Source organism: Micromonospora sp. RTGN7, assembly GCF_033804645.1.
Taxonomy (GTDB): domain Bacteria; phylum Actinomycetota; class Actinomycetes; order Mycobacteriales; family Micromonosporaceae; genus Micromonospora.
In genome coordinates, this window is record NZ_JAPZLF010000010.1 from 57,389 (window position 1) to 230,365 (window position 172,977).

Here is a 172,977-nt window from a genome sequence, read left to right on the forward strand (position 1 = left end):
CGGTCGGGTCGAGGCCCCAGGAGCGCAGCCAGCTCTGCATCGTGCCGAGCTCGCCCTGCTGGCCGAGGGCGATGTCGCCGCCGATGCTGACCACCTCGGGGTCGGTGCCCCGTTGGAACGCGATCAGCCCCATCTCCACCGCCTGGGCGTGGTGGCTGGTCATGTCCCGGGCAAAACCCGCCTCCGCCGAGGCGTCACCCGGACGGGTGAGCCTCGGCGTGAGCAGGCCGCCCGCGTACCCGAGGAGGAGGCCGACCACGACGGCTACGGCGACCGCCAGCGTGCCGAACCGGCGCGCGGGCACCCGCCCACCGTCGTCGGGGACCGGGGCTTCTGCCAGGTCGTGATCGGTCGTCGTGGCTGCGGTCATCGGCGTCCTCGCCCTTCTCCTCAGTGTCGGGATTACTGGGTGGGCATCGGCTCGCCGTCACGTGGCGTGGTGCCGGTGGCCGTGATGCCCGGCTGCCCGCAGTTGGCGGTCGGGCCCTCGATCGAGGCGTTCACCCGTAGCGCCTTGATGAACTCGTCGATCCGGCTGTCGTCGGCCTTGTCGACCTTGAGCTGATATCCCCAGGCCTGCAGCGAGACCGGCTTGTCCAGCCCCTCGTACGGGCTGATCAGCAGCTTCTCCTGGCCCGCGACCTTGCTCTTGAGCGTCGCCACCTGGTCGGCCGGCAGGTCCGAGCGGTAGGTGATCCACACCGCGCCGTGCTCCAGGCTGTGCACCGCGTGCTCGTTGGCGATCGGGGCGTCGTAGACGTCGCCCATGCAGTTCTGCCAGGTGGCGTTGTGCGGGCCGGCCACCGGCGGGGACTGCACGTACTTGATCGAGCCCGCCTGGTGGTTGCTGCCCTTTACCAGCTCTGGGTCCTTGTCGCGGAAGTTGACGATGCCGTCGATGTCGGCGGCCCGCTTCTCCCATGGCTTCGAGCCCTGGAAGGTCGCCCAGGCGCCGAAGCCGATGATCGCGACGGCGAGGACGCCGACCGCGGTGAACAGCGCGATCGGCCCCCAGGCCCGGCCCTGGCTGACCTTCACCGGGGAGATCGGTTTGCGGGGGCCCTTGCCCTTGCCGCCAGCCGAAGGACGTGGGCTGTCGCCCGTCGACCTGGCGGTCCCGGCCTTGGCGTCGGACGCAGGCCGGCCCGCCGCCGGCTTCTTGCCGGTGGTGACCACGGTCGGACGGCGCTCTGGGCCGCCCGGGGTGCTGATGCTCATCGTGCCTCGTCAGGTCGGTCGGTCAGGGTGGGTGGCGGGTCGAATTTCACGCGCAGGGTCGCCGCCGAGTGCCCGAGTCTACCCCCGATAACATGGATCAGTGACTCCCGCAGAACTGGCCGAGGTCGTCCTCTCCGCAGCCCACGCCGTCTTCGTCGATCGTGACCTGGACCGCTCCGCGCTCCCGGAGCGCACTGCCGTCGAGCGACCACGCAATCCCGAGCACGGCGACTACGCCTCGACGCTCGCCCTCCAGCTCAGCAAGAAGGTGGGCGTGCCCCCGCGGGAGCTGGCCGCCGCGCTGGCCGGGCAGCTCGGTCAGGCCCCCGGGGTCAAGTCGGTGGAGGTCCTCGGGCCGGGCTTCCTCAACATCCGCCTCGATGCCGCCGCCGCCGCCCAGCTCGCCCGGTCGATCGTCGAGGCCGGCCCGGCATACGGGCGGAGCGAGACCCTCGCCGGTCAGAAGATCAACCTGGAGTTCGTCTCGGCGAACCCGACCGGCCCGGTGCACATCGGCGGGGTCCGCTGGGCCGCCGTCGGCGACGCGCTCAGCCGGCTGCTGCGCGCCACCGGCGCCGAGGTCGGCACGGAGTACTACTTCAACGACGCCGGCTCCCAGATCGACCGGTTCGCCCGCTCGCTGCTCGCCGCCGCCAAGGGCGAGCCCGCCCCGGAGAACGGCTACGGCGGCGCGTACATCGCCGAGATCGCCACCGAGGTCCGTACCCGCCGGCCCGACGTGCTGGAGCTGGACGACGACGCCGCCCAGGAGGTGTTCCGGGTCGAGGGCGTGCAGCTGATGTTCACCGAGATCAGGTCGTCGCTGCGCGACTTCGGGGTGGAGTTCGACACCTATTTCAACGAGAAGGACCTGCACGACCGGGGCGAGCTGGACCAGGCGCTGACCCGGCTGCGCGAGCAGGGGCACGTCTTCGAGACCAACGGGGCCGTCTGGCTGCGCACCACGGACTTCGGCGACGACAAGGACCGGGTGCTGCGCAAGTCCAACGGCGAATGGACGTACTTCGCCGCCGACTGCGCGTACTACCTGGACAAGCGCGAGCGCGGCTTCGACCGCGTGGTGATCATGCTGGGCGCCGACCACCACGGCTACCTCGGCCGGATGCGGGCAATGGCCGCCTGCTTCGGCGACGACCCCGCCGTCACCCTGGAGATTCTTATCGGCCAGCTGGTCAACCTGGTCCGCGACGGCGCTCCGATGCGGATGAGCAAGCGGGCCGGCACGGTGGTCACGCTGGAGGACCTGGTCGACGCGATCGGCGTGGACGCCGCCCGGTATGCGCTGGCCCGCTACTCCAGCGACTCGCCGATCGACATCGACGTGGAGCTGTGGACGCGGGCCACCCGGGACAACCCGGTCTACTACGTGCAGTACGTGGCGGCCCGCACGGCCAGCGTGGCCCGCAACGCCGCCGAGGTGGGGCTGACCCGGGGCGACGCCGACGCGTTCCGTCCGGAGTTGCTGGCCCACGACAAGGAGAACGAGCTACTCAAGGCGCTCGCCGAGTTCCCCGCCGTGGTGGCCTCCGCCGCCGAGCTGCGCGAGCCGCACCGGGTGGCCCGGTACCTGGAGGAGCTGTCTGGGGCGTACCACCGGTTCTACGACAACTGTCGGATCCTGCCGCGCGGCGACGAGGAGGTCACCGACCTGCACCGGGCCCGGCTCTGGCTCAACGACGCCACCCGCACGGTGATCGCCAACGGCCTGCGTCTGCTCGGCGTCTCCGCCCCCGAGAGGATGTGACATGCGGGCTCACGAGGCCGGTGCGCTGCACGGTGACATCGGCAACCGGCGGCCGGCCTGGCTGCGTCCCCCGGTCGACGTCAACTCCCTGGTGCCGCAGCTCTGGCCGCGTACCGTGACCCGGGCCGCCGACGGCGCGCTCGCCGTCGGTGGGCTCGGCGTCCGCGACATCGCGGCCGAGTTCGGGACCCCGGTGTACGTCCTCGACGCCGACGACCTGCGGTCGCGCTGCCGGGATTTCCGGGCCGCCTTTCCCGACGCCGACATCTACTACGCCGGCAAGGCGTTCCTCTGCCGCGCGGTGGTGCGGATTATCGCCGAGGAGGGCCTGTACCTCGACATCTGCACCGGCGGCGAGTTGGCCACCGCGCTCTCCGCCGGGATGCCCCCGGAGCGGATGGGCTTCCACGGCAACAACAAGTCGGTGGCCGAGCTGACCCGGGCCCTGGACGCCGGCGTGGGGCGGATCATCCTCGACTCGTTCACCGAGATCGACCGGCTCACCGCCCTGGCCCGCGAGCGGGACGTCCGGCCCCGGGTGCTGATCCGGGTCACCGTCGGCGTGGAGGCACACACCCACGAGTTCATCGCCACCGCCCACGAGGACCAGAAGTTCGGTTTCTCTCTCGCGGGCGGGGCCGCCGCGGCAGCCGCCTTCAAGGTCATCGACGAGGGCGTGCTCGACCTGCGGGGGCTGCACTCACACATCGGCTCGCAGATCTTCGACGCCAACGGCTTCGAGGTCTCCGCCCGGCGGGTGCTCGCCCTCCAGGCGCAGATCCGCGACGCCCGCGGGGTCGAGCTGCCCGAGCTGGACCTCGGCGGCGGGTTCGGCATCGCGTACACCACCCAGGACGACCCGGCCACCCCGGACGAGCTGGCCAAGCGGCTGCGCAAGATCGTCGACGGCGAGTGCGCCGCCGAGCGGTTGGCCGTGCCGCACCTCTCCATCGAGCCGGGCCGGGCGATCGTCGGCCCCGCCGTGTTCACGCTCTACGAGGTCGGGACCGTCAAGGACGTCGACGGGATCCGCAGCTACGTGAGCGTCGACGGGGGGATGAGCGACAACATCCGCACCGCCCTCTACGACGCGTCGTACTCGGCGACGTTGGCCTCCCGGGCCTCGACCGCGCAGCCGCTGCTCGCCCGCGTGGTGGGAAAGCATTGTGAGTCCGGGGACGTCGTGGTGAAGGATGAATTCCTGCCCGCCGACGTACAGCCCGGAGATCTTGTCGCGGTGCCCGGCACCGGCGCCTACTGCCGGAGCATGGCCAGCAACTACAACCACGTGCCCCGGCCCCCGGTGGTCGCGGTGTGCGACGGTCGGGCCCGCCTGATCGTCCGGCGGGAGACGGAAGAAGACCTGCTCGCATTGGATGTCGGATGAGCTCACCTGTGCGCTTGGCGTTACTCGGCTGCGGAACGGTCGGCAGCGAGGTGGTACGGCTGCTGCACGAGCAGTCGGCCGACCTCGCCGCCCGGATCGGTGCCCCCCTGGAGATCGTCGGGATCGCTGTCCGCCGGCTCGGCCGGGACCGCGGCGGCCTGCCGGTCGACGCGGCGCTGTTCACCACCGACGCGCTCAGCCTGATCAAGCGCGACGACGTCGACGTGGTGATCGAGGTGGTCGGCGGGATCGAGCCGGCCCGGGGCTGGCTGGTGGAGGCACTGCGGTCCGGCAAGAGCGTGGTTACCGCCAACAAGGCGCTGCTCGCCGAGGACGGCGCGGCCCTGCACGATGCGGCAGCCGAGGGCAACGCCGACCTCTACTACGAGGCGGCGGTGGCCGGTGCCATCCCGCTGCTGCGCCCGCTGCGCGAGTCGCTGCACGGCGACCGGGTCAACCGGGTCACCGGCATCGTCAACGGCACCACCAACTTCATCCTCTCGGCGATGGACGCCACCGGCGCAGGCTTCGCCGAGGCGCTGGAAGAGGCCACCGAGCTGGGCTACGCGGAGGCCGACCCGACGGCCGACGTGGAGGGCTTCGACGCCGCCGCCAAGGCGGCCATCCTGGCCTCGTTGGCGTTCCACACCCGGGTCACCGCCGCCGACGTGCACCGCGAGGGGATCACCGAGGTGACCGCCGCCGACGTGGCCAGCGCCAAGGCGATGGGCTGCACGATCAAGCTGCTCTGCATCGCCGCCCGGGGCCGGGACGCCGCAGGCCGGGAGACGGTCAGCGTCCGGGTGCACCCGGCGATGATCCCGTTGGCCCACCCGCTGGCCGGCGTCGGCGACGCGTTCAACGCGGTCTTCGTCGAGGCCGAGGCGGCCGGGCAGCTGATGTTCTACGGCCGGGGCGCGGGCGGCGCGCCGACGGCCAGCGCCGTGCTCGGCGACGTGGTGGCGGTGGCCCGCAACCGCCTCGCCGGGGTGCGTGCGGCCAGCGAGTCGGCGTACGCGGACCTGGCGGTGCGGCCGATGGGGGAGGCGCTGACGCGCTACCACATCAGCCTCGACGTGGCCGACCGTCCCGGTGTGCTGGCGTCGGTGGCCGGGGTGTTCGCCGCCCACGACGTGTCGATCGCGACCGTCCGGCAGGGGTCGGCGGGCGCCGGACGGGTCGGCTCCGGCGTCGACGCCGAGCTGGTCATCGTCACCCACGTGGCATCCGACGCCGCGCTCGCGGCCACCGTCGAGGAGCTGCGTGGGCTGGACACCGTCCGGTCGGTGGCGAGCGTGCTGCGGGTGGAGGGCGAGGCCTGAGAAGTTCGCGGGCGGGTTCGCGTCTCGCCTGGTGGTTATGTGTGGGTCCGGCAGGTGCGGGTCGGGGCGGCTGGGCCACGCTGGAGGCGCCCCGGCTCGGCGGGGCGGCAGAGGTGAGGAGAGCGACATGTGGCGGGGCCTGATCGAGACGTACCGGGAGCGGCTTCCGGTCACCGACGCCACCCCCGTCATCACCCTGCACGAGGGCAACACCCCGCTGCTGCCCGCGCCGGTGCTCTCCACCCGGCTCGGCTGTGACGTCTACCTGAAGGTGGAGGGGGCCAACCCGACCGGCTCGTTCAAGGACCGCGGCATGACCCTCGCGGTCTCCAAGGCCGTCGAGCACGGCGACAAGGCGATCATCTGCGCCTCGACCGGCAACACCAGCGCCTCCGCCGCCGCGTACGCGGCCCGCGCCGGGATCACCTGCGCGGTGCTGGTGCCGCAGGGCAAGATCGCCCTGGGCAAGCTGGCCCAGGCGCTGGTGCACGGCGCGAAGCTGCTTCAGGTCACCGGCAACTTCGACGACTGCCTCGCGCTGGCTGCCAAGCTCGCCCAGGACTTCCCGGTCGCGCTGGTCAACTCGGTCAACCCCGACCGGCTGCAGGGGCAGAAGACCGCCGCGTTCGAGATCGTCGAGGCGCTCGGCGACGCGCCCGACATCCACTGCCTGCCGGTCGGCAACGCCGGCAACATCTCCGCGTACTGGATGGGGTACTCGGAGGACCTGCGCGACGGCAACGCCACGAAGGCACCGAAGATGTACGGCTTCCAGGCCGCCGGGGCGGCGCCGATCGTCAACGGCCAGGTGGTGCGCGAGCCGTCGACCATCGCCACCGCGATCCGGATCGGCAACCCGGCGAGCTGGACCAAGGCCGTCGACGCCCGGGACGCCTCGGGCGGGCTGATCGCCGCCGTCACCGACCGGGAGATCCTGGCCGCATACCGGCTGCTCGCCCGCGAGGTGGGTGTCTTCGTCGAGCTGGGCAGCGCGGCCAGCGTCGCCGGGCTGCTCCAGCAGGCCGCCGCCGGCAAGGTCCCGACCGGCTCCACGGTGGTCTGCACGGTCACCGGTCACGGCCTCAAGGACCCGGAGTGGGCCATCTCCACCGCCCCCGTCCCGATCACCATCGCCAACGACCCGCTCGCCGCAGCCCGCTCCCTCGACCTGGCCTGACCGTTAGCGGTCCCGGCGCGGCCTGACCGGGGCGGGCCGTTAGCGGTCCCGACGCGGCCGGGGTGGGGCGATGCCCGCGTGCCGCATGGATGAGCCGGTGCGGCACACTCTATTCACCGAGCTGTTCTACCTTTCTCTTCAGGAGTGAGCTACGCCGATGTCGCTGCTTGCCAGATTCAGCCTCGCCAACCGGGGGCTGGTCGCCCTCATCGCGGTGGTCACGACGCTGTTCGGTCTGTTCGCTGTGCCGTCGTTGAAGCAGCAACTCCTGCCGTCGTTGGAGTTCCCCGGCGCGTTCGTCATGGCGGTCTACCCCGGCGCCGCGCCCGAGATCGTCGAGTCCCAGGTCACCGAGCCGATCGAGAACAGCCTTCAGGGCATTCCCGGCCTGGAGAAGATCACCTCGACCTCCCGCGAGGGCTCCGCCACCATCCAGGTGCAGTTCGTCTTCGGCAGTGACCTGGACGGCGTGGTCAACAAGATGCAGACCGCGCTGAGCCGGATCGACGCCCAGCTCCCCGAGGGCGTCGACCCGCAGGTCCTCACCGGCACCACCGACGACCTTCCGGCCGTGGTGCTCGCCGCGGCCGGCGGCAGCGGTGACCAGCGGGCGCTGGCCGACAAGCTGCGTGACACCGTCGTGCCGGAGCTGGAGGCGATCGAGGGAATCCGTACCGTCTCGCTGACCGGCACCCGCGACCAGATCGTCACGGTCACCCCGGACCCGGCCAAGCTGGCCGCCGCGAAGCTCGCGCCGACCGCGATCGGCACGGCTCTGAAGACCAACGGCGTCGCCGTCCCGGCCGGCGCGGTCAGCGACGGCTCGCGGGCGCTCACCGTCCAGGTGGGTACGCCGCTCCGCTCCGTCGACGACCTCAAGGGCATCGTGCTCGCCCCGACCGCGCCGAAGGCGGCCCCGGTCCGGCTCGGCGACGTGGCGGCCGTGCAGCAGGAGCTCGCCCCGGCCACCTCGTTCACCCGCACCAACGGCCGGGACAGCCTCGGCATCGCGGTCACCGCGTCCCCGGACGGCAACGCCGTCGAGATCTCCCACGAGATCCGGGACCGGCTCGACGACCTGCGGGCGGCCTCCGGCGCGAACCTGACCGTCGTGTTCGACCAGGCGCCGTTCGTGGAGAAGTCCATCGAGAGCCTCACCACCGAGGGCCTGCTGGGCCTGGTCATGGCGATCCTGGTGATCCTGGTCTTCCTGCTGTCGGTCCGCTCCACCGTTGTCACCGCGGTCTCCATCCCGCTGTCGGTGCTGGTGGCGCTGATCGCGCTCTGGATCGGCGACTACTCGCTCAACCTGCTCACCCTCGGCGCGTTGACCATCGCCGTCGGGCGGGTGGTAGACGACTCGATTGTGGTGTTGGAGAACATCAAACGCCATCTGGAGTACGGCGAGCCGAAGCGGGACGCGATCCTCCTCGCCGTCCGCGAGGTGGCCGGCGCGGTGACCGCGTCGACGCTGACCACGGTGGCTGTCTTCGCCCCGATCGCGTTGGTCGGCGGTTTCGTCGGGCAGCTCTTCGCGCCCTTCGCGATCACCGTGACGGTGGCCCTGCTCGCCTCGCTGCTGGTCTCGCTGACGGTGATCCCGGTGCTGGCCTACTGGTTCCTGAGGCCGAAGCAGGGCGGGACGGACGCCGCCGCCCGCCGGGCCGCTGAGGAGAAGGAACTGCGCAGCCCGTTGCAGCGGGCGTACCTGCCGGCGATCGGGTTCGCCACCCGCAGCCGGAAGACCCGCTGGATCACCCTGGGAATGGGCATGCTGGTGCTGCTCGGCACCTTCGGGCTGTCCAGCGCGTTGAAGACCAACTTCCTGGACGACTCCGGCCAGGACACCCTGAGCGTCAGCCAGCAGCTCCCGGCCGGCACCGGCCTGGCCGCCACCGACGAGGCGGCCCGCCAGGTCGAGGCGGTGCTGGAGCGTACCGAGGGCGTCGAGACGTACCAGGTCACCGCCGGCGGCAGCGACCAGCCCTTCGCGGTGGGGGGCAACAACGCCGCCAGCTTCTCCGTTGGGCTGGACGGGAAAACGGATGTGGCCGAGGTGAAGCGGACGCTGCGCCGGGAGTTCGACGCCCTCGGCGCCTCCGTCGGCGAGCTGAGCTTCGGCTCCGCCCAGGGCGGTGGGTCGACCAACCAGTTGGCGGTCGTCGTCCAGGCGGCCGACCAGGAGGTGCTGGCCCGGGCGGCCGAGCAGGCGCGGGCGGCGATGGCCGGCACGGCTGACGTCGAGGACGTCTCGACCACGCTGTCCGAGCGGGTACCGCGGGTGGACGTGACCGTCGACCGGCTGGCCGCGGCCCGGGTCGGGCTCAGCGAGGCGGCCGTCGGACAGCTCGTGTCCCAGATGTACCGGGGTGTCCCACTGGGACAGGTGACCCTCGACGATGGGCAGCAGGACGTGGTGCTGCGCTCCGGGGCGAAGCCGCCGACGACCGTGGAGGAGCTGCGTGCCCTTCGGGTCGGCCCGGTGAAGCTGGACGACATCGCCGACGTCACCCCGGCGGAGGGCCCGCAGCAGGTGACCCGGATCGACGGTGAGCGCAGCGTCACGGTCACCGGCGCGGCGACCGGTGCGAACCTCGGCGCGACCACCCAGGAGCTCCAGGAGAAGCTGGACGCCATCGATGTGCCAGGGGCGACGATCAGCATCGGCGGCGTCAGCGCCGACCAGGCCGACGCGTTCGCCGACCTGGGGCTGGCTGTGCTGGCCGCCATCGCGATCGTCTTCCTGATCATGGTGGCGACGTTCCGCAGTCTCACCCAGGCGCTGATCCTGCTGATCTCGATCCCGTTCGCGGCGACCGGGGCGATCGGCCTGCTGCTGGCCACCGGCACGTCGCTGGGCGTTCCGGCGCTGATCGGCGTGCTGATGCTCGTCGGCATCGTGGTGACGAACGCGATCGTGCTGCTCGACCTGATCAACCAGTACCGAGCGCGGGGCATGGGGGTCCGGGAGGCGGTGGTCGAGGGCGGCCGGCGCCGGTTGCGACCGATCCTGATGACCGCGATCGCGACGATCTTCGCGCTGCTGCCGATGGCGTTCGGGCTGACCGGGGAGGGCGGCTTCATCTCCAAGCCGCTGGCTGTCGTGGTGATCGGTGGGCTGCTCAGCTCCACCCTGCTCACCCTGATCCTGGTTCCGACGCTCTACACGATGGTGGAGAACACCAAGGAGTCGCTGCGGGCCCGCCGCCGGCAGCGTGCCGGCGGTTCGGGGTCGGAGTCCGACGCCCCGGGCGCGGGCGATGCCCCGGTGACTGACTCCAGGCAGCAGGTGCTCGCGGCCACGCAGCCCGGTGCCGCCGAGGCCCGGCCCGCGCCGTCGGCGGCGCTGGTGGACGGCACCGACCAGTTCGAGGTGCTGCGGCTGCCCAGGAGCCGGCAGTCGCCGCTGCCCCCGACCGAGTAGCCGGGCGCGACCACGACGCGCCCGGGGTCCGTCGCACATCCGACTCGGTATGCTGGGTCAGTAGTCGCATACTTGCGGTGTCGGGTCGCCCTCGGTGGCGATCCGCTCGGGGTGGGAGCGGGTCATGGGGGACGGCGTCGGCCGGTGGGAGCGCCGGGCCGTGCTGCGCCGGGCCGGGCTGCTCGCCGGTGGCGCGGTCCTGGGGGCTGGGGCGGCGGCCGAGAGCACCTGGATCGCCGACCGCAAACTGCCGATAACCGGCGGCCCGGCCAGCGCCACCCTCGGCGCTGACCGTCAACAGGTCGGCGCGGGCGAGCTGTCGGTCGTCTGGGCAGTTCGGACCGGGCAGCGGCTGGTCGCGCTCACCTTCGACGACGGCCCGGGGCCGCAGTGGACGCCGATGGTGCTGGACACCCTCGACCGGTACGCCGTGCCGGCCACGTTCTTCCTGGTGGGGGAGCGGGTCCGCCGGCACGCCGGCATCGTGCGCGGCCGGCTCGGCCGGCACGAGGTGGGCAACCACAGCTGGGCGCACCACGACCTGGCCCGGCGCGACGCCACCGAGGTCCACGACGACCTGCGCCGCACGCACGAGGCGATCGTCGAGGCGGTCGGGGTGGCCCCCCGGTTGCTCCGCCCCCCGTACGGGCACCTCGGTGGCTCGGTGCTGCACGCCGCCGCCCGGCTGGACTACCGGCTCGTACTCTGGTCGTTGCAGATGGTCGAGGGGCAGTTCCCGCACGACCCCGCCGGCCATGCCCGGCGGATCGTGGCGGGGGTGCAGCCCGGCACCATCCTGCTCGCCCACGACGTCGGGCCCGCCAACCGGCTGGTCGCGTTGCGCGGCCTGTCCGCCATGATCACCGGGCTGCAGGACCGGGGCTTCACCTTCGTCACTGTCTCCGATCTGCTGCGCCAGGCGACCGTGCCGCCCGCCGGGTAGGGTTCTCGTTCGTGCCGCCCACCCTCTCGGTCCTGGTTCGCAACCGCAACTTCCGCAACCTATTCCTGGCCGAGCTGGTGGTCTTCGGTGCCGACTGGTTCGTCATGGTCCCGCTGCTGGTGCTGTTGCCGAAGCTGACCGGCAGCGGCGTCTGGGGAGCACTCGTGCTGGCCGTGGACACCGGCGTGGTGGCGCTGCTGCTGCCGTACACCGGGACGATCGCTGACCGGTTCGACCGCAAGAAGATCATGATGGTGGCCAACGTGGCCGCGTTGCTCGGCGTGCTGCTGCTGCTCGGCGTCCGCAGCGCCGAGACGGCGTGGCTGGCGATGGCGGCGATCGCCGTGATGGCGGTGGCGAAGGCGTTCTACTCCCCGGCCGCCCAGGCCGCCCTGCCCAATGTGCTCGACCCGGAGGAGTTGGCCGCCGGAAACGCGGTCGCCGGCTCCGCCTGGGGCACCATGACGGTCGTCGGCGCCTCGCTGGGCGGCGTGCTCAGCGCCGTCGCCGGCCCGTACGCCTGCTTCTGGGTGGCGGCGGTCGCCCTGGCGGTGGCGGCGGGGCTGGCGGCGCTGATCCGCCGCCCCCTTCAGGCCCCCCGAGACGCCGCCATGCCCGCGCAGCGCACCTGGCCGGCGATCCGGGAGGCGCTCGGCTACATCGGCCACCGCCCCCGGGTCCTGGGGCTGGTCACGGTGAAGTCGGCCGTGGGCCTGGGCAACGGCGTGCTCACCGTCTTCCCGTTGCTCGCCGGTGTGTACGGGGTGGGTGCGCTCGGTGCCGGTCTGCTCTTCGCGGTGCGCGGCGCGGGTGCCCTGGTCGGCCCGATCCTGATGCGCCGGGTGCTGACCAACCGGGCCTGGCTGCTGCCCGGCCTGGCCCTGTCGATGTCCCTGTACGGCCTGGCCTACCTGGGAACGTCGGTGGTCGACTGGTTCCCGCTGGTGCTGGTGCTGGTCTTCGTGGCGCACTTCGCCGGCGGGAGCAACTGGGCGATGTCGAACTTCGCCCTCCAGGGCGAAGTGCCGGACCGGCTGCGCGGCCGGGTCTTCGCCACCGACATGATGCTTGCGACGCTCGCCGTCTCGGTCAGTCAGCTCGCGGTCGCCGGGGTGGTCGACCTGGTGGACGAGCGGGTGGTGCTGGCCGGCTGTGGTCTGGTCACGCTGGTCTACGCGATCGGCTGGCGGATCGCCACCCGGCAGCTCTCGCTGACGGAAGAGGCGGTCACGGAGCCGGCCCCGGCTCGCTGACCCGGGTGTCGAGGCGGGCCGGCCCCGCCAGCCGACCGCCCGGATCCCGGGCGGGCATGGCGGAGCGACCAGGCGGCGGGCCGCCGGCCGCTCCGCGCCGCGATGGTGGAGGTGGTCGAATCCCACGGGCCGGGCGGACCGCCGCCGGGGCGACCTGGCGGCCTAGCATGAGCGCGTGCCGACGACATTCGTGTCCGGGCCGGTGAAGGTCCGGGTCCCCGCCACCAGCGCCAATCTCGGGCCGGGATTCGATGCGCTGGGGCTGGCGCTCAGCCTGTACGACGACGTGTCCGCCGAGGTGGTGCCCGACGGCGTCCGGGTGACGGTGACCGGGCAGGGCGCGGGCGAGTTGCCCGACGACGACGCCCACCTCGTCGCCCGGGCGATGCGGGTCACCTTCGACGCGCTGGGCGGCCAGCCGCCGGGCCTCGCCGTGGAGTGCGTCAACCGGATCCCCCAGGCCCGCGGGCTGGGCTCCTCGTCGGCCGCGATCGTGGCCGGCGTGCAGTTGGCCCGGGCGCTCGTCGTCGACGGCGCGGCCCGGCTGGACGACGCGGGGGCGCTGCGCCTGGCGGCGGAGATCGAGGGTCACCCGGACAACGTCGCCCCCTGCCTGCTCGGTGGCTTCACGATCGCCTGGACGGAGCCGTCGGGCGCCCACGCGGTCTCGCTGGCTGTCGACGACCGGGTGTGCCCGACGGTCTTCGTGCCCGAGGAGCGCGGCCTGACCGCAGTGGCCCGGGCCGCGCTGCCCGGGGTCGTCCCGCACGGCGACGCCGCCCTGACCGCCGGCCGGGCGGCGCTGCTGGTGCATGCCCTGACCGCCGAGCCGGCGCTGCTGGTGCCCGCCACGGTCGACCGGCTGCACCAGGACTACCGGGCCGGGGGGATGCCGAGGACGTCTGCCCTGGTCAGTGCGCTTCGTGCGGCCGGTGTGGCGGCCGTGGTCAGTGGGGCCGGCCCGACGGTGCTGGCGCTGAGCGAGCCCCCGGCGAGCTTCTCGGCGGGAACAGGTTGGCAGAGCTGGCGGTTGGGTATAGACGTGCACGGAGCGCGGTCCGCACGGGGTACACTTGGACACGCCGAGCGGGACCCTGTTGCCGCAGGTCGGAAGAGTTGATTACGCTCTAGACTCAGCACAGCCGCGAAGCACGCGATTTCCCTGCGGGTCGGCGCACCCCCGAAGCTTTCGGCGGTCAGCCCGTCACCCCTGCTCAAGGCCCCGCCGCCCCGCCGCCCCGCAGTTTCCGCAGGTCGCCGCAGACGGCGAGACCTGCTCACCGATGTTGGTGAGTCGGGAAACCGACCGGCTGCTATGTCACAGTCTCCCGCGACGCGTCATGCGAGGCGGGTGCACCGAGGCCGCCCGGCCACCTGCTTGTCGACTCCGGGCAGTCCCGGCTCATCGAGGGAAGGAATCCATTGAGCGACACCACCGACGTGACGTCGGATGTTTCCAACGTCGCTGGCGATGCCACCGCCGCCGCCCCCGTCCGCCGTCGGCGTAGCGGCACCGGCCTGTCGGCGATGCTGCTGCCGGAGCTCCAGAGCCTGGCCGCGTCGCTCGGCATCTCCGGTACGGCTCGCATGCGTAAGGGCGAGCTGATCAGCGCGATCACCGAGCGGCAGGGCGGCGCCGCCGCCGGAACCCCTCGACCGCGGGCCGAGGTCGCGGCTGCCGCCGCCACCCGTGAGGAGGTGCGCGCGGAGGTTTCCCCGTCCGGCGCGGATCAGAACCGGGTTCCGGCGGAGACCGCCGCTGCCGCGCCGACCGAGGGCCGCACCCGGGCCCGACGCAGCCGGGCCACCGCCACCGCCGTCGCCGAGTCCCGGCCTGTCGAGGCCGAGAACCGGCCGGCCGAGACCCGCACCGAGGAGCCGCCGGCCGTGACCGTTACGACCGAATCCGCCGACCGCGGCGAGGGCCGCCGGGAGCGGAGCGAGGGCCGGGGCGGCCGGGACCAGGTCGAGCGTGCCGAGCGGACCGACCGTGCCGAGCGGACCGACCGTGCCGAGCGGACCGACCGTGCCGAGCGGACCGACCGTGCCGAGCGGACCGACCGGGGCGATCGTGCCGAGCGGACCGACCGTGCCGAGCGGACCGACCGGGGCGATCGTGCCGAGCGGACCGACCGTGCCGAGCGGACCGACCGGACCGACCGTGCCGAGCGGACCGACCGTGCCGAGCGGACCGACCGGACCGACCGTGCCGAGCGCAACGACCGGGGCGATCGTGCCGAGCGGACCGACCGGGGTGATCGTGCCGAGCGCAACGACCGGGGCGATCGTGCCGACCGCAACGACCGGGGCGATCGCAACGACCGGGGTCCGCGCGTCGAGCGGGACAGCGACGACGACGACGAGAGCGGTGGCCGGCGGGGCCGACGCAGCCGCTTCCGGGATCGCCGTCGTGGCGGCCGCGGTGAGCGCGAGGGCGACACCGTTGTCGGTAGTGGCGGCGGTGGCCGCGAGGCGCAGGTGAACGAGGACGACGTCCTCGTTCCGGTCGCCGGCATCATCGACGTGCTCGACAACTACGCCTTCGTCCGGACCACCGGTTACCTTGCCGGCCCGAACGACGTGTACGTCTCGATGTCCCAGATCAAGAAGTACGGCCTGCGTCGCGGTGACGCGATCACCGGCGCCGTACGCACGGCGGCTCCCCGCGACGGCGAGCAGCGGCGGGACAAGTACAACCCACTGGTTCGGCTGGACACCGTCAACGGGATGGAACCGGACGAGGCGAAGCGTCGGCCGGAGTTCTACAAGCTCACTCCGCTGTACCCGCAGGAGCGGCTACGTTTGGAGACGGAGCCGCACATCCTGACGACCCGGGTGATAGACCTGGTGATGCCGATCGGCAAGGGCCAGCGGGCACTGATCGTGTCGCCGCCGAAGGCCGGCAAGACGATGGTGCTCCAGGCGATCGCGAACGCGATCACGCAGAACAACCCGGAGTGTCACCTGATGGTGGTGCTGGTGGACGAGCGGCCCGAAGAGGTCACCGACATGACCCGGTCGGTCAAGGGCGAGGTCATCGCGGCCACGTTCGACCGTCCGCCGCAGGACCACACGACGGTGGCGGAGCTGGCGATCGAGCGGGCGAAGCGGCTGGTCGAGCTGGGACACGACGTCGTCGTGCTGCTCGACTCCGTGACCCGGCTCGGTCGGTCGTACAACCTGGCAGCGCCGGCCTCCGGCCGGATCATGTCGGGTGGTATCGACTCCACCGCGCTCTACCCGCCGAAGCGCTTCCTCGGCGCGGCCCGCAACATCGAGAACGGCGGGTCGTTGACCATCCTCGCCACCGCGCTGGTGGAGACCGGGTCCATGGCGGACACGGTCATCTTCGAGGAGTTCAAGGGCACCGGTAACGCGGAGCTGAAGCTGGACCGGAAGATCGCCGACAAGCGAACCTTCCCGGCCATCGACATCAACCCGTCCGGTACCCGTAAGGAAGAGGTCCTGCTCGCGCCGGAGGAGTTGGTTATCCTCCACAAGCTCCGCAAGGTCCTGCACTCGCTGGACTCGCAGGCGGCGCTGGACCTGCTGCTCGACAAGCTCAAGAAGACCCGCACCAACATCGAGTTCCTGATGCAGATCACGAAGTCCACGCCGGGGGAGTGACCCGGAGGGACTGACGGAAGGGCACGGCCGCTCGCGGCCGTGCCCTTCCGCGTGTCCGGGCCCGGAAGGGGAGTGAAGTTTTCCTTCGGTTCATCCGCCAGGTATTGAAACTTCTATTCAGGTTCGGGTTGACTGGAGCGCATGCGCACCCGCAGTCGATCTGCCCACCTCGCCGGCGTCCTGCTGTTGACGCCGCTGCTCACCCTGACCGGCCCGACGCCGGCCACGGCCGATCCGTTCGCCGGCCACGTCACCGCCGCCGAGGACGCACCCAGGGCGTCGTCCGCACCGGCCGAGCCGGTCGCCCTCGCCGCCGACCCGAGCGCGGCCACCGCGGCCACCCGCGCCGCCTCCGGCGTAGAGCCGGCCGGCGGCCTGGAGACCGCGAAGACCGTCCGGCCGGTCGCCCCCGGCCTCGACCTGACCTCCTTCGACCGGTACGACGCCGACGGTTGGCTGCGCGCCGACGCGCTGACCGCCGACCTCTCCGGCGGGGTCACCGTGGACTACGTCAACTCCGGCGCGGTATCGAAGGCCGAGCCGCTGCGCGGTGCGGTCGACCGGTCCCGGGCCGTCGCCGCCGTCAACGGCGACTTCTTCGACATCAACAACTCCGGCGCCGCCCAGGGAGTCGGCGTGCGCGCTGGTGAACTGGTCCAGTCGCCCGTCGCCGGGCACACCAACGCCGTCGCGATCAGCGCCGACGGCCTCGGCCGGGTGATCCAGGTGAACTTCGACGGCACCGCCACCCTGCCCGGCGGCCCGGTGCCGCTGACCCAGTTCAACAACATGGTGCAGGCGGGCGGGATCGGCCTGTTCACCCCGCTCTGGGGGTCGTACCCCCGGCAGCGGGCGGTCGAGGGGGCGTCTCGCGTCACCGAGGCGACCGTGGTGGAGGGCCGCGTCGCGACGGTGACCACGGCGGCGGGTGACGGCCCGATCCCGGCCGGCACCACCGTGCTGCTCGGCCGGGACGCCGGTGCCGACGCCCTCGCCGGGCTGCGGCCGGGCGACGCGGTGAGCGTGGCCTATCGGCCGAAGCCGTCCGACGGAGGCACCCTGCGCGCGGCGATCGGCGGCAGCAACGTGCTGGTCCGCGACGGGGCGGTGCAGAGCATCGCCGACGCCAGCCTCGCGCCGCGCACCGCGGTCGGCTTCACCGCCGATGGCCGGCGCATGATCATGCTCACCGTGGACGGCCGGCAGGTGGACAGCCGCGGCGTTAGCCAGACCGAGATGGGCCGGATGATGGCTGAGCTCGGCGCGTGGACCGCGCTGAACCTCGACGGCGGCGGCTCGTCGACCCTGCTGGCCCGCCGCCCCGGCGAGGCGAGCGTGCGGGTGGAGAATGCTCCCTCCGACGGCACCGAACGCGCCGTCCCCAACGGCCTGGCCATCTACGCCCCCGAGGGCAGCGGCCGGCTCACCGGCTACTGGCTGCGCACCACCAGCGACCCCACCGCCGCGCCGGGCGTCGCACCGATCCGGGGCGGCCGCCCCGACCGGGTCTTCCCCGGGCTGACCCGCCGGCTCACCGCCACCGGCCACGACGAGACGTACGGCCCGGCGGCCGGCGCACCGACCTGGTGGGCGAACCCCGTCCTCAGCGGGATGGTCAACCGCGACGGTGTCTTCCGGGCCGGCCTGCCCGGCCGCAGCACCGTCACCGCGCGGCGCGGCACCGCCGACGGCACGCTCGAACTCACCGTGCTCGGCCCGCTGGCCCGGATCGACGCCACGACGGACCGGGTGGGGCTGACCGGGGCGGGCGACAGCGCCCTGTCCGGCATCGTCGGCTACGACGCCGAGGGCAACACCGCCCCGATCGAACCCGCCGACCTCAAGCTCGACTACGACCGCACGGTGCTCGACGTCACCCCCACCGAGGACGGCAACCTCGCGGTGAAGGCGATCGCCGAAACCGGATCCGCCCTGGTCACCGTCCGAGTCGGCACCCGCAGCACGGTGCTGCCGGTCACCATCGGGCTCACCGACGTGCCGGTGGCCGGCTTCGACGACGCCGCCGCCTGGAAGTTCAGCCAGGCCCGGGCGAGCGGCTCGGTCGCCCCCGCGCCGGGCCGCACCGGCACCGGCCTGAAGATGTCGTACGACTTCAGCCAGTCCACCGGCACCCGCGCCGCGTACGCCGACCCGCCGGCCTGGATCGAGGTGCCCGGCCAGCCGCAGGCGTTCGGGATGTGGATCAACGGCAGCGGCCGGGGGGAGTGGCCCAGCCTGCACCTGCACGACGCCCAGGACACCCAGCACGTGCTGCGCGGCCCGCTGATCACCTGGACCGGCTGGCGGTACGTCGAGTTCGCCGTCCCGGCCGGCGTGCAGTACCCGGTGCGGGTGCGCCGGTTCTACGTCGCCGAGACCAACGCCGCCGCGCAGTACACCAGCGAGATCGTCATCGATGACCTGGTGGCGAAGGTGCCCCCCACGGTCGACGTGCCGGCCGAGGAACCCCGCACCGACCGGGTGGTGTTGCGCGACGGCACCGTGGACGGGGCACCCTGGCGCTTCGCGGTGATGTCCGACGCCCAGTTCGTCGCCGCAGCCCCGGACAGCGACCTGGTCGCCCAGGCCCGCCGCACGCTGCGCGAGGTTCGGGCGGCGAAGCCGGACTTCCTGGTGATCAACGGGGACTTCGTCGACACCGCGTACCCGGCGGACTTCGCGCTGGCCAAACGGATCCTCGACGAGGAGCTGGGCGGGGTGCTGCCCTACTACTACGTCCCCGGCAACCACGAGATCATGGGCGCGCCGATCGGCAACTTCACCGCCGCCTTCGGGGACACCTCCCGGGTCTTCGACCACGCCGGCACCCGGTTCGTCACGGTGAACACGGCCACCGGATCGCTGCGTGGCGGCGGCTTCGACCAGGTCCGGCTGCTGCGCGACGCCCTGGACCGGGCCGCCGCGGATCCGGCGGTCGGTTCGGTGGCCGTGCTCTTCCACCACCCGCCCCGCGACCCCAGCCCGGCCAAGGCCAGCCAGCTCGGTGACCGGAAGGAAGCAGCGTTGGTCGAGCAGTGGCTCGCCGACTTCCAGCACCGCACCGGCAAGGGCGCGCTCGTCGTCAACGGCCACGTCGGCACCTTCCACGCCGACCGGGTCGACGGCGTGCCGTACGTGATCAACGGCAACTCGGGCAAGAATCCGTCCACCCCGGCGCAGCTCGGCGGCTTCACCGGCTGGACGGAGTTCGGCGTCGACCCGGTCACCCCGGCCGAGGCCGAGCGGGCCCGTCGCGACCCGCTCGCTGAGGGCCCCCGCTGGGTGGACGCCGAGTTCCACGCCCACGTCGACCAACTCGCCCTGACCGCGCCGGAGACGGTGCCGGTCGGCGCCCCGGCTCGGCTCACCGCGACGCTGACCCAGCCGGGCGGCCGAGCCGTGCCGGTGGCCGCCCCGGTGAGCGCGGACTGGTCCGCCTCGCCGAGCGTCCACATCGGGCCGGTGATCGGGCTGAGGCCCTGGCACGTGGCCCGCTTCGACCCGGCCACGGGCGAGCTGACGGCGCTGCGTCCGGGCGCGTCGGTCGTGATCGCGGTGACGGTCAACGGCGTCCGGGCCGAGGCCACCGTTGCCCTCACCCGGGCGGCGGCTCGCGCCGCCTGACGGGCGCGAAGGGCACCTTTTGCGGCATTTTGTATAGCAGGGGCTCCGTGTCAACACCCCGCTGCCCGACGGTGGAATGGGGTGCGGGCGGGGTGGGAATGCGGGAGGGGACCGGCACGTTGACGAAGCCGGACCTGCTGTGCGGCCCGCCTGAGGGGTCGGCTCACGCTCATGGCACACTGGTCAATCGGCCACAGGTTCCGGTTCACGCCTGAGCCCGACGCGCACCACGCGTCGGGGCCGCACGGCGACCCGGCGACCACCCACGAAAGGACCGAGGCGAGATGAAGTCCAAGATCCACCCGGAGTACACGACCACCGAGGTCAGTTGCTCCTGCGGCAGCACGTTCACGACCCGCAGCACCGCCAAGGGCGGTTCCATCCACGTCGAGACCTGCAGCGCCTGCCACCCGTTCTACACCGGTAAGCAGCGCGTTCTCGACACGGCCGGCCGGGTCGCCAAGTTCCAGCAGAAGTACGCCAAGGTTCAGGCGAAGAAGGCCAAGTAGCTCCACGTTCGGCGCCCGCGTCCGGCTTCCTGCCGGGCGCGGGCGCTGTCCGTATCACCCCATTCCGTCCGGCTGACCGTCCCCGGCGGGTCCTCGTCGTCGAAGGAGCACCCCGAGCATGAGCAGCGAACGGCTGACCGCCCTCCTCGACGAGTACGCCGAGCTGGAGAAGCGCCTCGCGGACCCGGCCATCCACGCCGACCAGGGCGCCGCCCGCCGGGTCGGCCGCCGGTACGCCGAGCTGGTGCCGCTGCACAAGGCCGCCGCCGAACTGGAGCAGGCCCGCGCCGACCTGGTCGCGGCGCGGGAGCTGGCGGCCGAGGAGCCGTCCTTCGCCGCCGAGGCGGAGGCGATCGCCGCCGGACTGCCGGCGCTGGAGGAACGCCTCGCCGAGCTGCTGATCCCGCGCGACCCGCACGACGCCAAGGACGTGATCGTCGAGATCAAGGCCGGTGAGGGTGGCGAGGAGTCCGCCCTGTTCGCCGGCGACCTGCTGCGGATGTACACCCGGTACGCGGAGCGGCACGGCTGGCTCACCGAGGTCATCGACGTGCAGGACTCCGACCTGGGCGGGGTGAAGGACGTCTCGCTGGCGATCAAGACCAAGGGCGTCCCGGAGGGCGGCAACGGCGTCTGGTCCCGGCTCAAGTGGGAGGGCGGGGTGCACCGGGTGCAGCGTGTTCCGGTCACCGAGTCGCAGGGGCGCATCCACACCAGCGCAGCCGGTGTGCTGGTGCTGCCCGAGGCCGAGGACGTGGACGTCATCGTCGACCCGAGCGACCTGCGGATCGACGTGTTCCGCTCGTCGGGGCCCGGCGGGCAGTCGGTGAACACCACCGACTCGGCGGTGCGGATCACCCACGTGCCGACCGGGATCGTGGTCTCCTGCCAGAACGAGAAGTCCCAGCTTCAGAACCGGGAGCAGGCGATGCGCATCATGCGGGCCCGGCTGTTGGCCGCCGCTCAGGAGCAGGCCGACGCCGCCGCCTCGGACGCCCGCAAGGCGCAGGTGCGCACGATGGACCGCTCGGAGCGGATCCGGACGTACAACTTCCCGCAGAACCGGATCACCGACCACCGGATCGGCTACACGGCGTACAACCTGGACCTGGCCCTCGCCGGCGAGCTGGACGGCGTGCTGGACGCCCTCACCGAGGCCGACCGGGCCGCCCGTCTGGCTGGCGACACGGAGCTCACCCGCCGCTGACGTCCGCCCCGCGCGGGCCGTCGGTAGGCGCGGGTCGGGTCTTGGCGGTGAGCATCTCGCGGTCAGCGGTCTCGAATGCCGCGCCGAGCGCGTCGCGCAGCCCGGCGCCGGCCCCGTTGACCTGCCCGAAGCCGATGCTTACCGCGACGGGGGTGCCGGGCACCAGCGACTCCCAGTCCTCCGTGCGCACCGCAGCCCTGATCCGGCGGGCCACCTCGGCCGCCTCTGCCATCCCGGCGCCCGACAGCACCACCACGAACTCGTCGCCGCCGTAGCGGGCCACGAAGTCGCCCCGGCGCATCACCCGGTTGATCACCCCGGCGACGCGCTGGAGGACCAGGTCGCCGGAGTGGTGGCCGTGCCGGGTGTTGACCGCCTTGAAGCCGTCCAGGTCGCAGACGCCGATCATTACCCGCTCGCCGCGGGCCACCACCGCTGCGATATATCGCTCCAGCCGGCGTCGGTTGGGCAGCCCGGTCAGCGGGTCGGTGAGCGCCTCGCCTTCATAGCGGGCCGCCTCGCGGCGCATCTCCTCGTGGTCGAGCCGGGCGGCGATGCCGTCGATGTAGACGTCCCGCAGCCGGTCGTTGCGCTGCGCGGCGAGCCGGAACGCGTGCCGGTCGGCCCGGTGCGACGCCGCATGGTCGCCGCCCCGGGCGTACGCGATGCTGCGCAGCCGCGCCGGCTCGGCCGCGCCGAGGGTCTCGTGGGAGACCCGGGTGGTGTCCAGCCGGGTGACCGCCTCGATCGGGTTGCCGGCGGCGATGGCCAGGCAGATCTGGCCGAGCTGGCGCATGTCCCGGGCCCGGGCGCTGTCCCCGCCGTGCGCGAGCAGTCGGGACGGCTCCGCCTCGGCGCCGGCCTCCACCCGCTCGCCCAGCGCGGCCCGGCGCGCGGCGGCGTAACCGTAGGCGGCGAGGCTGCTCGGGCGCAGCTGGCTGGCTCGCCCGCCACCGAGGAACCGGCCCAGGTCCGCCGCGACGTCGCGGAGCACCCGCAGGCAGCCGTCGCTGTCGCCGTTGTGGTCGAGGGCGACAGCGTTGCGCAGCCGGATGCCGGGGGCGGCGAAGGTCTCTTCGGGGATGCCGGCGGCGATTCCGAGCTGGCGGGCGCGTTCGATGGCGCCGAGGGCGTAGCCGTGGAAGCTGAGGTAGGAGTAGGCCATCGCCAGGTCGTGCCAGCCCCACGCGGTGTCCCGGTCCGGGTCGTCCACCGCGCCGAGCATCCGGGCCGCCTTCACCAGGTGGGTCACGCAGCGGTCGAGCGCCCCCTGGTGGTGGGCGGCAAGCGCGGCGAGCGCGTTGACGTGCCCGTGCAGGTACGGCTCGGGCAGGTCCCGGACGGCCGTGGAGGCCGCCTCGATGGCCCGGGTGAACTCGGCGGTGCGACCGAGATTGATCACAGCGGAGAGGCGTTGTACCAGCGCGTCCGCTCGGGCGTGCGGGTCCGCGGTGCTGTCGATCACCCCGTCGAGGAGGGCACACGCCTCGGCGGAGCGGCTCACCTCCTGCAGGGCGCGGGCTCGGGTGAGGACGTCAACCTGGTCGTTGACCCGGTCGAGCCAGCCCACCCGCGACCTCCCTGTCGGTGTGCGTCCGGACGCGGCGGTCGTGTCGTGGCCCGGCGACGCTTCATGATTATGTCGTGACCTTCCTTTCGCAACACCCGTCCGAAGGGTCAGAACGGCCCCGACCGTCGGTGGTGGTGGCCCGCGCCGCGCGAACTCTCGCCGCGGCGGGGGTCGAGGCGTCCCGCGTCGAGGCCGAACTGCTCGCCGCCCATGTGCTGGCCGTGCCCCGGGGCCGGCTGGCGCTGGCCGAGGGCTTCACCGCCGGCCAACTCGACCAGTACGACGCCCTGGTGGCCCGGCGGGCGGCCCGGGAGCCGCTGCAGCACCTCACCGGCAGCGCCGCCTTCCGGCATCTGGAGCTGGCGGTCGGGCCGGGGGTCTTCGTGCCCCGGCCGGAGACCGAACTGCTCGCGGGGTGGGGCGTCGACCAGGCCCGGCTGCGGCAGGTCGGCCCGCCGGGGGGCGAGCCGCCGCTGGTGGTCGACCTGTGCAGCGGGTCCGGGGCGATCGCCCTGGCCGTCGCCCAGGAGGCGCCCGGTGCCCGGGTCGTGGCGGTGGAGCGCTCGCCGGCCGCGCTGGCCTGGCTGAACCGCAACGCCGCCGACCGGGCCGCCGCCGGGGACCGGCCGATCGAGGTGGTGGCCGCCGACGTCACCGACCCGGCCCTGCTGACCGGGCTGACCGGGCAGGTGGACGTGCTGCTGTGCAACCCGCCGTACGTGCCGCGCGCGGTGGTCGTGCCCCCGGAGGTGTCGGCGCACGACCCGGGCGAGGCGGTCTTCGGCGGGGCGGACGGGCTGGCGGTGATCCGGCCGGTGCTCGCGCGCGCCGCGGAGCTGCTGCGACCCGGCGGGGTGCTCGGGGTCGAGCACGACGACACGCACGGCGACGCGGTGCCGGCGCTGCTCGCCGAGGACGGCCGGTACGAGGCGGTCGAGGAGCACCGGGACCTGGCCGGGCGACCCCGGTTCGCCACCGCCCGCCGCCGCCCGGCGGTCGCCGCCGTGGGACCCGCTCACGCCGAGCAAGCCGACCGGGCCGCGGCGTGGCAGACTGGCTCCTCGTGATGCTCTACGACTGCCGGTCGCCTGCCGACCGGGACCGCGGCATCGCCGCTGCCATCGAGGCTGTCAAGAACGGCGAGTTGGTCGTTCTGCCGACGGACACGGTCTATGGCATCGGCGCGGACGCCTTCACCCCATACGCGGTGAAGGCACTCTCCGATGCCAAGGGTGGCACCGGGCAGGCGCTACCGGTCCTGATCGGCTCCCGGCACACCCTCGACGGCCTGGTCTTCACGCTGCCCCGGTCGGCCCGCGATTTGGTCGAGGCGTTCTGGCCGGGTGCGCTGACCATCGTGGTGGAACACTCGCCGAGCCTGGCGTGGGATCTGGGCGACGCCAGCGGCACGGTCGCCGTGCGGATGCCGCTGCACCCGGTGGCCCTGGAGGTGCTGCGGGAGACCGGCCCGATGGCGGTGGCGTCGGCCAACAAGGTCGGCCAGCCGGCGGCGGTCACCGCCGAGGCGGCGCGGGAGCAGCTCGGCTACGGCGTCCGGGCGTACCTGGAGGCCGGGCCGTGCCCCGACCCGGTCCCGAGCACCATCATCGACCTGACCGGCGAGGTGCCACGGGTGCTGCGCAACGGGGCGATCGCGTTCGAGAAGCTGCGGGACGTGGTGCCGGAGATCATCGAGAGCCGGGTGGGCTGAGTGCCGCCGTTCACCGTCCTGCACGTCTGCATGGGCAACATCTGCCGCTCGCCGATGGCGGAGCGGCTGCTGGCGTTGGCCGTCCGCCAGCGGCTGGCGCGGCACGGCGTCGACCCGACCGAGGCGGACGGGCTGCTGCACAGCCACAGCGCCGGCACCGGCGGCTGGCACGCGGGGGAGGAGATGAACCCGCCGGCGGCCCGCCAGGTGGTCGCCCGGGGCGGCGACGTGGACGGGTTCGCCGCCCGCAAGCTGCGCTCCGACCAGATCGACGGCGCCGACCTGGTGCTCACCGCCACCGCCGACCAGCAGGAGTACGTGGCGGCGCTGCGCCCCGACGCGGCCGCCCGCACCTTCGTGCTCGGCGAGTTCGGCCGGCTGCTGGCGGCGGTGGCCGCCGACGTGCTGCCGGCCGCCGAGGCCACCCCGGCCGCGGTGTACGCCCGCGGGGTGGCCCTGGTGGCCGCCGCACACGCCGCCCGGCAGGGCGCGTCCCCGCTGCGCACCGACGACCTCGACGACCCGTGGGGGCGGGGCGACCAGTGCTTCAGCCGGGTCGCCGACGAGATCGAGGAGACCGTCCACCCGCTGGCCACCGCGCTGCTGGCCTGACGGCTGCCGACCCCGTCCCACCGGCCGGCCCGCGCCTCACGGGCGCCCCACGACCGCCCCCGGGTGGCCCCGAGCCGCGTCCGCTCATGCCCCCTGCGCGCCCCGTGCGGCGCGTCGCGTGTCTTTCTCGCGATATTCGTCCCCCTTTGGGGAAAACCGGCGGGAAGCGGGTTCTTCCGGGGTCATTCTGAACGGGTCCTCACCTGACCGGCTCCTGCGGGGAGAGCTGATGATCCGGGTTCGTCGTCTCGACAAGCTGGTAACCATTGTGATCGCCGGGGTGCTCGCCGGGCTGGCGCTGGCCGTGGCGGCCCTGCCGGCAGCTCTGGTCTTCGGCATCGGCGTACGCGGGCTCACCGGGCCCTGGTCCGCGCTGCCCGAGTCGCTGCGCACGCCGCCCACGGCCCAGCGCTCCACCCTCTACGCCAACGACGGCACCACCCCGATCACCTCGTTCTACGTCGAGGACCGGGTGGACGTGCCGCTGGCCGAGGTCGCGCCGGCGATGCGCCAGGCCATCGTCGCCGCCGAGGACGTCCGCTTCTACCAGCACCGGGGCGTCGACGCCCGGGGCGTGGTCCGGGCGTTCACCGCCAACCAGCGCGACGGCACCCGGCAGGGCGCGTCGACGCTGACCATGCAGTACGTCCGCAACGTGCTCGCCAGTGACCCGGCGCTCACCGAGGAGGAGCGGGACAGGGCCACCGAGATCTCCGTCGTCCGCAAGCTCAAGGAGATGCGGTACGCCCTGGCGGTGGAGCGGGAGATGAGCAAGGACCAGATCCTCGCCGGCTACCTCAACATCGCCTACTTCGGCGCGGGGGCGTACGGGGTGGCCGCCGCCAGCAAGCGGTACTTCTCCAAGCCGCCGGCGTTGCTCACCCTGGCCGAGGCGGCGCTGCTGGCCGGGCTGGTCCGCTCGCCGCACACCGACGACCCGATCGACGGCGACGTCGACGCGGCGCTGAGCCGCCGGGCGTACGTGCTGGAGCGGCTGGTCGAGACCGGCCAGGTGGCGCCCGCCGTGGCCGTGGCGGCGAAGGCCGAGCCGTTGGCGCTGAAGCCCAGCACGACGCCGAACGACTGCACCGCCGTTCCGCAGGGGCACAACGACTGGGGCTTCTTCTGCGACTGGTTCACCCGCTGGTGGAACGAGCAGCCGGCCTTCGGTGCCTCGGCCGAGGAGCGGCAGCGCACCCTGCGCCGGGGCGGCTTCCGCATCGTCTCCTCGCTCGACCCGGCCGTGCAGCAGACCACCATGCGGCAGGTGCTGGGGGTCTACGGCGTCGGCGATCCCCGCGCGGTGCCGACCGCCGTGGTGCAGCCGGGCACCGGCCGGGTCCTCGCCCTGGCGGTGAACCGCAACTACAGCGTGGCCGAGAACCCGCCGGGCTGGTCGAACCGTCCGAACACGGTCAACCAGCTGGTCGCCGGCGGCGGGACGATCGTCGGCTACCAGGCCGGCTCGACGTTCAAGCTCTTCGCCGTGCTCGCCGCGTTGGAGGCCGGCCTGCCGCTGAGCACCGGGTTCGACGTCCCGTCCCGCATCCTCACCCGGTTCCCGATCTCCGGCGGCTCCGCCGACTGCGGCGGCCGATGGTGCCCGGCCAACGCCGACCCGACCGGGACGAACGGCCACCGCAACCTGTGGGACGCCTTCGGCCGCTCCATCAACACGTACTTCGCGTGGCTGACCGAGCAGGTGGGCGCGGACCGGGTGGTGGAGATGGCCGAGCGGCTCGGTATCCGCCTGCGCGCCGAGTCCGACGCCCGGATGGCCCGGTCCGGCGCGCGGGAGTGGGGGCCGTTCACCCTGGGCGTCGCCGCCACCACCCCGCTCGACCTGGCCGGGGCGTACGCCGCGGTGGCGGCGGAGGGGACCTGGTGCGCACCGACGCCGGTGCTGTCGATCCTCGACAGTGGCGGTCGGACGGTCGCCGCCGGGCGCCCGGACTGTCGGCAGGTGCTCGACGTCGACGTGGCCCGGGGCGCCGCCGACGCCGCCCGCTGCCCGGTCGGCGACCAGTCGATGTACGGCGGCTGCGCCGGCGGCACCGCCACCGATTTGCGAGCCCGGCTCGGCCGGCCGGTGGCGGGCAAGACCGGCAGTTCGGAGCGGAACGAGACGGAGACCATCGTCGCCTTCACCCCGCAGCTCGCCGTCGCCTCGATCGCGGCCAATCCCGACGATCCCCGCGACGCGGTCGGCCTGCCGGTGCAGGCCCGCCTGGTCGACGTCGTCGGCAACGTCCTGCGCGACACCCTCCGGGACGAACCGATCCTCGACTTCGTCCCGCCGAGCGAGTCGGTCGCCTATCGGGTGACCGGCCAGCGCACCGTCAACTGACCCGGTCAGGGACGGTCGGCGGCTCGGGCGATGTTGCGGGCCATGCCGCCGCCCGCCGATGTAACCGGACGCACCCGTGACGAGGCATCTCACGGCCTCCAGTGTGCGGCCCCATAGACTCCCTCGCTGTGGAGTACGCGAGGAGCACCTTCTGGGGGCCGGCCTACGGCCAGCCCGGCACCGCCGATCCGGTAAGCGGCGACGTCGCCGGGTTGGCCGCCGACTTCCCGGCGTACCCCCGTGGCTGAGCCGACGGTGGACACGGCGGCCGACCGCGGCTGGCGGCTGCGCCACCTGCCGGTGCTGCTGGTCACCTCCGCCGTGGTGGCGGCGCTCGGCGCGGTGGCCGGCGGCGTTCTCGGCGGCGCCGACGCGGCGCTCGGGGCGGTCGCCGGGGTGGCCGTCACCGTGGCTAGCTACACCCTCACCACCGTGGTGCTGGCCTGGGCGGACGCGCGGAACCCGCAGCTCGTGCTGCCGTTCGGGCTCGGCCTCTACGCCGCCAAGTTCACCCTCCTGGGCGGCGTGATGGTTGCGGTCGCCTCGACCGGCTGGCCCGGGCTGATCCCGCTCTGCCTCGGGATCGCCGCCGGCGTGGTGGTGTGGACCGGCGCGCACATCTGGTGGCTCAGCACCGTCCACGCGCGCCGGACCAGCGGCTGAACGTCTGCCCGCACACTTTTCGATGCGACGCGCGGAATGTGTCCGACTCCGGTCATTTTCTCCGTGGCGGAAGGGGAGTAGCGTGCCCGAGAGGCGACCCGCCCGCCCGATGCCCACACAACGACGGTTGTGCGGGGGGTGAGGCACAGCCTCATCCTCCCAGCTGATATCGTTCGCCCCGTCATGGCTGGTGACCACACTCCTCAACCCAATGGCGGCCCGGGCGACATTCCGACCGGTGCCGGCCAGGGTTGGACCGCGCTCTCGTATCTCATCGGGGGCATGCTCGTCTGGGGTTTCATCGGCTGGCTGGTCGACCAGTGGCTCGACACCGGTGGCATCTCCACCGGGATCGGCGTCGTGCTCGGCATGGCCGGGGGAATCATCCTGGTCGTCCGCCGACTCGGCACGCCTACTTAGGAAGGGACGCGGTGTTCGGACAGGCGAACGTCCTGGCACAGGGCGAGGCAGCATTCCCACCCAGCGTGGACGATTTCTACCTGCCCAGCATCCTCCCCTGGGGTGCGCACGACTCGTACTGGTTCACCAAGATCACGGCCATGGTCTGGGTCGCCGTCGGCATCCTGATCATCTTCTTCCTGGTCACGTACCGGAAGCCGCAGCTCGTGCCGACGAAGAAGCAGTGGCTCGCCGAGTCGATCTACGGCTTCGTGCGGAACAACATCGCGGTCGACATGATCGGGCACGCGGGGGTGCGGTTCGCGCCGTACTTCACCACGCTCTTCTGTTTTGTCCTGCTGACGAACTTCTTCGCGATCCTGCCGTTCTTCCAGATCTCGCCGAACTCGCACATCGCGTTCCCTGCGGTCCTCGCCGTGGTCAGCTACCTGCTGTTCAACTACATCGGCATCCGCAAGCACGGCTTCGCGAAGTACTTCAAGAACTCGCTGATCCCGCCGGCACCCTGGTACATCCTGCCGCTGCTGATCCCGATCGAGCTCTTCTCGACTTTCATCGTCCGGCCGTTCTCGCTGGCCGTCCGTCTCTTCGCGAACATGTTCGCCGGCCACATGCTCCTGCTGGTCTTCACGCTCGGCGGCTTCGCGATGCTGAGCGCCAACGCCTGGCTGGCCCCGGTCTCGGTGCTGTCCTGGGTGATGACCATCGCGCTCACCTTCCTCGAGTTCCTGGTGATCTGCCTCCAGGCCTACGTCTTCACGGTGCTCACCGCCAGCTACGTACAGGGCGCGCTCGCCGACGAGCACTGACGCACCTCGCACCAACCAGTTGTCGTCCCGCGTGACCGTCACGCGTGATAACCAGGAGGAACCAACAATGGACATCTACGCCGCGGTAGAGGGCAGCACCGCCGCCATCGGCTACGGTCTCGCGGCCATCGGCCCGGGTATCGGTGTCGGCCTGGTCTTCGCCGCCTACATCCAGTCGACCGCCCGTCAGCCGGAGTCGTCGAAGATGACCCTGCCGTACGTCTGGATCGGCTTCGCCGTCATCGAGGCGCTCGCGCTGCTGGGCATCGCGTTCGGCTTCATCTGGGCCGGCGCCTGATCCACCCCTCTGACCGGGAGGTAACCCATGTTCCTGCTTGCCGCTGAGGGTGGTGAGTCGACGCACAACCCGATCATCCCGATCTGGCAGGAGATCGTGGTTGGGTCCGTCGCCTTCGCCGTGCTCTGCTTCGTGCTGATGAAGTTCGTCTTCCCCCGAATGGAGCAGACGTTCCAGGCCCGGGTCGACGCGATCGAGGGCGGGATCAAGCGCGCCGAGGCCGCCCAGGCCGAGGCGAACCAGCTGCTCGAGCAGTACCGCGCCCAGCTCGCCGAGGCGCGCAACGACGCCGCCCGGATCCGGGACGACGCCCGGGCCGACGCCGAGGGGATCCGTCAGGACATCCTCGTCAAGGCGCGGGAGGAGTCCGACCGGATCATCGCGGCCGGCAAGGAGCAGCTCGCCGCCGAGCGGGCCACCATCGTGCGCGAGCTGCGCACGGAGGTCGGCACGATCGCGGTCGACCTGGCCAGCAAGATCGTCGGCGAGTCGTTGGCCGACGAGGCCCGTCGCAAGGGCACCGTCGACCGCTTCCTCACCGATCTCGAGAGCACGGGGGCCCGCTGATGCAGGCCGCCAGCCGGGAGTCGTACCGGGCCGCGACCGAGCGCCTGGCGGCATATGCGCTGCGTGCGGAGCCGTCGGCGGTGGCCACCACCGCCGACGACCTGCTCTCCGTCGCAGGTCTGCTGGGGCGCGAGTCGCGGCTGCGTCGGGCGCTGTCCGACCCGGCCCGGGCCGGTGCGGACCGGGCCGGACTGCTGGGCGACACGCTCCGGGGGAAGGTCGGCGCGGACGCGCTCGACCTGCTCTCCGGGCTGGTGTCCGGCCGGTGGTCGGCATCGTCGGAGCTGCTCGACGGCACCGAGCGGCTGGGCGTTGAGGCGCTGCTGGCCAGCGCCGACGCGGCCGGCGAGCTGGGCGAGGTCGAGGACGAGCTGTTCCGCTTCGGTCAGGTGGTCACCGGTCAGCCCGCGCTCGCCGCAGCGCTGTCCGACTCGGCCGTCCCGGTCCAGCGGCGGGCCGTACTGGCCCGCGAGCTGCTGGCTGGCAAGGCCACCCCGACCACCGTCCGCCTCGTCGAGGTGGCGCTGGGCGGGTTCGGCGGACGGTCCCTGAGCGGTTCGCTCACCCGGCTGGTCGAGCTCACCGCCGACCGGCGGGATCGGCAGGTCGCGTACGTGACCGTGGCGGCCCCGTTGAGTGATGAGGACGAGCGTCGACTCGGCGCCCGCCTCGCCGCGATATACGGTCGAGAGGTTTCCGTCAAGCAGACGGTGGACCCCTCGATCCTCGGTGGCGTCAGCGTGCGGGTCGGCTCCGACCTGTACGACGGCACCGTCCTGCGCCGCCTCAACGAGACTCGCAACGCGCTCGCGAAGCGCTGACCGGCACCCGCTGGGCACACCCGCGAAGCGCCGGATTGACAGACGCCATTCGGACCGGTCGGTACTAGGTATCCCGGGCCCCTGAAACTTAAGGAAGCAGAGGATGGCCGAGCTGACCATCTCGACGGAGGAGATCCGCGGCGCCCTGGAGCGCTACGTCTCCTCCTACTCGCCCGACGTCTCCCGCGAGGAGGTCGGCACCGTCGCCGACACCGGCGACGGTATCGCCCACGTCGAGGGCCTCCCCTCGACCATGACCAACGAGCTCCTGGAGTTCGAGGACGGCACGCTCGGCGTCGCACTGAACCTCGACGTCCGGGAGATCGGTGTCGTCGTCCTCGGCGACTCCGCGAAGCTCGAAGAGGGCCAGCGCGTCAAGCGCACCGGCCGGGTGCTCTCCGTGCCGGTCGGCGACGCCTTCCTCGGCCGCGTGGTCAACGCGCTCGGCCAGCCGATCGACGGTCTCGGCGACATCGCCAACGAGGGCTTCCGCGAGCTGGAGCTTCAGGCTCCGAACGTGATGTCCCGGCAGTCCGTCGACGAGCCGCTGCAGACCGGGATCAAGGCGATCGACGCCATGACCCCGATCGGCCGGGGCCAGCGGCAGCTGATCATCGGTGACCGCAAGACCGGCAAGACCACGGTCGCGCTGGACACCATCCTCAACCAGCGGGACAACTGGCGCTCCGGCGACCCGAAGAAGCAGGTCCGCTGCATCTACGTCGCCATCGGCCAGAAGGCCTCCACGGTCGCCTCGATCAAGGGCATCCTGGAGGAGGCGGGCGCGCTGGAATACACCACCATCGTCGCCTCCCCGGCCTCCGACCCGGCCGGCTTCAAGTACCTGGCCCCGTACACCGGTTCGTCCATCGGGCAGCACTGGATGTACGGCGGCAAGCACGTCCTGATCGTCTTCGACGACCTGAGCAAGCAGGCCGAGGCGTACCGCGCCGTGTCGCTGCTGCTGCGTCGCCCGCCGGGCCGCGAGGCGTACCCGGGTGACGTCTTCTACCTGCACTCCCGGCTGCTGGAGCGCTGCGCGAAGCTCTCCGACGCGCTGGGCGGCGGCTCGATGACCGGCCTGCCGATCATCGAGACGAAGGCCAACGACATCTCGGCCTTCATCCCGACCAACGTCATCTCCATCACCGACGGCCAGATCTTCCTGGAGACCGACCTGTTCAACCAGGGCGTCCGGCCGGCCATCAACGTCGGCACCTCGGTCTCCCGGGTCGGTGGCGCCGCGCAGGTGAAGCCGATGCGCAAGGTCGCCGGTTCGCTGCGGCTGAACCTGGCCCAGTTCCGTGAGCTGGAGGCGTTCGCCGCCTTCGCCTCCGACCTGGACAAGACCTCCCGCGCCCAGCTGGACCGCGGTTCCCGCCTGGTCGAGCTGCTCAAGCAGCCGAACTACTCGCCGTACCCGGTGCAGGAGCAGGTCGTCACGGTCTGGGCCGGCACCGAGGGCAAGCTGGACGACATCCCGGTCGGCGAGGTCCGCCGCTTCGAGTCGGAGTTCCTCCAGTACCTGCGGCACAAGCACGAGGGCACCCTCGTGGCGATCGCCGACAACACGTGGAACGACGAGATCATCTCCACCCTCGACCAGGCCATCGTGAGCTTCAAGCAGACCTTCCTGGGCAAGGAGGACGAGGCCCGGATCAACGAGGCCCCGGCCGCCCCGCTGGAGGGCGAGCAGAACCGCGAGACGGTGACCCGCTACCGCGGCAACGCCGAGAAGCAGTAGGGCTGACTCATGGCGGCCCAGGTACGCGTTCTTCGTCAACGGATCCGGTCGGCGAAGGGGATGAAGAAGATCACCAAGGCGATGGAGCTCGTGGCGACGAGCCGAATCGCCAAGGCCCAGGCCCGGGTGCAGGCGTCCCTGCCGTACTCCCAGGCCATCACCGGCGTGCTCACCGCGCTGGCGTCCAACGCCCGGATCGACCACCCGCTACTCACCGCGCGCGAGCAGGTGCGGCGGGCGGGCGTCCTGCTGGTAACCAGCGACCGGGGCCTGGCCGGCGGTTACAGCTCCAACGCGATCAAGACGGCGCAGTCGCTCATCGCCCGGCTGCGCGCCGAGGGCAAGGAGCCCGTGCTCTACGTCATCGGCCGCAAGGGCGTCGCGTTCTACCGGTTCCGGGACTGGCCGATCGAGGCGAACTGGACGGGCTTCTCGGAGCAACCGACGTTCGCCGACGCCCGCGAGGTGGGTGAGACGCTGATCAAGGCGTTCACCGCCGGCGCGGACGACACCGACGGCGACGCCGGGGCGGACGGGGTGCTCGGGGTCGACGAGTTGCACATCGTCTACACCGAGTTCCACTCCCTGATGACCCAGAACCCGGTCGCGAAGATCATCGGCCCGATGCAGGTCGAGGACCGGCCGCGGTCGGAGGGCCTGCTCCCGGCGTACGAGTTCGAGCCGGAGGCGGAGGTGCTGCTCGACGCGCTGTTGCCGAAGTACATCAACACGCGGATCTACGCGGCGTTGCTGGAGTCGGCGGCGAGCGAGTCGGCGGCCCGGCGACGGGCGATGAAGAGTGCCACCGACAACGCCGAAGACATGATCGAGAAGTACACGCGTGAGATGAACTCGGCCCGCCAGGCCGGGATCACCCAGGAGATCAGCGAGATCGTCGGCGGCGCGAACGCGCTCGCCGCGTCGGGAAGTGAAGTGTGATGACTGTATCCGCAGTTGCTGGTGGACCAGCTGAGACCAGGACGGCCACGGGTCGCGTGGTCCGGGTCATCGGCCCGGTCGTCGACGCCGAGTTCCCGCGCGACGCCATGCCGGCCCTGTTCAACGCCCTGCACGTCACCGTGACGCTCTCCGGCGGTGAGAAGACGCTGACCCTGGAGGTCGCCCAGCACCTGGGTGACAACCTGGTCCGCGCGATCTCGATGCAGCCGACAGACGGCCTGGTCCGCGGTGCCGAGGTGCGCAACACCGGCTCGCCGATCACCGTGCCGGTGGGCGACGCGGTCAAGGGCCACGTGTTCAACGCGATCGGCGAGTGCCTCAACCTCACCGAGGGCGAGACGCTCGACGCGGACGACCGGTGGGGCATCCACCGCAAGGCCCCGGCCTTCGCGGACCTGGAGCCGAAGACCGAGATGCTGGAGACCGGCATCAAGGTCATCGACCTGCTCGCCCCGTACGTCAAGGGCGGCAAGATCGGGCTGTTCGGCGGCGCGGGCGTGGGCAAGACGGTGCTCATCCAGGAGATGATCACCCGCGTGGCCCGGAACTTCGGTGGCACGTCGGTCTTCGCCGGCGTGGGTGAGCGCACCCGTGAGGGCAACGACCTGATCGCCGAGATGACCGAGTCCGGCGTCATCGACAAGACCGCGTTGGTCTTCGGCCAGATGGACGAGCCGCCGGGCACCCGGCTGCGCGTCGCCCTCTCCGCGCTGACCATGGCGGAATACTTCCGCGACGTGAAGAAGCAGGAGGTGCTGCTCTTCATCGACAACATCTTCCGCTTCACCCAGGCCGGCTCCGAGGTCTCCACCCTGCTCGGCCGCATGCCGAGCGCCGTGGGTTACCAGCCGACCCTGGCCGACGAGATGGGCGAGCTCCAGGAGCGGATCACCTCCGTCCGGGGCCAGGCCATCACGTCGCTGCAGGCGATCTACGTGCCGGCGGACGACTACACCGACCCCGCCCCGGCCACCACGTTCGCCCACCTCGACGCGACCACCAACCTGGAGCGCTCGATCTCCGACAAGGGCATCTACCCGGCCGTGGACCCGCTGGCGTCCTCGTCCCGGATCCTCGCCCCGGAGTTCGTCGGCGCCGAGCACTTCGCGGTGGCCACCGAGGTGAAGCGGATCCTGCAGAAGTACAAGGACCTGCAGGACATCATCGCCATCCTCGGCATCGAGGAGCTCTCCGAGGAAGACAAGATCACCGTGCAGCGCGCCCGGCGGATCGAGCGCTTCCTGTCGCAGAACACCTACGCCGCCGAGCAGTTCACCGGCGTGGTGGGCTCGACGGTCCCGATCGCTGAGACCATCGAGGCGTTCAAGAAGATCAGCGAGGGCGAGTACGACCACTTCCCCGAGCAGGCCTTCTTCATGTGCGGTGGTCTTGAGGACCTGGAGCGCAAGGCCGCGGAGCTGATGAAGAGCTAGACCAGCGTCACAGCAATGAGGACCGTCCCGGTGACAACCGGGGCGGTCCTCATTCATCTGTAGGCCCTATGATCTCCGCTGTCCGGTTTACTGTCCGACGATCTCGCCGGACGCGAGGTACCGTCGTTTTCACGTCGTCCCCGGACGAGTGATTGTTGTTGCAACCTTTCGGCTGCGTGCGCCCGTCTCCTCTTCGTGGCGTGACGAACAGGAGATGCTTGTGGTGAAGGCCGGCAAGGGCGGCAGAAAGAAACCGTCCGTCTGGTCGGGCGTGCCGCGGTGGGCGCGGGTGTGCACGGTGTTCGGCACCGTGCTCCTGCTGCTCAGCGGCGCGGTGCTGGTGGGCTACGAGGCGCTGGTGTCCCGGTACGAGGGGGCGGTCGGCAAGGGCGACCTCTTCGGCGACCAGGCCGCGGGCGCCCAGGAGCGCAAGAGCGACATCAAGGGGCCGCTCAACATCCTGCTGGTGGGCATCGATCCGCGCGACCCGACGATGCCGCCGCTGGCCGACTCGGTCATGGTGCTGCACGTGCCGGTCGATCTGGACCGGGCATACCTTTTCTCGCTGCCCCGGGACCTGCGGGTCGAGATCCCGAGGTTCAGCAAGGCCGAGTTCAACGGGGGAACCGACAAGCTGAACGCCGCCATGTCGTACGGCAGTCGGGTCCCGGGGCAGAACCCGGACGCGGCCCGGGGCTTCGAACTGCTCGCCAAGACCGTGCAGCAGGTGACCGGGATCGAGCGATTCGACGCCGGCGCGATCATCAACTTCACCGGCTTCCAGAAGATCGTCGACGCGATGGGTGGCGTCGACATGTACATCGAGCGCGAGGTGCGTTCCGAGCACCGGGAGCCCAGCGGGGTGCACCGCAAGGGCAACACCCGCGGCGAGGGGTACGTCGGCCCGCAGGCGGTCTACAAGAAGGGCAACCAGCACCTCAGCGGCTGGCAGGCGCTGGACTACGTCCGGCAGCGCTACCCGAAGAACGGCGTCCCGGACGCCGACTACGGCCGGCAGCGCCACCAGCAGCAGTTCATCAAGGCAATGGTCAACCAGGCGTTCAGTGCCGACGTGGTGACCAACCCGATCAAGCTGGACCGGGTCATCCGGGCCGCCGGGCAGTCACTGATCTTCAATGGCCGGGGCAGCGGCGTGATTGACTTCGCGATCGCCCTCAAGGGCGTCGACGCCAGCAACGTTGAGCTGATCAAACTGCCGGGGGAGAACATCGGCACCGGATCCGCCTACCGGGGGGAGCGGCTGCTGCCCGAGGCCGAGGACTTCTTCACCGCCCTGAAGAAGGAGCAGTTGGACGCTTTCATGCTGGAGCATCCCGACTTCCGCAATAAGACGAAGTAGAACCCCCGACGGGTGATTCGGAGGCGGGTGGCGCAGCTTACGCCACCCGCGTTCCCCGCCTGGGGGTGACGCGACTAGACTTTCGACAATCCGTCGCCGCAGCAAGGAGACAGCGTGGCAAAGCAGCTTCATGTCGAGCTCGTCGCCGTTGAGGAGAAGGTCTGGTCCGGCGAGGCCGAGATGGTCGTCGCCCGGACCACCGAGGGTGAGCTGGGTGTGCTGCCGGGGCACGCGCCTCTGCTGGGCCAGCTCGCCGAGCCCGGCCAGGTCCGGATCAAGCTTCCCGGTGGCGAGCAGGTCAGCTACGAGGTGGCCGGTGGTTTCCTCTCCGTCAGCAGCGAGGGCGTGACCGTGCTCGCCGAGAGCGCCACCCCGGTCACCGCCGCACAGGGCCACTGAGTCGATCCGCCGATGGCGATCGTGGAGGGACTCGGAATCGGCTTCGCGGTCGTGCTCGCCGTTCTCCTGATCTTCTTCGCCCGGCGGGCGCTGGTCACCCGCAGCGGCGGGATCATCCGGCTCAGCGTCCGGGTCTCCACGATGCTCGACGGCCGGGGCTGGTCGCCCGGCTTCGGCCGGTTCTGCGGCGAGGAGCTCCGGTGTTACCGGATGTTCTCCTTCGCCCTGCGCCCGAAGCGGGTGCTGTTCCGTAAGACCCTGGTGGTGGAGCGACGGCGACTGCCCGAGGCACAGGAGCGTCTCTCGATGCCCGCCGACTGGGTGATCCTGCGCTGCACCAGCCAGCATGCGCCGGTGGAGATTGCGATGGCGCGCTCCACCGTCACCGGCTTCCTCTCCTGGCTCGAGGCCGCCCCCCCCGGGGCGGCCTCGCCCCGTCTAGCCTCCCAAGACTGGCCCGCCGCCTAACCCACCCCACCCCACCCCCCACCCCCCACCCCCACCCCACCCCCCACCCCCCCAGCCTCCGCGATCTTGCACTTGGGGCCCGGGCGTAACGGACAAAGGGCGCGCTTTCGGGGCCGTAACCGCAAGATCGCCGGAGACCCGAGGTGCCGTGTGGGGTCAGGTGGGGGAAGCGGTCAGTTCGATCTCCCTGGGTGTGCGTCAGGTAGGCCGTGTAGGTGTCCGGGCCCCCGGCGCGTGCGGATGGCGGTCCGGGAAGAGCAGCGTCCAGCCGCTGCACGGCGGCCGGCGGGCCGGCGTGGAAGGCCAGGTGGTTCAGGCCCGGGGCGCGCCGGTCGTGGTTTCGCCCGGACAACGCCGGGGACTCCTCCATCATCAGGACGTCGGGCCGAGCCGCCAGGAGCAGCCCGCCGGCCAGTTCTGGAACGGCGTCCAGCCCAGCTCGCCCAGTAGTCAGCCCCAGCTCCGGATCGCCGCGGCCAGGTCGGGTACCCAGAGCTCGACGTGGCTCAGGGCCCCGACCGGGACACGGCGGCGCTCGATGCTCAGCGCTGACCGCCCGGTACCCATAGCACATCTCCCGCCGGATTTGCGGTTCTTGACAGGATAAAGAGCAGATCGGAGAGCCGGTTGAGATACTTTGCCGGGAGGGTGCTGGTCCGGTCGGGATCGTGGGCGACCAGCGCCCACGCCGCACGCTCGGCCCGCCGGGCGACCGTCCGTGCCACGTGCAGCAGTGCCGCCCCGGCGGTGCCGCCGGGGAGGATGAAGGAGTCGAGCTTGCTCAGGCGTGCGTTGTACTCGTCGCACCACCCCTCAAGGCGCTCCACGTACTCCTCGGTGACCCGCAGCGGCGGGTACTCCGGGTCCGGCTCCACGGGGGTGGACAGGTCGGCGCCCACGTCGAACATGTCGTTCTGGATCGACGCCAGCACCGCCCGCAGTTCGTCGTCGAGCTGCCCGAGGGCGATCGCGACGCCGATCGCGGCGTTGCACTCGTCGACGTCCGCGTACCCGGCGATCCGCGGATCGGTCTTCGGCACCTGCTCGTTGTTGCTCAGCCTGGTCATGCCGGCGTCGCCGGCCTTGGTGTAGATGCGCGTGAGGTGGACGGCCATGACGCACAGCCTACGGATACCGGACCTGACAATCCCCGCTCGCCCGGCACCGGCCCGGCCCGCCGGGGTCGGCCCCGGGGACGCCGGGGACCCGGCCGTCAACGACGTCGACGTCATCCGGGTCGCCGGGGGAGCCCGGCTCACCGGGACGGTGCACGTCGTCGGGGCGAAGAACTCGGCCCTGAAGCTGATGGCCGCCGCGCTGCTCGCTCCCGGGCGCAGCGTGATCACCAACGTCCCGCGGATCACCGACATCGCCATCATGGGTGAGGTGCTGCGCCGGCTGGGCTGCGAGGTCAGGTTCGACCCCGACGACCCCGTCGACCCGATGGTGGCGCGGGGCGGGACGGCCCGGTCCAGGTCGGTCACCATCGATGTGCCCGGGCGGCCCGGCGCGGAGGCCGACTACGACCTGGTCCGCCGGCTGCGGGCGTCGATCTGCGTGCTGGGCCCGCTGCTGGCCCGCCGAGGGTACGTCCGGGTGGCCCATCCGGGCGGGGACGCCATCGGCTCCCGGGGGCTGGACATGCACGTGAGCGGGCTGACCCGGATGGGCGCGGACATCTCCGGCGAGCACGGCTTCGTCATCGCCGCCGCCCCGGACGGCCTGCACGGCGCGGACATCGTGCTCGACTTCCCCAGCGTCGGGGCCACCGAGAACCTGGTGATGGCCGCCGTGCTGGCCCGGGGCGCGACGGTGATCGACAACGCGGCCCGGGAGCCGGAGATCGTCGACATCTGTTCCATGCTGATCCGGATGGGCGCCCGGATCGAGGGGGAGGGCACCTCCACCCTGCACATCGAGGGGGTGCCCGAGCTGCGGCCGGTGCGGCACGCCACCGTCGGGGACCGGATCGTCGCCGGGACCTGGGCGTTCGCCGCCGCGATGACCCGGGGGGACGTCACCGTGACGGGCATCGACCCCGGCTACCTGGAGGTCGCGCTCGACAAGCTGGTCTGCGCCGGCGGCCTGGTGGAGACCAGCGGCGACGCGTTCCGGGTACGGATGGACGCCCGCCCCCGGGCCGTCGACGTGGTCACCCTGCCGTATCCGGGCTTCGCCACCGACCTGCTGCCGATGGCCATCGGGCTGGCCGCGGTCAGCGACGGCGCGTCCCTGATCACCGAGAACATCTTCGACGGTCGGTTCATGTTCGCCAACGAGATGATGCGGCTCGGCGCGGACATCAAGACCGACGGCCACCACGCGGTGGTCCGGGGTCGTGAGCGGCTCTCCGGCGCGCCCGTACGGGCCACCGACATCCGGGCCGGCGCAGGGCTGATCATCGGCGGGCTCTGCGCCGAGGGGGTCACCGAGGTTTCCCATGTGCACCACGTGGACCGCGGTTATCCGGACCTCGTCGCCGACCTGCGGGCGCTGGGCGTGGCGGTCGAGCGCGGCAGCGTGCCGGACGGGCCGGCGCTGGACATCTGAGCGTAGGGGCCTGACCCGGCCGACCACCGCGCCGGCCGGCTTAGTCATCGTTCAATCTCGCCGACTAGGGTGCAGACAGACACTCAATCGCAGCGAGGGAGAAGCAGATGGCGGGTCGACTCGCGGTCGTCGGTGCCGGGCTGATGGGCTCGGGCATCGCCCAGGTAGCGGCGCAGGCGGGCTGGCAGGTGACGCTGCGGGACCTGGACGACACGGCCACCGGGCGCGGACTGGCCGGCATCCGGAAGTCGCTGGAGAAGTTCGCCGAGAAGGGGAAGATCGAGGCCGGCGAGGTCGAGGCCACGCTGGGCCGGATCACCCTGACCACCGATCTGGAGGCGGTCGCCGACGCGGACATCGTGGTCGAGGCGGTGTTCGAGCGGCTGGAGATCAAGCACGAGGTCTTCCGGGCGCTGGACAAGATCTGCAAGGCCGACGCGGTGCTCGCCACGAACACCTCCGCCATCCCGGTTACCCAGATCGCCGCTGTGACCGAGCGCCCGGAGTCGGTCGTCGGCACGCACTTCTTCTCCCCGGTGCCGATGATGAAGCTCTGCGAGTTGGTGCGCGGCTACAAGACCAGCGACGAGACCCTCGCCACCGTGAAGGCGTTCGCCGAGGGCGTCGGCAAGACCGTCGTCGTGGTGAACCGGGATATCGCCGGCTTCGTCACCACCCGGCTGATCGCCGCCCTGGTCGTCGAGGCCGTCAAGCTGGTCGAGTCCGGCGTGGTCTCGGCCGAGGACCTGGACACGGCCTGCAAGCTCGGCTTCGGCCACGCCATGGGCCCGCTGGCCACCACCGATCTGACCGGCGTGGACGTGCTGCTGCACGCCTCGAAGAACATCTACACCGACACCGCCGACGAGAAGTTCTTCCCGCCGGAGTTGCTCCAGCGCATGGTCACCGCAGGCGACCTGGGCCGCAAGACCGGCAAGGGCTTCTACACGTACTGACCGGGGTGGCCCCGCGGCGCGTACCGGCGCGGGGCCCCACGGCTCCCGTCGCCCGCTGTGGTTCGTGCGCACCCGCCTTCTTTCGGCGTCAGGACGGCCGGGGCGGGCTGAGGGCCGCGCCCAACAGGGCGAAGGCGTCCGGGATGACCGTGCCCCAGTAGGTGAAGTTGTGCCGGCCGTCGGCGTACTCGGCGCGGACCGGGGGTTCGGGCAGAGCGCGGGCCAGCGCCCGCACGTCGCGCAGCAGGCCGTCCTGCCGGCCGCACCAGAGCCCGACCGGGGTGCCGCGCAGTCGCTCCACGTCGGTGAAGACCGCGTCCCCGGGGCGTACGGCGGGGGAGAACGCGGCCACCGCGCGCAGCCAGCCGGGGAAGGTCTCGGCGAGCAGCAGCGACCCGAAGCCACCCATCGACCAGCCCCAGGCGGCGACGCGGCTGGTGTCGAAGCCGCGCTCGGCGCACCAGGCCGGCAGTTCCTCCCGCACCATCCGCTGCGGGTCGTCCGCCCCGGAGCGGCGCCAGGAGAGCCGGCCACCGGTCGCCCCGGCGAGCGCGAACGGCGCAGCGCCCCGGCGTACCGCGTCGGTCAGGAACCGGGCCAGGCCGAACCGGGCGAAGTCGCGCGGGGTGGACGACGCGCCGTGCAGCACCAGGCAGACCGGCAACCCTCGCCCATCGCCGTAACCTGCCGGCACGGCCGTCCAGAAGTCGACGGTACGACCTCGGGCGGTGGACGGGCGTCGGATCAGCCGTTCGTCGCCGGCCGGGGCGTCGGGCAGCGCCGGGGCCGGCCCGGGGCGGGGGCGGGTCAGTTGCTTCGCCGCCGCGCCGCCGACCACGGTCAGCGCCGCGGTGGCAGTCCCGGCCAGGAGTAGCTGTCGCCGCGTCGGTCTCGCCACCACCGGCCCAGTCTGTCAGCCCCGGCCCCGCCCCGCCGCCCCGCCGAACAGGCAACAGGCAACAGCTCAGCCGTCGCGTTTGGTGGTCCAGCGGAACGTGGTGAGGCAGAGGACGAGGCCGATCACGCACCAGAGGGCGAGGACGAGGGCGACCCGGCCCAACTCGAACGAGCCGGCGGGCTCCTGGGCGCCGAAGCTGTCGGGCAGGAAGACCGACCGTAGGCCCTGGCACATCCACTTCAGCGGGAAGATGGCCGCCACCTGCTGCATCCAGGACGGCAGGTTGGTGAAGACGAAGAAGACCCCGGAGATGAACTGGAGCACCAGGGCGACCGGGGTGACCACGGCGGAGCCGCTGCGCGCGGTCCGGGCCAGCGAGGAGATCGCGATGCCACAGAGGGTGCATGCGGTGATCCCGAGGAGGGAGACCCAGCCGAAGGTGAGCCACTTCCCGGCCGTGCCGGGCAGGTCCAGGTCGAACAGGGCGACCGAGACGGCGAGCAGCACGGCCGTCTCGGCCACGCCGATGGCCACCACCATGATCACCTTGCCGGCGAACCACACCCACTTCGGCATCGGCGTGCCCCGGTAGCGCTTGAGCACCCCCCGGTCCCGCTCGATCGGGATCCAGATGCCGAGGTTCTGGAAGCTGACGGTCATCAGGCCGGTCGCGATCATGCCGGTGATGAAGTACTGCGTGTAGCTCACCCCGGGGGCGATCTCGTCGCTGAAGATCGCCGCGAAGATCAGGATCATGATGATCGGGAAGCCCATCGTGAACACGACGGACTCCCGGCTGCGCAGGAACTGGGTGATCTCCAGTCGGCCCTGCCGCAGGGCGAGCCTGCCCGCCCCGATCCGGCGGGCCGGTGCGGCGGCGACCGGGGCCGCCGGCTTCGTGGTGGTGGTCATTCAGTGTCCGATCATCTTCAGGTAGACGTCTTCCAGGGTCGGCCGGGTCACCGTGAGGCCGGGGACCTCACCGCCGTGGCGCGCGGCCAGCTCCGCCACCAACGCCGTCGGCGTCGCGCTCTCCGCGGTCTCGACCACCCCCTCGGGGGTACGCCAGGAAACCGTCGCCAGGGACTCCTGGCGATTGCCGAGCAGGTTCGGTGGGGCCACCTCGATCAGCCGGCCGGCGGCGATCACCCCGACCCGGTCGGCCAGCGCCTCCGCCTCGTCGAGGTAGTGGGTGGTGAGCACGATGGTGGTGCCGGCGGCGGCCAGGCCTCGGATCAGCTCCCAGAACTCCCGCCGGGCCTCCGGGTCGAAGCCGGTGGTCGGCTCGTCCAGGAAGAGCAGCTCGGGGCGGCCGACGATGCCCAGCGCCACGTCGAGGCGGCGCTTCTGCCCGCCGGAGAGGGTGTGGGTGCGGGCCTTCGCCTTGGCGCCCAGGCCGACCCGCTCGATGACCTTCGCCGGGTCGTCGGCGTCGGGGTAGAAGCCGGAGAAGTGCCGGACCACCTCGTGGACGGTCAGCTCGTCGAACTCGCCGGTGCCCTGGAGCACGATGCCGACCCGGGACCGCCAGTCGCGGGCGGGGTGTCGTGGGTCGCGCGAGGAGTGAGCTTGCGAGCCCCGCAGTCGTGACCCGAAGGTCAGCCCGGGGTCGCGCGAGGAGTGAGCTTGCGAGCCCCGCAGTCGTGACCCGAAGGTCAGCCCGGGGTCGCGCGAGGAGTGAGCTTGCGAGCCCCGCAGTCGTGACCCGAAGGCCAGCCCAGGGTCGCTGCCCAGCACGGAGACCTCGCCGGCGTCGCGCTGCCGGTAGCCCTCCAGGATCTCCACCGTGGTGGTCTTGCCCGCGCCGTTCGGGCCGAGCAGGGCGAACACCTCGCCGCGGTGGACCTCGAGGTCCACGCCCGCCACCGCGACGTTGTCGCCGTACGCCTTGCGCAGTCCCCGGACGGAGATCGCGAGCTCGTCATTCATGCGGTCAAGTGTGCGTCGTGCCCGGCAGCCTCCGGCCCCTGGGGTTCCGGCCGTTACCGACGCGTTACAGGGCGTCGGCCGGCCGCGGCGGGCCCGCCGTTCATGGACGTGTGTGGTTTTTCACCGGCCCAAGTGACTGAACGGTAACTTAGACTCCCGCCATGGACGAGAAGGCTCCCCCCGGCCGGCTGCCCGAGCGCGACCGCCCCTGGGTGATGCGCACCTACGCCGGGCACTCCTCGGCCGCCGCGAGCAACGCGCTCTTCCGCCGCAACCTGGACAAGGGGCAGACCGGCCTCTCGGTCGCCTTCGACCTGCCCACCCAGACCGGGTACGACCCGGACCACGAGTTGGCCACCGGCGAGGTGGGCCGGGTCGGGGTGCCGGTCTCCCACCTCGGCGACATGCGGGCGCTCTTCGACGGCCTCCCGTTGGCCGACACGAACACGTCCATGACGATCAACGCGCCGGCGATGTGGCTGCTTGCCCTCTACGGCACCGTCGCCGCGGAGCAGGGCGCGGAGCTGGCCCGCTGCGCCGGCACCACCCAGAACGACATCATCAAGGAGTACCTGTCCCGAGGGACCTACATCTTCCCGCCGGCGGCGTCGCTGCGGTTGACCGCCGACGTCATCGCGTACACGCTGCTGGAGATGCCCCGGTGGAACCCGGTGAACATCTGTTCGTACCACCTCCAGGAGGCCGGCGCGACGCCGGTACAGGAGGTCGGCTTCGCCCTCGCCACCGCCGTCGCCGTGCTGGACGCGGTGCGCGACTCCGGCCAGGTGCCGGCCGAGCGGATGGGCGACGTGGCCGGCCGGATCTCGTTCTTCGTCAACGCCGGGGTGCGCTTCGTCGAGGAGATCGCCAAGATGCGCGCGTTCGGCGCACTGTGGGACGAGATCACCCGTGAGCGGTACGGGGTCACCGATCCGTTGCAGCGCCGGCTCCGGTACGGCGTGCAGGTCAACTCGCTCGGCCTGACCGAGGCCCAGCCGGAGAACAACATCCAGCGCATCGTGCTGGAGATGCTCGGCGTCACCCTGTCCCGCGCCGCCCGCGCCCGCGCCGTGCAGCTTCCGGCCTGGAACGAGGCGCTCGGCCTGCCCCGCCCGTGGGACCAGCAGTGGTCGCTGCGCATGCAGCAGGTCCTCGCGTACGAGTCGGACCTGCTGGAGTACCCGGACCTCTTCGCCGGCTCGCACGTGATGACCGCGCTGGTCGACGAGATCGTCACCGGGGCGCGGATCGAGCTGGACACGGTGCTGGAGATGGGTGGCGTGGTGGCCGCCGTCGAGTCCGGTCACCTCAAGAGCGCGCTGGTCGCCTCGCTGGCCGAGCGCCGCCGCAGGCTGGAGGACGGCACCGACGTGGTGATCGGCGTCAACCGGTTCACCGAGACCGAGCCGTCGCCGCTGACTGCGGCCGGCGCGGAGGCGATCGAGCAGGTCGACCCGGCGGTGGAGGCGACCGCCGTGGGCGCCGTACGCCGGTGGCGGGCCGGTCGGGACGGCGCGGCGGTGCGGGCGGCGCTCGACCGGCTGCGCGCGGACGCCGCGACCACTGCCAACCTGATGTCGGCCACGCTGGAGTGCGTGCGGGCCGGGGTGACCACCGGGGAGTGGGCGGGCGCGCTGCGCCAGGTCTTCGGTGAGTACCGGGCGCCGACCGGGCTGGCCGGGGCGGCCGGGGCCGGCGGCGACCGGGGCCTGGCGGCGGTGCGGGAGCGGGTCGTGGCCACGGCCCGGGAGTTGGGCAGCGGCCGGCTGCGGCTGCTGGTCGGCAAGCCCGGCCTGGACGGGCACTCCAACGGCGCCGAGCAGATCGCGGTACGCGCCCGCGACGCCGGCTTCGAGGTGATCTACCAGGGCATCCGGCTGACCTCGGGGCAGCTCGTCGCCGCCGCCGTGGAGGAGGACGTCGACCTGGTCGGCCTGTCGGTGCTCTCCGGCTCGCACCTGGCCGCCGTGCCGGCGGTGCTGGACGGCCTGCGCGCCGCCGGCCGAGCCGACCTGCCGGTGGTGGTCGGCGGCATCATCCCGCCCGCCGACGCCGAGGCCCTGCTGGCCGCCGGCGTCGCCCGGGTCTTCACGCCGAAGGACTTCGCGCTCACCGGCATCATCGACGACCTCGTCACCGTCATCCGGGCCGCCAACGGCCTGTGAGAGGCCCCCGCCAACGCCGCGTCCGCGTTGCCCAGGGGCCCCTTCCCGACGTGCTCCGGGTGCCTCGATTCTGCGTCGACCCTCCCGCCGGACGATGCGGCCCTCGGGTGGTACCGGTGCCGTCGCGGTCGCCGTCAGCGGCTCGCGTAGGTCATGCAGTCGGCCATGTCGTTGTCCGGGCCGACCCGGATCGACGGGGCGCGGCACTCCAGCTGCGAGTTGTGCCGGCAGTCCGACCGCTGGCAGGCGCCCACCTGGGCGGTCAGACTGTCGATGCCGCCCCGGACTGGCAGGTCGACGAAGGTGTGGCAGTGGGCGTGGTCGGGGCTGCCGATCGTGATGGCGAACGCGTGACAGTCGCTGGTGTGGTTGTACGCGCAGGCCGTGACCACGCATTCCTGGACGCGGGGCATCTCCATCGCCGTCGTCATGACGACCTCCTCTGGTTCGCGGATTCCCTTCCGATTTTAGGCTTTTGCCGGATTCGAGGCGGATGATCGGCCGTTCTCGTCAGGGTGTCCGGCCGGGCGACGCCGCGCCCAGCACCTCGGAGAGCGGGGCCGGGGTGAGGCCCCGGGCGGCCAGCCCGGCCAGGATGTGCGGCAGCGCCTCGTCGGTCATCGGGGCGTTCGCCTCCGTGACGTGCATGACCACGACCGAGCCGGGGCGTACCCGGGACAGCACCGCGTCGACGATCGGCCGCCAGGACTTCGCGAACGGGTCGCCGCTGACGACGTCCCCGTCCACGACGGTGACGCCCAGCGGCGCCAGCTCGGTCAGCGCCGCGCGGTCATGGCAGAGCCCGGGGAAGCGGAAGTAACGGGTCTGCCGCCCGCCGTACGGGGCGATCACGTCGAACGTCCGGGCCACGTCGGCGGTCATCCGCTGTCGGGGAATCGTCGGCAGGTGGTAACAGTCGGAGGTGAAGGCGAGATGGCCGTACGTGTGGTTGGCCAGCTCGAAGCGCGGGTTGGCCGCCAGCCGGCGGGTGACCTCGGGGTACTCCTCGACCCACTTGCCGGTCAGGAAGAAGGTGGCCGGCACCTCCTCCCGCTCCAGCAGCTCCACGATCGCCAGGTTCGCGTAGGACCGGACCGCGCCGCTGCGCAGCTGGTGCCGCATCGCGTCGGTCATGTCGGCGTCGAAGGTGAGCGCTACCCGGTCGCCGGTGCGCGGCCCGTGGTCGACCACCGGTGGTCGCCTTCCGGGCCGGCTCGCACCCGGCACCGTCGCCGTCGAGTCGGCCGTAGGGTTGCCCGGCGGTCGTGGTGACGCCGATGCGCTCGGTTGGGGGGTTTCGTCCGCTGTGCTGGGTTTCACACCGTTCTGTGGGGCTGGCGTCGTCGCGGCGGCCGACGCCCCGGGGTCGGGGTCGGGCCCGGATTCGCGCAGCACGGCCGGTGCGGTGAGCAGGGCGACGGCGGCGGCCAGGGCGGCGAGCGTGGCCACCAGGGGAAGCCGAGAATTCTTCGCGGGCACCCGGAGATGATCTCAGTAGGTCGCGTTGTCCGGGGGGCTGCGACGGGCCGATGGGTGGTCTGGGGTTGTCTGTCCGTTCCCGGGTGGTTGGCGGGTTGGGGGGTGACCGCCGGCGTCGTGGGGGCGGAACATCGGCCGGCCCGGGGTGGTTACACCTGGCAGACGATCGAGTAGGACACCCCACCCCCGCCTGCGCAGCGAGCCAGCGAACCCGCGAACCCGGCGGGTGGAATGCGGGCCGGCCACCGGTCGTTACACCTGGACCCCGCCACCACGACCCCACCCCGGGGCCGTGCGCCGAGCGGCGATAAGCCTTCCCCCTTCGCACCCTTTTCTGTCGGGCGCCCCACGTGGTGCTCACACCCGCCCCGGCCACCCCCCGGCCACCGTGCGGGTGTCGACCCCCGAATGGAGCCACCCCCATGAACACCACCATCCTGCGTAACAGCGTCCTCAGCATCGCCGGACTCGCGTTCGCCGGCGGCATCGCCGCCGGACCCCTCACCACCACCAGCAGCAGCAGTGGTGTGGAGAGCACGCCCGTCGCCGTGGCCGTGCAGGCCGCCGACAAGCCGGGCGTCGACACCGCCAAGCTGATCCCCCACGGTGTGGACGGCGACCAGTCGACCATCACCCTGAACGACGAACAGAACACCAACGCCAAGGCCATCATCGCCGCCACGAAAAAAGCCGGCCTCGACGAGCGGGCCGCGGTGATCTCCATCGGCACCGCACTACAGGAATCGAAGCTGGAGAACCTCGGCCACCTCGGCGACCGCAACGACCACGACTCCCAAGGCCTGTTCCAGCAGCGCCCCACCAGCGGCTGGGGCACCGTCGAGCAGATCACCGACCCCGAGTACTCCACCCTGGCATTCCTCAAGGGCCTCAAGCAGATCGACGGATGGCAGGACATGCCGCTGACCCAGGCCGCCCAGACCGTGCAGGTCTCGGCGTACCCCGACGCGTACGCCCAGTGGGAACAGCAGGCCGCCGACCTCGTCGCCAAGCACTGGAACAGCTGACCCCCCACCCCGAAACACCACCGCCGGGCGGGGACCCCCACCCGGGGGGCCCGCCCGGCGGCGTCGTCGCGTACGGAGTCTCGGACGGGTTGCGGTCGGGAGGCTTCCGGGGTGTCGGCGGGCGTACCCCCGGGGTCAGACGTTGAAGCCGGCGGCGCGGGCGGCCTGGCGTTCCCGGCGGCGGTCCTTGCGGCGGCGGATGAACCAGAAGAGGAAGAGGAAGAAGCCGACCAGGAAGACCAGCACCAGCACCGGCAGGATGATCGCGACCAGGGACATCACGACACTCGTGGCGTCCTCGGCGGTGCTCGCGACCGGGGCGCCGAAACCGGCGGTGGTCGCGTTGATCACCGGGCGGGCGGCGGACTTGAGTAGGTGCACGCCGAGGGCGATGAGCACGCCGGTCGCCATCGGCACCCACTGGCTGGACGAGAAGAAGCTGCCGGGATCGCTGACGGTGACCGTCTCGGAGGTGGACCCGGCCCCGAAGGCGAGCCCGCCGGCGGTCGGCCGGACGACGGTCTGGACGACGTCGTTGAGGTGGTCGAGGACCGGCACCTTGTCGGCGACGACCTCGACGGCGAGCAGCACCGCGAGGATCACCATGACCCAGCCGTTGCCGAGCCACTGCCAGCCGCCGGGCAGGTCGATCAGGTTGGTGTAGCGGGCCAGGAGCCCCATGATGAGCAGGGGAATGTAGGCGTTCAGCCCCGCCGAGGCGGCGAGACCGGTGCCGGTGAGTACTTCGAACACTGTCTCAGCATGGCACCGGCGCGCCAGTGCCGCTCGGTGGCGCAGGTCGGGGTCTCCGCTACCCTCGTCGGGTGCGCCTGGTCATTGCGAAGTGCTCGGTGGATTACGTCGGACGGCTCTCGGCTCACCTGCCGTTGGCCACCCGGTTGTTGATGGTGAAGGCGGACGGGTCGGTGTCCATCCACGCCGACGACCGGGCCTACAAGCCGTTGAACTGGATGAGCCCACCCTGTCGGCTGCAGGAGGCGCCGGGGGTGTGGCGGGTGGTGAACAAGGCCGGCGAGGAACTGCGGATCACCCTGGAGGAGATTTTCCAGGACACCTCGTACGAGCTGGGCGTCGACCCTGGCCTGCGCAAGGACGGCGTCGAGGCGCACCTGCAGGAGTTGCTGGCGGCCAACCCGACGGCGCTGGGCGAGGGGTTCACCCTGGTTCGCCGGGAGTACATGACGGCGATCGGGCCGGTGGACCTGCTCTGCCGGGACTCCGCGCAACGTGCGGTAGCCGTGGAGGTGAAGCGGCGCGGCGACATCGACGGCGTCGAGCAGCTCACCCGCTACCTCGAACTGATGAACCGGGATCCGCTGCTCGCCCCGGTCACCGGCGTCTTCGTGGCCCAGGAGATCAAACCGCAGGCCCGGGTGCTGGCGACGGACCGGGGCATCCGGTGCGTCGTCGTCAACTACGACCAGCTGCGCGGCATCGAGCGTGACGAGCTGACCCTGTTCTGACCGGCCCGGCCCTGTTCTGACCGGCCCGGTGCCGACGGGCCGGGGACGGTCAGGTGGCGGTCAGCGGCGGCGGCCGTAGATCAGCTTGGTGACCTTCACCAGGCGGGCGATGTCGGCGGCGGTGCGCTCGAAGGTCATCGCCGGCAGCATCGAGGGGCCACGGCGGCGGGTGATCGCCTTGGTCCGGCCGAACTCGCGCAGCCCGTCCTCGCCGTGGATGCGGCCGAAGCCGGACTCGCCGACGCCGCCGAACGGCAGCGTGGACATCCCGGCGAAGGTCAGGGTGGAGTTCACCGCGGCCATCCCGGAGCGCAGCCGCCGCGCGATGGCCACGGCCCGCCGCCGGCCGAAGACCGAACCACCCAGGCCGTACGGGAGGGCGTTGGCACGGGCGACGGCCTCGTCGGCGTCGCGGACCCGGCTGACGGTCAGCGTCGGGCCGAAGGTCTCCTCGCGGACGGCGACGGAGTCCTCCGGCACGTCCACCAGCACGGTCGGGTGCACGTACGGCGGCCGGACCGCGTCCGCACCCCCGAGCACCGCCCGCCCGCCCCGGGCCAGCGCATCGTCGATGTGCCGGCGGATCACGTCGAGCTGGCTGGGCATGGTGATCGGGCCGATGTCGGCCCCGTCGGCGCCGACGGTCAGCCGGCCGGCCTTCTCCACCACCTTGCCGACGAACGCGTCGAAGACGGGCTCGACCACGTACACCCGCTCGATGCCGATGCAGGTCTGGCCGGCGTTGGTCAGCGCGCCCCAGACGCACGCCTCGGCGGCGGCGTCCAGGTCGGCGTCGCTGTCGACGATCATGGCGTCCTTGCCGCCGGCCTCCAGCAGCACCGGGGTCAGCGACTCGGCGCAGGCCGCCATCACCTTCTTGGCGGTGGCCGTCGAGCCGGTGAAGGCCAGCTTGTTGACCCCGGACCGGCACAGCGCCGCCCCGACGTCGCCGAGGCCGTGCAGCGTGGTGAACACCGGCTGCTCCGGCACCACCTCGGCGAAGGCGTCGGCCAACCACTGGCCGACGGCCGGGGTGTACTCGCTGGGCTTGAGGACGACGGCGTTGCCGGCGGCGAGCGCGTACGCGGCGGAGCCGATCGGCGTGAAGACCGGGTAGTTCCACGGGCCGATCACCCCGACCACCCCGTACGGCTGGTATTCGAGGTGGGCGGAGAACTCGGCGAGGATGAGCCGGGAACGCACCCGGCGTGACCCGAGCACCCGGCCGGCGTTGCGGGCGGCCCAGTCGATGTGCTCGATGGCGGTGAGGATCTCGACGATGGCGTCGCCGACGGGCTTGCCGCCCTCGGCGTGCATCAGCTCGGCCAGCTCCTCGATCCGCCGGGCCAGCACGCCGCGCCAGCGCAGCAGCCGCTGCCGGCGGCCGGTGAAGCCGAGCCCGGCCCACCACACGCCCGCCTCTCGGGCCCGCTCGACCGCCCGCGCGACGTCGGCCGGGGCCGCGACCGGCAGCCGGGCCACCTCCGCGCCGGTGGCGGGGCTGGTCGACACCAGCCGCCCGTCTTCGATGATCGGGGCACCCGGGGCACGCACAGCCGTCATGACGGAAGTCTAGACCCGGAAGCTACCCGCCGGTAGGTCTCGGGCGGCCCGGACGTCGTCCAGGGGGAGACGCCCGCCGCCCCAGGTGGGGAGCCGGTGGGAACCGAACCGGCCAACCGGAGCTGACCGCGCGTAGCGACGGAGGTGGCCGGGTGGTGGTGGGGGGCGGCTACCGTCTGATGGCACGCTGACGCCGGGACACCGCTGGCTGGAGGCTGAGCGTCCATGGAGAATTTTCCGGAACTGATGCCGCTGCTGACCGTGGCGGGCGGACCGATGCGTGGTGCGAGCTTTCGGCTCACCGCGAGGCCGCAGGTGATCGGCCGGGCATCGACGGTGGACATCGCCGTCGACGACCCGCACCTGAGTCGCCGGCACGCCAGCGTCCGGCTGGCCACCGGCGGGGTGACGCTGGTCGACCTGGGCTCGACCAACGGCACCTGGCTCAACGACCGGCGGATCGACGGCCCGGAACCGCTCTCCGACGGCGACGTGATCCGGCTGGGCCGCACCGAGCTGCGCTTCTTCGACCCGGGCCTGGCCCGGACCGACCCGGTGGGGCTGTGGGTGGGCCCCCAGGGGCGCGACCGTCGGCCCACCCTGCCGCTGCCGGTGGCCGCACCGCCCGCCGCCCGCGTCTGAGCACCGGGTACGGCCCGCGAACATCCACTCGTCGCACCCGTGAAATACCCCACCGTGACTCGACAACCAAGCGTCAGGTGGCAGACTCGCGCGCATACCTTAGTGACCGTTCACGCGGTCGTGCGGAGCATTGGGGAGGCCGGTCGTGGCGCGCGAATTCACCAGCGTGGGCGTGGTGGGGCTGGGCACCATGGGTGCGGGCATCGTCGAGGTGTTCGCCCGTAACGGCATCGACGTCGTCGCCGTCGAGATCGCCGACGCGGCCCTGGAACGCGGCCGGGCCAACCTCACCGGCTCGACGGACCGGGCGGTCGCCCGGGGCAAGCTCGCCGAGGCCGACCGGGACGCCCTGCACGCCCGGGTGGACTTCCAGGTCGGGCTGGGCGCCCTGCACGCGGTGGACCTGGTGATCGAGGCGGTCCCCGAGCACCTCGAACTCAAGCAGCGGATCTTCGCCGAGCTGGACCGGGTCTGCAAGCCCGAGACGATCCTGGCCACCAACACCTCGTCGCTGTCGGTCACCGAGATCTCCGTCGCCACCGGCCGGCCCAACCAGGTCATCGGCATCCACTTCTTCAACCCCGCCCCGGTGATGAAGCTGGTCGAGGTGGTCCGCACCGTGGTCACCTCCGCCGAGGTGGTCGCCGACGTGGAGGCGCTGTGCGCCCGGCTCGGCAAGGTCGACGTCACCATCAACGACCGGGCCGGCTTCATCGCCAACGCGCTGCTCTTCGGCTACCTCAACCACGCCGTGGGGATGTACGAGTCGCACTACGCCACCCGCGAGGACATCGACGCCGCCATGAAGCTCGGCTGCGGCCTGCCGATGGGCCCCCTAGCCCTGATGGACCTGATCGGCCTCGACACCGCGTACGAGATCCTGGACACCATGTACCGGCGCGGCGGGCGGGACCGCCGGCACGCCCCGGTGCCGCTGATCAAGCAGATGGTCACCGCGGGGCTGCTCGGCCGCAAGTCCGGCCGGGGCTTCTACACCTACGAGCGGCCGGGCTCGCCGAAGGTCGTACCGGACGGGCAGACGCCGACGGCGACGGCGACGGCGCTGACCGACGGCGCGCGCGCCATCGCGAAGGTTGGCGTCGGGAGCGCGAGGAGTGAGCTTGCGAGCCCCGCAGTCGCGACCAGGGTCGGCGTCGTCGGCTCCGGGACGATGGCCACCGGGATCATCGAGGTCTTCGCCACGGCCGGCTACGAGGTCGTCTCGGTGACCCGGGGCGCGGAGAAGTCCGCGAAGGTCTGCGAGGCGGTCAAGACCTCCCTGAACAAGGGCGTGGTGCGGGGCAAGCTCAGCGAGGACGACCGGGACGCGGCACTCGGCCGGATCAACTGGTCGGCGACCCTGGACCACCTCGCCGACGTCGACCTGGTCGTCGAGGCGGTGGTGGAGGAGCTGAGCGTCAAGAAGGCCCTCTTCGCCAGCCTCGACGAGATCTGCAAGCCGGGCGTGGTGCTCGCCACCACCACCTCGTCGCTGCCGGTGATCGACGTCGCGATGGCCACCCAGCGGCCCGCCGACGTGGTGGGCCTGCACTTCTTCAACCCGGCGCCGGTCATGCCCCTGGTGGAGATCGTGCGGACCATCCGCACCTCCGAGGAGACCACCGCCACCGCCAGCGCCGTCTGCGCGAAGCTCGGCAAGACCGGCGTGGTCTGCGCCGACCGGGCCGGCTTCGTCGTCAACGCGCTGCTCTTTCCGTACCTCAACGACGCGGTGAAGATGCTGGAGGCCAGCTACTCCACGGCCGACGACATCGACCACGCGATGAAGCTCGGCTGCGGGTACCCGATGGGCCCGTTCGAGCTGCTCGACGTGGTCGGCCTCGACGTCTCGCTGGCCATCCAGCGCGAGCTGTACCTGGAGCTGCGCGAGCCCGGGTTCGCCCCGGTGCCGCTGCTGGAGCACCTGGTCACCGCCGGCTACCTGGGCCGCAAGACCGGGCGCGGGTTCCGCGACCACACCCGCCGCTGAGCGGGGGCGCCGCCGAGGGACTCACCGGGCCGGACCCCCGGGGCTGACCGTACGCTTGACGATTGTGAGCCCCCGTCGCAACCGCACCCGCCGGGACGAGCAGGTCCACCTGGACTCCGACCGGGCCCGCCTGGGCGTGCCCACCGTGCAGCAGTGGCGCGACGGCGACTGGCAGGTGCGCGGGGTCAGCGGCGGGGCGTCGACCAAGACGTACCGCTGTCCCGGTTGTGACCAGGAGATCCGCCCCGGGGTGGCGCACCTGGTGGCCTGGCCGGCGGACGAGCGCGGCGACCTGACCGATCGGCGGCACTGGCACAGTGGCTGCTGGCGGGCGCGGGACCGGCGTGGTCCGGGGGTGCAGCGCGGCCGGGGTGCCCCCCGGTACGGCTGAGCGATCTGGATCACCCTGTTTCCGCCCCGCCGGGCGGCGTGGGAGGGGGCGCGGGAGACTGGGGCGGTGAGCACACCGATCCGTGCGTCCTCGATCCTGCCCGGGCACCGCGAGGACATCGACCTGCACACCGCCGACGGTCTGCGCCTGGTCGGTGAGCTGGCCCGGCCGGTCGACCGGGAGCCGGTCGGCACCCTGGTCTGCCTGCACCCGCTGCCTACCCACGGCGGGATGATGGACAGCCACGTCTTCCGCAAGGCGGCCTGGCGGCTGCCGGCGCTGGCCGACCTGGCCGTGCTGCGGTTCAACACCCGGGGCACCAGCAGCGTGCGTGGCACCAGCGAGGGGGCGTTCGACAACGCCGTCGGTGAGCGCTTCGACGTCGCCGCCGCCATCGAGTACGCGGAGTTCGCCGAGCTGCCGAACGTCTGGCTGGTCGGCTGGTCGTTCGGCACCGACCTGGCCCTGAAGTACGGCTGCGACCCGGCGGTGGCCGGGGCGATCCTGCTCTCCCCGCCGCTGCGCTTCTCCACCCCCGAGGACCTCACCCACTGGGCGGAGACGGGCAAGCCGCTGACCGCCCTGGTCCCCGAGTTCGACGACTACCTGCGCCCCGACGAGGCCCGCGAGCGCTTCGCGGTGGTGCCGCAGGCCGAGGTGGTCGGGATGCCCGGCGCGAAGCACCTCTGGGTGGGCGACGCCGAGACCGTGCTCGACGAGATCGTCCGCCGGGTCGCACCGGCCACCCCGCTGCCCCTGCCCCGCACCTGGGACGGCCCGATCGAGACCGGCGACGTCAGCGCGTACGCCGACCGGACGGTCGCCTCCTTCGCCGACACCCCGGTCCCCGGCCCGCTCGCCGACTGAGCGCCGCCCCGGGCCCGCCCACGGGCCCGGGGCATCCCCTCGGGGCCCGGTTCAGGGCCCAGCGGCGGTCAGCGGGAGTCCTGGCGGGGCAGGACCACCTCGCGCAGGATCAGCTGGAGGGCGGCCACCGTCGGGATCGCGATCAGCGCGCCGACCACGCCCATCAGCGACGCCCCGAGCAGCGCGCCGAGCAGGGCGGCCACCTCATTGACCTCGACCGACCGGCGCATCACCTTCGGGTAGACGAGGTAGTTCTCCACCTGCTGGTAGACCAGGAAGAACGCGGCGCAGGCGATGCCCACCGGCAGGTCGGTGGCGAAGCCGACCAGGCTCACCACCACCGCGCCCAGGGTGGCGCCGATCTGCGGGATCAGGTCGGTCACCGCGACCACCACCGCCAGCGCGAACGGATACGGCAACCCGACGATCAGCGCGAAGACGAAGGTCGTCACGCCGGCCAGCACGGCGATGCTCAGCGCGCCGACCAGGTACGCGCCCACCCGGGTCAGCATCTCGTCCCCGATGAGCTGCACCCGCTGGCGGCGGGAGCGGGGGATCAGCGCGTACCCGAGGCGGCGGAGCCGGTCGAAGTAGGCCAGGAAGTAGATCGTCAGCACCAGCACGGTGAGCGTCCGGAACAGGGTGCCGAAGATCAGCTGGGCCCCGCCGAGCACCCCGCCCAGCGCCCGCCCGATCGTGTTGGCGTTCGCCGCCGACTGGATCTTCTCCATCACGTCGTACCGCACGACGAAGTCGTTCACGGCCTCGTTACGGCGTAGCTGTTCGACGTAGTGGGGGAGTTGTTCGACGAACTGCCCGGACTGGGTGACCACCGGCGGCACCAGCGACACCAGGCCGCCGACGATCAGCAGCAGCAGGGTCAGTGTCACCGTCGCCACGGCCAGCCCGTTCGGCAGGCCCCAGGAGCGCAGCCGGACCACCGCCGGGTTGAGCCCCACGGCCAGGAAGAGCGCGATGACCACCAGCACCAGGATGCCGGCCGCGTTGCGCACGCCGAGGAAGGCGGCGTACGCCAGCAGCACGCCGAGCGCGCCGGTGAAACCGACCAGGAAGCTGTTGCGGCGCAACGGCCGCCCCGGCTCGCCGAACCGGCCGGAGCCGTTGCTCGTCGCGCCGGCCGTCACGGAGTCGCCCGGTTCGCTGCCGGCGCGCTCGCCGCCACCCGCCGTCGGGGCGTCATCGCCGGTCGGGGCGTCGTCCGTCGGTTTCCGGTGGCCCGTTCCCGGCGGGCTCTCGTCCGGCGGTTCCCGGTGGCCCGTTTCCGGCGGGCTCTCGTCCGACGGTTCTCGGGTGCCTGTTCCCGGCGGGGTGTCGCCCGGCGTTCTCCGGGCGCCGACCGGGGTTTCCCGCGACCCGTCGCCGTCGGCCGGTGCCCCGGCGCGCCCCTCGTCGGGTGGGTTGCCGCCTACCGGCGCGTCCTGCGTCACCGAGCCCTCCTCCACGCGCTCCGGTGCTACGACCGGAGGCCCCTGACCCGCGGCCGGGCGCGCGGGTTCCAGCCCGGAGGGTAGAGGGCGGTGGCCTCCCAGGCCACCGCCCCGGTCACTCGGACTCGACCGTCACCTTGCTCGGCTTGGCGCTGCGCTCGTCGGTGGTCGGCTTGCTCGGCCGCTTGCCGCTCTCGCCGGTGCTGGTGATCTTCGTGGGGGTGGCCTCCCGGCCGGCCTCACCGGGCATCGCGGCCACGGTCGGCTCGCCGTCCACCCCGGCGCTCGCCGCGCCGTCGTCCACGGTGGTGACGGTCTCGGCCACCGGCCGGATCTTGGCCGGTGCGGCGCCGTTCCGGGTCGGGTCCGGTGCGGCGCCGTTTCGGGTCGGGTCCGGGGTTCCGTCGCCTCGGGTCGGGTCCGCTGCTGCGTCGTCCCTGGCGGTGTCCGGGGCTCCGGCGTCGGTCTTGGCCGGCCCGGCGCCGTTGTGGCTCGGGGTGGCCAGGGCCGCCGCCCCGTCGGCCGACAGGCGTTCGCCGGTGAGCTGCTGGCGCAGTTCGAGCATCTCCCGCTGGAGCTCGTCGGACTCCTGCCGGGAGCGCCAGGTCTCCTGCCGCAGGTCGGCCAGCTCCTGCTGGGCCTGGGCGATCTCCAGCATCACCTGGGCGAGCTGCTGGCGGCCCGAGGCCACCTCCTGCTGGGTGGCCGCGAGGTGCTGCTGGGTGGTGGCGAGGTGCTGCTGGGTGGTGGCCGCGTACTCCTCGAACTGGCGGCGGGAGGCGGCGACGTGCTCGTCGGCCTTGCGGCGCTTGTCGGTCGAGTCGGTCTCCGCCCGGCCCAGCAGGCCGGCGGCTGCCTCCTCGGCCTGCCGGCGCATCGCCAGGGCGTCCTGCTCGGCGGCGTGCCGGACTTCCGCGGCACCGCCCTCGATCTCCGCGTGCCGGGCGGCGTACTGCTGCTCCAACTCGGTCTGCCGGGCGGTCCACTGCTGTTCCAGCTTGCCCTGCCGACTCGTGTGCTGCTTGTCCAGGTCGTCGCGGTGCGTGGCGTATTCCCGCTCGGCGGTCGCCTTGCGCTGGGCCAACTCGCGGTCAGCGGCCTCCCGCCGGTCGTTGACCTCCTTCTCCACGCCGGCCCGCCAGGCGCCCAGCTCCTGCTGGGTCTGGGCCCGCGCCTGCTGCACGTACGCCTCGGTTTCCGTGCGCATCCGCTGCACGTACCCCTCGGTCTCCGCGCGCTGGCGCTTGGTGGCCTCGGTGGCCTGGGTGGTCAGCCGCTCGGCCTCCTGCCGGGCCCGGTCGCGGGCGCCCTTCGCCGCCTGCTCGGCGTCGTCGGTGAGCCGCTTGGCCTCCTGCAACGCCTTCGCGTGGCTGGCCCGGCCGGCCTCGGTGGCGGAGTCGGTGAGCCGCTTGGCCTCCTGCTGGGCCTTGACGTGCACCTCCTTGGCCGCCTCGCGGAGCTGGGTGGCCTCCTGCTGCGCCTGGGCGAGGGCCTCCTTGGCCACCTCGCGCAGCTTGGCCGCCTCCTGCTGGGCCCGGGCGTGGATCTCCTTGGCGGCGTCCCGGAGCTGGGTGGCCTCCTGCTGTGCCGTGGCGAGGGCCTCCTGGGCGGCCCTGCGCAGTCGGGCGGCCTCCTCCTTGCCGGCCGCGAGCACCGCGTCCGCCTCGGCCCGTCGGGCGACGCCGTGCCGCTCCTCCTCGGTCCGCCGGGCGGCGAGGGCGATCTCGAAGTCCTTGAGCGCCTGGGCGGCCTGCTCTTTGGCCTCGGAGACGATGTGCTCGGCGGCGGCCCGCCGGGCCTCGATCTCCTCGTTCGCGGCGACGAGGATGTCGTCGGCCTGCTCCTCGGCGAGGACGAGGATCTGCTCGACCCGGGGGCCGAGGTGCCGGAACGAGGCGCGGTCAACCACGCCCACCTGCTTGCGCACCTGGGCCAGGTCGCGTTGCAGCACCTCCACCTGGCCGGCGAGCTTGTGGATCTGCGTGTACGCCTGTTCCCGCTCGGCCGCCAGGGTCACGATCTCGTGTTCGGCACGAGCGACGTACCGGTCCACTTGTCGTTTCTCGTACCCCCGTAGGGCGGACTCGAAGCTGGGCTCCGTGGCCACATCCCCGCCGAGCGCGAACAGTTCCTCGCCGTGCGACATGCCCCCATCCTCACACGCAACCGACCCGGCTGGGGCGATACGGACGGCCCGGATGGGACCTACTTCACGTGTGTCGCAGCCGGTGATGTCAAGGGTTGGGAAACGGATACGGCGCGGGGTTTGACCGGTCACCCGGTGTCACCCCGCGCCGTGTCATGCCCCGGCCCTGCGGTCGATCAGCCGGCGGGCTCCGCAGTGGCCCGCTCGTCCTTGGTGTCGTCCTTGGCGGCCTCCGGCTTGGCCTGCGGAGGCGCCGCCGGAATGCCCGGCACGATGCCGGCGAGGCCGGAGAGCATCTGCCCGAGCTGCGAGGTGACAGCGTCCTTCTGGCGGGTGAGGCCCTCCACCTCGCGGCGGGCGGCCTGGGTGGTCAGGTCGGCCTCGGTGCGGGCCTCGGTGAGCACCCGCTTCGCCTCGGACTTGGCCTCGTTGAGGGTCTTCTCCGAGAGCGCCTTGGCCTTCTCGACCGTGTCGTTGGCGGAACGCTCGGACTCGACCCGGCGGGCCTCGGCGCGCTGCTCGATCTCCTTGGCCCGTTCCTGGGCGGCCCGAGCCCGCTGCTCGGCCTCGCCGACCAGCTTCTGAGTCTGTGCGACCTGGGTGGCGTGCCGCTCGGACTCCTCGCGCTCGGACTTCTCGCGCCGCTCGGCGAGCTGGAGATCCAAGGCCTGGAGGTCCTTGTCGCGCTTGTCGCGGGCGTCGGTGAGCAGCTTGGTCGCCTCGGCGCGCTTCTCCTCGGCCTCCCGCGCGGCCTTCGCCCGCTGCTGGGTGATTTCCCGCTCGGCGGTGGCGCGCAGGGTGGCGACCTCACGCTCGACGGTCGACTTCAGCTCGGCGACCTCGTGCGCGGTGACGGTGCGCAGCTGCTTGGTCTCCCGCTCGGCGTCGGCGCGCAGGGTGTCCGCCTCCCGGCGGGCCTGCACGCGCACCTCGGCGGCCTCCCGCTCGGCGACGGTGCGGACGCTACCGGCCTCGCGCTCGGCGGTGGCCTTCATCGCGGCGGCCTCGGCGCGGGCCTTGTCGGTGATCTCGCGGGCCTCCAGGCGGGCCGCCGAGAGGATGCCCTCGGACTCGCGCTTGGCCTCGTTGCGGTGGTCGTTGGCCTGCTCCTCGGCCAGCCGCAGGATCTGCTCGACGCGGGTGCCCAGGCCGGAGAGGGTCGGTCGGCTGTTCTCCTCGAGCTGCTTGTTGGTCTCGGCGAGCTTCTGCTCCAAGGCGCTCTGGCGCTGCTCGGCCTGGCGGAGCCGCCGCTGGGCGTCGTTCATCCGCTGCTCAGCCTCGGCGCGGGCCTGCTCGGACTGGGTCAGCGCGGCCGTGAGTCGACCGATGAAGTCATCGACCTGCCCGACGTTGTATCCGCGCAGGCCAACGGTGAAATCTGGCTGCGAGTTCGCGTTATCGAAGAACGCGAGAGGGGAGGACTGCTGCTGGGGCATTGGGACATACTCGCAGACGCCCCGGGGTGCTTCGCAAGAGCGGTGCGCCGCTTTCGTGTCCTCTTTACATGGTCAACAGGCCGCCGTCCCCGGGTCACGCCGACTGGCGATCTTGGCAGCTCCCGGGTGGGTCGGCGGCCTGCCGGGCGAGCGGGGAAAAGTGCGGGGGTGTGGCCCACGACCTTTTGTCGACCCCGCGCCTTCAGCGCGCAAAAGGGGCGGCGGCGACCCCTGTCGAAAGGCAATGCGCTATCACCGAATTGACCGTTCGGGCATCCCCCGGACGGTCCGGAGGCCGGTGCGGACCGGCGGCGGCGCGCCGGCCGCGCCGGATAGGGGCTCAGTGGCCGCGGAACCGGTTGATCGCGTCCTCGTGGCGGGAGCGCAGCTCCGGGTCCCGCACGCCGAGGCCGTCGGCCGGGGCGAGGCAGCGCACCCCGACCTTGCCCTGATGCAGGTTGCGGTGCACCTCGTACGCCGCCTCGCCGGTCTGCTCCAGCGCGTACGTCCTCGACACGGTCGGGTGGATCTGACCGAGCGCCACGAGGCGGTTGGCCTGCCACGCCTCGTGGTAGTTGGCGAAGTGGCTGCCGACGATCCGCTTGAGGTGCATCCAGAGGTAGCGGTTGTCGAACTGGTGCTGGTAGCCGCTGGTCGAGGCGCAGGTGACGATGGTGCCGCCGCGCTTGGCGACGTAGACGCTCGCGCCGAAGGTCTCCCGGCCGGGGTGCTCGAAGACGATGTCCGGGTCCTCGCCGCCGGTCAGTTCCCGGATCCGCTCGCCGAGGCGACGCCACTCGTCGGCGTCCTGGGTGTGCTCGTCGGACCAGAACCGGAACCCCTCCGCGGCGCGGTCGATCACCAGCTCGGCGCCCATCCGCCGGCACAGCTCCGCCTTGTCCGGCGAGGAGACCACGCAGACCGGGATCGCGCCGCCGTTGAGCGCCAGCTGGGTGGCGTACCCGCCGAGCCCGCCCGAGGCGCCCCAGATCAGCACCACGTCGCCCTGCTTCATGTTCGCCCCGTGGTGCGAGACGAGCTGCCGGTAGGCGGTGGAGTTGACCAGCCCGGGGCTGGCGGCCTCCTCCCAGGACAGGTGGCGGGGCTTGGGCATGAGCTGGTTGGCCTTGACCACGGCCAACTCGGCGAGCCCGCCGAAGTTGGTCTCGAAGCCCCAGATCCGTTGCTGCGGGTCGAGCATGGTGTCGTCGTGGCCGGCCGCGTCCTCCAGCTCCACCGACAGGCAGTGCGCCACCACCTCGTCGCCGGCGGACCACTTCGTCACCCCGGGCCCGGTGCGCAGCACCACGCCCGCGGCGTCCGAGCCCACCACGTGGTACGGCAGGTCGTGGCGGGCGGTCAGCGCGGAGAGCCGGCCGTACCGCTGGAGGAATTTGAAGGTGGGGATCGGCTCGAAGATGCTGGTCCAGACGGTGTTGTAGTTGATCGCGCTGGCCATGACGGCGATCAGCGCCTCGCCGGGTGCCAGTTCGGGGGTCGGCACCTCCTGGACGTGCAGCGACCTGCGTGGGTCCTTGTCCCGGGTGGCCAGACCCTCGAACATGCGGGCCTCCTCGGCGCGCACCACCACCCCCCGGTAGCTCTCGGGCACGGGCAGGTCGGCGAGGCCGGCGAGCTGCTGCCCGGGTTGGTCGGAGCCTTCCGCCGCCATGATCGCTTCGAGGATGTCCTGCACAGTGACCCTCCCGTTCGTCGGGATCCGACCCGTTCGGGACCGGCGCGCACCTACTGAGGCCGGACGTTACTGAACGGTAGCTAGGGTGGGAAGGCTCTGTGAAAAACCACATCGGCCGATGCGTGGAGCTGCCCGGACGGCCACTCAACCGCGCACCGCCGCGCTCGCGGGGCTGGTGGCGCAACCGCAGGCGTTACCAGTGGGCCCTTCCTTTCACTTCGGGGCGGGCTCGACCAACTCGACGAGGACACCGCCGGCGTCCTTCGGGTGGACGAAGTTGACCCGGGAGTTCGCGGTGCCCCGGCGCGGGGTCTCGTAGAGCAGCCGCAGTCCCCGCTCGCGCAGCGCCGCGCAGGCCACGTCGAGGTCCGCCACGGTGTACGCCACCTGCTGGATCCCCGGGCCCCTGCGGTTGAGGAACTTGGCGATCGTCGACTCGGGCGTCAGTGGGGCGAGCAGTTGCACGCAGCCGCCCTCGGCGGTCGGGCCGACGGCCAGCATCGCCTCGCGGACGCCCTGCTCGGTGTTGGTCTCGGTGTGCACGCAGCGCATCCCGAAGGTCCGCTGGTAGAAGTCGATCGCGGCGTCCAGGTCGGCGACGGCGATCCCGACATGGTCGATGCGGCGCAGGCCGATGTCTGTGGCAAAGTCAGCAGTGGGCTCGGCGGGGAAGTTCTCAGGCATGACGCTAGTCTGACCGAACACCTGGGTAACCAAACAATCGTTAAGGTGCATGGTTCGGCATCCCCCTCGGAGGCAAGCAGTGGCTTCGGTGATCGTCAGCGGCGCGCGGACCCCGATGGGTCGCCTGCTCGGCAACCTCAAGGACCTTCCGGCGACGAAGCTCGGCGGCGTCGCGATCAAGGCCGCGTTGGAACGCGCCGGGGTCGCCCCCGAGCAGGTGCAGTACGTCATCATGGGCCAGGTCCTCCAGGCCGGCGCGGGCCAGATTCCGGCCCGGCAGGCGGCCGTCGAGGCGGGCATCCCGATGTCCGTTCCGGCGCTGACCATCAACAAGGTCTGCCTCTCCGGCCTGGACGCGATCGCCCTGGCCGACCAGCTCATCCGGGCCGGCGAGTTCGACATCGTGGTGGCCGGCGGCATGGAGTCGATGACCAACGCCCCGCACCTGATGCTCGGCCAGCGCGCCGGCTACAAGTACGGCGACGTGACGATCAAGGACCACATGGCGCTCGACGGGCTCACCGACGCCTGGGACTGCTGCTCGATGGGGGAGTCCACCGAGCGGCACGGGGCGAGGCACGGCATCACCCGCGCGGAGCAGGACGCGTTCGCCGTGGCCAGCCACCAGCGGGCCGCCGCCGCCCAGAAGAACGGCCACTTCGCCGACGAGATCACTCCGGTGATCATCTCGCAGCGCAAGGGCGACCCGCTGGTGATCAGCGAGGACGAGGGCATCCGGCCGGAGACCACCGTCGAGTCGCTGGGCAGGCTGCGCCCGGCCTTCGCCAAGGACGGCACCATCACCGCCGGTAGCGCCTCGCCGATCTCCGACGGCGCCGCCGCCGTGGTCGTGATGAGCAAGGCCAAGGCCAAGGAGCTGGGCCTGACCTGGCTGGCCGAGGTCGGCGCGCACGGCAACGTGGCCGGGCCGGACAACTCCCTGCACTCGCAGCCCTCGAACGCGATCAACCACGCCCTGAAGAAGGGCGGCCTGGGCATTGCCGACCTCGACCTTGTCGAGATCAACGAGGCGTTCGCCGCCGTCGGTATCCAGTCCACCCGTGACCTGGGCATCAGCCCGGACCGGGTGAACGTCAATGGCGGCGCGATCGCGCTCGGCCACCCCATCGGCATGTCCGGTGCCCGGCTGGTGCTCAGCCTCGCGCTGGAGCTGAAGCGGCGCGGCGGCGGCACCGGTGCGGCGGCGCTCTGCGGCGGCGGTGGCCAGGGCGACGCGTTGATCATCCACGTCCCCGCCCCCGGCGAGCACAAGTGAGTGCGAGGAGTGAGCGGGGTGTGCGAGCCCCGCAGTCGCGAAGGAAGATGGCCCAGTGAACGCGAGGAGTGAGCGGGTTGTGCGAGCCCCGCAGTCGCGAAGGAAGATGGCCCAGTGAGTGCGAGGAGTGAGCGGGGTGTGCGAGCCCCGCAGTCGCGAAGGAAGATGGCCCAGTGAGCGGAACGGTCGGGCAGGTCCCGGCCGCCGGCGTGCCGTCGGTGCGCCGCAGCCGGGACGTGCCGATGCTGGTCGAGCGGGCCCGTGCCGGTGATCCCCGGGCGGTGGCCCGGCTGATCACCCTGGTGGAGTCCGGCGACGAGGTGCTGCCGCAGGTGGCGGCGGCGCTCGCCCCGTACGCCGGGCAGGCCCAGGTGGTGGGGTTGACCGGCTCGCCCGGGGTGGGCAAGTCCACCACCACCAACGAGCTGGTCCGGGCCCTGCGAGCGCGCGGGCACCGGGTCGGGGTGCTGGCGATCGACCCGTCCAGCCCGTTCACCGGCGGGGCGATCCTCGGCGACCGGGTCCGGATGCAGGACCACGCCACCGACCCGGGCGTCTACATCCGGTCGATGTCCAGCCGGGGTCACCTCGGCGGGCTGTCGGCGGCCACCCCGCAGGCGGTCCGGGTGCTGGAGGGCGCCGGCTGTGACGTGGTGCTGGTGGAGACCGTCGGCGTCGGGCAGGCCGAGGTGGAGGTGGCCTCGCTGGCCGACACCACGCTGGTGCTGCTCGCCCCCGGCATGGGCGACGCCATCCAGGCGGTCAAGGCCGGCATCCTGGAGATCGCCGACGTCTTCGTGGTCAACAAGGCCGACCGGGACGGTGTCGACGCCACCGTCCGCGACATCCAGGGCTCGATCGCCCTGGGCGAGCGCGGGCCCGACGACTGGCGGCCGCAGGTGGTCCGGGCCGTCGCCTCGCGGGGCGAGGGGATCGACGACATCGCCGCCGCGATCGACAAGCACCGTGACTGGCTGGAGCGCCACGACGAGCTGCGCCGCCGCCGGGAGGCGCGGGCCGCCGCCGAGATCGAGGCGATCGCGCTGGGTGTGCTGCGCGCCCGGATCGGTTCGCTGCGCGAGGGTACGGAGCTGCCGACGCTCGCCGCGAAGGTGGCCGAGGGGGCCCTCGACCCGTACGCGGCGGCCGACGAACTGCTCGCCCAGCTTCGTTCCTGAGGCGTCCACTGCGGACCCACCGAACTGGGCTGGCCAGTTTGCGCCGAACGCGCTGATCGGGCGCGGAACCCGATCAGCGCGTCGCGGACAACCGGGGTGTCAGCTCAGGTGCCGGGCGAAGAATCGCAGTGTGCTGTCGACCTCGAACATCGGCACCTCCACGTGCTTGCCGGGGTTGGCGTGCAGCGTCTTCTCGGCTGAGGCGAAGCGGTCGAACAACGCCAAACTCGCCCCCCGGGGCACTTTTTCGTCGTCCCACTGCACCAGGAACTCCACCGGGACGGTGATCTGTGCGGCTGCCTCAGCCGAGGTCTCCGCCCCGTTCAAGCCCAGCACTGCCGCGCGGACGCGTGGCTCGGCGGCGACGAACGGGACGCCGAGCCCACAACCCATCGACAACCCCCAGTAGCCCACACGCCCGGTGCCGACATGGTCGACTTCCTGGACCGCGTCCACGACTGCCCGCCACTCCGGGACGCTCTGGGCGGCGAGGAGTGCGTGGAATTCGGCGTACACCGGAGTCGCTTCTTGCCCGGTCTGCATGCGGGTCCGCAGCTCGGCGGTGACCCGGTCGAATTCCGCGCTTCGCGGCCGGTCGCCGTGGGCGGGCGCGTCGACGGCCACCACCGCAAAGCCGCACTCGACTGCGAAGCGGCGGGCCCGCGCCACGATGCCGGGAGCCATCTTGTGCTGGCCGCCGCCGTGTCCCATCAGGATCAGCGAGCGGGGCCCGGCGGCACCGTCCGGAGTCCACAGCACGCCGGGGATCTCACCGAAGGTGAAGGGGAGGGTGAAGAGCTGTTCGGTGACGCCGTCGGACGACGTCTGGGAGGTGAAGCGCATGTGTGTTCAGAGCCTTTCAGGATGCCTTTTGCGGCACTCCCTAGCCCGTGAATGGGAGGGAGCCCCGACCTGTCACAGCGTTGATCGGTCTCACCTCCTCAGTTCGCAGCAGCACTTTTGCGACGGCGAACGTACCACAATCGACTCTGCCTGTTGGTGATCTCGCCAGGGCTGACGCGGCACTAGTACGATCGCACCGCTCCACGGCACCGTGGGGCGGTGCGAGCGCAGTTGGGGAGATCATGGGCGACGAGGCGACGCAGGAGCTGTCGGTGACGCCGGACGCGGTGGCGGGCGGGACGACCCAGATCTCCGACGAGGTGGTGGAGAAGATCGCGGTGGCCGCCGCGAAGTCCGTTCCCGGGGTGGCGGAACTGGGCGGCGACGTGGCCCGGTTCTTCAACGCTGTGCTCGACAAGGTCGGGCTGAACCAGGTGGGCGACGCTCGGCGCGGCTGCTCGGCGCACGTCACCAACGGCGCGGCGGTGGTCAACCTGGTGCTCGTCATCGAGGCCGGCCGGCCGGTGCCGCAGGTGACCGAAGGGGTCCGGGCTGCGGTCACGAAGGCGGTCGAGGCGTACGGGCTGCGGGTCGACGAGATCAACATCCGGGTGGACGACGTGGCGATGGGCGATCCCGCCGTGCCCACCGTGCCGTTTGCCTGAGGCTGAGCGAAACTGCGGGGTATTGCTGGCCCCTGGTCAGTGCTCCGGGCCCAGGTGGCTGCGTTCGCCCTCGTGGTCGAGGATGCAGAGGATCTCGGCCGGGCCGCCGTGCGCGCCGAACGCGTGCGGGACCAGGGTGGAGAACTCGGCCGCCTCGTTCGTGCCGACGAGGATCGTGCGTTCGCCGAGGCGCAGCTCGATGGTGCCGGAGAGCACCGTGAACCAGTCGCGCCCTGGATGCACCCGCAGGTCGGCCGGCACGTCCCGGGTGACCCGGATCTTGCTGACGGTCTGGCTGCTGTCGCGGGACAGTATCCAGGTGGTGATGCCGCGTACCTCGTTGCAGTGCGGGCGGATCACCACGTCGTCGTCGGAATCGGACTCGACCAGCCGGTCGAGCGTGGTGCCCAGCACCCGGGCGATCGTGGCGATCTGGTCCAGGGCGATGCGTCGGTGGCCGGTCTCGATCCGGCTGAGCGTGGAGGGGCTGATCATGCAGCGGCCGGCCAACTCGTCCAGCGACCAGCCGCGGAGCAACCGCAGGCTGCGGATCCGCTGCCGGACCAGGGCCTCCAGATCCTTGTCTTGCTTCATACGCAAGACACTATGCCAGTCAGGCAAAGAATCGCTACTGTTGCCGCATGGCACACGACCACGACCACAACCACATGATCGAGTTGCTCGACCTGGACGCCGAGGTCCTCAACGACTACTTCCGCGACCTGATCGGCTGGGTCGGCCGCGAGGCTGCCGACGGGCCCCGCATCGTCGACCTCGGGGCCGGCAGCGGCACCGCCTCCCTGGCGCTGGCCCGGCAACTGCCCGACGCCACGGTCACCGCGGTTGACATGTCCCCGGAGATGCTGGCCCACCTGCGCAGCCGGGCCGACGCCGCCGGGCTGGGCGACCGGATCCGCACGGTCGAGGCCGACCTCGACCAGCCCTGGCCCGACCTCGGCCCGACCGACGTGATCTGGGCCGCCGCCTCGATGCACCACCTGGCCGACCCCGCGAAAGCGCTCAACTCGGCGTACGACACGCTGCTGCCGGGCGGGCTGCTGGTGATCGCCGAGCTGGAGTCGTTCCCGCGCTTCCTCACCGGCACTGCGGACGAGGACGTGGAGCTGCGCGGGCACGCCGAAGCGGCGAAGCGCCGGCACGAGGCGGGCATGCACATGCACGAGAACTGGGGTGACCGGGCGAACCAGGCTGGCTTCACGGCGGTGGCCGAGCGGCACTTCGACATCGACCTGCGTCCGCCGCTGCCCGCAGCCGCTACGCGCTATGCCCAGGTCTCCCTGGCGCGGATGCGGCACGGGCTGGAGGAGCAGCTGTCGGCGGCCGACCGGGCCGCCCTGGAGACGATCGTCGAGGGCCTGGTCGACCGCGACGATCTCAGCGTACGCACCGAGCGAACGGTCTGGCTCGCCCGCCGCTGACCGTACGTCCGTGCCCTCACCAGGGGATGAGGTCCTGCACGCCGTGATGGACCCACCACTTCGACTTGTGATGCATGCGCAGCTTCCCGTCGAGGCGGGTGAGCAGGAGCCATGCGCCGTTCAGCACCAGCGCCGCGTCCTCGGTGCGATCAGCCAACACTCTGGCCACCGAGGCGACCATGTTCGGCACGTCCTTGTCGGTGGCGTCATTCTTGGCCATGTCAAAGCTGATATCGACATATTCCGGCGGCTCCCACTTTCAATAGTGATCACCATCATCTTCGGCGTCGTAGTAGCCGTTTCGGCCGGAGCGGATGCTGAGCCAATAGCCGCGTTCCTCGTAGAGATTAAAGCTGAGAAGATGGCAGCCGGCTGCTGTCCTGGATGGATCGATGGCGTCCGGAGCGGCGAGCTCTGCCAATTGATCCAATGGGATGTTCCCTGCCAGGGTCAGTCGGTAGGAAATGCCCATTTCGCAGCCTCCTCGGTGACGGGCGCACGACTTACGTGACCACACCGCTTCAGTACGCGCGGTGATTTTCCGGAGACCGCGCTGTGCCGGGGCGCACCCTCTCGCTTCCAGCCGCAATCCAGCACTGGCACCGCGAGGCATTGGGTCCTGTAAGCAGGCGATCAAGCTCCCGGCCCTGGAAGCTTGGGTACCTTACGATGACGGCACCGCGTCAGCCCCTGCCCAATCGAGAAAAGAAGGGGCCGACGCGTGCTGTTAGGGCTGCCTGGTAAGGCCGCGGATTTTCAGGCCAATGTCGGAGTTCAGATTGTTGATCGCCTCGTAGACCTTGTGGCCCGAGTCGCGGGCGCCACCGGCCCAGCTGACACCTTTGCCAGTTTCCTTTGCGGCGATGCCGCCCCAGAACATCGCCTCGCGTTCCCAGCGGATGTTGAAAAGGAGATTGGCCAAGTCCTTTTCTTCTGTCAACTTGTCCGTCGTACACCAAGGCATTGATCGGTGCACCGAGGCCCCGAGACCTGCTAGAACTGCCGGTGAGGTGATCGCAGATTTGGCATGGAACTGGTCTGCGTACTCCTTGAGGAGCGCGCTGAGCCGTTCGACGGTCTCGTGCTTAACGGCCTTCATGTCAGTGCCCTCGGGAAGGTTGCTGGACTCGACATCACCCGAGGCAGCGTGGATGCCGGCCTTGCCGAGGATCGTGGTTACGACCAAGGTCCGAAGTCCGGAGAGGGTCATCCACTCGCGGGACTTCGGCCCCACCTGCCGCTTGCCGGTCAGGATCAGATCTCCGAGAGCCGTCTCTTCCCCGTCTACGATGACCGTAGTCGAGTCCACCAACGCTTGGGTCACGCTGGTGGCGAAGTCGCGCATGTCCATAGAGAGCGCGAGCGACTTATCGACAGGGACGCCCTTGAGGTTGCGGTCGTGGAAAATCTGACGCGCGGAAAGCGTCGAGATCCCGTGGTAGAGCTCGAAGGCAACCATCGCGCCTGCGAAGTCAAAGTCTCTAAGCCCAAATAGGGACGATTGCTTCTTGATACGGTGGAGCGCGGTGATCTGAGTCTCGCCGTCGATAGCGATCAAGCCATCTCGAATTGGGAGGAAAGCCTTACCGTCCGGCTGAATTTCGAGCGGGCGCGGGGACCACAGCGTGACAGGGGGGATTGACCAGGCATCGTCGAGCGCCCCGGTCAGACCCTCGGCGATGTAGTCCGCATAGCTGGTGATGTTCTTCGACTTCGGACTTGCTGCCGTGCCAATGACCCGCTGGACCTCGGCGCGCATGCGAGCGTAGCCGTCCACCTCCTGCCGTGCCTTCGTGTCGCGGGCGGCTTCTTGCTCGACCTTCGCTGGGTCGTTGACCATGTGCAGCAGGTTCTCTATGTCGACTATGCCGATGGCCACGTGGTCGCGGACCTGCATGACGATAATGGGAAAGCCCGTCGTGATGGGCTTGAGGGCCTCGTTGGACATGGTTAGGCCTTCCGAGATGGGGCACACCGAAGCAGAGGAAAAATCCACAGTAGACTCAAGCCGTGGTTGCGTCAAAAGGCAAGCGTTGCTACCTCAGCAGCCCTCGATCTCGATGCCTGGAGGATCTTCCACGTCGCCGCTCGGGTTGGGCCCCGAGAACCGGTACACCGCCGTCAACGACGCCTGACGAAGTGCGTCGCAGCGTTGACCACCCCGCCGACCCACTCGCAGTCTTGGGTTTATGCGCCGGCTTCGAGAGCGGTTTCCGCTCGGTCGAGGTAGTCCCACCACTGCTCGTCTTCGCGATGGCAGGAAGCCAGTAGGCTCGCAGCAGATACAAACGCAAGGACGATGACGCTCTCGCTGGGGAGATCCTCAGCTAGTGGCTCGCCGTTGACCAACTTGACAAGGAAGGTCTTCACTTCCCCCTCGGTGGGCTGAGCCCACGCCTCGCCCCGGGCAATCTCGGCGGCAATCGCCTCGGTCTCCGGTTTGCTCGGCTTCCCATGGTGGAGGTCTCGTAGGACATAAAGGATCACAGACAGCGCGAGCGCTACCGCCTCCGCGACCGCTTGGTCATTTGGGAAAGCTTTCAAGGCCGCGTCGAGCCGGTCGAAGTCTCGCTTGACCGCTGCGTCCAGGGCGCTGCGAACCAATGGCTCAACCTGCTTACTGATCTTCATTTCGTTCCTTCTTTGCTCGCCGGTTGTTGAGCCACGACTTGCCCGCACTTACTGCTGCCCCGACGGCGAGGAGGGTTCCGACGATGGCCTTCGCCTGCACCGGCATGATTTCGGAGACGGTAGCCCACAACGCGCCGCCCGTGGCGGCAGTGAAGCCCACGGCTTCCGCGGAAACCCGCTCCCGCCGAGGTGCTGGCCCAGACGGGTTGCGCGCGGCCCTGTCGCGTCGTGCCCGAAAATCCGCTGAGGCGGTTGGCGCGGCTGGTCGTAGCGGGGGTGTCGCCGCGGGTGGCGGGCCTGTTTCGCTGCCACCACCCGCGCTCAGTTTCCCAGCGCTTGGACCTTCGCGATGGTCGTCTGGATCTGCTGCTTGGCCCCTGGTGTACGGCTGGCCACCTGGCCGATGGCTTCGGCCAACCCGTGGATGTGGCCGGTGAGTTGCCCCGAGCTGCCCTGTAAGGCGCCTGCGACGAGGGCTTGGGCTTCGGTGGCGGCCTGCCGCGCGGCCATGAGATTGGTGTGCGCCTCCTCCAACTTCTTCGCTGCGGCGGCCAACTGCGCGATGATCTGAGCGGCGCTCACGTGTCCTCCCCGAGTGAGACTGCCCAATACCACTGGGCATAGTCGATCAGCGGCAACATACCCGGTCAATGGTGACGTTCGCTGCCCTGTCGACGCTCGAAGCGACCTGTCGGGATACCGACGCCTCGGGGTAGGTGACGCGCTTCCTTCGAAGGCCTCAGGTCGAGGTTGGCCGGGTCAGTTCGACCTCGTCAGCCGGCAGGAGCTTCACGTCGCCCTTGCGGTCGCGGACCTCAAGGACAGGGACGCCCTCGTCGAGTTCCATGCCGTGGCGCTCAGGGCCGGTCGGCATTCGAGCGATCACTGATCCGCCAGCGGGAAGCTCGACTTGCCGACGTTCAAGAGCCTTCCGGACGTAGCTGCCATGACCCCGCACCGTCCTGATGAGCCCTTCGGACCGCAGCACCGAGATTCCCATGCGGACGGCCTCCCGGCCGATGCCGTACTCCTGGGTCAGCCGCGCCTCGCTGGGCAGGACTGATCCCGCCAGAAGGTCCCCTGACTCGATGCGCGCTCGGAGCAGGTCGGCCACCTGCACGTACACCGGAGTGTGCGAGCGCGGATCGATCGTCATAACGAGTAAGCCTTGTTCCCCCGTTGGTCGGTGTGGTTGTGCCCCCGAGCCCCTGCCCGTATAGTCGCGGTGACAGTCCGTGTGCGGATGGAAACGAGAAGTACTCAGCCGAACGTGGAGGTCCTGGTAAGCGGCCCTGCTGCCGTACTGCTGATCTGAGCTGCGGTGGCAGGGCGGGGTGGGTCCGCCCGTGCGCGGCGGGCGGGCGGGCCTACCCCTTCCAACCACACCCCTTCCAACAACACCCCTGCGACAGAGAGGCGGGACGTCGTGCGGCTGAACCTCCGGCGACTCGGATGGCACCAGCGACGCGGTCGGCACCAGCGGAGCCGGCCCCCCAACCGGCCCGGCAACTACCGCTCCACCAGCTATTCCCTGCTGCGCCCCTGGCAGGTGCGGGGACGGTCCTTCGGGTGGACCCCGTTCGGTCGGCGCGGGCTCGACCCGCAGGAGGTGGCCGACTTCCTCGACCGGGTCGCCGACGACCTCGCCGCCGTCTACCAGGCGCTCGGCGACAGCCGCCAGGAGTCGGCCCGGATCAAGGACGCATTGCGCACCTGGCAGTCCGACCAGGCGCGGCGGCTGGTCAACGAGGGGCGGTTCCACTGATGGCCGCCGCCGGGGAGCGCTTCGTCATCCATCTGCCCGTGGTCGCCGGGGACCTGTCCGGCGCGGTCCGGCTGGCCCGGGTGGTCGCCCGCTGGGCGGGCGTGCTCACCCAGGCTGACCCCGGCGAGACCACCGTCTCGGCCGAGGACGACCAGAACCTACGCCATCGGGTCTTCTGCGACCGGCGGTTGACCGGCGGCCGGCGCTGCCTGCTCCGGGCCCAGCATGACGGCCCCTGCACCCGGCGGCTGACCCGATGACCGGGCGAGCAACGACCGGCCCGCCGGTGCTCACCTGCACCACCTGCTCCGGCCTCACCTTCACCCTCACGGTGTGCCACTGCACCGACGGTGGCAACCGGCTCCTGGTCGAGTCCGGCGACGTCGCCGGCGAGGCCTATCAGGGCTGCCTGCTCTGCGACGGGCTCGGCACGGTGGCGCAGGGCTGCTTCGACTGCGGGCGGCAGGGCGTACGCCGAGCGCAGCTCGTGTTGACCGTCGCGAACCTTGACACCGGGGCGGTGGCCTCGGTCAACGTCGTACCCGGGAGTGTGTTGCCGACGCCTGACCCGGGCGGCGGCTGGCGGTTGGAGTTGACCCCGCTGCTGGCCGAGCTGACCGCAGCGGCCGGCGCGGGCGGCCTGGTCGACCCGCCCCGGCAGCCCTGGGAGGAGGCGGAACTCGTCCTGCCGCTCGACCGGGCGTGGCACCCCGACCTGCCCGCGCCGCAGCGGGACGCCATGGTGGCGCAGGCCATCGCCCGCCGGTACCACCGGCCGTGGCGAGTCTTCCTAGGACGGTCCTACGCGCCGCCGACCACCTCACCAGCCCAGCAGCTCGAACGGTTCTGCGAGCTCGCCGCCCTGCTCTGCCTGGACCTGGTGGTCGAGGCCCGCAGGCAGACCCGCACCGACATCACCTGGCACGTCCGCTTCGAGGTGCCCGGCGGCAGTGTGCCGGAGGAGGGCCGGGGCTACGCGCTCGACCTGCCGGCCGCGCTCACCACAACCAGTGTTGCCGACGCGCTGACCGGGCTCGGCGAGCGGGGCCGCGCTGCGCCCGCGTACAGCATCGTGCCCCGGCCGGGGCGCCGGTCGGCACCGCTGGCGACCGACCTCGACCGGCTCGCCCGCCGGGTCCGGGCCGACCTGCGGCGCGCGCCGGCCGCGCAGGCGATCTGGCGGGACGGGCGCTGGTCGCACACCCGGCTGCTGCCCGGCGGATGCGTCGACGTGCTGCACGAACGCGACACCGGCCAGGTGGCCCGCCGCCGCCGGAGACCGCTGCGCCGCGCCGCCGAACCACCCGCCCCGTCGTGGCAGGGCCCCCCGATCGGGTACGTCACCTGCGGCGACTGCGCGCCGGACAGCAGGCTGCACCAGTGTGACTGCACGTTGGGCGGTGAGCCGGCCGACCCGGGCTGCGCCCACTGCTCCGGTGCCGGGTTCGCGCCGTCGGTCTTCGACTGCACCACCTGCCGGGGCGGCCGTCGCCTCTATCGGGCGGTCACCGTCACCCTCGCCGACCTGCGCACCCGGGCCCGACACGAACTCTGGCAGCCCTGCCCCGGCGAGCCGGGTGCCGTGCCGGTCGACCCGACGCCGGGCCCGCAACTGCACCGGCTCGCCGGCCGCTACCGGCTCGCCGGCCAGGCCAGCACCTTCGGGGTACGCCCCCACGAGCTGATCGAGGCCGACGGAGGCCAGCCCCTCTCGGTCCTGCTGGTGGCGGGCCTGAGCGTCGTCCCGCCGCACCTCGACCCGGTGGCGCGGTTCGTCGCCTCGGCCGGTGCCGGCCGACCCGGTGCCCGGCTGATCGTCGTCGCCGACCCGCCCGACGTACCGTCGCTGGCGGTGCTGGCCCGGCTCGCCACCGGGCTCGGGCTGACGCTCGCCGTCAGCGTCCGGGACCACCGGCACGACCTCGGCCACGACCCGGCGATCCGGCCGGACTCCTCGTGGAACGTCGAGCTGGTGCCGCCCGGCACCCCGGTCGACCGGCTCGCACCCCCGGTACGCCCCTCGGTCGAGGCGGCCCTCGCGTTCTGCCTGGAGTATCTGGACAACGCGGTCACCGCCGCCGTGCCCGCTGTCGCCGACCGGCCGATCGTCGTCCCGCACGCGCCCGCCACCGCGCCGCCGGTCGACCCGGTGCCGCTGATCCTCGGGCTGGCCGGCTGCTTTCCCGGCGACGAGGTGATCGTCCAGCTCGACCGGGACGGCTGCCGGGTGCACCTGAACGACGCCGACGGGTGCCGCCCGCTGGCCAGCGCCAGCACGCTCACTGACGCGGCCCACGCCCTCGGTCTGCCGCCGAGCTGAACCTGGCGGCGGGTCCGGGCCGGTCGGTTACCAGCCGGTACCAACTTCCTTAGCGATCGTTCAGCTCCGGGTTCTACACTCGGTCTTCTGACCAGGACCCGAGGAGGAGCCCCGCGCATGGACGCCGACGAGATCGCTGCCGGACGGGCACGCTGGCAGGCCCGCTACGACGCCGCACGCAAGCGGGACGCCGACTTCACCACGCTCTCCGGGATGACCGTCGACCCGGTCTACGGGCCGCCGGAGGGCGTCACCTACCCGGGATTCGAGCGGATCGGCTGGCCGGGCGAGTTCCCGTACACCCGGGGGTTGTACCCGACCGGTTACCGGGGGCGGACCTGGACCATCCGGCAGTTCGCCGGCTTCGGCAACGCCCGGCAGACCAACGAGCGCTACAAGATGATCCTCGGCGCGGGCGGCGGCGGGCTCTCCGTCGCCTTCGACATGCCCACCCTGATGGGCCGGGACTCCGACGACCCGCAGGCACTCGGCGAGGTCGGGCACTGCGGGGTGGCCATCGACACGGCCGCCGACATGGAGGCGCTCTTCGACGGCATCGACCTGGCCGGCGTCACCACCTCGATGACCATCTCCGGCCCGGCCGTGCCGGTGTTCTGCATGTACCTGGTCGCCGCCGAGCGGCAGGGCGCCGACCTGTCCACCCTGGACGGCACCCTCCAGACGGACATCTTCAAGGAGTACATCGCGCAGAAGGAATGGCTCTTCGACCCCGAGCCGCACCTGCGCCTGATCGGCGACCTGATGGAGTACTGCGCCTCCGAGATCCCCCGGTACAAGCCGCTCTCGGTCTCCGGGTACCACATCCGCGAGGCCGGCTCGACCGCCGCGCAGGAGCTGGCGTACACGCTCGCCGACGGCTTCGGTTACGTCGAGCTGGGGCTCTCCCGGGGGCTGGACGTCAACGTCTTCGCGCCCGGCCTGAGCTTCTTCTTCGACTCACACGTCGACTTCTTCGAGGAGATCGCCAAGTTCCGGGCCGCCCGCCGGATCTGGGCCCGCTGGCTGCGCGACGTCTACGGTGCTACCAGCGAGAAGGCGCTCTGGCTGCGGTTCCACACCCAGACCGCCGGGGTGTCGCTGACCGCACAGCAGCCGGTCAACAACGTGGTCCGTACCGCCGTCGAGGCGCTCGCGGCGGTGCTCGGCGGCACCAACTCGCTGCACACCAACGCCCTGGACGAGACCCTGGCGCTGCCCACCGACGAGTCCGCCGAGATCGCCCTGCGTACCCAGCAGGTGCTGATGGAGGAGACCGGGGTGACCAACGTGGCGGACCCGCTGGGTGGGTCCTGGTACGTCGAGGCGCTCACCGACAAGATCGAGGCCGAGGCGGAGGAGATCTTCGCCCGGATCCGGCAGCTCGGCGGCGAGGGCCCGCACCAGATCGGCCCGATGACCTCCGGCATCCTGCGCGGCATCGAGGACGGCTGGTTCACCGGGCACATCGCCGAGTCGGCCTTCGTCCACCAGCAGGCGCTGGAGAAGGGCGACAAACGGGTCGTCGGGCTCAACTGTCACACCGGCACGATCACCAAGGACCTGGAGATCCTGCGCATCTCGCACGAGGTGGAGGTGGAGCAGCGCCGGGCGCTGACCGAGCGCAAGACAGCCCGCGACGACGCCGCCGTCACGGCGGCGGTGGCCCGGATGGTCGAGCTGAGCCGCACCGGGGAGAACATGATCCCGGCCATGCTCGACGCCGCCCGCGCCGAGGCCACCCTCGGCGAGATCTGCGACGCGCTCCGCGCCGAGTGGGGCACCTACCGCGAACCCGCCCGCTTCTAACCCCACCCCAACCCAACCCCCACCCCCAACCCCCACCCCCACCCCACCCCCGGGTCTCCGCGATCTTGCACTTGCGGCCCGGACGAAAGCCGCGAAAGCCGCATCAGGTGGGCCGCAACTGCAAGATCGCGGCGTGGTGGGTGGGGTGGGGGTGGGGGTGGGGGTGGGGTGTGGGTGCGTGAGGTGGGGGTGGGTGGGGAGAGGGGTGGGGAGAGGGGTGGTGAGCAGCTGTGAGAGTCACAGTTGTCGCCGTCGCGGTTGATCTGAGTTGGGCGGCGGTCGTGCGAGACTAGATAACCATGAGCGACCCACGGATCACCTCGTCGATCTTCACCCGCGGCGCGGTCGACCTCAGCGCACTGCGCGGCACGGCACCGGCCTCCACCCGTTCCACCACACCGGCCCAGGCCGGCCCGTCCTCCGGCCCGCCCTCCGGTCTGCCGGGCGGCGTCGCCACCGGCGGCGGGGCCGCCGTGGTCGACGTGACAGAGGCGACTCTCCAGTCCGAGGTGCTCGAACGGTCGATGGCCACACCCGTGGTTGTCTTCTTCGGCGCGGCCGGATACCCGGAGAGCGAGCAGTTCGCGCCGGTGCTGGAGCGGCTGGCGGCCGAGGACGGCGGTGCCTGGGTGCTGGCCCGGGTCGACGTCCAGGAGAACCCCCGGATCGCTCAGATGTTCCAGGTGCAGGCGATTCCCACCGTCTACGCCGTGGTCGGCGGGCGACCCGTCGACGCGTTCCCGGGGGTGGTCCCCGAGGCCCAGCTGCGCCAGTGGCTCGGCGCCGTGCTCAAGGCCGGAGGCGCCACCGTCGCCGAGCCGGAGGACCCGCGCCTCGACGAGGCCGACGACGCGCTGATGAGCGGCGATCTGGATGCCGCCGAGCAGGCGTACCGGAAGATCCTCGCCGAGTCGCCGGCGGACGCCGCGGCCCAGGCGGGTCTCGCCCAGGTGGGGCTCTCCCGCCGGGTCGCCGGTGCCGACCCGGGCGCGGCGCTCGCCACCGCCCAGGCCAACCCCGACGACGTCGCCGCCCAACTGCTCGCCGCCGACATCGAGGTGCTCAGCGGGATGGCCGAGCAGGCATACCAGCGCCTGGTCGGCCTGGTCCGCCGCACCGCCGGGGAGGACCGGGAGCAGGTACGCCAGCACCTGGTCAGCCTCTTCAGCGTCGCCGGGCCGGACGACCCCGCCGTCGCCGCCGCCCGTCGGGCCCTGGCCAGCGCCCTGTTCTGAGTTCTGCCGTACGCCAGCGCGGGCCGGCGTTCGCCGGCCCGCGTGACCCACGAGGACGGGAGCCCATGATGCGCCGGATCGCCGTCCTCGATGCGCCGTCCAACCTCGGGTTGCGCCCGCCCACCCCCACCGCCGTCCCCGGCTGCGGCAAGGCCCCCGGCGCGCTGCGCGACCAGGGCCTGCTGGCCCGGCTGCGGGCCCGCGACGCCGGCTGCCTCACCTCGCCCCGGTACGACCCGGGCGACTGGCGCCCCGGCGACGGCGTCTGCCACGCCCCGGAGATCGCCGCGTACTCGGCCGCGCTGGCCGACCGGATTGGCGCGATCATCGACCGTGGAGAGTTCCCGCTGGTGCTCGGTGGGGACTGTTCGATCCTGCTCGGCTCGGCGCTGGCCATGCACCGCCTCGGTGAGGCGGTCGGCGGCCGGATCGGGCTGATCTTCGTCGACGGCCACTCCGACTTCCGGCACCCCGGCAACGCCTCCTACGTCGGCGCGGCGGCGGGGGAGGATCTGGCCCTGGTCACCGGGCGCGGGCAGGCCGACCTGGCCGCCATCGAGGGACGCCGGCCGTACTTCCGCGACATCGACGTGGTGGTCCTCGGCATCCGGGCCCAGGACGAGTACCGCCTCGACCTCCAGGCCGCCGGGATCACCACCCGGCCGGTGCCGGCGCTGCGCGCCGAGGGCGCGGCCCGCACCGCCCAGTGGGCGCACGAGGAGCTGGCCGACTGCGCCGGGTACTGGGTGCACGTCGACGTGGACGTGCTCGACCCGGCGGTGATGCCGGCGGTGGACGCCCCGGACCCGGGCGGGATCGCCTTCGCCGAGCTGGAGATCCTGCTCACCGGCCTGGTGGACACTCCGCACTGCCTCGGCGTCGAGCTGACCGTCTTCGACCCCGACTACGACTCCGACGGGGCGTACGCCGCCGAGATCGTCAACACGGTGGTGGCCGGGCTGGCCCCGGTGACCGCCCCGCGCGCGGTCCCGCCCCGGCTACTCTCGGCGGCCCCCGCCCCGCGCCGCGCGGACGTCCGCCCCGCCTTCCCCGGCGCTGCGGACTTCCCGACCCAGACGTCGTACTGGTCTGAGGCGCCCCACCTGTCCGACGTGCCACAATCCGCGGTCCCCGTCGCCGTTCCTGCGGTCCCCGCCGTGCCCGCTGAACCGGTTGAACGGGTTGAACTCGCCGAACCGGTTGAATCCGTTGATCCGGCAGCAGCAGCGGCGGACCCCGTCGATGGCCTGTCGGGGCCGGTGCTGGAGCCCGTCGGGCCGTCCGCGACGTGCCCGGATTCGCCGCGACCCGTCGCGTAGCGATCCCGCTGCCCGCTGCCCGCTGCCCGCTACTTGCGCGCAGCCGGGCGTGGCGGGCTCCGAGCCGGTGGTGCGGGCCGGCTCGGGGCGGGCGGTTCGGGGCGAGCGGCGTGGTCAGGAGGCGGCGAGGGTGCGCAGGAAGCGCTCGGCGATGGGCACGGCGCTGGCCGCGCTCGACCCGCCCCGCTCCACGAAGACCGCGAACGCCACGTCGCCCTGCCAACCGACGAACCAGGAGTGGGTGTGCGCGGGGTTGTCGTCGTACTCGGCGGTGCCGGTCTTGCCGTGCACCGGGCCGCCGGGGACGCCCTTGAGGGTGCCGGCGGTGCCGGCGGTGACCACCTCGCGCATCATCTTCCGCAGCGGCTCGACCGACTCGGGCTTCAGGGGCGCCCCGGCGGGCGCGGCCTTAGCCGGGGCGGGGTCGAGCACCAGCTTCGGTTGCTCCCAGCGGCCCCGGGCCACGGCGGCGGTGGCGGCGGCCATGGCCAGCGGGCTGACCACGGTGGTGCCCTGCCCGAACGCGGCGGCGGCCTGCTCAGCGGGGGAGCCGTTGACGGAGACCTTGCCGGTGAAGGCGTCCACGCCGATGTCCCACTCGGCCTCCAGGCCGAGGGCCCGGCCGGTCTGGGCGAGGCCGTCCGCGCCGAGTCCGGGGGCGAGCGCGGCGAAGGCCGTGTTGCAGGACTTCGCGAAGTCGGTGCGGAACGGCACCGTGCCGAGAACGAAGTTGTCGGAGTTCTTGAACGACCGGCCGTCCACCGTGAACGTCTTCGGGCAGGCGACCGGGCCGTCCAGGGTGACCGCGCCGCGGTCCAGCAGGCCGAGGGCACTGACCATCTTGAACGTCGAGCCGGGCGGCACCTGGGCGGTGAAGGCCAGGTTCTCCCCGGCCGCGCCCGGCCCGTTGGCGGCGGCCAGCACCGCGCCGTCGCCGACCCGGACCGCCACCAGGGCGGCGCGGCGCTTCTCGCCGCGCAGCGCGGCGTCGGCGGCGTTCTGGGTGGCCACGTCGAGGGTGGTCTGCACCGCCTGGCCGGGCGTCGGCTCCTGGCGGAACAGTTCCGTGCCGGTCGGCGTGACGGTGCCGTCCGGCCCCGGCCGCTCGCTGATCACGGTGAGCCCGGGCGTGCCGCGCAACTGCTCGTCGTACCGGCCCTGGAGGCCGCCGTGGCCGATCAGGTCGCCCCGCTGGTACTGGTCGGGGTGGGCGGCCAGGTCGTCGGCCTGGGCCTGGTCGACCGAGCCCAGCAGCGCACGGGCGAACTCGCGGGTGGGGGCCAGGTCGAGTTTCTCGGACCGGAACTTGGTGCCGGGCAGGTCGTAGATCCGCGAGCGGATCTGTCGGTACGCCTCGTCGCGTAACGTCACCACCTCGACGAACGCGCCCGGGTCGGCCTCGGCGAGGCGCTTGGGCAGGTCGGAGAGGTCGACCGGCGGGGTGATCGCCGGCCGGACCGTCCGGAACGCGGCGTCGAGCTTGCCCGACACCGTCTTCACGTCGGTGACCTCGCTCGGTTGCAGCCCGACGCGGATCACCGGACGGGGCGCCACGATCGGTGCACCCGCCCCGTCGAGCACCCCGGCCCGGGGAGCGGCGTCCCGGCGCACCGCGAGCCGGTCGCCCGGGGTGAGCTGTTCGTGCACCACCTGCGGTTCCCAGATGACCTGCCACTGGTCGTCGCCGCTCTGGGTCAGCCGCACCTGCCGGTCGTACCCCCAGCGGGTGCCGCTCGGGGGCAGGGTCCAGTCCACCCGGACCACGGCGGTCGCGATGTTCGCTTCGATCTTCGGGGCACCGGTGCGGCGCAACGTCGGTGGGGTGGCCGCCAACTCGCCGGAGAGGTCCCGGATCTCCCGCGTCACGTCGGCGGCGGGCACCTTCCGCCCGGTCGGGTCGACGAAGCCGACCGCCTGGAGGTCGCCGCTGCGCCAACCGGACAGGAAGGCGTCCACGGTGCGTTCCGGGCCGTCCTCGCCCGAGCAGCCGACCAACGCGCCGGCGGCCAGCGCGGTGGCCGCGAGCGCCGCGGTCACCCGACGGGCGCGTGGTCGGTGGGGGACAGCGAGGGGGTACGACAGACGCATGGGCCGCCCTTTCGGATCTCGGACCTCCCGCCACGGTAGTACGGTCCCGCGCTACCCACTGCCCCGCCCGCCACGTGCGCAAAGAGGGTGTGGTGAAGGTGTGATGAACATGTGGACCGGGGTACTCCCCAGTTGGTCGACCGTGCATCTGCAACGGGTAAAAGGACAGAGTCCCGATCCGGAGGTCCGCCGGCGAGCGCACGAACCGACAGGGCCTAGGCTGGGCGGCAGAGTGACCCACGACGTGGTGGGTCGTCGAGGGGAGTGGCACCGATGGACCGGCGTCCGGCGATCAAACCGGAACTCGACTCCCGGCAGGCTGACACCGGCCGGGACGACAGTTTCGACTCGGCGACCGACGGGGACGGCTACGGCCGGCTCGCCACAGGCGTTACCGGGATGACCGGTTCGTCTGCGGACACTCTCTACGATCTCGGGCTGCCCGTGGAGGCGCTGGCCGACGATATCGAGGACGCCGAGCTCGACGAGGCGGTGCCGAACGCGGAGCGCCTGGTCGCCCAGGCGGTGGCGCTCGCCGTCGACGACCACGACTCGGCGACACTGGTCGGCCGCTTCTGGCGGTTCGCCCCGGACGAGGAACTGATCGGGTTCACCGCCGAGGAGATGATCGAGGCCGCCAGCGCGCACCGGGATCTGGCCAACCAGCGGGTGCCGGGCGAGCTGAAACTGCGCATCCACGAGCCGGACGCCGACCAGCACCACACGGTCATCGAGATCGTCACCGACGACATGCCGTTCCTGGTCGACTCGGTCACGGCGCTGCTCAACTCCCACCACCTCGACGTACACCTGCTGGTTCACCCGCTGGTGGTGGTCCGCCGGGAGCCGCTGGGCCGGCTCACCGAGGTGTCGGCGGACGTGGAGCCCGACGACGCGATCGCCGGGGACCTGGTCGAGAGCTGGATGCGGATCGAGATCGACCCGGTCCGCGACGCCGGCGAGCGGGAGAAGCTGCGCCGCGAGTTGCAGCGGGTCCTCACCGACGTGCGGGAGGCCGTGGAGGACTGGCCCAGGATGCGCCAGCGCGCCCTGGACCTGGCCGACGACCTGGCCGCCGCGCGCACCTCGGACAGCCGGCCGCCGGTGCCGGAGAAGGACATCACGGACTCGGTGGAGCTGCTGCGCTGGCTGGCGCACGACCACTTCACCTTCCTGGGGTACCGGGAGTACCGGCTGGTCGACGCCCCGGGCGGCGAGGGGCCGGCGTTGGAGGCGGTGCTCGGCACCGGGCTGGGCATCCTGCGCTCGGACTCCCCGGAGGCGCGGGCGTTGTCGTCGATGACCTCCGAGGCGCACGAGAAGGTGATGGAGAAGCGCCTGCTGATCATCACCAAGGCGAACTCGCGGGCCACCGTGCACCGCTCGGCGTACCTCGACTACATCGGCTTCAAGATCTTTGACGACGCGGGCCAGGTGGTCGGCGAGCGGCGCTTCCTCGGGCTGTTCTCCACGGCGGCGTACCGGACCAGCGTCCGGGAGCTGCCGGTGGTCCGCCGCAAGGTCGCCGAGGTGCTGGACCGCTCCGGGTTGAGCCAGCGCAGCCACTCCGGCAAGGATCTGCTCCAGATCCTGGAGACCTACCCCCGCGACGAGCTGTTCCAGATCAAGACCGAGGACCTGTACCACGCGGTGATCGGCGTGCTGCGGATGGCGGGCCGCCGGCAGCTGCGGGTCTTCCTGCGCCGCGACGCGTACGGGCGGTTCATCTCCTGCCTGATCTACCTGCCCCGGGACCGGTTCACCACCCAGAACCGGCTGCGCATGCAGGACATCCTGCTGCGCGAGCTCAACGGCGTCGGGGTGGACTACACCACCCGGGTCACCGAGTCGATGCTGGCCCGGGTGCACTTCATCGTCCGCACCGACCCGGCCCGGCCACCGGGGGAGATCGAGGCGGACCTGCTCGCCGAGGAGTTGGCCGACGCCACCCGGTTGTGGGACGACGACTACCGCCTCGTGCTGGAGCGCAAGCTCGGCGACGAGCAGGCCAAGCACCTCTTCGCCCGGTACGCCGACGCCTTCCCCGAGGGCTACAAGGACGGGCACACCCCGTACGAGGCGATGAAGGACCTGGCGAAGCTGGAGCTGCTGGAGGAGGCCGGCCAGCTGGAGATGCACCTGTTCCGCAAGCAGCACGCCCCGCGCGCCAACAGCCGGGGCGCGGACGAGCCGATGGACGTCCGGTTCAAGGTCTACCGGTACGGCGAGCCGATGATGCTCTCGGCGGTGCTGCCGGTGCTGCACTCCCTCGGCGTCCGGGTGGTCGACGAGCACCCGTACGAGGTGGAGCGGCTCGACGGCCGGATCTGGCTGTACGACTTCGGGCTGCGGCTGCCGGAGGGGCACCAGGAGCTTGCCGAGGTGCGCCCGCACGTGGAGAACGCCTTCGCGGCGGCGTGGCGGGGCGAGGCCGAGGTGGACGGCTTCAACGAGCTGGTGCTGCGCGGCGGGCTCACCTGGCGGCAGGTGGTGGTGCTGCGGGCGTACGCGAAGTACCTGCGACAGACCGGGGCGGTCTTCTCCCAGGAATACATGGAGCAGACGTTCATCGCCTACCCGCGGATCGCCGCGCTGCTGGTGAAGCTCTTCGAGGTCCGGTTCGCGCCCGGGGAGGCGACCGTGGAGCAGCGCCGGGAGCGCAGCGGCGAGCTGGTGACGTCGATCGGGGCGGCGCTGGACGACGTGGCGAGCCTCGACCAGGACCGGATCCTGCGGTCGTACCTGACGCTGATCCAGGCCACCCTGCGCACCAGCTTCTACGCCAAGCCGGTCGGCGGCCGGCCGAAGCCGTACGTGGCGTTCAAGCTCGACCCGCAGGCCATTCCGGACCTGCCGGCCCCCCGGCCGAAGTTCGAGATCTTCGTCTACTCGCCCCGGTTCGAGGGCGTGCACCTGCGGTTCGGGCCGGTGGCCCGGGGCGGGCTGCGCTGGTCCGACCGGCGGGAGGACTTCCGGACCGAGGTGCTCGGCCTGGTCAAGGCGCAGATGGTGAAGAACGCCGTGATCGTGCCGGTGGGCGCCAAGGGCGGCTTCGTGCTCAAGCAGAAGCCGGGGGACCGGGACGAGGCGGTCGCCTGCTACCAGGAGTTCGTCGGCGCGATGCTCGACGTCACCGACAACATCGTCGCCGGTGAGATCGTGCCGCCCGAGGACGTGGTGCGCCACGACCCGGACGACCCGTACCTGGTCGTGGCGGCCGACAAGGGCACTGCCACGTTCTCCGACATCGCCAACGAGATCTCCGAGGCGCACGACTTCTGGCTCGGCGACGCGTTCGCCTCCGGCGGCTCGGCGGGCTACGACCACAAGAAGATGGGCATCACCGCCCGGGGTGCCTGGGAGTCGGTGAAGCGGCACTTCCGGGAGCTGGGGCACGACACCCAGACCCAGGACTTCACCGTGGTCGGCGTCGGTGACATGTCCGGCGACGTGTTCGGCAACGGGATGCTGCTCTCCGAGCACATCCGGTTGGTGGCCGCGTTCGACCACCGGCACATCTTCCTCGACCCGGAGCCGGACGCCGCCGCCTCGTACGCCGAGCGGAGGCGGCTGTTCGACGTGCCCCGGTCGTCCTGGGAGGACTACGACCCGGGGCTGATCTCCGACGGCGGCGGGATCTACCCGCGTACGGCGAAGTCGGTGCCGGTGTCGCCGCAGGTCCGGGCGGTGCTCGGGCTGGACGACGATGTCAGTCAGCTGTCGCCGCAGGAGCTGATGAAGGCGATCCTGACCGCTCCGGTCGACCTGTTCTGGAACGGCGGCATCGGCACGTACATCAAGGCGTCCAGCCAGACCAACGCGGAGGTGGGCGACAAGTCCAACGACGCGATCCGGGTGGACGGCAAGGCGCTGCGCTGCCGGGTGGTCGGCGAGGGCGGCAACCTGGGCTGCACCCAGCTCGGGCGGATCGAGTACGCCCGCGCGGGCGGGCGGATCTACACCGACTTCATCGACAACGCGGCCGGGGTGGACTGCTCCGACCACGAGGTGAACATCAAGATCCTGCTCAACACGGCGGTCGCGGACGAGGCGCTGACCCGGCCGGAGCGCGACGAGCTGCTGGCCGGGATGACCGAAGAGGTCGGCGAGCTGGTGTTGCGGGACAACTACGACCAGGCCAGGGCGGTCAACAACTCCCAGGCCCAGGCTGCCTCGCTGCTCCCGGTGCACCGGCGGATGATCAGCGAGCTGGAGCGCTCGGGGGCGCTGGACCGGGCCTTGGAGGCGCTGCCGTCGGACGAGGAGTTGGCGGGCCGCACCGAGGCCGGGATGACCGCGCCGGAGTTCGCGGTGCTGCTCGCGTACGTGAAGATCGTGTTGGAGCGGGAGATCCTCACCGAGGGGCTCGCGGACGAGGAGTGGACGACCGACGTCCTGGTCAACTACTTCCCGACCCCGATGCGCAAGCGGTTCGCCGACCGGATGGGCCAGCACCGGCTGCGCCGGGAAATCGTCACCACCGTGCTGGTGAACGAGGCGATCAACCGGGGCGGCATCACGTTCGTCTTCCGGGTGGTCGAGGAGACCGCGGCGTCGGCGGCCGACGTGATCCGGGCGTATGTGGTGGTCCGCGAGGTGTTCGGGCTGCGAGAGCTCTGGGCCGAGGTCGAGGCTCTCGACAACAAGGTCGACCCGGAGTTGCAGACCGCCGCCTACCTGGACACCCGGCGGCTGCTCGACCGGGCGGTGCGCTGGCTGGTGACCAACCGGCGGTCCCCGATCGACGTGCCGGCGGAGATCGCCCGGCTGCGCGACGGGGTGGCCCGGTTGCTGCCGGGCCTGGAGAACCTCTTCTACGGCAGTGAGCGGCAGGGCATCGCGACCCACATGGACTCGATGACGTCGAAGGGGTTGCCCCGCGAGTTGGCCGAGCGGGCGACCCGGCTGATGTACAGCTTCGGCCTGCTCGACGTGGTGGAGACTGCCGCGAGCACCGGGCGGGACGTCGACCAGGTGGCCGCGGTCTACTTCATGCTCTCCGACCGGTTCCGGGTCGACTCCCTGCTGTCGAAGATCTCCCTGCTGCCGCGGGAGGACCGCTGGCAGACGCTGGCCCGGATGGCGCTGCGCTACGACCTGTACGCCGCCCTGGCCGCGCTCACCGCCGAGGTCTTCGGCTCCACCCCGGACGGCCTGCCCCCGCAGGAGCGGGTGCAGCAGTGGGAACAGTCGAACGCCACCTCGATCCACCGCGCCTACCGGGCGATGGGGGAGTTCGACGAGTCCCGGTCGGATCTCGCGGCCCTCTCGGTGCTGCTGCGCCAGATCCGTACCCTGGTGCGGACCTCGGGGGCCTGACGGTTTCACACGCGCCACGGCCGGTCGGGAACACCGACCGGCCGTGACGCGTCACGCGGGCTGCCCGTCCCGGCGGGTCAGCCCGTCATCGTGGCGAAGACGATGACGTTCTCCACGTAGCTCTTCGCGTCCTGGTCGAACTGCCCGCCGCAGGTGACGACGCGCAGGCCGGCCCGGTCGTTCGGGCCGTACACCAGCTCGGTCGGGAAGTCGGCCTTCGGGTACGACTTGACCTCCTCGACGGTGAACGTGGCTCGGCTGCCGTCGGCCCGGGACACCGTGACCGTGTCGCCCGGCCGCAGCGCTCCGAGTTCGAAGAAGACGGCGGGGCCGCCGACCTTCGCCGAGTCGACGTGCCCGACGATCACCGCGTTGCCGATCTCGCCGGGGCTCGGCCCGGGGGAGTACCAGCCCGCGTTGAGGGCTTGCTCCAGCGGTGGTACCTGGACGGTGCCGTCCGGGTTGGTGCCCAGGGTCATGATCGGGGCGTCGACCTCGATCCGGGGGATCGCGATGGTGGTCGGCGTGGCCCGGTCCAGGCCGGCCACCGGCAGCCCGTGCCCCGTCAACCCCGTGTCGGGGTCGATCGCGTCGGCGGCGGGCCCGGCCTGGGCCAGTGGCTGGGGCGGACGGGGTTCGGGGGTGGTGCGCATCGAGACGCCGACCATGCCGGCGCCCACCAGGGCGAGGATGACGACGACGGCCGCGCCGGCGGCGCGCCACGGTTTCCCGTGGCGGCCGCCGGCCGGTGTCGCCGTCATGTCAGACGAAGGACCCATTGGCCCGACGCCGAATCAGGACGATCCCGCCGAGCGCCGCGGCGCCCAGCATGCCCGCCCCGGTGGTGGCCAGGCCGCGGTCGGTGCCGGTGCTCGCGCCACCGTCACCACCCTCGACGTGCCCCCGCGGGAGGACGATCAGTTCGCCTTCGCCGCAGCGGCCGTTGATCTTGTGCCGGCCCGGCTCGGCGTCCTCGGAGACCCTGGCCTCGCCGAAGTAGACGAAGTCCTTCTTGTGCTCCCAGGACTCTTCGTCCTTGCCCCAGCCGGGCTTGTCGTCGCGGTCCCTGCCGGACTCTTCGTCCTTGCTCCAGCCGGGCTTGTCGTCGCGGTCCCTGCCGGACTCTTCGTCCTTGCCCCAGCCGGGCTTCTCGTCGCGGCCCTGGTCGGAGCCCTCGCCCCGCCAGTCCTTCTCGTGCTTGTTGCCGCGCTCCTCCTCGGACTGCCGGGCGTGCGCGTAGTCGCTTCCCTCCTCCGAACCGTAGGAGTTGTCGGCGGCGCCGCCACCCTTGCCGTCCTGCTTGCCCTGCTCCTCGCCGGGCTTGCCCTTCCCGTCCTCGCCCGGCTTGCCCTTGCCGTCTTCGCCCTGCTCGTCGCCGGGCTTGCCGTCCTCGCCGGGCTTGCCCTGCTCGCCGCCGGGCTTGCCCTTGCCGTCTTCGCCCTGCTCTCCGCCGGGCTTACCGTGCTCGCCGCCGGGCTTGCCCTTGCCGTCTTCGCCCTGCTCGCCGCCGGGCTTACCGTGCTCGCCGCCGGGCTTACCCTTGCCGTCCTCGCCCTGCTCGCCGCCGGGCTTGCCCTTGCCGTGCTCGCCCTGCTCGTCGCCGTGCTCGCCCTTGCCGTCCTCGCCCTGCTCGTCGCCGTGCTCGCCAGGCTTGCCGCCCTTGTCCCCGGGGAATTCGTGCCCCTCGGCCGGGCGCAGCTTGACCGTGCCGGTGACCTTGGACCAGACGAATGCCTGCTCCTGACGCTCCGTGCAGATCTCCACGAGGGTGACCTCATGGCCGGGCTTAACGACGTGCGGCTTCACGATGATCTTGCCCTCGTTGGCCTCACCGCCCTGGTGACCGTCTGCGAACGCGATCCCGGGCGCGAACACCAGCAGGGACGCGCCACCGAGAGCGGCACCCGCAACGACCTTCGCAAGCATCTTGTTTGCCATGACCTGCGTCACTCCATCCCTCTTCGTCCTGAGCCCGACGTTGGTCGAGCTACGAACGACGCTAGACGGGTTTGCGAGCTATCAGAGGAAAGATTCACGTTTTCCAGTTTGCAACCACTCGGGTGGAAGGAGTGTTAGCGGTGGTTCGCCGCTTGTGTCGGATGATCTGGGTCGGCCCTCCGGGTTGCCGACCGGCCGGGTTGTCGCGCACTCTTTCGAGTGAGCCGGTGCGCTCGGGCCGCGTCGTCCCGCCTGAACCGAATCGCGCCTCCAGGCACCGCTCGGGCGCGGCCGTCCAGGTTTGCGCCGGCCGGCAACGCATCGAACCATTGCCATGGAAGCGCTCCCATGCAAGAATTCCCCCAGCGGTACGGGGAGCCACACCGCGCCAGGCAGATGTCGAGGGCACCGGTGTCCACCGGACGACGTCCGCCGCCCGCCCGGCCGTTCGTGCCGGTCGTGTACCACCACCAAAAACAGCCCGTCCGGGTCGGGCACCCCGAAAACCCCCCGTGGCGTCGTCGACCGTCCACCCAGGACGTCACGCGCCGATCCGCCGGGCCGCGAGTCCGGTCTCGTCCAAGGAGATCTGTGCCATGAGTATGAGGAAGAGACTGTCCGGCCGTCGCCGGGCGCTCGCACTGTCCGGTGTGGGTGTCCTGGCCGCCGGCGTCCTGGTGACCATCCCGGTCACCGCGGCCCAAGCCGCGACCGCGTGCAGCGTCGACTACACCACCAACGACTGGGCCGGCGGATTCACCGCCAGCGTCACCATCAGGAACCTTGGTGACGCGGTCAGCTCCTGGAACCTCGGTTTCACCTTCCCGAACAGCAGCCAGCGCGTGCAGCAGGGCTGGTCGGCGAAGTGGAGCCAGAGCGGGCAGAACGTGACCGCCGCGAACGAGTCGTACAACGGCTCGATCGGCAGCGGCGGCAGCGTGAGCCTCGGCTTCAACGGCGCGTGGAGCGGCAGCAACCCGAAGCCCACCTCGTTCACCCTGAACGGCGTGACCTGCAACGGCAGCACCCCCACCACGCCCCCGCCGACGACCCCGCCGCCCACCACCCCGCCGCCCACCACGCCGCCTCCGACGACGCCGCCGCCCACCACGCCGCCGCCGGGGCAGAAGGTGGACAACCCCTACCTGAACGCCAAGGGGTACGTGAACCCCGAGTGGAAGGCCAAGGCCGAAGCGGTGACCGGCGGTAGCCGGGTGTCGAACAACCCGACCGCCGTCTGGATCGACCGGATCGCCGCGATCAACGGCACGTCGGGCAGCAGCTCCAACGGGGCGATGGGCGTCCGGGCCCACCTGGACGAGGCGCTGCGGCAGGGTGCCAAGTACATCCAGTTCGTGGTCTACAACCTGCCCGGCCGGGACTGCGCCGCGCTCGCCTCCAACGGTGAGCTGGGCCCGAACGACCTGCCCCGGTACAAGGCCGAGTACATCGACCCGATCGCCGCGATCCAGGGCGACGCGAAGTACGCCAGTCTGCGGATCGTCAACATCATCGAGATCGACTCGCTGCCGAACCTGGTGACCAACACCTCCGGCCAGCCCGGCGGCACCGCGATGTGCGACACGGTCAAGGCCAACGGCGCCTACGTCAACGGCGTCGGGTACGCCCTGGCGAAGCTGGGTGCGCTCGGCAACGTCTACAACTACATCGACGCCGCGCACCACGGCTGGATCGGCTGGGACAGCAACTTCGGCCCGACCGCCGACCAGCTCAAGGCCGCCGCCGTCGCCTCCGGCAGCACCGTGAACAACGTGCACGGCTTCATCGTCAACACCGCCAACTACTCGGCGCTGCGTGAGCCGTACATCAAGATCACCGACAACGTGAACGGCACCTCCGTTCGCCAGTCGAAGTGGGTCGACTGGAACTTCTACGTCGACGAGCTCTCGTTCGCCCAGGCGTTCCGCACCAAGCTGGTCTCGGTCGGCTTCAACAGCAACATCGGCATGCTGATCGACACCTCCCGCAACGGCTGGGGCGGCACCGCTCGGCCCACCGGCCCGGGCGCGACGACCAGCGTGGACACCTACGTCAACGGCGGCCGGGTCGACCGTCGGATCCACCTCGGCAACTGGTGCAACCAGGCCGGCGCTGGCCTCGGCGAGCGTCCCCAGGCCGCTCCCGAGGCGGGCATCGACGCCTACGTCTGGGTGAAGCCCCCGGGTGAGTCGGACGGCTCCAGCAAGGAGATCCCGAACAACGAGGGCAAGGGCTTCGACCGGATGTGCGACCCGACCTACACCGGTAACGCCCGCAACGGCAACAGCATGAGCGGTGCCCTGCCGGACGCCCCGATCTCGGGTGCCTGGTTCGCGGCGCAGTTCTCCCAGCTCATGCAGAACGCCTACCCGGCGCTCTGACGCACCACCCGGCACGCCTACCCGCCGCAGGCGAGGAGTGAGGCACTCCCAGCGGCAGGTTCCCCGGCCCCTGGTCCGACCGTTCACCGGTCGGGCCAGGGGCCCCCGCCGGTCAGGGGACGGTCTTCTCCACCGCCGCCGGGCCCTGCTCGGCCAGGTCGCGGCGGGCCCGTTCGACGTTCTTCGGCGTCAGGTCCTGGCCCCGGGCCCGCACCAGGTCCTCCGGCTCCCACTCCTGCTCCGCGCCGGTGCGGATGTTGTCCCCGCCGGCCCCCGTGCCCCCGCCGTGCGGGTCGCCGAGCAGGTCATCGGTCGAGCCGGCACCCTCCGGGACGTCGCCCGGCCCGGCGAAGGACGGGGTGTCCCGGTCGGCTCCGCCACCGGTCACCAGCTGCGGCACCGTACTCTCGTCGTCCACCGCCGCGGCCACCTCGGGGCTCTCCTCCAGCGGTCGCCCGGCGCTCGGCTCGCGATCCGTCATCCTGCTGCCCTCCCGTTGTCCCCGAGTGCCTGCCTGATCCCCCCGGCGTACCCCGCAGCGCCCCTGACATGCCCTCCCGCCCCGCCCGCGCCCCGGCCCCCCTCCCGCCCTGCCCGCGCCCCGGCCCCCCTTCTCCCCGCCCCGCCCCGGCCCCCCCCTTCTCCCCGCCCCCGCCCCGGCCCCCGCCGTTCCACCGCGCCCGCACTGTCCCCGCCCCTCCACCGCGCCGATCTTGCACTTAGGGCCCCCATCAAGGGTGTTTTGTCGACTTTGCCGGGGCCCCAACTGCAAGATCGCGGGGGCGGGGCGGGGCGGGGCGGGGCGGGGCGGGGGGCAGTTGTTCCTCAGGTCACCCGGAGGGCGGCGGCGAGTGCGATGATCATGGCCGGGGCGTGCGGGTCGCGCGCCACCCGGGCGACCACCTCCCGCGCGGCCGGGCGGTGACGCAGCTCAGCCGGCGCGGTACGGTCGGCGTCGACCAGCGCCCGGCCGGCGTTGGCCGGATCGTCGGCCTGAAGATAGGCGCGGGCGGCGTCGAGCAGGTGCGCGGCCCGGTGCTCGGCGGGCAGCCACCGCCAGCCGTCCCGTCCGATGGCCCGCTCGTGCCAGGCGACCGCCTCACGGGCCGCGCCCAACTCGACGGCGGCGGCGACCCGGGCCAGCTCGACCGCGGTCGGCCCGAATCCGGTCCGGTGATGGTCGTGGCCCTCGCCCACCCGCAGCGCCAGCTCGGCGGCCTCGCCGAACAGCTCCGTGGCGGCCCGGTCGTCCCCGTGCCGGGCCGCCGCCAGGGCGGCCTGCACGAGCAGCGTTCCGCACAACGACAGCTCCGCCGGTCGGGCATCGTCCGGGTCGGGAGGGGCGATCCGGTACGCGGCGGCGAGCGCCGTCGACATCGCCGCCCGCGCCCGCCCGGAGGCGCGCAGCACCTGGCCGAGCTGCACGGCGGCGGCGGCCACCAGCACCGGCTCGCCGGTCGCCACGGCCAAGGCCCGGTCGGCGGCCAACCATGCCAGATCGGCCTCGCCGAGCTTCACCAGCAGCGACGCGGTCACCCGGTACGCCTCGACCAGCAACGCGCGGCCCGCTCCCGGGTCGTCGGCGTGGCAGCGCTGCGCACCGGCCAACACGCCCGGCACCAGCGCGATCACCTGCGGATACCGGGCGTGCTGGAACGTGGTCCACGCGTGCGCGATGTCCCCCGCCACCCGATCGGCCGGCCAGCCGGGGCCGCGCGCCGCCGACCGGCCCAGGGCGATGTCGTACGTCGACAGGGCCGCCCGGATCCGGTCCACGCCCTCGGTGCACCGGGTCACGTCGGTGGGCCGGGCGTCCCGGCCGAGCAGCATCGCCGTGTCGATCCGCAACACCGCGGCGATGGCCCGGAGGGTCGAGAGCTTGTCGAGGGCGCGGACACCACGCTCGACCTTGTCCACCCAGCTCTTCGACTTGCCGAGCCGGTCGGCGAAGACCTGCTGGGACAACTTCCGCCGGACCCGCCAGTACGCCACCCGCCGACCGACCGGCAGCCGGTCACCGCTCTCCACGACGCCACCGCCGATCCGGCACCGCCCGGGTGGTCTCCTCGACCGGTATCCGATCCGCCTCGGCCTGCGCGAGAATGCGCCGCCGGGCCGCCTCCCGCTCCGCCTGCTGGATCTGATCGCCCTTGTGGTCCTTGACGGGAGCGTCGTCGCTCATCCCTGCCTCCGATTCCGCCAAGCCTCAAGCGTCTTGCGCGCCTGGACGAGCCTCGGGCACCCGTTGTCACCGCATTTGGAACAGACGTTGCGATGATGAAAGTCGATCGCGTACCTCGCCAGGACGACGGCGAAGGGCATCCCGGACCGGCTTCGGCTAACCATGCCGGCTCTCGTCCGGGAAATCGCCCTTGGCGGCTTGGCGGGCACACACGACGTCGGCAGCGGGCTTACTCTGTTGCGAGGAAGAATCTGGTTCGCGGTGTGCGCCGGTCCGCCTGGAGTAGGCCGATCGTTCGACCACGTCCATCGGTTCGTCTTGCCGCTGAAACCATTTGATCTTTGCCACCTGCTGCCTCCCAGAACCAGTCGCCGACTTCGCTACTGCTCACGTTCAAGGGCTGATGACACCCGCTGCAACAGGCGAAGCCGCATTTCGCAGGAATATATTGACAGCGCGTCATTTCTCTGCGCAGTCTGTGCCAGATGAGACGGGTAAGTGCGGCGAACCAAGACGGAGGCAGAAACGTGAACGATGTTGTTGGTTCTTCGGTGCCCCGCCGGCAGCTCGGCAGGCTGCTGCGACAGGCGCGCGAGGAAGCTGGCGTCAATCTGGAGGCTGCGGCTCAGACGCTGGAATGGTCCCGCGCCAAGATGTACCGACTGGAAAGCGGACGGACTCCATTACGGACCCACGACGTGACCCTCATGTGCCAGCACTACGGCACGCCGGCTGAGCTGACCGAGGTCCTCGTGAGCCTCTCCAAGGAGAGCAAAAGCAAGGGCTGGTGGCATGTATACGGAGATGCCATTCCCGCATGGTTCGAGTTGTACGTAGGACTCGAAGCCGCTGCCTGCCACGTTCGGCAATACGAGCCGAACCTGATTCCCGGCCTGTTGCAGTCGCCGGAGTACATGGCGACGGTGTTCGCCCTCAAGCAGGGTCGGACGCCTCAGGAGGTTGCCCAGAAGGTGGCTCTGCGAATGGAGCGGCAGAAGCTCCTCAGCCGCCGGAGCCCTGCCGCGCCCCGCTTCGAGGTGATCATTGATGAGGCGGTCATCCGCCGGCCCATCGGGGATCCTGAAGCGTGGCGACGACAGCTTGCCCACGTGGTGAACGCCGCGCAGGCGCCTAACGTGAGCTTCCGGCTGCTGCCCCTGGCTGCTGGTCCGCACAAGGGGTCCCTGGCCGGGGCGTTCATCGTGCTGAATTTCCCCGCTGTCGGGACTCGCCCCGCAGAACCCTCCACGATCTACTGCGAGTCTTATACGGGCAGCCTCTATCTGGACCGTCCCAACGAAATCGAGGCATACTCGGATGTGTGGCAGACCTTGCAAGGGCTCGCCCTTGACGAGCGCGCCTCCGAGGATCTGGTGAGCACGGTGATCAAGGAGAGCTACGATGACTGACCTGGCCGGCGCTTCCTGGCGCAAGAGCAGCCGCAGTGGCGAGGGTGAATGCGTGGAGGTGGCCGACAGCCTGCCCGGCGTGGTCGGCGTGCGGGACAGCAAAGACGTGGCGGGGCCTGCCCTCGTCTTCGCCCCGGCATCCTGGTCGGCGTTCGTGCAGAGCGTGCGGCAGGACGCCCTGAGCTGACCACACGGCGACAAGTCATCTCGTGACCCCTCGCGGGCAGGGTGCCGACAAAGCAACACTGTGGACAGGCCACTTTTGTTTCGGCCTCCTGCGTCCGTGCGTGGTGGTCCACGGGGGAAGCCGGCTCAGGTTTCGGCTACCACAGCCTGCTCGACCAGCTTCCCGGGGGTTACTCGCGCCGGAGGTCTTCGCTGCTGGTTCTTAACAGGGTGCCGACGTAGACGGCTGCGGTGAGCAGCACCACGGCGGTTGCGGTGAGGCCAACTTGTGTGAGCAGGATCTGCCCGAACCGGCGCGTGGTGACCCGGTGATCTTGATGGCGACGTGGACGGCACCTGCGGTCGCCGCCATTGCCAATGCCGCCGAGATGACCAGCGGGAGGGCCACTTCTGCCAGGTCGGCTGCGGCTTCTGTTCGGCGGGGCACTCCGACGATCCGTAGGGCCGCGGTGAGCCGGCGGCGTTCGATCAGCCGGTCGACGGCGATGACGACGAGTGCGGCGAGGCACAGCAGGAGGGTGATGGCCATCAGCGCGCCGATGATCACCGTGACGGTGGCGCCTCCGAGACCCTGGGTGGTGCCGAGGAAGCCCTGAACGTTGGATGCGGGAGCTTGTGTGGCGAGGATCTGGCGGGCCCGTTCCAGGACGGGTGGTTCGTTGCGCAGGAGAACGGTGGTGGTCTGCGCTGCGGTGCAGTTCTCAGCGGTGGTGATGAGCAGTTGGTACGGCCGGTCGGCGTACAACTTCGGGGTCAACTCAAGCTTGTCTGCGGGAGCCACGAGGGTCCGCGCCACGGGACAGTTGGTTTCTGCGGCCGGCGTCAGGCGCAGGGTGGTGCCCGCCGGCAGTTGCGGCTCGCCGGCGAAGTCGGGCGAGTTGATGTGCAGCCGGTAGACGCGCTCAGGACTGCATGGCCTCGCGCACGGCAACCGTCTGGCCGACCGTGTAGGTCAGGCCATCACTGGAGACAGCGTCAGCGCCCACACCGATGCCCATCCTGAAGACCACCCCCGAAGTTACTCACGACGCCGAGGATGCCAGCCATACGAATCTATGGCCAGCACCCCCGCCGCGCGTCGCTATGATCGATCAGAGACAGTTTCCGGCGAGCTTGTAGCTCTCCGCCTCATTGTCGAAGCTGCGCTCCGGCCCCAGTTCCGCGACATATCCGCCAGCGTTCAGGCAGACTCGCGTGCCGGTGTAGTTGGCGTTGTCGAAAATCGTCAGCTTCTGACCGGTGCGGTTCCAGACCGAACTGCGCGCCGAAACGGAATTTCGAGCCAATCCGTTACATAGACTCCCTACAGGCCCGAAAAAACCGAGACGCGGATTGTCACTCAATCCTTGCCCCGGCTCATGGATCACCGAGAAAAAGGGTTAGTGGTTGCGCCGCCGCCGCCGAAGCCATGCAGCCAATCCTATCGCCAGTAGAAGCGCGCCTCCGACGATAAGCACAGTGCCGATGGTGCGGATCAGCGGTGACGAATCCGGCCACAGGAAGGAAGCCACTGCGACTGCTACAAACACCAAAAGCATGGCTATTATGCGCTGAACTTGCTTACGGTGCGTTGGTGCCTGTCCCGTCATTCGTTATACGCCTCCACAAACTCATTAGTCTTCTGAACGCCATAACCAAGTGCCACGAGACCGCCTCCGCAGTCCACGATGGAAGCCGGGCAGGTGGCGAAACGGCTCCACTGCTGGCCGCGTAGGCGTAGCGGTTGCCGACCGCCCGGCCGTCGTCCTGCGGCGGCTGCACTGGGCGAGCTCAGTCGTCTTCGCTCTGACGGTAGACGGTCTCGATGCCGGCGAGGAAGAGGTCGACGCCGGCCAGGAACTGCTGGCGGTCGTCGTGCTCGCCCAGCTGCGCTGCGGCCTTGTGTAAGCGCGGGTACTTGGCGGGGTCAAGCTTCGCCCACTGTGCGGCGACGGCCGCGAGGGAAGCTGTCCGGTCTGCCTCGTTGGAGGCGTGGACCCGAGCGTTCGCGGCGTTCTGGCCGGCTACGCCGAGGATGTAGTTCACGAGTGCGCCCGCCGAGTCGAACAGCGCGTGCTCGGGAACGTTGAGCGCCTGGAGTTGCTCGCCGACGCTCTCGTAGATCTCCAGCAGTGCGGGCCGCCACGGCTCCCGGCTGAGCTGAGCGCCGATCCAGGGGCGAGCGTCGATCGCGTCGAACAGGCTCAGGGCGACCGCACGCAGCGTCTCTCGCGGCTCCACATCTGCGGCCACGTCTGTCATGACTTGGGCGATGACGTCGTCGGTGGCCGCCGCGAGCAGGTCGCTCTTGTTCGCGACGTGGTGGTAGAGCGCCCCGTATCCGGTGCTCAGGCGAATGGTGAGCGCGCGCAAGGTCAGCGCATCCTCGCCCTCGGTGTCGAGGATCTGCGTCGCGGCCTCGACGATCAGCTCCCTGGACAGAGCGTCGGTGCGCCGCGCGGCCCGCCGAGTCTTGGTCGCCATGAGCTCCAGTCTTACACGAGCCGCCGTGGGGTCCGGCGTACTCGATTGGATTGCCACTCCAACGCCGTGTTAGCTTGTTGGAGCGGCAATCCAATCGAGTGGGGGAGAGCATGGTTATGGCGACATCAGTCACGGTTGTCGGTGCCGGCCTCGGTGGTCTGGTTCTGGCTCGGGTCCTGCACGTCCAGGGCATCCCGGTCACGGTCTACGAGGCGGAGCCTTCGCCGACCGCACGCGCCCAGGGCGGGCTGCTTGACATCCATCCCTGGAACGGCCAGCTGGCGCTCGAGGCGGCCGGCCTGATCGAGGAGTTTCGCGGCCTCGTCCTACCGGGCCGCGAGTCCTACCGGGTCCTCGACCGGGAGGGGACCGGGTGGCTCGACCACCCCGACGAGGGAACCGGCGATCGACCCGAGGTGCAGCGCGCCGCCTTGCGCCAGCTCCTGCTCGACTCGCTTCCGGCCGGCACCGTGCGATGGGGGCACAAGGTCATCGACGTGCGGGCCCTCGGCGAAGGCCGCCACGAGGTTGTCTTCGCGGACGGCACCGCCGTCGCCGCGAGCCTGCTGGTCGGCGCGGACGGCGCGTGGTCGCGGGTCCGTCCGCTACTCTCCGGCGCCATCCCCGAATACGCCGGCGTCTCGACGGTCGAGACCTTCCTGCTCGACGTCGACACCCGCCACCCGGCGGCGGCCGAGCTGGTGGGCGGCGGTTCACTGATCGCGCTCGCGCCCGGCAGGGGGATCCTGGCGCACCGGGAGAGCGGCGGGACCCTGCACGTCTACGGCCAGCTCCGCAAACCGGAGGGCTGGCTCGCCGGTATCGACTTTGCCGATCCCTCGGCCGCAACGGCACGGGTCGCCGAGGAGTTCGGCGGCTGGGCCCCCGAACTCACTGCCCTGATCACCGACGGTGACACCCCACTGGTCCCGCGGCCCATCCACACCCTGCCCGGCGAGCACCGCTGGGACCGGGTGCCGGGGGTGACCCTGCTCGGCGACGCCGCCCACCTCGCGCCCCCCAACGGCGAAGGCGCCAACGTGGCGATGCACGACGGTGCCGAACTCGGCCGGGCCATCGCCGCGCACCCCGGCGACCTCGAGACCGCGCTCGCTGAGTACGAGCGGGCCATGTTCCCGCGCGCCGCCGTCGCAGCCGCAGAAGGCGCCGACTATTGGCTGATGTTCGCTGACGATGCGCCCCACGGCGTGATCGCCGAGTGGACCGGAACCCAACGGACCCCGTGAGCCCCGGTTTGTGAGCCGAGGGCAGTTCGGGCCGGGTCCCGAACGTGCCGCACGCCCCGGCCGTCGTGGCCGGGGCGTGCGCAGGGATGGCGTCGAAAGGGCGGTCAGCGGCCGAGCACCCGGTCGAGGAAGTCGCGGTACCGACGTACCGCGATCCGCAGCTGCTCGGTGTCGTCGCCGGTCTGCTGCCAGTCGCCCATCTTGGTCTTCTGCTCCGCGAGCGCGGCGGCGAGCGCCTGGATGGCCTCGTCCACCAGCGACTGGGCCTGCCCGGCGGCGGCCTTCGGGTCGTCGACGAAGCGGAGCTGGACGTCGCGCCAGCGGTCCCGGAAGGCCTGGGCGGCCTCCGGCTCGAAGAGGGCGGTGGCGTCCTCGTGCACCGCGCCGGTCGTCGGCCGGGTCGTGGCCGCGCCGGTGGCGGTGTCCGGGTCGGTCATGCCCGGCTCGGGCCGGCCGTACCCGGCCGCACCGGCGACCACCGCGTCCTCGCGGCTGTGGTCCGTCCCGTGGTGCTCGTCGGCCCGATCGGCCTCGGCGTCGTCCGTGTGCCGGTTGTCCAGGTGCCGCGCGTCGTCGTGCTCATCGGCCGTCTCGGCCGCCGTCCAGCGGTCCCGGTCGTGCAGCCGGTCCCCGGCGGTCGGGTCGGCCCGCTCGTCGTCGAACGCGTCGGTGCGCCCCGGTGCGCCGTCGCCGGGCTGGGCGGTGTCCTCGCCACGCGGGTCCCGCTCGTCGGCCGGCCGGCCGCTGGCCATCGCCGAGGCTGCCACGGCGTCGCCCACGCTGGTGGCCCCGAACGCGGTCGGCAGGGGTGCCGGCTCGTGGAACTCGGTCGCGTCGTCGGAATCGGCGTTCCGCGTGTCGTACGGGCGGGTGTCGTCAAGGTCGTCGCCGTCGCGGCGGCGGTCGGCCCGCCGCTCCGCGTCGTCGTCGCCGGTCTGTTCCCCGGCCATGGCCGGGTCGTCGAAGGTTCCCCGGTCGTCCAGCACGTCCTCGGGCAGGTCGGCCCGGCCGTCGGTGGCGTCGTCACGCTGGTGGCCGGCCTCGGCGTGCTGGTCACCGGAGGGCGGAACCGGCACCGGAGTGGATCGGACGGCCTCGGGGTGGTCGCTGTTCGTCTGCTGATCCTGGCGCATGGTGGCTCTCCTCAACGGCTCGTGGCGTCGTGCGGACGGTCGGTGGGGGTGGCGTCCGGCCGGTCCCCGGGCGGGGTGTCGGAGTGGTGCTGCTCCGGCGTGTGGCTGCTCACCGGGTCCTCGCCGAGCAGCTCGGCGAAGAGTGCCCGGTAGTGGACGACGGCCTGCCGCAGCTCCTCGGTCTCGGCCTCGCCGCGCTCGTTGCGCAGCCGGATCTCGTGCGCGTCGCGGTAGTGCGACAGCGTCTGGGCGTGCTCGACCGAGAGGTGGGCGGCCTGGTCGTCGAACTCGCCGGTCGGGTACCCGCGCTCGGCGATGAGCCGGCCGACCAGCTCGTCCGCGTCGCTCACCGTCTCGGCGGGGGAGTCGACGAAGCGGATCTGAAGCTCCTCCCACGCGGCGGCGTACCGGGCCTGGGACTCGGGCGTGAGCGGGGTGAGGGTCAGCTCGGCGTGCCGGCGTTCCCGGCCCCGCAGCTCCTGCTCGGCGGCCGACCGGCTGTCCTGCTCCGCGACCACCCGGTCGTACTCGGGCCCGAACCGGGACTGCAGCGCGCGTCGGCGGGCGGCCCGGCGGAGCACCACGGCCAGCGCCGCGACGACCACCAGCACGACCAGGACTATGACGATTACCTGCGTGGGCGACATGGTTCCTCCTTCGTCCCCTCGGTATTCCCTCCGGTGACTGATCGCCAATCCCGATTCGCGGACTTTCCTCTGCGATCCTCGTTACCCGCCATGCGTCGTGGGCGGTTCCGGCCGCGCTTTGCTCCGGCGTCCGCTTTCGCCCGCCCGCCGGGCCGGGATGACCGGGGGCACAGAACCGACCCCCACCAAAACTTGACTGGTTCCAGAAAGCGGGTCAGGGTTGGGTGATGCCGGTCGAGTCAGACGTCGAACGCCTCCCGGCGGCCACGGTCACGTACCGGGGGCGCTGCCCCGACTGCCAGCAGAGACCCACATCTGGAGGAGAGCGATGAGCGACCCGCAGGCCAGCAAGCCGATCCTGACGACCCGCCAGGGTCACCCCGTGCACAACAACCAGCAGCAGCGGACAGTTGGCTCGCGTGGCCCGGCGACGCTGGAGAACTACCACTTCCTGGAGAAGATCAGCCACTTCGACCGGGAGCGCATCCCGGAGCGGGTGGTACACGCCCGCGGTTTCGTCGCACACGGCGAGTTCGCGGCGTACGGGACGATCGGCGACAAACCAGCGTCGACGTACACCCGGGCCAAGCTGTTCCAGACCGAGGGCAAGAAGACCCCGCTCACCATCCGGTTCTCCACGGTCATCGGCGGCCGGGACTCCTCCGAGGCGGCCCGCGACCCGCGCGGCTTCGCGGTGAAGTTCCGCACCGAGGACGGCAACTGGGACATGGTGGGCAACAATCTCCAGGTCTTCTTCATCCGTGACGCGATCAAGTTCCCCGACGTGATCCACTCGCTGAAGCCGGACCCGGTGACCTTCCGCCAGGAGCCGAACCGGATCTTCGACTTCATGTCCAACACGCCCGAGTCGATGCACATGCTGACCTGGCTCTTCTCGCCGTTCGGCATCCCGAAGAACTTCCGGACCATGCGCGGCTCCGGGGTCAACACGTACCGCCTCGTCAACGCCGAGGGCGAGGGCGTGCTGGTCAAGTTCCACTGGATGACCCAGCAGGGCGAACACAACCTGACCGAGGCGCAGGCCGCCGAGATTCAGGCCGGCGAGCTGGGCCACGCCTCGAAGGACCTCTACGAGGCCATCGAGCGCGGCGAGTACCCGCAGTGGGAGCTCAACGTTCAGATCATGAGCGACGACGAGCACCCCGAGCTGGACTTCGACCCGCTGGACGACACCAAGATCTGGCCGGAGGAGGACTTCCCGTACCTCCCGGTCGGCATGATGACGCTCAACCGCAACATCACCGACCACCACAACGAGAACGAGCAGATCGCCTTCGGCACCGGCGTGCTGGTCGACGGGATCGACTTCTCCGACGACAAGATGCTGATCGGCCGGACGTTCTCCTATTCGGACACTCAGCGCTACCGGGTCGGCCCGAACTACCTCCAGCTGCCGATCAACCGGCCGCGCGAGGACGTCCAGGTCAGCACCAACCAGGGTGGCGGCCAGATGTCGTACGGGGTGGACAACCGGGGCGGCAACCCGCACATCAACTTCGAGCCGTCCTCGGTGGCGGGCCTCGACGAGGCCGACGAGTCCTACCGGGAATACCGCCCGTTCGTCTCGGGCCAGATCATGCGGGCCCCGATCGAGCGGCAGAACAACTACTCCCAGGCCGGCCGGCGCTTCCGCGAAATGGCCGACTGGGAGCGCGACGACCTGGTCCTCAACCTCACCAACCTGCTGGCCCAGTGCGACAAGCACATCCAGGAGAAGATGGTGTGGCACTTCAGCCAGTGCGACGAGAACTACGGCCGGCGGATCGCCGAGGGTCTCGGCATCTCCGTCAACGCCTGACCCGCGCCCCCACCGGCTGCGCGAGCACCCGACGTAAGCGCCCCGCCCATGGAATCGGGCGGGGCGCTTACGTGTGCACCGACCACAGCGGAGCGTGCCGGGGTAAAAGCATGGGGCGAGAGGCCGGTATCGCAACCGCCGACGATTACGTATCCTGCCCAGGGCACCCGTGCCGGTGCCCCGGTGCCACGGCGGGCGAAGCTCGGTCGGCACCGGCGCCACCCATTGCTACATCCCTCGGGCGAGGTCTGATGAATACCCGCGACTGGTCGATCCGCTCGAAGCTGACGGCACTGGTCATCGTGCCGGTGACCGCGCTGCTGGCGCTCTGGATCTTCGCGACCACCCTTACCCTGGGCCCGGCCCTGGACCTGCTCTCCACCGGCACCCTCCTGTCCGAACTGGGCCGGCCGGGCGAGAAGGTCGTCGCCGAGCTGCAACGGGAACGCCGGCTGACCGTGCTGCAACTCGCCGGCGACACCGCGCTGCCGGCGCTGGCCGAACAGCGAGGGCGTACCGACTCCGTGGTCGCCGATCTGCGCGGCCGGGCCGCCGGCGGACGACTGCGCGCCGCCACCGACGACCTGCTCGACGCCCGCGTCGACCAACTGCTCGGCGCGCTCGACGCGCTGCCCGCCGGCCGGGGCTTCATCGACCGCCGCGAGCTGGACCGCACGGGCGCGATCGGGCTCTACAGCGGCATGGTGGGCGCGGCGTTCCAGGCGTTCTCGGCGCTGGCCACGCTGCCCAACGACAACCACAACCGGCAGGCCCGGGCGCTGACCGCGCTCGGGCACTCCCGGGAGCTGCTCGGACAGGTCGACGCGCTGCTCGCCGGGGTGCTGGCCACCGGCCGGTTCGGCGAGGGCGAGCACGCCCAGCTCGTGCAGACCATCGGCAACCAGCGGTTCCTCGTCGAGTCGGCGGTGGCCGACCTGCCGGCCGACGACCGGGCCGCCTACCAGCGACTTGCCGAGAGCGACGCCTTCGTTCAGCTCCGCGCCCTCCAGGACACGCTGATCCGGGCCAAGCCGGTCCGGGCACCCGCCATCGACGTGCAGGCCTGGCAGACCAGCCAGGAGACCGTTCAGCAGCGCCTGCGTGACTTCGAGCTGGCCCAGGCCGACGGGCTGGCCGAGCGGACGGTCCCGGTGGCCGTCGGCGTCCTGGTCCGGCTCGGCGCCGCCGGCCTGCTCGGCCTCGCCGCCGTGGTGGTGTCGGTGGTGGTGGCCCTGCGGGTGGGCCGAGCCCTGGCGCAGCGGCTCTCCGGGGTGCGCACCGCCGCACTGGAGATGGCCGAACAGCGGCTGCCGGACCTGGTGACCCGGCTACGCCGCGGCGAGGACGTCGACGTCGCCCGGGAGGCGCCCCTGCTGGAGTTCGGCCGCGACGAGATCGGCCAGGTCGGCGCGGCCTTCAACGAGGTGAGTCGGACGGCCGTACGGGCCGCCGTCGACGAGGTCGCCCTGCGGCGCGGCCTCAACGAGGTCTTCCTCAACATCGCCCGGCGCAGCCAGGGCCTGGTGCACCGGCAACTGGCCCTGCTGGACCGGATGGAGCGCCGCGTCGAGGACCCGGACGAGCTGGCCGAGCTGTTCCGGGTGGACCACCTCGCCACCCGGCTCCGCCGGCACGCCGAGGACCTGGTCATCCTGGCCGGCGCCGCGCCGGGCCGGGGCTGGCGCAACCCGGTCGCGATGGTCGACCTGGTCCGGGGTGCCATCTCCGAGGTCGAGTCGTACGAGCGGGTCGACCTCGCCGACACGCAGCCCGCCGCCACCGTCGGTCGGGCGGTCGGCGACGTCATCCACCTGCTCGCCGAGCTGCTCGAGAACGCCACCGCCTACTCCCCGCCCGGCACCCGCGTCGTGGTGCGCGGGCAGAGCCTGCCCAACGGGTACGCCCTGGAGATCATCGACCAGGGGCTGGGCATGTCCGACGAGGCGATGGAGGAGGCGAACAGGCGGCTGGCCACGCCACCGGAGTTCGACCCGTCCGACAGCGCCCGGCTCGGGCTGTTCGTGGTGGCCCGGCTCGCTGCCCGGCACGGGGTCCGGGTGCGGCTGCGGCCGGCCGCCCAGGGCGGGGTCATCGCCGTGGTGCTGATCCCGCCCGACCTGGTCACCACCGAGCCGCCCGGTCTGTTCGCCACCACGTCGGACGGCTCGGCCGACGACCGCCGGATGGCCAAGGTCACCCGGATCGGCACCCTGCCCCGGCCCCGCAGCGCCCGGGTCACCCGGGAACGCGTCGAATCGCCGACCGCCGTGGTGCCGCTGGTGCCCAGTCGCGCGGTGCCGGCCGATCCAGGCACCGAGGGCGATGGGCTGCCCCGCCGGGTACGCCGGCGCGGTCCCGTCGTCCGTCCCCGGCCGGCCGGCGAGGACGCCCCGGCCCCGCGCGCCCCGGAGGAGGCCCGCCGGCTGATGTCCGCACTCCAGGCCGGCACCGCCCGAGGCCGCCGGGACGGCGTATCCGGCACCCCTGCCCCTGCCTCCGCGGTGACCCCGTCCGCCTCCGCTTCCGGTTTCGCCGCGGCACCGGATCAGGGTGCCCCCGCGGGGCTTCCGCAACCTTCCACCGCAACTGAGAGGGACGCCTAGTGGTGCACACGACGAAGTCGAACGTCGATCTCGACTGGTTGCTCGACGACTTGGTGGAACGGGTACCGTCCGCCCGTCAGGTGGTGGTGCTGTCGGCGGACGGGCTCCTGCTCGGCGCCTCGGTCGACTCCGACCGCAGCGACGCTGAGCACCTCTGCGCCCTGGCCTCCGGCTTCTCCAGCCTGGCCAAGGGCGCCAGCCGACATCTCGACGCCGGGGGAGTCCGGCAGACCGTGGTGGAGATGGAGTCGGCGTACCTCTTCGTCACCGCGGCCGGCCAGGGCGCGTGCCTGGCGGTGGTCGCCGAGGCCGACGCGGACATCGGCCTGGTGGCGTACGAGATGGCGATGCTGGTGATCCGGGTGGGCGAGAACCTGACCGCGCCGGCCCGGAACGGGTCGGGGACCGCCGATGCGGGCTGAGTCACCCGGGCCGCAGCACGAGTGGCTGGACGCCGACGCCGGGCCGGTGGTCCGCCCGTACACCCTGACCGGAGGTCGGGTCCGGCCGCCGGTGGGTCTCGACGTGGTCGCGTTCGTGCTCGCCGACCGGGCCGTCAACCCGGCCGACCAGCCGCGGCTGCACCCGGAGCAGCGGCGCCTGGTCGAGCTGGCCCGACGGCCCATGCCGGTCGCCGAACTCGCCGCCGAGCTGGACCTCGCCTTGTGCGTGGTCCGGGTGCTGGTCGGCGATCTGCTCGCCCGCGGTCTGGTCTCCGTGCACGCACCGGCCGGGGCCACGTTCCTACCCGACGACAACATCCTCAAGGCGGTGGTCAGTGGACTCCGTGCACTATGACCGTGACGGATCCGGGCTGCGGATTCCGCTGGCACTGAAGATCCTCATCGCCGGCGGCTTCGGCGCCGGCAAGACGACGCTGGTGAGCGCGTTGAGCGAGGTCCGGCCGTTGCAGACCGAGGAGGTGCTCACCGGGGCCGGGATCGGCGTCGACGACCTCGCCGGCGTGGAGACGAAGTCGACCACCACGGTCGCGATGGACTTCGGCCGGATCACCATCAACGAAGACCTTCAGGTCTATCTCTTCGGCACCCCCGGCCAGGACCGGTTCTGGTTCCTCTGGGACGAGCTGGCCTTCGGGGCGCTCGGCGCGGTGGTGCTCGCCGACACCCGCAGGCTGGCCGACTGCTTCCCGTCGATCGACTACTTCGAGCAGCGGGGCATCCCGTTCGTGGTCGGGGTGAACTGCTTCGACGACGGCCGCCGGTTCAGCCTGGACGCCGTACGCCAGGCGCTGGACCTGGACCCGAACGTGCCGCTGGTGTTCTGCGACGCCCGGGACCGCCAGTCGGGCAAGCTGGTGCTCATCTCCCTCGTCGAGCACGTCGCCCGGCAACGCGGCGAGCCGGTGCCGGTGTCCTGAGCCCGCGCGCCCCGCGAGGACGATTCGCGGGAAACAGGGCTGACGGGGCGGGTCGCGGGGAAAGCTCTGGTGGGATCCACACGGACAGCGGCGGAAGGCGGATCGGGTGACCAGGCAGCAGACGATCGTCCACATCGGGGGCTACACGGCGGCCAGCGGCGGCGGCCGGGGCGACGGGATCGTCGCCGCCCGGCGCGACCCGGCGACCGGCGGGCTGACCCCACTCGGCACCGTGGCGGTCACCCCGTCGCCGTCCTTCCTCGTCCGGCATCCCGCCCTGCCGGTGCTCTACGCCGTGAACGAGCTGCCCGAGGGCGAGGTCAGCGCCTTCCGGGTCGGCCCGGACGGCGACCTGACGCCGCTCGGTGTGCGGGGCACCGGCGGCGCGGAGCCCTGTCACCTGGCGGTCACCCCCGACGGCGGGCACCTCGTCGTCGCCAACTACGGCGGCGGTAGCGTCGCCGTCTTCCCGCTCGACCCGGCCGGCGTTCCCGGCGAGCGCAGCGACCTGGTGGTGCACGCCGGCCACGGCCCGGATCCGGAGCGCCAGGAGATGGCGCACTGCCACATGGTCTCCCCGGCGCCGCACGGCGGGCCGCTGCTCGCCGTGGACCTCGGCACCGACTCGGTGTACCGGTACGACCTGGACGCCGCCTCCGGCCGGCTGGTGCCCCGGGGGCCTCAGGTCCGCATGGCTGCCGGCACCGGCCCCCGGCACCTGGCCCGGCACCCGGACGGCCGGCGTTGCTGGCTGGTGGGGGAGCTGGACGGCACGGTGACCGCGTACGAGCTGTCCCCGGACGGGGCGCTGCACCTGCGCGGCCGGGTCGACGCGAGCGCCCGTGCCGGCCACGTCCAGCCCTCCGAGATCACCGTCGGGCCGGACGGCCGTTTCCTCTACGTCGGCAACCGGGGCGTCGGCACGGTGTCGGTCTTCGCCGTCGCCGGCGAACTGCCGGAGTTGGTCGCCGAGGTGAAGACCGGCGGGGAGTGGCCCCGGCACGTCGTCCTGGCCGGCGAGCACCTCTACGTCGCCGACGAGCGCGCCGACATGGTCCGGGTGTTCCGGGTGGACGCCTCGACGGGTATCCCGACGCCGGTCGGCGAGCCCGTGCCGGTGCCCAGCCCGACCTGCGTCCTGCCCTGACCGGGCGCGGCGTTCCGACCCTCCCGGCGTCGAGTAGATGACCTTGGGAGACGGGCTCCTCACCCGGTGTCGTGAAACGTCCTCCAATTGTCTCACCTGGGCAACTTAGTTCGAACGGCCATGGCATTGCCACGATCGGATACGCAAGATGGGCATCGTGTCAGGCCGCCATCGCATGCGCATAAATCTTCATGGAACGGGTGCCGTCGCCTCGGCGACCGCGCTCGTCGTCGTTGTCGCGGGCGGCTGGTTCGGCTACCGCCAACTGGCGCAGCCGGCATGCTCGGGGCAGGTTCAGCTGACGGTCGGGGCGTCACCCGAGCTCGCGCCCGCCGTCGGGGCCGCAGCCGCCCAGTGGATGGCCGACGGGGCGGCGGTCGGCGGCACCTGCGTCGCGGTTGACGTCTCGGCCGCCGAGCCGGTGGACGTCGCGGCCACCGCGGCCGCCGAACACGGCGTGCAGCTCCCCGGCGTGGGCCGGGCCGAGGGTGGCGCGGCCAACCCGGACGTGTGGGTGCCGGACTCCTCGACCTGGCTGCTGCGGATCAAGAACGCCGGAGCTTCCGCGTTCACCCCGGGTAACGGCGCGTCCATCGCCCGCAGCCCGGTATTGGTGGCGGTGCCCGAACCGGTGGCCTCCTCCCGGCTCGGCTGGCCGAACAAGACGCTGACCTGGCCCGAACTGTTGCTGCAGGTGAGCGGCAGCAAGCCGCTGCGGGCCGGGATCGTGGACCCGAGCCAGGACGCGGTCGGCTTCTCCACGGCGCTGTCGCTGACCGCGACGGACGAGGCCTCCGGCAACGCCGCGCCGACGGCCAACCCCGGCATGTTGCGGGCGCTGGCCACCGGCAGGTCCGCGCTGCGCGATGACCTGCTCGCCCGGTTCCCGGGCTCCTCGGATCCGACGGCGATCGTCGGCGGCCTGGACGCCGCCGTGCTGTCGGAGGAGGACGTGATGGCGTACAACGAGCGGAAGCCACCGATCCCGTTGGCGGCGGTCTACCTCGACCCGCCGCCGATGCCACTGGACTACCCCTATGCGGTGCTTCCGGGCGCCACGCCGGCGAAGCAGGCCGCGGCCAAGGCCCTGTTCGAGGTGCTCACCGGGCCCGGCTTCCGCGACCGACTGGCCGAGCGGTCGCTACGCGCGCCGGACGGCAGCTGGGGCGACGGCTTCAAGACGCCGCAGGGTGCCCCGGGCGCCACCAAGCCCGGGCGGGGCGGCGACGGGGCCAACGGACCGGCCCCGACCGCGCTGGAGCGCGCCACCTCCAGCTGGTCGATCGCCACCCAGTCGGTCCGGGTGCTCTGCCTGATCGACGTCTCCGGCTCCATGAAGCGGCTGGCGCCCACCGGCGACGGCATCACCCGGGGACAGGCCACGCTGGCGGCGGCCCGCCGGGGCCTGGACCTGTTCAACGACTCCTCGCCGGTCGGGCTCTGGACCTTCTCCACCCGCCTGGTGGGCAACCAGGACCATCGTGAGCTGGCGCCGATCAACCCACTGTCGGTCAACCGCGCCCGGATCGAGCAGGAGCTGACCACGATCCGGCCCGGCAAGGGCGGCCTCGGCCTGTACGACACGATGCTCGCCGCCTACCGGGAGGCCCAGAACGGCTGGTCGCCGGGTCGGCTCAACGCGGTGGTGGTGTTCACCGCCGGCGGGAACGACGACGACGACGGCATCTCCCAGCAGAAGCTGCTCACCGAGCTGAAGCGGATCGTCGATTTCGAGCGGCCCGTCCCGGTCGTCATCATCGGCGTCGGCCGGGACGTCAGCCTGGCCGATCTGGAGCCGATCACCAAGGTCACGGGCGGCGGCAGCTTCGTCACCGAGGACCCGACCAGGAGCGGTGACCTCTTCCTGAAGGCGATCGTGCTCCGCCCGAGCACCGCTCGCTGATCCATCGACCAGTGCAGACTGGACTGTCGGTGAACGCGGTGCGGCGAAACGTCTTCCGCTGGGTTCGCCCCTCGGGAAGACTGACGGGAACCCGTCCCAAACAATCGGTGGCGATGGCTTTGAGGCAGGATGTCGGCGTGCTCTGGTGCCGCCGGTCCCGTGGGGGACCCCGGCAGCCCGGGGCCGTTCTCAGCAGAATGGGGGATGGCCGGTGACATCGTCGACGCTGTTGACCCCCACCAGGACGCCACGCCGTCCTGGTACGGACCGGGCCGGGCTGGTGGCCCGAGCGGACCAGCGGGCGTATATACGCCTGCTGGTGGTGCTGGACACCGCCGTGCTGGCCCTCGCGGTGCTCGTCGGCTATCTCGCCCGCTTCGGCGACGAGGAGCCGGTGGGTTCGAAGATTCCCTACGTGGTGGTCGCCCCGGCGCTCGTGCTCACCTGGTTGCTCTCGCTCAAGGTGCTGCGCTGCTACGACGACCGGGTGCTCGGCTACGGCGCGGACGAGTACCGCCGGGTTAGCGCGGCCAGCCTGCGGCTCGCCGGCGGCACCGCGATCGCCGGCTACATCGCCGACGTCGGCGTCTCCCGGGGGTTCCTGGCCATCTCGTTCGCGGCCGGCATGCTGGGCCTGGAGATGGCCCGGTTCGCCGCCCGCAAGCGGCTGCACCGGGCCCGGTCCCGGGGCCGGGGATGGTCCCGCAAGGTGCTGGTGGTCGGCGACACCGCGCACGTGCTGGAGCTGGTTCACCAACTGCGCCGGGAGCCGTACGCCGGCTACCACGTGGTGGGCGCGTGCATCCCGGACGCCCTGCTGGCGCCGGTGCCGCAGCGGCTCGGTGACGTCCCGGTGGTGGGCTCGTTCCGGGGCATCCCGGAGGCGGCCACCGCGATCGGCGCGGACACCGTGGCGGTCACCGCCTCCGGCGAGCTGACCGCGAGCCGGCTGCGGCGACTCGGCTGGCAACTGGAGGGGACCGGGGTGGACCTGGTCCTCGCGCCCGCGCTGACCGACGTGGCCGGCCCCCGCATCCACACCCGGCCGGTCGCCGGCCTGCCCCTCATCCACGTCGAGGCCCCCGAGTTCCGGGGAGCCCGCAAGCTGGTCAAGGGCTTCGTCGATCGGGCCGCCGCCTCGGTGGCGCTGGGGTTCCTGCTGCCGCTGCTGGCGGTGATCGCGCTGGCCATCAAGCTCGACAGCCGGGGGCCGGTGCTGTTCCGGCAGATCCGGGTCGGCCAGGGCGGCGAGGAGTTCGGGGTGTTCAAGTTCCGCACCATGGTGCTCAACGCCGACGCCCTGCTCGCCGAGCTGGCCGCCCGCAACGAGACCAACGGCCTGATGTTCAAGATGCGCGACGACCCTCGGGTCACCCGGGTCGGCCGGGTGCTGCGCAAGTGGTCGCTCGACGAGCTGCCCCAGCTGGCGAACGTGCTGCTCGGCCAGATGAGCCTGGTCGGCCCGCGCCCGCCGCTGCCCTCCGAGGTGGCCCGCTACGACGGCGACGTGGCCCGGCGGCTGCTGGTCAAGCCCGGCATGACCGGCCTCTGGCAGGTCAGCGGCCGGTCCGACCTGAGCTGGGAGGACGGCATCCGGCTCGACCTCTACTACGTGGAGAACTGGTCGTTGGCCGCCGACCTGGCCATCATGTGGAAGACGTTCGGCGCGGTGGTGCGCAGCCGGGGCGCCTACTGACCGCCTCCCGGCGCAGCCGTCGGGCTGGGACCTCCGTCACTGCTGAGGGCCCATCCAGTCGAGGCAGACGACCACCGCGTCGTCGATCAGGTCGCCGGCGACGAACGCCCGTAGGTCGCCCAACAGGGACCGGACCGCGTCCAACGGCTCCAGCGGGCCGGTCCGGCGCAGGAACCGGTCCAGCGCCGTCTCGCCGTACCGGACGTCCCGCCCGGTCGCGTCGAGGACGCCGTCGCTGAGGACGAAGAGCCGGTCCCCGCGGTGCAACGTGAAGTGCTGCTCCCGGTAGTCGGTGCCGTCGAACATGCCCAGCGGGAACTGCGCCTCCAGCGGCTGCTCGACCACCTCGCCGTCGCGCAGCAGCACCAGCCGGGGCGAGCCGGCGTCGACCACCGTCATCGCCCCGCCGGCCAGGTCCAGCTCCAGCAGCAGCACCGAGACGTGCTGCTCGCCCCGGTGCAGGGCGTACAACGCCTGGTCGGCCAGCGCGGCCTGATCGGCCAGGCCGATCCCGCTCCGTCGGGCGTTGCGCAGGGCGTGGGTGGCCAGCGCGGTCAGTGCGGACGCGGTGACGCCCTCACCCATCCCGTTGATCGTGGACAACCACAGCCGGCTGCCGTCGTCGGACCAGTCGAAGCTGTCGCCACGCACCGCGTACGCCGGTTCGAGCTGCCCGGCCAGGCTGAACGAGGGGCGGATCCGGCTCCGTCCGGGCAGCAGCTCCCACTGCATCTCGGCGGCCAGGGTGAGTCGACGGCTGCGGCGGGCGATCCGGTACACGTCGGTGCCGTCGTTCACCGCGACCAGCTCGTGACCCAGGGCGGTGGCGAGGCCGAGCAGTTCGTCGAGGACGGCCCGGTCGTCGGAGACCGGTGCCAGCCGGAGCACCCCACGCCGCTCCCCCCGCATGCTGACCGGAACGTAGCCGACCCGGCCGGCGAGAACCGGCTCCTGGTGGTCGAAGCACCGCCAGGCCGGGTGCCCGGCACCGGTCAGCGCCTCGCCTTCGGTGAGCGGCAGGAGCCCCGAGAGCCGGTAGTCGACCTGGAACAGTTCGACGTCGGTGATCCCGTACGACCGTTCCAATTCCGCGGCGAGTCGGTCGACCAGCAGGTCGGCGGGGGCCTCGGTCAGCGTCCGCCGGGCCCGGTCCTCCGCACCGATCATTGTCACTCCATCTGTTCGGAGGGGCCGACGACCAGGGACGCCGGGTAGTCTCGGGCCCACCATGGCCGAAGAACACGGTCCACGCGGACCAGACGCGAGTATGGTCGCAGCCCTCGACGCGGCGGCCGGCACCCTGCTCACGGTCTTCGAGGCGGCGCGCGAGCGGACCACCAGCCGGCTCTCCGGTGCGCAACTGCGCGCGGTGATGGCGGTGGAGCAGCACGACGGGATCAACCTGCGTCGGCTGGCCACGCTGCTCGACATGTTGCTCTCGTCGGCCTCCCGGCTCTGCGACCGGCTGGTGGCCGCAGGAATGCTGGAGCGCGAGCCGGGCCGGTCCGATCGGCGGGTGATCTCCCTGCACCTCACCCCGGAGGCCGAACGACTCCTCACCGAACTGCGCGCCGACCGCCGGCAGCGGCTCGGGGAGGTCCTGGCCGCCATGACCCCCGAGGGGCGGCGGGCGCTGCTCGCCGGCATCGAGGAGTTCGACGAGGTAGCCCGACGTCGGCACCCGCCGGAGCCACCGGCGGCCGAATCGTCCGTCGAGGCCCCGTCAGGTGTCAGGGCGACGCCGACCGGGCCGGGTGCCCGGCCGACGGCGACGCCTCCGGTCGGCTGGTCGGGCGGGAACCGCCCCGGCGGCGGCGTGCCGCACGGCCGGCCGACCGACGCGGACGCTGGGGCGGGCGGATGGCCAGCCGCCGCCCCGGGCGACGGCTGGCCGCGTACGGCCTGACCGGGCGACGACTGGTCAGGCCCCGGACGGCCGGCCCCGGGCCTGCGGTGGCCCGACCCAGGGCCGGCCGCGGTCACCGGGCGTTCGTGGTCACCGGGCGTCCGCGGCGACGGCCAGCATCGCGATGTCGTCGTGGCCCTGCCCGTCGAGCCACTCGTCGACGAACTGGAGCACCCGGTCGATCAGGGCGGCGGGGGGTAGCCCGGCCCCCGACGCCACGGCCTGCCGTAGCCGGTCGTCGCCGAACACCTCCGTCCCGCCCGCCCCGCCCTGGGCCCCGGTCACTCCGTTGGTGTAGGCGAGCAACAGTTCGCCGGGGGCGAGGTGGACCTCCGCCTCGGCGAACCGGGGCGCGGTGAGCGCGCCGATGGGCATGCCGCCGACCTGGACGGCGTCGACGCCGCCGTCCGTCCGGACGACCAGCGGCGCCGGGTGGCCACCGCCGGCGACCCGGGCCCGGACCCCGCCGTCGGGGTGGGGCGTCAGCGTGCCGAGCAGCAGGGTGGTCAACTGGCTGCGGCGGGCGCTCTCCGGCGCGTCGAACAGGGCCCGGTTGAGCAGCCCGATCAGCTCCAGCGGTCGCTGCTCGACCAGGCGCAGCGTCTGTAGGCACTGGCGGACCCGGCCGGTGAGCACCGCCGCCCCGACGCCCCTGCCGCAGACGTCGCCGAGGGCGAACAGGGCGCCGCCGGCGGTCGGGAAGACCTCGTAGAAGTCGCCGCCGATGCGCAGGCTGTCCCCGGCGGCCCGGTAGCCGCCGGCCAGGGCGACGCCTGTCACGGCGGGCAGGTCGGGCGGGAGGAGGCTGTTCTGCAGCACCCGGGCCAGGTGGGCCTGCTCGCCGTAGAGGTCGGCGGTGGCCAGGGCGGCACCGACCCGGGCGGCGAACTCCCGGGCCAGGTCGATGTCCCGCTGGTCGAAGTCGGCGCGTTCGGCCCACCGGATCAGCACCAATGCGCACGCTGGGCCCCCCGCACCCGGGATCGGGCTCGCCAGCACGGTCCCGGGCCGGTGCTGGCCCGCCGGCAGCACCTCGGCGAGAGCCGGGAGAGCCGCGAGTTCGGCGAGCTCGGCGTTCGGCCAGGGGCCGGGCTCCGGGACGTCGCCGCCGAGCGCCTCGGCGAGGCCGGGGACCGCAGCGGGCAGTTCCCGGGAGGCGACCCCGGCCGTCGGGGCAGGATCGCCCTCGGCGTACCAGATGCAGTGTGGGGCGTGCTCGGCCGGGAGCGGCGGGTGGTGGACGACCAGCGCGGCATCGGCCAGGTACGGCACCGGCAGGGTGGCCGCGGCGCGCAGCGTCTGGTCGCGGTGCAGGCAGAGCCCGAGTCGGCTGCCGGCCCGGGCCAGGAACGCGGTGCGCGACCGCTCGGCGAGTAGGGCGTCGGTGCGGGCCTGCTCCTCGGTCACGTCCCGCACGTACCAGGCGTACCGGTCGCCGCGCAGCCGCCGGCGGACGCCGTGCAGCCGCCGGCCGTGGTGCTCGGCGTCGAAACTGTCGGCTCCGGCGCTGGTGGCCCGGGCCAGCGCGGGCACCGGGCAGCCGGCCAGTTCGGTGCCGGGGGTCAGCTCCGGCAGCAGCTTGCCGGCCATCGCGTTGACCAGGGTCACCACGTTGGCGTGGTCGGTGGTGACGACGGCCTCGGCGAGCCCGTCCAGCAGCTCGCGGGCCAGTCGGGAGTCGGCCGGCAGTGGGCTGTCGGGGGGCTGCGGGGTCAGTGGGCGCAATACCTGTGCGCCGCCGCCGGCCGGACCGGCGACCCCACCCCGTCGGGTTGTCGTCACCGCCGGACGCCGGGCGCACCGGTCTGTCGACCTGTGTGCATGCTGGTAGTGCGCTCCTCCGCCTCGGGAACCCATTGCCTCCGGACAAGCGTACCGAGGCGGACCGGCGACCGCCCATCGAGGAGGGCGGTCAGTCGGCGCGGTTCAGCCACCCCACCGGGGCGGCGACGATCCGTCGGACGACGGAGCCGGCCGCGCCGACCACGGCCGCCTCCGGGCCGAGGGCCGACGGGCGCACGGTCACCGGTGACCAGGCGGCGGTGAGCACCCGCCGGGAGACCTCGGCCAGCACCGGCGGTTGCAGCCAGGGAGTGAGCAGGGCGTACCCGCCCCCGAGGACCACGGTGTCCAGGTCCAGCAGGTTCACCACGCCGGCCACCGCGACCCCGAGCGCCGCACCGGCCTCGGCCAGGGCCGCCAGGGTGGCAGGGTGACCGGCGGCGGCGAGGTCTGCCAGCCGGGCCGCGGCGGTGTCCGCGGGCAGGTCCGCCCGGTCCAGCCCGGCGGCGGCGAGGATGGCCTCCTGGCCGGCGTACCGTTCGAGGCAGCCCCGGCCACCGCAGCCGCAGGGCCGCCCCTGAAGCTGAACGGGGAGGTGGCCGATCTCGCCGCTGAAGCCGCGCACGCCTCGGAAGAGGGCGCCGTCCAGGACGATCCCGGCGCCGATGCCGACCTCGCCGGAGACGTGCAGGAAGCTCGTCGGCCCGTTCGGGTCGGCGTGCAGCTCGCCCAGCGCGGCCAGGTTGGCCTCGTTCTCCACCACCAGCGGCGGGATGCCGGGAACCGGCTCGGCCAGCGGCGGGTGGGCGGCCAGCAGCGCGGGGACGGGCACGTCCCGCCAGCCGAGGTTCGGGGCCAGCCGGACCAGCCCGGCGGCGTCGACCAGCCCGGGCACCGCGAGGGCGGCACCGGCCAGGGTGAGCCCCTGCCGTTCGGCGTCGGCCCGGGCGTCGTCGGCCAGCCGCACGAGCCGGGCGAGCGCGTCGGCGGGGGAGACCGGGCGCAGGTCGGCCCGGCGCACGGTGTGGTGCCGGACCCGGCCGGCCAGGTCGGTCACGCAGGCGGCCAGGTAGTCAACGTTGATCTCCAGGCCCAGCCCGGCCGGGCCGTCGCCGGCCAGCACCAGCCCTCGGGCGGGGCGCCCGGCCCCGGTGCGGGGGGCCGGCTCCGACTCGCCGACCAGCCGGCCGGCGATGAGGTCGTCGACGACGGCCGAGACGGTGGCCCGGGTCAGGCCGGTCGCGGCGGCGATGTCGGCCCGCGACGGGGGGCGGGGCGCGGCGGCGATCCGGCCGAGCACCACGGCGAGGTTCAGCTCGCGCAGGCTGCCCTGGCGGACCGCCGCGGACGCGGCGGCGGGGCGGTTCACCCCTTGACACTGCCACACGTCCGCCAAATAATTCAATCACTGAACAAATAGCTGACGGAGGTCTGCCATGGCGCCCCGCCCCACCCCCGGCGACAAGTTCTCCTTCGGCCTCTGGACGGTGGGCTGGCAGGCCCGCGACCCGTTCGGCGACGCCACCCGACCCGAGCTGGACGCCGTCGAGGCCGTGCACCGGCTCGCCGAGCTGGGCGCGTACGGCATCACCCTGCACGACGACGACCTGATCCCCTTCGGCGCGGACGCCGCCACCCGCGACGCCCGCATCGCCCGGTTCCGCGCGGCGCTCGACGAGACCGGCCTGATCGTCCCCATGGTCACCACCAACCTCTTCACCCACCCGGTGTTCAAGGACGGCGGCTTCACCAGCAACGACCGCGACGTGCGGCGGTACGCGCTGCGCAAGGTGCTGCGCAACATCGACCTCGCCGCCGAGCTGGGCGCGCGCACCTTCGTCATGTGGGGTGGCCGGGAGGGCGCCGAGTACGACCTGGCCAAGGACGTGCGCGCCGCGCTGGAGCGCTACCGCGAGGCCGTCGACCTGCTCTGCCAGTACGTCGTCGACCGCGGCTACGACCTGCGCTTCGCCCTGGAGCCGAAGCCGAACGAGCCGCGCGGCGACATCCTGCTGCCCACCGTCGGGCACGCGCTGGCGTTCATCTCCACCCTGTCCCGCCCGGAGCTGGTCGGCCTCAACCCCGAGGTCGGCCACGAGCAGATGGCCGGCCTCAACTTCGTCCACGGCATCGCCCAGGCGCTCTGGCAGGGCAAGCTGTTCCACATCGACCTCAACGGCCAGCGCGGCATCAAGTACGACCAGGACCTGGTCTTCGGCCACGGCGACCTGCTCAACGCGTTCGCCCTGGTGGACCTGCTCGAACACGGCGGCCCCGACGGCGGCCCGGCGTACGACGGCCCCCGCCACTTCGACTACAAGCCCTCCCGCACCGAGGACTTCACCGGGGTGTGGGCCTCGGCCGAGGCGAACATGAGCACCTACCTGCTGCTCAAGGAGCGGGCCGTGGCGTTCCGGGCCGACCCGGAGGTGGCCGAGGCCCTCACCGCGAGCCGGGTCGCCGACCTGTCCACCCCCACCCTCGGCCCCGGCGAGAGCCACGCCGACCTGCTGGCCGACCGCTCCGCGTTCGAGGAGTACGACGTCGACGCCGCCGCCGCGCGGGGCTTCGGCTTCGTCCGGCTCAACCAGCTCGCCGTCGAGCACCTGCTCGGCGCCCGCTGAGGCCGCCGCCATGCCGCTGGTCGCCGGGTTCGACTCGTCCACCCAGTCGTGCAAGCTGGTGATCCGCGACGCGGAGACCGGCGCGCTGGTCCGCTCCGGCCGCGCCCGGCACCCCGATGGCACCGAGGTCGACCCGGCGGCCTGGTGGCGGGCCCTGGAGGCGGCCGTCGGGGCGGCCGGCGGGCTGGCCGACGTGGCCGCGATCTCGGTCGCCGGCCAGCAGCACGGCATGGTCTGCCTCGACGAGGCGGGCCGGGTGGTGCGCCCGGCCCTGCTGTGGAACGACACCCGCTCCGCCGGGGCCGCCGCCGAGCTGATCGAGGAGGCCGGCGGCGGCGCGGCCGGCCGGCGGTTCTGGGCCGACGCGGTCGGCTCGGTCCCGGTGGCCAGCTTCACCGTCACCAAGCTGCGCTGGCTGGCCCGGCACGAACCGACCGACGCCGAGCGGGTGGCCGCCGTCTGCCTGCCGCACGACTGGCTGACCTGGCGGCTGGCCGGCGCACCGGGACTGGGCGCCCTGCGCACCGACCGCAGCGACGCCAGTGGCACCGGCTACTGGTCCCCGGCCACCGGCCGGTACCGCCTCGACCTGCTGGAGCGCGCCTTCGGCCGCCGGTTGGCGGTCCCGGTCGTGCTCGGCCCGACGGAGGCCGCCGGGGTCGTGGACCCGGCCGCGCTCGCCGGCCCGTCGCCCACGTCCGACCCGTCGTCTGTCGCCGGCGGGGTGCCGCTCGGCCCCGGTGCCGGTGACAACGCCGCCGCCGCGCTCGGCGTCGGCGCCCGCCCCGGCGACGTGGTCGTCTCCATCGGCACCTCCGGCACCGTGTTCAGCGTCGCCGACACCCCGGCCGCCGACCCCGGCGGCGCGGTCGCCGGGTTCGCCGACGCCACCGGCCGGTACCTGCCGTTGGTCTGCACGCTCAACGCGGCCCGGGTGCTCGACGCCGCCGCCGGCCTGCTCCGGGTGGGCCTCGACGAACTGTCCGACCTGGCGCTCTCCGCGCCGCCCGGCGCGGACGGGCTGGTCACCGTCCCCTACCTGGAGGGCGAACGGACCCCGGACCGGCCGGCCGCCACCGGTGCGGTGCACGGGCTCACCCTGCGCACCTCGACCCCCGCCCACCTGGCCCGGGCGGCCGTCGAGGGGATGCTCTGCGCCCTTGCCGATGGCCTCGACGCGCTGGTCGCCCAGGGCGCCCGCGTCGACCGGGTGATCCTGATCGGCGGCGGAGCCCGGTCGGCGGCGGTGCGTCGGATCGCGCCGCAGGTCTTCGGCCGGCCGGTCGTCGTCCCGCCGCCGGGGGAGTACGTCGCCGACGGCGCCGCCCGCCAGGCCGCCTGGCTGGCCCTGGGCGGGGCCACCCCGCCCGAGTGGTCTCCGGCCGGAGCCGAGGAGTTCGCCGCCGCCGCCGTCCCCGCCGTCCGCGAGCGCTACGCCGCCGCCCGCGACCGGGTGCTCGACCGCGTCGATTCGGCGCAGAGGCCGATACGCCCGGTGTAAAGGGCTGTACGCGGGCCGTCCCGGGTGGCGATGATCGACCGATGCGTTCCATCCCCGCCGGTGACGGCCCACCCGACCTGCCCTCGGTCCTGCAGTACGACGACGCGGACACCCCGTGCGACGTGATCGACGCGCTGGCCCTGGTGCACTTCGTCACCGGCCGGCATCCCTGGTCACACACCGTGCGGCTGTCCCGGGTCCGTCCCGATGCGACACTCACCCCGCCCGACGGAGAGCTGCTGCGCATCGCCACCGAGCACCGGCAGCGGTCCCGGTTGCTCGGCGGCGACGGCTGGACCGCGCGGGTGGTCACCTGGAAGGGGCGGGGCGCCGAGGTGACCGTCACCGCCGTCAGCGACGAGGTGGGTCGGGCGGCCCTCGACCGGATCGTGGAGGGGGCGGCCGAACCGGAGGACCCGGACACCGGACGGATCGGTTTCTGGCACCACAACCCGCGCCGGGGCGCCCAGCGGGACCTGCGGTCCATCGCCGCCCCCGAGTGGCCGCAGATCCGCGGCAACTACACGGCGTCCGCGCGGGTGGCCCTGGACGCGTTGATGGCGGTCACCCCGGAGACCATCACCGGTCGGCTGGTGCTGCTGCACGGTGCGCCCGGCACCGGGAAGACCACCGCCCTGCGGGCGCTGAGCCGGCAGTGGCGGCCGTGGTGCCAGGTCGACAGCGTGCTCGACCCCGAGCTGCTCTTCGCCGACACGTCGTACCTCTCCGAGGTCGCCGTCGGTGAGGAGGAGGACGGGGAGAGCGGCACCGGCCGGCGGTGGCGGCTGCTCATCCTGGAGGACTGCGACGAGCTGATCCGCAGCGAGGCGAAGCAGGCCACCGGGCAGGCGCTGTCCCGGCTGCTCAACCTCACCGACGGGCTGCTCGGACAGGGGCGCGACGTGCTCATCGCGATCACCACGAACGAGGACCTGTCCCGGCTGCATCCGGCGGTGGTCCGTCCCGGCCGCTGCCTGGCCCGGGTCGAGGTGGGCCCGCTGTCCTACCCGGATGCCACCGACTGGCTCGGCACCGCCGCCGGGGCGCCATCCGCCGGGGCCACCCTGGCCGAGCTGTACGCGCTGCGCGCCGGCGCTCCGACCATCCCCTCCGTCCCCGCCGAGATCGGCGGCTACCTCTGACCGGCCGGGGTGGGCGGGCCCGCTGACCGGGCCCGGTCACCGGGCTGTTCTCCACGCCTGGTTGGCTGCTGAACATGACCTCGACCAGGAGAGGGCCCCTGACGGCCCGGGGCGGCGGGGCGGCGCACCGGCTCTACAGCGTCGTGGTCTTCGTGCTGCTCGCCTCCCTGGACAACGTGGCGATCGGCCTCGTACCGCCGCTGTACGGGCCGATCTCCGGGGCGCTCGGCGTGCCGCAGCGCCTGCTCGGCCTGGTCACCGCGGTCAGTTTCCTGGTCAGCGCCGTCGCGGCGGTCGGCTGGGCGTACGTCGGCGACCGGACCGACCGCAAGCCGCTGCTGATGGTCGGCACCCTGCTCTGGGCGGCCGGCACCGGCGGCAGCGCGCTGGCCCAGGACTACCCGACGTTCCTGGCGGCCCAACTCGTCGCGGCCGTGGGGCTCGGCGCGGTCGGCTCGGTCGGCTTCTCCGTGGTCACCGACCTGATCTCGCCCCGCCGACGCGGGCTGGTGATGAGCTTCTGGGGGTTGTCCCAGGGCGTCGGCACCCTGGCCGGGACGCTGGCCGGCGGCCTGCTCGGCGCCACCGACTGGCGACGCCCGTTCGGGCTGCTCGCCGTCGTCGGGCTGGTCGCCACCTGCGGGTACCTCTTCACCTATGACGTTCGGCGCGGGCAGAGCGAGCCGGAGCTGGCCGGCGTGCTGGCCAGCGGCGCCGAGTACGACTACCGGATCACCCGGGCCGACCTGCCCCGCATCCTGGCCCGGCGGACCAACCGCTGGCTGATCCTCCAGGGCCTGACCGCCCAGGCCGCGTTCGGCTCGCTGGTCTGGCTGCCCGTGCTCTTCGCCCAGCGGGCCGAGGCGCAGGGCTACTCGGCGGCCACCGCCGTGGTCGTGGGCAGCGTCTTCGCCACCCTGTTCCAGCTCGGCGGGGTGTTCTCCATCGTCGGCGGCCTGGTCGGCGACGCGCTCCAGCGGCGTACGCCCCGGGGCAGGGCGCTGGTCGCGGCGGTCGGCATCCTCGCGGCCCTGCCGTTCTACCTGGTCCTGTTCTTCGTGCCGATCCGCATCGACGTGCCCGACGGTGCCGGAGCCGGCGCGATCATCGGCGCGGTGCTCGCCAGCGTCGTCACCGAGCCGACGGTCGGGCTGAGCCTGCTCACCGCCGTCGTCGCGCTGGCGCTCACCTCGGCGAACTCGCCCAACTGGTTCGCCCTGATCGCCGACGTCAACCCGCCCGAGCACCGGGGCACGGTCTACAGCCTCGGCAACCTGGTCAACGGGGTCGGCCGGGCGGCCGGCAACGGCCTGGTCGGGGTGGTCTTCTACGGTCTGCGGGCGGTCTTCCCGCCGCCGCTGAACTACGCCGTCGGGTTGGCGGCGTTCCAGCTCTTCTTCATCCCCACCGGGATCATGTACTGGCTTGCCTCCCGCACCTCGCCCCGGGACATCGACGCCGTACATGACCTGTTACACACCCGCGCCGACCGCCTGTGAGCAGGGGCCCGCCCCCGGGATGCCGGGGGAGGGGCCCCTGCCTCGTGCCTCAGGCGGTGCGGAACCAGACCGTGACGTCGGACGGGACCGCGTCGTCGTCGAGCGGGGCGCTGGCGTGCAGCACCTCCACCCCGGCCGGCAGCGGCACCGCCGCGGCGCCGAAGTTGGTCAGCACGCTCACCTCGGCGTTGCGGAAGCTGAGCACCTCGTCGCCGGCGGAGAGCCAGTACAGGCTGCCCCGGCCCAGGCCGTGCTCGTGGCGCAGCCGCAGCGCGGTCCGGTACAGCTCGTACGTCGAGCCGGGCACCCCACGCTGCCGGTCCAGGGCGTACTCCGCCCACATCGCCGGTTGCGGCAGCCAGCTCGCGTCGGTGGGCCCGAAGCCGTACGACGGGGCGTCGGCCTCCCACGGGATCGGCACCCGACAGCCGTCCCGGCCCCGCTCGGTGTGCCCGCTGCGCTCCCAGGTCGGGTCCTGCCGGGCCTCATCGGCCAGCGTCATGTGCTCCGGCAGGCCCAACTCCTCGCCCTGGAAGAGGTATGCGGAGCCGGGCAGCGCCAACATCAGCAGGCTGGCCGCCCGGGCCCGGCGCAGGCCCAGCGTGGCGTTCGGCTGCGCGTCGCCGATGCCGATGCCGTTCGGCTTGGGGGTGCCGATGGGCAGGCCGAGCCGGGAGGCGTGCCGGACCACGTCGTGGTTGGACAGCACCCAGGTGGTGGGGGCGCCCACCGTGTCGGTGGCCTCCAGCGAGCGGGTGATCACGGCGTACTGGGCCGCCGCGGTCCAGGAGGCGAGCAGGTACTCGAAGTTGAACGCCTGGTGCATCTCGTCCGGCCGGACGTAGCGGGCCAACCGCTCGGCGGGCTCCACCCACGCCTCGGCGACCAGGACCCGTTCGCCGTCGTACTCGTCGAGCAGCCGGCGCCACTCCCGGTAGATCTCGTGCACACCGTCCTGGTCCCACATCGGCGGGCGGGGCTTGTCGACCTCGTTGCCGGAGAGGATCTGCTGCGGCTCCTGCCAGTCCGCCAGGTCGGCCTGCTTGATCAGGCCGTGTGCCACGTCGACCCGGAAGCCGTCGACCCCGCGGTCCAGCCAGAACCGGAGCACGTCCAGGAACTCGGCCCGGACCTGCGGGTTGTCCCAGTTGAGGTCGGGCTGGCCCGGGTCGAACAGGTGCAGGTACCACTGGCCGGGGCGGCCGTCCGGTTCGGTGACCCGGGTCCACGCCGGGCCGCCGAACACGCTGCGCCAGTCGTTGGGCGGCCGGTCGCCGTCCGGGCCGAGGCCGTCCCGGAAGACGTACCGGGAGCGCTCGGGGCTGCCGGGCCCGGCGGGCAGCGCCGCGGCGAACCAGCGGTGCGCCGACGAGGTGTGGTTGGGCACCAGGTCGACGATCATCCGCAGGCCCCGGGCGTGGGCCTCGGCGATCAGCCGGTCGGCGTCGGCGAGCCGGCCGAAGAGCGGGTCCACGTCCCGGTAGTCGGCCACGTCGTAGCCGGCGTCCGCCTGCGGCGAGGGGTAGAACGGCGAGAGCCAGATCGCGTCCGCCCCCAGCTCGACCAGGTGGTCGAGGCGGGCGGTGATGCCCGGCAGGTCGCCGATCCCGTCGCCGTCGGAGTCGGCGAACGAGCGCGGGTAGATCTGGTAGATGACGGCCTCGGTCCACCAACCGGTGGTCGGGCCGACGGACGGTTCCTGCTGGGTCGCGTTGGTGTTCAGGGCCTTCTCCAGTGTGTCGACGCCATCCCCGGTCATCTTCCCGATCGGCGGGCGGCTGAATCCGATCAGTCTGCCCGGGGCGGCCCGGTCGAGTCCCGTACGACAAGCCGAGTGGGCAGGATCACCGACCCGGACGTGGGGTCGGACGGCCTTCTGCCGTGCGGGCCGGGGTCGACTCCCCGAACCGGCGGGGTAAGTTCCCGGCCGCCGAGCGGGTCGAGCAGGACGCGGGCCGCGACCCGGCCCAGCTCCGCCGCCGGCTGGGCGACCGTGCTCAGCCCCAGCACCGCGGAGAGGTCGTGGTCGTCGATGCCGATGACGCTGACGTCCTGCGGCACCCGCAGGCCGGCGTCCCGCAGCGCGCCCATCGCGCCCATCGCCATCTCGTCGCAGGCGGCGAAGATCGCCGTCGGTGGATCGCCCCCCCGGGACAGCAGCTCGGCGGTGGCCCGGTTGCCGCCGTCGATGGTGAACTGCGTCTCCAGGTCCAGGCTGGGGTCGGGGACGATGGCGGCCTCCCGCAGCGCCTCCTGGTAGCCCCGGCGCCGGTTGCGGTGGGTGGTGAAGGCCAGTTCGTCGGGGTCGCCGGAGAGGTGCGCGATCCGGCGGTGGCCCAGGTCGAGCAGGTGCCGGGTGGCGGTCCGCGCGGCGGCGGTGTCGTCGATGCGTACGCAGGGCCAGCCGGGGACCTCGCTGCCGGAGCTGATGGTCACCCCGGGCAGGTCGAGCGTGGCGAGGGTGGTCAGCTCGGCCGGGCGCAGGTGGGTGGCGACCAGGATGATGGCGTCGACCCGCTTGTGCAGGCTGGTGGGGCGCAGCACCCGTTGCCGGATGCGGTTACGGCCGCCGAGGTTGTAGAGGAGCAGGTCGTACCCGGACTGGTGCAGGGCGTCCTCGACCGCCTCGACGACGGTGCCGAAGAACCAGCGGGTGATCCAGGGCACCACCACCGCCACGGTGGCGGTCCGGCCGCCGGCCAGCCGCGACGCGTTCGGCGACACCGCGTACTGGAGCTGCTCGGCGGCGGCGAGCACTCGGCGGCGGGTGGCCGCGGAGACGGCCGGGAGGCCGCGCAGCGCTCGCGAGACGGTGGCCGTGGAGACCCCGGCGACCCGGGCAACATCATCGATTGTGGTCACTGTCATCTCGCCTCCGACGCCGCGACCGCCGCCGCCCGTCGTTGGGCGGCGGCGGTCGGTAGGGTCAGCCCTTGACGCTGCCGGCGAGAAGGCCGCGGACGAAGTACCGCTGGAGCGACAGGAACACGACCAGCGGTACGACCATCGAGATGAACGCGCCCGCAGTCAGCCGCTGCCACTCGTTGCCCCGGGTGCCGGCCATCTCGGCCAGCCGGACGGTGAGTGGGGCGGTCTCGCTGCCGCCCCCGGCGAAGATCAGCGCGACCAGCAGGTCGTTCCAGACCCAGAGGAACTGGAAGATGCCGAAGGCCGCGAGGGCCGGGGTGATCAGCGGCAGGACGATGGTGCGGAAGATCTTGGGGTGGGTGGCCCCGTCGACCCGGGCCGCCTCCATCAGATCCTTGGGCAGTTGCGAGATGAAGTTGTGCAGCAGGAAGACGGCGAACGGAAGCGCGAAACAGGTGTGCGCGAACCACACCTGTGCGAACTTCTGCTCGTCGACCAGGTCCCAGGCGGGCATGAGAGTGACCCCGCCCAGGCTGACTCCGGTGGAGAAGAACTTCAGCAGCGGCACCAGGGCCATCTGCAGCGGGACGATCTGCAACGCGAAGATCCCGATGTACATCCAGTCCCGGCCCCTGAAGTTGATCCAGGCCAGCGCGTACGCGGCAAGCGACGCGAGCGCGAGCGGGAACAGCACCGAGGGGATGGTGATCGCCAGCGAGTTGATGAAGTAGCTGGCGAGCTGCCCGGAGGACGAGGAGCCCCCGAACAGCACGTCCTGGTAGTTGTCGAAGGTGAACTGGGGGTCGCCGAAGAACTTCCACCAACCGGTGGTCTTGATCTGGTCCTCAGGCCGGAACGAGGAGACGAGCAGGCCGAAGGTGGGGATCGTCCAGACCAACGCGACGAGGATGGAGACCACCGTCGCGGTACGGCTGTTCAGCCGCTTGCGGACCCGTCCGACGGTGGTGGAGTCCTTCTTGGTTGCCTGGGCCCCGGCGGGGATCTTGGGCGTCGTTGTGGTCATCTCAGCCCTCCCGCTGTTGACGCAGGTTGCGGATCTGGTAGATCACGAGCGGGATGACCAGCACGAAGAGGAAGACCGCCAGTGCCGAGCCCTGCCCGTTCTGGCCGTACCGGAACGACTGGTTGTACATCTCGTTCGCGATGACGCTGGTGTCGTAGTTGCCGTTGGTCGCGGTCCGGACGATGTCGAAGACCTTGAGCGTGGCGATCGACAGCGTCACCACCACGACGATCAGCGCCGGCCGGATGTTCGGCATGGTGATCTGCCAGAACATCTGCCACGGGCTGACCCCGTCCAGGCGGGCGGCCTCGACGATGTCGCCCGGGATGGCCTTGATCGCGGCGGAGAGCACCACCATGGCGAAGCCGGCCTGGATCCAGACCATGATCACGATCAACAGCACGGTGTTCAGCGGCGATTCCAGCAGCCACTGCTTCGGCTCGCCGCCGAGGCTCACCACGATCTGGTTGAGCAGACCGATCTGGTCCTGGTCCTCGCCCCGGAAGGCGTAGACGAACTTCCAGATGATCGCCGCACCGACGAACGAGATCGCCATCGGCATGAAGATCAGCGACTTGGCCACCGACTCGAACCGGGCCTTGTCCACCATGACCGCGTAGAGCAGCCCGAACGCCGTGGCCACCAGCGGCACCAGCAGGACCCAGACGAGCGTGTTGATCAGCACCCGGACAATGGAGTCCTCGGAGAACATCCAAATGTAGTTGTCCAGGCCGACCCAGTTGTCACTGCTGCCGTCCATGAACGACAGCAGCGTGGTGCGGATGGCCGGGACGACCAGTCCGACGAGCAGCAGCAGCACCGCAGGCAGCAGGAAGAAGAACGCGAACATGCCCTCGCGCTGCTTCGGGCGTCGGGGCAGGGGCGCCCCGCTCGCCGAGGCGGCGATCAGCTGTGCCTCGCGGCGTCGGGCGAACCAGGACGGCACGGCGTCGAGGAGCAGCAGCAGGCCCCCGACGACCGCGACGAACGCGATCAGCCCGTACATCAGCATGAGGAGCTTCGGCTGCTCTTCGGCGAAGTCGAACTCCATCAACCCTCCTTGGGGTCTAGACGCGACCGGTGGGCCGGCCCGCGTCATCGCGGATCGGCCCACCGGCGGGGGACAACTACTTCGGCCAGCTGCTTTCGATGCCCTGGAGCACCGTGGCGGTGTCCTTGCCGTTGATCCAGTCGACCATGCCCTTCCAGAAGGTCCCGGCGCCGACGGCGGCCGGCATCAGGTCGGAACCGTCGAAGCGGAACACGGTCTTCTGGTCCTGGAGGATCTGGACGGAGAGCTTGTCGACCGGGTTCGGCACGTTGGCCAGGTCGAGCTTGTTGTTCGCCGACACCCAGTCGCCGATCTTGGCGCGGCTGTTGGCGTACTCGCCGGAGGCCAGGTACGTCTGCACGGCCTGGACCTCGGCACGGTCGTTGAACGCCGCGACGAACTCGCCGCCGCCGAGAACCGGCTTGCCCTTGGCCGGGTCGATGGCCGGGAAGTAGAACGCGAAGACGTCGCCGTCCTCGGCCACGGTGGTGCCCTTCGGCCACTGGTTGGCGTAGAAGGACGCCTGCCGGTGCAGGGCGCACTTGCCGGTGGTGATCGGCAGACCGGCCTCACCGAAGGCGGTGGTGGAGATGCTCTTCACGCCGCCGAAGCCGCCGTTGACGTACTTCTCGTTCTTGAGGATGCTGCCGGCCTTGTCGAGGGCCTCGGCGACCTTCGGGTCGTTGAACGGGATGGCGTGGGTCGTCCACTGGTCGTAGACCTCGGGGGTCTGCGTCCGCAGCATCAGGTCTTCGATCCAGTCGGTGGCCGGCCAGCCGGTGGCGTCACCGGACTCGATGCCGGCGCACCACGGCTTGGTACCGCTGCCCGCGATCTTGCCGCTCAGGGCCATCAGCTCGTCCCACGTGGTGGGGACGGTCCAGCCCTTCTCCTTGAAGGTCTTCGGCGAGTACCACACGAAGGACTTCACGTTGGAGCCGAGCGGGGCACCGTAGAACTGGCCGTTCACGGTGCTGTACTTCAGCCAGTCGGCCGAGTAGTTCTGCTCGGCCATCGCCTTGGTGTCGGTGCCGGCCGCCTTGAGCTTGCCGCCGTCGGCGAACCGCTTGACCAGGCCGGGCTGCGGGATGAAGGCCAGGTCGGGTGCGTTGCCGCCGTCGACCCGGACACCGAGCTGCGCCTCGAACTCCGCGCTGCCCTCGTGGTTGATCTTGATCCCGGTGCAGTCCTCGAACTGCTTCCAGGACTGGTTGAGGCGGTCGGCCTCAATGTCCCGGATGGAGGAGTAGATCGTGACCTTCTTGCCGTCATTGCCCTTGTATTTATCGTAAGCCGCGCACTCCGCAGAGCTCGCGTTTCCGCTCTTCTTGTCGTCGCCGGTGCCGCAGGCAGTGACGCTGAGCGCCAGCCCCAGTACGCCAGCGACCGCGATTGCCTGGCGTGGTCTGGCAGAAACCGCCATGCCGTTCTCCTTCCTTGCCGGCGCGGTCGTGCTCGACGCGGCGCCGGTCCGATGGACTTCACCCACATGTAAGCGCTTGCATCGGAGGGAGTCCAGCCCAGGGCGGACACGGACAAGTAACAATCCCGAAACCGGCTCACCCCTAGTGGGCGCGCTCCCACGGGTAGGGGTTCCGTCCGCCGTGGGGTCCTCTTCCCCGAAAGTGAAGGTTTGTGTCAAGCTGAGAGCCACTTATCGAAGAATATGAACATCGGAGGTGCTGGATGCGTAAGCGATGGTGGAGCCTCACGGCGGTCACTGCGTTGATCGCGGCGACCCTGGTCCCGGCGGCGCCGGCGATGGCCGCACCGACCTTCAAGGTGCCCTTCCCGTGCGGCCAGTCCTGGTCCGGCCAGACCCGGTCCGACCACAGCCCGGCATACGCGGTGGACTTCAACCGCACCGACGACCTCGGCGACCCGGTGGTGGCCAGCGCCCCCGGCACGGTCGACCGGGTGACCGACCTCGGCGGCACCAGTTACGGAAAGTACGTGCGGATCGACCACGGTGGCGGCTACAGCACCTACTACGCCCACCTCAACGGCTTCAACGTCTCGGTCGGCCAGAGCGTCGGCTACGGCAAGGTGATCGGCTGGGTGGGCAGCACCGGTGGGTCCACCGGCCCACACCTGCACTACGAGCAGCGGCTCAACGGCAGCGACATCCAGGTCCGGTTCAACGGAGCCCTGGCGCTGTACTGGGGCACCAAGACCTACACCAGCAACAACAACTGCTCCTCCGGCACGGGCTCCGGCACGGTGGACACCGCAGGCACCCCGCTTACGGTCCGCTCGGGTCCCGGCACGGGATACGGCTCGGTGGGCACGGTCACCGACGGTACGAAGGTGACGATCCAGTGCCAGACCAGTGGCACCACGGTCACCGGCACGTACGGCACCAGCTCGATCTGGGACCGGATCGGCAGCGGCCGGTACATCGCCGACGCCTACGTCTACACCGGCTACGACGGCTACATCCCGAACGTCCCGCGCTGCTGAGGGCGGGCACCGATCGCCGACGGGCTCCGGTACGACGTTCAGGCGTCGTGCCGGAGCCCCGGGCTCAGTTCAGCTGCCAGCCGCCGGCAGACCCTCCGACCCGGGACATGAAGACGCCGGGGTCGCCGCGGCCGGGTGCTCCTGTCTGGGAGGACGGAGCTCCGGCCACGACGACCCCGGCGGGTCGGTGTGGATACGTAGTCAGGGTCAATTACTGAAAATGCTGACCCCACCCGGGCCGACCAACAGCCCGACCACGATGAGGACTACACCCCAGAGGATCTGCCGGCGGAAGAGCGCCAGAATGCCGGCGACCACGAGTACGACTGCGAGAATCCAGAGAATCAGCTCCATGGCTGCTGAGTACCCGAGTGGCTGATCCGGGAAACCTCTGCCGGCTCCGGATGATCTCCGAGGTGGAAGACGCTGTACGCCTGCTTGATCACGGGGTGCGCGACGTTGCGGACCCGGACCCCGCCGGGGGTGGTGCCCCGCTCGCTGCCGGCGTGCGCGTGCCCGTGCAGGGCCAGCGAGGTCGGCGCCGAGTCGATGGCCTGGCCGAGCTGGTACGACCCGAGGAACGGGTAGATCTCCAGCGGCTCACCGGCCAACGTGTCCGGCACGGGGGCGTAATGGGTGAGCGCGACCAGCAGGTCGCAGTCCAGCCCTCGCAGCGCCGCGCCCAGCGCCTCCGCGCTCTCGTTCGTAGTCCGGACGAACGACTTCATCTCCGGCTCGCCGAAGTCGCTGGCGCACCGGCCGGCGAAGCCCCCGCCGAAGCCCTTCACCCCGGCCACACCGAGGCGTCCTCCCGGGAGCTCCAGCACGATCCCCTCGCCCTCCAGCACCCGGATGCCGACCTCCTCCAAGACCTTGACCACCTGCGGCACCTGGTCACACTGGTGGTCGTGGTTGCCGAGGACCGTCACCACCGGCACGCCCAGCCCGCCGAACTCGCGGGCCACGCAGCGCGCCTCGGCCTCGGTGCCGTGCCGGGTCAGGTCACCGGCGAGCAGCAGCACGTCGGCGCAGTCGGGCAGCTCGTCCAGGGCGGGCCGGAACCGGCCCACCACATCCTCGTCGACGTGTACGTCGCCCACGGCGGCGATGCGGATCACCTTTCGACCTCCCTCACGGCAACTGTTCGACTTCCGTGGGCGCCTGCGCGCGGATCACCCCGATGTCGCTGGTGACCAGCACATCGGGGAAGCGCGCGGCCACCCGGCGCAGGATCTCCTCGCGGCGGTGCGGGCTTTCCACCTCGCCGTATAGGACCAGGCCCCGCTCGCTGCGGACCACGGTGATCCCCTGCTCGGCCACGTCCGGGTCCTCGGCGAGCAGCCGTTGGATCTCGGCCTCCACGTACTCGTCGGGTGGACCGGCGGCGACGGCGGGCGTTCCGGCGGCGCTGTCGCGTTGCTCGCTCACACGGTCTCCTTCTCCTCGGTGGTGCCGGACTGCGGCACCACGTCCAGCCGGTCGAGCAGCACCAGGAACGCCTCGGCGTACGGCGAGCGCTGCGTCTCCTTCCGTACCCGCTCCCAGTCGATCTGTTCCCGCAGCGACCGGGCCAGTGGCAGCGCCCGGGCGAAGTCGCAGTAGTGCTGGGAGAAGCTGAGCAACTTGTGCACCATCAGTTGGCTCGCCGAGAGCACCGGCATACGGATCGCGTCGACCGGCCGGTTGATCGTGTCGGCAAAGGTCTCCTCGGTCACCGGCGTCTCGATCGGGCGGTGGATCAGGTCCACCATCCGGCCGTCGTCGTAGACCTTCACCAACCAGTCCTCCGGCGGTCGTTCGGCGGTGAAGCCCGCCTCGACCAGGTTCTCCAGCGCCCGGTCGACGTCCTGCTCCCGGATCAGGAAGTCGACGTCGTGGTCGCTGGAGTGCCCGCCGTGGGCGTACACCGCGAAGCTGCCGCCGAGGGCGAACGGGATCTCGGACTGTTTGAGCACGGCGGCGACCTTCTTCAGCGTGTGCACCAGGGTCTCGTCCCCGCGCTCGGCCATCTGGTTCTCCCGTCGGTCGTAAGGTGGACAGGCGGATTCGAATTGCCTACCCGGCATTCCGATCGCTCACACCTGAGCGTGACTCGCAAAGGCGTAAACCGGGCGAAAGTCGGCAATTGAGTAGAGTGAGCATGAGTCCCGTAGCCTGGGTGAGGTGGCCAGATCACGACAGGAACGGCGCGGCAAGGCCCGACTGCGCGCCGTCGCCCTGATCGGCATCGACGGATCGGGCAAGACCACCCAGGCCCATCACCTCGCCGAGGCGCTCACCGCCGCCGGACGCCCGGCGACCTACCACCGCAACGCGGGGGGCCGCCGCTGGCTCAGCCGCCTCGCCCAACGGCTCGGCCGCCCCGACGCCGAACGGCTGGTCGGCCGGCGCGGCCTGCTCGCCGTCGAGTCCGTGCTGCGCTGGCTGGCGATCGCGGCGGCGCTGCTGAGCTGCGTGGTCACCGGCCGCACGGCCGTGATGGACCGCTACTCGGCCTGCCAGTACGCCAGCATCCGGGCGCACGGGGGGCAGCGCTGGGAGCGGCTCGCCCGGGCCGGCTACCGGATCTTCCCGCCGCCGCAGGTAACCTTCCTGCTCACCGTCGACCCGGCGGAGGCATACCGGCGGATCGAGCGGCGCGGCACCGACCACGAGACCATGGGCTGGCTGAGCGCCGCCGACACCGCGTACCGGACGCTGCCCGAGTTCCCGACCTTCGTGGTGGTCGATGCGGGGCGTCCGCCGGAGGAGGTCTCCCGGCAGATCCGGGAGCACCTGGCCAGCTGGCTGCCGGCGGGAAGGGCGACCGGGGGGCCGTGGGGGAAGGGAAAGCAGTTGGTGCGGGCGCAGGCCCGTCCTTGGCCGTCCGGCGGGGGCCGGACCGCCGAGGAAGCGTCGGGCTCTGCGGAAATGGCAATTCGCGCGTAACACTGATGAACGCGAGTAACACTTTTTTACCGATAAGTGGGGCGATGGTTGACGGTCATGCCTCATGAAAGTAAGTTTCATCCGTGGCGAAGAGTCCGAAGATTTCTGCGAGTCGTGAGCCGGGCGGGCTGATCGTCCACATCAGCGGCCTGCTCCCCTCGCTGTCGCCCGCCGAGCAGCGGGTTGCCCGGCTGGTGGTCGCCGACCCGGCGGACGCCGCCCGGCGCACCATCACCGACCTCGCCACCGCAGCCGAGACATCCGAGGCGACCGTCATCCGGTTCTGCCGCTCGGTCGGCATGAGCGGCTATCCGCAGCTTCGGATCCGGCTCGCCGCCGAGGCGGCCCGCCGGATCGAGCCGCCGGACGCCCGGGTGGTCGGCGGCGACATCCCGCCTGGCGCCGACCTGGCCCAGATCATCGCCACCATCGCCTTCAACGACGCGCGGGCCGTCGAGGAGACGGCCGAGCAGCTCGACCCCGCCATCTGCGAGCAGGTCGTCGAGGCGATAGTCGGTGCCAGCCGGATCGAGGTGTACGGAGCGGGCGCCAGCGGCTTCGTCGCCTCCGACTTCCAGCAGAAGCTGCACCGCATCGGCCGGACGGCGTTCTACTTCCCTGACGTGCACACCGCGCTCACCTCGGCGGCCCTGCTCGGCAAGGGTGACGTCGCGGTGGGCATCTCGCACACCGGCACCACCTCCGACGTGATCGAGGTGCTGGAGCAGGCCCGATCCCAGGGCGCGGCAACGGTTACGCTGACCAACTTCCCCCGCTCGCCGATCACCGACGTCGCCGACTTCGTGCTCACCACGGCGGCCCGGGAGACCACCTACCGTTCCGGTGCGATGGCCAGCAGGCTGGCCCAGCTCACCGTGGTCGACTGCCTCTTCGTCGGCGTGGCCGCCCGCAACCGGACACGGACCCGCAAGGCGCTGGAGGTCACCGCCGCAGCGGTGCGGACCCACCGGATCGGTGCCACCCGGAGGCGGGCGTGACCGCCGGCCGCGTCGAGCCCGGCGAGGTGACCGCCGGCCCGGCCCGCCCGGTGGTCCGGGTCGGCGCGCCGACCGAGCGGCGCAATCCGCTCAGCGTCGACCTCGACCTGATGTCCACCCGGGACGTGCTGACCGTGATCAACGAGGCGGACCGCCGGGTGCCCGCCGCCGTCGCGGCGGTCCTCGACGAGATCGCCGCCACTGTCGACCTAGCGGTCGCCGCGCTGCGCGGCGGTCGCCGGGTGCACTACTTCGGCGCCGGCACCTCAGGGCGGCTCGGGGTGCTCGACGCCGCCGAGCTGGCCCCCACCTTCAACTCGCCCCGGCACTGGTTCTGCTCCCACCTCGCCGGCGGCCCGGAGGCGATGTGGCGGGCCGTCGAGGACGCCGAGGACGACCAGCGCAACGGGTTGGCCGAGGCGACCGACTGCGTCACCGCCGGCGACCTGGTCGTCGGGCTGGCTGCCAGCGGGCGCACCCCGTACGTTCTCGGGGCGCTCGCCGCGTCCCGGGCGCAGGGGGCCTCGACCGTGCTGCTCTGCGCCAACCCGGAGGCGGAGGCCGCCTCGTCGGTCGACGTCTTCATCGGCGTGGACACCGGCCCCGAGGTGGTGACCGGGTCGACCAGGATGAAGGCGGGCACCGCGCAGAAACTGGTGCTCAACACGTTCTCCACCGCCGTGATGGTGCGGTTGGGTCGGGTCTACTCGAACCTCATGATCGACATGGTGGCCACCAACGCCAAGCTGCGCGGCCGGATGATCTCGATCCTGATGGAGGCCACCGGCTGCGCCGAGGAGATCTGCCGGCGGGCCCTGCACGAGGCCGACGGTGACCTGAAGACCGCCCTGGTGTCGTTGGTCTCCGGTGTCGAGGTGCCCGCCGCCCGGGCGGCCCTGGCCCGCTCCGCCGACCAGGTCCGTGGCGCCCTGGCCCTGCTCGCCACCTGAGTCGCGGCTGCGCCGTCGGGCCCGCGTCGCCCGGTGACGCTGGTCACCTTGTGGCGGCAAATGGGACTTCACGCCCGGCCACGGATTGTTCAACCGGGGCGAGGGTATTCCGTGTCCATGGATGAACCGAGTGGTCCGCCGGTGCGTATCCATCGGTGACCAGGATCGCAGCGAAGCGGTGACGCGGGTCGCTGTGCGCCCGGGCCGGTTGGTGATGCCATCTTCGGGCGGGCCGTGTTCGGGTGATCCACCGACCCGTACGTGGTGCCCAGCGGCGAGCCACCCGGCGGGTGCTGACAGCAAACGTGGACCGTGCTCTCAGCTACTACTCAGGCATTCGTGACACTTTCGACTCACGACATGGAATCCCCGACACGTCTCAACTGTTGTGCAGGTGTCAGGCGAACACCGGTGGGCACAACGGAAGTCACGGGGGAGGGCTGATGGACGTGGGGATGGCAAGGAACCGGGCAACCGGCGCGAGCGAGGGGACCGTGGGCAACGTGGACAAGAACATCGGCATGCGAACCGACGAGGGGGCCGAGGAGCGCGACCTCGTCGGAGTCTACCTTCACGAGATCTCCCGGACGCCGCTGCTGGACGCCGCCACGGAGGTCGACCTCTCCAAGGCGATCGAGGCTGGCCTCTACGCCGAGCACCTGCTCGACACCGGCCGCTTTCCCGACGGTGTCGACCGGGACGAGCTGGAGCGGGTGGTCGCGGACGGCGATCGGGCGAAGGACCTCTTCATCCGCGCCAACCTGCGGCTGGTCGTCTCCATCGCCCGGCGTTACGTGCGCTCGGGCATGCCCATGCTCGACCTGATCCAGGAGGGCAACACCGGCCTGGTTCGGGCGGTCGAGAAGTTCGACTACGAGCGGGGCTTCAAGTTCTCCACCTATGCGACGTGGTGGATCCGCCAGGCGATCAGCCGGGCGATCGCCCAGCAGGAGCGCACCGTGCGGCTCCCGGTGCACCTCGTCGAGGACGTCAACCGGATGCGGAACGTCACCCGGCAGCTCACCCGTGAGCTGGGCGGCGATCCCGAGCCGGAGCAGATCGCCGGTGCCCTCGGCGTCACCGTCGAGCGGGTCAGGGAGCTGGTCCGCTGGTCGCAGGACACCGTGTCGCTGGACACCCCGATCGGCGACGACGGCGACACCAAACTCGGCGACCTGGTCGCCGACAGCGACGCCCCGTCGCCGGAGGACATCGTCCTCACCGGCCTGGAGCGGCAGCGCATCGAGGGCCTGCTCAACCACCTCGACGACCGGTCGGCCGGCATCATGCGGGCCCGGTACGGCCTCGAGGACGGGCGGGAGCACTCGCTGACCGAGGTCGCATCGCGGTTCTCGCTCTCCCGGGAGCGGATCCGGCAGTTGGAGATCCAGGCCCTGGGCCGGCTGCGCGAGCTCGCCCGCGCGGAGGGGTTGCAGGCCGCCTGAGCCGATGACAGAAGGCCGAACGGCCGGCGTCCCACAGTGGTGGGGGACGCCGGCCGTTCGCCGTGCTGCGGGGGCCGAACCCGTCAGCGAACCCGGCCGTACCCGTAGGGCTTCATCAGGTCGACGTCCCGCTTCTCCACGTTGCGACCGAAGGTCGGCGCGTGGATCACCTGACCGCCGCCCACATAGAGGGCCACGTGCCCGAGGCTGCTGTAGAAGACCAGGTCGCCCGGGCGCAACTCGCTGCGGCTGATGTGGCTGACCTTGCCCCACTGCATTTTCGTGTTGTGTGGCAGCGACTTGCCGGCCGCCCGCCAGGCGGCGGAGGTCAGGCCCGAGCAGTCGTACCCGTTCGGGCCGTCGGCGGCCCAGACGTAGGGCTTGCCGAGGGCACCGTACGCGTACCGGACCGCCGTGCCGGCCCGGCCGGAGACGGCGGGTGCCTGCTCTGCGGAGCCGCCGCCCGACGGCGACTTCGCCTTCGGCGCGGCCGGCTCGGTGGCCCGCCCGTACGCCTGCCGGCGCATTTCGTAGAGCTCGGCCAGATCCTTCTCGATCTTCTTCTTGCCGGCGGCGAGCTGCTTCGACTGCGCGGCCTGTTGCGCCAATGTCGCGTCGAGCTGGGCCTTCCGGTCGAGCAGCCGGCGCTGGCTGTCGGTGAAGCTGGCGATGCGCTGCTGGCGCTGTCGGGTGAGCCGGTCGAGGGCGTCCAACCGGGCGAGGAGATCGCTCGGCCCGCCCGGACTCAGCAGCGCGTTCGTGGTGTCCAGCCGGCCCGTCTTGTACGCGGTGACGGCAATCTCGCCGACGTCCGCCCGGGTCTGCTCGGTCTCTGCCTCCAGTGGCCCGATCTTGGCCGCCAGCTTCGCTGCGGCGGCCTTGTTCGCCTTGATGTCCTCGTTGAGCTTGTTGTAGGACTCGACGACCCGTTCCAGCTCGGTCGAGGACTTCTCGATCCGCTGCGTGAGCTCGGCCGGTGACGGTTCGGCCCGAGCCGCCGACGCCGGGGCGATCAGCGCGGCCGCGAGACCGGCCGCCGCCAGTGCACGCAGCGAATTCCTGAGGAACGACAAGAGCGAAGGGCTCCTCTCCCACCAGCCGCCGGGGCGTCGGACGCCGCGGCGACGCCGGCCCGGGGCTGTCCGGGTGGACGGCCGCCAACCGGTCCGGCCCGCCCAACCTAACCCGGTGCGGGAGTTACCCGCAGGTGAAGTAGGGGCGAAAGTGGTGAAACGGCCGGAAGTGTCGCGAGGTAAAAACACGTTACGTGAGGGGCTTGTGACGGCCATGTCGGGTGGATGGCGTGGAATACGTCGATCAGGGGTTACATGGCTTTCGTCGTTTTGGGCGAATGCTGTCTGACGCGAGGGGTAATTAGCCGGACAAGGCGGAATTGGTCCGACGTTGCGCCGCCGTCGGGGCCGCGAGTGGCCGCAATGCGCAGAAAAATACCGGGCCTGGGCTGGCCCGATGGCAACAGAATGGAGCGGAAGCCGGGAATCCCGTCGACAGCTCCCCACGGGAACCGCGCCCGGCGCCCCAGCCGTGGGAGACAGCCGTGATCCGAGAGGGTTCCGCTACCCGCCCCAGCCAGCCACCCAGGGTGACCCCGGTGCCCCCCGCCCTGCTCTACGCCCGACCCGGCATCGTCGTCACGACCGACCGGTTCACCGTCGGCCGCACCAGCTGGCCGATCTCCGACCTGACCCACCTGCACGTCACCCGGGGCCCGCACGACCGCCTCGCCGTCCGGGCCGTGGGGGTGAGCGCCGTCATGATCGCCGCGGTGGGGCTGCTGCTCGGCTTCACCGGCGGGCTGCAACGGCTGACCGCCGGGGCGTACCTGGCCCTCGGGGCGGTGGGGCTGCTGCCGGTGCTGCTCGCGGCGGCCGGTGCCCGCTGGCGTCCGCCGCCGTACGAGCTGTGGGGCTGGCACCGGGGCGTCCAGGTGCTGCTGTTCAGCAGCGACGACGAGCGCCAGTTCGGGGAGGTCAGCCGCGCCGTGCACCGGGCCCGCGAGGGCCGGCGGCACGGTGGCCGGGGTGACGCCCCGGACCCGGCGGCGCAGTTCTGGCGCCCGGGACGTTGACCCGGCCGACGGCGGCGCCGGGCGGTCCGGATCGGGTGCTCAGCGGGCTACCGGCTCCGGGGATCGGGTGGCTCAGCCGGCTACCGGCTCCGGGGTGGGGATCGGCTCCGGAGCGAGCCAGTGGCTGACCCGCCGCTCCGCGTAGAAGGACACGAAGGGAATCGTGCCGGCGAGCATCACCAGCAGCATCCGCTTCAACGGCCAGTCCGCCCGGCGGGACAGGTCGAACGTCGCCGCCAGATAGAGCATGTAGAGCCAGCCGTGCGCGGTCCCGACGACCGCCACCACGGCCGGCTCGTCGAATCCGTACTTCAGCGGCATGCCGACCAGGACCAGCACGGCCAGCGCCACGCCCACGATCCAGGCGATCACGCGATACCGGTTGAGGGCTCCGCCCACCGTCGTCCGTCCTTCCGAAGCCGGCCTCGGCCGGGTAGTCGCGAACCGGCGTCAGCCGGGATAGTCGCCGGGTCGGGAGCCCGGATTGGCGTTCAACCATGCCAGGTAGCGGTTGTAGGCGGTCAGGTCGTCGTCCTCGGCGCCGCCGACCGGCACCACCGGCACCCGGGCGACCCGCACGGGTCGGCGTACCCCCGTCGGTGTGGTGGCCACGGCCTCACCCGCCGGCCCGTCGCTCGCCTGCCCGTCGCGCACCGGCTCGCCGTCGACAGGGGAGCGCAGGGTGTGTCGCAGCTCACGCCACCAGACGTAGCCCACGAATGCCGCGAAGACCGGCCACTCGACGGCGTAGCCCCAACTCGTGGAGTTGCCCCCGGCGGCCCGGGTGACCTGCCACCAGCCCAGCCCGAGGAAGCCCACGACCAGCGCGACCATGGCCACGTGGCGGGCGATCCACGCCGGTGTCCAGAGCCGCTTCATGGCTTCGAGGGTACCGGGGTCCGGGACGCTCTCCGACGTGGCGTCGTAGCACGGGAGGGTTTGGTGGGTGCCGGTCTGGGCATCCGTCTAGACGCCAGCCCAGACGACACGAGGGGGGCGACGATGACCGAATCAGTGCGGCAGACCGGCGACCCGAGGGACGCCAGCCCGGAACAGCGGATGCCCGAGTGGGACGGCGACCACGTCCACGACCCGTCCGCCGACGACGGGGTGCTGGGGGTCGACCCTGCCGAACTCGCCGACGAGGACCTGATCCGCGAGGTGCGGAGCCTGCACCGCACCCGGCTCGACACGCTGCGACACGCGGCGGACTCGGCGCTCGCGAACCACCTGCGCCGCACGGCGGAGCTGGAGACCGAGTACCTGGCCCGGCACCCCGGGCGCGAGGTCGACCCGGCCCGGCTGCGGGAGGTGTGATGCAGGCGCACGCGGAGCGCGGCATGTCCGCGCCGCCCGAGGTGGTGTTCAGCACGGCGACTGACCCGACCCGGGCCGCCGCGTGGCTTCCCCAGCCGCTTCGGGCCGACGGCGACAGTCGCCCCGACGTCAGCGCCGAGCAGTTGCGGGCCCGGTGGGCCAGCGACTCCGCCCCGGACTGGTCGGCCGAGATCCAGGTGGAGGCCACGGACGCCGGTGGCGCCCGGGTCCGGCTCGACCTCACCGGAGCGCCCGGCCAGGCGGCCCCCGGCCTGGCCGACGAGACGCTGGCCAACCTCGCCCGCGAGGTGGCCGACAACCTGACCGCCGGCTGAGCCGGTCGACGAACCCGCCTCCGGTGTGCCGGACGCGCAGAGAACAAGGAGACCGGGTTGAGTGAGAGCAACCTGAAGCAGAGAGTGGCGCGGCTGCGCCAGGCGTACGCGCCGCACGAACACCGGCCGCTGGGCGGCTACCTGGTGGCCATGGGCACCTACGCCGGGGTGACCGCGACGATCGCCGGACTGGTCAAGGCGACGGGCCGGCCGGTGCCGGAGCGCCCCGCCCCCTCGGACGTGGTGCTGCTCTCCATCGCCACCCACAAGTTAAGCCGGCTGCTGTCCAAGGACGCCGTCACCAGCCCGCTGCGTGCTCCGTTCACCCGCTACGACCACCCGATCGGTTCGGGCGAGGTGATGGAGCAGGTGCGGGACTCGGGCAGCTCCACCCGGCACGCCATCGGGGAGCTGCTGAGCTGCCCGTTCTGCCTGGCGGTCTGGGTCGCCACCGGGCTCACCGGCGGCCTGGTCCTGGCCCCCCGACTGACCCGGCTGGTGGCCACCGCGCTGACCGCGGTGGCGGCCTCCGACTTCCTCCAGATGGGCTACGCCGTGGCCCAGCAGGCCGCCGAGGGCAGGCACGACAAGGACTGACACCGGGTGTACGGGGGAAGGGGGCTGGCGTCGCGCCGGCCCCCTTCCCCGTGTCGGGCATCCTCAGCGCTGCATGCCGGACCAGCCGTGTGGTGACTCCGGTTCGCGCTCCTCCTCGTCCTCGTCGCCGGTGATGATGTCCCGGTCGACGGCGGTGCGGTCGTGCTCGTTGGCGAAGTCGGGCTCGGGGGTGGTGTCCAGGCCCTCCGGGGGCTCGCCAAGCGCCGGGATGTGTGCCCCCCGCTGGTCCTCGCGATCGGTCATCTCGCTGTCCTCTCCGTGGGTCGGGCTCAGGGCCCTCGGCGGTGGCATCGGGTCCGGTGGGCCGGCGGCCCCGGACGCCCTCAGGCCCCCGAGCTGCCCAGCAGGTCGGCCACCTCGTCCACCGCGTACTCACCCTCGGGGAGGGCGGCGATCCGGGTGAGCAGCGCCGCGGGAAGCTCGGCGGCGACCGCCCGGCGGTAGATGTCCGCCTGACTGATCCGCTCCTGGCCGTGGTAGATCTCGTCGAGCAGATCGTCGAGCGGCCGGGTGTCCGTCTCGTCGGCCGGCTCGGCGTCCGGCTCGGTGTCGGCGCGCAGGTCCGGGTCGGCTGCCAGCTCGGCGTCGTCCACGGATGCGTCGTCGGTCATGACGGTCAGCTACCCGAGCCGGAAACGGTCAAACGTCACCCGGGTCCGGGGCGGGGCGGCTCAGGGCGGGCGTGGTCGCGCATGGCACGACAACGGGCATCGGCAAGGAGCCCTCCGTTGAAGGCGAAGCAGCCCTGGTACTACTACGCGGTCCTCCAGTACTTCGCCGTTTGCGTAGCGGCGGCAGCCGTCCTGGTCGGCGTGCTGGTATCTCTCCCGAGCCGAGCGAGCCGAAGGTAACTCACTTGCGACCGGCCACACCCGTTGAAGAACAGCAGCACGAGCGGGAGCAGTTGGCCGACCTGCGCGACGCCATGCAGGCGCAGAGGTAGCCATGCCCCAGATCAACCACAGCTACTGCAACCACCCTCGCACGAGGAAGGCCCGTGCACGCTGCCGTAGGGCGCGAAGGGCTGGACTTCCGCCGTCCGGCCCCCACGACCGCCACCGGAGGGGTGTGACCACCCGGCGACATCGACAGCTCGGACAGCCTGCAACAAGAGCAAGCATGACCGGCGGGTATAGATCGATGACGGCCCGCCCGTCGAACTGGAAGACATCCGAGATCCTGACGTACGCGACAAGGTCCGGCGTATCGCGGCAGAGCAGGAAGTCCGGCTAGAGCTGCGGCTGCTTGCCGCTGGCCTGCACATCACGCAGCGCTGACTGTCACCGACGCCACCGGAACAGCTCGGCTACGGCCTTGATGATGCGTGGCCGGTCTTTCGGATCGGTGCCGCGAAGGGCCAAAGCTGCGACGATGATCTTTCCAGCGACCACGGCGACGGCAGCAGCCATGACCCACGGGCCAGCGTCAACGAACGGCTCAAGATTCGAGAGCCTCACTTCATACCCCCTCCCTGGTCGGGCGAGGGTGCATCAACCCAGCCCGGCCAGTGCGTCAACACTGGTCTGGCTGAGTCCGCGTTCCGGCGATCGTGGATCTCAGTACCGAGACGGCACTCCCGTCTCAGGTCTTGCTGATGGTGCTACCTACCAAGTCAATACGATTTAAGTGGGCAGCCCTGTCGCCGGAGCACAGAGCGCCATCAAGCTGTTCTCGTAGCCCGCCATTGAATAAGTTGCTCTGAATAGAGGCAGGCCCGAGGGAGCACCCAGCCGTTGCGGCTCGGGTGGTCCCGATGGGCAGCGTACCCGACCGCCGCCATGCGCGCGACGATCGTGCATAGAGGGCGGGCCCTGAGATCGACGACGGACGCTGACGGCAACCGGTCGAGGTCGTGTTGCTCCACCCCTTCGCGTTCGGGCGCGAGTCAACCGAGGAAGGCGACCCTTGCCGCTCAATCCGACGGGACGATGCTGCATGGTCCGCTGCGCCGCAAGCTGAAAGCAGATCGTCGGGGCTACTTCGAGCCCGCAATCGAACTGTTGGTCGAGGAGAAGAAGGTCAGCGTGCGCGACGTCAAGGGCCGGGGTGCGGGGACGCAAAGGGTGTCGTTGAGGGGGTAAAGGGGTGTACTCCCAGGGGTGTACCGGTACACCCCTCGTTTGGCCGAACCCAAAAACCGAATAACAACGAAACAATAAATAGCGGTGGTTGTGGTGTGCCTATTCGGGGATCCCGTCGCGTTCTAGCAACCAATCCATCCAGGAGATCACGAGTCGGGCCATTAGGCTCTGCCCTTCGTCAATCGAGATGATGCGCTTTGGTCGGGCTCCCGACAGGCGGGCGTGTCGTGCATCTGCGCCAGAAGCTAGCGGATGATTCGCTGACCCGGTAAAGGCGCTCTCCTCCCTCGGAGTGAGCCACCCGAGCTGAGAGATTTTTGCCGGATTGATTGACTCCCTGACGATTTCGTGGATCTTGTAAAGGTCAACCCAGTTGGGCCGTGGGGCTGACATCAACTTGACGGCATCGGCCACATCTGAGTTCTCCCTAGACAGCAGGAAGTGAGCCGGGGCGTCCTGTGGCGGGTTTTTGCTGCCATGGGCTTTGACCTGCCATTTAACTTCTACTGACTTGAAAACGATGGTCCTTCCGCGTCGAGATGTTGAACCGCTGAGTCGGGCGGGGTTGAAAAACGGATCATGTGACCTGGCGATCCCGTTCATTAACCGCAGTAGCTCTTCTGCTTCATCGGTTGGCAAATCTGCCGAGGAGAAGATGTCAAGGGTCGGTGAGCAGAGGTAGTAGCTTCCGTGCTCCTCGCGCACCTGGGCGTCCCCCGTGGCGAATGCGGTTGCCAGGAGCTTGAGGTCCTCGGGGTCTCCCTCTATCCATGTCTTCGTGTCCACGTCGGTAGCGTAGCCGATGCAGCTTTGCTGAACTCTGGATTTTTCCGGAAAATTGTCCCCGGAACGTTTTTCGGCGGACCGGAAGGAGTGCTATGGACGCTCGGGGAAAACTGCCGGAGCTCGCGGTATCGCTGGATATCTCGATGTCCGATGCGCAGCGGTTCCGGTTAAAAAGCCTTGCCTCCCGGCGTTCGGATTCCTTGGCGAGAACCGTGCGTTGGTTGGTGGACAAGGAATAGCAAAGCTGCCGACTAGCGAAGGGGTGAAGAATGCCGCACGAGAGGGCTGGCGAAGAGGGGCGCGTGACCGCGCTGGGTCTGTTCCATCGAACGATCAGCGAGGTGGAGGACGCCATCTTGCAGGCGAAGGCTCGGCAGGTGTACCGGATGCAGGGAGAACCGGCCGGGGACCTCAACCGCTGGCCTGCCGTGGGGAACAAGCCGTGAACCCCCATCAGCCGGTGAGCGACCACCTGAATTCACTCGTGGATCGCGCGGGGTGAGTTCGGCGGTATGGCCGGACTGCCGCAGCCGTACCCGCACGAACCGACCGCCTCGGAGAAGCTCCGGGCGATCTACAGACCGACCCGACCGACCACACGGCGCACGTCGACACCGACCAGCAGGCGCCCTCCGTACACGGGAGCTACTGATGAACCTCAACGTCACGCGGCTCGCTGACATGCGGGCAGAGATCGACCGGACGGAACTCAACGCCGTCGACAGGGAGATCCTGGAACGCGCCTATGCCGCTGCTCGGAAGGAGTGGCGGGTCCAGAGGAAGAAGAAGTATCGGGCTGGGATCGAGACCCGCGACGAGTCTCACGACGAACTGGTCTATCAGGCGCGAAAGCATGGGCCGAAGGAGCTTCGGAAGCTCAAGACGGACCTGGAGGAGGGACGCATCACACCCCAGGATGCCGAGGGCAAGATGCGGAACTTCGTCGCAGAGCACGGACACCTGTCCGACTTGCACCGGTCACTGATCGAGGACGACAGCCAGCTCGCTGACCTCCATGCCAAGCCGTTGCATGAGTTTCAGGTCGAGGCAGACCTGACGGGAAGGTTCCCCGCCCTGGCCGGCACTGGTCGCAAGCTGGGCGACTACGTCCGCCAGGTGCAGGAGCAGGGGAACTGACCAACGACCGGGAGGGCCGGGCTACCTCGCCTGGCCCTCCCTTCGCAGATCACGCAACCTGCGTGAATGGAGGTGTGGTGTGGGCAAGGCGGGAACTGTCACGAAAGCCGGAAGATATCCGTCGGCGGCTCCGGTATGGCACCGACCGGGAGCGAGACCTCACGATGATGGCCGAGGAAGGCCATATTAAGCCGGTAGGGGGTTGGGAATTAGAGGAACTGGGTCGCGGCTATCCCCGGAACAAGGACGGAACCTTCGCCCGCAGGCGTGCCACTGGCTGGCCCCCGCAGTCCAGGCAGAGCGGATGAAGCGGCTCAAGCAGGCGAGCCACGACGTGCTGATGACCCACGCGAGCGACGCGATGAAGCTCCTCGGCGTGCTAATAAATGACCCCGATAGGCCAGCCGGCGTCCGGGCTGACATCGGTAAGTTCATCTACGAACAGCTTCGCGGCAAGGCCAAGGCGCACGTTGACCTTGAGGCGAAGCTCAAGAGCGCTGAGGACCGCGTCCGAGGAGCACTGGTTCCCGCGATCATGCTCTGGGATGGCAGGCCCAGGCGATCCCCCGTCGTCCTCGAGGGGGAATACACCGAAGACGCCGAGGGAGACGACCGGCTGAAGGATGCACCGATTCCTCCCGACACCGAGGACGACGAGGACCGGTTGCCCCGGCTGGTCCGCGACGCTCAGGCGGACGGTCGCATCCTGTAAGGCCCGTGACGCGGGTCGGTTGGTACCCGCACCACCGGGCCGCGTTCGCGTCTCTGTAACGGACTGGAGACGGTCTGCCCGCAATCCGCACAACGCGCTCATGGGGGGTGTACGTACACCGGGACCACCCCTTGGCCGATTTCGGGCGTCAGCGTTGCCCTGAGGGCGTCTGACACGCCTGTTGCAGGCGGGGCCTCTGTGGTTTGCGGTACGCTTGGGCTCGACCTCTCGGGGGTGGACCGGTCGTTTGGCCGGGGGTATCGCGCGACGCGTTGCCGAGGTCGAGGGCGGAAGGGTTCTGGCTTTCAGGAGGATCGTTCGAAGATCGAGTTCCGGGGGAGCTTCGTTCAGCTGCGGGCGCGAGGTGTGGACCTGGCGGTCCGGCGACCGCTGCTGCTCACCAAGCGATCTTGAATCAGCGTCGTCTGGCGGCGACTACATTGCGTTATGGAGAACGTGAGGGTGATGATCATCCCTGCGTGGGTGCAGCGCTCTCTCCTACTACATCTCGTGGTCTGCAAACTAAACGGACTCAACATCTAGTAAGTATGCGGATCTGGTTCGGCTTGACGGCATCGAGCTCTACCCCTACTGTGAGCAACGAGACGAGAAGAGCCCCGGCCAGATGCCGAGGTTCGACATCCGTCCGGGGCTCAGTGCAACTTTGGCGGGCTGCACTTGAACTCTACAACTGGAGTGGCTAGACCGTGGTCTCGACCCTGGTCACATTCCTGTTAACGGATGACTCGGCCTCACGCGCATCCGCTGCTCAGACGGCGGGCGTAGAGAGTTGTCACGATGCAGTTCCAGATTCTGAACGCGCAGGGTGGCCAGCGGTACTACTGGCGGATCGTCGCCAGCAACGGCCAGGTGCTCGCTACGTCGGAGACCTACTACAACAAGAGCGACGCTCAGAGCGCCGCCCAGTCGGTCAAGAACAACGCGGCCTCGGCCCCGATCATCGACAAGACGGTGACCAGCTCGTACGGCCGCTGGTGATCTGACGGAGCGCCCCCGGCGCGAGATCCCTCGCGCGCCGGGGGCGCTCTGCGCTCTAGCCCCGGTGGCGTCAGTCCTCGTCAGTCGGGCCGGGGCGGTGCTCGGCGATCCACCCGCGAACGGCCTTGCCATCCCAGACGCGGCCCATCTTCAGAGTGACGAGGGGGTCGGGGAATCCCTTGCGGCCCACGATGATCGTGGCGCGCTGCTTGCTGATCCCGCCAAGGAGATCACGGATCTCGTCCAGCCCAAGCAGCTCCACCATCTGACGGTATGGCCGCAGGGTAGTGCACCAGACGCTACTGGGTGATGCAACGCCTTAGGGGGTTGCCCTCGTGCAACCCCACGTGATGCGATGGACCGATGACGGACCACGGACCTGTTCTGCCTGTCTGGACGTGCTCGGGGTGTGGATCACCCTGGCCCTGTCTCACCCGCCGCCGCGAGTTGCTGGCCGAGTACGACGGCGCTCCGGTCTCCCTGGCGATCTACCTGGCCTCGCGCCTCGTGTCCGCCACGCAGGACATGGGCTGGGCTCCTGCCACCGCTCTCCACCGCCGGTTCATCGGATGGCTGCCCAAGCCCGGTGACGAGGAGTTCCACTACTCCGACAAGTGGATAGCGCCGGTCCCGGATCTTCCGCAGGGGGTGTGGGACTAGATGGTCCGGTACGAGGAGTACGTGGTCGCGGCTGCCCTCACCTTGGCCCGCCGGCACAAGCCGGTGCGGCCGTGGATCAGGTGGCGGAACGTCTGCAAGTGCGGGAACGAGCTGCCCTGCCGGGACAGACGCCGCATCCCGATCAGCTCGGAGAACTGGCCGGGGGAAGGGTAATGACCACCCGCCCGCGAGGTGCCGTCCCTGGTTGAGGCAGCCGCATACTGCCTCGCCTACCACCGGAACAGCAGGTGCTGGAAGTGCTCGCCGTTCGGCTGGTGCCCGATAGCGAATGTTGCTCGCGCCCGGGTCATGGCCTGGCGCAGGTTCCGGGTCCTGAGGCGACGATGATCGACCTCAAGGCCGGTGACGTCCTGCACATCACTGCCGCGTGCAGTGTCCAGTTCGTCAAGCCAATCATGCTCCGCTTGATCAAGGTTCGGACTGACCTGATCACCTACGACGGGTGGCTCTGGCTCGACGGTTACCAGCTCGACGCCAAGGGCGACGCGGTGGCCCGCCGGGAGATATTCGTGCAACCGGCGGGGTTGGTGGTCCAACGACGAACCGCCCCGGCGCAACCAGGGCGGTCCAGATCGAACGCGCGGGCCTAACCTCGGTCTTGGAAGGAGTCGATCGTATAGATGGGTGCCCGTTATTAGGTCATCCGTGGGGTCGGCCGTCCCCCGGTCTGCGCCCCCGGCTTGTGGCCGAGGGCGCAGAAATTGCCCGTCCGTTCACCCCGCCGGGGCCGGGCGTCAGCTCAGGCCGAGGTGGTGAGGGGAACGGTCGTGGCGCGGCGGGCCCGGACGGCGGCGGCCAGCACGTCGAGGACCTCCTCGGTGGTGTCCCAGCCGAGGCAGGCGTCGGTCACGGAGCGGCCGTACACCAGCTCCCGGGTGGGGTCGAGGTCCTGGCGGCCGGGGAGCAGGAAGCTCTCCAGCATGATGCCGACGATGCCGCGCTGGCCGGCGGCGAGCTGGGCCGCCACGTCGGCGGCGACCAGCGGCTGGCGGCGGTGGTCCTTTCCGCTGTTGGCGTGGCTCGCGTCGACCACCACCCGCTCCGGCAGGCCCGCCGCCCGCAGCAGCTTTAGCGCCCCGGCCACCGAGGCCGCGTCGTAGTTCGGCCCGTCGTTGCCGCCGCGCAGCACCAGGTGCCCGTCGGCGTTGCCCCGGGTGTGCATGATCGCCGGGGTGCCGGAGACGGCGATGCCGGGGAAGACGTGCGGGACGCCGGCGGCCCGGATCGCGTCCACGGCGGTGCCGATGCTGCCGTCGGGGCGGTTCTTCATGCCGATCGGCATGGACAGGCCGGAGGCGAGCTGCCGGTGCACCTGGCTCTCCACCGTGCGGGCGCCGATCGCACCCCAGGCCACCGTGTCGGCGATGTACTGCGGGGTGATCGGGTCGAGGAACTCGCAGCCCACCGGCAGGCCCAGCCGCAGCACGTCCAGCAGCAGCGCCCGCGCCGTGCGCAGCCCGGTGTTCACGTCGCCGGAGCCGTCCAGCCCCGGATCGTTGATCAGGCCCTTCCAGCCGACCGTCGAGCGCGGCTTCTCGAAGTACACCCGCATGACGATCAGCAGGTCGTCGGCGACCCGGTCGGCGGCGGACCGCAGCCGGGCCGCGTAGTCGAGGGCGGCGGCCGGGTCGTGCACCGAGCACGGGCCGACCACCACGAGCAGCCGGTCGTCGACGTGGTCGAGCACCCGACCGACCGCGCTCCGGCCGTCGAGGACGGCCTCGGTGAGCGTGGCGTCCAGGGGGAGGTGGTGGTGCAGCAGGGCCGGGGTGGTCAACGGTACGACGTGATCGATCCGCTGGTCGATGACGCGTCGGCTCTCCGGGGTGGTCACGGTGGGGTTCCTTCCGCCGACCGTGCCCCCGGGGCCGGTGCCCGAGGTCGAGCCGGCTGCTCATAAGCAAAAAGACAGGAACTCAAGTTCCTGTCCGGCCGGCTCGAAGAGAAGTGACGTCAAATCATGGTGAAGTCACCGGCTCCTCCAGCCGGCTGCCTAAACCATCGATACGACCATGTCACGCTGAGCAGTCTACCCGACGCGACGGGAAAGGCTGACCCGATCGTCCGTGGCCCGTTCCGCCGAGCGGCCCGTGGGGTACAGGGGTCGGTATGAGTCACGATCACAGCGACGCCGACCGGATCGAGTCCCGCGCCCACCTGCTGCCCGAGGAGGCGGCGGCCGGCAGCGACGACCCCCAGGCCCAGGCCGAGGCCATCCTCGCCGAATCCGACATGCGGGAGGGCGACCAGCGGGCCGCCCCCGACGCCGTGCTGGAGCAGCGCACCTCCGACGAGACGGTCACCACCATCGAGCCGCCGGACTGAGCCGCCGGCCCGACGGGGTGACCGCGCGCTGGTGGCTGTCGGCCCGAAGTCGGGGTCAGGACACGGGGGACGCGCCGCGCGCCCGGCGGGACCCCCGGTAGCTGGCGTCCCGCAAGCGGGCCAGCGGCCCCACCGCCCGCAGCTCGGCGGGCAGGTTGCCGACCGGGTCGAAGGCCAGCGCGGCGTCCTCCCGGGCGTCGCGCCGACCGATGGTGACCTGCCCGAACGGCCGCCACCGCCCGACGGCGGACGCGACCGCGAGCACCAACCACGGGGCGTCCGCCGTCGCCTCGGCCACCTCGGCCAGGCTGCGGCCCAGGTCGGGCGAGCCGGGTGCGGCCAGCGCCGCGAACCACAGCCGCCGGTGGCCCGTCCGGTACGACATGATCGAGCTGTACGTTCCCGCGAAGCGCCGCCGGGGCAGCGGCAGGTGACGCAGCAGCGGTGCCGCCGCGCTGGAGCTGACCAGCAGGTCGAAGGGACGTTCCCCGTCCCCCCGGTGCAGGCGCACCGCCAACCCGAGCACATCCGGCCAACTCGCCGGGGTCGGCATGCCCTTGGAGAACCGGACCGTCGCCGGGAACCGGCCCGGGGAGTCCAGCAGGGCAACTCCCGTCGGCGGACCCGGCGTACCCCAGATCGTCACCCCGCCGGCGAAGGTGCGGCCGGCGGGGTGCAGCAGCCGCGCGCCGCGCAGCCGGGCCAGGGCGGCGGACGCCCGCTCGACGAGGACGGGCGCGGCGGCGATGGCGTAGCGGTGGCGGGCGGGCATGCCCCTGCGATACCCCGCCCGCGACCGTCGATGCCCGGTCGACGCCTCCGGCCGGTCCGGGTCGACGCCCCCGGACCGGCCCTGGCGCGTGTGGGCCGGCCCGGGGTGGCCACAGCCGTCCGGGCCCGGGTCGCCGCGCCGACCCGGGGGTCACCGGTGCGACCCCTCGATCGGATAGCGTCGGAGCATGCCCGACAGCGGTTACCCCTGGCCGATCGAAACGACCCGACTGGACAACGGCCTGCGCGTGGTGGTGAGCGAGGACCGCAGCGCACCCGCGGTCGCGGTGAACCTCTGGTACGACGTGGGCTCCCGGCACGAACCGGACGGGCAGACCGGTTTCGCCCACCTCTTCGAGCACCTGATGTTCGAGGGCTCGGTGAACGTGGCGAAGACCGAGCACATGAAGCTCGTCCAGGGCGCCGGCGGTTCCCTGAACGCCACCACCAACCCGGACCGGACCAACTACTTCGAGACCGTCCCGGCCGAGCACCTGGAGCTGGTGCTCTGGCTGGAGGCCGACCGGATGGGCGGCCTGGTGCCCGCGCTGACCCAGGAGACCCTGGACAACCAGCGGGACGTGGTCAAGAACGAGCGCCGCCAGCGCTACGAGAACGTCCCGTACGGCGACGCCTGGCTGCGACTGCTGCCGCTGCTCTATCCGCCGGGCCACCCGTACCACCACTCGACGATCGGGTCGATGGCCGACCTGAACGCCGCCGACCTGGCCACCTTCCAGGACTTCCACCGCACGTACTACGCGCCGAACAACGCGGTGCTGACCGTGGTCGGCGACGCCACTGCGGCCGAGGTGTTCGCACTGGCCGACAAGTACTTCGGCGCTATACCGGCCCGGGAGTCGATCCCGGCCGCGCCGGACGGCCGGCAGGTGGCCGCCACCGGTGCGCCGGTGACCGACACGGTCATCGCCGCAGTGCCCGCCCCCCGGGTCTTCGTCGCCCACCGCACCCACCCCTTCGGCAGCCCGGAGTACGACGTGCTCACCGTCCTCGCCACCGTGCTGGGCAGCGGGCGGGGCAGCCGGCTCTACCAGCGGCTCGCCGACGGCGAACGGATCGCCCAACCGGACCTGGTGGGCGGGTACGGGGTGGACCTCGCGCACGCCCCCGCCCCGCTGATCGTCACCGCCACCGCCCGTCCGGGGGTGACCGGCGAGCGACTGGCCGCCGGGGTCGCCGAGGTGGTCGACGAGCTGTCCACCGTGCCGGTGACCGCGTCCGAGCTGGACCGGGCCAAGGCGTTGCTGAGCACCGGTTGGTGGCGGCAGATGTCCACCGTCGATGGTCGTGCCGACGCCCTCGGCCGGTACACCACCCAGTTCGGCGACCCGAGGAAGGCCGCCGACCGGCTGCCCTCCTGGCTCTCGGTGACCGCTGACCAGATCGCCGAGCTGGCCGCCGAGGTGCTGGGCGCCGCCGACCGGGTGACCCTGACCTACCTGCCCGAGGAGACCTCATGAGCCTGATCGCAGACCGGCCGGGGCCGGGGTTGGCCCGGCCGTACCGGTTCCCGTCAGTGGTGCGCCGCAGCGTGGCCGGCGGCCAGGTCGTCGCCGCGCACCTGCCCGGGCAGAACCTGGCCGTGGCGCTGCTGCTGCTCGACGCCGGCGCCGGCCGGGAGCCGGTCGGCAAGGAGGGGCTCGGCGCGGTGCTGGCCAAGGCCCTGGAGGAGGGCACCGCGCAGCGGGACGCCACCGCGTACGCGCTCGCCGTGGAGGGGCTCGGCACCGAGCTGGTGATCGGGCTGGACTGGGACTCGTTCCAGGTCAGCGTGCAGGTGCCGGTGGGCCGGCTGGGCGCCGCCGTGGAGCTGCTCGCCGAGGCCGTCCGCACGCCCCGGCTCGACCCCGACGACGTGCGGCGGGTCCGCGACGACGAGGCGACCGCGCTGCGGATGGACTGGGCGAACCCGGGCCCCCGGGCCGACGCGGCCCTGCGGGCCGACCTGTTCGGCGCGGAGAACCGGTGGGGCCGGCCGATGTACGGCGACCCGGACTCGGTGGCGGGCCTGGACGCCGAGGACGTCACGGTCTTCCACTCCGAGTGGTTCCTCCGCCCCGGCACCCTGATCGTCGCCGGGGACCTGGATCGGCTCGACCTGGAGGCGCTCGGCTCGGCGGCGTTCGCCGGCACCGGCGGTGGCCCCGTCGACCGGGGCGGCCCGATCGACGTGCCGCTGCGCGCCGGACGGCGGATCATCCTGGTCGACCGGCCCGGGTCGGTGCAGTCCACGCTGCGGCTGGGCCACCCGTCCCCGCACCGGGCGCACCCCGACCACGTGCCGATGACGCTGGCCGGCACCGTGCTCGGCGGGGCGTTCACCTCCCGGCTGAACCACCTGATCCGGGAGGTACGCGGCTACACGTACGGCATCCGGGGGGAGTTCGCCACGTCCCGCCGGTTCGGCCGGTTCGCGGTCAGCTCCGGGGTGCAGACGGCGGTGACCGCGCCGGCCCTGGTGGAGGCGGTCGGGGAGATCATCCGTACCCAGGTCACCGGGGTGACCGCCGACGAGCTGGCGGTGGCCCGGTCCTGGCGGGCCGGTCAGCTCTCGGTCGAGCTGCAGAGCCCCCGGGCGATCACGTCGGCGCTGACCACCCTGGTCGTGCACGACCTGCCGGACGACTACCACGCCCGGCTGCGCGAGTCGCTGCTCGCCGCCGACATCGACCAGGTCTCGGCCGCCGCCGCGACCCACCTCCACCCGGAGTCGCTGACCCTCGTGGTCGAGGGCGACGCCGCGCTGATTCGCGACGAGCTGACGGCCACCGGCCTCGGCGAGATCGTCGACGGCCGCCCCTGAGCGCGCCCGGCCCGGCCCCTCGCCGGGGCCGGGCCGGTGTGATTCCCGTCGCGTACGGATGGCCGGGGCCCGCCGGCCGCGAAGCGGGGATGTTCCGGCCGGGGGCCGGCGTCGCCTCGGATCTTCCGGGCTGACGCCCCGTGGCGGGGACGTCGTTGCGGTTGCGGGGCCGGCCGGGTGGGGTGGGCCACCGCCGTGGTGGGCCCCGGCGGTGGGAAAGCATTCCCGGGCGGGGCGCCGACCTGGGTAGCCTCGCGGGCATGAGGATCGGCATTGTGGGGGCCACCGGCCAGGTCGGTGGCGTGATGCGGCAGGTGCTGGCGGAGCGTGAGTTCCCGGCGGAGCAGGTGCGGTTGTTCGCCTCCGCCCGGTCGGCGGGGCGCGCCCTGCCGTGGCGCGGCGGCGAGGTGACGGTCGAGGACGCGGCCACCGCCGACTACTCCGGGCTGGACATCGTGCTCTTCTCCGCCGGCAAGGGCACCGCGAAGGAGCTGGCCTCCCGCGTGGCCGAGGCGGGCGCGGTCGTGATCGACAACTCGTCGGCGTTCCGGACGGATCCGGACGTACCGCTGGTGGTCGCCGAGGTCAACCCGCACGCCGCCGCGAACCGCCCGAAGGGCATCATCGCCAACCCGAACTGCACCACCATGGCCGCGATGCCGGTGCTGCGCCCGCTGCACGCCGAGGCGGAGTTGGTCGCCCTGGTGGTCTCGACGTACCAGGCGGTCTCCGGGGCCGGCCTGGCCGGCGTCGCCGAGCTGGACGAGCAGGTCCGCAAGGTCGCCGAGCAGGCTGCGGGGCTGGCCTTCGACGGCGCGGCCGTGGAGTTCCCGGCACCCAGGGTGTTCGCCCGGCCCATCGCGTTCAACGTGCTTCCGCTCGCCGGTTCGATCGTCGACGACGGCTCCGAGGAGACCGACGAGGAGCAGAAGCTGCGCAACGAGACCCGCAAGATCCTGGAGATCCCCGGGCTGAGGGTCTCCGGCACCTGCGTGCGGGTCCCCGTCTTCACCGGCCACTCGCTCCAGATCAATGCCCGGTTCGCCCGGCCGGTCACCCCGCAGCGGGCCCGTGAGCTGCTCGACGGCGCGCCCGGGGTGGCCCTGGCCGACGTGCCGACCCCGCTGCTGGCCGCCGGCCAGGACCCGACGTACGTGGGTCGGATCCGCGCCGACGAGACGGTGGAGCACGGCCTGGCCCTGTTCTGCGCCAACGACAACCTGCGCAAGGGCGCCGCGCTGAACGCCGTGCAGATCGCCGAGCTGGTCGCCGCCGAGCTGCGCTGACCCCTCGGGCGGGCGAGCGGCGTTGGTCTTCGTCGCCGCGCGAGCGGCGCTGCGCCGGGGCCGGCCGGGCAGTGTCGCGTCGCCCGGCGGCCCCCCGCGTCGGGTTGGATGGACATGCCCGACCGATTCGACGTGGAGGCCGACATGGTGGACGAGAAGACCCAGCGCGCTCTGACCGAACTCATCGCCGGCCGTTGGCTGGGCGTGCTGGCGACCATCCGGCGGGACGGGCGGCCGCAGCTGTCGAACGTGGTGTACGGCTTCGACCGGGAGGCCGCGCTGATCCGGGTCTCGGTGACCGACGGCCGGGCGAAGACCGTCAACCTGCGCCGGGACCCCCGGGCCAGCTTCCACGTCAGCAGCGAGGACGGCTGGGCGTACGCGGTGGCCGAGGCGCGTGCCGAGCTGACCCCGGTGGCCGACCGCCCGGACGCCCCGACCGTCGAGGAGCTGGTCGGGCTCTATCGCACCGTGCAGGGTGAGCACCCCGACTGGGATGACTTCCGCCGCGCCATGGTCGCGGAACGCCGGCTGGTGCTGCGCCTGCACGTCGAACGGGTCTACGGCGCGCCGCCGCGCGGCTGACCGCCCCACTGTCGGGTGCCCGTGTTACCCCTCGGGGTGGGCGGGTAGACGGCGGTGCCGACACCGAAAGGGGAGCACCATGACAACGGTCGGAGAGTTCATGACGACCCGGTTGGTGACGATGGACGGCAACGAGACGCTCAGCGCCGCGGCCCGGGAGATGCGCGAGGGAGCCATCGGCGACGTAGTGGTCACCGATGGCGACGATGTGGTCGGCATCGTCACGGATCGGGACATCACGGTCCGGGGGGCGGCTGACGAGATGAACCCCAGCACCACCCGGCTCAAGGAGATCACCAGCCGGGACGTGATCACCGTGAGCCAGCACGACGACGTGGTGGCCGCCGCCGACCTGATGCGCACGTACGCCGTACGTCGGCTGCCGGTGATCGAGGACGGCCGCCTGATCGGCCTGATCTCCATGGGCGACCTCGCGGTCGAGCGGGAGCCGCAGTCGGTGCTGGCAGACATCAGCGCCGACGACCCCAACAACTGACCGTCCGCCGCGGCGTGCCGGCCCTCCGGTCCCGGGGGGCCGGCGTCGTGGCGTGCGGTCGCGTCGAAGATTCTGGGGGTCCGGGCACGCTCCGGTCGCCGAACCGACCGGAGCGTGCCCGGATGTCAGAAGGCGCCGGGCCGCTCACCCGATCCGGGCGGGGTTGACCCCGCACCGGACGGGGACCCTCCGTACGTCGAAGGCGGATCGACGGTAGGAGAGGCCCGATGCTGGACGCGACCACCCGGTTTTTCGAGGACCTGGATCGGCGGGGGTACGAACCGCTGCTGGACAAGGTCTCCGGCACCATCCGCTTCGAGCTGCGGGAGGGGGCGCAGACCACCCACTGGCTGCTGACGATCAACTGCGGAAAGCTGGCGGTGAGCCAGGAGGACCGCCCGGCCGACACGGTTGTCGTGACCAATCCCGCGCTCTTCGAGGAGCTCGCCGCGGGCCGGGAGCAGGGGCTGGCGGCCCTGCTGCGGGGGGACATGACGGCGAGCGGCGACATCCGGCTGGTGGTGCAGGTCGAGCGGCTCTTCCCGGGCCCGCCGACCAGTCAGGGGCCGCGTCGGCTCGCCCAGCGGGAGCGCCGGCTCTTCCAGAGGGAGGTGCGCTGATGGCGCAGGGCAACACGATCCGGATCCTGGACGGCAGCACCTTCGTCGTCTCCGAGGACACCGGCGACATCGAGGCGACGACGAGCGAGCCGACCGGCATGTTCTCCCTCGACACGCGGTTCCTGTCGCGCTGGGTGTTGACGGTCAACGGCGAGCGGCTCAACGCCCTGTCCTACGACGACCTCCAGTACTACGAGGCGCGGTTCTTCCTGGTGCCCGGGGTGGCGACGCACTACATCGACGCGAAGCTGTCGATCATCCGCGAGCGGACGGTCGGCGGCAGTTTCCATGAGCAGGTGACCATCCTCAACCACGACGAGAAGGCCGTGGACCTGGAGATCCGGATGGACGCCGGTGCGGACTTCGCGGACCTGTTCCAGGTCAAGGACGAGATCGTGAACAAGAAGGGCGAGTTGTACGCCGAGGCGGAGCCGGACCGGCTCCGGCTGGGCTACCGGCGGGGCAACTTCCAACGGGAAACGGTGATCTCCTCGTCGCAGACCGCCCGGTACGACCGCAACGGGTTCGCGTACAGCATCCACCTGGAGCCGAACGAGCAGTGGCGCACCGAGATCGACGTGGAGACAGCCGCGCTCAGTCAAACCGGGCGGGACCTGCGGATGGGCGCGCGGCCGCACGGCACCGAGCGGCCCGCCCTCGCGCAGGACCTGGAGGAGTGGATCGCCGCCGCGCCCAAGGTGAGCTGCGAGTGCCAGCACCTGGCCCGGACGTACCAGCGCAGCCTGGTCGACCTCGCGGCGCTGCGCTTCTCGCCGCTCTCCCTCGGCGGGCAGAGCCTGCCCGCTGCCGGGCTGCCGTGGTTCATGACCATGTTCGGCCGGGACAGCATCCTGACCTGCCTACAGGCGATGCCGTTCGCCCCGGGCCTGGCCCGGACCACGCTGCGGTTGCTCGCCTCGTTGCAGGGCACCCGGTTCGACGACTTCCGGGACGAGGACCCGGGGCGGATCCTGCACGAGATGCGCTACGGGGAGACGGCCGCGTTCGAGGAGCAGCCACACTCGCCCTACTACGGCTCGGTGGACGCGACGCCGCTGTTCCTGGTGCTGCTCGACGAGTACGAGCGGTGGAGCGGCGACGTGGCGCTGGTGCGGGAGTTGGAGCGGGAGTGCCGGGCGGCGCTGAAGTGGATCGACGAGTACGCCGATCTGGCCGGCAACGGCTACATCTGGTACGAGCGGCGCAACACCGACACCGGCCTGGAGAACCAGTGCTGGAAAGACTCCTGGGACTCCATCTCGTACCGCGACGGGCGGCTGCCGGGCTTCCCCCGGGCCACCTGCGAGGTGCAGGGGTACGCGTACGACGCGAAGGTCCGGGCGGCCCGGATGGCGCGGGAGTTCTGGGACGACCCGGCCTACGCCGACCGGTTGGAGCGGGAGGCGGCGCAGCTCAAGGAGCGGTTCAACCGGGAGTGGTGGGTGGAGGACGGGGAGTTCTACGCCCTCGCCATGGACCCGGACGGCCGGCAGGCGGACGTGCTCAGCTCGAACATCGGTCACCTGCTCTGGAGCGGCATCGTCGACGACGACCGGGCCGAGCGGATCGCCGCACACCTGGTCGGGCCGCGGCTCTTCTCCGGCTGGGGGGTGCGGACGCTGGCCGAGGGGGAGGTTCGGTACAACCCGATCGGTTACCACAACGGCACGGTCTGGCCGTTCGACAACTCGTTCATCGCGTGGGGGCTGCGCCGGTACGGCTTCGCGGAGGAGGCGGCCACGATCGCCGACGGGATCCTTGCCGCCGCCCGCTACTTCGACGGGCGGTTGCCCGAGGCGTTCGGCGGGTACCAGCGTGCGCTGACCAAGTTCCCGGTGGAGTACCCGACGGCGTGCAGCCCGCAGGCCTGGTCGACCGGCACCCCGATGCTGTTGTTGCGCACCATGCTGGGCATCGAGCCGCACGAGGGGCACCTGTCGGTCGATCCGCGCTTGCCGGTCGGCATGGGCCGGATCGAGGTGCTGGACATCCCGGGCCGCTGGGGCCGGGTCGACGCCTTCGCCCGAGGCCGCCTGGAGCTGAACAAACTCGCCTCCTAACCCGCCCAGGGGGTGGAGAGGGGTGGGGACAGGATGGTGTTGAGGAAGGTTGCCGTGGAGGCGTGGACGTCGGGGCGGGCCAGGTCGAGGGAGTGGCCGCCGTGGGTGAGCCAGGCGTGTACCGGGTGCCCGGCGGCCAGCAGCGCGGCGACCAGTCCGACCGACTGCTGCGGCGGCACGGCGGCGTCGGCCGTTCCGTGTACCAGCATCACCGGCACCCGGTTGCCGACGTGGGTGGCGACGGTGGCGTCGAGGGTGGCCGGGTCGTCCGGGGCGGGCCGGTGGCCGAGCAGGTCGGCCCACGGGTCGTCGCCGCCGCGTAGCCGTCGCCACTCCGTACCCAGTGGGTCCACCGGCGACCAGTACGCCAGCACGCCGGCTACGTCGTCGGGCCGGTTCACCCCGCGCAGGGCGAGGTGCAGGGCGAGCGTGCCGCCGGCCGAGTCGCCCCCCACCAGCAGCGGCAGGCCGTCCGCCTGGGCCAGGGCGGCCCGCGCCGCCGCTCGTACGTCGTCGAGCTGCGCCGGCCAGCGAGCCTCGGCGACGAACCGGTAGGTGGCCGGCAGCACCCGTAGCCCGTGCCGGGCCAGGGCCGCGCCGTCCTCGCTCGACCGGGCCCGCCAACCGCCGCCGTGGATCCAGAGCAGCACTCCACGTTCCGTCATCGCATCATCTTGCGGTCGCCGCGCCGTGGGGCACCAGGGCACTCCGCTGAAGGCAGAGGCGCTTGACAGCCGACCTCGACATCGGCGGCGGTCGGTGACGGGTTCGCCAGGTGGGCCGGTCGACCGGTCGGGCCGTCGGTCGTGGTCCGCCCCGGAGGGCGGCGTGCTGCCTAGCATGACACCATCGCCGGCAGGGTAAAATCACCGGATGCCGGAACTCGTGTACCCGCCCGTCATTGCCGCCATCAAGACGATGTTCCGGGTCCTCGACCTGCGCCTGACCGTGGAGGGCAAGCACCACGTGCCGCGCACCGGTGGCGCGGTCATGGCCAGCAATCACCTGAGCTACCTCGACTTCATCTTCTGCGGGTTCGGGGCGCAGGAGTCCCGCCGGCTGGTCCGGTTCATGGCCAAGCACGAGGTGTTCGCCCACAAGGTCTCCGGCCCGCTGATGCGTGGTATGAAGCACATCCCGGTGAACCGGCGGGCCGGCGCGGCCTCGTACAACGCGGCGGTGGAGGTGCTGCGCCGCGGCGAGGTCGTCGGCGTCTTCCCCGAGGCCACGGTCAGCCGATCGCTCGTGGTGAAGGACCTCAAGAACGGGGCGGCCCGGATGGCGCAGGACGCCGGTGTGCCGCTGCTGCCGGTCGCGCTCTGGGGCACCCAGCGGCTCTGGATGAAGGGCCACCCGAAGAACCTCACCCGCCGGCACACCCCAATCACCATCCTGGTGGGCGAGCCGATGGACCCGGCGGCCTACCCGGACGCGGGCACGATGACCGCCGAGCTGAAGACCCGGCTGACCGCCATGGTCGACCGGGCGCAGCAGGAGTACCCGGACAAGCCGGCCGGCCCCGACGACGCCTGGTGGCAGCCGGCGCACCTCGGCGGCACCGCGCCGACGCCCGAGCAGGCGGCTGAGCTGGACCGGCCTGTCCGGCGTAACCCCGTCGCCTGAACGCCGCTGCCGGTTCAATCCGGTCGAGCCGGGGCGGGGCGGGCGGTAGGGTCCCGACCCGGTGGGGTGTGGCCGGGTGGCCGTTGTCACAGGGGTTCGGGTAGGAAGTCTCCGGTCGACACCGGCCCCTCCGGGGCGGCATCCGCGCGTCTGCTGCGTACGTATCGTTCGATGGCTGTCTTGACGTCGGTGCTTTTAAGCTCCGCCGCAATTCTGGCCGCCTCGGGTAGGCTGCCGATCTGTGGCCGTCGGAATCACTGAGCGTCAGCTTGAAGCCATCGCAGAAACATTGGAGCTGACCCAGCAACTCGGGGTCGAAGTATGGCTTCGTGGTGGCTGGGCGATGGACTTCTTCCTCGGTGAGATCACCCGCGATCATGTAGACGTGGACTGGTTCGCCTGGAGCCACGAAGCGGCGAGGCTGGCAGCCGCGCTCACGGATCGCGGTTACACGCTGCTGGCGGATCCGCCACATGACCAGCAACTCGACCTGGTCAGGGCCGACGTGGAGCTCAGCTTCGCGCTGCTTGCCCGAGACAAGCAGGAGCGAGTCGTCGTTGCAGGTGGCCCATGGGCTGGTGAACCTTGGCCAGACGGCATGCTCGACGGCGGCCTGGGACAGCTCGGCGGGCTTCGCTGTCCAATTATCGAGCCAGGGGCTCAGATCGAGATCAAGCAGATGATGCCGGTGTGGGTGCCCGGCCGGCCCCGACGGGCCAAGGATGCCGCCGACATCGCCCGCCTTGCAGCGGCTCTGAGTCGTCCTCGATGAGAATGCCAGGGAGCCGGAACGGGCAAAAAGGCCGCATATATGTCGAAACAATGGCCGTGAGGTTCAATCGCTAGAGACAATAGTGGCCCCGTTCGAACTGTGGCGGTGGTGTCGGGGTGCTCTATGCTGGGAAAAAAGTTCCGGCTGGGAAGCGGGAGTCTCGATGGCTATCCCCGATCCGCCACAACCCGACGATATGTACAAAGCGGTCCTGGAGACCATATTTGGTCCGGACAGCTGGGTGCTATATGTCTTTGTGTTCGCATTTTGGATCCTGGCCTGGTACCAGTGGATGAAGTCCATGCACGTCGGGGCGCGGAGTGCGTACACGAGAGTGTCGGGAATTCCTGCGGCTGCTCGGGTCGGGGCAGCTTTCTGGGCCTTCGTCACCCCGATCGTGCAGGCCGCCTACCTGGCGCTGAGCTACTTCATCGGTTCGCATCTGAACAAGTCGGTGAGCGAGAGCGAAGGCCCGGGTGACGTCGACGTTGCCACCTGGTTCGCTCCGCCGGCGGACCCACTCCGGGACTGGGTCTTCTGGTTCTGGTTCGTCGTTGCCGTGTTGCTTGTTGTCTCCGGCTGGCTGAGCCCGCTCAGCTTCGACGGTGACGCGACGCCCTTTCACCCGGTGGCCTGGTTCATGTTCTGCTGTGGAGGGGTTGCCACCCTGGTCCTCTTCGCCGCCAACAGGCAGCTGGGGTGGCTGTCGCTGATCTACGTACTGTTGGCGGTTTTCTCGCTCTACCTGCCGCGCTCCTGCGTGAAGTCCTGGCGGAGTGGCAGGGGGATGCATTGACCGTGACGAAGGCGGGGCAGCGGGCGTGCAGGCCGAAGAGCCAGTCTCTGGGTACGGAATCGTCCGGCCCCCCGACGTTCCCGAGTCAGCGGCCGAATTCCTCATGCGGCGGGGCAGCGGGCACCAGGCTCAGGGAGGACGAGATCGATGAGATATCTGTCGACCGCGCCGATGGTGCAAGCGGTTCGCTGATATGAACCGTGCCCCCAACCCTCGTAGGTGAGTAGCCGGCCGTGCTTCCCGAGCTGCGTGGAGACGTTCGTGGCCCACTCGTATCCGGTGCGTGGATCGTGCAGCGCGTTGAGCAGCAGCAGCCGTGCGTTACCCACCACGTGGAGTCTGTGCGGGCGGTTGCGCACCGGCGTCGGCCAGCTGAGGCAGGTCTGCACGGCAATCAGTCCGGCGCCGTACCGCACGTCCGGCGCGGCGGATGCGGCCAGGCGTACGAGTGCGGCGTATTCGTCGTAGTCATACACGGGCACGGGCCAGTCCGCGCAGAAGACGGCGGTGGCCACCGGAAGGCTTCTCGGCGCCGGGGCGACACCGTCGTTCAGCCGCTTGATCACCTGCGCGAGGCCCGTCCAGTTGGGTACGTGGAGCGTGCCGAGCGGGAGCGCGGCGATGTCGAACGCGGTGCTCGGCGCGTACTCGCCTCCGTCGGCGCGGACGAGAACGTCGGCCCAGATCGCCCGCACATCGGTTCCGTGCAATACGCAGTCGGGCGAGCGGTCACACCACGCCACGAACTCGTCGAACGAGTCCTGCAACGCCGCCGCCTGTGACCGGACAAACGATGGCACGTCGAGGCTGTGGTCGAAGACGCCTTCCAAGACGATCGCCCGGACGCGGTGCGGAAACCGCTCCGCGTACTGCTGGCCGAGTAGCGTTCCGTATGAGCTGCCATGGAAGGTCAGCCGTGACTCGCCGAGCGCCCGCCTGAGCGCGTCGAGGTCATAGGCGGCACTCAGTGTGTCGGCGTAGTCGAAAACCGGGCTGGTCGGGCGACAGTTCGCCCACAGCGCCTGGTTGTAGGCGACCGTAGCGTCGAAGTCGGCCTGGCTGCCCAGCAGCAGCGGTGGCTTGGGCACAGTGGGACTCGGCGAACACCGCGGCGCGGCACTTCGACCGACCCCCCGCGGGTCGAAACTGACGATGTCGAAGCTGTCGAGAAGTTCATCACTGAACCGGTCTCCCCTCCGGACCCGCTCCACGCCGGAATCGCCCGGCCCTCCTGGGCCGAACACCAGCGAACCCACCCGCTTCGCCTGGTCGCGGGCCGGACGACGTGCCACCGCCAGGTCAAATGTGGTGCCGTGCGGCCTGGACCGATCCACCGGCAGCCTCAGCGCCGCACATTGCACCACCGGATCCACTGGGACACCCGGGATGTCGTCGGCACATTGCCCCCACGCCAACGTCGTTCTTCGATGGTCCGCCCCTGACGCAGCCGGCGGCGTGCCGGCGACGAGCGTTCCGGTCAAGATCAGGGCGAGGGTAGCGGCAAGACCGCGGCATGTCACAGCAGCTCTCCAAGTGGTCGCAATGATCACGTAGCTTGCCCATTGTGGAGGCGTATCGCGCTGGCAAACTATCGGGGCAGACCCGGAGCTAGCCCTGATCTCCCGGACGCCTTTGCATCAGACGATCTGCCGGGAGGTTGGACGAATTCGGGCATCATACCTACCGCGATAAGGGGCGCCGAATCGGGCGGTCTTAGGTAGGGCCGGCTATTGGACGCCGGGTACCAGCCGGGATGGTAGGTGATGCGGCGACGCCGCGCTGTGGACGGTAGGCGCGGTGAACGCAAGGATGGAGGCGGCTGCGAGGGGGCCTGCGCCGATCCCGTCGAGAAGCGACAGCCGTCGGAGGAAGGTAACGGGAGGGATTGCCATGGATTCACGTTCGATACAGGTCTGGCACACGATGGTCAGTGCCAACTAGTGCCTGTTCGGGTTCCACGATCCGACCTGCGAGGAGTCGGAGAGCTTCGCTACGGCGATCTCCGCTGCGAGCCGGGAGGTGGTCGGCTGGGCGGCGAACGCGGTGATGGTGGACGTGGCAACCGACCTGGTCCGCATCGACGTGCAGATCGAGGTGTTCGACGAGGCACCGGCTGTGGACGATTCGGCTGATCTTCTGCGGGACGGGCAGTTGGAGGTGCCCGGTGGGTTGATCAGTGTGCTGTATTCGGTCGACGAGTTGTTCCAGCGCGGCGTGGATCTTCCGGCTGGCCCCGGCACGTACGGGGTGCGGGTGTGTGGCTATGGCCGCATTGGGGCCCGGCAGCTACGGGAAGAAGGCGAAAACCCGGGTGGTCGGGCTGATACCGACGCCATCGTGGAAGCCTTGGCGGGAGTGGAGCGTTACCGGATCTGTCTCTGGCAGGTGTCGGCCGAGCCGCGCTGGGAGTACGACGACGAAGACGAGAGCCCTGGTCGAGCGCACCCGCCGGCCGGGTGAACTGGCTGATCTTTATGTGGTCATCGGCCAAAGTGCTTCCCTGATGGCCTCCACCGCCTTCGATCTCGGGCACTGGAACGAGTCGGCAGCGCTGGCCAGGGCATCGACGCAGTATCCCGACCTGGCCGGACACGCGTCATTGAAGGCATGGACCTACGGCCTGCAAATGACTCTCGCCAACTGGCGCAACGAGCCCGATTCCGCGCTGAGCTACTTCGCTCGCGCCATGGCGAGCGGCACCGGAGGGAGAGCCGAGACGGAGGCTCCGCTATATCGCTTCCCGTTCTCACGCTCTGCTTGCCGATTCCGCGTCGGTCGCTGCCGTCTTGGAAGCAGCCCAGCGAGACAGAGAATCAGCCGCGGAGCGACCCGATGAACTCGCCATCTCTACCGGTGGGGAGTTCGCATTCGGCGAAGCGCGGGCTGCGGCATGCGCTGCGGCGGCTTGGCTTGACCTGCGCAACGGTGAGTAGGCCGCGAGGTACGCCCGGGAGGCGTTGCAGGTGTACGAGGCGATGCCGTCGCCCAGGGGCCGTATTCGCAGATCAACGGGACGCAGATCGTGGCCGCTTCTCACCTCCACATGCGAGACAAGGATGGTGCGGCCGAAGCGCTGCGTACCGTCTTGGACCTGTCGCCGCAGAAGCGCAACGTCTCGCTGACGGGGCGGCTGTCGCGGATCGAGCGCCTGCTCAGCGAGTCGCCGTGGGACCGCCACGCGGACGTGCGGCGTCGATCGCGGCCGAGACGATCGCGTGGCCTACGAACCAGGTTCCGCCGAGCGCTAGTAAACGCATGAAGCCATTATGCAGAGCAGGGCCGATCGCCGATCGGAGGAGGGTGCAGTAGTCGGTTGCTCACAAGATTGAGTCAAGAGCAGCGGGCCAGTAGCAAGAGCGGCGCTGGCCCGCTGCGTCCGACCGTTGCTCTACAGGACGCTGTAGATCGTGGATGCTTCCGACGGGGGTGCATCAGGAGTCTGGGATGGCGATGACAAGGACCCCATAGTGGTCGGTATGTGAGCCACCCGTCGCGCGCTAAATGTAAATTGCTATTGGAATCACTTTGAAAGAAGTTCCATCGATCCGTGATGGAAAGTTTAGATCAAGGTATTCCTCAATCCTCTGACCCTCGGTCGTGGGGTTGTGTGGGTCCTCGATTTTCTGCTTGGCTATCTCCCTAAGTGCGTTGGTTGCGAAATCGACTGCTTGAGGCTGGATTCGATCCAGTAACTTGTTTCGTGCTAGGACTGGAACGTCTACTTCGGGCGGAGTGCTCACCTTCCCGAGGACGGTGAAGTGGCCATCTAGCATGCGGTCCGCATCTTCGACAAGAAAGCTTCGGGTGTCGCATACAACCGCCGCCGTTGCAGTGCTCGCGCCGCTGATGGAGCCGTAATACTCACGAGTGAAAACGCTGCGGAAGTCAACTCTAATGGCGTCTGCGAGTGCGCGCATAAGGTCTGCTTCTGCTTCGGGTCGGGTCTGATACTCCAGAATTGCACCCTGCCGTTCCTCGTCGGTGTCGGCGTCAATGATCGATGGCCGAATCTGGCTCCTTCGATACCAGGTCGTTATGGCCCCGACAAGGCTTGGGTTGAGAACATCTAGAAGTGCGATCAGCTCATCTGGCCTAAAGGAAGCCTGAAATTCGACGAAGTCTCCGATTTTCAATGCATTAACTTCCGCGTCGGTAGACGCTTCCTTGAGGAGCCTGCTGTGGCGCAGTTCGTGCCTAACTTCATGAAGGTAGGAAGCTGACGTGTACTTGTAGTTGCGTGTTGCCTTCTGGCTGGCTGCGGCTTCTGACGCGAATCCATCATTTCCGGTTAACTTTGCGCTGGCCTTGATGCCGCCGACGCCGGGTATCTTGACATCGGCTCCGATGTCGCCACCGCCGGTCTGGCCAGTGCTCGTTTTTTGGGTGTTCTGGTGGTCGTCTGCTAGAGACGCATCGGTAATCAAGCCCTTGCCAAATTGCTGTAGGAGGCCTTCGACGTACAAAGCATCCTGGTAGATCGAAATCGTCGGGCTTCCGCCCGCTACAGCTGCCGAAGTCATGCTCCGTAGGCTATCGTCCCGTCGCACTCATCAGCCCCACCGGCTATCGTCACGGACCTTGTCAGCGTCCCAGACCGCCTCACCCAGCAACCGCTGCATCGCATGCGGGGAGGCGTCCCCAGCCTGCTCGGCAAGCTGCCAACACGACCGCGTGTCCACATCCGACAGCAAGCCGAGCAGGAACAACCTTGCCTGCCGCCGCGGCTCCACCCGCGAGAACCGGCCCGCGATCCACGCGACCCCGGTGTCGAACTCCGCCAACCATCCCTGACGTCTACGCTGTGCCCAGCAGCCGCCGCACGATCTTCATCTGTCCTCACAAACAGTGCATGATCAACCGGCGGCAGTCTCCATACCCGCAGACACGCCGACCAGCCCCAACCCAACCGGGCTCATCGCCAGCCATCTACGTAACGAACCCGGCTGCCGTACTAACAGGGATATCTGTCGAGTTCTTATCGCGAGGGTGCGCAACGATCGCCCGGCGACCTCGGACGACGCTTACCAAGCCCTCCGCTGTGAGCAGCGCCACGGCCCGGTGAGCGGTTCCGACCGAAACACCATGCCCCGAAGCCAGCTCGGTAACTGCTGGGAGCTGGTCGCCGGGCCGCAGCCGACCGGCGGTGATCTGCTCGCGCAGCTCGGCGGCGATCCTCTGATACGGACTGCTTGCCATCGTGCGCTGGTTTCAGTGGTTGCTCTAGCCGCAGAAACGGCTTCCCTGGCACGCCTGACTTTCCTTGATGCCCCGTATTTCGCACCATGAATAGCTCCATGTTTGGCCTGGTTGACGGGTTCGGGGTTGTCGAGGTGTAGTAAACGCTTTGTAAAGCCGGCCGTTCGGAAAGGGCTGGCTATCGGCTGCTTGGTGTTGGCTGGATGTCCGCGATGCTGGGTGCCGATGTCGGCTGCCTGCCGGACTGGGTGGTGAGAACTTTGTGTACGTCTTCGACGCGGCCCTGAGCAACCGCACGCGGCGGCCCGTGCCGCGGCCAGTGCGAGGGCCTGAGCTCCGCTGCCGCTCCGACCACGCAGGACGCCCGGCGGCTGGCGGGGAGGGTGGGTTGCTGGTTACCGCGCCTCTGGGGGGCGCTCCGGCTCCAGGTGCTGGGGATCCGCCTGCGGGTTGCGGTCCGTGGGTAGTTGCGGTGGGAAGCCATCTCGCCCGCCCGCTGTCGACCCGGGCGAGCCGAGCGGGCCGCCGCCCGACCCGCGAGCGTCCGCAGGGGCGTCAGCGCCGTCTTGATGTGGCGGGCCGGGCGGCGGCCCGCTCACCAGGAGGGCGGGTCGGCGGCAGACGGGATGGAGCGTCGGCTTGCGGCTCTGTGGACAATGTCTCTATGAGTCCACTTAGGAGACGTGCAGCCGGAGTTATCGGGCAGTTCAGTCGGCCCAGTCGTCATCACGCCCTTGACTATCGCTGGCGCTGCTTCTGGGCAACTGTGGACGACAGCGGACCCCCGGTGAGCGACGGACGGGGTCGCCACATACGTGGAAGTAGCTAGTAGCTCGCGTCGCCCTTCCTGTTGATGCCTCATCCCTGGATTGGATATCGTGGAACTCCGAATGGAATCATCAGACATCTTGGCGATTGCAGCGATAATAGCTGCGCTATTGTCTGCGATCTACAGCTATCGTTTGTCGAGGAGGGCTCATGACACCTCTATCTATTACGGCGTTATTGGTCTTTTTAGGGAGCTGGATAAGACATTCATAGAGCATCCCGAAGTCCGGCCTTATTTCTATGAGGGAAAGCCTGTTGATGTCGATGACCCAAATCTTCAAAGAGTCCGAGCTGTGGCGGAATTAGTCCTAGATACGTTTGAGTGGATCTGGTATCGGCGGAAGGAATTGAACGCGGAAGCCGAAGAGGGCTGGATGGCATACATTTTTGACACCTTTTATTCTAGTCAAGCGCTGCAGGAACATTACGTAAGATTTCCGTCTTGGTATCCAGGGATCAGGCGCCTGATCGCTGATCATGCGATTGCCCAAGAAGACGGAACGGTCGATTCAGGCAGTGTAAGCGTCCTTTGAATGTCGCGCACGAGGCTGGTTTAATGGTGAGCGAAGGAGGTTCCGTCGAGGGGGGCGGCGAACAGCTGACGGATCTTGCAAGCATCCTTCCCTGCCAAGGGAGCGGAGGGAGGTTGATGACTTGGAGCACCTTCTCGAACACCGGAGAGAGCATGAGTGACTGGCTGAGTGACGATCGGGGGATGCGCGGCTGCATCCGTGGAAAGTGATGGACGCAAGCATCGGGGTGTGGAACAGAACAATGCAGGCTGATTCATTCTGATCGTTGCCTGAGGTCAAGGAGTCGAACCTGGCGAGTAGGTGATCGCAGCCAGGCGGCGGCCGGGGCGCTGGTCTAAATAGCGAGAATGGCAGAAACCCTGCCTGGTCGGGGTTTCTGCCATTGCGGCCATTTAGGCCAGAGGCTTACGCGGGTCTGCGGCCTGCCGTCGCGGGTAGGGCGTGGACGGTGCCGGTGGGCTGGTGTACGTCCGGGTGGACAAGGAAAGCGGTGACGGGGCCGTCCGGGTTCGGTGCGGGCTGGAGGGTCGAGTTGGCGCAGGTACCCGTGGATTTCCAGCAGGGATAGCGCTGACCCGAGGTCGGCGGCAGTGGGGATTTGGCTACGTGAGGTGATCCGGTGACGAGCCTGGCTCGACCAGGGCGACACAACGAAGATCCTGCCGCCGGTCGCATCCATCCGATAATCCCGAGGCCGTACCAGGGACGCTCACGATTGAGTTGCCGAACGGAACACGAGGCCGCTGGATCGAGGTGGGTGAGGTAGTGCCGCTTGCCAGCTCGGGCTCGACGCCCGCGTAGACCCTCACGCGGAGTGATCCGCTGGGGAGCTTCATGATCTCGCCGCGTTGCCGCTTGACGCCTGCCACGGGGCGGACAGTAGCTCGATGGCTCCACGAATAGCTCCACGGGAGCCGTCCGGCTGAGAGAAAGTGCTGTGCGCCCGGCAGGATTCGAACCTGCGGCCTTGGGATTAGAAGTCCCCTGCTCTATCCGCTGAGCTACGGGCGCGCAACTGGCAGATTATGCCACCTGTCAAGATCCAGGGTGTACGTCAGGGTGTACCCGGCGGATGGAACAGCCGGCGACCCATACGCTGAGTAGCCTCCCTGGCGAGCTTCGACGCCACATGCGTGTATCCCTCCGTCACCTTGATCGTCGAGTGGCCCAGCAGTTCCTGCACCACCCGCATGTCGACGCCCTGGGCGAGCAGCAGCGTCGCTGCCGTGTGCCGGCCGTCGTGCACCCGTGCATCCCGCACCCCCGCAAGGGCCAGCACGGCTTTCCAATCTCGCCAGTCCCGAGCCGGATCGATTGGCTCGCCTAGCGGGTCCGCGAACACGAAGCCGTGCGCGGCGTACGCCGATTCCGCCATCATCCGTTCCAAACCCTGCACCTCGCTGTGCGCGTGCAGAGCGGCGACCAACTCGGGCGGGATCGGAATGGTTCGCTTGCCCTTGCCCTTGGGTTCCTTCAGGATCAGCCCGCCGCCGACGTGGATCTCGCCTGACCGCAGCGGCAGCCGGCGGGCCGTGCAATTGCCGCCCCGCTTGCGCCCGCACGGCCACGGCGCCCGCTCGGCGCAGCCGTGCTCGTGCGACCGTCGGTGCAACTGCCACCAGACCCTCGCCACCGCGCCGACGTCGGCCGAGTCGCACCCTCGGCACCGCCGCCGCCCGGCCGACCACCAGTCGGTCAGCTTGACGGTCGCGCCGCACTCGTCGCACTCCATCAGTAGGTACGGCCAGCGCAGCCCGAGGGCCTCGCCCTGGCGGGTGCCGAGCGCCAGGGCGACCGACCACCGCGCGGAGTTCCGGCGCCGCTCAGCCGCCGCCAGCACCGCCCGGGCATCGTCCTCGGTGAGCGGCGTCATCTCCTTGCGCTTCGCGGTCGGAGGGTCCACGTCGACCAGGACGTTGCGGGGCACGACGCGACGCCGGGCGGCGATCTTCCAGGCCCGGGCCAGGATGCGGTGCACCTGGAGCACGGTCGCGTCGGCGAGGCCCTTGCGGCGCATCGCGGCGTAGACGGCGTCGATGTTGTCGGCCACCACGCGATCCATGCGCAGCGCGCCGATGACCGGCAGGACGTGATTGACGACCTTGCTGCGGTACCCCTGGACGGTCGTGGGGTCGATGGTGCCCGGCGCGATGGTGGCGAGGTAGGTGTCGAGCAGCCAGGACTGGACGGTGGGGCCTCGGCCGGCGCGGGGGACAGCTCCGGCTCGCTTCTGCTCCAGCAGCTCATCGACCCGGTCTTCCACCTCGGTGGCGGTCTTGCGCTTGACATGCCGTTGGTCGGGGCGGCCGTTGGGCTTCGTGCCGACGACGACCCAGGCGTGGTAGAGGCCGTCGCTGCCCGTCGTGATCGGCGGGTACCTGCGGCGGGCCATCAGGATCGGCCTCTGTCGGCACGCTCGGCGAGCAGTATCAGCATCTCGCGGAGTACGAGCTTGTCGCCGTCGGGCACGGCAGGGTCGGCGAGGGCGCGAAGGATGCGGCGGATCTCCGGCGGTATCGGTGGCTCCGGGGACGGGTTGTCCCGAGCGGTCGGGTTGAAGCCGAGAGCGATCGCCGCGTCGGTGACGTCGAGCCCGAGTCCGTTGCAGAACTGACGGACCTTGTCCATCTCGGGTAGCTCGCGCCCTTCGGCCCGACGCCACCGGTGAAAGGTGCTGGGGCTGACGCCGGTGGCGCGGGCGATGTCCTTGTCGGTCATGCCGCGTGCGCGTGCGTCACGGAGCGCCCGGGCGACGAGGCGGGCGAAGCGTGCGCGGGCGACGTCGGGGTCTGGTGCGGGGAGTGCTGCGGCCACAAGGTCAGTGTGGGTGCGATTCACGGGTCTGTTGTCGCGTGGACGGTAGTGCTGCCGAGGTCGGCAGCGTCGGGTGCCGGGACCGGTGGGCCAGATAATTCGATCCGATGCGCTTACCGCACTGTTCCGCATGGTCTACAGAGTATGCAAAGGGTTACCGCTCAGAATCAGCCGAACGGCTGATGCTGTGCCGTGCATGGCACCGGTGTACCGTAGTGCCATGCGTGACAGTGCGGACAATGCCACACAGAGCAGTGAGCCGCTCGCCTACGACCTCGCCGAGGCCGCCCGCCTGCTCTCCCTGGGCAAGCGGAAGGTCGAGTACATGGTCAAGAGCGGCGAGCTGCGCTCCATCAAGATCGGGCGCTCGCGGCGGGTGCCGCGCGAGGTGCTCCTGGAGTACATCGAGCAGCAGAAGCAGCCGGCGTGAGCTGGCTCAAACCGAAGCCGACGTCCCCGCCGACGCCTCGCCCGTCGAAACCGCCGCCGCAGCCGAAGCCGGCGAAGCCGCCCAAGCCGCCGAAGAGGCGGGGGGCCAGGTGACGGTGACCGACATGGCCCCTGGCGCCGCCTGAGACACCGGCCCCTGGTCGGCCCGGACGGCGGGCCGATCCTGCCGGCCGGACAGCAAGACGCGGGCCACCTGGCAAGAGGCGACCCGCGCGTACCGACCTCACCAGAAGGAGACAGGTCGATGAACGAGAACCCTACCAACCGCGAGGCCGTCGAGAAGCTGACCATCGGCCAGCACATCAGCGACAACCTCGGCGTGCACGAACTGATGCACCGCCTGCCCTACAGCAACGCCGACGGCACCCCCATGTACGCCCTGACCCTCCGGCCGCTCGGCAAGGGCGACCCGTGGGTGTCCCGGCAGCCAGAGGGCGCGGAGGTGCTGCTCGCCTCCGACGACGAGGTCCGCGACGAGGTCCACGCCGCCGTAGGCCAGGGCGCGCTCGCCGCCCGGACCCTGCTCGACTCCGACGAGGTCGCCCGCCTCCGGGCCGACTGCGACCGGTACCGGCACCTCGCCCTCACCGACCCGCTCACCGGCGCGCTCAACCGCCACGGGCTCGTCGAGCACTGGCCCACCGTCAACCCCAGAACCAGCCTCGGCGTGATCGACCTCGACCGGTTCAAAAAGGTCAACGACGTCCACGGCCACGCCGCCGGCGACGCCGTGCTCAGGCAGGTCGCCCAGCAGCTCGCTACCCACGGCACGGTCGCCCGCCTCGGCGGAGACGAGCTGGCCGTCATCACCGGCCCCGCCACCCTGCTGGTCCCGGTGTGGCAGGTGGTCCTGCCCGGCGGTCGGACGATCAGGGTCAGCGGCTCGGTCGGCTGGGCGCGCGTCAGCACCGATGTGTGGGAGACGGTGCGCCGCGCCGACGTGGCCATGTACCGGGCGAAGCACGGTACATGGCCGGGGCTGCCGACCCGGGGCCGCCGGCGGGTGCGTGACGCCCCGCCTGCCGCCCCGCTCGCCCGCGCGGTGGCCACCGCACTACTCCAGCCCGATCTGCCGCTCACCACCCGCGACGCCTGAGGAGCATGATGCCCGCGACCACTGATCTGCCGCCGCTGGGCGCGGCCCTGTGGGCCCTACGCCCGCCCGCCAACCGGCCGGCGGAACCCGCCCCGTCCGAGGCGTTGACTGCCGGCACCCAGGAACTGCCGGTCGTCTGCCCCGTGCTCTTCGACGCCCTCGACGCGCCGCTGGCGACCCTCGGGGACCTGGCCCCCGCGCTGATCGCCGACGCGCTGACCGCTGAGCAGGCGCTGGCCGACCGGGCCTCGCTTGTCGACCCCCCACCGGCGGCCGAACCGTCCGCCGGTGGGGGGTCGACAGCTGTGCTGCCGCGGGTGCCGGTCGATCCGAACCAGGACAGCGCCGGCGATGGCTAACCAGCCGACGCCGACGCCGGTGCTGTGCCTGGACTGCGACCGGCCGGTGCGCACCGCGGTGTCCCGGGCGCGGCGGATCGGGTCAGGGTGCTGGCGTGCCCGCCGGGCCCTGGCCCGGGCCCGGGCTACTCCGGTCGCCCTGCCCGGCATGTCCGGGCGGGGCGACCCCGCCCAGACCGGCCCGAGCCTGCTCGACAGCGTCGACCCCGTCCAGGAGGTCGACGCGGAGGACAGCGGGGCGACCGAATGACGCGACCCCCTCGACTGTGCCCGGAGTTCGTGCCGGATCCGGACCTCGGACTGGACCACCGCCAGCGGTCGACCTGTCGTACCTGCTGTCGGGTGGGGGAGCCCGGCGACGTCCGGCACACCCCACCCCCGGCCGCTCCGACGCGCCGTCCGCCGTCACCTGAGGTGGTGGCCGCCGGCCTGGCCCGTGACGCCGCGATCCTCGGCGAACGCGACGGAGGGGAGTAATCGAGTGAGTGAGCGCCTGACCGATGCCGAGCTGCGCGCCGCGGCGGCAGCCGCCAGCGAGCCGTTCGTGTTCCGCCCGCTTCGGTCGGCGCGGCCGTGGTGGCGGCCCCGATGGCTGTGGACGGTCATCTCCGCCACCGGGCAGGTAGCGCGCGGCCACACCTGGACTGAGGCAGGCGCCTACCGCCGCGCGGGCCAGCAGGCCCAGCGCACCCGGGGGGCCGTGTGACGCCGACCGGACTATGGCTGGTAGCCACCGCTGCGCTGGGCCGGCCGGTGCCGATCGCCGGCCGCTACCCCCACGTCTGCGGCGTGACCCTCACCGCCACCCGCTCCGGAACCCCCTACCGGTACAGCGGGCGGAACTGCGCGGCCTGCGCCGAGCGGCTCGGGCCTAAGGCGCCGGCGGGTGACCGATGACGAAGGACGAACTGCTCGCCGAGTTGCTGGTGGAGCGGTACGGGCCCCGGCCGCTCCCGCCAGCGGCACCACCACACCCCGTACCGCTGGCACCCGCCGTCCCGGTCGCCCCGCCCGCCCGCCACCGGCACCTGGTGGTGCTCGACGGCGGCCGGTCCACCACCACGGCGGCATGACCGCCCCCAACCCCGCACGACCGATCGGAGACACCCATGGAGATCGCCCTCGACGAGGACCAGGTGGCGCTGCTCGCCGCCGTTGCCGACCACCGCGTCCACTCGGACCCCCGCTTCAGCCGGCCGGACTTCGAACGCCAGCCGGACGGCAACCCCCACCACAACCGCCGCGCGACCGCCCGACTCAGGCCGCTCAAGACGGCGCTACTGGTCGAGCTGGTCGACGAGGCCGACGGCGACGGCGTCCGCCTCTACCGGCTTACCGACCACGGCGAACAGGTCCTCACCGCCGCCCGCGCCCAGGCTGAGCCGACTGCGACCGCCCCGGCCACCTGCTACTGCGAGGACCCCGGCGGTCGCCTCTACGGCCACACCCCGGGCGCCGGCCAGGTCTGCGGGCAGCTCACGGAGACGTAGACGACAGGCATCACCTGCCACGTTCCAGCCCGAGGCGGGGGGGGGCCGGGAAACAGGGGCGGGGCGCCCGAGAACCCGAGACTCCAACAGATATAATTAGATTATTATGGGGTG

At 71.2% G+C, this 172,977-nt stretch carries 161 protein-coding genes, 1 tRNA gene and 4 pseudogenes (1 of these 166 running past the window's edge); 101 read left to right on the forward strand and 65 right to left on the reverse strand.

Annotation, left to right across the window (positions count from 1 at the left end; all coding sequences use genetic code 11):
- Together SNR22_RS16830 and SNR22_RS16835 are read right to left on the reverse strand one after the other, a co-directional pair.
- Window positions 1–370 carry the 5' portion of a DUF305 domain-containing protein gene (locus SNR22_RS16830; RefSeq protein WP_320067527.1) on the reverse strand. It extends 299 nt beyond the left edge of the window, so 370 of the gene's 669 nt are visible here — the first part of the coding sequence; its start codon is at window positions 368–370; its stop codon lies off the left edge, out of view.
- A gap of 32 nt (window positions 371–402) precedes the next feature.
- Window positions 403–1,218 (reverse strand): DUF3105 domain-containing protein, encoded by an 816-nt coding sequence (locus SNR22_RS16835; RefSeq protein ID WP_320067528.1) that lies wholly within the window; start codon window positions 1,216–1,218, stop codon window positions 403–405.
- Window positions 1,219–1,318: 100 nt separating this feature from the next.
- Between SNR22_RS16835 and argS the strand changes: the two genes are divergently transcribed.
- The 12 genes from argS (at window position 1,319) to prfA (ending at window position 21,456) form a co-directional block, all read left to right on the forward strand.
- Window positions 1,319–2,983 (forward strand): arginine--tRNA ligase, encoded by a 1,665-nt coding sequence (gene argS / locus SNR22_RS16840; RefSeq protein WP_320067529.1) that lies wholly within the window; start codon window positions 1,319–1,321, stop codon window positions 2,981–2,983.
- 1 nt (window position 2,984) lies between these two features.
- Window positions 2,985–4,370 (forward strand): diaminopimelate decarboxylase, encoded by a 1,386-nt coding sequence (gene lysA / locus SNR22_RS16845; protein WP_320067530.1) that lies wholly within the window; start codon window positions 2,985–2,987, stop codon window positions 4,368–4,370.
- Window positions 4,371–4,378: 8 nt separating this feature from the next.
- Window positions 4,379–5,692: a homoserine dehydrogenase gene (locus tag SNR22_RS16850; RefSeq protein ID WP_320067682.1), complete on the forward strand. Its 1,314-nt coding sequence runs from the start codon at window positions 4,379–4,381 to the stop codon at window positions 5,690–5,692.
- A gap of 127 nt (window positions 5,693–5,819) precedes the next feature.
- Window positions 5,820–6,869, forward strand: a complete 1,050-nt coding sequence (gene thrC / locus SNR22_RS16855) for a threonine synthase (RefSeq protein ID WP_320067531.1) — start codon at window positions 5,820–5,822, stop codon at window positions 6,867–6,869.
- A 157-nt stretch (window positions 6,870–7,026) separates the two neighbouring features.
- The gene (locus SNR22_RS16860) at window positions 7,027–10,293 is read left to right on the forward strand and encodes an efflux RND transporter permease subunit (protein WP_320067532.1); all 3,267 of its coding nucleotides are present in this window, start codon (window positions 7,027–7,029) and stop codon (window positions 10,291–10,293) included.
- 124 nt (window positions 10,294–10,417) lie between these two features.
- Window positions 10,418–11,236 carry a polysaccharide deacetylase family protein gene (locus SNR22_RS16865; protein ID WP_320067533.1) on the forward strand — a complete coding sequence of 273 codons (819 nt, stop codon included), beginning with the start codon at window positions 10,418–10,420 and terminating at the stop codon, window positions 11,234–11,236.
- Between the two features lie 11 nt (window positions 11,237–11,247).
- Window positions 11,248–12,489: an MFS transporter gene (locus tag SNR22_RS16870; RefSeq protein WP_320067534.1), complete on the forward strand. Its 1,242-nt coding sequence runs from the start codon at window positions 11,248–11,250 to the stop codon at window positions 12,487–12,489.
- Between the two features lie 175 nt (window positions 12,490–12,664).
- A complete protein-coding gene (thrB, locus tag SNR22_RS16875) occupies window positions 12,665–13,609 on the forward strand; it encodes a homoserine kinase (RefSeq protein ID WP_320067535.1) in 945 nt (314 codons plus the stop codon).
- Between the two features lie 302 nt (window positions 13,610–13,911).
- Window positions 13,912–16,116, forward strand: a complete 2,205-nt coding sequence (gene rho, locus SNR22_RS16880; RefSeq protein ID WP_320067536.1) for a transcription termination factor Rho — start codon at window positions 13,912–13,914, stop codon at window positions 16,114–16,116.
- A 141-nt stretch (window positions 16,117–16,257) separates the two neighbouring features.
- Complete coding sequence (locus SNR22_RS16885) at window positions 16,258–19,740, forward strand: phosphodiester glycosidase family protein (protein ID WP_320067537.1); 3,483 nt, start codon at window positions 16,258–16,260, stop codon at window positions 19,738–19,740.
- A 284-nt stretch (window positions 19,741–20,024) separates the two neighbouring features.
- On the forward strand, window positions 20,025–20,249 hold the full coding sequence (gene rpmE / locus SNR22_RS16890) for a 50S ribosomal protein L31 (RefSeq protein ID WP_320067538.1): 225 nt from the start codon (window positions 20,025–20,027) through the stop codon (window positions 20,247–20,249).
- A 118-nt stretch (window positions 20,250–20,367) separates the two neighbouring features.
- Entirely contained in the window at window positions 20,368–21,456 is a 1,089-nt protein-coding gene (prfA, locus tag SNR22_RS16895; protein ID WP_320067539.1) for a peptide chain release factor 1, read from the forward strand.
- Here the strand turns inward: prfA and SNR22_RS16900 are convergent.
- Window positions 21,443–23,026: a GGDEF domain-containing protein gene (locus SNR22_RS16900; RefSeq protein WP_320067540.1), complete on the reverse strand. Its 1,584-nt coding sequence runs from the start codon at window positions 23,024–23,026 to the stop codon at window positions 21,443–21,445. The two genes, prfA and SNR22_RS16900, sit on opposite strands and share 14 nt — an antisense overlap.
- Window positions 23,027–23,100: 74 nt before the next feature.
- Between SNR22_RS16900 and prmC the strand changes: the two genes are divergently transcribed.
- From prmC to SNR22_RS16980, 16 genes are all read left to right on the forward strand, one after another.
- Window positions 23,101–24,093 carry a peptide chain release factor N(5)-glutamine methyltransferase gene (gene prmC / locus SNR22_RS16905; RefSeq protein WP_320067541.1) on the forward strand — a complete coding sequence of 331 codons (993 nt, stop codon included), beginning with the start codon at window positions 23,101–23,103 and terminating at the stop codon, window positions 24,091–24,093.
- Window positions 24,093–24,737 carry an L-threonylcarbamoyladenylate synthase gene (locus SNR22_RS16910; protein WP_320067683.1) on the forward strand — a complete coding sequence of 215 codons (645 nt, stop codon included), beginning with the start codon at window positions 24,093–24,095 and terminating at the stop codon, window positions 24,735–24,737. Before prmC ends, SNR22_RS16910 begins: the two co-directional genes overlap by 1 nt.
- Complete coding sequence (locus tag SNR22_RS16915; RefSeq protein ID WP_320067542.1) at window positions 24,738–25,349, forward strand: phosphotyrosine protein phosphatase; 612 nt, start codon at window positions 24,738–24,740, stop codon at window positions 25,347–25,349.
- A 229-nt stretch (window positions 25,350–25,578) separates the two neighbouring features.
- Window positions 25,579–27,696, forward strand: a complete 2,118-nt coding sequence (locus tag SNR22_RS16920; RefSeq protein WP_320067543.1) for a transglycosylase domain-containing protein — start codon at window positions 25,579–25,581, stop codon at window positions 27,694–27,696.
- 240 nt (window positions 27,697–27,936) lie between these two features.
- Window positions 27,937–28,359, forward strand: coding sequence for a hypothetical protein (locus SNR22_RS16925; protein WP_320067544.1), 423 nt, complete (start codon window positions 27,937–27,939; stop codon window positions 28,357–28,359).
- A gap of 183 nt (window positions 28,360–28,542) precedes the next feature.
- Window positions 28,543–28,779, forward strand: coding sequence for an AtpZ/AtpI family protein (locus SNR22_RS16930; protein WP_320067545.1), 237 nt, complete (start codon window positions 28,543–28,545; stop codon window positions 28,777–28,779).
- An 11-nt stretch (window positions 28,780–28,790) separates the two neighbouring features.
- A complete protein-coding gene (gene atpB / locus SNR22_RS16935; RefSeq protein ID WP_320067546.1) occupies window positions 28,791–29,588 on the forward strand; it encodes a F0F1 ATP synthase subunit A in 798 nt (265 codons plus the stop codon).
- A 67-nt stretch (window positions 29,589–29,655) separates the two neighbouring features.
- Window positions 29,656–29,886, forward strand: coding sequence for a F0F1 ATP synthase subunit C (locus SNR22_RS16940; RefSeq protein ID WP_320067547.1), 231 nt, complete (start codon window positions 29,656–29,658; stop codon window positions 29,884–29,886).
- Between the two features lie 27 nt (window positions 29,887–29,913).
- Window positions 29,914–30,453 carry a F0F1 ATP synthase subunit B gene (locus tag SNR22_RS16945; protein WP_320067548.1) on the forward strand — a complete coding sequence of 180 codons (540 nt, stop codon included), beginning with the start codon at window positions 29,914–29,916 and terminating at the stop codon, window positions 30,451–30,453.
- Window positions 30,453–31,274 carry a F0F1 ATP synthase subunit delta gene (locus tag SNR22_RS16950; RefSeq protein ID WP_320067549.1) on the forward strand — a complete coding sequence of 274 codons (822 nt, stop codon included), beginning with the start codon at window positions 30,453–30,455 and terminating at the stop codon, window positions 31,272–31,274. Before SNR22_RS16945 ends, SNR22_RS16950 begins: the two co-directional genes overlap by 1 nt.
- Before the next feature lie 103 nt (window positions 31,275–31,377).
- On the forward strand, window positions 31,378–33,018 hold the full coding sequence (gene atpA, locus SNR22_RS16955; RefSeq protein ID WP_320067550.1) for a F0F1 ATP synthase subunit alpha: 1,641 nt from the start codon (window positions 31,378–31,380) through the stop codon (window positions 33,016–33,018).
- Window positions 33,019–33,027: 9 nt separating this feature from the next.
- Window positions 33,028–33,957: a F0F1 ATP synthase subunit gamma gene (locus SNR22_RS16960; protein WP_320067551.1), complete on the forward strand. Its 930-nt coding sequence runs from the start codon at window positions 33,028–33,030 to the stop codon at window positions 33,955–33,957.
- Window positions 33,957–35,411 carry a F0F1 ATP synthase subunit beta gene (atpD, locus tag SNR22_RS16965; protein ID WP_320067552.1) on the forward strand — a complete coding sequence of 485 codons (1,455 nt, stop codon included), beginning with the start codon at window positions 33,957–33,959 and terminating at the stop codon, window positions 35,409–35,411. Before SNR22_RS16960 ends, atpD begins: the two co-directional genes overlap by 1 nt.
- Window positions 35,412–35,625: 214 nt before the next feature.
- On the forward strand, window positions 35,626–36,771 hold the full coding sequence (locus tag SNR22_RS16970) for an LCP family protein (RefSeq protein WP_320067553.1): 1,146 nt from the start codon (window positions 35,626–35,628) through the stop codon (window positions 36,769–36,771).
- A 114-nt stretch (window positions 36,772–36,885) separates the two neighbouring features.
- Window positions 36,886–37,170 carry a F0F1 ATP synthase subunit epsilon gene (locus tag SNR22_RS16975; RefSeq protein WP_320067554.1) on the forward strand — a complete coding sequence of 95 codons (285 nt, stop codon included), beginning with the start codon at window positions 36,886–36,888 and terminating at the stop codon, window positions 37,168–37,170.
- Window positions 37,171–37,182: 12 nt separating this feature from the next.
- On the forward strand, window positions 37,183–37,638 hold the full coding sequence (locus SNR22_RS16980) for a DUF2550 domain-containing protein (protein ID WP_320067555.1): 456 nt from the start codon (window positions 37,183–37,185) through the stop codon (window positions 37,636–37,638).
- A 184-nt stretch (window positions 37,639–37,822) separates the two neighbouring features.
- On the opposite strand, the pseudogene SNR22_RS29395 reads toward SNR22_RS16980, so the two are convergent.
- Both SNR22_RS29395 and SNR22_RS16985 read right to left on the reverse strand, forming a co-directional pair.
- Window positions 37,823–38,205: pseudogene (locus SNR22_RS29395) on the reverse strand (glyoxalase); the annotation flags it as partial.
- Window positions 38,181–38,753, reverse strand: a complete 573-nt coding sequence (locus SNR22_RS16985; protein WP_320067556.1) for a cob(I)yrinic acid a,c-diamide adenosyltransferase — start codon at window positions 38,751–38,753, stop codon at window positions 38,181–38,183. The gene SNR22_RS16985 and the pseudogene SNR22_RS29395, both read right to left, overlap by 25 nt.
- Here SNR22_RS16985 and murA point away from each other — a divergent pair.
- The gene (gene murA, locus SNR22_RS16990; RefSeq protein ID WP_320067557.1) at window positions 38,752–40,188 is read left to right on the forward strand and encodes a UDP-N-acetylglucosamine 1-carboxyvinyltransferase; all 1,437 of its coding nucleotides are present in this window, start codon (window positions 38,752–38,754) and stop codon (window positions 40,186–40,188) included. The two genes, SNR22_RS16985 and murA, sit on opposite strands and share 2 nt — an antisense overlap.
- 107 nt (window positions 40,189–40,295) lie before the next feature.
- Window positions 40,296–41,144 (forward strand): 3-hydroxyacyl-CoA dehydrogenase family protein, encoded by an 849-nt coding sequence (locus SNR22_RS16995; protein WP_320067558.1) that lies wholly within the window; start codon window positions 40,296–40,298, stop codon window positions 41,142–41,144.
- Between the two features lie 88 nt (window positions 41,145–41,232).
- On the opposite strand, the gene SNR22_RS17000 is transcribed toward SNR22_RS16995, so the two are convergent.
- The 4 genes and pseudogenes from SNR22_RS17000 to SNR22_RS29405 all read right to left on the reverse strand — a co-directional run.
- Entirely contained in the window at window positions 41,233–42,045 is an 813-nt protein-coding gene (locus tag SNR22_RS17000; protein ID WP_413775650.1) for an alpha/beta hydrolase, read from the reverse strand.
- Window positions 42,046–42,108: 63 nt separating this feature from the next.
- Window positions 42,109–42,954, reverse strand: coding sequence for an ABC transporter permease (locus SNR22_RS17005; protein WP_320067559.1), 846 nt, complete (start codon window positions 42,952–42,954; stop codon window positions 42,109–42,111).
- A pseudogene (locus SNR22_RS29400) lies at window positions 42,955–43,587 on the reverse strand (ABC transporter ATP-binding protein); the annotation flags it as partial.
- A gap of 171 nt (window positions 43,588–43,758) precedes the next feature.
- Window positions 43,759–43,971: pseudogene (locus SNR22_RS29405) on the reverse strand (ATP-binding cassette domain-containing protein); the annotation flags it as partial.
- 161 nt (window positions 43,972–44,132) lie between these two features.
- On the opposite strand from SNR22_RS29405, the gene SNR22_RS17015 reads away from it, so the two are divergent.
- On the forward strand, window positions 44,133–46,136 hold the full coding sequence (locus tag SNR22_RS17015) for a protein meaA (protein WP_320067561.1): 2,004 nt from the start codon (window positions 44,133–44,135) through the stop codon (window positions 46,134–46,136).
- 134 nt (window positions 46,137–46,270) lie between these two features.
- Here the strand turns inward: SNR22_RS17015 and SNR22_RS17020 are convergent, their stop codons facing one another.
- Window positions 46,271–46,567 (reverse strand): DUF1540 domain-containing protein, encoded by a 297-nt coding sequence (locus SNR22_RS17020; protein WP_320067562.1) that lies wholly within the window; start codon window positions 46,565–46,567, stop codon window positions 46,271–46,273.
- A gap of 79 nt (window positions 46,568–46,646) precedes the next feature.
- Window positions 46,647–47,615, reverse strand: coding sequence for a polysaccharide deacetylase family protein (locus SNR22_RS17025; protein ID WP_320067563.1), 969 nt, complete (start codon window positions 47,613–47,615; stop codon window positions 46,647–46,649).
- A gap of 422 nt (window positions 47,616–48,037) precedes the next feature.
- Here SNR22_RS17025 and SNR22_RS17030 point away from each other — a divergent pair, with 422 nt between their 5' ends.
- Window positions 48,038–48,640 carry a hypothetical protein gene (locus SNR22_RS17030; protein WP_320067564.1) on the forward strand — a complete coding sequence of 201 codons (603 nt, stop codon included), beginning with the start codon at window positions 48,038–48,040 and terminating at the stop codon, window positions 48,638–48,640.
- 135 nt (window positions 48,641–48,775) lie between these two features.
- Here SNR22_RS17030 and SNR22_RS17035 read toward each other — a convergent pair whose 3' ends face one another.
- Window positions 48,776–49,393: a DUF4126 domain-containing protein gene (locus SNR22_RS17035; RefSeq protein WP_320067565.1), complete on the reverse strand. Its 618-nt coding sequence runs from the start codon at window positions 49,391–49,393 to the stop codon at window positions 48,776–48,778.
- Between the two features lie 71 nt (window positions 49,394–49,464).
- Between SNR22_RS17035 and nucS the strand changes: the two genes are divergently transcribed.
- Entirely contained in the window at window positions 49,465–50,124 is a 660-nt protein-coding gene (gene nucS / locus SNR22_RS17040; RefSeq protein WP_320067566.1) for an endonuclease NucS, read from the forward strand.
- Between the two features lie 60 nt (window positions 50,125–50,184).
- Here the strand turns inward: nucS and SNR22_RS17045 are convergent, their stop codons facing one another.
- Window positions 50,185–51,687 carry an aldehyde dehydrogenase family protein gene (locus SNR22_RS17045; protein WP_320067567.1) on the reverse strand — a complete coding sequence of 501 codons (1,503 nt, stop codon included), beginning with the start codon at window positions 51,685–51,687 and terminating at the stop codon, window positions 50,185–50,187.
- A gap of 225 nt (window positions 51,688–51,912) precedes the next feature.
- On the opposite strand from SNR22_RS17045, the gene SNR22_RS17050 reads away from it, so the two are divergent.
- The 4 genes from SNR22_RS17050 (at window position 51,913) to SNR22_RS17065 (ending at window position 55,577) form a co-directional block, all read left to right on the forward strand.
- A complete protein-coding gene (locus SNR22_RS17050; RefSeq protein WP_320067568.1) occupies window positions 51,913–52,329 on the forward strand; it encodes an FHA domain-containing protein in 417 nt (138 codons plus the stop codon).
- A 145-nt stretch (window positions 52,330–52,474) separates the two neighbouring features.
- Window positions 52,475–54,319, forward strand: a complete 1,845-nt coding sequence (locus SNR22_RS17055; RefSeq protein ID WP_320067569.1) for a 3-hydroxybutyryl-CoA dehydrogenase — start codon at window positions 52,475–52,477, stop codon at window positions 54,317–54,319.
- Between the two features lie 64 nt (window positions 54,320–54,383).
- Window positions 54,384–54,710 (forward strand): hypothetical protein, encoded by a 327-nt coding sequence (locus SNR22_RS17060; RefSeq protein WP_320067570.1) that lies wholly within the window; start codon window positions 54,384–54,386, stop codon window positions 54,708–54,710.
- Window positions 54,711–54,776: 66 nt separating this feature from the next.
- Window positions 54,777–55,577, forward strand: a complete 801-nt coding sequence (locus SNR22_RS17065; RefSeq protein ID WP_320067571.1) for an alpha/beta hydrolase — start codon at window positions 54,777–54,779, stop codon at window positions 55,575–55,577.
- Between the two features lie 68 nt (window positions 55,578–55,645).
- Here the strand turns inward: SNR22_RS17065 and SNR22_RS17070 are convergent, their stop codons facing one another.
- The 5 genes from SNR22_RS17070 to mce all read right to left on the reverse strand — a co-directional run bounded on the left by SNR22_RS17070 (window position 55,646) and on the right by mce (window position 62,987).
- A complete protein-coding gene (locus SNR22_RS17070) occupies window positions 55,646–56,722 on the reverse strand; it encodes an AI-2E family transporter (protein WP_320067685.1) in 1,077 nt (358 codons plus the stop codon).
- A gap of 418 nt (window positions 56,723–57,140) precedes the next feature.
- Window positions 57,141–59,171 (reverse strand): hypothetical protein, encoded by a 2,031-nt coding sequence (locus tag SNR22_RS17075; RefSeq protein WP_320067572.1) that lies wholly within the window; start codon window positions 59,169–59,171, stop codon window positions 57,141–57,143.
- A gap of 176 nt (window positions 59,172–59,347) precedes the next feature.
- Window positions 59,348–60,607, reverse strand: a complete 1,260-nt coding sequence (locus SNR22_RS17080; protein ID WP_320067573.1) for a cell division protein DivIVA — start codon at window positions 60,605–60,607, stop codon at window positions 59,348–59,350.
- 340 nt (window positions 60,608–60,947) lie between these two features.
- Window positions 60,948–62,303: a crotonyl-CoA carboxylase/reductase gene (ccrA, locus tag SNR22_RS17085; protein ID WP_320067574.1), complete on the reverse strand. Its 1,356-nt coding sequence runs from the start codon at window positions 62,301–62,303 to the stop codon at window positions 60,948–60,950.
- A gap of 213 nt (window positions 62,304–62,516) precedes the next feature.
- Window positions 62,517–62,987 (reverse strand): methylmalonyl-CoA epimerase, encoded by a 471-nt coding sequence (mce, locus tag SNR22_RS17090; RefSeq protein ID WP_320067575.1) that lies wholly within the window; start codon window positions 62,985–62,987, stop codon window positions 62,517–62,519.
- Window positions 62,988–63,066: 79 nt separating this feature from the next.
- Here mce and SNR22_RS17095 point away from each other — a divergent pair, with 79 nt between their 5' ends.
- Both SNR22_RS17095 and meaB read left to right on the forward strand, forming a co-directional pair.
- The gene (locus tag SNR22_RS17095; RefSeq protein ID WP_320067576.1) at window positions 63,067–64,263 is read left to right on the forward strand and encodes an acetyl-CoA C-acetyltransferase; all 1,197 of its coding nucleotides are present in this window, start codon (window positions 63,067–63,069) and stop codon (window positions 64,261–64,263) included.
- A 242-nt stretch (window positions 64,264–64,505) separates the two neighbouring features.
- Window positions 64,506–65,441, forward strand: coding sequence for a methylmalonyl Co-A mutase-associated GTPase MeaB (meaB, locus tag SNR22_RS17100; protein WP_320067686.1), 936 nt, complete (start codon window positions 64,506–64,508; stop codon window positions 65,439–65,441).
- A gap of 99 nt (window positions 65,442–65,540) precedes the next feature.
- Here the strand turns inward: meaB and SNR22_RS17105 are convergent, their stop codons facing one another.
- Window positions 65,541–66,284, reverse strand: a complete 744-nt coding sequence (locus SNR22_RS17105; protein ID WP_320067577.1) for a dienelactone hydrolase family protein — start codon at window positions 66,282–66,284, stop codon at window positions 65,541–65,543.
- 242 nt (window positions 66,285–66,526) lie between these two features.
- On the opposite strand from SNR22_RS17105, the gene SNR22_RS17110 reads away from it, so the two are divergent.
- The gene (locus SNR22_RS17110; RefSeq protein WP_320067578.1) at window positions 66,527–66,949 is read left to right on the forward strand and encodes an Asp23/Gls24 family envelope stress response protein; all 423 of its coding nucleotides are present in this window, start codon (window positions 66,527–66,529) and stop codon (window positions 66,947–66,949) included.
- A gap of 36 nt (window positions 66,950–66,985) precedes the next feature.
- On the opposite strand, the gene SNR22_RS17115 is transcribed toward SNR22_RS17110, so the two are convergent.
- On the reverse strand, window positions 66,986–67,543 hold the full coding sequence (locus SNR22_RS17115) for a helix-turn-helix transcriptional regulator (protein ID WP_320067579.1): 558 nt from the start codon (window positions 67,541–67,543) through the stop codon (window positions 66,986–66,988).
- Window positions 67,544–67,590: 47 nt separating this feature from the next.
- Here SNR22_RS17115 and SNR22_RS17120 point away from each other — a divergent pair, with 47 nt between their 5' ends.
- Window positions 67,591–68,388 carry a class I SAM-dependent methyltransferase gene (locus tag SNR22_RS17120; protein ID WP_320067580.1) on the forward strand — a complete coding sequence of 266 codons (798 nt, stop codon included), beginning with the start codon at window positions 67,591–67,593 and terminating at the stop codon, window positions 68,386–68,388.
- 16 nt (window positions 68,389–68,404) lie between these two features.
- Here SNR22_RS17120 and SNR22_RS17125 read toward each other — a convergent pair.
- From SNR22_RS17125 to SNR22_RS17145, 5 genes and pseudogenes are all read right to left on the reverse strand, one after another.
- Window positions 68,405–68,860: pseudogene (locus SNR22_RS17125) on the reverse strand (SitI3 family protein).
- Between the two features lie 255 nt (window positions 68,861–69,115).
- Window positions 69,116–70,336 carry a DNA sulfur modification protein DndB gene (locus SNR22_RS17130; protein WP_320067581.1) on the reverse strand — a complete coding sequence of 407 codons (1,221 nt, stop codon included), beginning with the start codon at window positions 70,334–70,336 and terminating at the stop codon, window positions 69,116–69,118.
- A 239-nt stretch (window positions 70,337–70,575) separates the two neighbouring features.
- Window positions 70,576–71,019 (reverse strand): hypothetical protein, encoded by a 444-nt coding sequence (locus SNR22_RS17135; RefSeq protein WP_320067582.1) that lies wholly within the window; start codon window positions 71,017–71,019, stop codon window positions 70,576–70,578.
- A gap of 321 nt (window positions 71,020–71,340) precedes the next feature.
- Entirely contained in the window at window positions 71,341–71,601 is a 261-nt protein-coding gene (locus SNR22_RS17140; RefSeq protein WP_320067583.1) for a DUF6244 family protein, read from the reverse strand.
- 157 nt (window positions 71,602–71,758) lie between these two features.
- Window positions 71,759–72,175, reverse strand: a complete 417-nt coding sequence (locus SNR22_RS17145; protein ID WP_320067584.1) for a GntR family transcriptional regulator — start codon at window positions 72,173–72,175, stop codon at window positions 71,759–71,761.
- Window positions 72,176–72,445: 270 nt separating this feature from the next.
- Here SNR22_RS17145 and SNR22_RS17150 point away from each other — a divergent pair, with 270 nt between their 5' ends.
- The 6 genes from SNR22_RS17150 to SNR22_RS17175 all read left to right on the forward strand — a co-directional run bounded on the left by SNR22_RS17150 (window position 72,446) and on the right by SNR22_RS17175 (window position 79,464).
- Window positions 72,446–72,784 carry a DivIVA domain-containing protein gene (locus tag SNR22_RS17150; RefSeq protein ID WP_320067585.1) on the forward strand — a complete coding sequence of 113 codons (339 nt, stop codon included), beginning with the start codon at window positions 72,446–72,448 and terminating at the stop codon, window positions 72,782–72,784.
- Window positions 72,784–73,044: a hypothetical protein gene (locus SNR22_RS17155; RefSeq protein WP_320067586.1), complete on the forward strand. Its 261-nt coding sequence runs from the start codon at window positions 72,784–72,786 to the stop codon at window positions 73,042–73,044. The genes SNR22_RS17150 and SNR22_RS17155 overlap by 1 nt, the downstream gene beginning before the upstream one ends.
- A complete protein-coding gene (locus SNR22_RS17160) occupies window positions 73,041–75,104 on the forward strand; it encodes a hypothetical protein (protein WP_320067587.1) in 2,064 nt (687 codons plus the stop codon). The genes SNR22_RS17155 and SNR22_RS17160 overlap by 4 nt, the downstream gene beginning before the upstream one ends.
- A gap of 117 nt (window positions 75,105–75,221) precedes the next feature.
- A complete protein-coding gene (locus SNR22_RS17165; RefSeq protein WP_320067588.1) occupies window positions 75,222–76,910 on the forward strand; it encodes a methylmalonyl-CoA mutase in 1,689 nt (562 codons plus the stop codon).
- Between the two features lie 299 nt (window positions 76,911–77,209).
- The gene (locus SNR22_RS17170) at window positions 77,210–78,145 is read left to right on the forward strand and encodes a tetratricopeptide repeat protein (protein ID WP_320067589.1); all 936 of its coding nucleotides are present in this window, start codon (window positions 77,210–77,212) and stop codon (window positions 78,143–78,145) included.
- Between the two features lie 65 nt (window positions 78,146–78,210).
- The gene (locus SNR22_RS17175; RefSeq protein WP_320067590.1) at window positions 78,211–79,464 is read left to right on the forward strand and encodes an arginase family protein; all 1,254 of its coding nucleotides are present in this window, start codon (window positions 78,211–78,213) and stop codon (window positions 79,462–79,464) included.
- Between the two features lie 114 nt (window positions 79,465–79,578).
- On the opposite strand, the gene SNR22_RS17180 is transcribed toward SNR22_RS17175, so the two are convergent.
- On the reverse strand, window positions 79,579–81,552 hold the full coding sequence (locus SNR22_RS17180; protein WP_320067591.1) for a penicillin-binding transpeptidase domain-containing protein: 1,974 nt from the start codon (window positions 81,550–81,552) through the stop codon (window positions 79,579–79,581).
- A 273-nt stretch (window positions 81,553–81,825) separates the two neighbouring features.
- On the opposite strand from SNR22_RS17180, the gene SNR22_RS17185 reads away from it, so the two are divergent.
- Window positions 81,826–86,871 carry an NAD-glutamate dehydrogenase gene (locus SNR22_RS17185; protein ID WP_320067592.1) on the forward strand — a complete coding sequence of 1,682 codons (5,046 nt, stop codon included), beginning with the start codon at window positions 81,826–81,828 and terminating at the stop codon, window positions 86,869–86,871.
- Between the two features lie 77 nt (window positions 86,872–86,948).
- On the opposite strand, the gene SNR22_RS17190 is transcribed toward SNR22_RS17185, so the two are convergent.
- Window positions 86,949–87,632, reverse strand: a complete 684-nt coding sequence (locus SNR22_RS17190; protein WP_320067593.1) for a class F sortase — start codon at window positions 87,630–87,632, stop codon at window positions 86,949–86,951.
- A 1-nt stretch (window position 87,633) separates the two neighbouring features.
- On the reverse strand, window positions 87,634–88,809 hold the full coding sequence (locus tag SNR22_RS17195) for a hypothetical protein (protein ID WP_320067594.1): 1,176 nt from the start codon (window positions 88,807–88,809) through the stop codon (window positions 87,634–87,636).
- Window positions 88,810–89,405: 596 nt separating this feature from the next.
- On the opposite strand from SNR22_RS17195, the gene SNR22_RS17200 reads away from it, so the two are divergent.
- Complete coding sequence (locus tag SNR22_RS17200; RefSeq protein ID WP_320067595.1) at window positions 89,406–91,190, forward strand: glycoside hydrolase family 6 protein; 1,785 nt, start codon at window positions 89,406–89,408, stop codon at window positions 91,188–91,190.
- Between the two features lie 112 nt (window positions 91,191–91,302).
- Here the strand turns inward: SNR22_RS17200 and SNR22_RS17205 are convergent, their stop codons facing one another.
- From SNR22_RS17205 to SNR22_RS17215, 3 genes are all read right to left on the reverse strand, one after another.
- Window positions 91,303–91,671, reverse strand: a complete 369-nt coding sequence (locus SNR22_RS17205; RefSeq protein WP_320067596.1) for a hypothetical protein — start codon at window positions 91,669–91,671, stop codon at window positions 91,303–91,305.
- A gap of 344 nt (window positions 91,672–92,015) precedes the next feature.
- Complete coding sequence (locus tag SNR22_RS17210; protein WP_320067597.1) at window positions 92,016–93,218, reverse strand: helix-turn-helix domain-containing protein; 1,203 nt, start codon at window positions 93,216–93,218, stop codon at window positions 92,016–92,018.
- Window positions 93,205–93,372 carry a hypothetical protein gene (locus SNR22_RS17215; RefSeq protein ID WP_320067598.1) on the reverse strand — a complete coding sequence of 56 codons (168 nt, stop codon included), beginning with the start codon at window positions 93,370–93,372 and terminating at the stop codon, window positions 93,205–93,207. The genes SNR22_RS17210 and SNR22_RS17215 overlap by 14 nt, the downstream gene beginning before the upstream one ends.
- A gap of 485 nt (window positions 93,373–93,857) precedes the next feature.
- Here SNR22_RS17215 and SNR22_RS17220 point away from each other — a divergent pair, with 485 nt between their 5' ends.
- Both SNR22_RS17220 and SNR22_RS17225 read left to right on the forward strand, forming a co-directional pair.
- Window positions 93,858–94,781 (forward strand): helix-turn-helix domain-containing protein, encoded by a 924-nt coding sequence (locus SNR22_RS17220; protein ID WP_413775651.1) that lies wholly within the window; start codon window positions 93,858–93,860, stop codon window positions 94,779–94,781.
- On the forward strand, window positions 94,774–94,968 hold the full coding sequence (locus SNR22_RS17225; protein ID WP_320067600.1) for a DUF397 domain-containing protein: 195 nt from the start codon (window positions 94,774–94,776) through the stop codon (window positions 94,966–94,968). Before SNR22_RS17220 ends, SNR22_RS17225 begins: the two co-directional genes overlap by 8 nt.
- 201 nt (window positions 94,969–95,169) lie before the next feature.
- Here the strand turns inward: SNR22_RS17225 and SNR22_RS17230 are convergent, their stop codons facing one another.
- From SNR22_RS17230 to SNR22_RS17240, 3 genes are all read right to left on the reverse strand, one after another.
- Complete coding sequence (locus tag SNR22_RS17230) at window positions 95,170–95,763, reverse strand: hypothetical protein (protein WP_320067601.1); 594 nt, start codon at window positions 95,761–95,763, stop codon at window positions 95,170–95,172.
- A gap of 295 nt (window positions 95,764–96,058) precedes the next feature.
- Window positions 96,059–96,334: a peptidase inhibitor family I36 protein gene (locus tag SNR22_RS17235; protein ID WP_320067602.1), complete on the reverse strand. Its 276-nt coding sequence runs from the start codon at window positions 96,332–96,334 to the stop codon at window positions 96,059–96,061.
- 403 nt (window positions 96,335–96,737) lie between these two features.
- Entirely contained in the window at window positions 96,738–97,430 is a 693-nt protein-coding gene (locus SNR22_RS17240) for a TetR/AcrR family transcriptional regulator (protein ID WP_320067603.1), read from the reverse strand.
- Between the two features lie 116 nt (window positions 97,431–97,546).
- Between SNR22_RS17240 and SNR22_RS17245 the strand changes: the two genes are divergently transcribed.
- Window positions 97,547–98,677 carry an NAD(P)/FAD-dependent oxidoreductase gene (locus SNR22_RS17245; protein WP_320067604.1) on the forward strand — a complete coding sequence of 377 codons (1,131 nt, stop codon included), beginning with the start codon at window positions 97,547–97,549 and terminating at the stop codon, window positions 98,675–98,677.
- A gap of 104 nt (window positions 98,678–98,781) precedes the next feature.
- Here SNR22_RS17245 and SNR22_RS17250 read toward each other — a convergent pair whose 3' ends face one another.
- A complete protein-coding gene (locus tag SNR22_RS17250) occupies window positions 98,782–99,810 on the reverse strand; it encodes a hypothetical protein (protein WP_320067605.1) in 1,029 nt (342 codons plus the stop codon).
- Between the two features lie 11 nt (window positions 99,811–99,821).
- Complete coding sequence (locus SNR22_RS17255) at window positions 99,822–100,457, reverse strand: hypothetical protein (RefSeq protein WP_320067606.1); 636 nt, start codon at window positions 100,455–100,457, stop codon at window positions 99,822–99,824.
- Window positions 100,458–100,785: 328 nt separating this feature from the next.
- On the opposite strand from SNR22_RS17255, the gene SNR22_RS17260 reads away from it, so the two are divergent.
- From SNR22_RS17260 to SNR22_RS17295, 8 genes are all read left to right on the forward strand, one after another.
- Window positions 100,786–102,276 (forward strand): catalase, encoded by a 1,491-nt coding sequence (locus tag SNR22_RS17260; RefSeq protein ID WP_320067607.1) that lies wholly within the window; start codon window positions 100,786–100,788, stop codon window positions 102,274–102,276.
- 251 nt (window positions 102,277–102,527) lie between these two features.
- Window positions 102,528–104,879 carry a nitrate- and nitrite sensing domain-containing protein gene (locus tag SNR22_RS17265; RefSeq protein ID WP_320067608.1) on the forward strand — a complete coding sequence of 784 codons (2,352 nt, stop codon included), beginning with the start codon at window positions 102,528–102,530 and terminating at the stop codon, window positions 104,877–104,879.
- The gene (locus SNR22_RS17270) at window positions 104,879–105,301 is read left to right on the forward strand and encodes a roadblock/LC7 domain-containing protein (RefSeq protein WP_320067609.1); all 423 of its coding nucleotides are present in this window, start codon (window positions 104,879–104,881) and stop codon (window positions 105,299–105,301) included. The genes SNR22_RS17265 and SNR22_RS17270 overlap by 1 nt, the downstream gene beginning before the upstream one ends.
- Window positions 105,291–105,677: a DUF742 domain-containing protein gene (locus SNR22_RS17275; RefSeq protein ID WP_320067610.1), complete on the forward strand. Its 387-nt coding sequence runs from the start codon at window positions 105,291–105,293 to the stop codon at window positions 105,675–105,677. Before SNR22_RS17270 ends, SNR22_RS17275 begins: the two co-directional genes overlap by 11 nt.
- The gene (locus tag SNR22_RS17280; RefSeq protein WP_320067611.1) at window positions 105,658–106,260 is read left to right on the forward strand and encodes a GTP-binding protein; all 603 of its coding nucleotides are present in this window, start codon (window positions 105,658–105,660) and stop codon (window positions 106,258–106,260) included. Before SNR22_RS17275 ends, SNR22_RS17280 begins: the two co-directional genes overlap by 20 nt.
- A gap of 106 nt (window positions 106,261–106,366) precedes the next feature.
- Window positions 106,367–107,407: a lactonase family protein gene (locus tag SNR22_RS17285; protein ID WP_320067612.1), complete on the forward strand. Its 1,041-nt coding sequence runs from the start codon at window positions 106,367–106,369 to the stop codon at window positions 107,405–107,407.
- Between the two features lie 154 nt (window positions 107,408–107,561).
- On the forward strand, window positions 107,562–109,310 hold the full coding sequence (locus tag SNR22_RS17290) for a substrate-binding domain-containing protein (protein ID WP_320067687.1): 1,749 nt from the start codon (window positions 107,562–107,564) through the stop codon (window positions 109,308–109,310).
- Between the two features lie 211 nt (window positions 109,311–109,521).
- Window positions 109,522–111,006 carry a sugar transferase gene (locus SNR22_RS17295; RefSeq protein ID WP_413775652.1) on the forward strand — a complete coding sequence of 495 codons (1,485 nt, stop codon included), beginning with the start codon at window positions 109,522–109,524 and terminating at the stop codon, window positions 111,004–111,006.
- 36 nt (window positions 111,007–111,042) lie between these two features.
- Here SNR22_RS17295 and SNR22_RS17300 read toward each other — a convergent pair whose 3' ends face one another.
- Window positions 111,043–112,173: a PP2C family protein-serine/threonine phosphatase gene (locus SNR22_RS17300; protein WP_320067613.1), complete on the reverse strand. Its 1,131-nt coding sequence runs from the start codon at window positions 112,171–112,173 to the stop codon at window positions 111,043–111,045.
- Between the two features lie 100 nt (window positions 112,174–112,273).
- Here SNR22_RS17300 and SNR22_RS17305 point away from each other — a divergent pair, with 100 nt between their 5' ends.
- Window positions 112,274–112,912 carry a MarR family winged helix-turn-helix transcriptional regulator gene (locus SNR22_RS17305; RefSeq protein WP_320067614.1) on the forward strand — a complete coding sequence of 213 codons (639 nt, stop codon included), beginning with the start codon at window positions 112,274–112,276 and terminating at the stop codon, window positions 112,910–112,912.
- Window positions 112,913–113,002: 90 nt separating this feature from the next.
- Here SNR22_RS17305 and SNR22_RS17310 read toward each other — a convergent pair whose 3' ends face one another.
- On the reverse strand, window positions 113,003–114,694 hold the full coding sequence (locus SNR22_RS17310; RefSeq protein ID WP_320067615.1) for a PP2C family protein-serine/threonine phosphatase: 1,692 nt from the start codon (window positions 114,692–114,694) through the stop codon (window positions 113,003–113,005).
- Window positions 114,695–114,824: 130 nt separating this feature from the next.
- The gene (locus SNR22_RS17315) at window positions 114,825–116,063 is read right to left on the reverse strand and encodes an ROK family transcriptional regulator (RefSeq protein ID WP_320067616.1); all 1,239 of its coding nucleotides are present in this window, start codon (window positions 116,061–116,063) and stop codon (window positions 114,825–114,827) included.
- A gap of 67 nt (window positions 116,064–116,130) precedes the next feature.
- Here SNR22_RS17315 and xylA point away from each other — a divergent pair, with 67 nt between their 5' ends.
- The 4 genes from xylA (at window position 116,131) to SNR22_RS17335 (ending at window position 121,460) form a co-directional block, all read left to right on the forward strand.
- The gene (xylA, locus tag SNR22_RS17320; protein ID WP_320067617.1) at window positions 116,131–117,318 is read left to right on the forward strand and encodes a xylose isomerase; all 1,188 of its coding nucleotides are present in this window, start codon (window positions 116,131–116,133) and stop codon (window positions 117,316–117,318) included.
- Window positions 117,319–117,328: 10 nt separating this feature from the next.
- Window positions 117,329–118,819: a xylulokinase gene (gene xylB / locus SNR22_RS17325; RefSeq protein ID WP_320067618.1), complete on the forward strand. Its 1,491-nt coding sequence runs from the start codon at window positions 117,329–117,331 to the stop codon at window positions 118,817–118,819.
- A 41-nt stretch (window positions 118,820–118,860) separates the two neighbouring features.
- On the forward strand, window positions 118,861–119,961 hold the full coding sequence (locus SNR22_RS17330; protein WP_320067619.1) for a DUF5925 domain-containing protein: 1,101 nt from the start codon (window positions 118,861–118,863) through the stop codon (window positions 119,959–119,961).
- 74 nt (window positions 119,962–120,035) lie between these two features.
- Window positions 120,036–121,460 carry an MFS transporter gene (locus SNR22_RS17335; RefSeq protein ID WP_320067620.1) on the forward strand — a complete coding sequence of 475 codons (1,425 nt, stop codon included), beginning with the start codon at window positions 120,036–120,038 and terminating at the stop codon, window positions 121,458–121,460.
- 49 nt (window positions 121,461–121,509) lie between these two features.
- Here the strand turns inward: SNR22_RS17335 and SNR22_RS17340 are convergent, their stop codons facing one another.
- From SNR22_RS17340 to SNR22_RS17360, 5 genes are all read right to left on the reverse strand, one after another.
- Window positions 121,510–123,183: a glycoside hydrolase family 13 protein gene (locus tag SNR22_RS17340; RefSeq protein WP_320067689.1), complete on the reverse strand. Its 1,674-nt coding sequence runs from the start codon at window positions 123,181–123,183 to the stop codon at window positions 121,510–121,512.
- A gap of 65 nt (window positions 123,184–123,248) precedes the next feature.
- Window positions 123,249–124,322: a LacI family DNA-binding transcriptional regulator gene (locus SNR22_RS17345; protein ID WP_320067690.1), complete on the reverse strand. Its 1,074-nt coding sequence runs from the start codon at window positions 124,320–124,322 to the stop codon at window positions 123,249–123,251.
- Between the two features lie 64 nt (window positions 124,323–124,386).
- Window positions 124,387–125,352 (reverse strand): carbohydrate ABC transporter permease, encoded by a 966-nt coding sequence (locus SNR22_RS17350; protein ID WP_320067621.1) that lies wholly within the window; start codon window positions 125,350–125,352, stop codon window positions 124,387–124,389.
- Window position 125,353: 1 nt separating this feature from the next.
- Window positions 125,354–126,403: a sugar ABC transporter permease gene (locus tag SNR22_RS17355; RefSeq protein WP_320067622.1), complete on the reverse strand. Its 1,050-nt coding sequence runs from the start codon at window positions 126,401–126,403 to the stop codon at window positions 125,354–125,356.
- Between the two features lie 76 nt (window positions 126,404–126,479).
- Entirely contained in the window at window positions 126,480–127,826 is a 1,347-nt protein-coding gene (locus SNR22_RS17360) for an extracellular solute-binding protein (RefSeq protein ID WP_320067623.1), read from the reverse strand.
- Between the two features lie 263 nt (window positions 127,827–128,089).
- Between SNR22_RS17360 and SNR22_RS17365 the strand changes: the two genes are divergently transcribed.
- On the forward strand, window positions 128,090–128,863 hold the full coding sequence (locus SNR22_RS17365; RefSeq protein ID WP_320067624.1) for a peptidoglycan DD-metalloendopeptidase family protein: 774 nt from the start codon (window positions 128,090–128,092) through the stop codon (window positions 128,861–128,863).
- A gap of 207 nt (window positions 128,864–129,070) precedes the next feature.
- On the opposite strand, the gene SNR22_RS17370 is transcribed toward SNR22_RS17365, so the two are convergent.
- From SNR22_RS17370 to SNR22_RS17385, 4 genes are read right to left on the reverse strand one after another with little or no spacing between them, the layout of a single operon-like run.
- The gene (locus tag SNR22_RS17370; protein ID WP_320067625.1) at window positions 129,071–129,217 is read right to left on the reverse strand and encodes a GPGG-motif small membrane protein; all 147 of its coding nucleotides are present in this window, start codon (window positions 129,215–129,217) and stop codon (window positions 129,071–129,073) included.
- Complete coding sequence (locus tag SNR22_RS17375) at window positions 129,208–129,981, reverse strand: metallophosphoesterase family protein (RefSeq protein ID WP_320067626.1); 774 nt, start codon at window positions 129,979–129,981, stop codon at window positions 129,208–129,210. Before SNR22_RS17375 ends, SNR22_RS17370 begins: the two co-directional genes overlap by 10 nt.
- A 13-nt stretch (window positions 129,982–129,994) precedes the next feature.
- Window positions 129,995–130,291, reverse strand: coding sequence for a hypothetical protein (locus SNR22_RS17380; RefSeq protein ID WP_320067627.1), 297 nt, complete (start codon window positions 130,289–130,291; stop codon window positions 129,995–129,997).
- Window positions 130,288–130,872 (reverse strand): nucleotidyltransferase, encoded by a 585-nt coding sequence (locus tag SNR22_RS17385; RefSeq protein ID WP_320067628.1) that lies wholly within the window; start codon window positions 130,870–130,872, stop codon window positions 130,288–130,290. Before SNR22_RS17385 ends, SNR22_RS17380 begins: the two co-directional genes overlap by 4 nt.
- Before the next feature lie 154 nt (window positions 130,873–131,026).
- Here SNR22_RS17385 and SNR22_RS17390 point away from each other — a divergent pair, with 154 nt between their 5' ends.
- From SNR22_RS17390 to SNR22_RS17405, 4 genes are all read left to right on the forward strand, one after another.
- Window positions 131,027–131,791 (forward strand): dTMP kinase, encoded by a 765-nt coding sequence (locus tag SNR22_RS17390; RefSeq protein ID WP_320067629.1) that lies wholly within the window; start codon window positions 131,027–131,029, stop codon window positions 131,789–131,791.
- Between the two features lie 83 nt (window positions 131,792–131,874).
- Window positions 131,875–132,789, forward strand: coding sequence for a MurR/RpiR family transcriptional regulator (locus SNR22_RS17395; protein ID WP_320067630.1), 915 nt, complete (start codon window positions 131,875–131,877; stop codon window positions 132,787–132,789).
- The gene (gene murQ / locus SNR22_RS17400) at window positions 132,786–133,739 is read left to right on the forward strand and encodes an N-acetylmuramic acid 6-phosphate etherase (RefSeq protein WP_320067631.1); all 954 of its coding nucleotides are present in this window, start codon (window positions 132,786–132,788) and stop codon (window positions 133,737–133,739) included. Before SNR22_RS17395 ends, murQ begins: the two co-directional genes overlap by 4 nt.
- 455 nt (window positions 133,740–134,194) lie before the next feature.
- Window positions 134,195–135,184 carry an RNA polymerase sigma factor RpoD/SigA gene (locus SNR22_RS17405; protein WP_320067691.1) on the forward strand — a complete coding sequence of 330 codons (990 nt, stop codon included), beginning with the start codon at window positions 134,195–134,197 and terminating at the stop codon, window positions 135,182–135,184.
- Between the two features lie 83 nt (window positions 135,185–135,267).
- Here the strand turns inward: SNR22_RS17405 and SNR22_RS17410 are convergent, their stop codons facing one another.
- Entirely contained in the window at window positions 135,268–136,257 is a 990-nt protein-coding gene (locus SNR22_RS17410; RefSeq protein WP_320067632.1) for a C40 family peptidase, read from the reverse strand.
- Between the two features lie 530 nt (window positions 136,258–136,787).
- On the opposite strand from SNR22_RS17410, the gene SNR22_RS17415 reads away from it, so the two are divergent.
- Complete coding sequence (locus SNR22_RS17415; RefSeq protein ID WP_320067633.1) at window positions 136,788–137,273, forward strand: DUF6232 family protein; 486 nt, start codon at window positions 136,788–136,790, stop codon at window positions 137,271–137,273.
- Between the two features lie 72 nt (window positions 137,274–137,345).
- Here the strand turns inward: SNR22_RS17415 and SNR22_RS17420 are convergent, their stop codons facing one another.
- A complete protein-coding gene (locus tag SNR22_RS17420) occupies window positions 137,346–137,672 on the reverse strand; it encodes a DUF3817 domain-containing protein (protein ID WP_320067634.1) in 327 nt (108 codons plus the stop codon).
- A 51-nt stretch (window positions 137,673–137,723) separates the two neighbouring features.
- Complete coding sequence (locus tag SNR22_RS17425) at window positions 137,724–138,152, reverse strand: hypothetical protein (RefSeq protein WP_320067635.1); 429 nt, start codon at window positions 138,150–138,152, stop codon at window positions 137,724–137,726.
- Window positions 138,153–138,275: 123 nt separating this feature from the next.
- Between SNR22_RS17425 and SNR22_RS17430 the strand changes: the two genes are divergently transcribed.
- The 3 genes from SNR22_RS17430 to SNR22_RS17440 are packed head-to-tail and all read left to right on the forward strand — an operon-like array spanning window position 138,276 to window position 139,522.
- Complete coding sequence (locus tag SNR22_RS17430) at window positions 138,276–138,590, forward strand: DUF6158 family protein (protein WP_320067636.1); 315 nt, start codon at window positions 138,276–138,278, stop codon at window positions 138,588–138,590.
- Window positions 138,590–138,925, forward strand: a complete 336-nt coding sequence (locus SNR22_RS17435) for a hypothetical protein (protein ID WP_320067637.1) — start codon at window positions 138,590–138,592, stop codon at window positions 138,923–138,925. Before SNR22_RS17430 ends, SNR22_RS17435 begins: the two co-directional genes overlap by 1 nt.
- Window positions 138,926–138,982: 57 nt before the next feature.
- Window positions 138,983–139,522, forward strand: coding sequence for a DUF1360 domain-containing protein (locus SNR22_RS17440; RefSeq protein WP_320067638.1), 540 nt, complete (start codon window positions 138,983–138,985; stop codon window positions 139,520–139,522).
- Window positions 139,523–139,585: 63 nt separating this feature from the next.
- Here the strand turns inward: SNR22_RS17440 and SNR22_RS17445 are convergent, their stop codons facing one another.
- From SNR22_RS17445 to SNR22_RS17455, 3 genes are all read right to left on the reverse strand, one after another.
- Window positions 139,586–139,786 (reverse strand): hypothetical protein, encoded by a 201-nt coding sequence (locus SNR22_RS17445; RefSeq protein ID WP_320067639.1) that lies wholly within the window; start codon window positions 139,784–139,786, stop codon window positions 139,586–139,588.
- 80 nt (window positions 139,787–139,866) lie between these two features.
- Window positions 139,867–140,103, reverse strand: a complete 237-nt coding sequence (locus SNR22_RS17450; RefSeq protein WP_320067692.1) for a hypothetical protein — start codon at window positions 140,101–140,103, stop codon at window positions 139,867–139,869.
- Between the two features lie 1,620 nt (window positions 140,104–141,723).
- Window positions 141,724–142,410 carry a hypothetical protein gene (locus SNR22_RS17455; RefSeq protein WP_320067640.1) on the reverse strand — a complete coding sequence of 229 codons (687 nt, stop codon included), beginning with the start codon at window positions 142,408–142,410 and terminating at the stop codon, window positions 141,724–141,726.
- Between the two features lie 302 nt (window positions 142,411–142,712).
- On the opposite strand from SNR22_RS17455, the gene SNR22_RS17460 reads away from it, so the two are divergent.
- The 4 genes from SNR22_RS17460 (at window position 142,713) to SNR22_RS17475 (ending at window position 145,258) form a co-directional block, all read left to right on the forward strand.
- Window positions 142,713–142,856, forward strand: a complete 144-nt coding sequence (locus SNR22_RS17460) for a hypothetical protein (RefSeq protein ID WP_320067641.1) — start codon at window positions 142,713–142,715, stop codon at window positions 142,854–142,856.
- A 205-nt stretch (window positions 142,857–143,061) separates the two neighbouring features.
- Window positions 143,062–143,547, forward strand: coding sequence for a hypothetical protein (locus SNR22_RS17465; RefSeq protein ID WP_320067642.1), 486 nt, complete (start codon window positions 143,062–143,064; stop codon window positions 143,545–143,547).
- A 304-nt stretch (window positions 143,548–143,851) separates the two neighbouring features.
- Entirely contained in the window at window positions 143,852–144,259 is a 408-nt protein-coding gene (locus tag SNR22_RS17470; protein ID WP_320067643.1) for a hypothetical protein, read from the forward strand.
- A gap of 798 nt (window positions 144,260–145,057) precedes the next feature.
- The gene (locus SNR22_RS17475; protein ID WP_320067644.1) at window positions 145,058–145,258 is read left to right on the forward strand and encodes a YegP family protein; all 201 of its coding nucleotides are present in this window, start codon (window positions 145,058–145,060) and stop codon (window positions 145,256–145,258) included.
- A 70-nt stretch (window positions 145,259–145,328) separates the two neighbouring features.
- On the opposite strand, the gene SNR22_RS17480 is transcribed toward SNR22_RS17475, so the two are convergent.
- The gene (locus tag SNR22_RS17480) at window positions 145,329–145,520 is read right to left on the reverse strand and encodes a hypothetical protein (protein WP_320067645.1); all 192 of its coding nucleotides are present in this window, start codon (window positions 145,518–145,520) and stop codon (window positions 145,329–145,331) included.
- A 101-nt stretch (window positions 145,521–145,621) separates the two neighbouring features.
- Between SNR22_RS17480 and SNR22_RS17485 the strand changes: the two genes are divergently transcribed.
- The 3 genes from SNR22_RS17485 to SNR22_RS17495 all read left to right on the forward strand — a co-directional run bounded on the left by SNR22_RS17485 (window position 145,622) and on the right by SNR22_RS17495 (window position 146,529).
- Window positions 145,622–145,918: a hypothetical protein gene (locus SNR22_RS17485; protein WP_320067646.1), complete on the forward strand. Its 297-nt coding sequence runs from the start codon at window positions 145,622–145,624 to the stop codon at window positions 145,916–145,918.
- Complete coding sequence (locus tag SNR22_RS17490) at window positions 145,919–146,092, forward strand: hypothetical protein (protein ID WP_320067647.1); 174 nt, start codon at window positions 145,919–145,921, stop codon at window positions 146,090–146,092.
- A 170-nt stretch (window positions 146,093–146,262) separates the two neighbouring features.
- On the forward strand, window positions 146,263–146,529 hold the full coding sequence (locus SNR22_RS17495) for a hypothetical protein (RefSeq protein ID WP_320067693.1): 267 nt from the start codon (window positions 146,263–146,265) through the stop codon (window positions 146,527–146,529).
- A gap of 149 nt (window positions 146,530–146,678) precedes the next feature.
- Here SNR22_RS17495 and SNR22_RS17500 read toward each other — a convergent pair whose 3' ends face one another.
- A complete protein-coding gene (locus SNR22_RS17500; RefSeq protein ID WP_320067648.1) occupies window positions 146,679–147,773 on the reverse strand; it encodes a 3-deoxy-7-phosphoheptulonate synthase in 1,095 nt (364 codons plus the stop codon).
- A 275-nt stretch (window positions 147,774–148,048) separates the two neighbouring features.
- On the opposite strand from SNR22_RS17500, the gene SNR22_RS17505 reads away from it, so the two are divergent.
- Complete coding sequence (locus tag SNR22_RS17505) at window positions 148,049–148,264, forward strand: hypothetical protein (RefSeq protein ID WP_320067649.1); 216 nt, start codon at window positions 148,049–148,051, stop codon at window positions 148,262–148,264.
- A 55-nt stretch (window positions 148,265–148,319) separates the two neighbouring features.
- On the opposite strand, the gene SNR22_RS17510 is transcribed toward SNR22_RS17505, so the two are convergent.
- Complete coding sequence (locus SNR22_RS17510; protein ID WP_320067650.1) at window positions 148,320–149,036, reverse strand: phosphodiesterase; 717 nt, start codon at window positions 149,034–149,036, stop codon at window positions 148,320–148,322.
- 187 nt (window positions 149,037–149,223) lie between these two features.
- On the opposite strand from SNR22_RS17510, the gene SNR22_RS17515 reads away from it, so the two are divergent.
- The 7 genes from SNR22_RS17515 (at window position 149,224) to SNR22_RS17545 (ending at window position 156,906) form a co-directional block, all read left to right on the forward strand.
- Window positions 149,224–150,516: a pitrilysin family protein gene (locus tag SNR22_RS17515; protein WP_320067651.1), complete on the forward strand. Its 1,293-nt coding sequence runs from the start codon at window positions 149,224–149,226 to the stop codon at window positions 150,514–150,516.
- Window positions 150,513–151,859 carry a pitrilysin family protein gene (locus SNR22_RS17520; RefSeq protein ID WP_320067652.1) on the forward strand — a complete coding sequence of 449 codons (1,347 nt, stop codon included), beginning with the start codon at window positions 150,513–150,515 and terminating at the stop codon, window positions 151,857–151,859. The genes SNR22_RS17515 and SNR22_RS17520 overlap by 4 nt, the downstream gene beginning before the upstream one ends.
- 260 nt (window positions 151,860–152,119) lie before the next feature.
- Entirely contained in the window at window positions 152,120–153,145 is a 1,026-nt protein-coding gene (locus SNR22_RS17525) for an aspartate-semialdehyde dehydrogenase (RefSeq protein WP_320067653.1), read from the forward strand.
- Window positions 153,146–153,289: 144 nt separating this feature from the next.
- Entirely contained in the window at window positions 153,290–153,730 is a 441-nt protein-coding gene (locus SNR22_RS17530; RefSeq protein ID WP_320067694.1) for a PPOX class F420-dependent oxidoreductase, read from the forward strand.
- Window positions 153,731–153,809: 79 nt separating this feature from the next.
- The gene (locus SNR22_RS17535; RefSeq protein WP_320067654.1) at window positions 153,810–154,226 is read left to right on the forward strand and encodes a CBS domain-containing protein; all 417 of its coding nucleotides are present in this window, start codon (window positions 153,810–153,812) and stop codon (window positions 154,224–154,226) included.
- Between the two features lie 227 nt (window positions 154,227–154,453).
- Complete coding sequence (locus SNR22_RS17540; RefSeq protein ID WP_320067655.1) at window positions 154,454–154,846, forward strand: SCP2 sterol-binding domain-containing protein; 393 nt, start codon at window positions 154,454–154,456, stop codon at window positions 154,844–154,846.
- Window positions 154,846–156,906: a glycogen debranching N-terminal domain-containing protein gene (locus SNR22_RS17545; protein ID WP_320067656.1), complete on the forward strand. Its 2,061-nt coding sequence runs from the start codon at window positions 154,846–154,848 to the stop codon at window positions 156,904–156,906. Before SNR22_RS17540 ends, SNR22_RS17545 begins: the two co-directional genes overlap by 1 nt.
- Here SNR22_RS17545 and SNR22_RS17550 read toward each other — a convergent pair.
- Window positions 156,903–157,571: an alpha/beta hydrolase gene (locus tag SNR22_RS17550; RefSeq protein WP_320067657.1), complete on the reverse strand. Its 669-nt coding sequence runs from the start codon at window positions 157,569–157,571 to the stop codon at window positions 156,903–156,905. The genes SNR22_RS17545 and SNR22_RS17550 overlap by 4 nt on opposite strands.
- A gap of 208 nt (window positions 157,572–157,779) precedes the next feature.
- On the opposite strand from SNR22_RS17550, the gene SNR22_RS17555 reads away from it, so the two are divergent.
- From SNR22_RS17555 to SNR22_RS17565, 3 genes are all read left to right on the forward strand, one after another.
- Window positions 157,780–158,529: a lysophospholipid acyltransferase family protein gene (locus SNR22_RS17555; RefSeq protein WP_320067658.1), complete on the forward strand. Its 750-nt coding sequence runs from the start codon at window positions 157,780–157,782 to the stop codon at window positions 158,527–158,529.
- A gap of 241 nt (window positions 158,530–158,770) precedes the next feature.
- Window positions 158,771–159,301: a nucleotidyltransferase domain-containing protein gene (locus SNR22_RS17560; RefSeq protein ID WP_320067659.1), complete on the forward strand. Its 531-nt coding sequence runs from the start codon at window positions 158,771–158,773 to the stop codon at window positions 159,299–159,301.
- A gap of 163 nt (window positions 159,302–159,464) precedes the next feature.
- A complete protein-coding gene (locus SNR22_RS17565; protein ID WP_320067660.1) occupies window positions 159,465–160,097 on the forward strand; it encodes a hypothetical protein in 633 nt (210 codons plus the stop codon).
- Window positions 160,098–160,198: 101 nt separating this feature from the next.
- On the opposite strand, the gene SNR22_RS17570 is transcribed toward SNR22_RS17565, so the two are convergent.
- Window positions 160,199–161,578 (reverse strand): alpha/beta fold hydrolase, encoded by a 1,380-nt coding sequence (locus SNR22_RS17570; protein WP_413775653.1) that lies wholly within the window; start codon window positions 161,576–161,578, stop codon window positions 160,199–160,201.
- A 538-nt stretch (window positions 161,579–162,116) separates the two neighbouring features.
- On the opposite strand from SNR22_RS17570, the gene SNR22_RS17575 reads away from it, so the two are divergent.
- The gene (locus SNR22_RS17575) at window positions 162,117–162,557 is read left to right on the forward strand and encodes a hypothetical protein (RefSeq protein WP_320067661.1); all 441 of its coding nucleotides are present in this window, start codon (window positions 162,117–162,119) and stop codon (window positions 162,555–162,557) included.
- A 1,037-nt stretch (window positions 162,558–163,594) separates the two neighbouring features.
- Here SNR22_RS17575 and SNR22_RS17580 read toward each other — a convergent pair.
- The 3 genes from SNR22_RS17580 to SNR22_RS17590 form a co-directional block, all read right to left on the reverse strand.
- A complete protein-coding gene (locus SNR22_RS17580; protein WP_320067662.1) occupies window positions 163,595–164,617 on the reverse strand; it encodes a hypothetical protein in 1,023 nt (340 codons plus the stop codon).
- Between the two features lie 30 nt (window positions 164,618–164,647).
- A complete protein-coding gene (locus tag SNR22_RS17585) occupies window positions 164,648–164,878 on the reverse strand; it encodes a transposase (protein WP_320067663.1) in 231 nt (76 codons plus the stop codon).
- A 145-nt stretch (window positions 164,879–165,023) separates the two neighbouring features.
- Entirely contained in the window at window positions 165,024–165,293 is a 270-nt protein-coding gene (locus SNR22_RS17590) for a winged helix-turn-helix domain-containing protein (protein WP_320067664.1), read from the reverse strand.
- Between the two features lie 890 nt (window positions 165,294–166,183).
- On the opposite strand from SNR22_RS17590, the gene SNR22_RS17595 reads away from it, so the two are divergent.
- A complete protein-coding gene (locus tag SNR22_RS17595; RefSeq protein WP_320067665.1) occupies window positions 166,184–166,654 on the forward strand; it encodes a hypothetical protein in 471 nt (156 codons plus the stop codon).
- A 938-nt stretch (window positions 166,655–167,592) separates the two neighbouring features.
- Here SNR22_RS17595 and SNR22_RS17600 read toward each other — a convergent pair.
- The 3 genes from SNR22_RS17600 to SNR22_RS17610 form a co-directional block, all read right to left on the reverse strand.
- Window positions 167,593–167,665, reverse strand: a tRNA-Arg gene (locus SNR22_RS17600).
- Window positions 167,666–167,708: 43 nt separating this feature from the next.
- Window positions 167,709–169,046: a site-specific integrase gene (locus SNR22_RS17605; RefSeq protein ID WP_320067666.1), complete on the reverse strand. Its 1,338-nt coding sequence runs from the start codon at window positions 169,044–169,046 to the stop codon at window positions 167,709–167,711.
- Window positions 169,046–169,600, reverse strand: coding sequence for a helix-turn-helix transcriptional regulator (locus tag SNR22_RS17610; RefSeq protein ID WP_320067667.1), 555 nt, complete (start codon window positions 169,598–169,600; stop codon window positions 169,046–169,048). Before SNR22_RS17610 ends, SNR22_RS17605 begins: the two co-directional genes overlap by 1 nt.
- 88 nt (window positions 169,601–169,688) lie before the next feature.
- On the opposite strand from SNR22_RS17610, the gene SNR22_RS17615 reads away from it, so the two are divergent.
- From SNR22_RS17615 to SNR22_RS17645, 7 genes are all read left to right on the forward strand, one after another.
- Window positions 169,689–169,898 carry a helix-turn-helix domain-containing protein gene (locus SNR22_RS17615; protein WP_320067668.1) on the forward strand — a complete coding sequence of 70 codons (210 nt, stop codon included), beginning with the start codon at window positions 169,689–169,691 and terminating at the stop codon, window positions 169,896–169,898.
- Between the two features lie 264 nt (window positions 169,899–170,162).
- On the forward strand, window positions 170,163–171,014 hold the full coding sequence (locus SNR22_RS17620; protein WP_320067669.1) for a GGDEF domain-containing protein: 852 nt from the start codon (window positions 170,163–170,165) through the stop codon (window positions 171,012–171,014).
- An 8-nt stretch (window positions 171,015–171,022) separates the two neighbouring features.
- Window positions 171,023–171,373 carry a hypothetical protein gene (locus tag SNR22_RS17625; protein WP_320067670.1) on the forward strand — a complete coding sequence of 117 codons (351 nt, stop codon included), beginning with the start codon at window positions 171,023–171,025 and terminating at the stop codon, window positions 171,371–171,373.
- Window positions 171,366–171,623, forward strand: a complete 258-nt coding sequence (locus SNR22_RS17630) for a hypothetical protein (protein ID WP_320067671.1) — start codon at window positions 171,366–171,368, stop codon at window positions 171,621–171,623. The genes SNR22_RS17625 and SNR22_RS17630 overlap by 8 nt, the downstream gene beginning before the upstream one ends.
- A gap of 231 nt (window positions 171,624–171,854) precedes the next feature.
- Window positions 171,855–172,079, forward strand: a complete 225-nt coding sequence (locus SNR22_RS17635) for a hypothetical protein (protein ID WP_320067672.1) — start codon at window positions 171,855–171,857, stop codon at window positions 172,077–172,079.
- A gap of 187 nt (window positions 172,080–172,266) precedes the next feature.
- The gene (locus tag SNR22_RS17640) at window positions 172,267–172,446 is read left to right on the forward strand and encodes a hypothetical protein (protein WP_320067673.1); all 180 of its coding nucleotides are present in this window, start codon (window positions 172,267–172,269) and stop codon (window positions 172,444–172,446) included.
- 36 nt (window positions 172,447–172,482) lie between these two features.
- On the forward strand, window positions 172,483–172,863 hold the full coding sequence (locus SNR22_RS17645; protein WP_320067674.1) for a hypothetical protein: 381 nt from the start codon (window positions 172,483–172,485) through the stop codon (window positions 172,861–172,863).
- Window positions 172,864–172,977 lie beyond the last annotated feature (114 nt).

Bases quoted from the DNA above. Each gene is read 5' to 3' on its own strand.
- SNR22_RS16835 (WP_320067528.1), bottom strand. From the start codon at position 1,218: ATGAGCATCAGCACCCCGGGCGGCCCAGAGCGCCGTCCGACCGTGGTC.
- lysA (WP_320067530.1), top strand. From the start codon at position 2,985: ATGCGGGCTCACGAGGCCGGTGCGCTGCACGGTGACATCGGCAACCGG.
- thrC (WP_320067531.1), top strand. From the start codon at position 5,820: ATGTGGCGGGGCCTGATCGAGACGTACCGGGAGCGGCTTCCGGTCACC.
- SNR22_RS16860 (WP_320067532.1), top strand. From the start codon at position 7,027: ATGTCGCTGCTTGCCAGATTCAGCCTCGCCAACCGGGGGCTGGTCGCC.
- SNR22_RS16865 (WP_320067533.1), top strand. From the start codon at position 10,418: ATGGGGGACGGCGTCGGCCGGTGGGAGCGCCGGGCCGTGCTGCGCCGG.
- SNR22_RS16885 (WP_320067537.1), top strand. From the start codon at position 16,258: ATGCGCACCCGCAGTCGATCTGCCCACCTCGCCGGCGTCCTGCTGTTG.
- rpmE (WP_320067538.1), top strand. From the start codon at position 20,025: ATGAAGTCCAAGATCCACCCGGAGTACACGACCACCGAGGTCAGTTGC.
- prfA (WP_320067539.1), top strand. From the start codon at position 20,368: ATGAGCAGCGAACGGCTGACCGCCCTCCTCGACGAGTACGCCGAGCTG.
- SNR22_RS16910 (WP_320067683.1), top strand. From the start codon at position 24,093: ATGCTCTACGACTGCCGGTCGCCTGCCGACCGGGACCGCGGCATCGCC.
- SNR22_RS16920 (WP_320067543.1), top strand. From the start codon at position 25,579: ATGATCCGGGTTCGTCGTCTCGACAAGCTGGTAACCATTGTGATCGCC.
- SNR22_RS16930 (WP_320067545.1), top strand. From the start codon at position 28,543: ATGGCTGGTGACCACACTCCTCAACCCAATGGCGGCCCGGGCGACATT.
- SNR22_RS16940 (WP_320067547.1), top strand. From the start codon at position 29,656: ATGGACATCTACGCCGCGGTAGAGGGCAGCACCGCCGCCATCGGCTAC.
- SNR22_RS16945 (WP_320067548.1), top strand. From the start codon at position 29,914: ATGTTCCTGCTTGCCGCTGAGGGTGGTGAGTCGACGCACAACCCGATC.
- SNR22_RS16950 (WP_320067549.1), top strand. From the start codon at position 30,453: ATGCAGGCCGCCAGCCGGGAGTCGTACCGGGCCGCGACCGAGCGCCTG.
- atpA (WP_320067550.1), top strand. From the start codon at position 31,378: ATGGCCGAGCTGACCATCTCGACGGAGGAGATCCGCGGCGCCCTGGAG.
- SNR22_RS16960 (WP_320067551.1), top strand. From the start codon at position 33,028: ATGGCGGCCCAGGTACGCGTTCTTCGTCAACGGATCCGGTCGGCGAAG.
- atpD (WP_320067552.1), top strand. From the start codon at position 33,957: ATGACTGTATCCGCAGTTGCTGGTGGACCAGCTGAGACCAGGACGGCC.
- SNR22_RS16970 (WP_320067553.1), top strand. From the start codon at position 35,626: ATGCTTGTGGTGAAGGCCGGCAAGGGCGGCAGAAAGAAACCGTCCGTC.
- SNR22_RS16980 (WP_320067555.1), top strand. From the start codon at position 37,183: ATGGCGATCGTGGAGGGACTCGGAATCGGCTTCGCGGTCGTGCTCGCC.
- murA (WP_320067557.1), top strand. From the start codon at position 38,752: ATGACGCACAGCCTACGGATACCGGACCTGACAATCCCCGCTCGCCCG.
- SNR22_RS16985 (WP_320067556.1), bottom strand. From the start codon at position 38,753: ATGGCCGTCCACCTCACGCGCATCTACACCAAGGCCGGCGACGCCGGC.
- SNR22_RS16995 (WP_320067558.1), top strand. From the start codon at position 40,296: ATGGCGGGTCGACTCGCGGTCGTCGGTGCCGGGCTGATGGGCTCGGGC.
- SNR22_RS17005 (WP_320067559.1), bottom strand. From the start codon at position 42,954: ATGACCACCACCACGAAGCCGGCGGCCCCGGTCGCCGCCGCACCGGCC.
- SNR22_RS17015 (WP_320067561.1), top strand. From the start codon at position 44,133: ATGGACGAGAAGGCTCCCCCCGGCCGGCTGCCCGAGCGCGACCGCCCC.
- SNR22_RS17020 (WP_320067562.1), bottom strand. From the start codon at position 46,567: ATGACGACGGCGATGGAGATGCCCCGCGTCCAGGAATGCGTGGTCACG.
- SNR22_RS17030 (WP_320067564.1), top strand. From the start codon at position 48,038: ATGAACACCACCATCCTGCGTAACAGCGTCCTCAGCATCGCCGGACTC.
- SNR22_RS17045 (WP_320067567.1), bottom strand. From the start codon at position 51,687: ATGACGGCTGTGCGTGCCCCGGGTGCCCCGATCATCGAAGACGGGCGG.
- SNR22_RS17050 (WP_320067568.1), top strand. From the start codon at position 51,913: ATGGAGAATTTTCCGGAACTGATGCCGCTGCTGACCGTGGCGGGCGGA.
- SNR22_RS17075 (WP_320067572.1), bottom strand. From the start codon at position 59,171: ATGTCGCACGGCGAGGAACTGTTCGCGCTCGGCGGGGATGTGGCCACG.
- SNR22_RS17080 (WP_320067573.1), bottom strand. From the start codon at position 60,607: ATGCCCCAGCAGCAGTCCTCCCCTCTCGCGTTCTTCGATAACGCGAAC.
- mce (WP_320067575.1), bottom strand. From the start codon at position 62,987: ATGCCTGAGAACTTCCCCGCCGAGCCCACTGCTGACTTTGCCACAGAC.
- meaB (WP_320067686.1), top strand. From the start codon at position 64,506: ATGCTGGTCGAGCGGGCCCGTGCCGGTGATCCCCGGGCGGTGGCCCGG.
- SNR22_RS17105 (WP_320067577.1), bottom strand. From the start codon at position 66,284: ATGCGCTTCACCTCCCAGACGTCGTCCGACGGCGTCACCGAACAGCTC.
- SNR22_RS17110 (WP_320067578.1), top strand. From the start codon at position 66,527: ATGGGCGACGAGGCGACGCAGGAGCTGTCGGTGACGCCGGACGCGGTG.
- SNR22_RS17115 (WP_320067579.1), bottom strand. From the start codon at position 67,543: ATGAAGCAAGACAAGGATCTGGAGGCCCTGGTCCGGCAGCGGATCCGC.
- SNR22_RS17120 (WP_320067580.1), top strand. From the start codon at position 67,591: ATGGCACACGACCACGACCACAACCACATGATCGAGTTGCTCGACCTG.
- SNR22_RS17130 (WP_320067581.1), bottom strand. From the start codon at position 70,336: ATGTCCAACGAGGCCCTCAAGCCCATCACGACGGGCTTTCCCATTATC.
- SNR22_RS17135 (WP_320067582.1), bottom strand. From the start codon at position 71,019: ATGAAGATCAGTAAGCAGGTTGAGCCATTGGTTCGCAGCGCCCTGGAC.
- SNR22_RS17145 (WP_320067584.1), bottom strand. From the start codon at position 72,175: ATGACGATCGATCCGCGCTCGCACACTCCGGTGTACGTGCAGGTGGCC.
- SNR22_RS17155 (WP_320067586.1), top strand. From the start codon at position 72,784: ATGGCCGCCGCCGGGGAGCGCTTCGTCATCCATCTGCCCGTGGTCGCC.
- SNR22_RS17160 (WP_320067587.1), top strand. From the start codon at position 73,041: ATGACCGGGCGAGCAACGACCGGCCCGCCGGTGCTCACCTGCACCACC.
- SNR22_RS17165 (WP_320067588.1), top strand. From the start codon at position 75,222: ATGGACGCCGACGAGATCGCTGCCGGACGGGCACGCTGGCAGGCCCGC.
- SNR22_RS17170 (WP_320067589.1), top strand. From the start codon at position 77,210: ATGAGCGACCCACGGATCACCTCGTCGATCTTCACCCGCGGCGCGGTC.
- SNR22_RS17175 (WP_320067590.1), top strand. From the start codon at position 78,211: ATGATGCGCCGGATCGCCGTCCTCGATGCGCCGTCCAACCTCGGGTTG.
- SNR22_RS17180 (WP_320067591.1), bottom strand. From the start codon at position 81,552: ATGCGTCTGTCGTACCCCCTCGCTGTCCCCCACCGACCACGCGCCCGT.
- SNR22_RS17185 (WP_320067592.1), top strand. From the start codon at position 81,826: ATGGACCGGCGTCCGGCGATCAAACCGGAACTCGACTCCCGGCAGGCT.
- SNR22_RS17190 (WP_320067593.1), bottom strand. From the start codon at position 87,632: ATGACGGCGACACCGGCCGGCGGCCGCCACGGGAAACCGTGGCGCGCC.
- SNR22_RS17195 (WP_320067594.1), bottom strand. From the start codon at position 88,809: ATGGCAAACAAGATGCTTGCGAAGGTCGTTGCGGGTGCCGCTCTCGGT.
- SNR22_RS17200 (WP_320067595.1), top strand. From the start codon at position 89,406: ATGAGTATGAGGAAGAGACTGTCCGGCCGTCGCCGGGCGCTCGCACTG.
- SNR22_RS17205 (WP_320067596.1), bottom strand. From the start codon at position 91,671: ATGACGGATCGCGAGCCGAGCGCCGGGCGACCGCTGGAGGAGAGCCCC.
- SNR22_RS17215 (WP_320067598.1), bottom strand. From the start codon at position 93,372: ATGAGCGACGACGCTCCCGTCAAGGACCACAAGGGCGATCAGATCCAG.
- SNR22_RS17220 (WP_413775651.1), top strand. From the start codon at position 93,858: ATGAGACGGGTAAGTGCGGCGAACCAAGACGGAGGCAGAAACGTGAAC.
- SNR22_RS17225 (WP_320067600.1), top strand. From the start codon at position 94,774: ATGACTGACCTGGCCGGCGCTTCCTGGCGCAAGAGCAGCCGCAGTGGC.
- SNR22_RS17240 (WP_320067603.1), bottom strand. From the start codon at position 97,430: ATGGCGACCAAGACTCGGCGGGCCGCGCGGCGCACCGACGCTCTGTCC.
- SNR22_RS17245 (WP_320067604.1), top strand. From the start codon at position 97,547: ATGGCGACATCAGTCACGGTTGTCGGTGCCGGCCTCGGTGGTCTGGTT.
- SNR22_RS17250 (WP_320067605.1), bottom strand. From the start codon at position 99,810: ATGCGCCAGGATCAGCAGACGAACAGCGACCACCCCGAGGCCGTCCGA.
- SNR22_RS17255 (WP_320067606.1), bottom strand. From the start codon at position 100,457: ATGTCGCCCACGCAGGTAATCGTCATAGTCCTGGTCGTGCTGGTGGTC.
- SNR22_RS17260 (WP_320067607.1), top strand. From the start codon at position 100,786: ATGAGCGACCCGCAGGCCAGCAAGCCGATCCTGACGACCCGCCAGGGT.
- SNR22_RS17265 (WP_320067608.1), top strand. From the start codon at position 102,528: ATGAATACCCGCGACTGGTCGATCCGCTCGAAGCTGACGGCACTGGTC.
- SNR22_RS17275 (WP_320067610.1), top strand. From the start codon at position 105,291: ATGCGGGCTGAGTCACCCGGGCCGCAGCACGAGTGGCTGGACGCCGAC.
- SNR22_RS17300 (WP_320067613.1), bottom strand. From the start codon at position 112,173: ATGATCGGTGCGGAGGACCGGGCCCGGCGGACGCTGACCGAGGCCCCC.
- SNR22_RS17305 (WP_320067614.1), top strand. From the start codon at position 112,274: ATGGTCGCAGCCCTCGACGCGGCGGCCGGCACCCTGCTCACGGTCTTC.
- xylA (WP_320067617.1), top strand. From the start codon at position 116,131: ATGGCGCCCCGCCCCACCCCCGGCGACAAGTTCTCCTTCGGCCTCTGG.
- xylB (WP_320067618.1), top strand. From the start codon at position 117,329: ATGCCGCTGGTCGCCGGGTTCGACTCGTCCACCCAGTCGTGCAAGCTG.
- SNR22_RS17330 (WP_320067619.1), top strand. From the start codon at position 118,861: ATGCGTTCCATCCCCGCCGGTGACGGCCCACCCGACCTGCCCTCGGTC.
- SNR22_RS17335 (WP_320067620.1), top strand. From the start codon at position 120,036: ATGACCTCGACCAGGAGAGGGCCCCTGACGGCCCGGGGCGGCGGGGCG.
- SNR22_RS17350 (WP_320067621.1), bottom strand. From the start codon at position 125,352: ATGACCACAACGACGCCCAAGATCCCCGCCGGGGCCCAGGCAACCAAG.
- SNR22_RS17355 (WP_320067622.1), bottom strand. From the start codon at position 126,403: ATGGAGTTCGACTTCGCCGAAGAGCAGCCGAAGCTCCTCATGCTGATG.
- SNR22_RS17360 (WP_320067623.1), bottom strand. From the start codon at position 127,826: ATGGCGGTTTCTGCCAGACCACGCCAGGCAATCGCGGTCGCTGGCGTA.
- SNR22_RS17365 (WP_320067624.1), top strand. From the start codon at position 128,090: ATGCGTAAGCGATGGTGGAGCCTCACGGCGGTCACTGCGTTGATCGCG.
- SNR22_RS17370 (WP_320067625.1), bottom strand. From the start codon at position 129,217: ATGGAGCTGATTCTCTGGATTCTCGCAGTCGTACTCGTGGTCGCCGGC.
- SNR22_RS17385 (WP_320067628.1), bottom strand. From the start codon at position 130,872: ATGGCCGAGCGCGGGGACGAGACCCTGGTGCACACGCTGAAGAAGGTC.
- SNR22_RS17405 (WP_320067691.1), top strand. From the start codon at position 134,195: ATGGCAAGGAACCGGGCAACCGGCGCGAGCGAGGGGACCGTGGGCAAC.
- SNR22_RS17425 (WP_320067635.1), bottom strand. From the start codon at position 138,152: ATGAAGCGGCTCTGGACACCGGCGTGGATCGCCCGCCACGTGGCCATG.
- SNR22_RS17430 (WP_320067636.1), top strand. From the start codon at position 138,276: ATGACCGAATCAGTGCGGCAGACCGGCGACCCGAGGGACGCCAGCCCG.
- SNR22_RS17435 (WP_320067637.1), top strand. From the start codon at position 138,590: ATGCAGGCGCACGCGGAGCGCGGCATGTCCGCGCCGCCCGAGGTGGTG.
- SNR22_RS17445 (WP_320067639.1), bottom strand. From the start codon at position 139,786: ATGACCGATCGCGAGGACCAGCGGGGGGCACACATCCCGGCGCTTGGC.
- SNR22_RS17465 (WP_320067642.1), top strand. From the start codon at position 143,062: ATGAACCTCAACGTCACGCGGCTCGCTGACATGCGGGCAGAGATCGAC.
- SNR22_RS17470 (WP_320067643.1), top strand. From the start codon at position 143,852: ATGAAGCGGCTCAAGCAGGCGAGCCACGACGTGCTGATGACCCACGCG.
- SNR22_RS17475 (WP_320067644.1), top strand. From the start codon at position 145,058: ATGCAGTTCCAGATTCTGAACGCGCAGGGTGGCCAGCGGTACTACTGG.
- SNR22_RS17485 (WP_320067646.1), top strand. From the start codon at position 145,622: ATGACGGACCACGGACCTGTTCTGCCTGTCTGGACGTGCTCGGGGTGT.
- SNR22_RS17490 (WP_320067647.1), top strand. From the start codon at position 145,919: ATGGTCCGGTACGAGGAGTACGTGGTCGCGGCTGCCCTCACCTTGGCC.
- SNR22_RS17495 (WP_320067693.1), top strand. From the start codon at position 146,263: ATGATCGACCTCAAGGCCGGTGACGTCCTGCACATCACTGCCGCGTGC.
- SNR22_RS17505 (WP_320067649.1), top strand. From the start codon at position 148,049: ATGAGTCACGATCACAGCGACGCCGACCGGATCGAGTCCCGCGCCCAC.
- SNR22_RS17510 (WP_320067650.1), bottom strand. From the start codon at position 149,036: ATGCCCGCCCGCCACCGCTACGCCATCGCCGCCGCGCCCGTCCTCGTC.
- SNR22_RS17515 (WP_320067651.1), top strand. From the start codon at position 149,224: ATGCCCGACAGCGGTTACCCCTGGCCGATCGAAACGACCCGACTGGAC.
- SNR22_RS17520 (WP_320067652.1), top strand. From the start codon at position 150,513: ATGAGCCTGATCGCAGACCGGCCGGGGCCGGGGTTGGCCCGGCCGTAC.
- SNR22_RS17525 (WP_320067653.1), top strand. From the start codon at position 152,120: ATGAGGATCGGCATTGTGGGGGCCACCGGCCAGGTCGGTGGCGTGATG.
- SNR22_RS17530 (WP_320067694.1), top strand. From the start codon at position 153,290: ATGGTGGACGAGAAGACCCAGCGCGCTCTGACCGAACTCATCGCCGGC.
- SNR22_RS17535 (WP_320067654.1), top strand. From the start codon at position 153,810: ATGACAACGGTCGGAGAGTTCATGACGACCCGGTTGGTGACGATGGAC.
- SNR22_RS17540 (WP_320067655.1), top strand. From the start codon at position 154,454: ATGCTGGACGCGACCACCCGGTTTTTCGAGGACCTGGATCGGCGGGGG.
- SNR22_RS17545 (WP_320067656.1), top strand. From the start codon at position 154,846: ATGGCGCAGGGCAACACGATCCGGATCCTGGACGGCAGCACCTTCGTC.
- SNR22_RS17550 (WP_320067657.1), bottom strand. From the start codon at position 157,571: ATGACGGAACGTGGAGTGCTGCTCTGGATCCACGGCGGCGGTTGGCGG.
- SNR22_RS17555 (WP_320067658.1), top strand. From the start codon at position 157,780: ATGCCGGAACTCGTGTACCCGCCCGTCATTGCCGCCATCAAGACGATG.
- SNR22_RS17565 (WP_320067660.1), top strand. From the start codon at position 159,465: ATGGCTATCCCCGATCCGCCACAACCCGACGATATGTACAAAGCGGTC.
- SNR22_RS17580 (WP_320067662.1), bottom strand. From the start codon at position 164,617: ATGACTTCGGCAGCTGTAGCGGGCGGAAGCCCGACGATTTCGATCTAC.
- SNR22_RS17590 (WP_320067664.1), bottom strand. From the start codon at position 165,293: ATGGCAAGCAGTCCGTATCAGAGGATCGCCGCCGAGCTGCGCGAGCAG.
- SNR22_RS17595 (WP_320067665.1), top strand. From the start codon at position 166,184: ATGGAATCATCAGACATCTTGGCGATTGCAGCGATAATAGCTGCGCTA.
- SNR22_RS17605 (WP_320067666.1), bottom strand. From the start codon at position 169,046: ATGGCCCGCCGCAGGTACCCGCCGATCACGACGGGCAGCGACGGCCTC.
- SNR22_RS17610 (WP_320067667.1), bottom strand. From the start codon at position 169,600: ATGCGGAACAGTGCGGTAAGCGCATCGGATCGAATTATCTGGCCCACC.
- SNR22_RS17615 (WP_320067668.1), top strand. From the start codon at position 169,689: ATGCGTGACAGTGCGGACAATGCCACACAGAGCAGTGAGCCGCTCGCC.
- SNR22_RS17620 (WP_320067669.1), top strand. From the start codon at position 170,163: ATGAACGAGAACCCTACCAACCGCGAGGCCGTCGAGAAGCTGACCATC.
- SNR22_RS17625 (WP_320067670.1), top strand. From the start codon at position 171,023: ATGCCCGCGACCACTGATCTGCCGCCGCTGGGCGCGGCCCTGTGGGCC.
- SNR22_RS17630 (WP_320067671.1), top strand. From the start codon at position 171,366: ATGGCTAACCAGCCGACGCCGACGCCGGTGCTGTGCCTGGACTGCGAC.
- SNR22_RS17640 (WP_320067673.1), top strand. From the start codon at position 172,267: ATGACGAAGGACGAACTGCTCGCCGAGTTGCTGGTGGAGCGGTACGGG.
- SNR22_RS17645 (WP_320067674.1), top strand. From the start codon at position 172,483: ATGGAGATCGCCCTCGACGAGGACCAGGTGGCGCTGCTCGCCGCCGTT.